General features: G+C 72.3%; 179 protein-coding genes and 18 pseudogenes. 89 read left to right on the top strand and 108 right to left on the bottom strand.

Annotation, left to right across the window (positions count from 1 at the left end; translation table 11 throughout):
- Positions 1-51: 51 nt before the first annotated feature.
- From BUE44_RS15600 to BUE44_RS15610, 3 genes are all read left to right on the top strand, one after another.
- Positions 52-1,407 carry a M20/M25/M40 family metallo-hydrolase gene (locus tag BUE44_RS15600; RefSeq protein WP_073498610.1) on the top strand — a complete coding sequence of 452 codons (1,356 nt, stop codon included), beginning with the start codon at positions 52-54 and terminating at the stop codon, positions 1,405-1,407.
- 248 nt (positions 1,408-1,655) lie between these two features.
- Positions 1,656-1,895: a DUF397 domain-containing protein gene (locus BUE44_RS15605; RefSeq protein WP_073498922.1), complete on the top strand. Its 240-nt coding sequence runs from the start codon at positions 1,656-1,658 to the stop codon at positions 1,893-1,895.
- Between the two features lie 83 nt (positions 1,896-1,978).
- A complete protein-coding gene (locus BUE44_RS15610; protein WP_073498613.1) occupies positions 1,979-2,881 on the top strand; it encodes a helix-turn-helix domain-containing protein in 903 nt (300 codons plus the stop codon).
- A gap of 35 nt (positions 2,882-2,916) precedes the next feature.
- On the opposite strand, the gene BUE44_RS15615 is transcribed toward BUE44_RS15610, so the two are convergent.
- The 5 genes from BUE44_RS15615 to BUE44_RS15635 form a co-directional block, all read right to left on the bottom strand.
- A complete protein-coding gene (locus BUE44_RS15615) occupies positions 2,917-3,735 on the bottom strand; it encodes an SAM-dependent methyltransferase (RefSeq protein WP_073498615.1) in 819 nt (272 codons plus the stop codon).
- Positions 3,736-3,958: 223 nt separating this feature from the next.
- Entirely contained in the window at positions 3,959-4,696 is a 738-nt protein-coding gene (locus BUE44_RS15620; RefSeq protein WP_073498617.1) for an SDR family oxidoreductase, read from the bottom strand.
- A gap of 102 nt (positions 4,697-4,798) precedes the next feature.
- Complete coding sequence (locus BUE44_RS39260) at positions 4,799-5,749, bottom strand: hypothetical protein (protein ID WP_073498619.1); 951 nt, start codon at positions 5,747-5,749, stop codon at positions 4,799-4,801.
- A 325-nt stretch (positions 5,750-6,074) separates the two neighbouring features.
- Entirely contained in the window at positions 6,075-7,931 is a 1,857-nt protein-coding gene (locus tag BUE44_RS15630; protein ID WP_073498621.1) for a coagulation factor 5/8 type domain-containing protein, read from the bottom strand.
- A gap of 394 nt (positions 7,932-8,325) precedes the next feature.
- Positions 8,326-8,892: a TetR family transcriptional regulator gene (locus BUE44_RS15635; RefSeq protein WP_073498623.1), complete on the bottom strand. Its 567-nt coding sequence runs from the start codon at positions 8,890-8,892 to the stop codon at positions 8,326-8,328.
- 133 nt (positions 8,893-9,025) lie between these two features.
- Between BUE44_RS15635 and BUE44_RS15640 the strand changes: the two genes are divergently transcribed.
- Complete coding sequence (locus BUE44_RS15640; RefSeq protein ID WP_073498625.1) at positions 9,026-9,943, top strand: SDR family oxidoreductase; 918 nt, start codon at positions 9,026-9,028, stop codon at positions 9,941-9,943.
- Positions 9,944-10,629: 686 nt separating this feature from the next.
- On the opposite strand, the gene BUE44_RS15645 is transcribed toward BUE44_RS15640, so the two are convergent.
- The 3 genes from BUE44_RS15645 to BUE44_RS15655 all read right to left on the bottom strand — a co-directional run bounded on the left by BUE44_RS15645 (position 10,630) and on the right by BUE44_RS15655 (position 12,993).
- Positions 10,630-11,433, bottom strand: a complete 804-nt coding sequence (locus BUE44_RS15645; protein ID WP_073498628.1) for a DeoR/GlpR family DNA-binding transcription regulator — start codon at positions 11,431-11,433, stop codon at positions 10,630-10,632.
- Between the two features lie 165 nt (positions 11,434-11,598).
- Positions 11,599-12,033, bottom strand: coding sequence for an SRPBCC family protein (locus BUE44_RS15650; protein WP_073498630.1), 435 nt, complete (start codon positions 12,031-12,033; stop codon positions 11,599-11,601).
- Between the two features lie 33 nt (positions 12,034-12,066).
- Positions 12,067-12,993 carry an AraC family transcriptional regulator gene (locus BUE44_RS15655; RefSeq protein ID WP_073498633.1) on the bottom strand — a complete coding sequence of 309 codons (927 nt, stop codon included), beginning with the start codon at positions 12,991-12,993 and terminating at the stop codon, positions 12,067-12,069.
- Positions 12,994-13,260: 267 nt separating this feature from the next.
- On the opposite strand from BUE44_RS15655, the gene BUE44_RS38485 reads away from it, so the two are divergent.
- From BUE44_RS38485 to BUE44_RS15675, 4 genes are all read left to right on the top strand, one after another.
- Complete coding sequence (locus BUE44_RS38485; RefSeq protein ID WP_079189775.1) at positions 13,261-14,865, top strand: cellulose binding domain-containing protein; 1,605 nt, start codon at positions 13,261-13,263, stop codon at positions 14,863-14,865.
- A gap of 234 nt (positions 14,866-15,099) precedes the next feature.
- Positions 15,100-16,497, top strand: a complete 1,398-nt coding sequence (locus BUE44_RS15665) for a cellulose binding domain-containing protein (protein WP_079189776.1) — start codon at positions 15,100-15,102, stop codon at positions 16,495-16,497.
- A 406-nt stretch (positions 16,498-16,903) separates the two neighbouring features.
- Positions 16,904-18,301 carry a right-handed parallel beta-helix repeat-containing protein gene (locus BUE44_RS15670; protein WP_073498637.1) on the top strand — a complete coding sequence of 466 codons (1,398 nt, stop codon included), beginning with the start codon at positions 16,904-16,906 and terminating at the stop codon, positions 18,299-18,301.
- Between the two features lie 88 nt (positions 18,302-18,389).
- A complete protein-coding gene (locus BUE44_RS15675) occupies positions 18,390-19,457 on the top strand; it encodes a methyltransferase (RefSeq protein WP_079189803.1) in 1,068 nt (355 codons plus the stop codon).
- 77 nt (positions 19,458-19,534) lie between these two features.
- Here BUE44_RS15675 and BUE44_RS15680 read toward each other — a convergent pair whose 3' ends face one another.
- The 9 genes from BUE44_RS15680 to BUE44_RS15720 form a co-directional block, all read right to left on the bottom strand.
- Entirely contained in the window at positions 19,535-20,251 is a 717-nt protein-coding gene (locus tag BUE44_RS15680; protein WP_073498639.1) for a class F sortase, read from the bottom strand.
- A 153-nt stretch (positions 20,252-20,404) separates the two neighbouring features.
- Positions 20,405-20,842 carry a hypothetical protein gene (locus BUE44_RS15685; RefSeq protein ID WP_073498642.1) on the bottom strand — a complete coding sequence of 146 codons (438 nt, stop codon included), beginning with the start codon at positions 20,840-20,842 and terminating at the stop codon, positions 20,405-20,407.
- A 187-nt stretch (positions 20,843-21,029) separates the two neighbouring features.
- The gene (locus BUE44_RS15690) at positions 21,030-21,359 is read right to left on the bottom strand and encodes a TcmI family type II polyketide cyclase (RefSeq protein ID WP_073498928.1); all 330 of its coding nucleotides are present in this window, start codon (positions 21,357-21,359) and stop codon (positions 21,030-21,032) included.
- A gap of 66 nt (positions 21,360-21,425) precedes the next feature.
- A complete protein-coding gene (locus tag BUE44_RS15695) occupies positions 21,426-21,896 on the bottom strand; it encodes an SRPBCC family protein (protein WP_073498644.1) in 471 nt (156 codons plus the stop codon).
- Between the two features lie 3 nt (positions 21,897-21,899).
- On the bottom strand, positions 21,900-22,157 hold the full coding sequence (locus BUE44_RS15700) for an acyl carrier protein (RefSeq protein ID WP_073498646.1): 258 nt from the start codon (positions 22,155-22,157) through the stop codon (positions 21,900-21,902).
- A 57-nt stretch (positions 22,158-22,214) separates the two neighbouring features.
- Positions 22,215-23,474: a ketosynthase chain-length factor gene (locus BUE44_RS15705; protein ID WP_073498648.1), complete on the bottom strand. Its 1,260-nt coding sequence runs from the start codon at positions 23,472-23,474 to the stop codon at positions 22,215-22,217.
- Entirely contained in the window at positions 23,471-24,736 is a 1,266-nt protein-coding gene (locus BUE44_RS15710; RefSeq protein WP_073498650.1) for a beta-ketoacyl-[acyl-carrier-protein] synthase family protein, read from the bottom strand. The genes BUE44_RS15705 and BUE44_RS15710 overlap by 4 nt, the downstream gene beginning before the upstream one ends.
- A complete protein-coding gene (locus tag BUE44_RS15715) occupies positions 24,733-25,194 on the bottom strand; it encodes a cupin domain-containing protein (protein WP_073498652.1) in 462 nt (153 codons plus the stop codon). The genes BUE44_RS15710 and BUE44_RS15715 overlap by 4 nt, the downstream gene beginning before the upstream one ends.
- Positions 25,195-25,273: 79 nt before the next feature.
- Entirely contained in the window at positions 25,274-26,401 is a 1,128-nt protein-coding gene (locus BUE44_RS15720; RefSeq protein WP_073498654.1) for a SchA/CurD-like domain-containing protein, read from the bottom strand.
- A 372-nt stretch (positions 26,402-26,773) separates the two neighbouring features.
- Between BUE44_RS15720 and BUE44_RS15725 the strand changes: the two genes are divergently transcribed.
- On the top strand, positions 26,774-28,591 hold the full coding sequence (locus BUE44_RS15725; RefSeq protein ID WP_235002178.1) for an FAD-dependent oxidoreductase: 1,818 nt from the start codon (positions 26,774-26,776) through the stop codon (positions 28,589-28,591).
- A 106-nt stretch (positions 28,592-28,697) separates the two neighbouring features.
- Here the strand turns inward: BUE44_RS15725 and BUE44_RS15730 are convergent, their stop codons facing one another.
- The 4 genes from BUE44_RS15730 to BUE44_RS15745 are packed head-to-tail and all read right to left on the bottom strand — an operon-like array spanning position 28,698 to position 34,142.
- A complete protein-coding gene (locus tag BUE44_RS15730; protein WP_073498656.1) occupies positions 28,698-31,085 on the bottom strand; it encodes a beta-xylosidase/alpha-l-arabinosidase in 2,388 nt (795 codons plus the stop codon).
- Positions 31,082-31,900, bottom strand: coding sequence for a carbohydrate ABC transporter permease (locus BUE44_RS15735; protein WP_073498658.1), 819 nt, complete (start codon positions 31,898-31,900; stop codon positions 31,082-31,084). Before BUE44_RS15735 ends, BUE44_RS15730 begins: the two co-directional genes overlap by 4 nt.
- Positions 31,900-32,829 carry a carbohydrate ABC transporter permease gene (locus tag BUE44_RS15740; RefSeq protein ID WP_073498660.1) on the bottom strand — a complete coding sequence of 310 codons (930 nt, stop codon included), beginning with the start codon at positions 32,827-32,829 and terminating at the stop codon, positions 31,900-31,902. Before BUE44_RS15740 ends, BUE44_RS15735 begins: the two co-directional genes overlap by 1 nt.
- Positions 32,830-32,843: 14 nt before the next feature.
- Positions 32,844-34,142, bottom strand: coding sequence for an ABC transporter substrate-binding protein (locus BUE44_RS15745; RefSeq protein WP_073498663.1), 1,299 nt, complete (start codon positions 34,140-34,142; stop codon positions 32,844-32,846).
- Between the two features lie 142 nt (positions 34,143-34,284).
- Here BUE44_RS15745 and BUE44_RS15750 point away from each other — a divergent pair, with 142 nt between their 5' ends.
- Entirely contained in the window at positions 34,285-35,304 is a 1,020-nt protein-coding gene (locus tag BUE44_RS15750) for a LacI family DNA-binding transcriptional regulator (protein WP_073498665.1), read from the top strand.
- Positions 35,305-35,396: 92 nt separating this feature from the next.
- On the top strand, positions 35,397-36,566 hold the full coding sequence (locus BUE44_RS15755; protein ID WP_079189778.1) for a PP2C family protein-serine/threonine phosphatase: 1,170 nt from the start codon (positions 35,397-35,399) through the stop codon (positions 36,564-36,566).
- Between the two features lie 55 nt (positions 36,567-36,621).
- On the opposite strand, the gene BUE44_RS15760 is transcribed toward BUE44_RS15755, so the two are convergent.
- Positions 36,622-37,140: a methylated-DNA--[protein]-cysteine S-methyltransferase gene (locus BUE44_RS15760; protein ID WP_073498667.1), complete on the bottom strand. Its 519-nt coding sequence runs from the start codon at positions 37,138-37,140 to the stop codon at positions 36,622-36,624.
- Positions 37,141-37,254: 114 nt separating this feature from the next.
- Between BUE44_RS15760 and BUE44_RS15765 the strand changes: the two genes are divergently transcribed.
- Positions 37,255-37,911, top strand: a complete 657-nt coding sequence (locus tag BUE44_RS15765; protein ID WP_073498669.1) for a hypothetical protein — start codon at positions 37,255-37,257, stop codon at positions 37,909-37,911.
- A gap of 1,095 nt (positions 37,912-39,006) precedes the next feature.
- On the opposite strand, the gene BUE44_RS15770 is transcribed toward BUE44_RS15765, so the two are convergent.
- Together BUE44_RS15770 and BUE44_RS15775 are read right to left on the bottom strand one after the other, a co-directional pair.
- A complete protein-coding gene (locus BUE44_RS15770; RefSeq protein WP_073498671.1) occupies positions 39,007-39,705 on the bottom strand; it encodes a response regulator in 699 nt (232 codons plus the stop codon).
- Positions 39,702-41,006 carry a sensor histidine kinase gene (locus tag BUE44_RS15775; protein WP_407640030.1) on the bottom strand — a complete coding sequence of 435 codons (1,305 nt, stop codon included), beginning with the start codon at positions 41,004-41,006 and terminating at the stop codon, positions 39,702-39,704. The genes BUE44_RS15770 and BUE44_RS15775 overlap by 4 nt, the downstream gene beginning before the upstream one ends.
- A 175-nt stretch (positions 41,007-41,181) precedes the next feature.
- On the opposite strand from BUE44_RS15775, the gene BUE44_RS15780 reads away from it, so the two are divergent.
- The 3 genes from BUE44_RS15780 to BUE44_RS15790 are packed head-to-tail and all read left to right on the top strand — an operon-like array spanning position 41,182 to position 44,461.
- On the top strand, positions 41,182-42,102 hold the full coding sequence (locus tag BUE44_RS15780) for an ABC transporter ATP-binding protein (protein WP_073498673.1): 921 nt from the start codon (positions 41,182-41,184) through the stop codon (positions 42,100-42,102).
- Entirely contained in the window at positions 42,099-43,697 is a 1,599-nt protein-coding gene (locus BUE44_RS15785; RefSeq protein WP_235002181.1) for an ABC transporter permease subunit, read from the top strand. The genes BUE44_RS15780 and BUE44_RS15785 overlap by 4 nt, the downstream gene beginning before the upstream one ends.
- Entirely contained in the window at positions 43,694-44,461 is a 768-nt protein-coding gene (locus BUE44_RS15790) for an ABC transporter permease (protein ID WP_322940165.1), read from the top strand. The genes BUE44_RS15785 and BUE44_RS15790 overlap by 4 nt, the downstream gene beginning before the upstream one ends.
- Positions 44,462-44,620: 159 nt before the next feature.
- Here BUE44_RS15790 and BUE44_RS15795 read toward each other — a convergent pair whose 3' ends face one another.
- The 4 genes from BUE44_RS15795 to BUE44_RS15810 form a co-directional block, all read right to left on the bottom strand.
- The gene (locus BUE44_RS15795; protein WP_073498675.1) at positions 44,621-45,229 is read right to left on the bottom strand and encodes a GPP34 family phosphoprotein; all 609 of its coding nucleotides are present in this window, start codon (positions 45,227-45,229) and stop codon (positions 44,621-44,623) included.
- Positions 45,230-45,307: 78 nt separating this feature from the next.
- Positions 45,308-45,664 carry a UBP-type zinc finger domain-containing protein gene (locus BUE44_RS15800; protein WP_073498677.1) on the bottom strand — a complete coding sequence of 119 codons (357 nt, stop codon included), beginning with the start codon at positions 45,662-45,664 and terminating at the stop codon, positions 45,308-45,310.
- Positions 45,661-47,109, bottom strand: a complete 1,449-nt coding sequence (locus tag BUE44_RS15805) for an ATP-binding protein (protein WP_073498679.1) — start codon at positions 47,107-47,109, stop codon at positions 45,661-45,663. The genes BUE44_RS15800 and BUE44_RS15805 overlap by 4 nt, the downstream gene beginning before the upstream one ends.
- A gap of 22 nt (positions 47,110-47,131) precedes the next feature.
- Positions 47,132-48,808, bottom strand: coding sequence for an FAD-dependent oxidoreductase (locus BUE44_RS15810; RefSeq protein WP_073498936.1), 1,677 nt, complete (start codon positions 48,806-48,808; stop codon positions 47,132-47,134).
- A gap of 220 nt (positions 48,809-49,028) precedes the next feature.
- Here BUE44_RS15810 and BUE44_RS15815 point away from each other — a divergent pair, with 220 nt between their 5' ends.
- Together BUE44_RS15815 and BUE44_RS15820 are read left to right on the top strand one after the other, a co-directional pair.
- A complete protein-coding gene (locus tag BUE44_RS15815; RefSeq protein WP_073498681.1) occupies positions 49,029-50,000 on the top strand; it encodes an SDR family NAD(P)-dependent oxidoreductase in 972 nt (323 codons plus the stop codon).
- 275 nt (positions 50,001-50,275) lie between these two features.
- The gene (locus tag BUE44_RS15820) at positions 50,276-51,139 is read left to right on the top strand and encodes a DMT family transporter (RefSeq protein WP_073498938.1); all 864 of its coding nucleotides are present in this window, start codon (positions 50,276-50,278) and stop codon (positions 51,137-51,139) included.
- 86 nt (positions 51,140-51,225) lie between these two features.
- Here the strand turns inward: BUE44_RS15820 and BUE44_RS15825 are convergent, their stop codons facing one another.
- The 4 genes from BUE44_RS15825 to BUE44_RS15840 are packed head-to-tail and all read right to left on the bottom strand — an operon-like array spanning position 51,226 to position 57,514.
- Positions 51,226-54,279 carry an alpha-mannosidase gene (locus BUE44_RS15825; RefSeq protein WP_073498683.1) on the bottom strand — a complete coding sequence of 1,018 codons (3,054 nt, stop codon included), beginning with the start codon at positions 54,277-54,279 and terminating at the stop codon, positions 51,226-51,228.
- 48 nt (positions 54,280-54,327) lie between these two features.
- Complete coding sequence (locus tag BUE44_RS15830; RefSeq protein ID WP_079189779.1) at positions 54,328-55,224, bottom strand: carbohydrate ABC transporter permease; 897 nt, start codon at positions 55,222-55,224, stop codon at positions 54,328-54,330.
- Positions 55,224-56,135 carry a carbohydrate ABC transporter permease gene (locus tag BUE44_RS15835; RefSeq protein WP_073498685.1) on the bottom strand — a complete coding sequence of 304 codons (912 nt, stop codon included), beginning with the start codon at positions 56,133-56,135 and terminating at the stop codon, positions 55,224-55,226. The genes BUE44_RS15830 and BUE44_RS15835 overlap by 1 nt, the downstream gene beginning before the upstream one ends.
- Positions 56,132-57,514 carry an extracellular solute-binding protein gene (locus BUE44_RS15840; protein ID WP_073498687.1) on the bottom strand — a complete coding sequence of 461 codons (1,383 nt, stop codon included), beginning with the start codon at positions 57,512-57,514 and terminating at the stop codon, positions 56,132-56,134. Before BUE44_RS15840 ends, BUE44_RS15835 begins: the two co-directional genes overlap by 4 nt.
- 220 nt (positions 57,515-57,734) lie before the next feature.
- Here BUE44_RS15840 and BUE44_RS15845 point away from each other — a divergent pair, with 220 nt between their 5' ends.
- From BUE44_RS15845 to BUE44_RS38495, 3 genes and pseudogenes are all read left to right on the top strand, one after another.
- Entirely contained in the window at positions 57,735-58,967 is a 1,233-nt protein-coding gene (locus BUE44_RS15845; protein ID WP_073498689.1) for an ROK family transcriptional regulator, read from the top strand.
- 176 nt (positions 58,968-59,143) lie between these two features.
- Positions 59,144-59,557: pseudogene (locus BUE44_RS38490) on the top strand (carbohydrate binding domain-containing protein); the annotation flags it as partial.
- A gap of 102 nt (positions 59,558-59,659) precedes the next feature.
- Positions 59,660-60,604: a right-handed parallel beta-helix repeat-containing protein gene (locus BUE44_RS38495; protein ID WP_073498996.1), complete on the top strand. Its 945-nt coding sequence runs from the start codon at positions 59,660-59,662 to the stop codon at positions 60,602-60,604.
- Positions 60,605-60,623: 19 nt separating this feature from the next.
- On the opposite strand, the gene gndA is transcribed toward BUE44_RS38495, so the two are convergent.
- The 14 genes from gndA to BUE44_RS15920 all read right to left on the bottom strand — a co-directional run bounded on the left by gndA (position 60,624) and on the right by BUE44_RS15920 (position 75,924).
- Positions 60,624-62,123, bottom strand: coding sequence for an NADP-dependent phosphogluconate dehydrogenase (gene gndA, locus BUE44_RS15860; protein WP_073498691.1), 1,500 nt, complete (start codon positions 62,121-62,123; stop codon positions 60,624-60,626).
- 275 nt (positions 62,124-62,398) lie between these two features.
- Positions 62,399-63,235, bottom strand: a complete 837-nt coding sequence (locus BUE44_RS15865; RefSeq protein ID WP_073498998.1) for an HpcH/HpaI aldolase/citrate lyase family protein — start codon at positions 63,233-63,235, stop codon at positions 62,399-62,401.
- An 83-nt stretch (positions 63,236-63,318) separates the two neighbouring features.
- The gene (locus tag BUE44_RS15870) at positions 63,319-64,566 is read right to left on the bottom strand and encodes a CaiB/BaiF CoA transferase family protein (protein ID WP_073498693.1); all 1,248 of its coding nucleotides are present in this window, start codon (positions 64,564-64,566) and stop codon (positions 63,319-63,321) included.
- Between the two features lie 4 nt (positions 64,567-64,570).
- Entirely contained in the window at positions 64,571-65,533 is a 963-nt protein-coding gene (locus BUE44_RS15875; RefSeq protein ID WP_073498695.1) for a ribokinase, read from the bottom strand.
- Entirely contained in the window at positions 65,530-67,143 is a 1,614-nt protein-coding gene (locus BUE44_RS15880; protein WP_073498697.1) for an ADP-ribosylglycohydrolase family protein, read from the bottom strand. The genes BUE44_RS15875 and BUE44_RS15880 overlap by 4 nt, the downstream gene beginning before the upstream one ends.
- Positions 67,140-68,285, bottom strand: coding sequence for an ADP-ribosylglycohydrolase family protein (locus BUE44_RS15885; RefSeq protein WP_073498699.1), 1,146 nt, complete (start codon positions 68,283-68,285; stop codon positions 67,140-67,142). The genes BUE44_RS15880 and BUE44_RS15885 overlap by 4 nt, the downstream gene beginning before the upstream one ends.
- Positions 68,269-69,621 carry an ADP-ribosylglycohydrolase family protein gene (locus tag BUE44_RS15890; protein WP_073498702.1) on the bottom strand — a complete coding sequence of 451 codons (1,353 nt, stop codon included), beginning with the start codon at positions 69,619-69,621 and terminating at the stop codon, positions 68,269-68,271. The genes BUE44_RS15885 and BUE44_RS15890 overlap by 17 nt, the downstream gene beginning before the upstream one ends.
- Complete coding sequence (locus BUE44_RS15895; RefSeq protein ID WP_079189782.1) at positions 69,618-70,721, bottom strand: ADP-ribosylglycohydrolase family protein; 1,104 nt, start codon at positions 70,719-70,721, stop codon at positions 69,618-69,620. Before BUE44_RS15895 ends, BUE44_RS15890 begins: the two co-directional genes overlap by 4 nt.
- Positions 70,722-70,918: 197 nt before the next feature.
- The gene (locus BUE44_RS15900; RefSeq protein WP_073498704.1) at positions 70,919-72,238 is read right to left on the bottom strand and encodes an ABC transporter substrate-binding protein; all 1,320 of its coding nucleotides are present in this window, start codon (positions 72,236-72,238) and stop codon (positions 70,919-70,921) included.
- Complete coding sequence (locus BUE44_RS15905) at positions 72,238-73,068, bottom strand: carbohydrate ABC transporter permease (RefSeq protein WP_073499002.1); 831 nt, start codon at positions 73,066-73,068, stop codon at positions 72,238-72,240. Before BUE44_RS15905 ends, BUE44_RS15900 begins: the two co-directional genes overlap by 1 nt.
- A gap of 77 nt (positions 73,069-73,145) precedes the next feature.
- Positions 73,146-74,099: a carbohydrate ABC transporter permease gene (locus BUE44_RS15910; RefSeq protein WP_073498706.1), complete on the bottom strand. Its 954-nt coding sequence runs from the start codon at positions 74,097-74,099 to the stop codon at positions 73,146-73,148.
- The gene (locus BUE44_RS15915) at positions 74,096-75,151 is read right to left on the bottom strand and encodes a LacI family DNA-binding transcriptional regulator (protein ID WP_073498708.1); all 1,056 of its coding nucleotides are present in this window, start codon (positions 75,149-75,151) and stop codon (positions 74,096-74,098) included. The genes BUE44_RS15910 and BUE44_RS15915 overlap by 4 nt, the downstream gene beginning before the upstream one ends.
- Positions 75,152-75,388: 237 nt before the next feature.
- Positions 75,389-75,544, bottom strand: a complete 156-nt coding sequence (locus BUE44_RS37485; protein ID WP_159450260.1) for a hypothetical protein — start codon at positions 75,542-75,544, stop codon at positions 75,389-75,391.
- 50 nt (positions 75,545-75,594) lie between these two features.
- Entirely contained in the window at positions 75,595-75,924 is a 330-nt protein-coding gene (locus BUE44_RS15920) for a dihydrodipicolinate synthase family protein (RefSeq protein WP_079189784.1), read from the bottom strand.
- An 11-nt stretch (positions 75,925-75,935) separates the two neighbouring features.
- Between BUE44_RS15920 and BUE44_RS15925 the strand changes: the two genes are divergently transcribed.
- The 8 genes from BUE44_RS15925 (at position 75,936) to BUE44_RS15960 (ending at position 84,693) form a co-directional block, all read left to right on the top strand.
- A complete protein-coding gene (locus BUE44_RS15925) occupies positions 75,936-76,397 on the top strand; it encodes a FadR/GntR family transcriptional regulator (protein ID WP_073498711.1) in 462 nt (153 codons plus the stop codon).
- A 230-nt stretch (positions 76,398-76,627) separates the two neighbouring features.
- Positions 76,628-78,928, top strand: coding sequence for an FUSC family protein (locus BUE44_RS15930; RefSeq protein ID WP_073498712.1), 2,301 nt, complete (start codon positions 76,628-76,630; stop codon positions 78,926-78,928).
- Between the two features lie 454 nt (positions 78,929-79,382).
- On the top strand, positions 79,383-80,852 hold the full coding sequence (locus tag BUE44_RS15935; protein ID WP_073498714.1) for a hypothetical protein: 1,470 nt from the start codon (positions 79,383-79,385) through the stop codon (positions 80,850-80,852).
- Positions 80,853-80,998: 146 nt separating this feature from the next.
- Entirely contained in the window at positions 80,999-81,193 is a 195-nt protein-coding gene (locus BUE44_RS15940; RefSeq protein WP_073498715.1) for a DUF6381 family protein, read from the top strand.
- A gap of 37 nt (positions 81,194-81,230) precedes the next feature.
- Positions 81,231-82,421 (top strand): alpha-hydroxy-acid oxidizing protein, encoded by a 1,191-nt coding sequence (locus BUE44_RS15945; protein ID WP_073498717.1) that lies wholly within the window; start codon positions 81,231-81,233, stop codon positions 82,419-82,421.
- A gap of 51 nt (positions 82,422-82,472) precedes the next feature.
- Positions 82,473-82,949: a YunG family protein gene (locus tag BUE44_RS15950; RefSeq protein WP_079189785.1), complete on the top strand. Its 477-nt coding sequence runs from the start codon at positions 82,473-82,475 to the stop codon at positions 82,947-82,949.
- A 48-nt stretch (positions 82,950-82,997) separates the two neighbouring features.
- Entirely contained in the window at positions 82,998-83,348 is a 351-nt protein-coding gene (locus BUE44_RS15955) for a YciI family protein (protein ID WP_073498718.1), read from the top strand.
- 61 nt (positions 83,349-83,409) lie between these two features.
- The gene (locus tag BUE44_RS15960) at positions 83,410-84,693 is read left to right on the top strand and encodes an RNA polymerase sigma factor (RefSeq protein ID WP_235002183.1); all 1,284 of its coding nucleotides are present in this window, start codon (positions 83,410-83,412) and stop codon (positions 84,691-84,693) included.
- A 282-nt stretch (positions 84,694-84,975) separates the two neighbouring features.
- On the opposite strand, the gene BUE44_RS39540 is transcribed toward BUE44_RS15960, so the two are convergent.
- The 6 genes and pseudogenes from BUE44_RS39540 to rhaI all read right to left on the bottom strand — a co-directional run bounded on the left by BUE44_RS39540 (position 84,976) and on the right by rhaI (position 91,424).
- Entirely contained in the window at positions 84,976-85,320 is a 345-nt protein-coding gene (locus BUE44_RS39540) for a hypothetical protein (RefSeq protein WP_073498720.1), read from the bottom strand.
- A 269-nt stretch (positions 85,321-85,589) separates the two neighbouring features.
- A complete protein-coding gene (locus tag BUE44_RS39545; RefSeq protein WP_073498722.1) occupies positions 85,590-85,826 on the bottom strand; it encodes a hypothetical protein in 237 nt (78 codons plus the stop codon).
- A 420-nt stretch (positions 85,827-86,246) separates the two neighbouring features.
- Positions 86,247-86,465, bottom strand: a pseudogene (locus BUE44_RS15975) (heterodisulfide reductase-related iron-sulfur binding cluster); the annotation flags it as partial.
- Between the two features lie 27 nt (positions 86,466-86,492).
- A complete protein-coding gene (locus BUE44_RS15980; protein WP_073498724.1) occupies positions 86,493-88,022 on the bottom strand; it encodes a rhamnulokinase in 1,530 nt (509 codons plus the stop codon).
- Between the two features lie 89 nt (positions 88,023-88,111).
- Entirely contained in the window at positions 88,112-90,166 is a 2,055-nt protein-coding gene (locus BUE44_RS15985) for a bifunctional rhamnulose-1-phosphate aldolase/short-chain dehydrogenase (protein WP_073498726.1), read from the bottom strand.
- Between the two features lie 91 nt (positions 90,167-90,257).
- Positions 90,258-91,424 (bottom strand): L-rhamnose isomerase, encoded by a 1,167-nt coding sequence (rhaI, locus tag BUE44_RS15990; protein ID WP_073498728.1) that lies wholly within the window; start codon positions 91,422-91,424, stop codon positions 90,258-90,260.
- A gap of 658 nt (positions 91,425-92,082) precedes the next feature.
- On the opposite strand from rhaI, the gene BUE44_RS15995 reads away from it, so the two are divergent.
- Positions 92,083-92,403, top strand: a complete 321-nt coding sequence (locus tag BUE44_RS15995) for an L-rhamnose mutarotase (RefSeq protein ID WP_073498730.1) — start codon at positions 92,083-92,085, stop codon at positions 92,401-92,403.
- 275 nt (positions 92,404-92,678) lie between these two features.
- Positions 92,679-93,698: a LacI family DNA-binding transcriptional regulator gene (locus tag BUE44_RS16000; RefSeq protein WP_073498732.1), complete on the top strand. Its 1,020-nt coding sequence runs from the start codon at positions 92,679-92,681 to the stop codon at positions 93,696-93,698.
- 43 nt (positions 93,699-93,741) lie between these two features.
- Here BUE44_RS16000 and BUE44_RS16005 read toward each other — a convergent pair whose 3' ends face one another.
- The 10 genes and pseudogenes from BUE44_RS16005 to BUE44_RS16055 form a co-directional block, all read right to left on the bottom strand.
- Entirely contained in the window at positions 93,742-94,863 is a 1,122-nt protein-coding gene (locus BUE44_RS16005; RefSeq protein WP_159450261.1) for a PP2C family protein-serine/threonine phosphatase, read from the bottom strand.
- Between the two features lie 190 nt (positions 94,864-95,053).
- Entirely contained in the window at positions 95,054-95,698 is a 645-nt protein-coding gene (locus tag BUE44_RS16010; protein WP_073498735.1) for a dihydrofolate reductase family protein, read from the bottom strand.
- Positions 95,699-95,843: 145 nt separating this feature from the next.
- On the bottom strand, positions 95,844-96,296 hold the full coding sequence (locus BUE44_RS16015) for a VOC family protein (RefSeq protein ID WP_073498737.1): 453 nt from the start codon (positions 96,294-96,296) through the stop codon (positions 95,844-95,846).
- Positions 96,297-96,365: 69 nt separating this feature from the next.
- Positions 96,366-96,974 (bottom strand): CE1759 family FMN reductase, encoded by a 609-nt coding sequence (locus BUE44_RS16020; protein ID WP_073498740.1) that lies wholly within the window; start codon positions 96,972-96,974, stop codon positions 96,366-96,368.
- On the bottom strand, positions 96,971-98,095 hold the full coding sequence (locus BUE44_RS16025; RefSeq protein ID WP_073499008.1) for a CE1758 family FMN-dependent luciferase-like monooxygenase: 1,125 nt from the start codon (positions 98,093-98,095) through the stop codon (positions 96,971-96,973). Before BUE44_RS16025 ends, BUE44_RS16020 begins: the two co-directional genes overlap by 4 nt.
- Before the next feature lie 158 nt (positions 98,096-98,253).
- Positions 98,254-98,490, bottom strand: a complete 237-nt coding sequence (locus BUE44_RS39550) for a malic enzyme-like NAD(P)-binding protein (RefSeq protein WP_073498742.1) — start codon at positions 98,488-98,490, stop codon at positions 98,254-98,256.
- 92 nt (positions 98,491-98,582) lie between these two features.
- A pseudogene (locus BUE44_RS39555) lies at positions 98,583-98,708 on the bottom strand (malic enzyme-like NAD(P)-binding protein); the annotation flags it as partial.
- Positions 98,709-99,119: 411 nt separating this feature from the next.
- Positions 99,120-99,725, bottom strand: coding sequence for a fasciclin domain-containing protein (locus BUE44_RS16045; RefSeq protein WP_073498746.1), 606 nt, complete (start codon positions 99,723-99,725; stop codon positions 99,120-99,122).
- A 295-nt stretch (positions 99,726-100,020) separates the two neighbouring features.
- Entirely contained in the window at positions 100,021-100,893 is an 873-nt protein-coding gene (locus BUE44_RS16050) for a serine hydrolase (RefSeq protein ID WP_073498748.1), read from the bottom strand.
- A gap of 22 nt (positions 100,894-100,915) precedes the next feature.
- Entirely contained in the window at positions 100,916-101,959 is a 1,044-nt protein-coding gene (locus BUE44_RS16055; protein ID WP_073498750.1) for a LysR family transcriptional regulator, read from the bottom strand.
- 139 nt (positions 101,960-102,098) lie between these two features.
- Between BUE44_RS16055 and BUE44_RS16060 the strand changes: the two genes are divergently transcribed.
- Positions 102,099-103,745, top strand: a complete 1,647-nt coding sequence (locus BUE44_RS16060; protein WP_073498752.1) for a penicillin-binding transpeptidase domain-containing protein — start codon at positions 102,099-102,101, stop codon at positions 103,743-103,745.
- Positions 103,746-104,264: 519 nt separating this feature from the next.
- Positions 104,265-105,110 carry a hypothetical protein gene (locus BUE44_RS16065; RefSeq protein WP_073498755.1) on the top strand — a complete coding sequence of 282 codons (846 nt, stop codon included), beginning with the start codon at positions 104,265-104,267 and terminating at the stop codon, positions 105,108-105,110.
- A gap of 109 nt (positions 105,111-105,219) precedes the next feature.
- Here the strand turns inward: BUE44_RS16065 and BUE44_RS16070 are convergent, their stop codons facing one another.
- The 5 genes from BUE44_RS16070 to BUE44_RS16090 all read right to left on the bottom strand — a co-directional run bounded on the left by BUE44_RS16070 (position 105,220) and on the right by BUE44_RS16090 (position 110,708).
- Entirely contained in the window at positions 105,220-105,870 is a 651-nt protein-coding gene (locus BUE44_RS16070; protein WP_073498757.1) for a class F sortase, read from the bottom strand.
- A gap of 96 nt (positions 105,871-105,966) precedes the next feature.
- The gene (locus BUE44_RS16075) at positions 105,967-106,350 is read right to left on the bottom strand and encodes a hypothetical protein (protein WP_073498759.1); all 384 of its coding nucleotides are present in this window, start codon (positions 106,348-106,350) and stop codon (positions 105,967-105,969) included.
- Positions 106,351-106,449: 99 nt separating this feature from the next.
- On the bottom strand, positions 106,450-108,588 hold the full coding sequence (locus BUE44_RS16080) for a sensor histidine kinase (protein WP_073498761.1): 2,139 nt from the start codon (positions 108,586-108,588) through the stop codon (positions 106,450-106,452).
- The gene (locus BUE44_RS16085) at positions 108,575-109,318 is read right to left on the bottom strand and encodes a response regulator transcription factor (protein ID WP_073498763.1); all 744 of its coding nucleotides are present in this window, start codon (positions 109,316-109,318) and stop codon (positions 108,575-108,577) included. Before BUE44_RS16085 ends, BUE44_RS16080 begins: the two co-directional genes overlap by 14 nt.
- Before the next feature lie 67 nt (positions 109,319-109,385).
- Entirely contained in the window at positions 109,386-110,708 is a 1,323-nt protein-coding gene (locus BUE44_RS16090) for a M48 family metallopeptidase (protein WP_079189787.1), read from the bottom strand.
- A 392-nt stretch (positions 110,709-111,100) separates the two neighbouring features.
- On the opposite strand from BUE44_RS16090, the gene BUE44_RS16095 reads away from it, so the two are divergent.
- The 6 genes from BUE44_RS16095 (at position 111,101) to BUE44_RS16120 (ending at position 120,935) form a co-directional block, all read left to right on the top strand.
- Positions 111,101-114,931, top strand: a complete 3,831-nt coding sequence (locus tag BUE44_RS16095) for a S8 family serine peptidase (protein ID WP_073498764.1) — start codon at positions 111,101-111,103, stop codon at positions 114,929-114,931.
- Between the two features lie 111 nt (positions 114,932-115,042).
- Positions 115,043-116,092, top strand: a complete 1,050-nt coding sequence (locus tag BUE44_RS16100) for a helix-turn-helix domain-containing protein (protein WP_073498766.1) — start codon at positions 115,043-115,045, stop codon at positions 116,090-116,092.
- A 230-nt stretch (positions 116,093-116,322) separates the two neighbouring features.
- On the top strand, positions 116,323-117,771 hold the full coding sequence (locus BUE44_RS16105; RefSeq protein WP_073498768.1) for a M1 family metallopeptidase: 1,449 nt from the start codon (positions 116,323-116,325) through the stop codon (positions 117,769-117,771).
- A 143-nt stretch (positions 117,772-117,914) separates the two neighbouring features.
- Positions 117,915-119,309 (top strand): cysteine--tRNA ligase, encoded by a 1,395-nt coding sequence (gene cysS, locus BUE44_RS16110; RefSeq protein WP_073499013.1) that lies wholly within the window; start codon positions 117,915-117,917, stop codon positions 119,307-119,309.
- A gap of 159 nt (positions 119,310-119,468) precedes the next feature.
- Entirely contained in the window at positions 119,469-119,726 is a 258-nt protein-coding gene (locus BUE44_RS16115) for a hypothetical protein (protein WP_073498770.1), read from the top strand.
- Positions 119,727-119,987: 261 nt separating this feature from the next.
- Positions 119,988-120,935 carry an NADP-dependent oxidoreductase gene (locus BUE44_RS16120; protein ID WP_073498773.1) on the top strand — a complete coding sequence of 316 codons (948 nt, stop codon included), beginning with the start codon at positions 119,988-119,990 and terminating at the stop codon, positions 120,933-120,935.
- A gap of 206 nt (positions 120,936-121,141) precedes the next feature.
- Here the strand turns inward: BUE44_RS16120 and BUE44_RS16125 are convergent, their stop codons facing one another.
- Both BUE44_RS16125 and BUE44_RS16130 read right to left on the bottom strand, forming a co-directional pair.
- Complete coding sequence (locus BUE44_RS16125) at positions 121,142-121,621, bottom strand: hypothetical protein (protein ID WP_073498775.1); 480 nt, start codon at positions 121,619-121,621, stop codon at positions 121,142-121,144.
- A 156-nt stretch (positions 121,622-121,777) separates the two neighbouring features.
- Positions 121,778-123,085: an MFS transporter gene (locus tag BUE44_RS16130; RefSeq protein ID WP_073498777.1), complete on the bottom strand. Its 1,308-nt coding sequence runs from the start codon at positions 123,083-123,085 to the stop codon at positions 121,778-121,780.
- 216 nt (positions 123,086-123,301) lie between these two features.
- Here BUE44_RS16130 and tap point away from each other — a divergent pair, with 216 nt between their 5' ends.
- Complete coding sequence (tap, locus tag BUE44_RS16135; protein WP_073498780.1) at positions 123,302-125,518, top strand: telomere-associated protein Tap; 2,217 nt, start codon at positions 123,302-123,304, stop codon at positions 125,516-125,518.
- Between the two features lie 83 nt (positions 125,519-125,601).
- On the top strand, positions 125,602-126,159 hold the full coding sequence (tpg, locus tag BUE44_RS16140; protein ID WP_073498782.1) for a telomere-protecting terminal protein Tpg: 558 nt from the start codon (positions 125,602-125,604) through the stop codon (positions 126,157-126,159).
- A gap of 49 nt (positions 126,160-126,208) precedes the next feature.
- Here the strand turns inward: tpg (BUE44_RS16140) and BUE44_RS39775 are convergent, their stop codons facing one another.
- From BUE44_RS39775 to BUE44_RS16155, 3 genes are all read right to left on the bottom strand, one after another.
- A complete protein-coding gene (locus tag BUE44_RS39775) occupies positions 126,209-126,604 on the bottom strand; it encodes a glutaredoxin domain-containing protein (protein WP_079189789.1) in 396 nt (131 codons plus the stop codon).
- Positions 126,555-127,286 (bottom strand): YhjD/YihY/BrkB family envelope integrity protein, encoded by a 732-nt coding sequence (locus BUE44_RS16150; RefSeq protein ID WP_200804430.1) that lies wholly within the window; start codon positions 127,284-127,286, stop codon positions 126,555-126,557. Before BUE44_RS16150 ends, BUE44_RS39775 begins: the two co-directional genes overlap by 50 nt.
- 232 nt (positions 127,287-127,518) lie before the next feature.
- The gene (locus BUE44_RS16155) at positions 127,519-128,520 is read right to left on the bottom strand and encodes a serine/threonine-protein kinase (protein ID WP_073498786.1); all 1,002 of its coding nucleotides are present in this window, start codon (positions 128,518-128,520) and stop codon (positions 127,519-127,521) included.
- 221 nt (positions 128,521-128,741) lie between these two features.
- Here BUE44_RS16155 and BUE44_RS16160 point away from each other — a divergent pair, with 221 nt between their 5' ends.
- Together BUE44_RS16160 and BUE44_RS16165 are read left to right on the top strand one after the other, a co-directional pair.
- Positions 128,742-129,734, top strand: a complete 993-nt coding sequence (locus BUE44_RS16160) for a YihY/virulence factor BrkB family protein (RefSeq protein ID WP_073498788.1) — start codon at positions 128,742-128,744, stop codon at positions 129,732-129,734.
- A gap of 192 nt (positions 129,735-129,926) precedes the next feature.
- The gene (locus tag BUE44_RS16165) at positions 129,927-131,510 is read left to right on the top strand and encodes a M48 family metallopeptidase (RefSeq protein WP_073498790.1); all 1,584 of its coding nucleotides are present in this window, start codon (positions 129,927-129,929) and stop codon (positions 131,508-131,510) included.
- Positions 131,511-131,612: 102 nt separating this feature from the next.
- On the opposite strand, the gene BUE44_RS16170 is transcribed toward BUE44_RS16165, so the two are convergent.
- On the bottom strand, positions 131,613-135,674 hold the full coding sequence (locus BUE44_RS16170) for a carboxypeptidase regulatory-like domain-containing protein (RefSeq protein ID WP_073499015.1): 4,062 nt from the start codon (positions 135,672-135,674) through the stop codon (positions 131,613-131,615).
- Positions 135,675-136,216: 542 nt separating this feature from the next.
- On the opposite strand from BUE44_RS16170, the gene BUE44_RS16175 reads away from it, so the two are divergent.
- Positions 136,217-140,470, top strand: coding sequence for a carboxypeptidase regulatory-like domain-containing protein (locus BUE44_RS16175; protein WP_235002187.1), 4,254 nt, complete (start codon positions 136,217-136,219; stop codon positions 140,468-140,470).
- Positions 140,471-140,574: 104 nt separating this feature from the next.
- On the opposite strand, the gene BUE44_RS16180 is transcribed toward BUE44_RS16175, so the two are convergent.
- Positions 140,575-141,603: a helix-turn-helix transcriptional regulator gene (locus tag BUE44_RS16180; RefSeq protein ID WP_073498792.1), complete on the bottom strand. Its 1,029-nt coding sequence runs from the start codon at positions 141,601-141,603 to the stop codon at positions 140,575-140,577.
- A gap of 180 nt (positions 141,604-141,783) precedes the next feature.
- Between BUE44_RS16180 and BUE44_RS16185 the strand changes: the two genes are divergently transcribed.
- The 5 genes from BUE44_RS16185 to BUE44_RS16205 all read left to right on the top strand — a co-directional run bounded on the left by BUE44_RS16185 (position 141,784) and on the right by BUE44_RS16205 (position 148,343).
- Positions 141,784-142,431, top strand: coding sequence for a DUF7019 family protein (locus tag BUE44_RS16185; protein WP_073498795.1), 648 nt, complete (start codon positions 141,784-141,786; stop codon positions 142,429-142,431).
- A 13-nt stretch (positions 142,432-142,444) separates the two neighbouring features.
- The gene (locus BUE44_RS16190) at positions 142,445-145,939 is read left to right on the top strand and encodes a WD40 repeat domain-containing serine/threonine protein kinase (protein ID WP_073498797.1); all 3,495 of its coding nucleotides are present in this window, start codon (positions 142,445-142,447) and stop codon (positions 145,937-145,939) included.
- Position 145,940: 1 nt separating this feature from the next.
- Positions 145,941-147,218 carry a protein kinase domain-containing protein gene (locus BUE44_RS16195; RefSeq protein ID WP_073498799.1) on the top strand — a complete coding sequence of 426 codons (1,278 nt, stop codon included), beginning with the start codon at positions 145,941-145,943 and terminating at the stop codon, positions 147,216-147,218.
- Positions 147,219-147,354: 136 nt separating this feature from the next.
- Entirely contained in the window at positions 147,355-147,891 is a 537-nt protein-coding gene (locus BUE44_RS16200; RefSeq protein ID WP_073498801.1) for an RNA polymerase sigma factor, read from the top strand.
- Positions 147,888-148,343: a hypothetical protein gene (locus BUE44_RS16205; protein ID WP_143172514.1), complete on the top strand. Its 456-nt coding sequence runs from the start codon at positions 147,888-147,890 to the stop codon at positions 148,341-148,343. Before BUE44_RS16200 ends, BUE44_RS16205 begins: the two co-directional genes overlap by 4 nt.
- A gap of 4 nt (positions 148,344-148,347) precedes the next feature.
- Here BUE44_RS16205 and BUE44_RS16210 read toward each other — a convergent pair whose 3' ends face one another.
- Entirely contained in the window at positions 148,348-149,229 is an 882-nt protein-coding gene (locus BUE44_RS16210; RefSeq protein ID WP_073498805.1) for an alpha/beta fold hydrolase, read from the bottom strand.
- Between the two features lie 261 nt (positions 149,230-149,490).
- Here BUE44_RS16210 and BUE44_RS16215 point away from each other — a divergent pair, with 261 nt between their 5' ends.
- Positions 149,491-149,721, top strand: coding sequence for a hypothetical protein (locus BUE44_RS16215; RefSeq protein WP_073498807.1), 231 nt, complete (start codon positions 149,491-149,493; stop codon positions 149,719-149,721).
- A gap of 77 nt (positions 149,722-149,798) precedes the next feature.
- On the opposite strand, the gene BUE44_RS16220 is transcribed toward BUE44_RS16215, so the two are convergent.
- Both BUE44_RS16220 and BUE44_RS38505 read right to left on the bottom strand, forming a co-directional pair.
- Positions 149,799-153,314 carry a ricin-type beta-trefoil lectin domain protein gene (locus tag BUE44_RS16220; protein ID WP_079189791.1) on the bottom strand — a complete coding sequence of 1,172 codons (3,516 nt, stop codon included), beginning with the start codon at positions 153,312-153,314 and terminating at the stop codon, positions 149,799-149,801.
- Between the two features lie 232 nt (positions 153,315-153,546).
- A pseudogene (locus tag BUE44_RS38505) lies at positions 153,547-153,762 on the bottom strand (helix-turn-helix domain-containing protein); the annotation flags it as partial.
- On the opposite strand from BUE44_RS38505, the gene BUE44_RS38510 reads away from it, so the two are divergent.
- From BUE44_RS38510 to BUE44_RS16240, 3 genes are all read left to right on the top strand, one after another.
- Positions 153,730-154,644, top strand: coding sequence for a hypothetical protein (locus BUE44_RS38510; protein WP_235002206.1), 915 nt, complete (start codon positions 153,730-153,732; stop codon positions 154,642-154,644). The pseudogene BUE44_RS38505 and the gene BUE44_RS38510 overlap by 33 nt on opposite strands.
- Positions 154,645-154,849: 205 nt before the next feature.
- Entirely contained in the window at positions 154,850-155,089 is a 240-nt protein-coding gene (locus BUE44_RS36465; protein WP_073498811.1) for a hypothetical protein, read from the top strand.
- A 189-nt stretch (positions 155,090-155,278) separates the two neighbouring features.
- Positions 155,279-156,055, top strand: coding sequence for an alpha/beta hydrolase (locus tag BUE44_RS16240; RefSeq protein ID WP_073498813.1), 777 nt, complete (start codon positions 155,279-155,281; stop codon positions 156,053-156,055).
- 154 nt (positions 156,056-156,209) lie between these two features.
- On the opposite strand, the gene BUE44_RS16245 is transcribed toward BUE44_RS16240, so the two are convergent.
- Both BUE44_RS16245 and BUE44_RS16250 read right to left on the bottom strand, forming a co-directional pair.
- A complete protein-coding gene (locus BUE44_RS16245; protein WP_073498815.1) occupies positions 156,210-156,749 on the bottom strand; it encodes a GNAT family N-acetyltransferase in 540 nt (179 codons plus the stop codon).
- Positions 156,742-157,158 (bottom strand): winged helix-turn-helix transcriptional regulator, encoded by a 417-nt coding sequence (locus tag BUE44_RS16250; RefSeq protein ID WP_073498817.1) that lies wholly within the window; start codon positions 157,156-157,158, stop codon positions 156,742-156,744. Before BUE44_RS16250 ends, BUE44_RS16245 begins: the two co-directional genes overlap by 8 nt.
- A gap of 87 nt (positions 157,159-157,245) precedes the next feature.
- Here BUE44_RS16250 and BUE44_RS16255 point away from each other — a divergent pair, with 87 nt between their 5' ends.
- Positions 157,246-158,229 (top strand): zinc-dependent alcohol dehydrogenase family protein, encoded by a 984-nt coding sequence (locus tag BUE44_RS16255; protein ID WP_073498819.1) that lies wholly within the window; start codon positions 157,246-157,248, stop codon positions 158,227-158,229.
- A 167-nt stretch (positions 158,230-158,396) separates the two neighbouring features.
- On the opposite strand, the gene BUE44_RS16260 is transcribed toward BUE44_RS16255, so the two are convergent.
- The gene (locus BUE44_RS16260; protein ID WP_073499021.1) at positions 158,397-159,338 is read right to left on the bottom strand and encodes an NADP-dependent oxidoreductase; all 942 of its coding nucleotides are present in this window, start codon (positions 159,336-159,338) and stop codon (positions 158,397-158,399) included.
- Between the two features lie 100 nt (positions 159,339-159,438).
- Here BUE44_RS16260 and BUE44_RS16265 point away from each other — a divergent pair, with 100 nt between their 5' ends.
- The 4 genes and pseudogenes from BUE44_RS16265 to BUE44_RS16280 all read left to right on the top strand — a co-directional run bounded on the left by BUE44_RS16265 (position 159,439) and on the right by BUE44_RS16280 (position 163,259).
- On the top strand, positions 159,439-159,852 hold the full coding sequence (locus BUE44_RS16265; protein ID WP_073498821.1) for a winged helix-turn-helix transcriptional regulator: 414 nt from the start codon (positions 159,439-159,441) through the stop codon (positions 159,850-159,852).
- Between the two features lie 200 nt (positions 159,853-160,052).
- Positions 160,053-161,099 (top strand): hypothetical protein, encoded by a 1,047-nt coding sequence (locus tag BUE44_RS16270; RefSeq protein ID WP_235002189.1) that lies wholly within the window; start codon positions 160,053-160,055, stop codon positions 161,097-161,099.
- 76 nt (positions 161,100-161,175) lie between these two features.
- A pseudogene (locus BUE44_RS37875) lies at positions 161,176-161,285 on the top strand (IS5/IS1182 family transposase); the annotation flags it as partial.
- 1,539 nt (positions 161,286-162,824) lie between these two features.
- A complete protein-coding gene (locus BUE44_RS16280) occupies positions 162,825-163,259 on the top strand; it encodes a VOC family protein (protein WP_073498824.1) in 435 nt (144 codons plus the stop codon).
- 234 nt (positions 163,260-163,493) lie between these two features.
- Here BUE44_RS16280 and BUE44_RS16285 read toward each other — a convergent pair whose 3' ends face one another.
- The 3 genes from BUE44_RS16285 to BUE44_RS16305 all read right to left on the bottom strand — a co-directional run bounded on the left by BUE44_RS16285 (position 163,494) and on the right by BUE44_RS16305 (position 166,379).
- Positions 163,494-163,802 (bottom strand): hypothetical protein, encoded by a 309-nt coding sequence (locus BUE44_RS16285; protein WP_073498826.1) that lies wholly within the window; start codon positions 163,800-163,802, stop codon positions 163,494-163,496.
- Positions 163,803-164,371: 569 nt separating this feature from the next.
- Entirely contained in the window at positions 164,372-164,593 is a 222-nt protein-coding gene (locus BUE44_RS16290) for a hypothetical protein (RefSeq protein ID WP_073498828.1), read from the bottom strand.
- 1,129 nt (positions 164,594-165,722) lie between these two features.
- Positions 165,723-166,379: a formylglycine-generating enzyme family protein gene (locus BUE44_RS16305; RefSeq protein ID WP_073498833.1), complete on the bottom strand. Its 657-nt coding sequence runs from the start codon at positions 166,377-166,379 to the stop codon at positions 165,723-165,725.
- A 302-nt stretch (positions 166,380-166,681) separates the two neighbouring features.
- Between BUE44_RS16305 and BUE44_RS16310 the strand changes: the two are divergent.
- The 3 genes and pseudogenes from BUE44_RS16310 to tpg (BUE44_RS16320) all read left to right on the top strand — a co-directional run.
- Positions 166,682-167,154 (top strand): annotated as a pseudogene (locus BUE44_RS16310) (site-specific integrase); the annotation flags it as partial.
- Positions 167,155-167,299: 145 nt separating this feature from the next.
- A complete protein-coding gene (locus BUE44_RS16315; RefSeq protein WP_073499026.1) occupies positions 167,300-168,520 on the top strand; it encodes an MFS transporter in 1,221 nt (406 codons plus the stop codon).
- A gap of 1,290 nt (positions 168,521-169,810) precedes the next feature.
- The gene (tpg, locus tag BUE44_RS16320) at positions 169,811-170,368 is read left to right on the top strand and encodes a telomere-protecting terminal protein Tpg (protein ID WP_073498835.1); all 558 of its coding nucleotides are present in this window, start codon (positions 169,811-169,813) and stop codon (positions 170,366-170,368) included.
- Here the strand turns inward: tpg (BUE44_RS16320) and BUE44_RS39560 are convergent.
- Positions 170,334-171,029, bottom strand: coding sequence for an AraC family ligand binding domain-containing protein (locus BUE44_RS39560; protein WP_322940199.1), 696 nt, complete (start codon positions 171,027-171,029; stop codon positions 170,334-170,336). The genes tpg (BUE44_RS16320) and BUE44_RS39560 overlap by 35 nt on opposite strands.
- 180 nt (positions 171,030-171,209) lie before the next feature.
- Between BUE44_RS39560 and BUE44_RS16335 the strand changes: the two genes are divergently transcribed.
- The gene (locus tag BUE44_RS16335) at positions 171,210-172,448 is read left to right on the top strand and encodes a PQQ-binding-like beta-propeller repeat protein (protein ID WP_073498839.1); all 1,239 of its coding nucleotides are present in this window, start codon (positions 171,210-171,212) and stop codon (positions 172,446-172,448) included.
- A gap of 765 nt (positions 172,449-173,213) precedes the next feature.
- On the opposite strand, the gene BUE44_RS16340 is transcribed toward BUE44_RS16335, so the two are convergent.
- The 12 genes and pseudogenes from BUE44_RS16340 to BUE44_RS16390 all read right to left on the bottom strand — a co-directional run bounded on the left by BUE44_RS16340 (position 173,214) and on the right by BUE44_RS16390 (position 182,417).
- Entirely contained in the window at positions 173,214-173,564 is a 351-nt protein-coding gene (locus tag BUE44_RS16340) for a chaplin (RefSeq protein WP_073498841.1), read from the bottom strand.
- 265 nt (positions 173,565-173,829) lie between these two features.
- Positions 173,830-173,994 (bottom strand): sigma-70 family RNA polymerase sigma factor, encoded by a 165-nt coding sequence (locus BUE44_RS37495; protein ID WP_159450264.1) that lies wholly within the window; start codon positions 173,992-173,994, stop codon positions 173,830-173,832.
- A gap of 142 nt (positions 173,995-174,136) precedes the next feature.
- Positions 174,137-174,664 (bottom strand): hypothetical protein, encoded by a 528-nt coding sequence (locus BUE44_RS35835; protein ID WP_079189795.1) that lies wholly within the window; start codon positions 174,662-174,664, stop codon positions 174,137-174,139.
- Between the two features lie 4 nt (positions 174,665-174,668).
- A complete protein-coding gene (locus BUE44_RS16355) occupies positions 174,669-176,063 on the bottom strand; it encodes a molybdopterin-dependent oxidoreductase (RefSeq protein WP_079189796.1) in 1,395 nt (464 codons plus the stop codon).
- Positions 176,064-176,127: 64 nt separating this feature from the next.
- Positions 176,128-177,435 (bottom strand): hypothetical protein, encoded by a 1,308-nt coding sequence (locus BUE44_RS16360; RefSeq protein ID WP_073498847.1) that lies wholly within the window; start codon positions 177,433-177,435, stop codon positions 176,128-176,130.
- Between the two features lie 185 nt (positions 177,436-177,620).
- Complete coding sequence (locus tag BUE44_RS38520; protein ID WP_235002190.1) at positions 177,621-177,854, bottom strand: hypothetical protein; 234 nt, start codon at positions 177,852-177,854, stop codon at positions 177,621-177,623.
- Between the two features lie 188 nt (positions 177,855-178,042).
- Positions 178,043-178,294: pseudogene (locus BUE44_RS39565) on the bottom strand (SAM-dependent methyltransferase); the annotation flags it as partial.
- Complete coding sequence (locus BUE44_RS16370; RefSeq protein ID WP_073498849.1) at positions 178,291-178,971, bottom strand: TIGR04282 family arsenosugar biosynthesis glycosyltransferase; 681 nt, start codon at positions 178,969-178,971, stop codon at positions 178,291-178,293. The pseudogene BUE44_RS39565 and the gene BUE44_RS16370, both read right to left, overlap by 4 nt.
- A complete protein-coding gene (locus BUE44_RS16375; RefSeq protein WP_073498851.1) occupies positions 178,968-179,693 on the bottom strand; it encodes a glycosyltransferase family 2 protein in 726 nt (241 codons plus the stop codon). The genes BUE44_RS16370 and BUE44_RS16375 overlap by 4 nt, the downstream gene beginning before the upstream one ends.
- Positions 179,694-179,802: 109 nt before the next feature.
- Positions 179,803-180,858, bottom strand: a complete 1,056-nt coding sequence (locus BUE44_RS16380; protein ID WP_073498853.1) for an NAD-dependent epimerase/dehydratase family protein — start codon at positions 180,856-180,858, stop codon at positions 179,803-179,805.
- 129 nt (positions 180,859-180,987) lie between these two features.
- Entirely contained in the window at positions 180,988-181,443 is a 456-nt protein-coding gene (locus BUE44_RS16385; protein ID WP_235002191.1) for a TspO/MBR family protein, read from the bottom strand.
- Between the two features lie 215 nt (positions 181,444-181,658).
- Entirely contained in the window at positions 181,659-182,417 is a 759-nt protein-coding gene (locus BUE44_RS16390; RefSeq protein WP_079189797.1) for an SDR family NAD(P)-dependent oxidoreductase, read from the bottom strand.
- A 525-nt stretch (positions 182,418-182,942) separates the two neighbouring features.
- On the opposite strand from BUE44_RS16390, the gene BUE44_RS16395 reads away from it, so the two are divergent.
- The 10 genes from BUE44_RS16395 to BUE44_RS16440 all read left to right on the top strand — a co-directional run bounded on the left by BUE44_RS16395 (position 182,943) and on the right by BUE44_RS16440 (position 193,511).
- Positions 182,943-183,950: an LAETG motif-containing sortase-dependent surface protein gene (locus BUE44_RS16395; RefSeq protein WP_200804432.1), complete on the top strand. Its 1,008-nt coding sequence runs from the start codon at positions 182,943-182,945 to the stop codon at positions 183,948-183,950.
- Positions 183,951-185,488: 1,538 nt separating this feature from the next.
- Positions 185,489-186,823 (top strand): radical SAM/SPASM domain-containing protein, encoded by a 1,335-nt coding sequence (locus tag BUE44_RS16405; protein ID WP_073498858.1) that lies wholly within the window; start codon positions 185,489-185,491, stop codon positions 186,821-186,823.
- Between the two features lie 95 nt (positions 186,824-186,918).
- Complete coding sequence (locus tag BUE44_RS37500; protein ID WP_159450265.1) at positions 186,919-187,059, top strand: hypothetical protein; 141 nt, start codon at positions 186,919-186,921, stop codon at positions 187,057-187,059.
- Positions 187,060-187,184: 125 nt separating this feature from the next.
- Positions 187,185-188,666 (top strand): radical SAM protein, encoded by a 1,482-nt coding sequence (locus BUE44_RS16410; protein WP_073498860.1) that lies wholly within the window; start codon positions 187,185-187,187, stop codon positions 188,664-188,666.
- The gene (locus BUE44_RS16415) at positions 188,663-189,478 is read left to right on the top strand and encodes a hypothetical protein (protein WP_073498862.1); all 816 of its coding nucleotides are present in this window, start codon (positions 188,663-188,665) and stop codon (positions 189,476-189,478) included. The genes BUE44_RS16410 and BUE44_RS16415 overlap by 4 nt, the downstream gene beginning before the upstream one ends.
- 77 nt (positions 189,479-189,555) lie before the next feature.
- Positions 189,556-190,362: a class I SAM-dependent methyltransferase gene (locus BUE44_RS16420; protein ID WP_079189798.1), complete on the top strand. Its 807-nt coding sequence runs from the start codon at positions 189,556-189,558 to the stop codon at positions 190,360-190,362.
- A 1-nt stretch (position 190,363) separates the two neighbouring features.
- Positions 190,364-190,777, top strand: a complete 414-nt coding sequence (locus tag BUE44_RS16425; RefSeq protein WP_073498864.1) for a hypothetical protein — start codon at positions 190,364-190,366, stop codon at positions 190,775-190,777.
- Complete coding sequence (locus BUE44_RS16430) at positions 190,774-191,250, top strand: SAM-dependent methyltransferase (RefSeq protein WP_073498867.1); 477 nt, start codon at positions 190,774-190,776, stop codon at positions 191,248-191,250. The genes BUE44_RS16425 and BUE44_RS16430 overlap by 4 nt, the downstream gene beginning before the upstream one ends.
- Positions 191,250-192,578, top strand: coding sequence for a hypothetical protein (locus BUE44_RS16435; RefSeq protein WP_073498869.1), 1,329 nt, complete (start codon positions 191,250-191,252; stop codon positions 192,576-192,578). The genes BUE44_RS16430 and BUE44_RS16435 overlap by 1 nt, the downstream gene beginning before the upstream one ends.
- Positions 192,579-192,794: 216 nt before the next feature.
- A complete protein-coding gene (locus tag BUE44_RS16440) occupies positions 192,795-193,511 on the top strand; it encodes a LuxR C-terminal-related transcriptional regulator (RefSeq protein ID WP_073498871.1) in 717 nt (238 codons plus the stop codon).
- A gap of 236 nt (positions 193,512-193,747) precedes the next feature.
- On the opposite strand, the gene BUE44_RS16445 is transcribed toward BUE44_RS16440, so the two are convergent.
- The 3 genes from BUE44_RS16445 to BUE44_RS16455 all read right to left on the bottom strand — a co-directional run bounded on the left by BUE44_RS16445 (position 193,748) and on the right by BUE44_RS16455 (position 195,357).
- On the bottom strand, positions 193,748-194,293 hold the full coding sequence (locus BUE44_RS16445) for a hypothetical protein (RefSeq protein ID WP_073498873.1): 546 nt from the start codon (positions 194,291-194,293) through the stop codon (positions 193,748-193,750).
- Positions 194,294-194,312: 19 nt separating this feature from the next.
- The gene (locus BUE44_RS16450; RefSeq protein ID WP_073498875.1) at positions 194,313-195,038 is read right to left on the bottom strand and encodes a GTPase domain-containing protein; all 726 of its coding nucleotides are present in this window, start codon (positions 195,036-195,038) and stop codon (positions 194,313-194,315) included.
- 61 nt (positions 195,039-195,099) lie between these two features.
- Positions 195,100-195,357 carry a P-loop NTPase family protein gene (locus tag BUE44_RS16455; protein ID WP_143172517.1) on the bottom strand — a complete coding sequence of 86 codons (258 nt, stop codon included), beginning with the start codon at positions 195,355-195,357 and terminating at the stop codon, positions 195,100-195,102.
- Between the two features lie 320 nt (positions 195,358-195,677).
- On the opposite strand from BUE44_RS16455, the gene BUE44_RS16460 reads away from it, so the two are divergent.
- The 5 genes and pseudogenes from BUE44_RS16460 to BUE44_RS16485 all read left to right on the top strand — a co-directional run bounded on the left by BUE44_RS16460 (position 195,678) and on the right by BUE44_RS16485 (position 199,984).
- On the top strand, positions 195,678-196,262 hold the full coding sequence (locus BUE44_RS16460; RefSeq protein WP_073498879.1) for a DinB family protein: 585 nt from the start codon (positions 195,678-195,680) through the stop codon (positions 196,260-196,262).
- 683 nt (positions 196,263-196,945) lie between these two features.
- Positions 196,946-197,017, top strand: a pseudogene (locus BUE44_RS38525) (flavin reductase family protein); the annotation flags it as partial.
- Positions 197,018-197,400: 383 nt separating this feature from the next.
- Positions 197,401-198,321, top strand: a complete 921-nt coding sequence (locus tag BUE44_RS16475; RefSeq protein WP_073498884.1) for an ABC transporter substrate-binding protein — start codon at positions 197,401-197,403, stop codon at positions 198,319-198,321.
- Complete coding sequence (locus BUE44_RS16480; RefSeq protein ID WP_073498886.1) at positions 198,318-199,196, top strand: amino acid ABC transporter permease; 879 nt, start codon at positions 198,318-198,320, stop codon at positions 199,194-199,196. The genes BUE44_RS16475 and BUE44_RS16480 overlap by 4 nt, the downstream gene beginning before the upstream one ends.
- On the top strand, positions 199,193-199,984 hold the full coding sequence (locus tag BUE44_RS16485) for an amino acid ABC transporter ATP-binding protein (protein ID WP_073498888.1): 792 nt from the start codon (positions 199,193-199,195) through the stop codon (positions 199,982-199,984). The genes BUE44_RS16480 and BUE44_RS16485 overlap by 4 nt, the downstream gene beginning before the upstream one ends.
- Here BUE44_RS16485 and BUE44_RS38530 read toward each other — a convergent pair.
- Positions 199,961-200,101: pseudogene (locus BUE44_RS38530) on the bottom strand (GNAT family N-acetyltransferase); the annotation flags it as partial. The gene BUE44_RS16485 and the pseudogene BUE44_RS38530 overlap by 24 nt on opposite strands.
- A gap of 198 nt (positions 200,102-200,299) precedes the next feature.
- Here BUE44_RS38530 and BUE44_RS16495 point away from each other — a divergent pair.
- Positions 200,300-200,769, top strand: a pseudogene (locus BUE44_RS16495) (GNAT family N-acetyltransferase).
- A gap of 116 nt (positions 200,770-200,885) precedes the next feature.
- On the opposite strand, the gene BUE44_RS37885 reads toward BUE44_RS16495, so the two are convergent.
- Positions 200,886-201,341: a hypothetical protein gene (locus BUE44_RS37885; protein ID WP_200804433.1), complete on the bottom strand. Its 456-nt coding sequence runs from the start codon at positions 201,339-201,341 to the stop codon at positions 200,886-200,888.
- A gap of 707 nt (positions 201,342-202,048) precedes the next feature.
- Here BUE44_RS37885 and BUE44_RS16505 point away from each other — a divergent pair.
- From BUE44_RS16505 to BUE44_RS36485, 4 genes and pseudogenes are all read left to right on the top strand, one after another.
- Entirely contained in the window at positions 202,049-202,381 is a 333-nt protein-coding gene (locus BUE44_RS16505; protein WP_073498892.1) for a MerR family transcriptional regulator, read from the top strand.
- A gap of 258 nt (positions 202,382-202,639) precedes the next feature.
- Positions 202,640-203,035, top strand: a complete 396-nt coding sequence (locus BUE44_RS16510; protein ID WP_073498894.1) for a MerR family transcriptional regulator — start codon at positions 202,640-202,642, stop codon at positions 203,033-203,035.
- A gap of 107 nt (positions 203,036-203,142) precedes the next feature.
- Positions 203,143-204,066 (top strand): NADP-dependent oxidoreductase, encoded by a 924-nt coding sequence (locus tag BUE44_RS16515; RefSeq protein WP_107415745.1) that lies wholly within the window; start codon positions 203,143-203,145, stop codon positions 204,064-204,066.
- Positions 204,067-204,293: 227 nt separating this feature from the next.
- Positions 204,294-204,743, top strand: a pseudogene (locus BUE44_RS36485) (hypothetical protein); the annotation flags it as partial.
- Between the two features lie 47 nt (positions 204,744-204,790).
- Here the strand turns inward: BUE44_RS36485 and BUE44_RS38535 are convergent.
- Entirely contained in the window at positions 204,791-205,123 is a 333-nt protein-coding gene (locus tag BUE44_RS38535; protein WP_235002208.1) for a hypothetical protein, read from the bottom strand.
- 271 nt (positions 205,124-205,394) lie between these two features.
- Between BUE44_RS38535 and BUE44_RS37060 the strand changes: the two genes are divergently transcribed.
- Positions 205,395-205,682, top strand: coding sequence for a hypothetical protein (locus BUE44_RS37060; RefSeq protein WP_073498898.1), 288 nt, complete (start codon positions 205,395-205,397; stop codon positions 205,680-205,682).
- Positions 205,683-206,213: 531 nt separating this feature from the next.
- A pseudogene (locus BUE44_RS16530) lies at positions 206,214-206,663 on the top strand (dihydrofolate reductase family protein); the annotation flags it as partial.
- Positions 206,664-206,788: 125 nt separating this feature from the next.
- Here BUE44_RS16530 and BUE44_RS16540 read toward each other — a convergent pair.
- The 4 genes and pseudogenes from BUE44_RS16540 to BUE44_RS39570 form a co-directional block, all read right to left on the bottom strand.
- Positions 206,789-207,217, bottom strand: a complete 429-nt coding sequence (locus BUE44_RS16540; RefSeq protein ID WP_235002192.1) for a transposase — start codon at positions 207,215-207,217, stop codon at positions 206,789-206,791.
- Positions 207,142-207,516 (bottom strand): annotated as a pseudogene (locus BUE44_RS16545) (IS701 family transposase); the annotation flags it as partial. The gene BUE44_RS16540 and the pseudogene BUE44_RS16545, both read right to left, overlap by 76 nt.
- Positions 207,516-207,746: pseudogene (locus BUE44_RS16550) on the bottom strand (transposase); the annotation flags it as partial. The pseudogenes BUE44_RS16545 and BUE44_RS16550, both read right to left, overlap by 1 nt.
- Before the next feature lie 455 nt (positions 207,747-208,201).
- A pseudogene (locus BUE44_RS39570) lies at positions 208,202-208,408 on the bottom strand (transposase); the annotation flags it as partial.
- 137 nt (positions 208,409-208,545) lie between these two features.
- Between BUE44_RS39570 and BUE44_RS16560 the strand changes: the two are divergent.
- From BUE44_RS16560 to BUE44_RS16570, 3 genes are all read left to right on the top strand, one after another.
- Positions 208,546-209,370, top strand: a complete 825-nt coding sequence (locus BUE44_RS16560; RefSeq protein ID WP_073498900.1) for an LLM class F420-dependent oxidoreductase — start codon at positions 208,546-208,548, stop codon at positions 209,368-209,370.
- Entirely contained in the window at positions 209,370-209,801 is a 432-nt protein-coding gene (locus tag BUE44_RS16565; protein ID WP_073498902.1) for a TIGR03668 family PPOX class F420-dependent oxidoreductase, read from the top strand. The genes BUE44_RS16560 and BUE44_RS16565 overlap by 1 nt, the downstream gene beginning before the upstream one ends.
- 309 nt (positions 209,802-210,110) lie before the next feature.
- Positions 210,111-211,247 carry an AAA family ATPase gene (locus BUE44_RS16570; RefSeq protein WP_235002193.1) on the top strand — a complete coding sequence of 379 codons (1,137 nt, stop codon included), beginning with the start codon at positions 210,111-210,113 and terminating at the stop codon, positions 211,245-211,247.
- 139 nt (positions 211,248-211,386) lie between these two features.
- Here BUE44_RS16570 and BUE44_RS38545 read toward each other — a convergent pair.
- A pseudogene (locus BUE44_RS38545) lies at positions 211,387-211,584 on the bottom strand (integrase); the annotation flags it as partial.
- Here BUE44_RS38545 and BUE44_RS38550 point away from each other — a divergent pair.
- The 3 genes and pseudogenes from BUE44_RS38550 to BUE44_RS16590 form a co-directional block, all read left to right on the top strand.
- Positions 211,582-211,767: pseudogene (locus tag BUE44_RS38550) on the top strand (IS256 family transposase); the annotation flags it as partial. The pseudogenes BUE44_RS38545 and BUE44_RS38550 overlap by 3 nt on opposite strands.
- Before the next feature lie 39 nt (positions 211,768-211,806).
- Complete coding sequence (locus BUE44_RS16585; RefSeq protein ID WP_073498907.1) at positions 211,807-212,511, top strand: cytidylate kinase family protein; 705 nt, start codon at positions 211,807-211,809, stop codon at positions 212,509-212,511.
- 858 nt (positions 212,512-213,369) lie between these two features.
- Positions 213,370-214,749, top strand: a complete 1,380-nt coding sequence (locus tag BUE44_RS16590) for an IS1380 family transposase (RefSeq protein ID WP_073498909.1) — start codon at positions 213,370-213,372, stop codon at positions 214,747-214,749.
- A gap of 6 nt (positions 214,750-214,755) precedes the next feature.
- Here the strand turns inward: BUE44_RS16590 and BUE44_RS16595 are convergent.
- A pseudogene (locus BUE44_RS16595) lies at positions 214,756-215,097 on the bottom strand (transposase); the annotation flags it as partial.

Here is a 215,097-nt window from a genome sequence, read left to right on the forward strand (position 1 = left end):
GGGATCCATGCCGGGGGCCCCGGCCGGACGAAGGGACCAGGAGCGCACCCGATGGACCTCACCAGCACCGTGGACAGCCTGATGGACGGTCTGACGGCGGACCTCGCACGGCTGGCCGCGATCCCGTCCGTCGCCTTCCCCGGCTACCCGCGCTCCGAGGTCGTCAGGGCCCACGACCTGGTGGTGGAACTGCTGCGGGACGCGGGCGTCGAGCACATCGAACGCCTCGACCTGCCCGACACCGCACCGATCGTCTACGCCGAGGTCCCGCCCCCCGACCCGGACGCGCCGACCGTGCTGCTCTACGGCCACTACGACGTCCAGCCGCCCGGCGACGAGTCGCTGTGGCTCTCGCCGCCCTTCGAGCCGACCCCGGTCGAGGGCGGGCTGCGGGCCCGAGGCATCGCCGACGACAAGTCCAACGTCATCGCCCACCTGGGAGTGCTGCGGGCCTACGGTGGCCGCCCGCCCACCGGGTTGAAGATCGTCATCGAAGGCCAGGAGGAGTACGGCAGCGCCTTCGACGACTACCCGCCCACCGATCCCGAGCGCTTCGCCTGCGACGCCATGGTGATCGCCGACATGGGCAACCTGCGGCCCGGCAACCCGACCCTCACCACCGGGCTGCGCGGCGTCGCCGAGGTCGTGGTGGAGGTGCGCACCCTGGCCGAGGCCCGGCACAGCGGCGCATACGGCGGCGCCGCCCCCGACGCGCTGCTCGCGCTGGTCCGCGCCCTCGCCGGCCTGCACGACGAGCACGGCGACGTGGCGGTCGCGGGACTGCGCCGCGAGGAGTGGGACGGGGCGTCGTACACCGAGCGGGAATTCCGCGAACTGGCCACTGTGGCCGACGGGGTGCCGCTGACCGGCACCGGCAGCCTGGGGGAGCGGCTGTGGAGCGGCCCGGCGATCACGGTGATCGGCCTGGACGCCCCGGCCGTGGAGGGCGCCGCCTCCGCGGTGATCCCCTCCGCGCGCGCCAAGCTCAACCTGCGCGTCCACCCGCGGCAGGACCCGCGGGAGGCCGCCGACGCGCTGGTCAGGCACCTGCGCGAGAACCGGCCCTACGGCATCGAGTTGACGGTCACCCGGAGCGACGCGGGCCCCGGCTTCGAAGCCGCCACCGGCGGACCCGCCTACCGGGCCGCCCGTACCGCGCTGCGCGAAGGCTGGGGCGCCGAGCCGGAGTTCGCGGCCAGCGGCGGCTCCATCCCGCTGGTCAACGGCCTCGCCAAGGCCGCACCGCACGCGGAGGTGCTGCTCTTCGGCGCCCAGGACGGCATGTGCAATCTGCACGCGCCCAACGAGCGGGTGCTCTTCTCCGAACTGCGCGGCGCGGTGATCGCCGAAGCGGCCTTCCTGCGCGAATACGCCGCCGCCTTCCGGGCGGCGGGCGGCGCGCGCTGAGCGGCCCCGCTCGCGACACCGGCGGTGCTCCGCTCGCCGGGCACGCCAGCTGTCCTATACCTCGCTATTCCCGCTGATCTGCGGATTTGTCTCACTCGGCGGAATTGTCGCCCGACGCCGCACACAACGAATGCAATTGCATCGGGAATTGCAGATGCACTTGCCGGGTAGAGGTGTGTGTGAGTGCCGCGAAGCGCGGTGCTGTTGCGACGGATGAGCCCGGTGGACTCAGGAGAGAGGCGATGCTCATGGAGCAGCAGATCGTCAACGGAGTACAGGCCAGCAGTATTTCCGGGGCGCGATGGACCAAGAGTGCCCGCAGCAACCAGAGTGGCAACTGTGTCGAGGTTGCCCAACTGCCCGGTGGCGGCGTGGCTGTTCGCAATTCGCGCTTCCCGGATGGACCGGCTCTGGTATATACGCAGGCAGAGATGGCCGCATTCGTCGAGGGTGCCAAGGACGGCGACTTCGACGCTTTTACGGTGTGAAGCCGGCCGTTTGACGTCCAAGGGGACGAACTGCGGGCTTCGCGGTGCAATACTGGCCCGTCCAGTATGACTCGGGAGCCCGCATGTCCGCTCAAGCGCAGCCCGTATCGCCGTTACCGCTGTTCGAACGCCGCCCCGACATGGGCGCGCGGGCCATGTCCCGGGTGCTCGGCAATTATCTGCGCGCCCTGCGGGAGAGCCGCGGCTGCAGCCCCGCCGCCGCGGGCAGCCACATCCGCGCCCACGCGTCGAAGATCAGCCGTATGGAGACCGCCCACGTCTCCCTCAAGGCACGCGACGTCGAGGAACTGCTCCAGCTCTACGGCGTCGCCGACGACGAACGCGCCGAGATCGCCCGCCTGGTGCAGCGGGCCGCCGGCCCCGACTGGTGGCAGTCGTACGGCGAGGTCGTCCCCGACTGGCTCCAGGCGCTCATCGGCCTGGAGCGCGACGCGCACCTGGTGCGCACGTACGAGACCCAGTTCGTACCCGGGCTGCTGCAGACCGTCTCCTACGCCAGGGCGGTGGTGCAGAGCGGGCACCGGCTCGCCCCCGCCGAGGAGAACGCCCGGCGGGTGGAGTTGCGCCTGGAGCGGCAGCGCAGGATGGCGGAACCCGGCGCACCCGTGCTGTGGGCGCTCATCGACGAGGGAGTGCTGCACCGCCCGGTCGGCGGCGCGGCCGTGATGCGCGAGCAATTGCAGCACCTGCTCGACGTGCTGCGCCGGCCCGGCGTACGGCTGCAGGTGGCCTCGTACGCCGCCAGCGCCTCCGCCACTCCGGGGGCCGCGGTGACCTATCTGCGGTTCGCCCAGGGCTTCCTGCCCGACGTCGTCTACCTGGAGCACCTGACCAGCGCGGTCTACCTGGACCGCCTCGACGACGTCGACCGCTACCGCGCCGCGCTGGACGAACTCAGCGCGCTGGCGGCGACCCCCGCCGCCAGCAGGGAACTGCTGGAGGAGGCTCTGCGCCGCTACCGGTGAGCCGGTACGCGCGGAGCCTCCCGGCCGCCGGCCGGTCAGCCGACGATGCGGCCGACGCCCCCGAACTCGATCCACTCCATGCTCGGCTGCTTCGGCGTCACCTCGGAGTCCGGGCGCCAGGTGGAGACCTCCACCAGGCCGGGCTCCAGGATCTCCGTGCCGTCGAGGAACCGCCGGACGTCCTGCTCACGCCGCACCTCGCCCCAGTTCCCGCCGGTGCTGCGGGCCATGAAGTCGGTGACGCCGCGCCGGGTCTCCTCGTCCTCGCTCACCAGCTGGCACACCACCAGGAAGCTCCCCGGCGGCACCTTGGCCGCCGCCCGCCGCACCACGTCCGCCGGGTCGTCACGGTCCGGAATGCAGTGCAGCACTGACACGAAGAGCACGGCGACCGGCTCGTCGGTGTTGATCAGCCGCTTGACCTCGGGGTGCGCCCAGATGGTCTCGGTGTCGCGCATGTCCGCCTGGATCACGGCGGTGTTCTCGTTCTGCTCCAGCAGCGCACGGCCGTGCGCCAGGACTATCGGGTCGTTGTCTATGTAGACGACCCGGGACGCGGGGTCGATCCGCTGGGCCACCTCGTGGACATTGTCCTGTGTGGGTAAGCCGGAGCCGTGGTCGACGAACTGCCGGATCCCGTAGTCCTCGGCCAGCCTGCGCACGACCCGGCGCAGGAAGGAGCGGTTGTTCAGCGCGAGCACCTTGGTGCTCGGTACCTGTTTGAGCAGCTCCTCGGTGGCCGCGCGGTCCGCGGGGTAGTTGTCCTTCCCGTCCATCAGGAAGTCGTACATGCGGGCCACACTTGGCACCGTCACGTCGATCTTGTCCGTCAGCGGTACGTCCCCGTCGTCCATCGGGTTCCTCACGGCTCATCGGCTCGACACAGGCGAGTTGGGAGTGATCTGCGACACGCTCATCCTAGGCAGCCATCGGGTCACGGTCGAGACCGCGACCCGTACCGCCGGCCCCGGCCACCCCGCTCGGGCGGCGTCCCGCGCCCTGGAGGGCGCCCCCCGCGCAAGCGGCAGGGGGCGAAGGGGGCGAAGGGGGCGCCGCGGCCGGCGGACCGGCACCGGCTCACGCGTGGGCGGCGAGCCACTCGGTGAACGTGGTGGTGCCACGGGGGCCGTCCGTGACGGGGAGGAGACCGCCCTCGGTCATGGCGCGGCCTGCGGCGCCGGGGAGCCGTAGCGGCAGGATCAGCCGGCGCGAGCCGCCGGCTCGGGCGACGCGCTTGACCATGTCCGTCATCTGCTCCTGGTGCGGCCCCGCGAGGTCCGGCGCCAGGCCCTGGGGCGGCCCCTCGACCAGGCGGACCAGCTCGGCGGCGACCTCGGCCACCGCCACGGGCTGGCTGAGCATCCGCGGCGCCACCGCGACCGGACCCGGCATCTGGAGCATCTGGTCGGCGAACTCGTGGAACTGCGTGGCCCGCAGCACCGTCCACGGCACGTTCCCGGCCGCGAGCAGCTCCTCCTGCCGGCGCTTGCCGGCGTAGTAGCTGTAGTCGACCCGGTCGATGCCGACGATGGACAGCGCCACGTGGTGGCCCACCCCGGCCTTCTCCTCGGCCGCCAGCAGGTTGCGGCCGGCCGCGTCGAAGAAGGCGACCGCGGGCTTGCGCCGCGTGGTCTGCACGTTGCTCACGTCGATCACCGCGTCCACCGACTTCAGCGCCTCGTCCAGGCCGGTGCCCGCGACCAGGTCGACACCGCGGGAGCGGGCCATCACCACCGGCTCGTGCCCGCCGGCGGTCAGCGCCTCCACCACGTGACGCCCCGTCAACCCCGTACCGCCTGCCACCGCCACACGCATCGCGCGGCTCCTTTCGTCGTGCCGGTCATCGAACAAGCAGCAGCCAAGCACGGCTGCCGGGATGCCGCAGGCGAAAGCGCGCCCCCGGGGGACGGGAAAGCGTCAGGACGTCGCCGGCAGCGCGTTGTACGCCCGCGCCACCACGGTCGGCGCCGGCTCGGCGCCGGCGCCGGTCCGCCAACGCAAAGTGACCTCCCGGGATTCGCCGGGCAGCAGCCACAGGCAGTTGTCGTCGGCCAACGCGGGCGGCGCGGGATCGGCCAGGGACACGCGGACCGTCGCGGCGGGCGCCGCGCCGGTGTTCGCCACCGTCGCGATGAGGGCGGCCGCCTGGCCCGCCGGACGGACGGCGACCGAGAGCCGTACGTGCGGCAGGCCGTTGAGCGCGCGCATGTCCGTGGGCGTGCGGTAGCGCCAGTAGTCGTTGGCCGACAGCAGCCGCCCGTCGGCATCGGTCAGCCGCAGCCGCAGCAGGTGCGTGGCCGGCAGCGCCCGCGAGAACGGCACCGCGAAGGCCGCGCTGACACTGCCGGCGGCCAGGTCGGCCGTGCGCGCCGACGGCGCTCCGATCGGCCGGCCCCCCAGGTCGTACAGCTGCGCGGCGACCTTCGCGCCCCGCAGCGCCGTCGCGGTGTGGTTCGCCGTGAGCACCGTGCCGTCCACCCGGTCCGCCTGGACGTGCAGCGGCTCGCAGCCCTTGCGGGCGCCGTAGAAGCCGCCGCTCACGTCGAGGCCGTGCCCGCAGACCGGCCACACCGGGGTGTGCCGCGCCGGGTGCGGCAGCGCGAAGGGCGGTGTGGCGGCGCCGCGCCGCATCCGCGCGTTCCACGCCTCGAACATGGCCCGCATGCTCTCGTAGTCGACGAACTGCGCCTTGCGGGACAGCTCCTGGGCCGACGTCGAGGTGCCGAGGCGGTCGGCGACCGCCCGCAGGTACCCCTCGCCGCGCGGCCCGCCCGGTGCGCCGTGCCCGACGACCGTCTCGCCGCCGTGCGGCACGATCCGGGCCGCGGCGGCGCCGGGTCTGCTGAGGGAGGTGGGGTTCTTCGGCATGGGCACCGCTCCGTTCGGGAGTGAGGGTGAAGGAGGTGGAGAGCCAGGAGAGCGCGGAGAGGGTGGCGGCAGTGGGCCGGCGGGTGGGCCGGTGCGCGAACGCGCTGGGGCTCCGCCCGCCCCGGGCGAGGGGGCGAGCGGAGTATGACAACGTTGCCACGTCGTGTTGACAACGTTGCCAAGGCAGTCTGCTCCGCCGCGCCCGACAGTTCAAGCCGGTCCGGGAAAAACGCTCGGCACCGTGCGCGCGGCCCGACGCGAACATGACGAAGGGGGTCGACGGCCGCCGCCGTCGGCCCCCTCCGCGGGTGGGCCGCCCCGCCGGTCAGCCGACCGGGTAGCTCACCACGTCCACCGGCACGGTGTCGGTACCCTGCGCCGCACCACCGTGGTCGTTGATCACATGGTCGATCACACCGGCGCCGTTCAGCGACACCGTGAGCAGGTCGTGGAAGCGCACGCCGTCCCTGACCGGCGCCTCGAAGGCGTGCGAGACGTGGATCGCCGGGTCGACGGTGAAGAAGCAGTAACTGCCCAGGCCCCAGGCCTCGTGGTGGCGCACCGCGTCGCCGACCTTGTACGCGGCATAGCCGTCCACGCCGTGATGGCGGTAGGCGGCCTGGTTCGGCGGGTCGTACGGGAGCTCGTTCTGGAACATGACCGTCCGGCCGTTGTCGCCGTTCCACACCACGTTGTACTTCTGGAAGTGCTCCACGAACAGGCCGGTGGCCAGTACGTTGTCGCCGTTGACCACGACGCCGGACTCGGCGGTGTTCACCGTCCAGCCCACCCCGCTGCCGTGGTCGGCACGCCAGGCCCAGATGTGGTCGAGCAGCACGTTGTCGCTGTTGACCACCAGCGCGGTGCCGGTGCGGCCGGGGCCCGCGCCGCCGATACGGAAGAAGACGTCCTGCACCGACGTCGGGTCCTGCGGGTCGCTGCGCCGCCCGTGCCCGCTGCCGATCTCCAGCAGCGACCGCGACTCGGTCTCGCCCGCGTCGAAGAGCAGGCCCGCGATCCGCACCCCGCGCACGTCGTCCACCCGCATCGCGACCGCGCCGCCGGCCGGGGTGAGCGTCGCGAAGCCGAGGCCGAGCACCACGGTGCCCGCCCACTTGACCTTGACGGTGCCCGTCAGCTTGTAGATACCCGGGGTCAGCAGCAGGTGCTTGCCCTGCGCCAGCGCCTTGTTGATGGTGTGCACCGAGTCGGAGGGCTTGGCGACGAAGAACTGCTCGATCGGGATCGAGCTGCCCGGTGTGTGCCCCGCGCTCCACGTCGCGCCCGCCGTCTCGCGCCGCAGCGCGGGCAGGAACACCCGGTAGCGGCCGGTCCCGTCGACGTAGAGGAAGGGCTTCTCGCGGCTGAGCGGGGTGGTCGGCAGCGTGGTGTAGGGCGGGTCGGGGAAGGACTGCTCGGGGGCGCCGGTCACGCCCGCGAAGACCTGGTTCCACACGCCGTTGGACCAGCCGCCCACCGCGCTGTTGCGGGTCAGCCACTGCTGCTGCGAGGCGTTGACGACCTGGCCGTCGACGACCGAGTCGGCGATGAAGCCGCCGCTGGAGAAGCCGCCTTGGCGGGGGAAGAGGAAGAGCCGGCCGCGGATGTGCACCCGGCGAAGCGGCGCCGCCTGCGACACCGCCCACCAGTTGGCCCCGTCGGTCGGGTTGACCGCCAGGTTCTCCGCCGAGCGCCAGAAGTTGGTGAGCGCGCTGTCACCGCCGCCGGGCTGCGGCTGGCCCTCGACGCGGACGGCGCCGTTGATCGTCACGTCATCGGGGGAGAGGCCGAGTCCGGCGACCGAGGTGTAGTAGCCGAGTTGGGCGTCCACGTCGTAGTCACCGGGCTTGAACAGGAACGCGAAGCGGCCGGTGCCGAACTCGCTGGTGACCTGCTGCTGGGCGGCGGCGTCCAGCGCGGCCTGGATGTCGGCGGTGGGGGTCGCGGGGTCGAAGACCCGGACGTTGGGGCCGAAGTCCGGCTCCGCGGGCGCCTGCGGGCGCACCTGGCCGCCGCGCGCGGCGGCGGGAGCCGCGGCCGCGCCGAGCGGTACGGCTGACGCGAGAGCCGCCGTGGCGATGAACGAACGCCGGCTCAGCGCGCTGTCCGCGGGAGCGTCGGGCGTTTCCAGGTCCCTGTCCCGGTCGGGGAGTTCACTGCCTGCGGCCCTGAACGACGACATGAGCGATGATCACCTTCTACCACCTGAAGCCGGCAGCCCTACGGAATGTGGGCGGCTGAGAGCGCTCTCTCGCAGACGTACCCTGCGGTGTGCGGGGCGCGCTGTCAAGATGGATGAGAGCGCTCTCTCCTGTGCCTGGCCACCCGCCTCACAGTCGTACCATCCGCCACGACAGGGGCTGTTCGTGCCCGTTCGGCACAGGGTGGCGGCGGGGTCGCCCGCGACTCGTGCACGGGGCTGTGACCTGCGGATTCGTGCCGGGAGCCGGCTGGTGGCAGGGGTGCGAGGGCGGCCTCGCCGAAGGCGCGGGCGGGGCGGCGGCGGGCGATTACGGTGTCGTAACTGTTGCGTGTGCGTCAGGTCGCGGGGACGGTGCCGGGCACGTCCGCGGCGGTCACGCGCCCGCGGCGACGGCCTTGAGTTCGGCCAGCGACTCCCGCATCAGCTGCGCCAGTTCCTTGTCGTCCGGGCCGCCGACCCAGCGTCCGAAGGCGATCCGGAAGACCGCGATACCCGCCTCGGCCGCCAGGCTCGCGGCCGGCTCCGCGACCCCGCGCCGGTGCAGGGCCTCCGCGGTGGCCGCGGAGAGGGTGGCGAGTTTGATCAACTCCCGTTCCCGCAGCTCGGTGTTCGCGGTGATGACGGACTGGCGCCGCCGGGCGTACGGGCGGCGCTCCTGCATGAGGTCGCCGATGGCGTCGAGGCCGGCGGCGACCGCGTCGATCGGCGCCGCGCCCTCGGGAGCGCCGTTCACGGCGGCGACCAGCAGCTCCTGGAGTTCGGCCGAGCCGGAGAACAGCACTTCGCGCTTGTCGGCGAAGTGCCGGAAGAACGTCCGCTCGGTGAGTCCGGCCCGCCCGGCGATCTCGGTGACCGTGGTCTGCGCGAAGCCGCGCTCGACGTAGAGGTCGAGTGCGGCCTGCTCCAGGCGGCCCCGCGCGTTCGGCTGCCATCTACCCATGCCCGTGAGTCTACGTGATGGCAGCGGCTGACATGGGGTGCTACGGTTGATGGCAGGAGCTGACATCGTCCCCCTCGAGCCGGAACCGTGGCACCAGGAGGGCCGGCTCATCCGTCAACCGGAGGTCTTTCCCATGCGTGTATTCGTCACCGGCGCGTCCGGCTGGATCGGCTCCGCCGTCCTGCCCGAACTCATCGGCGCCGGCCACGAGGTCGTCGGCCTCGCCCGCTCCGACGCCGCGGCCCGCACGGTCGGCTCGACCGGGGCCGAGGTGCTGCGCGGCACCATCGACGACCTCGACATCCTGCGGGGTGCGGCCCACGACTCCGACGGGGTGATCCACCTCGCCTTCAAGCACGACATCGCCTTCTCCGGCGGCTTCGAGGCCGCCGCCGAGGCGAACCAGCTCGCCGTCGACACCATCGGCGAGGTCCTGGCCGGTTCCGACCGCCCCTTCGTCCTCGCCGGCGGCGTCCTCGGACTCGCGCCGGGCCGCGTCGCGGTCGAGGGCGACGGGCTCGGCCCTGACCAGCAGGGCATCTCCGGCGGCCTGGCCCTCCGCCTGGCCACCGCCCGCTCGATGGTCGACCTCGCCCCCCGAGGCGTCCGCACCTCCGTCGTGGGCCTCGCCCCGACGATCCACGGCGACGGCGACCACGGCTTCATGGCGGCCCTGGTCGCCATCGCCCGCGACAAGGGCGCCGCCGGTTACCTCGGCGACGGCTCCGAGCGCTGGCCCGCGGCCCACCGGCTCGACGCGGCGCGGCTGTTCCGGCTGGCACTGGAGAAGGCCCCCGCGGGCTCGATCCTGCACGGCGTCGCGGACGAGGGCGTGCCGCTGCGCACCGTCGCCGAGGTGATCGGCCGCCACCTCGGCGTCCCGGTCACCTCCGTCGCCCCGGACGACGCGGCCGCCCACTTCACCTGGCTGGCCCCCCTGCTCGCCCTCGACAGCCCGGCGTCAAGCGCCCGCACCCGCGAACTGGTGGGCTGGCAACCGGTGGAGCCGGGCCTCATCGAGGACCTGGAGAAGGGGCACTACTTCCGCTGAGGGCCGTCCCGGATCCGTGGTGGATCAGCCGTGCGGCATCGGACGCGGTGCATCGGGTCGCCCATACGCCCGATCGCACCGGGTCGTACGCGGACGGGCCCGGCAGGGCGGCGAGGCACCGTGGCCGTCGTCGCACGCCCACCGGGGATCCCGGGACCGACCTGGAGGTCGGCAGGGCGTATCCGTACGGTCCCGTCGTCCGCCGTGGGCGGGGCCGGCGGGGTCTGGTGCGCGTGATCGCAAGGCGGCGGGTCGTCCTCGTAGGGGGCCTACTCGGACGACCGACGACGCTGGGGGCCCTCCCGCCGAAGGCAGGGGGCGAGCGTGCGTCCCAGGCCCTGTCGGCCAGCCGGGACTGTGCGGACACGCCCCAGCACCTCAGGTCCGGCCTCCAGGGTGACGGCTACGCCACCGAGGCCGCCGCGACCACGCCCGTGACGTCATCGTAGGGCGGGGCCTGATCGCCGTCATCCGCCCGGACGACGAGCCGTCGCGGCGCGTGTCGCCGAGAAGATCGGCCTGCCCTTCGAGCGCGACGCCGTCTGCCGCTCCGGCCCGCCTGTCCGCGTCCACGCCGGCCGCCTGTGACGACCGGCCGGGCACGGGGGGACGCACGACGTGGCCCGCCGGCCGCATCAGTGCATACGGGGGCCCGGGTGACGCGATGTCCGTCGGGCGGGAGGCGTTCAGACGGTCAGCACCTGGACGCCCGCCTCCTCGAAGGCGGTGACGGCCGCCGCGGGGGCGGCGGTGTCGGTCACCAGCGTGTCGACGGCGCCGGTGGCGCAGATACGGGCGAAGGCGCGGCGGCCGATCTTGGAGGAGTCGGTGGCGACCACGACGCGGCGGGCGCGTTCCGCGAGCAGGCGGTTGGTGCTCGCCTCGTCCTCGTGGTGGGCGTAGACGCCCTCGGCCGGGTCGATCGCGTCGATGCCGAGGACCGCGATGTCCAGGGTGACCTGCCGCAGGATGCCGTCGGCGAGCGGGCCGGTCAGCTCGTAGGACTGCGGGCGGGCGACGCCGCCGGTCACCACCAGCTTGATCTGCGGCCGGATGACCAACTCGCCAGCGATGTTCAGCGCGTTGGTGACCACGGTGAGCACCGGCGGCCGGCCGGCCGAGCCGGCGCCGGCGGCCTCGGCGAGGTCGCCGCGCAGCGCCAGCGCCCGCGCGACCTCCGTGGTCGTGGTGCCGCCCGTCAGCCCGACGACCTGGCCGGCCGCGACCATCGCGGCGACCGCCGCGGCGATGCGCTGCTTCTGCGGGGCGTTGCGCGCGGTCCGGTACCGCAGCGGCAGCTCGTACGACACGCCGTGCGCGACCGCACCGCCACGGGTCCTGATCAGCATCTGCTGCTCGGCGAGCTGGTCGAGGTCGCGGCGGATGGTCGCGGTCGAGACCCGCAGCGCGTCCGCCGCCTCCTCGACGTCGAGCCGGCCGTGCTCGGCCAGCAGGTCGAGCAGCGAGGTCCACCGGGCGTCCCGGGACACAGGGTCACTCCTCTCGGCCGCGCGGCGTCCGCCCGCCACGCGCGGGCGCCGCGGCCCGTCATCCGGCCAGCGTCGCACACCGCGTCCCGCCCGCCGCCCCCCGGGCCCGCGGCCGGCCGGGCCATGTCGCCGATCCGGCCCGCGCTCCCGGCCGGGGCTCAGGCCCTACCCCTGAGCCGCCGGCTGCTCGCTGCGGGACCTGATGCCCTGGGCCTCCAGCGCCAAGTAGCGGCGGACGAGGCCGCCCGCCAGGAAGCCGATCGGCCAGGCCAGGAAGCCGGACTGGTCGAGGGTCAGGGTGAGACGCGTGCCGTCGCCGTCCGGCTCGACCAGGTGGGTGGCGCGGGAGAGGACGCCGGGGGCGCGGGACTCCCAGACGAAGGAGGTGCCCTCGTCGACGCGGGTCACGGTCCACAGGGCCTTGCGGAGCTTCGGCTGGCGCACGTCGAAGCGGGCGCCGAGTGTGGGGCGCGGGGTGTCGAGGCCGCGCACGGAGGTCATGGACGCGGTCAGTTCCGGCCAGCGTTCCACGTCGGTGAGGATCTGCCAGACACGCGGGGCCGGGGCGGCGATGGTCGACGCGTACGAGTAAGTGGGCACCGTGCACTCCTTCTGACCGGGGGGCGCCCCACCCTATTGCCCGGGTCGGCCGCCCTGCGTGTGCACCCTGCGGTAGCGGCCCGGTGCCAGGCCGCACCACCGCTTGAATGCGTGCGCGAAGGCGAATTCCGAGGTGTAGCCCACCTGCGCGGCGACCGAGGACAGCGGCAGCGCCGAGGTCGCCAGCAGTCTGGCCGCAAGCGTCATCCGCCACCACGTGAGGTAACTCAGCGGCGGTCGCCCGGTCAGCGCGGCGAAGCGCCGGGCGAAGGCGGCTCGCGACAGGCCGGCCTCGCGGGCCAGCCGTTCGACCGTCCAGGGGTCGGCCGGGGTGCGGTGCATCGCGCGCAGCGCGGCCGTGACCGGCGGGTCGTTCAGCGCCGCCGCCCAGCCGGCCGGGCCGCCGTCCCGCAGCGGCGCGTCCTCGTACCACGCCCGCAGCGCGTACAGCAGCAGCGCGTCGAGCAGCGACGGCACGATCGCGTCGGTGCCGAGCCGCGGCCGCTCCAGCTCCCCGGCCAGCAGGCGTACGGCCGTGGCCGTTTCCTGGTGTCTGGCCGGCGCCGCGGCGACGTGGACGACGTCGGGCAGTTCGGCGAGCAGGGGGTGTCCGCGCTGCGGATCGAGGGGGTAGCCGCCGGACAGCACCAGGGTCGCGGGTCCGTCACCGGCCGCCGGGCGGTGCCCCGCGACAGGCGGCGTCGTGACCGCCGTGCCGGGGCTGTCGGCCAGCACATGGCCCGTCCCGCGCGGCAGCAGCACCACGTCGCCGGGGCCGACGTCGACGGCCGGGCGACCGGCGGTGGGCCGCAGCACGCACATGCCGCGCAACACCACCTGGAAGCCGGCCGACCCGGGTGCGGCCGTGAACTCCCTTGCCCAGGGGGCGTGATAGCGCATCAGCGCCGACCGCGGTCGCCCGGCGCGGAGCACCGCGAGCACATCGCTGAGTACGTCCACCTCGGGACGATACCCAGCGGCGAGACGGACACGCATAAAGCCGGTTCCGTCATGTACGGCCCGTCTCCCGGCTCAACTGCTCGGGTGATCGGGCGAGTCAGGACCCGGTGAGGCGTCGTGCCGCCGCCGCCATGGCACTTGACAACGCGTCGGCCGCCGGTAGTTTCTTGGTGCTTAACCGGTACAGCGTTCGGGTCGCCATCCGGCTCCGCTGTCGCCTTTGCAGCCTTCCTGTCAGGGAACGTCCGGACATTCCGAGGAGAATGCATGAGACTCCCAGCACGACGCGCTTGGCTGGCGGCCCTCGCCGCGGTGACGACGGCACTGATGATGGCGCTCCTCGTCATCGGCGCCCCAGGCCCCGCCCGGGCCGCCGGCGCCGGCTTCGTCCAGCGCTGCGGCACGCACTTCTGTGTCGACGGCAAGACCGCCTACTTCGCCGGCGCCAACTCCTACGACCTGTTCACCTTCGGCAGCGGCTCGGGTGACACCGAGACGCAGTACATGGACAAGGCGGCCATCGACAGCGAGATGGCCAACATGGCCGCGGACGGCGTCACGGTCGTCCGCACCTGGATGTTCGACCACGAGACCTGGCACGGATTCGAGCCCGCCAAGAACACCATGAACGAGCAGCAGTGGGCCGAGTTCGACTACGTCCTCTCCTCGGCGGCGCAGCACGGCCTGCGGGTCGTCCCGACGATGGAGAACTACTGGACGGCTTACGGCGGCGTCAACACCGTGCTCGGCTGGGAAGGCGCCTCCACGTCCAACTCGGGGAACTTCTTCGACCCCGCCAAGTGCCCGGGCTGCCTGGCCGACTACGAATTCTACGTCAACTACGCGCTCAACCGGGTCAACCACTACACCGGCGTCGCGTACAAGAACGACCCGACGATCTTCTCCTGGGAGCTGATGAACGAGCCCCGCTACCAGGACGAGACCCCGGCGGAGAACACCGCGGGCACCGTCTTCCGCGCCTGGGAGGACAAGGTCGGCGCGTACATCAAGAACATCGACCCCAATCACATGGTCGACAACGGCATCGAGGGACAGGGCAGTTCGTACGGCTACGGCAGCGACAACGGGGTGCCGTACACCTATGAGTGCCAGTCGCCGGTGATCGACTTCTGCTCCGCGCACATCTACCCGACCGAAGGCTGGGCGAACCTGTCCGTGAGCTCCACCCAGGCACTGGTGGCCAAATACATCACCGACGCGCACACCGGGGCGGGAAAGCCCTTCTTCCTGGGGGAGTTCAACACCTCGGCGAGCACCCGCAGCACCTACTGGCCGGCCATCTACAGCACGATGGAGGCGGGCAACGGCGACGCGGACGCCTTCTGGTGGTACATGAACACCAGCAAGGACGGCAACTACGGGGTGATGCACGGCGACGCGGCGCTCACGTACTTCACCGCGCACTCCAACGTGAACAAGGCCAAGGGCGGTAACACCACCCCGCCGACGACCCCCCCGACCACCCCGCCCACGACTCCGCCCACCACGCCTCCGACGACGCCTCCGACGACGCCTCCGACGACTCCGCCCACCGGCGCCTGCTCGGTGCACTACGCCATCAGCGACTGGGGCAGCGCCTTCAACGCCGACGTGACCATCACCAACGGCGGCGCCGCGATCAACGGCTGGTCGCTGGTCTTCAGCTTCCCCGGCAGCCAGCGGATCACCAACATCTGGAACGCGGTGCAGACCCAGAGCGGCAAGCAGGTCACCGCGACCAACGCCCCCTACAACGCGGGTGTCCCGGCCGGCGGCACGGTCAACTTCGGCTTCAGTGCCAGCTCGACAGCCGGTACGAACGGGGTGCCGGCCGCCTTTACCCTCAACGGCAAGGCATGCAAGGTGTCCTGACCCAGGACGCCGCCGAACACCGGCCACGGCCCCCCGCTGCCCGACGGCAGCGGGGGGCCGTGGCCGTGCCGCACTGCGTCCCCGCCCTCACGGGCAGGCCGGCAACGGCCGCCGCCATAGACGCACTTACCCGGTTCAGTGGCCGGATATCCGACGGCGACCGGCCGTTGACGCCGCCGACTCGGCGCCGGACGATGGGAGCGCTCCCATACCCCCCACGTCAAGGAGCCGTCCATGCGCAGAACCCCGCACCTCCACCGCGCGCACCGGCCGCCCCACCGGCGCCCGCGCAGACTGCTCGCGGCGCTCGCCACCGCCGTCGCCGCGGTGCTCGTCTACGTGCTGACGATGCTGCCCGCGCCCGCGGCCACCCCGACCGCGGCCCAGGCCGCCGTCGTCGGCAACGCCACCCACTTCGACGGCCTCGGCCAGCCCTACGGCGGCTGCGGCATGCCGCAGTCGCAGCTGGACTCGCAGGACTTCGTCGCGCTCAACGTCTTCAACACGCCCGGCGACTACGCGAACTACCCCCGCCCGGTGCCGCCCGCCCAGAGCTCGATCGTGGGCGCCTGGAACAACGGCCACAACTGCGGGCGCTGGGTGCAGGTGACCATCGGCGACTACTGCAACGGCACCAACGACGGCGCCCCCGGCCAGCCCTTCTGCCGCAACGGGGCGTGGACCCAGGACTCCTACAACGGCGCCACCCTCACCATGCTGGTCGCCGACAGCTGCGCGGACGCCAACGCCTGGTGCCGTGACGACCCGAACCACCTGGACCTCGACACCGCCTCACTGGGCCGCTTCACCCGGAACGGCACGACGGTGACCGGGCTCGCGGACCACTGGAACAACCGCCATGTGTCCTGGAGTTACGTCCCCGCGCCCAACTACACCGGCGACATCAAGATCGGCTTCCTGCAGGGCGCCCAGCGCTACTGGGGCGCGGTCTCGGTGTCCCATCTGCCCAACGGCGTGCACGGCGTCGAGTACTACTCCGGCGGGGCGTGGCACGACGCGCAGATGAACAGCGACATGGGCCAGTCGTTCATCCTCAACCCGATCACCGCGGGTGGCACGGACTTCAGCATCCGGGTGCGCGACGTGAGCGACAGCTACCTCTTCGGCGGCCGCGTCTACGACTTCTCGCTGCCCGCCGCCTGCTCCGGCACCTGCTCGCAGCCCTACACCGGCGTGACCTACACGACCGAGGGCGGCTCCACGACCCCGCCGACCACGCCCCCGACCAGCCCGCCCACGACTCCGCCCACCACCCCGCCGACGACGCCCCCGACGAGCCCGCCCACCACCCCGCCGACCTCCGGCGCGGGCGGCTGCACCGCGGCCGTACACGTCACCAACTCCTGGTCGGGCGGCTTCCAGACCGACGTGACGGTGACCAACACCGGCACCCGGCAGACCAGCGGCTGGGCCGTCAGGCTGACCCTGCCGTCGGGTGTGACGATCAGCAGCGTCTGGAATGCCGCCGTCGACGCGTCGGCCCCGGCCACCACGCTGCGCAACGCCGCCTACAACGGCACGCTCGCGCCGTCGGCCAGTACGTCCTGGGGCATGACGCTGGGCGGCTCCAACCAGAGTCTCGGTACCCCGGTCTGCACGGCATCGGGGTGATGCGCGGCGGATCCGTAGGAAAAGTGGCGCCTCTTCGGCGTGCCCGGTGCGATCACCCTCGGTGACCGTCACGATGGGTATCGCCGGACGGCCGTACCGGCGCTGCGTCCGGGACGGCCGTTCGGTGTGCCGCGGCGCGCCCGCATCCGGACCGCCGAGCCGCGGTGCGGGCCCGGAAGAGGACGGCACCGTGGGAGCGAGCCACGGATGCCGGAGCAGAAATGGCGGGTGGCCCAGGCCGGCCATAGCTTCGAATCGCGCGGGCTCAGCCCCCTCGCCGAAGGGGCGTTGGCGAGTGCAATCCGAATCAGGTACTGGGACCCGTGGCGGCGCTACTGCTCTGCCGGGTCGAGAAAGGCAGGTCAGGGCGATGCCCGTACGTCACAGCAGGTACATCGCAGGAGTCATGACCATCGCGGCGCTCGGAACGGGTGCCGCCATGGCGCCCGCCGCGCACGCCGCATGGTCCGTGCAGCTGGTGCACGAAGGACAGTCGATCCAGGCGGCGATCGACGCGGCCCCCGCCGGCGGTGCCGTTCTGGTGATGCCGGGCACGTACCGCGAGAGCGTGCAGATCACCCGGAACGTGACGCTGGAAGGCGTCGGCTCCGGCCAGGTCACGCTCACCGCCCCGGCCGGCCAAGGTGCCGGCGCCGCCCCGGCGACGGCCCCCGCGGGTGCGCAGCAGAGCGCTCCGGCGACCGCCCCCGCCGGCGCGCAGCAGAGCGCTCCGGCGACGATGCCGGCTGGCGCGCAGCAGGGCGCTTCGGCGATGGCTCCGGCCGGCGCGCAGTCCGCCCCGGCCGGTGCGCAGCATGACGCAGGTGCGATGGCCCCCGCCGGTGCGCAGCAGGGCGCCCCTGCGACGATGCCCGCCGGTGCCCAGCAGGGCGCCCCCGCGAGGATGCCGGCCGGTGCGCAGGCTGCCGTCCCCGCCGCGACGCCGAACGGCACCGCGCCGACCGCCGGGAAGGCCGAGACCGGCACGACCGTCACCGGGACCACCACGCAGGCGGCGTGCGCGGCCGCCGGGCACGGCATCTGCGTCACCGGCGCCGACGGGCACGCGCTCGACGCGGTCCGCATCGAGTCGCTCACCGTGACCGGCTTCCGTGCGAACGGCATCGACGTCTCGGGTACCGACGGCATGGTCGTCAGCCGGGTGGTGGCCAAGAACAACGGCCAGCAGGGCATCAGCCAGGAGAAGTCCACCCGTTCGGTGCTGCGTGACAACGAGGCCGTGGGCAACGGCCAGTCCGGCATCTTCGTCGCGAACCTCATCAGCAACGAGGGCGGTGCCCTCGACACCCGCGGCACCGTGATCGCTGACAACGCCCTGTCGGGCAACCGCATCGGCGTGACGGTCCGGCGGGCCCGCGTGCTGGCCGTCGAGAACAACACCGTCACCGGCAACTGCGGCGGCGTCTTCGTCGTCGGCGACGAAAACAACCCGAAGGCCGGCGACCTCGACATCCGGCAGAACAAGATCACTGCCAACAACAAGTTCTGCGCCGCGAGCGGCCGGCTGCCCGCCATCCAGGGCACCGGCGTGCTGCTCACCGGCGCCGAGGACACCCGGATCAGCGGCAACACCATCACCGGCAACTCCGGCGCCTCCCCGATGTCCGGCGGAGTCGTGCTCTACCCGAGCGAGGTCGGCGTCGCCAACCTGCGCAACCAGGTCAGCGGCAACACCCTGTCGGGCAACAGCCCCGCCGACCTCGCCGACCGCGACACCAAGGGGTCGGGCAACACTTTCAGCGCCAACTCCTGTGCCGTCTCCGAGCCGGCCGGCCGGTGCTGACCGGCGCGTACGCCGGTCCGCCGCGCGCACCACGCCCCCGCCCGATCCCGCCGCCGACCCGGCATGACAAGAAGGGCCGACTATGACCATGACCCAACAGGCCGCGGCACCGCCGGCCACCCCGGCTCCGCCGCAACACGCTCCCGACCAGTCCGCCATGCGGCTGCGCGAGCTGGTCTTCGGCGCGGCCTGCGCCGCCGCCATCCGTGCGGCGGCCCGGCTCGGCGTCGCCGACGCGCTCGACGAGGAGCCGGCCACCGCCGAGGAGCTGGCCGCCGCCGTGCGGACCGAGTCCCGGCCGCTGAACCGGCTGCTGCGGGCGCTGACCAGCTACGGCGTCTTCGCCGAGCAGCCCGACGGCCGCTTCGTGCACACCGGGATGTCCCGGATGCTGCGCGAGGACGCTCCCGACTCGCTGCGCAACATCGCGCTGTGGTGCACCGAGCCGTGGACCTGGGAGGCGTGGCCGCGGCTGGACGACGCGGTGCGCACCGGCCAGGACGTCTTCGCCGACCTGCACGGCAAGCGGTTCTTCGACTACCTGCACGAGGACGCGCCCGAGTCGGCCGCCGTTTTCGACAAGGCGATGACCCGCTCCAGCATGCAGTCCGCCCGCGACGTGGTGGAGAGCCTCGACATGACCGGCGTCGCCACCGTCGCGGACATCGGCGGCGGCCAGGGCCACGTGCTGGCCGGCCTGCTGGAGAAGCACCCGGCGCTGCGCGGCACCCTGCTCGACCTGCCCAAGGTCGTCGCGAACGCCGACCCGCGGCTCCGGGACGGCGGTGCGCTGGCGGATCGCGCGACCCTGCTGCCGGGCGACTGCCGCCGGGAGATCCCGGTCGACGCGGACCTCTACGTCATCAAGAACATCCTCGAATGGGACGACGACAGCACCCGCAGGACGCTGCGCAACGTCGTCGCCGCGGCCCGCCCCGGCGCCAGGGTGCTGGTCATCGAGAACCTGGTGGACGACAGCGTGTCCATGCGGTTCACCACCGCCATGGACCTGCTGCTGCTCCTCAACGTCGGCGGGCAGAAGCACACCAGGGAGAGCCTGGTCACCCGGATGACCGAGGCCGGCCTCGCGGTCGGCGAGGTGCGCCCGGTCAACCCGTATCTGCACGCCTTCGAAAGCACCGTCCGCGGCTCCTGACACGCGTCGCGCCCGCGGCGCGCGAAGACGGCCGGCCCGGTCATCCGGGCCGGCCGTCGGCGTGGTCGGGCACGCCGTCAGGCGCGCCGCGAGGACGTCAGGTGCGCGAAGACCACGACGTTGTCGGTGTAGTCGCGCTTGGAGCGGTCGTAGCTGCCGCCGCAGGTGATGATCCGCAACTGCGGGTCGGGCGTGGCGCCGTAGACCCGCTGGTCGGGGAACTCGCCCTTGGAGAACATCTCCACCGAGTCGACGGTGAAGGTCGCGACGGTGCCGTCCGCCCGGGTGATGTCGGCGGTGGCGCCCGGCCTGAGCAGGCGCAGCAGCAGGAAGACGGCGGGCCCGGTCTTGGTGTCGACGTGCCCCGCCACGATCGCCGGGCCGCGCTCGCCGGGCGTCGGCCCCTCGGCGTACCACCCGACGAGGTTGGTGTTGCCCGCGGGCGGCGCTTCGAGGTTGCCCGCCGCGTCCAGGTGCAAAGGGGTGAAGGGCGCGTCCACCGCGATGTTCTTGATGACCAGCCGGGTGGGGTTGGCGTGCGGCAGGCCGACCGTCGGCGTCGCGACGCCGACGGGGCCGATGGCCGTCGCCGGGGCACCGGCGGTGATGCTGGGCGCCGCGGCCGCGGACGCGGGCGGCCCCGGCAGGCCGGTGCCGGAGGAGTCGACCGAGTTGTAGATCATCAGGGCGCCGAGGGCCGCGGAGGCGACCGCCCAGCGCAGCACGCGGGAGGGGCGCGGGCCGGGCGCGGCGTCCGCCGCGCCCGGCGGAGGCGGCGGGTACTGCTGGGACATGGGGCGATGCCTTTCATCGGCTCGCGGACAGTGCGGGCGGCGCGGGGCCGGATGTTGCCGTGGCCACCACCGCGGGAAGCGGCGGTGGCCACGGCAGGAGACAGGCTGGAGCGGGTTCAGCGGGCTTTCAGCCCTTCACCGAACAGGTCGGTGTCAGACCGCCAGGCCGCCGGCCGGCGTGCGGCGACGGCGCAGCGCCACCGTGCCGGCACCGAGGCCGCCGAGCAGCAGGACCGAACCGGCCGCCATGCCGCCGCCGGACAGCGCCATGCCGCCACCGCCGGTGTGCACGCCGCCGTGCGGCTGCTTGCCGTGCCACGAACCCGCGTCACCCTGCTGGGTGGTGGCGTCGTCCGACGAGGAGCTGTCGTCGGACGAGGCCGAGTGGTCGGACGAGGCCGAGTGGTCGGCGCTGCTGTCGGTGCCGGCGGCGCCGCTGTTGTTGGTGGACGAGTGGCTGCTGGAGTGCGACGAACCCTGGTTGCTCGGGTCGTACGCGTTGACGGCACCCGTCGCGTGGGCGGCCGGGGCGGCGATGGCGAGGGCTGCGGACAGAGCAGCTCCTGCGAAAAGGGTGCGGGCAGTGCGCATGGTGGAATTCCTTCCGTCGCGCATGCGTCGGATGACAGGTCGTCAACCGAAGGGTGCGCAGTAGCGACACCCTCACCGTCAGTCCTGCGCGAGCGGCCCGCCACCGGAGAGGGCCGCAAGGGGGTGTCCCTTGCGCCCTCCGGGGGGTGCGCTGCGCCGCACGGGGGACGGCGGCGCCGGCCGGACGTCAGCCGCCGATGCGCTCCCAGCGGTAGAACTCGCGGGCCATGGCGTCCTTCGGGGACCGCCAGGTCGCCGGGTCGTAGGCGCTGACGTGCGACGACAGCCGCTCGCTGATGTCCTTGAACTCCGGGTGCGAGGCGTGCTCGGCGACCGCGGGCCCGGGCGGGCCGTCGGCCTCGATCAGATGGAAGTAGAGGTCGCCGAACTGGAACAGGCTCCGGCCCCTGACTCCGATCAACCGCGGCAGCTCGCCACGGTCGGAGTCGGTGAAGACCTCGGCGATGTCGTCGGCCGAGCCGGGTGCCATACGGGCGACGATCAGAGCGCGGTGCACGGTCACGTTCTCACTCCTGCTTGCTGCGGGGGAGCCCGGGCAGGCGCGGCCCGCCCGGGCACGGCGTCAGTTGGGGACGGGGACCTGCTCGCGGGCGCGCTGCTCGATCTTGTCCCTGATCAGCTCCAGCTGGACGGCGGAGTTCGCGTTGATCCTGGCGGTCATCCCGGCGTCGTCGACCGGGGCCTCCGGCTTCATCGCGAAGTCCTGCACCCAGCGCATCCGGGTGCCGCCCGGGACCTCGTGGTAGCTCCAGAAGATCTCCATGAAGTCGAACGGTCCGGTCTCGACCCGGCGGGCGGTGACCGTACGGGTCTCCGGCACCGGCTCCCGCTCGGAGACCCAGCTCCACACGGTGCCGTTCTCGTCCGGGTGCATCGTCAGCCGGAAGGTGGTCTTGCGGCCCTTGCGCTCCAGGACCTCCACCGACGCGTACTCGCTGAACAGCTGAGGCCAGTGCTCCAGGTCGTTCGTCATGTCCCAGACGAGGTCGAGCGGGGCGTTGACGGTGATCTCGTTCTCGGTGTGTGCGGCCATGGCTCAGGCCCTCGCCTTCAGTACGTCGTTGACGACGTCGAGCAGTTCCCTGGGGGTCCTGCAGGCATCGGCGTCGGCGGGGATGGTGGCGCCGTGCTCGTTCTCCAGCGCGCCGACGATGCCGAGCAGGCCCAGCGAGTCCAGGCCGAAGTCGGCGAACGGCGTGTCGGACTGCAGCTCCAGGTCGGCGGGGTTGACGATGACGCCGGCCCGGCGCTCCATCAGCGAGGCCAGTTCCGCGTAGGTGAGTTCGGTGTGCATGAGCGGCTCCTTACGAGGAGGGGGAGTGGTGCGGGGGTGGGGACGTGCGGTCGGGGGTCAGGGACGGGCGTCGGCGCCGTGCCTCAGCACCAGTGCCGAGTTCGAGCCGAGCAGCCCGCGGCTGAGCACCAGGGCGGTGCGCAGATCGGCCTGCCTGGCATGGCCGGTGACCAGGTCGAGGCCGTCGGTCATGTCCGTGACGTTCGGGGTGGGCGGCACGACGCCGTGCTCCATGGACAGCACCGCGCAGGCGCTGTCCAGCGCCGAGGCACCGCAGTAGGCGCGCCCGGTACCGGTCTTGGGGGCGGTCACCGGGACCCGGGCCGCGTGCCGGCCGAGCACGTCGGCCAGCGCCAGCGCCTCGGCGTGGTCGGCCGCGGGCACGCCGAGCGCGTCGGCGAAGACGACGTCGACCTCCTCCGGCGCGAGCCCCGCCTCGTCCAGCGCGCCGCGGATCGCGTGCGCCAGGCCTTCCCGCGAGGCGGCCCAGTCGCCGGAGCCGGTGAAGGTCGCCGCATGCCCGGCGATCACCGCCCGGGCGGCGACACCGCGTTCGCGGGCCGCCGTCTCCTCCTCGGCCACGAACATCGCGCCGCCCTCGGCGGGCACGAAGCCGCAGGCGCGGTCGGTGAAGGGCAGATACGCCTGCTGCGGGTCGCGGACCGTGCTCAGCTCCGGATAGCCCAGCTGGCAGACGATCGAGTACGGCGCGAGCGGCGCCTCGGTGGCACCGAGCACCATCGCGTCGGTGCCGCCGCGGATGCTGCGGGCCGCGTGCGCGAAGGCGTCGAGACCGCCGGCCTCGTCGCCGGCGACCACCCCGCACGGGCCCTTGAAGCCGCCGCGGATGGATATCTGTCCGGTGCTCGCCGCGTAGAACCACGCGATGGACTGGTAGGGCCCGACGAACCGCGGCCCGCGGCCCCACAGTTGCTGCAGCTCGCGCTGGCCGAACTCGCCGCCGCCGGAACCCGCCGCGGTGACCACGCCGATGGCGAACTCGCCGGCGCCGGCGGCGTCCAGGGCCGCGTCGCTCAGCGCCATGTCGGCGGCGGCCATCGCGAAGTGGCTGAAGCGGTCGGTCTGCACCAGGAATCGCTCCTCGACCAGCGTCGACGGGTCGAATCCGTGCACCTCGCCGGCGACGGCCAGCGGCAGGTCGCCGCAGCCCTCCCTGGTGACCGGTCCGAGCGCGCTGACGCCCTCCTTGGTCGCCTTCCAGTACGCGTCCGCGCCGATCCCGGTGGGCGCGATCACTCCCAGCCCGGTGATCACCGCACGGCGCTGCTCGTCCTGCCTGTTCCGCTTCGCGGTCATCGGCTCGGCTCCTCCCGGTTGAGGACCACGGCGGACTGGAAGCCGCCGAAGCCGCTGCCGACGGACAGCACGGTCCGCAACGGCAGCTCGCGTGCGGTCCTCGGCACGTAGTCGAGGTCGCACTCGGGGTCGGGGGTCTCGTAGTTGGCGGTCGGAGGCACCACACCGTGCTCCATCGCCAGTGCGCAGGCGGCCAGTTCGATGGCGCCGATCGCACCCAGGGAGTGCCCGACCATGGACTTGATCGAACTCATCGGGGTCCTGCGGGCATGCTCGCCCAGCGACCGCTTGACGGCCGCGGTCTCGTGCCGGTCGTTCTGCTTGGTGCCCGAGCCGTGGGCGTTGACGTAGTCCACGGCGGTGCGGTCGATCCTGCCGTGCGCCAGTGCACGGTCGATGGCCCGTGACATCTCCAGACCCTCACGGGTCAGCCCGGTCATGTGGTGGGCGTTGCCGAACGAGGCGTAGCCCCTGACCTCGCAGTACACCCGGGCGCCGCGGGCCCTGGCGTGCTCCAGCTCCTCCAGGACCAGCACCGCGCCGCCCTCGCCGAGGACGAAGCCGTCCCGGTTGGCGTCGAAGGGGCGGGAGGCGTGCTCAGGGTCGTCGTTGTTCGGCGAGGTCGCCTTGATGGCGTCGAAGCAGGCCACCGTGATCGGCGAGATCGGCGAGTCCGACGCGCCGGCTATGCAGATGTCGGCGCGGCCCTCCTCGATGCTCTGGAAGGCGTAGCCGACCGCGTCAAGACCCGAGGTGCAGCCGGTGGAGACCGTCTGGACCGGGCCGTGCGCGCCGACCTGCTCGGCGACCTCCGCGGACAGCGCGCTGGGCGTGAACGCCCGGTGCAGGTGCGGCAGCGCCGGCCTGTGGTCCACGTCCCACCGGTCGCCGCCGGCGCTGACCAGGGCGTAGTCCTGTTCGAGCCGGGTGGTGCCGCCGACCGCGGTGCCCAGCGACACCCCGATCCGCCAGGGGTCCTCGGCCCGCGGGTCGAGACCGGAGTCGTGCAGCGCCTCGTCGGTCGCCGCCATCGCGAACTGCACGTAGCGGTCGGCGCGGGCCAGTTGCCGGGCGTCCAGGCCGCAGGCGGCCGGGTCGAAGTCGCACTCAGCGGCTATTCGGGACCGGAAGCCGGCGGCGTCGAAGCGGGTGATGGCCCGGGTCGCCGTCCGTCCGGCGGTGAGCAGGTCCCAGAACGCGGGCACGCCCACCCCGCCGGGGGCGACGACGCCGACCCCGGTCACCGCCACCCGCCGGGTCACGAGACCGCCCCCGCCGCTTCCGGCGGCCGTGCCGCGCTGGGCCGGGCACCGTCGGCGACCAGCGGGTTGCCCGCCGCGTCCTCGGTGTCGACGTGGCCCAGTTCCGGGCGCGGCGCGAGCGGGCCGAGGTGGAAGACCATCCGGGCCTCGCTGTCACCGACGTTGCGGAAGCGGTGGCGTACGTCCTTGGGGATGAGCAGCCCGTGGTCGGCGCTCAGGGCGTAGGGCGTGCCGTCGAGGTCGACTTCGAGGTCGCCGCTGACCACGAAGACGAACTCCTCGGAGTAGGGGTGGTAGTGCTCGGCGATGCGTTCACCGCGCCGCACGATCGCCACACCCATGAAGCCGCTGGTCGATCCGCTGACGGTCGGGGTGAGCATGGCGCGCAGATCACCACCGCGGCGCCGGTTGGGCTCGACATCGTCGACGTGCACGATCCGGGGGGGCTGAGCGGTCATGACGGGTGCCTCCAGATGAAGTCACTCCGGCCGCTGGGGAGTGGCGGCCGGCCCGCGCTGCGGGAAAGCGGAACGAGGGTCACGAGTCCTGTGCGTGGCGGTCGGTGACCAGGGTCATCTCCAGGTGCGCGAGCAGTTCCCTGCGGCCCCGTTCGTCACCCAGGTCGCGGACGCCGCCCGGCAGTTCGAGCAGCCGGCCCAGCTCCGCGGCCAGGTCGCCGTCGGCGGTGCCGGTGGTCAGCGCCAGGTCCTTGTCGGCGGCCGCGGCCAGGTCGATCACCCGCACGACGATGTCGTCGCGCTGGAAGACCGTGCTGCGCACCAGCGAGCCCGTCGGGTCGGCCGCGGCCAGCTCGTCGGACCTGGCGAGCACCCGGGCCGCAGCGGCGCCGCTGCCGCCGCGTACCGGGTAGTGCAGCGCGTACCTGCGCACCTTGCCGGTGCGGTCGGCCTCGGCCACCGCCTCGTGCACCGCGGGCAGCCCGGCACGGGTGAAGAACGCCCTGGCGGCCTCCGGGTCGGTCAGGTCGCGCTCCTCCTCCAGGTACGGGTTGATGGCCTCCTCGACCGCCTGCACCTCGGGCTGCTGCGCCACGTGCCGCAGCGCCGCCACGAGGTTCCCGCTGACCTCGACCGCGCGGACCACCCGGTTGCCGTGCATGAACAGCGTCGTCCTGCACAGCCGGGTGGCCGAGTCGACCCGCGCCGACGGCGAGGCGTAGTCGGCCAGCAGCTTGGCGACCTTCTCCTCGCTGCCCGGCCGGACGGTGAAGGTGATCGCGTGCCGGATGCGGCCGTCGCCGGCCCGCTCCGGACGCGGTGCCCGGTGCCCGGTGTGCCCTGCCACCGACGTCTCGCGCAGGATGTCGAACCGCAGCGAGCGGGTGTCGTTGACGCATGAGTGCATCGGCTTGACCATCTCGCGGTGCTCGGGGCTGTCCACCCACGCCAGGAACGGCTCGGAGCTTTCCCACTCGCTGGTGATCAGCCACTGCGAGGGGTCCTCGATGGACTGGCACAGCTGGTCGCTGACGTGCCCGGGCACCGAGGCGACCTGGCTGCGCAGCAGCTCGTACGCGTCGAGGAAGCGCTCCTGCGCGCCCTTCTGGATGTCGAGCAGCAGGACCACGCGAAGCCGAGCGCACTCGGTGTCCTGTGCGCCCGCCGCGGTGCCCGCCGTCCCCGGCTCTTCGGACAGGGTCGTCATCTTCCACTTCTCCTTCGACTGCCGATGTGCGATGTGCGGTGTGCGATCTGCGTTCCGCGAGGTGTGAGCACCAGCCGCCCGCGCTGCCGCGGCCGGCGGACGCGAAAGCCACCCGATCCGCACCGGTGTGCGTTTCCGGGGCCCTGCGCTCTGATCGTGCTTCGATCCCACCAACGCCGCGAGAATTGCGGTCCATGCGGGCGAATGCGCCGCCAGGACACCGCCGCGCGGCCCCGACCGGGCAAGGAGAAGGCGGGACCGGACGACGGCGTGCCGGGCCCCTGGGCCGTGTCGCATCCGACGGCAGGCCCCAGCCGCACCGGCGGCCGACCGCCGCCGCGCCCCGCGTGCCCGTACAGGCTGGAGCAACAGATGCAACCGACGTCCGACGACCGTGTACCGGTCCTCATCACCGGCGGGTCCCTGGTGGGACTGTCGACCTCACTCTTCCTCGGCCGGCTCGGCGTGGACCACCTGCTGGTCGAGAAGCACGCCGCGACCTCGCACCACCCGCGCGGCCGTGGAAACAACGTGCGCACGATGGAGCTGTACAGGACCGCCGGCGTGGAGCCGGCGATCCGCGCGGCCGCGTCCGTCCTGTCCCGCAACCACGGCATCCTGCAGGCCGAGTCGCTGACCGGCGACAACCAGCAGTGGCTCTTCCGGGAGATCGACCCGGGCGGCGGCCTGGCCGCCTTCAGCCCGTCCGGCTGGTGCCTGTGCAGCCAGAACGACCTGGAGCCGGTGCTGCTCAAGGAGGCCCGCGCGCTGGGCGCCGACATCCGCTTCGGCGTCGAACTGCGGTCCTTCGAGCAGGACGCCGACGGCGTGACCGCGCAGGTACTGCACCGCGAAACCGGCGAGACCCGTACCGTACGCGCCGACTACCTGGTCGCCGCCGACGGGCCGCGCAGCCCGGTGCGCGAGCGCCTGGGCATCGGCCAGACCGGCGCCGGCGAGCTGTTCCACAACGTCAGCGTCACCTTCCGCGCCAAGCGGCTCGCCGAAGCCGTCGGCGACCGCCACTTCATCGCCTGCTACCTGACCAACCCGGACGCGGACGGGGCGCTGCTGCCGGTGGACAACGAGGCCGAATGGGTCTTCCACCTGCCCTGGCACCCCGAACGCGGCGAGCCCCTCGAGGCTTTCACCGACGAGCGGTGCGCCGCGCACATCCGCACCGCGGTCGGGGTGCCGGGCCTGGAGGTCGAGATCACCGGGAAGGCCCCGTGGCACGCCGCAGAACGGGTGGCCGAGCACTACTCGAAGGGCCGGGTACTGCTCGCGGGCGACGCCGCCCACGAGATGTCGCCGACCGGCGCCTTCGGCTCCAACACCGGTATCCAGGACGCCCACAACCTGGCCTGGAAGCTCGCCGCGGTCCTCGGCGGCTGGGCGGGACCCGGCCTGCTGGAGACCTACGGCGCCGAGCGCCGCCCGGTCGCGGTGGCCACCAGCGCCCGCGCCTCCCAGCGCTCGGCCGAGCACAGCCACCCCGGCTACGACGCCGCCCCGCTCGGCGGCAACCGGCAGAGCGGCGTGCTGACCGTGGCACTCGGCTACCGCTACCCGGCCGGCGCCGTCATCGGCGTCGACCCGCGGCGCCCGGTCGTCCCGGAGGGCCCGCCCTCCCCGCCGCCCGGCCCCGGCGGCACGGGCGGTCCCGTCGTCCCGACGGTTCCCGGCGACCCCACGACCACTCCGGCCGACCGGCCGCCGGGCGGGCCGGCCGTCCCGACCGCGTCCGGAGGCAAGGGCGGCGCGCCGGGGGGCAAGCCCGCGGGCGCGGGCGGCGGGCCGCGGCTGTGGCTGGGCGAGCCCGGCACGCGGGCGCCGCACCTGTGGGTCGACCGCGCCGGCGAGCGGGTCTCCACGCTCGACCTGTACGAGCGGGTGCCGGTGCTGCTCACCGGCGCCGGCAGCGCGGCCGGTGAGGCGTGGCACGGCGCCGCGGCCCGCGTCGCCGCCGAACTCGGCGTGCCGCTGGACCGCTACCGGGTCGGGACGGGCAAGGACGCCGACCTGGTGACCGAGCCCGGCGCGGACTGGGCCGCGGTGCACGGCACCGGCCCGGACGGCGCCCTGCTGGTACGTCCCGACGGCTTCGTCGCCTGGCGCGCCACCACCGGCTGCACGGAGCCGGCGGCCGAGCTGAGCGCCGTACTGTGCCAGGTGCTCAGCCTGGACTGACCCGTGCGGCGGTACGCGCGAAGCGGCGACGGCCGCCGGTGGTCACCGGCGGCCGTCGCCGCTTTCCGGGGAGGTGTGGCGGGCGGCCCGCCCACCCCAGCCGAGGTCATGCCACCGGCAGCGGCTCCGCCGTCGTGCTGAACGTCGCGTGCAGCCGGCGGGTGTGGTCCAGCTCCCGCACCTGCCCGCTCAGCGTGGCGATGACCGTCAGCCGCAGGTCCGTGGACGACGCGCCGAGCCGCAGCTCCAGCTCGCCGGGCTCCACGACGCGCTGCCCGGCGCGACCGGTGAAGGACGCCAGGTCGGCCGGCACGGTGACCTCGACCCGGGCGGACTGCCCGGCTGCCAGGTCCACCCGCCGGTAGCCGATGAGGCGCTGCACCGGCTGCACCACGGAGGCGACCGGGTCGTGCAGGTACAGCTGCACCAGTTCGGTGCCCGCCCGTGTACCGGTGTTGCGGACGGTGAACGCGAGACGTATCTCGCCGTCCGTGCCGGCCTCCAGGTCCGGCACGTCCAGGTCGGTCCACTGGAAGGTGGTGTACGTCAGACCGTGGCCGAAGCCGAAGGCCGGCGTCGGGTCGATGTTCGACGACTCGCTGGACTGGCCGAGCTTCGAGGCCAGATACGTGGTCGGCTGGGTGCCGGCCTGCCGCGGGATGCTGACCGGCAGCCGTCCCGACGGCGCGACCCGCCCGGACAGCACACCGGCGACGGCGCCGGTGCCCTCCTCGCCGGGGAAGAACGTCTGCACGATCGCCGCGGCCTCGGTCACCGCCCGGCCGAGCACGTAGGGACGCCCGGCGAGCAGGGTGACGACGACCGGGGTGCCGGCGTCGAGCAGCGTGTCGAGCAGCTGCTGCTGGACTCCCGGCAGGGCCAGCGACTCGGCGTCGCAGCCCTCACCGCTGGTGCCGCGGCCGAAGAGGCCGGCGCGGTCACCGAGCGCGAGGACAACGATGTCCGCTCCCGCGGCCAGCCGTACCGCCTCCGCGAAGCCCTCGGTGCCGTCGGTGTCGATGCCGCAGCCCGCGGCGGTGACGATCTCGCTGCCGGGGAATTCGGCGGCCAGCGCCTCGCGCAGCGTGGGCAGCTCGATGCCGAGCGGCATCTGGGGGTGCTGCCCCCCGACGTGCACGGGGAAGGAGTAGCAGCCGAGCACCGCGGTGGGCACCTCGGCGTTGGGGCCGATGACCGCGATCCTGGCCGGGCCCGCGAGCGGCAGGGTGCCGTCGTTGCGCAGCAGCACGACGCTGCGCTCGGCGATCTGCCGGGCGATGGCCCGGTTCTGCGCCGGGTCGAGGTCCACCAGGCCGCGCAGCGCGGCGGTGTCGTCGAGGTCGGCGCCGGCCAGCGCGTCGGGCACCGGGTCCCAGTCCGGGTCGAGCAGCCCGAGCTGCACCTTCTGGACCAGCACGCGCCGCAGCGCGCGGTCGATGTGGGCCTCGGGGACCTGCCCGTCGGCCAGCGCCTTGAGCAGCGGCTCGCCGAACGCCTTGACGGTGGGCAGCTCGATGTCGACGCCGGCGGCGAGCGCGGCGCCGGCCGCCTCGCCGAGGGTGCCGGCCACGCCGTGCAGCGTCTTGAGGAAGGCGACGCCGAAGTAGTCGGCGACGACCGTCCCGGTGAAGCCCCAGGTGTCGCGCAGCAGCCCGGTCAGCAGTTCCTCGTCGGCGGCGGAGGGAACGCCGTCGGTGTCGGTGTAGGCGTGCATGACCGAGCGGACGCCGCTCTCGCGCAGCGCCATCTCGAACGGCGCCAGCATCACGTCGGCGCGCTCCCTGGTGCCCATGCCGACCGGCGCGAGGTTGCGGCCCGCGCGGGAGGCGGAGTAGCCCACGAAGTGCTTGAGCGTCGCCACGATCCCGGCGGACTCCAGGCCCTGGACGTAGGCGGTGCCGACCGTGCCGATGAGATACGGGTCCTCGCCGATGGTCTCCTCGACCCGTCCCCAGCGGGCGTCGCGCACCACGTCGAGCACGGGGGCCAGGCCCTGGTGCACGCCGACCGCGCGCATGTCGCGCCCGATCCGGGCCGCCATGGTGCGGACCAGCTCCGGGTCGAAGCTGGCGCCCCACGACAGCGGCACGGGGTAGGCGGTGGCACCCCAGGTCGCGAAGCCGGCCAGGCACTCCTCGTGCGCGACGGCCGGAATGCCGAAACGGTTCGCCGCGGCGATGCGGCGCTGGGTGCGCAGCAGTGACAGCGCGCCGAGCGCCGGGTCGACGGGAGCGGTGCCGTACGACCTGGTCAGCTGGCCGAGACCCTGCGGCAGCAGGCTCTCAAGGGTGACCGGTTCCTCCATCTCGTGCTGGTACGGGGCGACCTCGCCGCCTTCGTCGGACGCACCCACCCATATGCCGAACAGCTGCGCGACCTTTTCCGGCAGGGTCATCGCGGCGATCAGCGCGTCGGCCCGGTCTTCCGGGGCGAGGGAGGTGTTCCTCCATGGGGGAGTAGCGGACTTGTTCTCTTCGGCCACGGTGCCGGTCACTTTCCTCCGACGCCCATGAGTCCCTGGACCAGGGCACGGCGGGCGAACAGGTAGACGATGAAGATGGGCAGCATCGACAGCACGACCGCGGCCAGCAGGCCGGGGATGTCGATGCCGTGCTCGGTCTGGAAGTTGAAGAGGCCGAGGGTGATGACCTTCGACGAGTCGGACTGGGTCAGGACCAGCGGGAAGAGGAAGCCGTTCCACGCCTGGAGGGCGGAGAAGACCACGATCGTGGACAGTCCGCTCTTGGACAGCGGGACCACCAGCTGGAAGAACACCCGCCACGGCGTCGCGCCGTCCATGGCCATGGCCTCGTACAGCTCCGGGCTGATCTCGCGCATCACGCCGGTGAGGATCAGCGCGCACACCGGCAGCGAGAAGGCCGCGGTCGGCAGGATGACGCCGATCAGGTTGTCGTACAGGCCGGCCTTGCTGATGACGTAGAACATCGGCACGATCACCGCCTGGGCGGGGATCGCCAGGCCCAGCAGGAACAGCCTGAAGACCCCGGTGGTGATCCGGCCCTGGCTGCGCACGATCGCGTACGCCAGCGGAGGCACCACCAGCAGCACGATCGCGACCACGGCGATGGTCACCACCAGGGTGTTCAGGAAGAAGTGGCCGAAGCCGTTGGAGAAGTCCTGCGTGTAGTTGTGCAGCGTGAGGTGCTTGGGGAAGGCCAGCGGCCCGTTCGACGAGTAGTCGGAGCGGTCCTGCAGGGTGGCCGCGAGCATCACGTACAGCGGCAGGCCGATCAGGAACAGCCAGACGAGCGAGCCGAGCCCGGCGAGATAATTGGGACGGCGCTTCATCACAGGCCTTCCGTCGAACTGCGCATCTTGTCGTAGCCGGAGACCTTGACGACGATGAGCGAGATGATCGTGGCGATGACCACCAGGACCAGGGCGATGGCGGAACCGCCGCCGAAGTCGAAGCTCTTGAACGCCTGCTGGTACATGTAGTAAGCGCTGATCGTGGTGTCCGTACCGGGGCCGCCCTGGGTCAGGATCAGCACCGTGTCGAAGGTCGTGAGACCGCCGACGACCATCAGGATCATCGAGGTGATCATCGTCGTACGCAGCTGCGGCAGCGTGATGGAGAAGAACTGCCGTATACGACCGGCGCCGTCGATCTCCGCGGCCTGGTAGAGCACCGGCGGGATCGCGCGGGTGGCGCCCTGGTAGATCAGCGTGTGGAACGGGGTGTACTGCCACGCGCCGACGAAGACCAGCACCCCGATGGCACTGGTCTGGTGACCGAACAGGTTGCCGTCGCCGAACAGCCACTTGGCCTGCGAGGGAACACCGAAGTTCGGGTCGAGCAGCGCCCGCCACAGGATGGATATCGCGGTCGCCGAGAGCAGCAGCGGTATGAAGTAGATCGCGGACAGGATCGCCCGGTTGCGCGGTTTGCCGGCCGCCCACACGCCCAGCAGGATGCTCAGCGGGGTCTGCACGACGACACCGAGCACCGTGATCAGGACGCTGAGCCACAGGCTCTGGATCATGACGTGGTCGTGGATCAGCGCTTTCCAGTTGTCCAGGCCGGCGTACTGGGGCGAGCCCAGACCGTCCCAGTTGGTGAAGGAGAGCACCGCGACCAGGACCAGCGGGACGACGGCGAAAAGCAGGAAGAACAAGGTGGCGGGCGCCGCCCAGGCAAAGCCTGGGCGGGCCACGGCGGCGCCGGACCGGCGTATGGACCGGCGCCTTGCCACCCTGGGTTCAGCAGAGGTGGTCATGTGGGGATCCCGGTTCAGGATGTGGGCAGGGCCTGCATGGCCTTGATGAAGCCGTCGGCGTCGAGCTTGCCGTCGAAGAACTGCTGCACCGCGGTGTGCATGGCCTCGCTGGCCGTCTGCGGGTAGGCCTGGTCCCACGAGAGCTGGAACGAGGGCGCGGCCTTGACCAGGTCGTACTGGAACTTCGAGTAGTCCGGGATGGCCGCGGTGCTCAGGAAGTTCACCGTGTTGGTGGTGGTCGGCAGGTTGCCTATCGCCATCTGGGCCTTCACGAACTCGTCGCTGTACTGCAGCTTCAGGAACTGCGCGACGGCGTCCGGGTACTTGGTCTTCTTCAGCACCGAGTAGAAATTGTTCGTGTTGCCGACGATGTCGGTCGCGTCGCCCTTGCCGCCGCTGACGGTCGGGAAGGAGCTGTAGCCCAGGCCGGCCTTGGCGAAGTCCGGGTTGTCCTGCTGCTGCTGCGAGTAGTACCAGGAGCCCATCAGCTCGAAGCCGGCCTTGCCCTGCGCGACCAGCGCGACCGAACCGCCGTCGGTGTACTTGACGGAGTCGTAGTTGCTGCCGAAGGCGCCGGCGTCGATCAGTTCCTTGAGCTTCGCCAGCGCGGCGCGGCTGTCGGCGCTGTCCCAGGCGGACTTGTCGCCGCCCATGGCCTTCTCGAACAGGCCCGGGCCCGCGATGCGGTCGTACATGTACTCGTACCACATCAGCGTCGGCCACTGGTCGCCGCCGCCGAGCGCGATCGGGGTGATGTGCTTGGCCTTGAGGACCTTGACCGCGTTGAGCAGGTCGTCCCAGGTCTTGGGCTCGGTCAGGCCCGCGTCGGACAGCACCTTCTTGTTGTTGAACAGCAGGACCGGCTGGGTGCCGCGCATCGGTACGCCGTAGGCCTTGCCGTCCACGACCGCGCTGTTGAAGACCGACGGCAGGAAGTTGGACTTCAGGCCCGGGTCCTTGGCGACCATGTCGTCGAGCGGGAGGAGGAGGCCCGCCTTGACGAAGGGCGCGATGCTGCCGCCGCCCCAGTTGAAGAAGACGTCAGGAGCCTGCTTGGTGTTGATGATCGTCTGCAGCTTCTGCTGGTAGTCCGCACCAGGGATGGTCTGGAGGACCGCCTTGACCTTCGACGTCTTGTTGAACGTGTCGATGATCTGCTTCTCGACCTTGTTGCTCGCGTCGCCGTATACGAGAACCTTGAAGCTGCCAGAGCTGCTGCTGCCCGAGCTGCTGCCGCCGCACGCGGCCAGTGTCAGCCCGAGGGTGAGCACGACGCTGCCGGCCACGGCACGGGGAAGCCATCTCTTCTTCATCGTCCAGCCTTTCGAAATATTTCGGCACCGTCGCCGAAAATTGCTGCGCGGTGTGACGCTAAGGTGCCGCTACGAAAGGGTCAACCCTCGGGGTCCGGGTTATCAAAGCGTTACGCGCAGATGTGCCGTACGCTGCGCTCTTATGGATGAAGAGGTGGAGGAGAGCCGGGTCACGCTCGCCCAGGTCGCCGAAACTGCCGGGGTCTCGATCTCGACAGTTTCGAAGGTGCTGAATGGCCGTCAGGATGTCTCCGCCCTCACAAGGTTGAAGGTGGAACGACTCCTGGAGCTGCACGGCTACCGGCGGACCTCCCGCGGCGCGCCCGAGGCGCCGCTGATCGAGATCGTCTTCCACGAGCTGGACGCCATCTGGGCGATGGAGCTGATCCTCGGCGTCGAGAAGGTCGCCAAGGAGATCGGCGCCAGCGTGGTGCTCACCGAGAGCGGTACCCGCCACTCGCCCGGCACCGAGTGGATCGAAGGGGTGCTCCGGCGCCGGCCGCTCGGCGTCGTCCTGGTCTTCTCCGCGCTGCCGCACGAGTTCAAGCAGCAGCTGCGGTCCCGGTCCATCCCGTTCGTGATCATCGATCCGGCCGGCGACCCGGAGACCGACGTGCCCTCGGTCGGCTCCGCGAACTGGTCCGGCGGCCTCGCCGCGACCCGCCATCTGATCGAACTCGGCCACCGCCGCGTCGGGATCATCACCGGCCCCGAGGACATGATGTGCTCGCTGGCCCGGCTCGACGGCTTCCGCTCCGCGATGACGACCGCCGGCATCGACATCGACCCCGCGCTGATCGCCTTCGGCGACTTCCACGTCGAGGGCGGCTACGAGCAGGCGATGCGGATGCTGGGCGGCCCCGACCGCCCCACCGCCATCTTCGCGGGCAGCGACCTGCAGGCCATCGGGGTCCTCGAAGCGGCCGGCGCGCACGGCCTGCGCACCCCCGCCGACCTGTCGGTGGTCGGCTACGACGACGTGGCCGTCGCCCAGTGGTCCCGCCCCGCGCTGACCACCGTGCGGCAGCCGCTGCGCAGGATGGCGGAGGAGGCCTGCCGGATGATCCTGCGGCTGCGGGCCGCGCCGGCCACCACGTCCACCACCCGGATGGAACTCGCCACCAGCCTGGTGATCAGGCGGAGCACCGCGCCGCCGTCGTGACCCGCCCCGCCGTGGAGACCCGCGCCGCACGCGGGCGGCGGGTCAGGCGCCGCGGAAAGGTGCCGCGCGGCCCGCGGCGGTAGTTTTGACGTATGGCACCGAGCGGCACCGCGGACGGGCCGCGCCTGCCGCGGCTCGTGCGCTCACCGCCGGCCCGGCTCGCGGCCCTGCTGGTCCTCCTTGCGCTGCTGGTGGTCATCGACGACGCCTCGGGACCCGCCATCCGCATCGGCGGACTGATGCTGGCGGTGCCCGCGCTGTCCGCGGTCTTCCTCGGACCGGGCGCCGTCCTCGTCGTCGCCCTGGCCACCATCCCCTGCCTGGTGCTCGCCGCCGACGGCAACCACCAGTTGGGCACCGCCAACTTCCAGGTCATGATGGCCACCGCCGTGCTGATCGGCGCCGCCTCCGTGACCGCGGCCCGGGTCCGCGGGAGAGGTGAGAGCGAACTCGCCCAGGCCCGCTGGGTCGCGGGCGTGACCCAGCGGGCACTGCTGCGCCCGCTGCCCAAGCGGCTCGGCCGGTTCGCCATCGCCTCGACCTACATGGCCGCCGACCAGGAGGCGGCCATCGGCGGCGACCTCTACGCCACCGCCGACCTCGGCGACGGCCGGGTCCGGGTGCTGGTCGGCGACGTCCAGGGCAAGGGCCTGGCCGCGGTCGAGGTCGCCAGCATGCTGCTCGCCGCCTTCCGCCGCGCCGCCCGCCGGCGCACCTCGCTGCCCGCGCTGCCCGGCTACCTCGACCGCAGCCTGCGCGAGGACCTGACCGACCTCGCCGACGCCCCGCCGCCGCAGCCCGCCCACGCCGATGTCGAAGCCGCCCCCGCCCCGTCCGGCGACCCCGCCTTCCTGGAGCGCTTCGTGACCGCCGTCATGGTGGACATCGCTGCGGGCGGCGACGCCCTCGCGGTCGTGAACTGCGGCCACCCCTCGCCCATCCTGCTGCACCACGAGAAGGTGCGCCCGCTCGACGCCAGGCGGCCGGCCATCCCGCTCGGCCTCGGCGACCTCACCCCCGAAGCCCAGTACGTCGACCGCTACGACCTCACGGTCGGCGACGTTCTGCTGCTCTACACCGACGGGGTCATCGAGGCCCGCGACAGCCGCGGCGACTTCTACCCGCTCACCGACCGGCTCACCGGATGGTCCGGCCTGCCGCCGGACGAGCTGATCGAGGTGCTCACCGCGGACCTGCTCCAGCACGTGGGGCGCCGGCTCGGCGACGACGTGGCCGTCGTCGCGGTCCAGCGGGTGTCCTGACGCCGCGCCGCCTTCCCGAGCCGGCCACGCGGGGACCGGTCCGGCCCTGTCCAGGTCAGCCGAGCATCGGCTGGAGCGCGCCCTCCAGGGTCAGCAGCTCGCGCTTGCGCTCCAGGCCGCCGGCGTATCCCTTGAGTGATCCGTCGGAGCCGATCACCCGGTGGCAGGGCCTGACGATCGACACCGGGTTCGCGCCGATCGCCGCGCCCAGCGCGCGGACCTCGGCCCGCGACACGCCGACCCTGCGGGCGATCTCGCCGTACGTCGTGATCGTCCCGTAGGGCACGGCCTCCAGCGCGTCCCAGATCCGCTGCCGGAATTCCGAGCCGGTGCCGCTGTCGGCGAACGGGATGTCGAAGCGGGTCAGCACACCGGCGAAGTAGGCGTCGAGCTGCCGGGTGATCTCGCTGAAGGCAGCGGGATCGTGCACCCAGTCCGCGCCGATCGCGGGCGCGTTCTTCTGCCCGGCCATCGTCAGCCAGGCCAGCGCGGTGGGTCCGCCGGGCGCCGCGGACTTCTCGCCGACCAGCAGGAGCGGACCGATCGGGCTGTCGATCGTGGTGTGGACGGTCACGGTGCTCTCCTTCGTACGACGTACTGTCTCACCCTCGACAATGCCTCGCCGCGGGCAGCCCTGCTGGCGGAAATCGGACGCCGTGCTGCGCGGGGTCGCGGTAGCGTGGAAGGCATGCCCACCGCCGCGCACCGCCGTGAACTGATCCGCAGTCAGCGGCGCTCCGACCGCCTGCTGCCGCCCGTCGTACGGCGTCTGGTTGCCGGGCTCGACCCGCAGCCGCCGTGGCTGCCGCGCCGGGTGGCCGCGGTCGTGGCCCACGACCTCGACCAGGACGCCGGGGTCGGCGCGGTCCAGCTCGTGTGGCGCCCCGGTTCGGCGCGGGCCGAGACCTTCACCGCGGGCGTCGAGCGCGTCGCCGGGACGTGGCAGGAATCAGCGGGCGGCGGCGCGGACAGCGCCACACAGGACCCGCGGCGGGCGGTGGGCCAGGCCGGGCAGGTCGGCGTCATCGAGGTCGTGACCAGCCACGGCCTGCGCAGCCAGGCGCACATGGCCGCGCGCCCCGGCCTCCCGCACCACGAGGCGCCCTGGGTCGGCACGACGCAGCTGCAGGTCGCGGCGGAAGCAGAGTGCCTCCTGGTCGGCGAGCGCCGCGTCCCCGTGCCGGAGCACGGCACCATGCTGCTGGCCTGGACCTCCCCACCCACCACCCCGTCCGCCCGCCGCCCCGTCATCGTCGCCTTGGGCCCCGACGGCACTGAACTCTCCCGGCTCGCGCCGGAAGAGGCCATCGACTCGTACACGTGGGGGCTGCTCGGGGCGGCGTAGCCCCTGCGAGCTGCTGCCGCGGGCTGTTGAGCCATCGGTTCGGGTTGTGGTGACCGTTGGGAACTCCGGCTGACCACGGTCAATGCTCTGGCCAGGGCGTTGGACACCGAGCCGTCGCTTCTTGTCGGCCAGCCCTCGACGTTCGAGGGTTCGCACGCGGTGGCGTCCGAGCTGCCCTCGGTGCTCGCGTTGCGACAGGCGGTGTCGCCGCTGGGCAAGGAGGACGCGGCGTTCACGGCGATGGAACGTTCGTGGGCGGCCATCAGGTGCTGCGACGACCCGGACCTTGAGACGCTGGCTGCCTCTACGCTGTCGTGGGTCTTCGCCAAGCAGGGGCGACTTGAGGATGCGGAGCGAGATCGAAAAGGTAGGACGGTTCGTCACTGTGACGCTCAGACGGGCGCTCCTAGCGTGAGCGGCGGTAGACCCCCGCGACCGTGCTGTCGGTCCGGGGGCGTGGCTCAACGCCGGACTGGAGCGCCAAGCATGCGCGATTTCATCGGACTTCGGTTCGGGGAGTTAAGGATCACTTTCCAGCCGGCCCCTTCGCACGTCGGGGCGGTGGCCTGATGGGAATGCGCCTGTTGCCGTGGGCGGGTGAGGGTGGTCAGCCCTGTTACCTGAGCACCGAACGCGCGGACTCGTTCATGTCGCGCCTGGCCGACGACTTCGAACCCGACCTTCACTCGGGCGTGGGCCGGGAACCTTCCCGACCGCGCCGAGGCGAGCGCGAAGGCGCTGAAGCAGCCGGAGGCTACGGGCGTCGCCACCCCGGCTCGTCATTTCGAGCACCTACCGGGCGGTGCTCTGCGCATCGAAGTGTACGACGCCAACGAGGACAAGCCGGAGCTTCGGCGGTTGTCTGCGGACGCCGAGTCGGGACGTGGCCTGGTGCTTGTGGACGCCCTGTCCGGCGGCCGCTGGGGAGTGAGCTGCCGCGAAGGGGTAGGGAAAGTCCTGTGGGCGGAATGCGCAGCCGCCGACGGTAGTAGGGAGGCGGCCACTGAGGTGGGGGATGGGCACGTGCCCGGTCTGCGAAGTGTCCGCGCGGTGCGGTCTCACGGCCATACGGGGTGCCTCCTCTGCGAAGGGCTCTTACGGGCGCGGGGTGGCGCGGGAAGGGGTGACGAGGCCGGTCTCGTAGGCCGTTACCACGGCCTGCGTGCGGTCGCGCAGGCCGAGTTTGGACAGGATTCTGCTGACGTGCGTCTTCACCGTCTCCTCCGTGACGGTGAGGCGGGCGGCCAGCTCTCCGTTGGAGAGGCCCTCGGCGACCAGCCGGAGGACCTCCGTCTCGCGGGGGGTGAGGGCCGCCAACTCGGTGGCGGGGGCGGCGAGATCCCCGGGGGACGGCCGCAGCCGGGTGAATTCGGCGATCAGGCGGCGGGTGACGCCCGGTGCGAGCAGCGCCTCGCCCGCGGCGACGACGCGGACCGCATCGAAGAGGCGCTCAGCGGTGACGTCCTTGAGCAGGAAGCCGCTCGCCCCCGCGCACAGCGCGTCGTAGACGTAGGCGTCCAGGTCGAAGGTGGTGAGGATGAGGACGCGGGGTGGGCCCTGCCCCTCCCCGGCGAGCAGCCGGGTCGCCTCGATCCCGTCCATGACCGGCATGCGGACGTCCATCAGAACGATGTCGGGGGACAGGTCGCCGCAGGCGGCCACCGCCTCGGCGCCGTCGCACGCGGTGCCGACGACGGTGAAGTCCCGCTGGGTGTCCAGCAGCGCCGCGAACCCGGTCCGCACCACATGGTGGTCGTCGGCGACGACGATCCGCACCGGCGGGGGAGTGGTCATCGGGCCACGACCTGCACGCCGACGGGCAGCGACGCCTCGATCTGGAAACCGCCGCCGGCCGCCCGGCCGGTCCGCAGCGTGCCGCCCGCCGCGGCCGCGCGCTCGCGCATGCCGGGCAGACCGTGGCCGTCGGCCCGCGCTTCCGGGGCGGGTCCGGGACCGTTGTCCCGGACCCGCAGGCGCAGGACGTCGGCGGCGTAGTGCAGCTCCACGTCGACGGCGGCGCCGCGGGCATGCCGGCGTACGTTGGTGAGGGCCTCCTGCACGATACGGAAAGCGGCCAGCTCGACCCCGGGATCGAGCGCGGCGGCAGGGCCGGACACGATCAGCCGCACGCCCGCGCCGGAGGCGCATCTGGCCTCGTCGAGCAGGTCGTTGAGCTGCTGCAGCCCCGGCTGGGGGCGCCGCTCGGGGGTCTCCACCTCGGCGTCCTGCCGCAGCACACCGAGCAGGCGGCGCATCTCGGTCAGGCCCGCGCGGGCGGTGTCGCCGATCTCCGAGAGCCGGGTGGCGCCCGCGGCGGGCATGCCGGGGGTGGTCAGCCGGGCGGTCTCCGCCTGGACGGCGATCATCGAGATGTGGTGCGCGACGACATCGTGCAACTCCCGGGCTATCCGGGCGCGTTCACCGCGGGCGGTGTGTTCGAGCAGGCTCTGCGCGGTGACCTCTCGGGCCGCGCTGTGCACCCGGGCTTCGGCTCTGGCCGCGCTCGCCGCCCCGGCCAGCGCGGCGGTCGGGGCCGCGGACGCGACGAGCACCGCCAAGACGCGGGCCTCGCCCGACAGCCGCGGGTCGAGCAGCGCGATCGCCGTGAACGGCAGGGCCAGGACCACGCCTTGGACGGCGCGGTTCCGTATGCCACGGTCGCGGTCCGCCGCGGCTGGGCCCGCCGAAGCCCCTGCCCTCGCGCCGGGACTGCCCCGCCGCCATAGCCGCGCGCGCGGCTCCGCGCGCTCCTTCTGGGCGCCGCCAGGAGGGGGCGTCGCCGTCAGGTGGCGCAGGCTCAGCGCCAGCGCCAGGGCGCCGGCGGCGGTGAGGGTGCGGAAAGTGGTGAGGGACAGAACGGTCGCCGCGGCGACGGCGAGGGCCGCCGGCCGGGCGGAGAGGAAGGCCGCAGGGACGGTCGTGGTCAGGGCCAGCACGGTCGCGGTGAGCAGGCCGGTCGTCAGGGAGCGGCCGTACACCCCCGTGACGGAGGCGCGGACGGCCGCCTCGGCGACCGCGGCCGCGGCGAGCAGCGCGGTGGTCACCGCGGGAGCGTGCGGGGACGCCGCGAAATCCCGCGCCCACCCGGTGTTCATCAGCCTCACCCCGGCATTGTGGCCGCACAGGGCGGCCCACCGCGTCCTCCTGGCCAGGGACACCGCCGTACATCTCAGGGGGGATGCCGGGTCCCGCCGTCCCCCGTGGAGGTGACGGCAAGGACCGCTCCACGGCGGGACGATCCGGCGCCGCCCGCTGCCTAGCCTTCGTCGCATGGAAGCAACCATCGAAGTCACCGGCCTGCGCAAGCGGTTCGGGCCCACCGCGGCGCTGGACGGGATGACCTTCACGGTCACGCCCGGGCGGATCACCGGGTTCGTCGGGCCCAACGGCGCCGGCAAGTCCACCACGATGCGGGTGATACTCGGCCTCGACTCCGCCGACGAGGGCACCGCCCTGATCGGCGGCCTGCGCTACCGGGCGCTGCGCAATCCGCTCAGCCACGTCGGCTCGCTGCTGGACGCCGGCGCCTTGCAGCCGAGCCGCAGCGCCCGCGGCCACCTGCTGTGGCTGGCCCATTCGCAGGGCCTGCCGGCCCGCCGGGTCGACGAGGTCGTCGACGCCGCGGGCCTGGCGACGGCGGCACGCCGCAAGGCGGGCGGCTTCTCGCTCGGCATGCGCCAGCGGCTCGGCATCGCCGCCGCCCTGCTCGGCGACCCGCCGGTGCTGATCATGGACGAGCCCTTCAACGGCATGGACCCCGAGGGCATCGTCTGGATGCGCGGCCTGCTGCGCTCGCTGGCCGCCGAAGGCCGGGCCGTGCTGGTGTCCAGCCACCTGATGAGCGAACTGCAGGACACCGCGCACCACTTGGTGGTCGTCGGCCGCGGCAGGGTCATCGCCGACACCAGCGTCGCCGACCTGATCGCGGCGGCGTCCGGCGACCGGGTCACGCTGCGCACCACCGCCCGCGCCCAGGCGATGACGGTGCTCGCCCAGGCCGGGGCGGTCGTCGCCGCGACCGGCCCCGAGACCCTCACCGTGTCCGGAATCGGCTCGCAGCGTGTCGCGGGCCTGCTCGGCAGGGCCGAGGTGCCGTTCTCCGAGATCGGCGCGCACCGGGCGACATTGGAGGAGGCGTACATGGAACTGACCCGTGACGCAGTCGAGTTCCCCGCGGGAGGCGCCCGGTGACCGGCACGGCGACCGCGACCCCGTACCGCTCCGCGCGGCACACCGGCCGCGACGGCTTCCTGCGCACGCTGCACGGCGAGTGGACCAAATTCCGTACCGTACGCGGCTGGGTGATCGGCACGGTGGCGGCCGCACTGGTCACCGTCGCCGTCGGCCTGCTGGGCGCGGCGGGCAGCAGCATCGCGTGCAGCGGCCCCGACGGCGGCAGTTGCGACCACACGCCGCGGACCGGCCCGGGTGGCGAGGAGGTCCGCGACGCCATGACGCTGGTGCACCGATCGCTGACCGGCGACGGCGGCATCACCGTACGGATCACCTCGCTCGCCGGCCTGTACGCGCCGGGCGGCCGCGCGCAGGTGGGCGCAGGCCCCGGCACGGGCATGGTGGCCGGCCTGCAGCCCTGGACCAAGGCCGGTGTCATCGTCAAGGACGGCACCAAGGAGGGTTCCGCCTACGCGGCGGTCGCGCTCACCGGCGGCCACGGGGTGCGGATGCAGTACGACTACACGCACGACCTGGCCGGTACGCCCGGGGCGGTCTCCGCGTCGTCCCCGCGCTGGCTGCGGCTCACCCGCGCGGGCGACACCCTCACCGGCTACGACTCGACCGACGGCACGCACTGGGCCACCATCGGCACCGCCCACCTGGCCGGTCTGCCCGCGACCGTGCAGATGGGGCTGTTCACCACTTCCCCCGAATATGTCGTCACCAGCGGCTCCTTCAGCGGATCGAGCTACGGCGGCCCCAGCAAGGCAACCGCCGCCTTCGACTCGGTCGCGCTGCGCGGCCGGACCGGTGGCGCCTGGACCGGCGACCTCGTCGGCGGCCCCGACCGCGGACCCGGTGCCGGCGGCTCCGACCTCGGGTACAAGGAGAGCGGCGGCACCTACACGCTGACCGGCAGCGGCGACGTCGCACCGCAGGTGCCGGGGCGCGGATCGCCGGGCAAGACCGTCGAGACCACGCTCGTCGGCGCCTTCGCCGGGCTCATGGTGGTCGCCGTGATCGCCACCATGTTCGTCACCGCGGAATACCGCCGCGGCCTGATCCGCACCACGCTCACCGCGAGCCCCCTGCGCGGCCGGGTGCTCGCCGCCAAGGCCGCCGTGGTCGGCGCGGTCTCCTTCGCCACCGGGCTGGCCGCCGCGGCGGTCGCCGTACCGCTGGTCGAGGCGGTCGAGAAGAGCAAGCACTTCCCGATGTACCCGACGCCCTTCGCGACCGACGTGCGGATCGTCGTCGGCACGGCGGCGCTCTTCGCGGTCACCGCGGTCCTCGCGCTGGCGCTCGGCACGGTGCTGCGGCGCAGCGCGGGCGCGGTCACCACGGTCGTCGTCGCGATCGTGCTGCCGTACATCCTCGCGGTGGCCGCGGTGCTCCCCGCCGGGCCGTCCCGCTGGCTCACCCGGCTCACACCGGCCGCGGCCTTCGCCGTCCAGCAGAGCGTGCACCAGTACGCACAGGTCAGCGTCGACTACACGCCCGCCGACGGGTACTTCCCGCTGTCGCCGTGGGCCGGCTTCTCGGTCTTCTGCGGTTACGCGGCCGCCGCCGTCGCCGCGGCGGCCGTGCTGCTGCGCAGGAGGGACGCGTGAGCGGGCTGCGGCAGGCGGTGCACGCCGAGTGGACCAAGGTCCGCACCCTGCCCGGCCTGCTGTGGCTCCTGGCGGCGGTCGCGGCCCTCACCGCGGCGGTGAGCGCGGCCGCGGTCGCCGCCGCCCACTGCCCGGCCGCCGGGTGCGCCCAGGACCCGGCCAAGCTCAGCCTCACCGGCGTCCAGTTCGGCCAGGCCGGGGTCGCGGTGCTCGCGGTGCTGCTGATCAGCGGGGAGTACGGCACCGGCATGATCCGTACCACCGTCGCCGCGATGCCGCGCAGGACCACGGTCCTCGCCGCGAAGGCGCTTGTCCTGGCCGGACTGGTGCTCGTCGCCGGTACGGTCGCCGTCTCCGGCTCCGTACTGGCCGGACGGCTCGTCCTGCCCGGCCACGGCTTCGCCTTCTCGCCCGCGCACGGGCCCGTGCTCAGGGCTGCCGCCGGCTCGGTGGCCTACCTCGTGCTGATCGCGCTGCTCAGCCTCGGGATCGCCACCGCGGTACGCGATTCCGCTGCCGCCGTCGGTGCCGTGCTCGGGCTGCTCTACCTCTTCCCGATCCTCGCGTCTGTCGTGTCCGACCCCGACTGGTACCGCCACCTCCAGCAGATCGGCCCCATGACGGCGGGCCTCGCGATCCAGAGCACGGTGCCAAGTTCCTCCCCGGCGCCGATCGGCCCGTACACCGGCCTGGCCGTCCTCGCGACATGGTCGACCACCGCCCTCCTCACCGCCCTCACCCTCTTCCACACCCGCGACCCCTAGCGGCTCCCCCGTGCGGTGGCTTGTTGCCTTCCCCGCCGTCGCGGTTGGTCGCGCAGTTCTCCCCCAGGGCTTCGCCTGAGGCAGAAATGCGCCACCAGCCCCAACTGGGGGAAGGTCCGGGGCGGAGCCAGGGGTCCGGGCGGGGGCGCCCGGGAAGGGTCAGAAGCCGCGACGTACGTACGTCTGGCGCGCCTCATCGAGCCGCCGCGCCCGCCTCCGCCGCTCCGCGGCAAGCTCCTCGACGGCGTGCCGCACCCCGGTGAGGACGTGGGCGACCGGGCCGGGGCGCGGCTCCGGCACGGGCGGCGGGCCCGAGATGCCGATCGTGGAGGCCAGCGCGAGCAGCGTCGGATCGTCGGCGGCCCAGCGGTGGGCGGCCCGCCGCCGGCCGGGGGAGTCGGCGAGCACCATCCGGCTGGTGCGCAGCACGAGGAAGCGCCGCCGCTCCTCGCGCCCGAGCAGCCCGTCCGCCTCCAGAGCGGCGAGATACGTGTCAGAAAGGCCACGGCCCCTGCGCCACAGCCAGTCCTCGACGGTCTCGCCGTCGGCGGCCGGGGCGAGCGCCGCCGCGGCCAGGTCGAGTTGCGGGTCGCCGGCGTCCTGCCGGCCGGTGGGCAGCACGAAGTCACCGTCGAGGGCGGCCAGGCCGAGGCCGAGCAGATCGATCAGCTCGGCCCCGGCCAGCGCCAGCGACAGGTCGCCGCGTTCCAGCGACCGGGCCGACGGCATGTCCATGGCCACGAAGAGCAGGTCTCGTGCGGTGGTCATCCGGGCGCTCCACAATGCGTCAGTCGGCCCGGCGTCAGTCGGCCGGGCGTCAGCCCACAGGGCGTGAGCCCGCAGGCGTCAGTGCAGGCGGGCCTGCCAGTCGGCGGGCACCCGGTCGGCGGGACCCGGGGTGGACTGGGCCACGGGGTGGCTCAGCGGCGGCGCCAGGTCGGGGCCGTCTTCCACGTAGCTCTCGGTGACGTAGTTCCAGAACCAGCTCTCACCGGGTTCGTACGTCCTGATCACCGGGTGCCCGCTGGCGGCGGCGTGCGCGGCGGCGTGCTGCGCGGGGGAGCTGTCGCAGCAGCCGACGTGCCCGCAGGCGGCGCACCTGCGCAGATGCAGCCACCAGCCGCCGGCCTGGTCGCAGTCCGCGCAGCCCGCGCCGCTCGGCGGTACGGACGGGTCGATCCCGGAGGAATCGGGGGTGCTCATTCGGCGGCCTCCTCGGCGTCGGGGTTGCTTGCGGTGAGCGGCAGTCTCACCCGGAAACGGGTGTTGCCCGGCTGCGACTCGACGTCCAGGTCGCCGTGGTGCTTGTTGACCACGATGCGCCAGGAGATGTCGAGCCCGAGCCCGGTGCCCTGGCCCACCGGCTTGGTGGTGAAGAACGGCTCGAAGATCCGCTGCCGGATCTCCGCAGGGACGCCGGGACCGGTGTCCTGGAAGTCCACCACCAGCCTGCCGTGGTCGCGCGAGGTGCGCACGGTGAGCGTGCCCGCCCCGTCCATCGCCGACACCGCGTTGTCGATCAGGTTGGTCCACACCTGGTTCAGCTCGCCCGGGTAGGCGGGGATGCGCGGCAGCGTGTGGTCGAACTCCTTGATCACCCTCACCTCGGACCCGATCTTCCCGGCCAGCATCTGCAGGGTGCTGTCGAGCAGCTCGTGGATGTCGACCACCTGGAAGGGCGCCCGGTCCAGCTGCGAATACTGTCGGGCGGCGTTGACCAGGCCGGAGACCCGGGAGGTGGAGTCCTCGATCTCGTTCATCAGCAGCTCGGTCTCGACGGTGTAGTTCAGCCACCGCACCGCGCTCTCCAGCAGCTCGTCCTCCACCGCCGCCGCGACCTGCTCCAGCCACTCCTCGTCCAGGCCCGCCTGGACGAAGGCCGGCGCGAGGTCCCAGCCGCCGGCGATGCCGTGGCCGTCCAGCCAGTCGGCGATCGCGTCCTCCTGGTCGGCCGTCTCCATCGGGCTGAGCTCCTGGGCCTTGGCGATCCGCTCGACGGCCCGCTCCTGCACCCCGATGAGGGTGTCCAGGTCGGCCTGCCGCAGCCGGCCGCCGGCCAGCACCTTGAGCTTGTGGCGCATGCCGGCCACCCGGTCGCGCAACGCCGAGGTGGCGCGCAGCGCGGCGGCGGCCGGGTTGTTCAGCTCGTGCGTCAGACCCGCCGACAGCGAGCCGAGCGCCAGCAGCCGCTCGCGCTGGCTGACGACCTGCTGGAAGGTCCGGTTGCCGAAGAACAGCCCTTCGAGCAGGTGCACGGCCATCGGGAACCAGTCCCGCATGATCTGCGCGAACTCGTCCGCGGCCAGCACGAAGAAGCGGGACGGCTCGGTGACCCGCATCGAGTTGGTGTAGAGCTGGGGGACCTGGTCGCCCAGATACGCCTGGAAGGCCCCGGCGTAGACGCCCCGCTGCGAGGTCCTGGTGACCTCGATGTCGTCGGCGCCGACCCGCCGCGAGGTCACCACGGTGCCTTCGAGCAGCACGTAGAAGCAGGTCGCGGGATCGCCCTCGGCATAGACCGGGCCGGGCTCCGCGGCCTCGATCCGGCCGGAGCCGCACAGCCGGCCCAGCTGCTCGGGCGTCAGGTGCTCGAAGAGGAACAGCGACCGCAGTTCCTCCGGATCGCACGGCAGCGTCGAGGCGGTCACGGTCCCTCCAGACGTGAGGTGCTCACAGCCCCTCCAGGTAGCGGTGTACGAGCATGACGGCCATCGCGCCCTCGCCGACCGCGGACGCGACCCGCTTGGCGGACTCCGCGCGCACGTCGCCGGCCGCGAAGACCCCGGGCACGCTGGTCTCCAGGTGGTAGGGCGGCCGGTCCGGCTCCCAGCCGGCCGGGCGCTCGCCCTCGGCGGCCAGGTCGGGCCCGGTGAGCAGGAAGCCGTGGCCGTCCCTGCGGACCACGCCTTCCAGCCAGTCGGTGCGCGGCGCGGCCCCGATGAAGACGAACAACCGCTGGGCGTCCACCATTTCCGTGCCGCCGCTCGCGGAGTCCCGCAGCGTCAGGCTCTCCAGGTGGTCCTCGCCGTGCGCGGCGGCGACGACCGTGCTGGTGCGGACCCGGATGGTGGGGATCGCGGCGATCTGCTGGATCAGGTAGTGCGACATGGACGCCTCCAGCGACGCCCCCCGTACCAGCAGCGTCACCGACTTGGCGCCCCGCGACAGGTAGACCGCGGCCTGCCCGGCGGAATTCGCCCCGCCGACGATGTAGACGTCCTGGTCCTCGCAGCCCGCGGCCTCGGTCAGCGCCGAGCCGTAGTAGATGCCGCGGCCGGTCAGCTCGGCCAGCCCCGGCACGTCGAGCAGCCGGTAGGCCACCCCTGTGGTGAGGATGACGCTCTGCGCCGAGACCGAGCTGCCGTCGGCGAACCGTACGGTACGGGCGGGGCCGCTGACCTCCAGGCCGGTGACCTCGCACGCGGTGAGCAGCTCGGCGCCGAAACGGCTCGCCTGGCGGCGGGCCCGGTCGGTGAGCTGGGCGCCGGAGACGCCGTCGGGGAAGCCGAGGTAGTTCTCGATCCTGGCGCTCTGCCCGGCCTGGCCGCCGGTCGCGGTGCGCTCGATCAGGACGGTGTTCAGCCCTTCCGAGGCGCCGTAGACGGCCGCGCCGAGCCCGGCGGGTCCGGCCCCGATCACCACCAGGTCGTAGAACTCCTCCGCCGGAGTGGTCGCCAGGCCCACCTGCGCGGCCAGGTCCTGGTCCGACGGCTCGATGAGCACCTCGCCGCCGGGGGCGATCACCATCGGCAGCCGCATCCCGTCGTGCCCGGCCGCGTCGAGCAGCCGCCGGCCCTCGGACTGGTCGGACAGATACCAGCGGTACGGGATCTGGTTGCGGGCCAGGAACTCCCTGACCTTGGACGACCGGGCCGACCAGCGGTGACCGACGACCTTGGTCTCCGGCACCGGGCGGTGGTCGGAGGCCAGCCAGCTCTCCAGCAGGGCGTCGACCACCGGGTAGAGCTTCTCCTCCGGCGGGTCCCACGGCTTGAGCAGGTAGTGGTCCAGGTCGACCACGTTGATCGCGTCGATCGCCGCGCCGGTGTCGGCGTAGGCGGTCAGCAGGATCCGCCGGGCGCCCGGATAGACGTCCATGGCCTGCTCGAGGAATTCGATGCCGTTCATCTGCGGCATCCGGTAGTCGGCGAGGATCACCGCGACCAGGTCGCCGCGCAGCTTCATCTGCCGCAGCGCGTCGAGCGCCGAGTCGCCGGACTCGGCGCGCACCACCCGGTAGCGCTCGCCGTACCGCCGCCTGAGGTCGCGGGCGACGGCGCGGGAGACTCCCGGATCGTCGTCGACGGTCAGGAGCACGGCTCGGCGCGTGCTGTCCGGTGTTGTCATGGGCATCCCCGTCCCCGTCCGCTGCCTGCCCGTTTCGCTCCGTGCAGGTCCGCCGTTCAGCCTAGTGGGCCGACGCGGTGCCCGCAGTGCGCGGCATTGACCGGCTGTGCGCGATGATCGCGCAACGCGTGCACACATGGCCGTACGGCGCGGGCCCGGTGGGACGGGTGGGCCGCGGCGACTTGCGTTGGAGCGCACTTCAGCTCCTAGCCTCGACAGCATGACCACGCCACAGACACCACAGAAACCGATCGGCTCGGGCTTCGGCGCCCACAGCACCGCGGACGACGTGCTGCGCGGCATCGACCTGACCGGAAAGCTCGCGCTCGTCACCGGCGGCTACTCCGGCATCGGCCTGGAGACCACCCGGGCACTGGCCAAGGCCGGCGCCCACGTGGTGGTGCCGGCCCGCCGTCCGGAGACCGCCGCCGACGCGCTCGCCGGTATCGAGGGCGTCGAGGTGGACCGCCTCGACCTGGCCGACCTCGACAGTGTCCGCGACTTCGCCGACCGCTTCCTCGCCACCGGCCGCGACATCGACATCGTCATCAACAGCGCCGCCGTCATGGCCTGCCCGGAGACCCGGGTCGGACCCGGCTGGGAGGCGCAGTTCGCCACCAACCACCTCGGCCACTACGCGCTGGTCAACCGGCTCTGGCCGGCGATCGAGCGGGGCGGCGCCCGGGTGGTGGCGGTGTCCTCGGGCGGCCACCACAACTCGCCGATCCGCTGGGACGACCTCCAGTTCGAGCACGGCTACGACAAGTGGGAGGCCTACGGGCAGGCCAAGACCGCCAACGTGCTCTTCGCCCGGCAGCTCGACGCGCTCGCCCGCGACCGGGGCGTACGCGCCTTCGCGCTGCACCCCGGCGGCATCCTCACCCCGCTCCAGCGGCACCTGCCCAAGGCCGAGATGGTCGAGCGCGGCTGGATCGACGAGGACGGCAAGCCGCTGAACCCGGCCGGCTTCAAGTCCACCCAGGAGGGCGCGGCCACCCAGGTCTGGGCGGCCACCTCGCCCGCACTCGACGGCCTGGGCGGCGTCTACCTGGAGGACTGCGACATCGCCGAGCCGGCCCGCCCCGACGGCACCCGCAACGGAGTCCGCGACTACGCGATCGACCCCGACCAGGCGTCCCGCCTGTGGACCCTGTCCGCCCACCTCACCGGCGTCGACGCCTTCGCGTCCTGAACCCGCACCGCCCGCGCATCCCGCGCGGGGCGTCCAGCCGCCGCGGCGGACCCCGCGTGGCCCCCCGCCGCCGCGGCGCCCCCGCGTGAACCTCGCCCCACGGGGCCGGGGCCCCGGGGTGGTGGCGCGATCGGGTGAAGGGTGGGTCGGTCGGCCCGGCCGGTGGGCGGTACGGTGGGCTGGGCGGCGGATGCTGGGGTGGACAGACGTCCGCGTCCCGCCGCGGATTCGGACGGGCCCGGCGCGCCGGGCCACGACGCCACCGGAGGCCCACCCTGCTGGTGCTCTGCGTGATCTTCGCGCTCCTCGGGGCGGCGAGCAACGCGACCGGTACGGTGCTGCAGCGCAAGGCCGCGCTGGCCGTGCCCGCCAAGGACGCGCTCAAGCCGCGGCTGCTGATGGACCTCGTCAGGCAGCCGGTGTGGCTGCTGGGCATCTGCGGCGTGGCCGGCGCGGCGCTCTTCCAGGCGCTGGCCCTGGTGACCGGCCCGCTGGCGCTGGCGCAGCCGGTGTTCATCCTGGAGCTGCCCTTCGCGCTGCTGATCGCCCTGCCCGTGCTGCACCGCGCCCTGCCCAAGTCGGGCTGGTACGCGGTCGGCTGCATGGTCGCGGGCCTGGTGCTGGCGCTGGCCAGCGCCGCTCCCACCGGGGGTGCGTCGCAGGCGTCGATGGCCCGGTGGATTCCGGCGGTGGTGGTGTGCGTGGCGGGGATCGCCGTCGTGGTCGGCGCGGCCAGGCGCCGGCCGTCGGGCGCGGCACGGGCGGCGCTGCTCGGGACGGCCGCCGCGGTGGCCAACGCGCTGACCGCCGCCCTGATGAAGTCGGCCGCCGACACCTTCTCCACCGACGGCTTCGGCGCCTTCCTGGCCGCCTGGCAGACCTACGGCTTCGCGGTGTGCGGCGTGGCGGCGGTCTTCCTGCTGGAGAACGCCCTGCAGGCCGGGCCCATCGCGTCCTCGCAGCCCGCGCTCACCCTCGGCGACGCGACCGTCAGCCTGCTGCTGGGGGTCATCGTCTACGGCGAGCACATCCGCACCGGCTGGTGGATCGTGCCGGAGCTGGCCGGGGTCGGCCTGATCATCAGCGGCACCCTCTACCTGTCCAGGGCCGTGCCGCTGACCCGCGAGCTGGGCAGCTGAACGGGACTGTCCCGCCCCGAAGGCCCGCGGGCATCGCCGGTCCCCTCCGGCCGGCGATGCCCGCCAACGCCCGCGCGGCGGCCCGCTCAGCCGCGCCCCACCGCGAGCCGCAAGGTGAGGATCTGGAACGGCCGCAGCGCCAGCCGCACCACGGAACCCGCCACCTCGTGGCTGCCGTCGTCCGGCAGCGGACGCTCCAGCAGGTCGGTCACCACCGCGCCGCCCAGCGCGAACCCGGGAGTGAGCACCGCCCGCACCCGGCGGCCGTGGGACTCGTAGAGCCGCACCACCACGTCGCCCGAGCGGTCGTCGGCCAGCTTGACCGCCGAGACCACCACCCCGTCCTGGTCGACCGCGACCAGCGGCTCCACCACCGCGCTGCCCGGCACGGTCCGCTCGGGCAGGTTCAGGTGGTAGCCCTCGCGGACCGCGTCGGCTGGCTCCACTCCGACCACCAGCGAGTAGCGCAGCCGGTGGGTGCCCTGGTCCTGCTGCGGATCGGGGAAGCGGGCCGCCCGCAGCAGCGACAGCCGGACCGTGGTCGTCGTACCGCCGTCGGGGCGTACGTCCCGGGTGACGTCGTGCCCGTACGTCGAGTCGTTGACGAGTGCCGCGCCCCAGCCCGGCTCGCCGACGTGCAGGAAGCGGTGCGCGCACACCTCGAATTTCGCCGCGTCCCAACTGGTGTTGGTGTGGGTGGGCCGCTCCACCTGCCCGAAGGGGATCTCCGCGGTGGAGTGCGCGGCCCGCACGTCCAGCGGGAAGGCCGCCTTGAGCAGCTTCTCCCGCTCGTGCCAGTCCACCACCGTCTCCACGTCGAGCCGCCGCGCCCCCTGCTCGAGGCTCAGGATCTGCTCGATCCGCGACGCGCCGACCGTACGCACCACCCGCACGCCGCCGTCCGCGACGGAGACCTCGTCGGCCCGGTCGAGGTCGCGCACGGTGTTGCGGTAGAAGACGTCGATGTCCCAGGCGTCCCACTTGTTGGGGAAGTCCTGGTGCAGTTGCAGCAGGTTGGCCGCCGCGCCCGGGGCCAGCGCCTCGCGGCCCGCGGTGATGTCGTAGGCGGAGGTGACCAGGCCGCGACCGTCGACCACGATCCTCACCAGCCCGTTGTCCAGCACGAAGCCGTCGCCCTCGGCCACCGGGGGAGTACGCCCCGGCGCCCGCGTCCTGGGCGCCGCGCCCAGCGCGGGGACGCCGCCGCGCGCGTGCGGGGCGGCGTTGAAGACCACCTCGCCGGCCCCCGGCGGACCGGCCAGCGCACGTTGGGCCGCGCCGATCAGCTCTTCCAGTTCGGCGGCCACCTCCCGGTAGGTCTGCTCCGCCTCCCGGTGCACCCAGGCGATCGAGGTGCCCGGCAGGATGTCGTGGAACTGATGCAGCAGCACCGTCTTCCACAGCCGGTCCAACTCCTGGTACGGATACGCCGCCCTGGTCCGCGCGGCGGCCGTCGCCGCCCACAGTTCGGCCTCCCGCAACAGGTGCTCGCTGCGCCTGTTGCCCTGCTTGGTCGCCAACTGGCTGGTCAAAGTGCCGCGGTGGAATTCCAGGTACAACTCGCCCACCCACACCGGCGCGTCCGGATGGTCGGCGAAGGCCTTGGCGAAGAAGTCCGCGGGCGCCTCCACCGCCACCCGCGGTGAACCCTCCAGGTTCGCGAGCCGGTCGGCGCGCGCGATCATCTCCCGGGTCGGCCCGCCACCGCCGTCGCCGTAGCCGAACGGCACCAGCGAGCGGTCGCTGCGCCCCTTGTCCTGGAAGTTGCGTTCGCTGTGCGCCACTTCGGCGCCCGACAGGTCACTGTTGTAGGTGTCGACCGGCGGGAAGTGGCTGAAGATCCGGGTGCCGTCGATGCCCTCCCACCAGAAGGTGTGGTGCGGGAACCTGTTGGTGGTGTTCCAGGAGATCTTCTGCGTCAGGAACCACCGCACCCCGGCCAGCTTCATCAGCTGCGGCAGCGCCGCGTTGTAGCCGAAGGTGTCGGGCAGCCACATCTCCTCGGTCTCGACGCCGAATTCCTCCAGGTAGAACCGCTTGCCGTGGACGAACTGGCGCACCAGCGACTCGCCGCCGGTGATGTTGGTGTCCGGCTCCACCCACAGGCTGCCGGCCGGCAGGAACTGCCCGGTCTTGGCCTTCTCCTGGGCGCGCGCGTAGACGTCGGGCCGGTGCTCCTTGAGCCAGGCCAGCTGCTGCGCCTGCGACATCACGAAGCGGAAATCCGGGTGGTCGTCCATCAGTTGCGTGACGCTGGAGACGGTCCGGGACACCTTGCGTACCGTCTCGCGCAGCGGCCACAGCCACGCCGAGTCGATGTGGCTGTGCCCGATCGCCGATATCCGGTGCGCCCCCGGGCTCGCGGGCGCCGCCAGCGCCGGTGCCAGCACCTCGCGGGCGGCCGCCGCGGTGCCGCCGACGTCCTGGAGGTCGATCACGTCGAGGGCCTGCTCGATGGTGCGCAGCAACTGCCAGCGCCTGGTGGACTGCTCGGGCAGTTCGTGCATCAACTGCCCGAGTACGTCGAGGTCCTGGACCAGCTCGAAGACCCCGGCGTCGAAGACGGCCAGGTCCATCCGGCGCAGCCGGTAGAGCGGGTCGCGGTCCCCGGCGGCGTCCGCGTCGTGCAGCCAGGCCGCCCGGTCGCCCGCGGGCGTCGGGTGGAAGGTGAGCTGCTCGGGCCCGGAGTGCATGACGACCGGGTTCGCCGCGGCCTCGATGTAGTACGTCAGCTGCTCGCCGCCGGTGGCCGACGGCGAGATCGGCAGGTGGGTGTTGCGGGGGTTGAGCGCCTTCACCGCGGTCCCGTCGGGACGGTGGACCAGGCCCTCGGCGGAGAAGCCGGGCTCGGTGGTGCCGAAGCCCAGGTCGAGCACCGCCTCCACGGCGAGGCCCGCCCATTCCTGCGGTATCCGGCCGCTGACCTTGAACCAGCTGGTCGACCAGGCCGGTCCCCAGCGGTCGCCGACCTGGGCCGGACCGTAGTCGGCGGCGAGCCCGGCGGCGACCGGTACCGGTTCGCCGGGGACGTGCCACACCTCGACGGTGAGCGGCACGCAGCGGGCGTGCACCGCGGGTCGCAGCCGCTGGCTCAGCATGCGGGCCAGCCGCTGCTCGGTGATGGTGGGATCGGTGTGCAAGGCGAGCCTTCCCGTGCGGTCGGGAGTGTCGGTGGTCGTACGAGCCGGTCAGCCCTTGAGCGCGCCGCCCAGGGCGAAGCCGCCGCCGAGCCGGCGGGCGAGGACGAGGTAGAGCATCACCACGGGGATGGAGTAGATGATCGAGAACGCCGCCAGCTGGCCGTACTGCGTCTGGTCGTGGGCGCTGAGGAAGGTGAAGACGCCCACCGAGGCGGGCAGCTTCTCCGGGGAGAGCAGCAGGATGAAGGGCACGAAGAAGTTGCCCCACATTCCGATGAAGGTGAAGATCGTCACCACGATGACGCCGGGCCACATCAGCGGCAGCACGATCCGCCAGAGCACCTGCATGGCGTTGGCGCCGTCGATCCTGGCCGCCTCCTCCAGGACCAGCGGGACGCCGTCCATGAAGTTCTTCATCAGCCAGATCCCGAACGGCAGCGCCGCCGCGGCCAGGAAGAGCGTCGTACCGGGCATCGAGTCGATCAGGTTGACCTGGACGAACATGCTGTAGACCGGGATCATCACCGCGGTGATCGGCAGCCCGGTGCTGAACAGGATGGTGTAGAGGAACGGCCTGCGCAGCCGGGACCTGAACCGCGACAGCGGATAGGCGGCGAGCACCGAGCACACCACGCACAGCATGGTGCCGCCGCCGCACATCAGCAGGCCGTTGAGCATCGGCCGGTAGGTGGTGTCGCTGTTGAGGATGTTCCGGAAGTTCTCACCGGTGGGCGACGGCACCGACAGCCTGAAGCTGCCGTGTGCGTTGACCGAGACCAGCAGCATCCACAGCAGCGGCACCAGGTAGAGCGCGGAGAAGGCCAGCAGCGAGACGTTGACGGCGACCCGGCTCGCCGTCGCCCGCGTGTGCCGGGTGCCGATCACGGGCCGCCGGGCGACCGCGGGGCGGACCCGTACCGTACGCGGGCTGTCGGTGACGGCCATCAGTCCTCCTCGATCTTGAGCAGCCGGATGTAGACGACCGAGAAGAGCGCGCCCACCACCAGCAGCACCAGCGCGACGGCCGTGCCGTAGCCGATCAGGCTGCTGGTGAAGGCCTGCTGGTACATGAACACCGGCAGCGTCTCGGTCTTGTTGCCGGGACCGCCGCGGGTCATGGTGTAGATCAGCCCGAAGACCGACAGCGTCTGCAGGGTGATCAGCATCAGGTTGGTCATCACCGAGCGGCGGATCACCGGCAGCGTCACCCGCCACAGCCGCTGCCAGGGCCCCGCGCCGTCCACCTCGGCCGCTTCGACCAGTTCCTGCGGCACGTCGTTGAGGGCCGCCGAGTACACCAGCATCGAGAAGGCGGTGCCGCGCCAGACGTTGGCGATGCACACCGCCAGGATCGGCAGCGTGTACAGCCAGTTCTGCTGCGGGAGGTGCAGCCCGCGCAGGATCGCGTTGAGCGAGCCCTGCCGGAAGAAGAAGGCGTACATCAGGTAGCCCGCCACCACTTCGGGCAGCACCCACGCGGCGATCACCACCGTGCTGGTGATCGAGCGGACCGGTTTGGCGGCCTTCTCCATCAGCACCGCCAGCGCGAGCCCGAGGGTGTTCTGCCCGATGACGGCCGAGCCGACGACGAAGACCAGGGTCAGTTCGACGGCGTTGACGAAGTCCGCGTCGCGGAAGGCCCGGGTGAAGTTGTCGAAGCCGACGAAGTGGGTGCCGGACGCGCCCGTGAGCTGCATGTCGGTGAAGGCGTAGTAGACGCAGTAGGCGATGGGGCCCGCCAGGAAGATCACGAGCAGCACCACGGCGGGCAGCAGCGGCACGCCGCGCAGCAGACCGCCCACCGCCCGGCCGCGGCGCGGCCCGGCGGTGGGAGCCGCGGCGGCCGTGACGGTCACCGGGCGCCCTGGACGGTGTTGTCGGCACCGACCGCGGTCTTCACGTCGTCATCGAAGGTGCTCGCGGCCTTGTCGACCGAACTCTGGCCGGTGGTCACCGACTCCATCGCCTTCTGGATGGCGCTGGAGACCTGGGTGTACGCCGGCAGGCCCGGCCGGTAGTAGGTGGCGGGGACCAGGGCGGTGAAGAACGCGTTGCTGGGCAGCGCCTTGAGGTAGGTCGGGTCGGCGGCCACGTCGGTGCGCACCGCGATGGTGGCGTTGACGCTGTTCCACTGGGCCGAGTTGGCCTTCGACTCGAGGAACCGGGTGAATTTCCAGGCCAGGTCGGCGTTCTTCGCCTTCGCCGGGATCGACCAGGCCCAGCCGCCCGACATGCTGACCTTGCCGCTGCCCTGGCCGTTCTGCGACGGCATCGCGGCCATGCCCATCGTCGTCTCCCACTGCGGCCACGGCTTGGGCCCGGTGCGGATCCAGTTGTTGGGCATCCATGAGCCGTCGAGGTCGATCGCGAGCTTGCCCTGCGGGATCATCTCGGTGCCGACCGCGGCCTGGATGTTGGCGCCCAGCGCGTCCTGCGGGGACGGGCCGAGGCCCTCGCCGTAGACGGTGTGCACGAAGTCCAGCGCGTCCCTGAAGCCCTTGCTGCCGACGACCCACTTGCGCTGCTTGCCGTCGTACAGCGAGTCGTTGGCGGCCGGGGTGCCGTAGAGCAGCATCTCGAAGCCCTGCATCGAGGAGGCCTCGCCGGCGGCCACGCCGGTGTAGACGTTCAGCGGTGTCACGCCGGGGACCTTGGCCTTGACGGTACGGGCCGCGGTCAGCACGTCGGCCCAGGTCTTCGGCTGCCACGGCACGGCTATGCCGGCCTGCGCGAAGAGCTGCTTGTTGTACCAGAGGCCGCGGGTGTCGGTGTCGTCGGGCACACCGTAGGTCTTGCCGTCCCCCGCGTACTTCATCGCCGCCTTGGCGGGTGCGGCGAAGGCGCTCCACTCCTGCCAGGACTTCAGGTAGCCGTCCAGTGGCTGGAGATAGCCGCTCGCCACATCGGAGTTGATGGTGGCCGTGTCCTCGTAGACCAGGTCGGGCGCGGTCGCGGGGGAGCGCATCATCAGCTGGATCTTGGTGTAGTAGTCGTTCTCGCTCGCGGTCACCGGGACGAGCTTCACCGTGGTGCCGGGGTTGGCCTTCTCGAACTGCTGCACCATCGGTTCGAGGAAGCCGGCCTGGACGTGGTTGTTGTTGTTCAGCTGCTGCTGGTAGACGACCTTGATCGTCTTGGCCGAGCCGCCGGAACCGGACCCGCAGCCTGACAACGTTGCCGCACACACGGTCGTGGCGGCCGCTACCGCGGTCGCCGCGAGAAGTCTCGTTCGCACCTTTGACCTCCGGTGAAGAACCCGAGTCGGCCCGCAACGGTTGCGGACAGCGCGGGGGGTGCCCGGTGGGGACCGCCCCCGTTCAGCCGGGCGCCCGTGCCCTGGCATGTCGGCGAAGCTAAATCCAATGGATTGAGTAAGTCAACGGATCTGACATGTAAACTTCGCGGCGAGCTGCGCCGGGGGGCGCGGCGAGGGGGCCGGAGGAGGAGGCGGGTCGGTGACTCAGGGAACCAACCTTCCGCGGGTGGGCGGCTACAACCAGGCGGTCGTGCTGGACGCGATACGCACCGCGGGCCCGGTGAGCCGGGTCGAACTCGCCCCGCTCACCGGCCTCACCAGCCAGACCGTCTCCAACGTGGTCCGCCGGCTGCTGGACGCCGGACTGGTCACCGAGTCCGGCTACGCCCCCTCCAGCGGCGGCAAGCGCCGCACCCTGCTGTCGCCGCGTGCCGAGGGCGCCTACGCGGTCGGCGTGCAACTCGACCCCGGCGCCGCGGTGATCGTGGTCGTCGACCTGGCCGGCGAGGTGCTGGCCGACCGCCGCGTCAAGCTCCCCGACGGCGCGGCGCCCGCCGACCTGGTCGCCCGGATCGCCGGCGCCGCCCAGCGGCTCACCGCCAGGACCCGTATCGACCCCGCCCGGCTGCTCGGCATCGGCGTCGCCGCGCCCGGGCCGATCGACGGCCCGGCCGGCGACGTCGTCTCACCGCCCAACTTCGCCGGCTGGGGCCGGGTGCCGCTGCGGGAGATGTTCGCGACCGCGACCGGCATGCCGGTCGCGATGGACAACGACGCCACCGCCGCGGCCATCGGCGAACGCTGGATCGGCGGCAAGGACCGGGCCGGCAGCTTCCTGTTCATCTACCTCGGCACCGGCGTCGGGGCCGGCATCGTCCTCAACAACACGGTGCTGCACGGCGACTCGGGCAACGCGGGGGAGTTCGGCCACATCGCCGTCGACGCCGACGGCATCACCTGCGACTGCGGCAGCACCAACTGCGTCGGGCCGTACGTCAGCCCCGCCGGCGTCATCGGCGAGCTGTTCACCCTGCACGGTGCCGCCGCCGCGGCGCGCATCGGCCTCACGGGCGCGGCGGACGGCGTGCACCGCGACTGGAAGGTGCTGCGCCAGGCGGTCCGCCGCGGCGACCCGGCCGCCTGCGACGTCGTCCGCCGCGCGGGCCGCCGCTTCGGGCAGGCCGCGCGGGGCGCCGCCGCCCTGCTCGACGTCAGCCGCATCGTGCTGGGCGGCGAGGCGGTACGCGGCATCGAGCCGATCATCTGCGAGGAGATCGACGCGGCGGTCAACGCGATGTCCGTGGCGCGGGTCATCCGGCGGATCTCCGTCGAACCGAGCGTGATCGGCGAGGCGGTGGGGGCGGTGGGGGCCGCCTCGCTCATCCTGCACGGCAACTACGCGCCGGGGTGGCGGATGCTGACCAAGCCCTGAAGTGGTCTAGTCCTCATATGGTCCGGACTATTGACACCGCTCGCCGGCGGCGGATATTCCCTTCCTGCGCTCAGTCCCTTTCCTGACCCCCACCAGGAGGCGTCGTCGTGCCGAAGCCCCCCACCCGGACCCGCGGGAAATCCGCCCTGCCGGCAGCAGGGCGCGCCGCCGCGTCCGTGGCGGCGCTCGCCGCCGCCGTCGGCCTCACCTTCCTCGCGGCCCTCCCCGGCGCCGCCTCCGCCTCCGCCGACAGCGCGCCGAACCTGCTGGCCAACGGGGGGTTCGAGAGCGGCGGCACCGGCAACTGGGTCTGCGCCGACGGCCATTCGACCGTCACCACGGCGGCCCCGCACTCCGGGTCGTACTCCCTGCTGTCCTCACCCGGCGCCAACGACACCGCCGCGTGCGCGCAGACCGTCGCCGTACAACCGGGCGGACGGTACGTGCTCAGCGCCTGGGTGAAGGGCGCCTACGCCCAACTCGCCGCGTCCGGTGACGCGGTGCAGCAGTCGACCTGGACGGGGGCCTCGCAGTGGACCCAGCTCACCGTCAACGTCGTCGCCGGTCCCGCGACCACCGCGCTCACCGTGACCGTCAGCGGCTGGTACGCCTCGGGCGCCGTGTCCGCCGACGACGTCACGTTCACCGGCCCGCCGGCCGGCGGGACTCCGACGTCCGCGACGCCCACGACGATGAGCCCCACAGCCACCGGCACCCCCACGCCCTCGGCCACCCCCACCACCTCCGGCGGCGGTCCGGTGGTCGACGTCGTCGACAGCAAGGGGCTCAAGGCGGCACTGGCGGCCGCGCGCCCCGGGCAGACGATCCGGCTCGCCGACGGCACCTACGTCGGCAACTTCAAGATCGCCGCCGCCGGCACGGCCGCCGCGCCCATCACCCTGACCGGGTCCGCGAAGGCGGTGCTCACCACCTCCAGCGGCGGCGGAGACGTCATCCAGCTCACCGGCTCGCCCTACTGGACGATCAGGGGCATCACCCTGACCGGCGCCCAGAAGGGCATCATGATCGACGGCTCCGACCATGTCGTGGTCGACTCCGTCGAGGTGCACCACACCACCATGGAAGGCATTCACTTCCGCACGTCGAGCAGCTACGGCGTGGTGCAGAACTCGTCCATCCACGACACCGGCACCTCGGGAAACGGCATGGGCGAGGGCATCTACGTCGGAACCGCCAACACGCTGACCGACACCAGCGACCACGTCCGCATCGCCGGCAACGTGATCGGGCCCAACGTCGGCGGCGAGAACATCGACATCAAGGAGGGCACCACCGGCGGCGTGATCACCGGCAACACCTTCGACGGCAGCGGGCTGACCGGCGCCAACTTCGACGACTCGTGGGTCGACGTCAAGGGCAACGGCTACACCGTCACCGGCAACCGCGGCACCCACACCACCAACGACGGCTTCCAGACCCACAGCCAGTACCCCGGGTGGGGCTGCGGCACGGTCTTCCGCGGCAATTCCTCCGACCTGACCGGCGCCACCGGACCCGACCGCTACGCCGTCCACGTCACCAACTACGACGCCGCCTCCTGCCCGGTCACCGTCGCCGCGGACAACACCGTCACCGGCGGCAACGGCCTGGTCAACCCGGGTGTTCCCATCGGCTGACCCGCCGTCGCGGGCGAGGTCAGGACGGGGTGACCTCCTCGCGGGACTCGGTCGCCCAGAGGGTGTGGAAGGTGCCGGGGCGGTCCGCGCGGCGGTAGGTGTGGGCGCCGAAGTAGTCGCGCTGGCCCTGGATCAGCGCGGCGGGGAGGCGCTGCGCGCGCAGGCTGTCGTAGTAGGCGAGCGCGGCGGCGAAACCGGGGGTGGGGATGCCCAGTTCGGCCGCCGTGCTGACGACGCGGCGCCAGGCGCTCTGCGCGCCCTGCAGCGCCTCGCTGAAGTGCTCGTCGATGAGCAGCGTCGGCAGGTCGCCCCTGGCGTCGAAGGCCGCCCTGATGCGGTCGAGGAAGGCGGCCCTGATGATGCAGCCGGCTCGCCAGATCGCCGCGACGCGGCCCTGGTCGACATCCCAGCCGTATTCCGCGCTGCCGGCCGCGATCTGGTGGAAGCCCTGCGCGTAGGCGACGATCTTCGACGCGTACAGCGCCTGCTCGACGTCGTCGGCGAAGCGGTCGTAGGCCGCGCTGTCCAGCAGCGTCGGGGTCGGCCCCGGCAGGCCGCGCGCGGCCTCGCGCAGGTCGGCGTGACCGGAGACGGACCGCGCGAAGACCGCCTCGGCGATGCCGCTGACCGGCACCCCGAGGTCGAGCGCGGTCTGCACGGTCCAGCGCCCGGTGCCCTTCTGCTCGGCCTGGTCGAGCACGACGTCCACGAACGGCTTGCCGGTCTCGGCGTCGGTGTGTGCGAGCACCTGCGCGGTGATCTCGATCAGGTACGAGTCGAGGCGCCCCTGGTTCCAGCCGCGGAAGACCTCCGCGATCCGCTCCGGCGGCAGGTCGCACGCGTGCCGCAGCAGGTCGTAGGACTCGGCGATGAGCTGCATGTCGGCGTATTCGATGCCGTTGTGCACCATCTTGACGAAGTGCCCGGCGCCGTCGGGGCCGATGTGGGCCACGCACGGCGAGCCGTCGTCGGCCTTGGCCGCGATGGCCTCCAGCATCGGCGCGAGGGCCCGGTAGGACTCGGCCGAGCCGCCGGGCATGATGCTCGGGCCGTGCAGTGCCCCCTCCTCGCCGCCGGACACGCCGGTGCCGACGAAGTGGATGCCGCGCTCGCGCAGCTCCTTCTCCCGGCGCCGGGTGTCGGCGAAGTGCGCGTTGCCCGCGTCCACGATGATGTCGCCGGGCTCCAGCAGCGGGGCGAACTCCCTGATCACCGCGTCCGTCGGATCGCCCGCCTTGACCATGACGATGATCCGCCGCGGCCGCTCCAGCGAGGCCACGAAGTCCTCCGCGCTCTCGGACGGCACGAAGGTGCCCTCGTCGCCGAACTCCTCGACCAGCGCGCGCGTACGGGCGGCGGTGCGGTTGTGGACCGCGGTGGCGTAGCCGTTCCTGGCCAGGTTGCGGGCGAGGTTGCGGCCCATCACCGCCAGCCCGGTCACCCCGATCTGCGCCGTGCCGGGCGACGCCTTGCCGCCCGGTCCCTTGCTGTGCTGCGCCGCCTGGTCTGCGGAGGCCATGGGGTCCACCCTTTGTCGTGTCGGGATGCGTGCCGCGGAGGTGTTACAGACTGCTCCCTGCCCACGATTATGGCGGACAAATCACCCCGAAACGGAAAGGCTCGGCGTGGCGTCGCCGCCGGGCCGCTCAGCGCGGCGGCGCCCCGCAGCGCCCGCGGGATCCGCCCGCACCGCCCGCCGGGTCGTGCGACCCGCCCTGCGCGATGCGCGAACCGCCCGCCGCCCCGGCGGTCGCGGACGGCGGGCGTGCCCACCGCGGTACGCGGGCCGCCCGATCAGGCGGTCGCCTCCGCTCGTGCGGCCAGTGCCAGGACCCGCCGGGCGCCGGCCACCACCGCGGGGTCGATGAAGCGGCCGTCGGGCAGTGCCAGCGCGCCCGGGGAGGCGTCGGCCGCCGCGACCGTCTCCCGGGCCGCGGCGATCTCCGGCGCGGACGGCAGATACGCCCGCTCGATGACCGGGAGTTGGCGCGGGTGGATCGCGGCCCGCCCGAGGAAGCCCAGGGACCGGCCGCGCCGGCACGACGCGGCAAGGCCCGGCAGGTCGCGGACGTCGGGGTAGACCGACTGGGCCGGCGGCGCGAGCCCCGCCGCCCGCGCCGCGACCACCGTGCGGACCCGCGGCCACACCAGCGCCTCCTCGTCCGTGAGCCCCAGGTCGGCCCGCAGGTCGGCCTCACCCAGCGCGATGCCCTTGACGGCCGGGTCGGCCGACGCGATCGCGAAGGCGTTCTCCACCCCGAGCGCGGACTCCAGCAGCGGATACAGTCCGGGTACGTCACCGTGCTCGCGCAGCACCCGCACCACCCGGTCGACGTCCGCCGGCGAGCCGACCTTCGGCAGCCGCAGACCGCCGAGCCCGGGCAGCCCGGCGAGGGCCGCAAGGTCCGCGGCGAACAGCGGGCCGTGCAACGAGTTCACCCGGACATGCACCGCCGCGGGGCCCGCGACCGGCTCCGCGAGCAGCTCGGCGGTCGCGGCCCTGGCGTACTCCTTGCGAGCGGGGCCGACCGCGTCCTCCAGGTCGACCAGCACCACGTCGGCCCCGGACCGTAGCGCCTTGGCCACCACGTCGGGCCGGTCGCCCGGTGCGTAGAGCCAGGTCAGGGCGATGCCGGCGGCCGGGGGGCGGCGCCGGGGGCCCGCGTCGGGACCGCCGCCGGGCGCGGGCACCGTGGCGGCGCGGACCTGGCGGCTCACAGCGCGCCCTCCTCGCGCAGCGCGGCGATCTGCGGTCCGGTCAGGCCGAGTTCGGCCAGCACCTCCGCGGTGTCGGCGCCGTGCGGCCGGCCCGTCCAGCGGATCGCCCCGGGGGTGGCGGACAGCCGGAAGAGCACGTTCTGCATCCGCAACCGGCCCAGGTCCTCGTCCTCGACCTGCGCCACCGTGCCCAGCGCGCGGAACTGCGGGTCGGCGACCACGTCGCGCACGTCGTAGACCGGCGCGACCGCGGCCTGTGCCGACTCGAACGCGGCCACCACCTCCTCGCGGTCGTGCCGGCCGATCCAGTCGCCCACCACCTTGTCGATCTCGTCGGCGTGCGCGGCGCGCCCGGTGCCGGTCGCGAACCACGGCTCGTCGGTGAATTCCGGGTGCCCGACGAGCCGCAGCACCCGCTCGGCCACCGACTGCGCCGACGACGACACCGCCAGCCAGCTGCCGTCGGCGGTGCGATAGGTGTTGCGGGGCGCGTTGTTGGCCGAGCGGTTGCCCATCCTGGGCTGCACGTAGCCGAGCTGGTCGTACCAGAGCAGCTGCGGGCCGAGCACGGCGAGCATCGGCTCGATGATCGCCATGTCCACCACCTGCCCGGCGCCGGTGCGGTCCCGGCCGGCGAGCGCCGCCATCACCGCGTACGCGGTCGCCAGTCCCGCCACCGCGTCGGCCAGGCCGAACGGCGGCAGCGTCGGCGGGCCGTCCGGCTCACCGGTCGTCGCCGCGAAGCCGCTCATCGCCTCCGCGAGGGTGCCGAAACCCGGGCGGTTCGCGTACGGCCCGAACTGGCCGAAGGCGGTGACACGGGCCAGCACCAGCCGCGGGTTGGCGGCGGACAGCTCCGCCCAGCCCAGGCCCCACTTCTCCAGGGTGCCTGGGCGGAAGTTCTCGATGACCACGTCGGCGGAGGCGACCAGCTTGAGCAGTACGTCGCGCCCGCCGGCGGTGGACAGGTCGACGGTGATATTGCGCTTGTTGCGGCCGAGGTGTTTCCACCACAGGCCGACGCCGTTCTTGCCCGGGCCGTGGCCCCGGGACGGGTCGGGCTTGCTCGGGTGCTCGACCTTGATCACGTCGGCGCCGAAGTCGCCGAGCAGGGTGGCGGCGCCGGGCCCGGCGAAGAGCGTGGCCAGGTCGAGGACCCGCATACCGGCCAGCGGGCCGGACGGCGGATCGGCGGCCGGTGCCGGGGCGGAAGGGGCCGCGTCCTGCGGATGCGGATCGTGCATGGTCCTACCTCTGTTCCGGTGTGCGTGCGGATCGTCCTGACGGTGTGCGGTGCGCGGCGGCCGCGCGGGCGTCGATGGCGGCGCGGTGCGGCATCGAGGAGGAGGCGCCGGGGTGCTCAACGGACAGCGCCGAGGCCGCGGTCGCCCAGCCGAGCGCGTCGGCGGTCTCCCGGCCCTCGCCGAGCGCCACCGCCAGCGCCCCGACGAAGGTGTCGCCCGCCGCGGTGGTGTCCACCACGTCCGCCGCCAGCGCGGGCACCGCGAGCGGCTCCCGGCCGCGTACCGCGTGCAGGCTGCCCGCCGCGCCCAGCGTGATCACCACCTCAGGTACGGCGTCGAGCAGCGCGCGGGCTGCCGCACGCGGGTCGCGCCGGCCGCTGAGTGCGGCGGCCTCGTGCTCGTTCGGCACCAACAGGTCGGTGACGGCCAGCAGTTCGTCGGGCAGCGGTTGCGCGGGCGCGGGCGTGAGGACGGTCCGTACGCCCTGTGCCCTGGCCGCTCGCGCCCCGGCGAGCACGCCCGCGAGGGGGAGTTCGAGCTGCAGCAGCAGCGCGCCGGCGCGGCCGATCACCGCCTCGTCGTCCGAAGTCAGCCCGGTCACCGTTCCGTTGGCGCCGGGCACCACCACGATCGCGTTGTGCCCTTCGCCGTCCACCACGATCTGCGCGATGCCGCTGGGGCCCGGCGCCGTACGCAACCGGCCGGTGTCGACGCCCGCGTCCGCCAGCGCGGCACGCAGCCGTCCGCCGAAGTCGTCGTCGCCGACCGCTCCGATCATCGCGACGGCGCCGCCCGCCCGTGCGGCGGCGATGGCCTGGTTGGCGCCCTTGCCGCCGGCGACCGTGCGGAACGACTCCCCGGTCACGGTCTCGCCGCGGGCCGGCGCGACCTTCACGTACGCGACCAGGTCCATGTTGGCGCTGCCCAGGACCGCGATCCCGGCCGGTCGTGCGGGGGGTGCTGTCATGAGCTGCCTTCCTGCGGGAGGACCGCGAGCGCGGCGGTGCGCCGGGCGAGCGTGTCGAAGCCGATGCCGTCGAGGCCGCCGACCGTGGTCGACAGCCGGTTCCGCAGCGGGTCGGTCCACCGGTCGGGCAGCGCCGCGGGCGAACCCGCGAGCAGCCCGGCGACGGAGCCGGCCGTCGCGCCGTTCGAGTCGGTGTCCCAACCTCCCGACACGGCACGGGTGATGGAGCCGGTGAAGTCGCCGTCCGCGTGGGTGAGGGCGGCGGCCAGCAGGCTCACGTTGGGCAGCACGTGCACCCAGTGGTGGTCGCCGTACGCGGAGTGCAGGGCGTCCACCACGTCCGCGAAGCCCTCGGCCGTCCCCGTCGGCTCCGCACGGGCCGCCGCCACGCCGAACCGCACCGCCCGTGCCAGCCGCGACCCCGCGGGCACCACGTCGAGCCCGGCGGCCAGGCACGCGTGGACGTCGGCGCCGCCGCCCGCCGCCCGGGCGATCACCGCGGCGGCGAACATCGCCCCGTAGACGCCGTTCCCGGTGTGGGTGAGCACCGCGTCCCGCCACGCCTGGTCCGCGGCGGCGACCGGATCGCCCGGATGCGTCCAGCCGTGGACATCGGCCCTGATGAGCGCGCCGATCCACTCGCGGAAGGGATTGCGCCGGGTGGCTGTCCCCGGTGGCTCGACCCCGTCCAGCAGATTGCGGTAGGCGACCCGCTCGGCGGTGAAGGTCCGCCCCGCGGGCAGCTCGTCCAGCCACAGCCGCGCCACGTCGGCGGTGCTGAAGCCGTGGCCGTGCCTCTCCAGCAACAACAGCCCGAGCACCGGGTAGTTGAGGTCGTCGTCCTCCGGCATCCCGCTGATGTTCTCGGCGAGCGAGGTGCCCGCGCTGCGGCGGTTCCACGGATGGCGCCCGGCGACGGCCGGGTCGAGCCCGACGCCGGTGAACCAGCCGCCCAGCGGCCAGTTGCCGGTCCCGCGGGCGATCTCCCTGATCCCGCCGAGTGTCAGCTTCTCCACCGGCTTCCCGAGCAGGCATCCGACCGCCCGCCCGAGCCACCCGGCTTCCAGCCGCCCGGCCGGCACGGCGTGGTCACCGGCACCCGTCGCCGGAGCCGTCCCGCCCGCCATCACCGCGGTACGCCCGCGGGCCCGGAGGCCGGGAGCGGCGGGCGGCGCTCCCGCGTGCCCGGCCGGCGCCAGGCCGGCACGCGGCCCGTCCGACGCCGGGCGGTGCGGCTCGGCCCGGAAGGCGTGCCCCGAGGGCGGCGGCGGTGCCGCTGCCGGTCCTCCGGACCCGCCGGGCCGAGGCGGCGGCCACGCCGCGGCGAGCGCGTGGATCGCCGCCAGCTCGGTCGGCTCGGCCGCGTCCAGCAGGCCGGGCATCGCCGCCAGTTCGTCGAGCAGCCGTTCGGCCAGGGCGCGCAGCTCCGGGGCGGCGGGCACCGGGGAGGCGCCCGCGCGGGGCGGAGCGAGGTGGCCGCCCGCGGACAGCCAGCGGCGGCCCACCTCGGCCGGGTCACGGCCGTCCTCCGCCGCCTGGCGCAGTTCGTGGCCGATCAGGTCCTCCGGCTGGACCCAGGTCAGCCGCACGTCCCCGGCGTGCGGCGTCATCGCACCTCCGCCAGAGCCGTGAACGCCGTCTCGTGCGCCCGGCGGCGTTCGGTGTCCCGGGTGAAGACCTCCCGGGTGACGGCGGTCAACTCCGCGGCGGGGGCGTAGAGATCGAGGCGACTGGCCCGGCCCACCTCGGTGCTCCACCCGGCGGGCACCGCCCCGGTGCCGCCGAGGGCTCCGGCGATCGCCCCGCTCATCGTGGCGATCGAGTCGCAGTCCCGCCCGTAATTCACCGAACCGAGCACCGCGGGCTCGTAGTCGCCGCCGCCGACCAGCAGCATGCCGAGTGCGACGGGGAGTTCCTCGATGGCGTGCAGCCGGGACGGGCGGCGGGCGCCGAGCGAGGGCTCGCGGTAGCGCGGCCCGACCGTGTCGAAGGGTGCGACGGCCTCCCGCAGCGGGCCGAGCGCCCGCTCCCAGTCATCGTAGCCCGCGGCCCGCTCGCACACCGCCTCGATCGCCGCCCGCGTACCGTCCTTGGCCAGCCCGAGCGCCGCGTCCACCACGCTCGCCGCGGTCGCGCCGGGCACGAAGGCCGCCGCGACGGCCGCGGCGAAGACCCCCGCCGCCTCACGCCCGTAGGACGACTGGTGCGGCGCCGCCACCTCCACCGCCTCCGCGTAAGCCGCGGCCGGATTGCCGGCGTTGACCACGCCGACCGGCGCCATGTACATCGCCGCACCGCAGTTGACGATGTTGCCGACGCCGGCCTCCCGCGGGTCCACGTGCCCGTAGTGCAGCCGGGCCACGATCCACTTCTCGGCCAGGAAGATCCGCTGCAACGGCAGCGCCTCCGCCTCCAGTTCGGGGATCCACCGGGGTGTGCCGATCAGGTCGGGCACCAGGTGCTCCGCGACGCTGTACGCGTCCAGGTGGTCGCGTACCTTGGCGTAGACCCGGACCAGCGCGTGCGTCATCAGGGTGTCGTCGGTGACGTGGCCGTCGCCCTTGTGATACGGCGCGATGGGCCGCGCGGTGCGCCAGTCCTCGTGGAAGGGGCCGACGATGCCGCGCACCCGGCCGCCGTGCCGTTCGGCGATCTGCTCCGGCGTCCAGCCCTCGACCGGGCCGCCGAGCGCGTCCCCGACAGCGGCGCCGGCGAGGCAGCCCGCGACGCGGTCCTCAAGCGTCAGTTTCATGGATTCCGAGTCCTCCTGGTCGTTCCTGGGCGGTGACGGCCGGCTCGACGGCGGCCAGCCGTCCGGCCAACTCCACGAGATCGAGGCCGGCCAGCCGCGGCAGCGCGCAGCCGGCCAGGGTCCTGCACGCGGCCCGCCACGAGGCGGGCAGACTGTGCGCCCCGCCGAGCGCGCCGGCCAGCGCGCCCGCCAGCGCGGGCGCGGAGTCCGCGACCCGCGACAGGCACGCGGCGGCGGGCACCGCCTCGCCCACGGCGCCGTCGCCGGCCAGCACCAGGGCGAGGGCGACCGGCACCGTGTCGGCGGCGGCGATGCCGTAGCTGTAGACGTGGTCGATGATCTGGTGCTCCAGCAGCGGGACCAGGCCGAACGCCCGCCCGTGGACGCCGTCGCCGGCCGCACCGGCCGCGCGGGCGAGGGCGACCGCGTGCTCCGCGTTGCGCGCGATCTCCGAGCCGGGCGGCAACTGGGCCAGGGCCGCGGCCACGCAGTCCTGCGTCGGGGCGCCGGCCAGCGCGAGCGCGACGGCGGCTGCCATCGCACGGGCGCCGTGCACCCCGTCCTCGTCCTGGGTGTAGCGCGCGTCGTATTCGGCGAGGTCGGCGGCGGCCGCCGGGTCGCCGGGGTGGACCACGGCGAGCACGCAGGCCCGCCCGCAGGCGGCGTCGTCGAAGAAGTGCGGGTTGTCGTGGCCGGTGGCGGGCGGGCGCAGGCCGGTGGCGAGATTGCCGAGCCCCGCCCGTACCGAGATCCTGGCCCGCAGCGGGATCACCGCGGACTCGACCTCGGGCGCACGGGCCGCCGCCGAGGAGATCTCGGCGGCCAGCGACATCCAGGCGAGGTCCACCGCGGCGCGCACCCGCCGGTCGCGGCTGAGGTCGCTGAGCGGCGCCCCGCGCGAGGCGAGCACCGCCTCCGCGGTGAAGGCCGCCCACTCGGCGTCGTCGGAAGGCCCGAGCCGCAGCGGCTCGGGCGGCTGGTTGAGGGCGATCGGCACGGGCAGGGTGGTCGTCTCGTTCTGTTCGGCGAAGGTGTCCAGCTCGCGCGTCAGCCGCCGCGTCCACTCGGGCATCCGCGCCGCCCGGTGCCGCGCCGCGGGCCACCCGGCGGCGTCCCCTGCGGCGAGCCCGAGCAGCAGCCCTTCGACCCGCGACCGCGCCTCGTCCCCTCCCGCGGCCCCCTGGCTCGGGACGCCGGCGGCCGCTCGCCCCCTGCCGCGGGGCCGCGGCGGTGTCGCGTCGGTAGTGCGTGGGGCGGGACCGGGGTGGCGGGGCGCCGCGGGGCCGGCAGGGGGTGTGGCCGCTGTCGCGGCCGCGGTGCAGGGCCGGTGGGTCATGAGGCGGCCCGTCCCGCGGTGGCGTGGCCGTGCTCGTCGGGGGTGAGCAGGTCGGCGATGTCGTGGACGTGGTAGCCGGCCATCGCGGGGAGGCAGCTGCCGCGTACCGCCTTGACGGCACGCGACCAGCGGTAGGGGATGGCGGAACAGCCGCCGAGCGTACCGGCGAGCGCGCCCGCGACCGCGGCCGTGGTGTCGGCGTCCCTGCCCATGTTCACCGCCGTGAGCACCGAGCCGGTGAAGTCGCCCGCCGCCAGGGCGAACGCGCCGAAGGCCAGGCCCACCGCCTCGGGGGCCAGGTCGGTCCACGGGTAGCCGCCGATGACGACCGCGGCACGCAGCGCCCGCTCCCGGTCGAGCACCGTCAGGCCGGCGTCGAGCCTGACCCGGCGGGCCACCGTCACCGCCCGGCGCAGCGAGCGGGCGGTCCAGGAGTCCTCGGGCACCACCGTCAGCGCGGCGGTGATCACCGCGGCGCAGTCCGCGCCGCCCATCGCCGCCGCGACGCCCGCCGCGACGGCCTGCCCGCCGTAGATCCCCTCGCCTTCGTGGCTGACCGTGCCGTCGATGGCGACCAGCCGCGCGGCCTCGGCGGGACGCCCGGCGGCGAAGACACCGCAGGGCGCGGCACGCATCGCGAGCCCGTCGCTCCACGCGTGCCGGTGCTGTGCGGTGATCGGCGAGGCCAGGCCCCGGCGGAGGTTCTCCAGGGTGCCGCGCTCGCTGAAACCCGCGCCCTTGAAGGGACCTTCGTCGCGGTCGGCGATCCACACGTGCCAGGCCGTCTCGACGTCGCCCGCGGTCAGGGCGGAGCCGTGCCGGGCCAGCAGCAGGCCGGACAGGATCGCGTATTCGGTGTCGTCGGTGCCGGCCGGGTCGTCGCTGACGAAGTCCTCGATACGGCCCCAGCGCTTGCGGATCGCCGACGGCTTCATGTTCTCGGCCGGCGCTCCCAGCGCGTCACCGACGGCGAGGCCGGTCAGCGCGCCGCGCGCGTGGTCTCGGGGTGAGCCGGGTGCGGGGGCGGGTCGGCGGGCGCTGTGGGGAGACGGGGTCGGATAGGGGCCGGAGGTGTCGGGTGAGGCGGGAGTTGTGCTCATGCCGTGCCATTTCCTGGTGAGTCCTGCTGTGTGGTGCGTGCGTCCGCCGTCTGCCTGCGCGGCGGGGCGGCGGTCGCGGCAGCGGTCGGTACGCGGCTGCGGACATGTCGGCGGCTCCTTGTCGTGGCTGCGGCACGGGCTGTGGGGTACGGGCTTGCGGGGGTGCAGGGTGCGGGTTCGGCGGCGCGGGCGGCGCCTCAGGTGCGGTAGCGGTCGAAGACCCGGTTTCCGTCGCGCACCAGCTTCTTGCGCAGCGAGTCCAGGCCGATGCCACCGCTGAAGAACCGCTGCAGGGCGGGGGTGGCGACCTTGTCCGACCACTCGGGATAGCCGCGCCGGCCCAGCGCCGGGGAGGCCACCAGGTGCGCGGCCACCGACATGCCGGTGCTCCACCCGAGCTTGTCGGTGGTCAGCGACGGATCGCGCAGCGCCTCGGTGGCGGTCGGGGCCATCCAGTCGCCGCGGGCCAGCTCCACAAGGGGCCCGGTCTGCGTCATGAAGTCGATGAAGGCCGCCGCCTCCGCCTTGTGCCCGCAGCCCTTGGACACCGACAGCGTCTGCGGGCTGACGCCCTGCGCGCGCCCGCCGTCCGGTGCGCCGGCGCCGACCGGCAGCGGCAGGGTGACCCAGTCGAAGTGGGCGGGCGCCTGCTGCTGTATCTGCTGCCGGTAGGACAGGTTGAGCGGCAGCATCGCGTACCGCCCGGCGAAGAAGCCGGGCAGCGTGTCGCCGCCGCCCATGCCCAGCGCACTGGCCGGCGCCGAGCTGTCCGTGCCGACCTGGCGGCGTACCAGCTCGGCGAAGGCCGAGTCGGCCTGGTCCAGGCGGACTTCGGTGCCCCCGTCGTCCTTGCGGTAGAGGATCCGGCCACCGGTGGTCAGCGACAGATTCAGCGTCACGCTGACCGGTGAACTCATGGGCCACGCCACGCCGTAGCGCTCGCCGGACCCGCCGGGGCGCGACAGCTCCCTGGCGATGTCCTCGAACTCGTCCCACGTCCACGGCTTCGCCGCGTCCGGCAGGCCGATCCCCGCCTGGTCCAGCAGGGTGCGGTTGGCGATCAGCATCCGCGGCTCCTGCAGGAACGGCACGCCGTACAGACCCCCGTCGAAGCGGGCCATGTCCCAGGTGGCGGACGGGATACGGCCGCGCGCCGCCGCGGGCAGCAGGTGGGTCAGGTCGGCGAGGTAGCCGCCGGAGCCGAAGTCGGTGAGGTCGTTGCCCTCGTCGTGGATGATGTCGGGCGCCGCGCCGCCCTCGAAGGACGTGAGCAACTGGTCGTGGACGTCGTCCCAACTGCCCTGTACGTAGCGAACCCGCACGTCGGGGTGCGCGGAATTCCACTGCGCCACCAGCGCCTTGTTGGCCTTGACCGACTCCTCCTGCCAGGCCAGCGACAGGAAGTCCAGGGTGGGCACGCCGGACGCGGCCGACGAGCCGCAGCCGGACAGCACGGCAGCGCAGGAGGCGGCAGCGGCGGTCGCGGCGGCGCCGGTGAGCAGGCTGCGGCGGCGCATCAGCCCTTCACCGCCCCGGACAGCATCCCGCCGACCAGGCGCTTTTGCAGCAGCGCGAAGAAGACCAGGCTGGGAATGGTGGCGAGCAGCGACGCGGCGGCCAGCGGGCCGAGGTCCGCGGCGCCCTCGGCACCGGTGAAATGGGTGAGGATCACGGACATCGTCTGCTTCTCCGGTGTCTTGAGCAGGACCAGGGCGAAGAAGAACTCGTTCCAGGCGGTGACGAAGGCGAACATCAGGGTCGCGACCAGCCCGGGCGCCAGCAGCGGAAGGACCACGCTGCGCAGCGTCCGCAGCCGCCCGCAGCCGTCGATCGCGGCCGCCTCCTCCAGCGACACGGGCACCGCTCTGACGTAGCTCTGCAGCATCCACAGCACGAAGGGGAGCGTCCACACGACGTAAACGACGACGAGGCCGGGCCGGGAGTCGATCAGGTGCAGATTCTTGAGCACCATGAACAGCGGGATGATGACCAGCACCAGCGGGAACATCTGGCTGACCAGGACCCAGCCGGTGCCTGCCCGGCTGACCGCGCCCTTGAACCGCACCATCGCGTACGCGGCGGGCACCGCGACCGCCACCGAGACCAGCGCGGCCGCCCCTGCCACCAGCAGGCTGTTGAGCGCCGCGTGCAGCAGCGGCTGCTCGTCGAGCGCGGTGCGGAAATTTCCCAGCGTCGGATGCCGCGGCAGCCACGTCGGGTCGACGGAGCCCAGCTCCCTGGGCGACTTGAAGGCGGTGGAGACCAGCCACAGCAGCGGGAAGGCCAGGAAGACCAGATAGCACAGCAGTGCCGCGTACTGCCCGGTGCGGCCCGCGCGGCGGCCCAGTTTCCGCCGCGGGGGAGCCGGTTGCGGAAGGGGGACGGGCCGCGGGGCGGCCTGCTCGGAGGCGGGGACGGCGGCGCTCACTGGTCGGCCTCCTTGAGTCGGTTGCGCAGGAAGACGGTGAGCAGCACGGCGACCACCGCGACCATCACCAGGCCCATGGCCGCCGCGTAGCCGAACTGCCCGTAGCGGAAAGCCTCTTCGTAGGCGAAGAGGCTCGGCAGCCGGGTCTTGCCGCCGGGGCCGCCGCTGGTCAGCACGTACACCAGGCCGAAGGAGTTGAAGTTCCAGATGAAGTTGAGCGCGGTGATGGACAGCACCACCGGCTTGAGCGTCGGCCAGGTCACCGTGGTGAAGCGGCGCCAGGCCCCCGCCCCGTCGATGGCGGCCGCCTCGTGCAGCTCCAGCGGTACGTTCTGCAGGCCGGCCAGCAGCACCACGGTGGTCTGCGGCATGCCGAACCACACGCCCACCACGATCACCGCGGGCAGCGCGAGTGACAGGCTGGACAGCCAGTCGGTGTGCCCGGACGTCAGGTGCAGGTGGCGCAGCGTGTTGTTGAGGATGCCCGCGTCCGGGTTGTAGACCAGCCGCCACATGATGCCGACCACGACCTCCGGCATCGCCCAGGGCACCAGCGCCAGCGTGCGGGCCAGCCAGCGGAAGCGCAGGTTCTGGTTGAGCAGCAGCGCCAGGCCGAGCGCCAGCAGCAGTTGCAGCGCGGTCACGCAGACAGCCCAGACCAGGCCGATCCTGAACGAGTCCCAGAACAGCGAGTCGAGCCGCAGGTCCGCGAAGTTGCGCACGCCGGTGAAGGACGTGGACCGGGTGACGCCCGACTGGGCGTCGGTGAAGGCCAGCGATATGCCGTACAGCAGCGGTCCGACGCTCAGCACCAGCACGGGTATCAGCGCGGGCAGCAGCAGGAACCAGGCGTCCCGGTCCAGGCCGAGCATGCGGCGGCGGGCGGCGGCCGTACGCGGCGGGGGAGTGCCGGCGCCCGGCCGTGGCCGGGTCGCCGCGGTGGCGCTCATGACACCCCCACCGCGACACCGGCGCCGGCGGACCTGCTCCGCGCGCCGGTGGTCGACTCGCGGACCACCAGCCGGGGCGCGACCGTCTCGCAGCGCACCTCGTGCCGGCCGCCGTCGAGCCGGGCGACCAGCATCCGGGCGGCGATCCCGCCCCTTTCCGCGGACCCCAGGTCCACGCTGGTCAGCGCCGGATGGCCGGCCCTGGCCAGTTCGCTGTCGTCCATACCCACCACCGCGAGGTCGTCGGGTATGCGCAGGTCCCGGTCGTGCGCGGCATGGGCGGCGCCCAGCGCCAGCTGGTCGTTGGCGCAGAAGACGGCGTCGATGCCCGGGTGCGCGTCCAGCAGCCGGTGGGCGGCCAGTGCGCCGGCCTCGATGCCGAAGTCGGTGGTCACGGTGAGCGCCGGGTCCGGTACGAGGCCGGCCTCGCACAACGCCGTCTCGTAGCCGATCCTGCGGTTGCGCCCCGGCACGGTGTCGGAGGGGCCGTTGATGAACGCGATCCGCCGCCGGCCGCGCTCCATCAGGTGCCGCACCGCCAGCAGGGTGCCTGTCACCGAGTCGGCGCGCACGCTGTCCACCGCTGCCGCGTCGGGCAGCGACCCGATGACCACCACCGGGCGGGCGGCGCGGGCCAGCACCTCCAGATGCGCGTCGGTCACCCGGATCGGACACAGGATCAGCCCGTCGCTGGTCCGGTCGGCGAGGCTGCGCACGACGGCCAACTCGTCCTCCGCGACGGCGTCGGTGGAGTGCAGCAGCAACCGGTAGCCCAGCGGCTTGGTGACGGTCTGTATCTGCCGGACCATCGACACGTAGGCCGGGTTGCCGACATCGGGCATGGCGAAGGTCAGCTGCCGGGTCCGCCCGCCCTTGAGGGACCTGGCCACCCCGTTGGGCACGTAGCCCAGTTCGGCCGCGGCCTGCTCGACCCGCCGCACCGTGTTGGGGCGGGCCCCGTGACCATTGAGAACACGCGAGACCGAGGCGATCGACACCCCCGCCCGCGCGGCGATCGTCTCCACGGTGGGCGGTCCGCCCGAAGTCGTCATAGTGGCCCCCTTGCTGGCCGGCGGCAAACTGTAAACGTTTACAGAGTGATCCTTCTACGACTCCTCGTGGGAGGAGTGGTTTCCGCAATGTTGCGCGGATGTTTCACTGACGGTCAATCAATTGTGGCCTGAATCACGTCCCGGAGGGAAGCGTTCAGGAAAATCTTGTCGGCGGGCGCGATGTCCCGAGCGTCCGGCCGGTCCGACCGCGGCGCGATGAGCGCCGCGGACAGGTGGCTAGTCGACCGGGGTCAGCCCTGCCGCGGACACCAGTTCGGCGACCGCCCGCGACTCGGCGTCCGTCAGCGGCAGCAACGGCGCCTGGGTGCGCGCGTGCCTGATCACCCCGCGGGCGAACAGCGCGGCCTTGAACGCGCCGAGCGCGCCCGACATCCGGCCCACCGGGCCGCGGTCGGCGACCTCGATGATGCCGAACAGCTCGGTCAGCCGCCGCTGTTCGGCCCGCGCGGCGGCGGTGCGCCGGCCCGCGCGGCCTCGTAGAGCCGTACGTGGCCGTGCGGGTCCACATTGCCCAGGCCCGGCACGATCCCGTCGGCGCCGCGCGCCATCGCCAGGTCCGCCAGCGTCTCGGAGCCGGTCAGGCAGCCCGCTCCGCTGCCCGCCGCACCGTCCATCACCCGCTGGAAGGACTCCAGGTCGCCCGGGGAGTCCTTGACCGCGGCGATCACCTTGGCCTGCGCCAGCTCGCCGAGCAGCGCGGGCGGGAGCTTGTAGCCGACGTTCGACGGGATGTCGTAGGCGACGAGCGGCAGTTCGAGCGGCGGTGCGCAGGGACAACCCGCGCGGCCTGCTCGACATCGTCGAGGTCCGCGCCCTGCTGGAGAGCGGCCTGATCCGCCGCTCCGCGCTCGAACTCACCGACGAGGACCTCGGCCGGCTGCGCGACGAGCTGGACGCGCTGGCCGCCGACGGGGACGCCGGCCGCGCGGGCCACGACCGGCGCTTCCACGAGCTGCTCTACGAACCCCTCGGCAATGCCCTGGTCCTCCAGCTGATCGCGCTGTTCTGGGACGTCTACCGCCAGGTCGAGACCGAGGTCGGCAAACCGCACACCGCCCACGACCAGGTCGTACGCCAGCACCGCCAGGTCCTGGAGGCGGTCGCCGCCCGCGACCCGGACGCGGCCGCCGCCAGGATCGCCGAGCACTTCGCCGACATCACCGGCCGCTTCGACCGCTGGACCGGCGCCACCGGGTCCGCCGCGGTCGCCGCGGACCCGGCCTGACGAAGGCGGCCCGCTCGCGGTGGCCGCCCGTGCCTCGCGGGCCCCGAGACGACCCGGTCGTCCACCGGGCCGCGGCGAGACGGAGCGCGCGGCGACCAGACGGAGCGCGCGGTGACCAGCTTGTGGATCACCATTTCGCCACGCGCCCCCACCCGCGATACTCGACGCCAGCGGTGCGCCGGAACCGCCCCGGGCGGCGCCGCGCCCCGCCGACCCGAGGAGCGCCCCGCATGGACACCCCGACCCCTGATCCGAGCGGCGCCCGCCGTGCGCTGCGGGCACTGGCCGCCAGGCTGCGGGCCAAGGACCCGGGCCTGGCCGCCACCCGCAGGGCCGGCCGCGGCGCCATCGTGATGCCCGCGCTGTTCGCACTGTGCAGCAAGGGCCTCGGCTCGCCCACCACGGCGAGCTTCGCCGCCTTCGGCGCCTTCTCGATGCTGCTGCTCGTCGACTTCAGCGGGCCCGTGGCGCAGCGGCTGCGCGCCCACGCCGCCCTCGCCGTCGCCTGGGCGGGAATGATCTGCCTGGGCACCGCGGTCTCCAGGGTGACCTGGCTCGGCGTGACCACCATGGTCGTGATCGGCTTCCTGGTCCTCTTCTCCGGCATCGTCAGCTCCGTGCTGGCCGGCGCCACGACCGCGCTGCTGCTCGGCTTCATCCTGCCGGTGTCGCTGGCCGCCCCGATGTCCGCGCTGCCCGACCGGCTGGCAGGCGCCGGACTCGCCACCGCCGCCTCGATGCTCGCCGTCACCCTGTTGTGGCCGCGCCCCTCCACCGACCCGCTCAGCGCACCCGCCGCCGCCGTCTGCCGGGCGGTCGCCGTACGCCTGCGCGTCGACGCCGCCCTGGTGCTCGGCCCCGACACACCCACCGCCGAGGACTGCGCGGCGGCGGCCGCGGGCGCCGCCGCCGCGGCGGAACGGCTGCGCCGCGCCTTCGACTCCACGCCCTACCGCCCCACCGGCCTGTCCACCGGGGCCCGCGCCCTGGTCCGGCTGGTCGACGAACTCACCTGGCTCACCGCGATAGCCGCCCACAGCGGCACACCGCTGGACACCGCCCGCGGCCAGGTGGCGGCGCCCTGCCTGGCCAAACGGGCCGCCGCCCATGCCCTCGACGAGGCCGCCGACCTGCTGGAGGGCCGGCACACCGACCCCTCCCCGCTGCGCGCCGCCACGGAGGAACTGAGCAAGGCGCTGGACGCCATGGAGCACGACGCCACCACCCGGCTGCCGGGCCGGCGCACCGCGCCCGACGGCGACCAGGAGGTCACCGACTTCCTCAGCTCGCTCGACGTCTCCTTCCGCGCCCAGGAACTGGGCTTCGCTGTCCTGCAGATCGCCTCCAACGTCGACCTCGCCGCCGCCGCCGAGCGCCGCGGCTGGGCCGACCGGCTGCTCGGCCGCGAGCCCGGCGGCATGGGCCACCCGCTCACCGCCGCCCGCGAACGCGCCGCCGCGCACGTCGACCCGCACTCGGTGTGGCTGCACAACAGCGTCCGCGGCGCCGCGGGCCTCGGCCTCGCCGTCGCCCTCACCGACGTGACCACCGTCCAGCACTCCTTCTGGGTGGTGCTCGGCGCCCTGTCCGTACTGCGTTCCAACGCCCTGAACACCGGTCAGAACGCGGTGCGGGGACTGGCCGGCACGGTCGCCGGCTCGATCGCCGGCGCGGCGCTGCTCCAACTCATCGGCCACAACAGCGTCCTGCTCTGGTTCCTGCTGCCGCTCGCCGTCCTGGTCGCCGGCATCGCGCCGGCCGCGATCTCCTTCGCCGCGGGCCAGGCCGCCTTCACCGTCACCCTGGTGATCCTCTTCAACATCGGCCAGGTCCCCGACTGGCGCGTCGGCCTCTTCCGCGTCGAGGACATCGCCCTCGGCTGCGCGGTAAGCATCGTCGTCGGCCTCTTCTTCTGGCCGCGCGGCGCCTCGGCGGCAGTGGGCAAGGCCATGGCCGAGGCGTACGCCGACAGCGCCGACTATCTGGCCGGAGCCGTCGACTACGCGGTCGGCTGCTGCACCGCGGGCCCCGAACCTGCCGCGGCCCCGCTGGCCGCCGGGCGGCAGGCCGCCGCCGCGGCCCGGCGACTCGACGACGCCTTCCGCAGCTACCTGGCCGAGCGCGGACCCAAGCCCGTACCGCTCGCGGAGATGACCACGCTCGTCACCGGCGTCGTGGGCCTGCGGCTCGCCGCGGACGCGGTGCTCGGCATGTGGCAGCGGGCGGGCGACGCGCACAGCGACGCCGAGCGGGCCGCGGCCCGCTCCGAGCTGCTGTCCGGCGCCGGCCGCGTCTCGGCCTGGTACCACGGCCTCGCCGACGGCCTCGACGGCCACCACCCCGTCCCGGCCCCCCTCCCGCAGGACCTCGCGGCCGACAGCCGCCTCGTCGAGGCGGTCCACCGCGACCTGCGCGACGAGCGCGGCCGCGCGACGGCGACCGCCGTCCGCATCATCTGGACCGGCGACCACCTCGACGCGGCCCGCCGCCTCCAGACCTCCCTGTCCACGGCGGCCCACGCCTTGCCCTGAGCGACCGGCTCGGGCGCCGCGACCGGTCGCCTCGTCCAAAGCGGGGGCCGGTGTGCGGCGGCCGCCGGGTTACGCCGGCTCGGGCGCGGCTGATCGCGCCCGCGGGGTGCGCGTGCCTTGTCCCGAGTGGGGGCCGGTGTGCGGCGGCCGCCGGACCTCGCGGTCGGGGTCGCCAGCTCGGGCGCGGCTGGTCGCGCCCGCGGAGGGCGCGGGCCCTGTCCCCAGCGGGGGGCCGGTGTGCGGCGGCCGCCGGGTTACGCCGGCTCGGGCGCGGCTGGTCGCGCCGGGGGAGGGCGGCTGGAGCGGTGGCCCCGGCGGACGGCCCCGGGCGGCGGGACATTCACTCCCGCCGTACGTCGTGTCGAGTGGTCGCGGCCCCGCCCGTGCGGCGAGAGTCGGCACTAGCCGGCCGCTCGTGCCGCCATGCCGCCGTACCCACGTAGCGAGGTCGCCGATGTCCGACAGGCTCCGCGTACGGGTCCGCCGGCCGGTCGCCGGGCCGGACCCTGGCGCGGCCGCCGCGCCCGGCACCCTCGGCTGGGTGGTGGCGGTCTGCGCCGCCTTCGTCGTCGCACAATTGGTGCTCGCCGTTCCGGGCTCTGGCCTGGGCTGGGACGAGACCGTCTACACCAGCCAGGTCTCCGCCCACGTACCCGCCGCGTTCTTCAGCGCGCCCAGGGCCCGCGGTATCTCCCTGCTGGCCGCACCCGTCGCCGCACTGACCGCCTCCACCGCCGCCCTGCGCGTCTACCTCGCCGTGCTGTCCGGCGCCGGACTCCTCGTCGCGCTGCGCGTGTGGCGCCCGCTGCTGCCCGCCCGGATGCTCGCGCTCGCCGGCGGCCTGTTCGCCGGGCTGTGGATCTCGCTGCTGTACGGGTCGCAGGTGATGCCCAACCTCTGGAGCGCCTACGGCGGGCTCGCCGCCGTCGGCTGCCTGCTGCGCGCGGCCCGCGACCGCACCGACCGCGGCGCCCTGGCCGGGCTGGCGGCCGGGGTGGCGCTGGTCGGCCTGATGCGGCCGCCGGACGCGTTGTGGCTGGTGCTGCCGCTGGCCGGCGCCGCCCTGACGATCCGGCGGTGGCGCCGCCCCGCGCTGTTCGCGGTGCTGGCGGCGGGCCTGCTCGCGGGCTGCGCGGAGTGGGTGGTCGAGGCGTACGTACGCTACGGCGGCCTGGCCGCCAGGCTGCACCGGGCCAGCGCGATCGAGGGCGGCCTCGGCCTGCACTTCGCCGTGGACGACCAGATCCGCGCGCTGGACGGCCGCACACTGTGCCGTCCGTGCGACGTGCCGTGGCGGCACCGCGCGGCCTCGGCGTGGTGGTTCGCGCTTCCCCTGCTGGCCGCGGGCGGTGCCGCGGCGGCCTGGCGCGGCCGCCGGGCCACGGTCTGGCTGCCGCTGCTGACCGCGGCCTTCCTCGCCGCCCCTTACCTCTTCACCGTCGGCTACGCGGCTCCCCGATTCCTGCTGCCCGCCTACGCGCTGCTGGCGATCCCGGTGGCCGAGTGCCTGTGGTGGGCGGCCGTCCGCGCTACGGGCCGGCCGCGCCGCGCGGTGACCGCCGTGGTCGTCGTCGCCCTGTGCGGCCACCTGGCGATCCAGGGCAGCGTCCTGCTCACCGCGGTCCACGGCAACCGGCGCGCGCGGGGCGAATACGACGCCGTCGCCGCCGGTCTGCGCGCGAACGGCGTGCGGCCACCGTGTGTGCTCTCCGGGGACTCGGCGGTCCCCGCCGCCTTCTACGCGGGATGCGCCTCGCGCGAGACGGCGGGCGCGGACCGTAGCATCACCGCGGACGGCCTGCTGGCGGTCGCCCGCCACCGGCCGGTCGCCGTCCTCGTCGCGCCCGGCGACCGCCCGCCCGCCTTCGCCCGGCACTGGCGCTCGGCAGCACTGCCCGGCTACCGCGCCTACTTCGCCCGCTGACCCCTGCCTCTCCCGCCCCCCTGCCGCTCCCGCCACCCCAGCCGATCCGCATCCGGCCGGGCGCCGTACCCCCCACCAGTGGCCGACGGCGGCGCGGCCTGGTTCGCTGGTAGCGACGGCACTCACGCACGGAGCGAGGCCAGGCCATGACGACGACAACGGACGAATCACGCCGACACATCCGGCAACTGCGCGCCCAGGCGGACAAGCTCGCCGCGGACGCCGAGCACGCGGCCAGCACGGCGGAACGCACCCGGCTCCAGCGCAGAGCCGAGCAGTTGGAGTCGGACAGCGACCAGGAGAGCATGATGGCGGCCGGGGACATCTACCCCGCGCAATGACCCACGCCCGCCTGCCCGATCGCGAGGACGACGCCTGATGAGCGACCAGCCGCCACCCCACCTGCCCACCGCGTTCGGGAACTACCAGAACGACATCTACCTGCGCGCACTCGGCGGCGTGCTGCCGGATCTGCCGATGACGTTCGCCGAGCTGGAGGCCCGCGCGGCCGAGGCGATGCCGCCGTCGCTGGTGTCGTACGTCGCCGGCGGCGCGGGCGACGAGGCCACGCAGCGGGCGAACGTCGACGCCTTCGCCCGCTGGGGCCTCTACCCGCGGATGTTCGTCGGCGCCCGGGAGCGCGACCTGTCCGTCGAGCTGTTCGGTACGACCTGGCCCTTGCCCCTGTTCATGGCGCCGGTCGGGGTGATCGGGCTGTGCGCGCAGGACGGCCACGGCGACCTCGCCACGGCACGGGCCGCGGCCAGGACCGGGGTGCCGATGATCGCCTCCACGCTGACCGTCGACCCGCTGGAGGACGTGGCCGCCGAACTGGGCGGCACCCCCGGCCTCTTCCAGCTCTACACGCCCACCGACCGCGACCTGGCGGAGAGCCTGGTCCACCGTGCCGAGCGCGCGGGTTACACGGCGATCGTCGTCACCCTCGACACCTGGGTCACCGGCTGGCGCCCGCGCGACCTGGCCACCGGCAACTTCCCCCAGCTGCGCGGCCACTGCCTGGCCAACTACTTCACCGACCCGGTCTTCCGCCGCCTCCTCGGCAAGGACCCGGCGGACGACCCGCAGGGTGCAGTCCTGCTCTGGACCCAGCTGTTCGGCAACCCCCTGACCTGGGACGACCTCGGCTGGCTGCGGTCCGTGACGAAACTGCCGCTGATCGTCAAGGGCATATGTCACCCCGACGACGCGCGCCGCGCCAAGGACGGCGGCGTCGACGGCGTCTACTGCTCCAACCACGGCGGCCGGCAGGCCAACGGCGGCCTGCCGGCCCTGACCGTGCTGCCCGACGTCGTCGCCGCGGCCGACGGGCTGCCGGTGCTGTTCGACTCCGGCGTACGCTCCGGTGCCGACGTGGTCAAGGCGCTCGCGCTGGGGGCGACCGCGGTGGGTGTCGGCCGCCCGTACGCGTACGGCTGCGCGCTCGGCGGCACCGACGGCATCGTCCACGTCCTGAGGACCGTGCTGGCCGAGGCCGACCTGATCATGGCCGTCGACGGCTACCCGAGCGTCGCCGACCTCACCCCGGCCGGCCTGCGCCCGCTGCCGTGACCCGGCGGCCGCCGCGGGGGGACTGTCAGTGCCGGATGCGACGCTGCACGTATGACGACCTGGAACCTGCTGGACCTCGACCGTGCTTTTCGCGCGTCCTGGGCCGCCGACACGTGCTCGCCCGACGACGTGTGCCGGGAGGAGTGGCGGCCGGACAACCCCTCGTGGGGCCACTGCGACATCAGCACGCTGCTCGTCCACGACCTCTTCGGCGGCGACCTGATGGTCGGCGAGGTCCACCTCGACGGTGAGCAGCACGGCTTCCACTGGTGGAATGCCCTGCCCAGCGGCATAGAACTCGACGTGACCGCGGAGCAGTTCCGGCGCGGCCAGCGGGTGACCGGCGCCAGGGCCGTCACCCGCCCGCAGGGGCCGCTGGCGCACCGCTGGGAGGAGTATCTGCTGCTGCGCGAGCGCGTCTCCCGGCACCTCGGCCCGCTGCCGGCCCCCGACGCCATGGTGCACCCGGCGGACGAAGGGACCGCGCGGATGTCGATTCCGGGCGCTTCCCGTTCGTCGGAAGGCTGACGGGGGCCGCACCGCGCCCCCGCGGACGACACGGAAGGACAGACGGCCATGGCGCGCTATCTGCTGCTCATCCACGACAACGAGGCCGACTACGAGGCGGCCGACGACGCCGCCCGCCGGGCGCTCGACGAGGCGCACGCGGCCTTCGACCGCGAGCACAAGGACGCCATCGTGGCGAGCGAGCACCTCCAGCAGACGTCGACGGCGACCGTGGTGCGCGAGGACGGCGCCGGCGGGCACCTCGTGACGGACGGCCCCTACGCCGAGACCAAGGAGGCCCTGGGCGGCTACTACGTCATCGACGTGTCCGACCTCGACGCGGCGCTCGCCGTCGCGAAGCGGCTGCCGTTCTTCGGCGGGACCGGGGAGGCGGCGGTGGAAGTGCGCCCGCTGCACTGACCCGAGCCGGACGGCAGGCGGCCCGCACCGCCGCCCGTGAAGCCAGACAGGAGGCCTGCCCGTGTCCGTGCCCGCCGACCCGCCGCCCCGCGGCCCTGGGCAGGCCGCCGCGGCCCGCGCCGTCGCCGAGGCGCACCGCGGCCAGTGGGCCTTCGTGCTGGCCGCGACCGTCCGGGTCACCCGCGACCTCGACCTCGCCGAGGAGTGCGTGCAGGACGCCTACACCAAGGCCCTGGTGGCGTGGGCGTCCACCGGCATCCCCGCCCGGCCCGGCGCCTGGCTGACCACCACGGCCCGCAACCGCGCCGTGGACGTCATCCGGCGCGACGCCTTCTTCCGCACGGCGCTGCCCCTGCTCGCCGACGACGACGAGACGGTGACCGGACCGGCCGACGGCGAGGACATCCCCGACGAGCGGCTGCGGCTGATCTTCACCTGCTGCCACCCGGCCCTCGCCCCGCAGGACCGGGTGGCGCTGACGCTGCGGCTGGTCTGCGGGCTGACGACCGCGGAGACCGCCCGCGCGTTCCTGGTCGCCGAGACCGCCATGGCCGCGAGGATCACCCGGGCGAAGAAGAAGATCACCGCGGCCCGCATCCCGTACCGCATCCCGGACTCCGGGGACCTGCCGGAGCGGATCGACGCGGTGCTGACCGTGGTCGACCTGCTGTTCACCACCGGGCATGTCGCCCCCGAAGGTCCGGCGCTGCTGCGCACCGAACTGATCGCCAGGGCCGCCGGACTGGCCCGGATGCTCGGCGAGCTGCTGCCCGGCGACGCGGAGGTGGCCGGGCTGCGCGCGCTGGTCCTGCTGACCGACGCGCGCCGGCCCGCCCGGCTCGACGCGGAGGGCGCCCCCGTGCTGCTGGCCGACCAGGACCGCGGCCGGTGGGACCGGGCGGCCATCGCCGAAGGCCTGCTGCTGGTCCGCCGGGCGCTGCGCCGCCGCCCGCCCGGCCCGTTCGCGCTGCGGGCGGCGATCGCGGCGGTCCACGCCGAGGCCCCCACCTGGGAGGCGACGGACTGGCCGGAGATCGTCGGGCTGTACGACCTGCTGCTGCGCCGCCGCCCCACACCCGTCGCCGCCCTGAACCGCGCGGTCGCCGTCGGCTTCGCCCACGGCCCCGCGGCGGGCCTCGCCGCCCTGTCCGACCTCGCCGAAGAGCCGCGGCTGGCCGGCTACCCCTACGCGTCCGTCGCCCGCGGTGAATTCCTGCACCGCCTCGGCCGCCGTGCCGCCGCCGGGAGCGCCTACCGGCAGGCACTCCAGCACACCTCGAACGCGGTCGAGCGGGACTTCCTGCTCACCAGGATCGCCGCGCTGGACGCCGAGCAGCCGTGCTGAGCCGGGCCGCTCACCGGGCGCGGTCCCGGATGCTTCGTCGGCTCCTTCCGCGCCCCTGCGCCGCCGAGCCGAACAGCGAGGTCCGGGTGCTCACCGACGTGGCGGAAGCGCACCGGGAGACGGGTCGTCCGGTCCGAGTAGTCGTGAGGTCACGTGGTGCGGTGACCCGCCCCTTCGTACGGTGAAGGCCCCGGGCGGGTCACCGCATGCCGGGTTGCGCAGGGCGAAGAAGGCCGACGCGTAGAGCGAAGGGTCGGTGCCCGGGTGGCCGGTCAGCTCGGGTCACAGACCTGCGCGGTGCACCACCACGCAGGTGTGCGGCCCGGTGGCATAGGCCGCCGGCGAGCAGCCGAGGTGGCGGTCGAGCACTTCCGCTCCGCAGTCCGCAGGCGGCCCCAGCCGCGGGTCGGCGGGGTCGCCGTGCCACCAGACGATACCGGCGAGGTCGAGGTCGCCCGGGTCGAGGGTGTCCTCGTGTACGGCCGTGTGCATGCTGCGCGCCGTGCCGGCTTCGGTGACGGGTCGTACGTGCCTGACCACCCGTATCTCGTCGTCCTTCGGGCCGACCGCGGCGACGACATGCAGCGGTGCGGTGGGCGGCGCGGGCTCGTACCGCGGCAGCGGCACGGGTCGATCACGGTGAGCCCGGCCCTGCGTGCCAGGTCCAGCCACAGCCGCAGTTGACCCGGCCCGTGTCCGGCCCGGATGTTGGGGTGCAGGACCGCCGCGACGCGATATTCGTCGACCGGCAGCTCCGACACCAACCGCGGGAGCAGCAGCGGCAGTACGTCCTCGGCTCCGCCGTCGCCGAACAACGACGCGGGATTCCATGTGGAGTTCAGAAGCACCAGCCGGCGCCCGGGATGCACGCCCAGCGGCCTGCGGAACCGCTCGCGCTATCGCCCGGCGGCCAGAACCCGGTCGAAGCACGGGTCCCCGCCCAACACCGCTGCCGGCACGGCCTGCGGGCAGCCGGCACGCAGCCGCTCGATCTGCTCGGGGTGCGAGAAGACCAGCGCCTCCGCGACCGGTTCGCCGTCCGACAGCAGCCACTGCGGTGACAACCCGAACACCGGCGGCGGGGAGGCGCCCTCCGGCTGCGAGCCCTCCAGCGTCTTGTTGTAAGCCCACACCGTGCGAGAGGACCGCCAACGGCCCTTTGATGATGCCGAGTTCGCCGCCCAGGCTCGCCGTCACGGCCAGGTCCACCGGAGTGCTCACCGCCTGCTCCCACGGCAGGACCGGCAACCCTACCGAGTCCAGCAGCTCTGCTACCCCGGCTTGGAAGGGCGAGGAGCCGGTGCAGGTCGCCAGCAGCTGGACTCGCAAGTCGTCGCGGAACAGCGGCAGTACGTCAAGCAGCCGGGTCGCGGCAGTGACGTTGTGTACGACCAGCAGCACGCGCCGGCTGCGGCTCCGGGAGGCCCAGCGGGCGGCGTCCTCGCCCACCGGCACCCGCACCCACCCACGCGGTCGCTCCACCACGCTCCGCCACTCCCTCCGACCGGCGTCCCAACCTATCCCGCCCTGACCGGTAGGGTCAGCCCGCCGTCGCGGCCTTCGGCGGTGGCCCGCTGGGCGATTTTGGGGTAGTTGTCGCGGACCATGGCCGCACACGACCCTGACGGGGTCACGATGTAGTCGTAGTCGTAGTCGTAGTCGTAGTCGTAGTCGGTGAAGACGGTGGCGTAGCGGTGGACCAGTGGCTCGGTCTGGTGCCGGTAGCCGGTGTTGTACTGCGGCTGGCCGCAGCAGGACTGGCCGGTGGGGAAGCGAGGCGGCGGGTGAGGGTCCGGCGGTCACCGGCCGGTCCCGGGGACGGTCGGGGGCACGGAAGGGGACCCGGCCGCGAGCCGGGCCTCCGCGGCGTCCCAGGCTCGGCTGTCGCCCTGAGGGCGGTAGTGGCGCAACCGCTGCGTATCGGCGACGAGTTGCCGCATCTGCGCGAGGTCGCCCACCAGGCCGTGGGCGCGCGCCTGCACCAGCACGTTGCCGATCGCCGTGGCCTCGGTGGGTCCGGCGACGACAGGCAAGCCGGTCGCGTCGGCGGTCAGTTGGCACAGCAGCGCGTTTCGGCTCCCGCCGCCGACGAGGTGGATCCGGGTGATGTCGCGGCCGGAGAGTTCCGCGGCACGGCGCAGCACCCGGCGGTGTGCCAGGGCCAGGCTGTCCAGCACGCAGCGGACCACCGCGCCCGGCTCGGCCGGCGGGCGCCGGCCGGTGTGGACGCAGGCGCCGGCGATGGCGGCGGGCATGTCGTCGGGGGCGAGGAATTCCGGTGCGTCGGGGTCGATCAGCGCCGCGAGCGGTTCCGCCCGGGCGGCGGCGGTGAGCAGCGGAGTGAGGGCCACCGGCCGACCGCGCGCGGCCCAGGCGCGGCGGCATTCCTCGATCAGCCACATGCCCATGATGTTGCGCAGATAGCGGACGGTGCCGTCGATGCCGCGCTCGTTGGTGAAGTTGGCGGCCCGTGACTCCTCGGTGAGCACGGGCGCGTCCAGTTCGAGACCGGCCAGCGACCACGTACCGCAGGAGATGTACGCGGCACCTCCGCCGGTCGCGGGCACCGCGGCCACGGCGGAGGCGGTGTCGTGGGAGGCGACCGTGACGACGGGCGTGTCCGCGGGGAGACCGGTGGCGGCGGCGACCTGCGGCAGCAGGGGGCCGGCCGGTGTGCCGGGTTCGCGCAGCGGTGGCAGCAGGTCGGTGTCGAGCCCGGTGGCCGCCGCGATGTCCCGCGACCAGGTGCCGGTCCTGGCGTCGAGCAGCCCGGTCGTGGAGGCGTTGGTGATCTCGGCGCCGACGGAGCCGGTCAGCCAGTACGTCAGCAGGTCGGGGATGAGCAACAGAGTTCGGGCGAAACCGAGTTGGACCGACCCGCGGGATGCGGCCAGCTGGAAGACGGTGTTGAAGGGCAGGTGCTGGAGCCCGGTGGTGCCGTACAGCCGCTGCGCGCCGACCCGGTCGCGCAGCTGCTCCGCGAGGCCCGAGGTGCGGTCGTCGCGGTAGTGGTGGGGCAGGCCGAGCAGCGCGCCGTCCGCGTCGAGCAGGCCGTAGTCCACGGCCCAGGTGTCGATGCCTACCGACGCCACGGGGCCGGTCTTCGCGGCCTCGCGCAACCCGTCGAGCACCCCCTGGAAGAGGCCGGGAAGATTCCAGTGCAGCCCGGTGGGCAGCCGCAGCGGGGTGTTGGGGAAGCGGTGGACCTCGGTGAGGTCCAGGCGGCCCCGCCCCACCCGTCCCACGATCACCCGGCCGCTCGTCGCCCCGAGATCCACCGCGGCGAAGGCGGACGGGGCGGCGGAGTCGGACGGTGCGGTCGAGGTCACGGGGCTTTCCTTCTGCGGGCGAGGGGGAAGGCAAGGCGGGAGGGGGACGCAAGCCGGCGGACGGCGAAGGCCGCGGACGGCACCGCGGCTCAGCGCAGGAAGGCCGCCGCGACCCCGGCGTCGACCGGGATGTGCAACCCGGTCGTGTGGGCGAGGTCGCCGCCGGTGAGGGCGAATACCGCGTTGGCCACGTGCTCGGGCAGCACCTCCCGCTTGAGCAGCGTGCGCTGGGCGTAGAACGCGCCCAACTCCGACTCCTCCACCCCGTAGACGGCCGCGCGCTTGGCCCCCCAGCCGCCGGCGAAGATGCCGGAGCCGCGGACGACGCCGTCGGGGTTGACGCCGTTGACGCGGATGCCGTGCTCGCCCAACTCGGCGGCGAGCAGCCGGACCTGGTGGGCCTGGTCGGCCTTGGTGGCGGAGTAGGCGATGTTGTTGGGGCCGGCGAAGACCGCGTTCTTGGAGGCGATGTAGACGATGTCGCCGCCCAGTTGCTGCTCGGCCATCACCCGGGCGGCGGCGCGGGAGACCAGGAAGGAGCCGCGGGCCATGATGCGGTGCTGGAGGTCCCAGTCGGCCGCGGTGGTCTCCAGCAGCGGCTTGGAGATCGAGATGCCCGCGTTGTTGACCACCAGGTCCACCCCGCCGAAGGCGAGCAGCGCCTCGTCGAAGGCGGCGGCGATCTGCTCCTCCGACGTCACGTCGACCGTCACCGCGACGGCCTTGTCGGCGCCGCCCAACTCCTCGGCGACGGCAGCCGCCTTGGCCGCGTCCAGGTCGGCGACGACGACGCACGCGCCCTCGGCGACGAGCCGGTGCGCGATGGCCCGGCCGATGCCGGACCCGGCGCCGGTGACCAGCGCGATCCGGGTGGCGAGCGCCTTCGGCGCCGGCATCCGCCGCAGCTTGGCCTCCTCCAACTCCCAGTATTCGATGCGGAATTTCTCCGACTCCTCGATCGGCCGGTAGCTGGAGACGGCTTCGGCGCCGCGCATCACGTTGATCGCGTTGAGGTAGAACTCGCCGGCCACCCGGGCGGTCTGCTTGTCCTTGCCGAAGCTGAACATGCCCACGCCCGGCACCAGCACGATCGCCGGGTCCGCGCCACGCATGGCGGGGGAGTCGGGCGAGGCGTGCCGCTGGTAGTAATCGGCGTACGCGGTGCGGTAGTCGGCGTGCAGCTCGCGGAGCCGGGCCGCGGCATCCTCCAGCGGAGCGCCGGGCGGCAGGTCGAGGACCAGCGGGCGGACCTTCGTGCGCAGGAAGTGGTCGGGGCAGGAGGTGCCCAGCGCGGCCAGCCGCGGGTGCTCGGCGCGGGAGAGGAAGTCCAGCACCTCGGGCGTATCGGTGAAGTGGCCGACCTGCGGGCGGTCGGCGGAGGCCAGCGCGCGGATCAGCGGCGCCAGCGCGGCGGCTCGCGCCCTGCGCTCGGCTTCGGGCAGCGGCAGGTAACCGTCCAGGACCGGTCCGAACGGCTCGGGGCGGCCGTGCTCGGTGATAAAGGCCTCGGCGGTGCGGATGATGTGCAGCGCATTGCGCTCGCACTCCTGGGAGGTGTCGCCCCACGCGGTGATGCCGTGGCCGCCCAGAACGCAGCCGACGGCCTGTGGGATGGCCTGCCTGACCGCGGCGATGTCCAGGCCGAGTTGGAAGCCGGGGCGCCGCCAGGGCACCCAGACGACGGTGTCGCCGAAGCACTCGGCGGTGAGTTTCTCGCCGTCGGCGGCGCAGGCCAGCGCGATCCCCGAGTCGGGGTGCAGGTGGTCGACGTGGGGCGCGTCGACCAGACCGTGCATGGCCGTGTCGATGGAGGGCGCGGCCCCGCCCCTGCCGTGCAGGCAGTAGTCGAACGCGGCGACCATCTCGTCCTCGCGCTCCACCCCCGGGTAGACCTCGGCCAGCGCCCGCAGCCGGTCGAGCCGCAGCACGGCCAGGCCGGACTCCGTGAGGGTGCCCAGGTCGCCGCCGGAGCCCTTGACCCACATCAGCTCGATCCCGGAGCCGGTGACCGGATCGGGCGCGCTGCCCTTGGCGGAGGTGTTGCCGCCGGCGTAGTTGGTGTTGCGCGGGTCCGAGCCCAGCCGGTTCGAGCGCTCCAGCAGCTCGCTGACGGTGCTCTGCTCGGGGAGGGGAACGGCGGCCATGGGTGGTGTCCTTTGCGGTTCTGGAGGTCAGGGGTGCCGGTGCTTCGCATACGGGACGGGGGCGCGGCGGCTGCCGCGTACGGCCGAGGGCTCAGGCGCCCCAGCCGGCCTGTTCGCCGCCGACCCGGCCGGACACGATCTGCTGCTGCCAGCCGGAGGCGCGGTAGGCCGCCATCGGGTCGGGGTGCAGCCCCTGCTCCTCGCGCACCGAGGCCAGCAGCGGGCGTACGTCGGTGTTGTACGCGTCCATCAGCACCGCGTTGGCCTCCAGCACGTCGCCCGCGAGCTGCGCCGCGGCCAGCGCGTCCGCGTCGACCAGCAGGGCCTTGGCAGTGGCCTCCTGGACGTTCATCACCGAGCGGATGATCGCCGGGATCTTCGCCTCGATGTTGTGGCACTGGTCGAGCATGAAGGCCACGCCGGTCTCGGCCCGCAGCCCGCCGTTCTTGACGACCTCGTACAGGATCCGGAAAAGCTGGAAGGGGTCGGCCGCGCCGACCATCAGGTCGTCGTCGGCGTAGAAGCGGGAGTTGAAGTCGAAGCCGCCGAGCTTTCCCTCGCGCAGCAGGAAGGCGACGATGAACTCGATGTTGGTGCCCGGCGCGTGGTGCCCGGTGTCCACCACGACCTGCGCCTTCGGGCCGAGTTTGAGGCAGTGTGCGTACGCCGTGCCCCAGTCGGGGACGTCGGTGGCGTAGAAGGCCGGCTCGAACAGCTTGTACTCCAGCAGCATCCGCTGGTCGTCGCCGAGCCGTTGGTAGACCGCCGCGAGCGCCTCGGCCAGCCGGTCCTGGCGGGCCGCGATGTCGTCCTGGCCCGGGTAGTTGGTGCCGTCGGAGAACCACAGCTTCAGGTCGCGCGAACCGGTGGCGTCCATGATGTCGACGCACTCCAGCAGATGGCCCAGCGCCTTGCGGCGGACCGCCGGGTCGGGGTTGGTCACCGAGCCGAGCTTGTAGTCGTCGTCCTGGAAGACGTTGGAGTTGATCGCGCCCAGCGTCAGCCCGCGCTCCTCGGCGTGGGCACGGAGCCCCGCGTAGTCCTCGACGCGGTCCCACGGGATGTGCAGTGCCACCACCGGCGCCACGCCGGTCGCCGCGTGCACCTGGGCGGCGTCGTCCAGCTTCTCGTACGGGTCGCGGGGCACGCCCTCCTGCCGGAACACCTTGAAGCGGGTACCGGAGTTGCCGTACGCCCACGACGGGGTCTCGATCCGCTGGGACTTCAGCGCCGCCCGGACGGCCGACCGATCTGTCATGGCAACCTCTGTGAATCGTTTCATTTAGCGGACACCGTAGTGGTGACGGCAACGTCTGTCAATAACTTGCGACGCAATGAAATGGTTCATGCGGCCGCGTATGAGGTGCCCGGCGGGCGTGCCGGTCGAGCCTTGACGACCTCGCTGAGCGGGGCTAGCGTCCCGGCATCGCCCGTTGAAACAGTTCACCTCCCCTGTTTCTCGTCGGAGCCTCAGGAGTCACCCACGCCCATGACCGACAGCGCACCGGAACGGACTCCGGTTCCCCCGCCGGAGGGGTGAGCGTGCCCTTCGCGGACACTCGCCGCGGCGGGTCGACGCCCTCGCGGTGTCCGTGCAGGACCCCGCTGCGCTGCGCACCGCCTGCATCAGGTCCGGAGGGTGTGCGCCCCCGGAAGAGCGGCGCCACGGTCGTCACGTACGACCCCCCGCACCGCGAGCGCACCGGTCCCCGGCCTGACGGATCAGCGGGGCTCCCCGGCAGACCCGCGCGACCGGCCCCATGGGCCGCACCTTCGCGACAGCGGCCGGGTCGGCATGGCGGGTCCCCGGCAAAGCGGCCGTCCTCGGGAAGCGGGAGGTCGGACGGCCGAGAGGTCGGGAGGTCCACCATCGGCCGGCTCGATTTCCGGCCCGGCCGCCCAAGAAAGGAACGTTGATGAAACGCGTATGCTTTCTGCTCAAAATCCGACAGGAACGCCTTGCCGAGTACCGTGAACGCCATGCCGCGGTATGGCCGGAGATGCAGGCCGCACTGACTGCGACAGGTTGGCACAATTACTCGCTCTTCCTGCGGGATGACGGTCTGCTGGTCGGCTATCTGGAGACCGAGGATTTCGAGCGGGCGAGGGCCGCGATGGACGCCACGGAGGTCAATGCCCGCTGGCAGGCGGAAATGGCGGGCTTCTTCGAAGAATTGGACGGGAGCGCACCGGATGCGGCTATGGTTCCGCTCAGCGAGGTCTTCCACCTCGCCTGAACGGCCCCTCGTTGACGCGGGCACCGGAATCGTTGCCGCCCGCTCGCCGGCTGCATGCGTCTGTCCGGCGCGTCCGGTACTTGACGCCTGACGCCTGACGCCCGCTCGTGCGTGCGCCTGTCGCCCGCTTGCCGCAGGGGGCGGGCGACGGAGGTGAAGCGATTCATTCACACCTCGTTCGTGTTCTGCCGGATCAGCATTCTGTTCTGCGATGCGGGGTCGGACCCGTATGATTGAATAGGTTCAATTTCCAGTCCGGGGAGCGGGGACGGAGCGTGGCATCCATGGTGGGGATCAAAGACGTGGCGCGGCAGGCCGGCGTCTCGGTGGGCACCGTCTCCAACGTGATCAACCGGCCCGACCTGGTGGCCGAGGAGACCAGGACGCGGGTGCAGTCGGTCATCGCCAGGCTCGGCTATGTCCGCAGCGAGTCCGCCCGCCAGCTCAGAGCCGGCGCCAGCCGCATCATGGCGCTGCTCGTCCTCGACATGGGCAACCCCTTCTTCGTGGCCGTCGCCAGCGGCGCCGAGCGCACCGCGCGGGCGGCCGGCCTCGGCGTGATGGTCTGCAACAGCGCGCAGAGCGTCAGTGAGGAGCGGGAATACCTCTCGCTCTTCGCCGAGCAGCGGGTCCGCGGCGTCCTGGTCACCCCCGCCGACCCGACCGGCCGCAGTCTCGACGGCCTGCGCAGCCAGGGCATCCCCTTCGTCCTGGTCGACCGCGTCTCGGCGGACCCGTCGGTCTGCTCGGTGTCGGTGGACGACGTGGCAGGCGGCCGCCTCGCCGTGCAGCACCTGGTCGCGGCCGGCCACCGGGCGATCGTCTACGTCGGCGGGCCGCCGGAGGTCACCCAGGTCCACGACCGCAAGGCCGGCGCGCTGGCCGCCCTCGCCGAGGCCGGACTCCCCGCCTCGGCGCTGACCGAGATCTCCGCCGAGCGCCTCGACGTCGCCGCCGGCCGCGACGCGGGATCGCGCCTGCTGGGCCTCGGGCACCGGCCCACCGCGGTCTTCTGCGCGAACGACCTGCTGGCGCTCGGCGTCCTCCAGGCGATGTTCGCGGCCAGGATCAGCGTCCCCGACGAGATGGCGATCGTCGGCTACGACGACATCGAATTCGCCGCGGCCGCCGCCGTCCCCCTCACCTCGGTACGCCAGCCCGCCGTCGCCATGGGCCGCCTCGCCGCCGAGATGCTGCTGGAGGAGACGGTCGGCGACCCGGCCGACCACCGCCACCGCCAGACCGTCCTGCAGCCGGAACTGGTCGTCCGCGGCTCCAGCCTCCCCGGTCGCTGAAACCAGCCGCTGGCATAAGCCACCGACCGGTCACCGACCGGCCTCACCGCCCGCACAGCTCCTCGGGGTCCTCAGGGTCCTCGGGGACCCCGGCCGCCCGCGGCTCGTCGCGCTGCAGGGCGACGACGGCCATGTCGTCGTCCAGGCCCGCCGGCGCGTGGGCCCGGAGGTCGGCGGTCACCGCCTGCACCAGTCGCCCCGGGTGGTGGTCGACCCACGCGGCGGCACGCTCCAGCAGCGGGTAGAAGTCGCCCTTGCCGTCGCGCGCCTCGGTGACCCCGTCGGTGTACATCAGCAGCCGGTCGCCCGGCACGAAGGCGAAAGTGGTCGGGGTGTAGCCGCCGTCGGCGAGCGCGCCCAGGCCGAGCGGAGGGGCGGGGTCCGCGGTGTCCAGCGCGGCGACCGTGCCCTGGTGGAAGAGCAGCGGCGGGAGGTGGCCGCAGCTGATCACGTGGACGCACGGGTCGTCGTCGGGGATCTCGATGACGGCCGCCGTCACGAACCGCTCCGCGGTCTCGAGCGATCCTGCGGCGTCCCCTCGCTCGTTCATCCCCCAGCGGACGCTGCCCTCCAGCGACGCGACCAGTTCGGGCAGCGGCGACTGGCGGTGCGCCGCGGCACGGAAGGCCCCCAGGACGAGTTCGGTGTCGCCGACCGACCCCAGGCCCTTGCCGCGCACGTCACCGATGAGCAGCCGAGTGGAGTCGGCCGTGCGGGCGACCGCGTAGAGATCCCCGCCGACCGGTGTCCCGACGTCGGCGGCCCGGTAGGCGGACGCGATCGAGACCGGCCCCGCCTGCCGCGGCAGCGGCCGCAGCACGGCCTCCGACACCCGCCGCAGCCCCAGCACCTCGTGGCGTCGCCGCTCCAGCAGCCGGCTGATCACGATCAGCAGCACCGAGAGCCCGACGAGGCTGCACAGCTGCAGCAGCACGCTCTCGGTGGTCAGCGACATCCGCTCGGCCCCGGCCGCGATCAGCGCCAGCACCGCGAGCCCGGCGGTGAGCGTCGACCGCCGCGGTCCGAGGAAGACGGCGGCCAGCGCGACGGGGAGGACCAGGGCGTGCGCGAGGTGGATGTCCGGCGGCACGAACAGGTCCACGACCGGCACCAGCGTGATCAGCACGGCCGCGAGCGCGGTCCAGGCGCACTCACGTGCGCTCACGGACTTCCACAGCGGCGGATGCAGGTGCCGGGCGGGCATGGGACCCCCTTTGGTTCCCTTACGTCGATTGCGCCGGTCAGCGCACAACTCGCGCAAAATATTCCAAACCGGTCGCGTGCGGGCGGTACGTACGCGCCTCGCGGTCGGCCGGCGCCGAGGTGGGGGAGGAGGTCCGAGCCGGGCGGGGGCCTCAGGCGTCGTGTCCCACGCCGCGGTCGGGCTCGCTCATGTCGCCCGTCGCGGGTGTGCCGTCCGCGAGGGCGTAGCGCAGGTAGACCGTGCCCTTCGGGCTGGCTGCCGGCGGTTCGAGGAGGGCGATGTTCGTGGGCACCGCGCCGCCGTCGAAGACCTTCTTGCCGACGCCCAGCACGACCGGGTGGACCCACAGGTCGAGGCGGTCGAAGAGCTTCTCGCGCAGGAGGGTCTGCACCAGGTCCAGGCTTCCTACCACCTTGATGTGCTCGTGCCGGTCGCGGATCTCGCGCACCGCGGCGGGCAGGTCGGGCCCGAGGTGCGTGGACCCGGCCCAGGAGAGGTCGGGCGTGCCGCGGGAGGCCACGTACTTCGGGACGCTGTTGAAGAGTGTGGCGATCTCGTTGTCCTGGCCGCCCTTCTGGTGCGGCCAGTAGGCGGCGAAGAGGTCGTACGTCCGCCGGCCGAGCAGCAGGGCGTCCGTGCCCTCGTAGGCGGCACCGATCTGCGCCCCGGCGACCTCGTCGATCAGGGGCGCCTGCCAGCCGCCGAACGGGAAGCCCTCCGGGTCCTCGTCGGGGCCGCCGGGCGCCTGCCCGACGAGGTCGAGGGTCGCGAACAGTTCGATGTGGATGAGGCCCATGGCTTGCTCCGATGAGTTCGGTGTTGTCGGTCGGTAGGTAGACCGGCGGGCCCCGGAGAACTCATCGCTGAGACGGCACCCGCTTTCGTCCGGCGAGCGGATCAGCGAGCGGATCAGCGAACTGATCACGCTGCCGGGGCACCACTCAGCCGGTTCCCGCGGGGGGATCCGCGTAGACGCCGTGCAGCATGCCGGTGGCCTGGCCGACCTCGATGAGGTAACCGTCCGGGTCGCGGAGGTAGCACCGCACTTCGGCTCCGCGGTCGATGGGCGGGGTGAGGAAGCGGGCGCCCTTGGCGCTCCATTCCTCGTAGCACGCCTGGATGTCGGCGACGCGGAGATTGAGGAAGCTGGTGGCGGTCGTCGGGTCGGTCGGCGGGTGGAGGGTGACGTCGGGTTTGTCGGGGGTGGGTCCGCCGCCGGGGTTCATGATGATCCAGCCGTTGGCGAGTCTGACGATGCAGGGATTCTCGGCGAGTACGACCTCGCCGCCCAGGACGCCGGTGTAGAAGGCCCGCGCGCGGGCCACGTCGGCCACCGTCAGGAAGTGGGTGAGGACCAGCCCGGTTTCCGGGGCCGGCAGGTCGTCATGGGGCATGGCGGTACTCCCAACGTGCGAAGAGCGGGGGAGGTACGGGCTCGGTCACGTCTGCCGGGCACGGTTCCCTCACGATGTGTCGCCCAGCAGTTGCTGCATCGAGGCGAGGTCCTCGTCGATCTCCGCGCGTCGTGCCCGCGGGCCGCACGCGTGCAGCAGGCGCGAGTAGTCGGCCGCCGCGTCGACGACGCGCTTGCCCAGGGAGGATTCCGACTCGCCGAAGTCGCTGGTGGCGGCGTAGACGGCACGGGGGGCGACGATCGCGTGCAGGTAGGTGAACATCGGGCGCAGCGCGTGTTCGAGGACCAGGGAGTGCCGCTCGGTACCGCCGGTCGCACCGATCAGAACGGGCATGTCCGCGAGCGTGTGCTCCGGTAGGACGTCGAAGAAGGACTTGAACAGCCCGCTGAAGGAGGCGTTGAAGGCCGGGGTGACGGCGATGACGCCGTCCGCTCCGGCGACGGCGTCGAAGGCGGACTGCAGTTCCTCCCTGGTGAAGCCGGTCAGCATCGCGTCCATGATGGGGTGGCCCAGGGGGCGGAGTTCCACGAACGTCGTCTCGGCCCGCTGCCCACTGCGCTGCCTGACCTCATCGGCCACCGCTGCCGCCAGCCGGTCCGCGAGGAGCCGTGTCGAGGACGGCTCGCGCAGGCCGCCCGTGATGATCGTCAGCTTCATCCGGCTTTCACACCCTCTTCCCTGTCGGGCTGCGAGTCCCCGGCGGCCGCCCGGTGGGCACGCAGCAGGGACTCATGGGTCGGTGCCGGCGGTACGTCGGCAGGCCGGCCGACCGCGAACTCCTTGCGGAGCACCGGGACCACCTCCTCGCCCAGCAGGTCGAGCTGTTCGAGCACCGTCTTGAGCGGGAGGCCTGCGTGGTCGACGAGGAAGAGCTGGCGCTGGTAGTCGCCGACGTAGTCGCGGAAGCCGAGCGTCCTGTCGATGACCTGGGCCGGTGATCCGACCGTCAGCGGTGTGAGGGACGTGAAGTCCTCGAGCGACGGACCGTGCCCGTAGACCGGCGCGTTGTCGAAGTACGGGCGGAACTCGCTGACGGCGTCCTGGCTGTTGCGCCGCATGAAGACCTGCCCGCCCAGGCCCACGATGGCCTGCTCAGGACTGCCGTGGCCGTAGTGCGCGAACCGCCGGCGGTACAGCTCGACCATCGACTGCGTGTGGGAGGGCGGCCAGAAGATGTGGTTGGCGAAGAAGCCGTCCCCGAAGTGGGCCGCCAGCTCCGCCACTTCGGGCGTACGGATGGCGGCGTGCCAGACGAAGGGCGGGACGCCGTCCAGCGGCTGCGGTGCGAGCGTGAAGCCCTGGAGCGAGGACCGCAGGGTGCCTTCGTAGTCCACCACCTCCTCGCGCCACAGGCGGCGCAGCAGGCCGTAGTGGGCGACGGTCAGCGGGATGGCCTGGCGGATGTCCTGCCCGAACCACGGGTAGACGGGGCCGGTGTTCCCGCGGCCGAGCATGACGTCGGTGCGGCCGCCGGACAGGTGCTGCAGGACGCTGAAGTCCTCGGCGATCTTGACCGGGTCGTTGGTCGTGATCAGCGTGGTCGACGTGGACAGGATCAGCCGTTCGGTCTGTGCGGCGATGTAGCCGAGCAGCGTGGTCGGCGAGGACGGTACGAAGGGCGGGTTGTGGTGCTCGCCGGTCGCGAAGACGTCGAGCCCGACCTCCTCGGCCTTGCGCGCGATGGCGACCGTGGCCTGGATGCGTTCCGCCTCGGTGGGGGTCGTCCCTGTCGTCGGGTCCGTCGTGACGTCACCGACGGTGAAGATCCCGAACTGCATTCCCAGCGCTTCGGACGAGTCCATGAAGAACTCCCTGTGGTTCTAGTGCAGGCCCCGCCAATTCTTCCACCCGCGTGCCCGGCACGCAGAAGGCACTCACCTCACCCGCCCCCTCACACGAGGTGACCGGAGCAGCCGTCGCGGTACGGCGGCGGGCGTCAGCGGGCCGCCGTGATCGGCAGGTAGACCGGCCGCCACATGGCCGCCCGTACGCGGTCCTCGATGCCGTCGTCGACCGCCGTGCCCGCGATATTGTCCCGGGCGGCGGCGCGGGCCACGGCGACGGCCACGGCCACGGAGGTCTCGTGCAGCCGGTCGATGAGCGGCAGGATCGGGGCGCCGGGGGCGGTGGTGTCGGTCTGCCCCGCGACGGCGTGCGCGGCCGCCGCGAGCATGCCGTCGGTGACCCGCCGGGCGCCGGCGACGATCGCGCGATCGCGCCCAGGCCCAGGCCCGGGAAGACGAGCGCGTTGTTGGCCTGGCCGATCCGGTAGCTGACGCCGTCGTGCTCGACCGGGCCGAAGGGGCTGCCGGTGGCGATCAGGGCACGGCTGCCGGTCCAGGCCAGCAGATCGGCGGGGACGGCCTCGGCCAGCCGCGTCGGGTTGGACATGGGCAGGATGATCGGGCGCGGGACATGTAGACGATCGGCAGCATCTCCGCGAGGTGGTCGCCGATCAGCCGGTAGAACAGGACGCTGTTCCGGTCGTGCAGCGCGGTGAGGTAGACGTTCTTCGCCAGGTCGCTCGGCTGGGTGCCGTACTGCTGGTAGGCGCGGTCCACCTGCTGGTCCAGCGTCAGCACCCGTGGCGGCACCAGCCCCACCAGATCCAGCTCCCGTCGCTCCTCGTGGGTGAAGGCGGTGCCGCGGTTCAACAGCGGATTGCTCAGCACCGCACGCCGCCGCGCGGTGGTCTCGATACGGTCCCGGGCCGGGTCCGGCTGATGCGCCACGATCGGCTCCTCTCGGATACGCGCGCGACTCGCCCCCGCCGTCCGCACCCCGGCCCGGCCTGACCGGGCGCTAGGAGGAGGGCGGCGTCAGGACGGAGTCGATGAGGTAGACCGTGGCATTGCGGGTCTTGATGTTGCCGCAGACGATGTTCGCGGTGTTGTTGACCTTGAAGGTGGTCCCCGACCCGGACGTGGTCAGATTGCCGCCCTCCAGCGTCTTGAACGAGCCGTTGGGCAGTTCGGCGGGGGTGATCCGCTTGCCGCTCACCACGTGGTAGCCGAGCACCTTCTTCAGCTGGGACGAATTGGCCAGCAGCGAGGCCAGCTTGGAGGCGGACAGGTTCTTGAAGGCCGCGTTGGTCGGCGCGAAGACCGTGGCGTCCTTCGCCGAGTTGAGGGTGTCGAACAGCCCGGCCTTCTTGAGTCCCGCGGCCAGGGTGGCCAGTTGCGGGTTCGTGGCCGCCGCCGTGGCCACGTCGGCCCGGGCCATCACCGCCGCGCTGCCCGAGCAGCCGGTGCCGAAGGTCCCGTCGGAGGTGGTGGGGCTCGGCGAGGCGGCGCCGGGGCCGGAAGTGGCGGAGGCGGCGGTGGCGATCCCGCCCAGCGACAGGGGTACGGCCACCGCGGCCGCGGTCAGCGCGACGGCGACTCGGCGGGGGATGCGGGTCTGCGTCATGTCGATTCCTCATTTCCGCTGCGGGAGTGCGGGCACGCGGCAATCGGGAGGCAGGTCTGGAGGGGGGCCGGCCAGGGCCTCGGCTCGGGGCCGGACGGGAACGGGGAGAGGGGAGGACCGGGGACCGTGCGCACGGCGCCGGCTCACGTGATCCCTTCGAGAGTGGCAGCGCCCTGCTGAGGGCGCACCTTTTTGCCCGCCTAATCGAACATGTGTCCGATACGCCGTGCGTTGTGCGACGCGGCGGGCCCCGCGCAGAGCCCGTGGACGCCTGCGCTCTTCGAGCCGGCGGCCCTCACAAGGAGCGCAGGGCGTCCACGGCGATGCGGGCGGCCGTGCCGACGGCGGCGTCGGCGGCGGGAAGGGTGGCGGCGGTGTTGGGGGTGCGGGTGAAGACCGCGACGGCGTAGCGGCCGCCGTCGGGGTATTCGACGACGCCGACCTCGTTGCGCAACGTCGGCAGGGTGCCGGTCTTCCCCGCGACGCGGACGTCGTCGAAGGGGAAACCCGAGGCCAGCCGGTGCGGCCAGACCTGGAGGGCCAGCAGGCGGCGGATGGCGGCGCCGTGCTCGGGCGTGCACGCCTCGTCGCGCCACACGGCGCCGAGCAGGCCGGTCATCTCCCTGGGGGTGCTGCGGTTGGTGCCGGCCGGGTCGAGGGCCCGCAGGCGGCTGACGACATGCGGGTCGGCCAGCGCCTGGGCGCCGCCGGGGCCCGCGTCCTCGCGGATGGAGGTGAGGATCTCGCCGAAGGTGTGGACCGCGCGGGTGCGGGTCAGTCCCAGGCGGGCGGTGGCGTGGTTGACGGCGTCCAGGCCGACGCGCTCCAGCAGCGCGTCCGCGGCGGCGTTGTCGCTGACGGCCGCCATCAGGTACGCCATATCGCGCAGGGACATGCGGACCGGGTCGAGCATGGCGGCCAGCCCCGTGGGCCCCGGGGTGCGGCCGGCCGGCGGGCACTCGGTCTGCTCGGCCAGGTCCAGCCGGCCCTCGGCGGCGGCGTGGTGGAGGGCGACCAGCAGGCAGAGCTTGTGGACACTGCCGGTGCACACCTCCTGGTCGCCGCCGGCGTCGACCTGAGCGCCGGAGTCGATGTCGCGCGCGTGCAGCCAGCCGGTGACGGCGGCGTCGGCGAAGGCGGCCTGGATACGGCCGCGGGCGTCGGTCACGGGCACCGGCCCGGTGCCGCGGTCACAGCCAGAACTCCGAGGCCGGGCGCAGATGCGTGCGCCTGCCGGGCTCGTCGGCGGTGGCACCGGCGGTGGCGCGCAGGGCCCGCGCGGCGGCTTCGCCGAAAGCGCGTACGGCGGCGTCGGCGCGTCCACGGGGCCAGGCGGCCGAGTGCCGCAGGGCCAGCGGCGCGCCGGCCAGCGGGCGCCAGACGACGCCGGACGCGCCGGACGCGCCGGACCGGTCCGGCGCCGGACCCGGCTCCGCGGGCGGCGCCGCCGCCGCCACCGCGTCGCGCGGGGCGAACGCCACCGCCCCCGCGCCCCCTGAGCCTTCCGTGGCCCTTGCAGCCCATGCGGACAGGATCAGGCCGCGGACGAAGCCGGCACCCTGGCCGTGCCGGACGGCGGCCGGTGTGTAGCCATTGCGTGCGCACATGGTCAGCAAGTCGTCGTAGGAGGCGGGGGCGCAGGAGCGCGGAAAGAGGATCAGATCGTATCCGTCGAGCAGGGACAGCGGTACCTCGTCCCGCGCCGCGGCCTCCGCGCCCCCGGGCAGCAGGACGCCCAGTTCGCTGCGCAGGATCTCGCCCACCTCCAACCCCGTGACGTCGCACGGGTGGTGGATGACTCCGACGTCCAACTCGTGGGCGGCGAAACGGGCCAGTTGCTGGGCGGTCGTCAACTCGTGCACTTCGAGCACCAGCCCGGGGTGGCGGTGACCGAAGTCCGCGAGCAGCGCGGCGACGGTCTCGCCGGCCAGGTCGGGCGGAAGGGCCGCGCGCAGGAGGCCGGTCTCGCCGTGGCGGATCCGCCGCGCGGTGGCCCGCAGCGCTTCGGCCCGCGCGAGCATGTCGCGCGCGTCGGCCAGCAGCAGCGCGCCGGCCTCGGTGACGGCCACCTGGCGGCTGCTGCGATCGAACAACCGGACGCCCAGCTCCTTCTCCAGGCGCTGGATGCGCTGCGACAGCGGCGGCTGGGCCATGCCGAGGCGGGCGGCGGCACGGCCGAAGTGTGACTCTTCTGCAACAGCCACGAAGCACTCGACATGCCTCACCAGGTCCATGAACAGCGATGATATCGCTTCTTGATGAATCTGAGGGCGATATCCGTCTTGGACAAGGCGGTTCGGCCGTTGCTCTGCTTGGCCTGCGAATCCGGCCGCTACGCAGGGCCGTGGAACCACGTCACGGGGAGGACGTCCGATGCCCGAATACCTGAGCACCGTCAACCGCCGCCGCAGGAAGTCCCGCAGAACCTGGCGGACCGTCGCCGTGGTGGCCGCGCTATGTGCGGCCGCCGCCGCGGGGACCTACGCCGTCGGAGTGCGCCCGCTCGCCCGCGGCGGCGCGGGCGGCGCTCCGGCCCCCGACCCGGCGGCCGTGAGCCAGGCGCACGCCTTCCTCGCGGACTGGGCAGCCGGGCGGCGGCCCGGTGCCGCCGCCCGGACCACCAGCCCCGACTCGGCCCGCCAAGTGCTGGACAACTTCACCGAGGGCCTGGACATCGGCCGGCCCGTGCTGACGCCCGCCGCGGCGACCCGCGTCCGGGACGGGGCGGTGACCGTGCCGTTCACGGCCCGGATGCCGATCACCGGCCTGGGCACGTGGACGTACGCCTCGAAGTTGTCGCTGGGCAGGCAGGACGACGGGACGTGGAAGGTGGACTGGGCCCTGTCCGTGGTCCACCCCGACCTCAGCCCGGCCGCGAAATTCCACCTGGAGCGCGAGGAGGCGGCCGCGCCGCAGGCGTTCGACCGGCACGGGAAGGTCCTCAGCGGCGCCGCACTGTCCTCCCTGGGCCCGGCGCTGGGTTCGCCGGACGGCGGCACGGGCGGGGCGGTCGGCCGCGGCTCGGTCCAGCTGGTCGACCGGGCGACGGGCAGGGTCGAGCGTACGGAGGCCACCTTCGGTGCCGCGCCCGGTACTCAGGGCGGCAGCGACGTGCACACCACGCTCGACGCCGCCTGGCAGTCTTCCGCCGAGCGGGCGCTGGCAGCCGGGGTGCACGGCAGGAACGCCGGCCTGGTGGCGCTGCGCATCGACAGCGGCGAGGTGCTGGCGCTGGCCAATTCCCCGTCCACCGGCTTCGACCGCGCCGTCTCCGGCACCTACGCACCCGGGTCCACGTGGAAGATCGTCACCAGCAGCGCCCTGCTGCTCAAGGGCGCCGTGGCACCGCGGGACACCGTGGACTGCCCCAAACACCTCACCGTCGGCAAGGAATTCCACAACGTCGAGACCTCGGAGCACCCCGGCGCCACCTTCCTCGACGACTTCGCAGAGTCGTGCAACACGGCCTTCATCTCCCTGCGCGGCCGGCTCGGGGACCAGGAACTCGGCCGCGTGGCCCGTACGTACTTCGGCGTCGGCCAGGACTGGCACGTCGGCGTCCCGTCCTTCGACGGGTCGGTACCGGTCGCGAAGGACGAGACCGAGAAGGCGGCCTCGATGATCGGACAGGGCCGGTTGCAGGCCAACCCGCTGGTCATGGCATCGGTCACGGCCACCGCCGTGTCCGGCGCCTTCCACCAGCCGAGGATCACCGGCAAGGCGGAGGACGAGACCTCCACCACGGCGCTGCCGCCCGCTGTCGTCGCCCAGTTGCGCACGATGATGCGCGCCACCGTCACCCGGGGCACCGCCCGGATCCTGGCCGACCTGCCCGGCGCCGTCGGTGCCAAGACCGGCACGGCCGAGGTGTCCGACGACGAGCCCAACAACGGCTGGCTGGTCGCCTACCGCGGCAACGTGGCGGTGGCCTGCGTCGTGGAGCAGGGAGTCACCGGCGGCGGCTCCGCCGGCCCGGTGATCCACGACCTCCTGTCGGCCAACCCGACCGACCCCTCCTGACGCCGGCGGGCCCTCGGCGCGGGATGCTGCGCTGCGAGGACGCTCGGCAGCCGTCGAGCGCCGCAGTTTCCGGACCGCTGCCGCATGCGGGCCGCCCGCACCGCACCGCGTTGCGGCCGCAGCCGCCCGGCCACGCGGGTGGTACGCCGGCCCGCCGCTTGACGCCGGCCGCGGGGCCAGGCTGGTCCTACCGCACCGCATCGCGGCCGGAGACGCCCGGCCACGCGGTGGCACGCCCGGGGCCGGCGCTCGACGCCAGCCGCGAAGCCAGGCGGGTCCGCACCGCGTTGCGGCCGCAGCCGCCCGGGCCACGCGGTGGTACGCCGGCCCGGCATTTGGTGCCCGCGCGGAGGTCGGTACGTGCCTCCGCAGCGGGACCGCGGCGGTGCGACCGGGCATCGTCCGCCGGGCGGCAGGCGGGTGTTCGGCGGGTGGCGCAACTGCCGGGAGCCGGGGAACGTCCCCCATGAGGACGAGAGGGTGGCCGGGGGGCCGCCCGCCGGATCGTCTGGGGGCGTCATGGGCGGATGGGTGCCGGGCCCGATGTCGGACTGGCTGCGCGGTGGGGACCGGCGGCCGGGCGGGATCAGTACGACGGGGCCGAAACCCTGGCTGCGGACCGACCCTCCGGGGACGTGCCCCGTACCGGAGGACCAGCGGGCCTGGACCGAGCGGTGGCTGCGGTGGTGCGCCGAGGAGTTCGGGCCCGCGGCGCCGCGCCGCGAGATCGCCCTCCCCGGGTTCGCGCCCGCCGGCTTCACGGGCACGCAGGAACAGGCCGAGCTGCTGGTACGGCGGGTCGGCGCGGTGATGGGCGCGAACGTCTCCGGCATCCATGTGCTGCTGGTGGAGTCCCCGGAAAAGGTCCAGCACCGGCGGCATCAGGTGGGTGAATACCGCAAGGTGCTCGGCCGGGCGGTGATCGAGCTGGACCGCCGGGTGGCGGCCCGGCCGGACTCCTTCACGGGGCTCGTCGCGCACGAACTGGCGCACGCCCGGCTGATCGGCGAGCGGCGCGCCACGGGGCTGGGCATCTCCCACGCCGAGGAGGAGCGGCTCACCGACCTGGTGACCGTCCACCTCGGCATGGGCGTCCTGTCGGCCAACGCGGCCGACGACTACGTGAAGGCGGCCGGGTATTCGGTGACGCCGGTCGGCGAGCTCACCGACCGGATGCTCACCGGCCGCGGGGACGAGCCGCTTTACCGGATGGGCTACCTGAGCCCGGCGGATTTCGGCTACGCCCTCGCCTGCTGGAGCGACATGCGCGGTGAGACCGGCCCGCCGTGGGCCCGGCACCTCAAGGCGAGCGTGCGGGACGCCCTCACGCGGGGGCTGGCCTACCGGGCGGCGCGGCGGCGCTGAGGCGGCGGCATTCGCGGCGGACGGGATCGCCCGCCGCCGAACAGGCCGCCTTCCGCGGGCTGGGACCCCCGTCCCCGCCTGCGCGCGGCCGGGCGAGCGACGCGGCAGCTCAGTTCAGCGTCGCGTAGACGACGAGGTTGTCCACGGGGTGGCCGTGGGCGTCGAAGGCACCGTCGCAGGTGATCAGCCGCAGGGCGTGGGCGGTGGTGGGGCCGTAGACCTTCTGGGTCGGGAAGGACTTCTTGCTGACGCTCTCGACGGCCGTGACGGTGAAGTGCGCGGACTGGCCGCGGGCGTTGGTGACGGTGATGTCCGCGCCCTTGGCGATGTGCTTCAGGTCGTGGAAGACGGCCTTGCCGTAGCGCGTGGAGTTGTGGCCGACGATGACGGCGGGGCCGGCGTCACCCGGCACCGGGCCGCCGGTGTACCAGCCGGCGGTCATCCCCTTGTCGGGCGGCGGGACTTCGAGGGTGCCGTCCGCCTGGAGACCGAGCCCCATCAGGGGAGCGGAGACCCCGATCGAGGGGATCGCGACCTTGACGGGGGCCGCGGGGTGCCGGACGGGGGGAGCGGCGGTCGCGGCCCTGCCCGAGGCGACGGCAGTGGCAGGCGGAGTCCGCGGGGCCGTCGGAGCGGTCGTGCCGGATGGTGCGGACGAGCAGCCGGTGAGCACGGTGAGGACCGCGGACACGGCGAGGGCGAGGCCCGCGACGGCCGCCCGGGTGCGCGGGCGCCGTACCTGAGGCTGGGCGGAGGACACAACAGGATCCAGAGCTGGGCGGGTCGGGGACGCGGTGGCGCCGCCCTGCCATGGGCGGCGCCACCGACGTGCCGGGACGGCGGGTGCTGCGTTCGATCAGCCGAGACGCCGGTCGGCGGAGCGGCGGCGCAGGACGACCGTGCCGGCTCCCGCGAGCAGGAGGGCGCCGGCCGCCGAGGTGACGAGGGCGGTGCTGACGCCGCTGCCGCTGCTCGCGGCGGGCGCCTCGCCCGCGGCGACACCGCCCCGCGGGGCCGCCTTGTCGTCCTGCGCCTTGGCCTTGGCGGCGGCCTGGTCGCGCGGCGTCGCCGAGGCCTGCGTCTTGGGGGCCTGGGCGGCCTGGTCGCGTGCCGTCGCCGGGGCCGAGGCCACGGGCTTCGGCGCCGCGCCGGAGGCGAGGGCCGCGGTCGCCGGGACGAGGAGCGCGCCGGACGCGACGGCGGTCAGGACCGCGGCGCGCAGGCGGAGGTGGTGGGGCATGGGGACTCCAGTTCCCGCCCGGCAGGTGGTGAGCGGATGCCGGGTGGCACCCGCTTTCCGGGCGTGGCCCCACCCTGGCAACCGGGTGTGAGGAAGTTGTCAGGAAGTCATGCTGATCGCATCAGGGCCGTTCGCCGCCGCCGGCAGCCGCACGGTGAAGACCGAGCCCTGCCCCGCGACGCTCACCACACTCGCCGTGCCGCCGTGGGCCTCGGCGAGCTTGAGCACGATCGCCAGGCCCAGGCCGCTGCCGCCGGTGGTGCGCGTACGGGACTTCTCCGCACGCCAGAAGCGGTCGAAGACGTATGGGACGTCCTGCGCCGGGATACCGCTGCCGGTGTCGGCCACCTCCACGACCACCTCCTTCCCGCTGCCGGCCCGGTCCTCCTTCCCGTCCCCTCCGTCCCCCCGGCCCGTCTCCTCCGCCCCGCCCGCGGAAGCGGTGACGGAACCGCTGACGGAACCGCTGACGTACGCCCGCAGGGTCACCGCGCCGCCGGGCGGGGTGTGGCGTATGGCGTTGGAGACCAGGTTGCTCACGGCCTGGCGCAGCCGGACCGGGTCGGCGTCGAACAGCGGCGGCCGCGGGACCCCGGGCTCCCCCGGGGAGACGGTGAGCGAGACGCCCGCGGCCTCGGCCCGCGCCTGGTGCGCCGCGGCGACCTGGCCGAGGAGGTCGTCGATGCGTACGGGTTCCGGGTGCAGGCGCAGCGCGCCCGCGTCGGCCGCCGCGAGATCCCGCAGGTCGTCGATGATGTGCTGCAACTGCACCGCCTCCTCCAGCAGCGACGCGACGAACGCCGGGTCCGGGTCGGCCAGGCCGTCCTGCGCCGCCTCCAGCCAGCCGCGGATGTTGCTCAGCGGTGTGCGCAGCTCGTGGGCGATGTCGCCGACCATGACCTTGCGCTGCTCTTCGAGGCGGGAGCGGTGCAGGGCCATGTCGTTGAAGGTCGCCGCCAGCCGTCCGATCTCGTTGTCGGCCCCGACGGGCACGGGCGCCGACTCGAGGCCGTCCCGCATCCGCTGAGCGGCGCCGGTGAGGGCGTGCAGCGGGCGTACGAGCCGGACACCGGCGATCACGGAGACCCCGATGGTGAGCAGCAGCACGAGCGCGGTGGCCCCGGCGATCCGGGCGGTGTTCGACGGCGACAGGTCGAACCCGGGCACGCTGACCGCGGCCGGGGAGTCGATGAACAGCAGCGCGGGCGCCGCGACATAGGCGGTGAGCTGTTCGCGGCGCGCGCTGTCCACGCAGGAGGCGATGGCCCGGTCGTCCGCGCTGTCGCGGACGGCGGGCACGGGTTCGGCGAGCGGGCCCGGGCGCCCGTCGGCCGTCGCCTTGACCGATTGCGCGTCTGCCGGCCACTGATCCGCGGCCTTCTTCCTGGCGGCGGCGGCCCTGTCGTCGGACGCGGGCACCGCGCTCGGCTTCGTGCCGGTGGCGGGGCTCCCGAATCCCCGGTCCCAGGACAGGTCGGGGTTCAGTTTCAGCGTCACGCCCGTACGGCCCTGGCGTTTCAGGCAGGCGTCGGCCAGCAGGCCGAGGCCGCGCAGGGCCGTCTTCTCGGTCGCGGTGGGGGCGTCCGTCGCGGTGTTCCTGCACCTGTCCGCCTGGTAGGCGTCGGTGGAGTCGCTGACGAAGCGGATACGGGGCCGGCCGCTCGCGCCCTGCACGATGTCCGCCGCGATGCCCATCCTGCCCAGGCAGTCCACACTGTCCGCGGCGGTCCGCCGCAGCTGCGCGCGTTCCTTCGCGGGGAGCAGGAACGGGCCCACCGCGCGCGGATCGACGCGGTCCGCGCCGGTCGCGTCCGCGTCGGGCACGAGCGCGGTGTCGACGGACAGCGGGTCGATGACCGCGGAGGACTGCGCCGGCAGCGGGTCCGCCGTGGCGCCGCCGGACGGGCCGGCGGCCGAGTCGAAGAGCGGGTGCCGGTCCTGGGTGGTCAGCGCGATCCGGCGCTGCGACTGCCGGGCCAGCTCCATGACGGTGCCGCCGACGCCGTCCCAGCCCGGGTGGGTGGCCGCGTACCCCAGCAGGACGTTGTAGATCTTGGCGTCGGCGCTGAGGCTCTGGCTCTGCTCCTGGCGGATCGCGCCGGAGGTCGTCTGCACGGCGAGCCACGCGGTGGCGGCGACCGAGCACAGGGCCACCAGCGCCGAGACGGTCAGCAGCCGGCCGAGCAGGCTCTTGCGCAGCGCCAGCCGCGCCCGCGCCGGCGCGTCACGACGACGCACGGCGTACGTTCCTGGCGGGGTCCGTCAGCTTGTAGCCGACGCCGAACACGGTGAGCAGCCGCGCCGGCCGGCGCGGAACGGGCTCGATCTTCTTGCGCAGATGCATGATGTGCACGTCGACGCTGCGGTCGCTGATGTACTTCTCGAAGCCGTGCAGTTCCTCCAGCAGGCGCTGCCTGGTGAAGACCCGGTCGGGCTCGGCCGCCATCGCGGCGAGGATCCGGAACTCGCCGGGCGTGCAGTCGACCGGAGTGCCGCCCACCGACACCTCGTGCCGCGCCGGGTCGACTCTCAGCGCGCCCACCGACAGCGCCTCGTCCTCAACGTCGACGGGCGCGGGCCCCGGACCGGAGCCGTCAGACCCGCGACGGCGGCGCAGCAGCGTACGGACCCTGGCCATCAGCTCGCGGGGGCTGAACGGCTTGGTCATGTAGTCGTCGGCGCCGAGGTCGAGGCCGAGCAGCAGATCGTCCTCGGTGCTGCGGGCGGTGAGCATCAGCACCGGCACCTCCCGGCGCTCGGCACGCAGGATCCGCACTACGTCCAGGCCGTCGGCCCTGGGCATCATCACGTCGAGCAGCAGCAGGTGGGGCTCCCTGCGCCGAAGCTCGTCGAGAGCGGCCCGGCCGTCCTCGACGACGGTGACCGTGTGCCCCTCGTACTCGAGGTAACGGCGTATCAGTTCGGCCTGCTTCGCGTCGTCCTCGGCCACCATGATGTCTGCGCACACGCGGTCGAGGGTAGCCGCCCGCCCCACCCGGGTCCGCCGGGCCGACCCGCCGCGCTGGCCGTACGGGTCACAGGTGCAGGTCACGCAGCGTCCAACGTGCCGCCTGCCGCGCCGCGGGAGCGATCTCGGCGTCGATCGCCGCCGCCCCCGCCGCGTCGAGGGTGACCGCGGCGGGAAGGTCCCTCGCGGTGTCGAGCAGCAGCGCGCGGCGCAGGTGGGTGGGCGGGTGGGTGGAGTCGGTGCTGTGGCCGCGCAGTTCGGCGACCCGGCGCAGCCGTTCCCGCTCGCGCGCGGGGATGTCCCGCGCGTGGTCGGCGAGGCGGCCCCACAGCCCGGCCGCGGCGTCCTCCCGATCGCTGGCGCGGGTCCTGGTACGGGCCAGCACCGCCTGGCGGCGCAGCTCCCGGTCGACCGACTCGGCCAGCAGCAACTCGTCGGTGCACTCGGCTGCCGCGGCGCCCGAACCGATCCGGGCGCCGATCAGGTCGGCCCGGTATTCGGCGCGTTGGGTCGCCCGCAGGGTGAAGTGGTCGAGCAGGTGCAGCAGCCCGAGGACGAACAGCCACGGCGGGACCATGATCAGGTCCGCGATGATCTGCACGACGGGCCGGCCGCGCTGCCCGCTCGGCCGCAGCACGTGGTGCCAGGTGCCGAGGGTGGTGAGCGCGGTGCCGACGACCAGGCCGCGCCGCTGGTCGCCGTTGGCGTAGTGCCCGAACTCGTGCCCGAGCAGGGCGACGCGCTGCTGGGGGCCGAGCATGTGCCACAGCGGCAGGCCGAGCACCAGCAGCCGGCGCCGACGCAGCCCGTACTCGGTCACGCCCGCGTTCACGGAGGCGTCCAGCACCACGACGTCCACCGGCCGGGTGCCGCTCTCGGCGGCGATCCGGTCGAGCAGCGCGTACAGGCCGGGCGCGGTGTCCCGGCGAAGCGTGACGGCGTCCTTCGGCAACCGCCCGAGCCGTGGCCGCAGCGACACGACCACCAGCAGCAGGACGGCCCCCAGCAGCACCTGGAGGGCGAAGGCCCCGCCCGTCGTGATCAGCAGGACCCCGGCGACGGCGACGGCGACCGTGCTCAGATGCACCGCCCAGGCCAGGACGTGCGCAGCGACCCCGGAGGCGTCCAGGCGCGGGGCGCCCGGCCCGCTGCGGGCCAGTTCCGCGTACAGCTGCTCGCCGTAGCGGGCGGCGGTCCGGCGCCGGCGGCCCTGCAGCCGGCCCTGCGGCGGTTCGGGAGGCAGCGGGTCGGCGTTCCAGCCGCAACCCGCGCACCACACCACGAAACGCGGATCGGCGGGCGTCATCGCGCCGCACTCGGGGCATTCCCGCTCCGGTACGCCCGGCTTGTCCGGTACGTGCGCCGGTGCGGCGGCAGCGTCGTGGCTCATGTGTCCCCCCAGGACGGTTCGCCGCCCGACCGGCCGCGGATCGCGGCAGCTTACCGTCCGGCGCGGTCCTGGAGGACGCGGTCGGGACGACCGCTCCACCCCGGCAACAGCGGGCCACGGGAAGGCCACTGACCGGGGCACGTACGGTACGAGGCGTGCCGCCGCGGCAGGATCGGACGGGCCTGCGCGCCGCCCGACTGCCGCGCACGCGGACGGACTTCGCGCGGGTCGTGATCGCTCGTCCGCCGGCTGCCGTACCCTCCGGAAGCCGCCCCGCCCACCAGGCCTCCTGAGATCACCGGCAGGGCCGCCCTGGCACATGTGAGACGTGGCGCTTTCGTGCCAGCGGAACGCTGTTCCCTTCCGCCGCCGGCGGCCGGTAGGACCGGCGCATGATCTTTCTCATACCTCCCCGCAGACACGGCCGGCGGGCAGCCACGGCAACGGCGGCCACCCTCTTCGCCGTTCTCGCGACGCTGACCGGTCCGGCCGGACCGGCGGCGGCGGACACCCCCGCGGCGGCCCCGGCGTCCGGGACCCCCGCGGCGGGCACCCCGCACGCGGCCACCTCGCACACCGTCACCCTGCTCACCGGCGACGTCGTGCGGGTCTCCGGCCCCGACAACGGCCCCCGGTCCGTCGACATCACCCGCCCGCACGGCGCCACCGGAGGAGCACGGACCGAGGTCGTCAACGGCGACCTGTACGTCTACCCCGACGAGGCGATGCCCTATCTGGCCGCCGACCGGCTCGACCGCCGGCTCTTCGACGTCACGTCACTCATCGAGCAGGGCTACGACGACCAGCACAGCGACGCCATCCCGCTGATCCTCGGCTACCGCCGGGGAGCGGCGCAGCCGCCGGCGTCACGTGCCGTACCCCGCGGCAGCACCCGGGTGCGGTCGCTGCCGAGCATCGACGGAACCGTCGTCAGGGCCGCGAAGAAGCAGGCGCGGCAACTGTGGACCTCCGTCGCCCCGGCCGCGACCCCGACCGCCACGGCCACCGGCGCCCCCGCGGCACCGGTGCTGGGCGACGGGCTGTCCAAGGTGTGGCTGGACGGCAAGGTCCGCGCCGACCTGCAGGACAGCACCGCGCAGATCGGCGCGCCCGCCGCCTGGGCCGCGGGCGACGACGGCAAGGGCGTCAAGGTCGCCGTGCTGGACACCGGCATCGACTCCCACCACCCGGACCTGGCAGGCCGGGTGAGCAAGTCCGTCAGCTTCGTCCCCGGCGAGACCACCGAGGACGGCAACGGCCACGGCACCCACACCGCCTCCACTGTGGGCGGCAGCGGCGCCGCCTCGGGCGGCGCGGAGAAGGGCGTGGCGCCCGGCGCCGACCTGCTGGTCGGCAAGGTGCTCTCCGACGAGGGCTCGGGTGACGACTCCTGGGTGATCGCCGGCATGGAGTGGGCGGTGGGCCAGGGCGCCAGGGTGGTCAGCATGAGCCTCGGCGGCTCGGACCCCAGCGACGGCACCGACCCGATGAGCCAGGCGGTCGACCGGCTGTCCGCGCAGAGCGGCGCGCTGTTCGTGGTCGCGGCAGGCAACACCGGCGCCGAGGGGACGATGAGCGCCCCGGGCACCGCCGACTCCGCACTGACGGTGGCCGCGGTGGACTCCGGCGACCAGCTGGCCGACTTCTCCACCCGCGGACCGCGCTTCGGCGACTACGCGCTCAAGCCGGACATCGCCGCCCCCGGCGTCGACATCCTCGCCGCCAAGGCCGGCGGTACCGCGGAGACCGGCTGGTACCAGACCATGAGCGGCACGTCGATGGCCACGCCGCACGTGGCCGGGGCAGCGGCGATCCTGGCCCAGGAGCACCCGGACTGGACGGCGCCGCGGCTCAAGGACGCGCTGATGAGCACGTCGAAGTCGCTCCCGGACTACACGGCCTACCAGGTCGGCGCGGGCCGGGTCGACGTGGCCGCGTCGCTGCACGCGTCGCTGACCGCGACCGGCTCGGCGTACTTCGGTTTCGACGGCTGGCCGCACGACGACCAGGCCGCGGTCGACCGCACGGTGACGTACAGCAACAGCGGTGACGCCCCGGTGGTCCTGAAGCTCTCGCTGAGCGCCTCCGTGGCCGGCGGACCGTACGACGTGGACCCGGGCGCCGACGCGGGCACCCCCGCCCCGGACGGTGTGTTCGCCCTCTCCGGCGGCTCGGTCACCGTGCCCGCGCACGGTTCGGCCCACGTCACCGCCACCGCGCGGCCGCAACTCGGCGCGGCGGGCCGCCGCTACCTGGGCGGGATCACCGCGACCGACGCCTCCGGCGCGGTGCGGGCGCGTACCCAGGTCGGCCTGTACAAGGAGGACGAGCGCCACTCGCTGGACATCGTCCTGAAGGATCGCTCGGGCAAGCCCGCGGCGGGCCTGGTCGAGCTCCAGGAGTTCGGCACCGACGCCGACCCGCAGCTCTTCCAGGTGGGGAATTCCGGCCGGCTCACGGTGCGGCTGCGCGCGGGCACGTACAGCGCCCTGACCTACCTCGACGTCGCCGGCAGCCACGGCCCGGACTCGCTGGGCATGGCACTGATGGGCGACCCGGAGATCGCCCTCGACCAGGACCGGCAGATGGTCCTCGACGCGAGCAAGGCCCGCGAGGTCACCGCGCAGGTCCCGCGCACGACCGAGGACCGGATGCTGTACATGGACTGGCACCGCTCCGACGGCGGGGTCAGCACCATGGACGTGCAGTACCTGCTGCCGCCCACGTACGACAGCATGTTCGTGCTCCCCACCCGGCAGGTCAGCCACGGCACCTTCGAGTACGAGACCCGGTGGCGCAAGGCGTACCCCCTGCTGACGCTGACCCACGACGGGAAACCGCTCACCGTCCTGGGCCAGGGCGCGTCCGCGCTCTACGACGGCACCAGGCGACTGGACACCGTGTACGCGGGCGCCGGGGCCCCCGCGGACTACGCAGGGCTCAAGGCCGAGGGCAAGGCCGTCCTGGTGAGCCGCTCGGACGCACTCACGGGCTCCCAGCGGGCACAGGCCGCCGCCGACGCCGGCGCGGCCCTGCTGGTCGAGGTCGACGACACGCCCGGCAAGCTGCTGGAGTGGGTCGGCACCGACGCGGGCGGCTACAGCGCCGTCCCGGTGGTCTCGGTCACCGCACGCGAGGGCGCACCGCTGATCGCCCAGGCCCGGCAGGGCAAGTTGCGGCTGGCAGCCAGGGGCGTGCCGAACTCGCCGTACGTCTACGACCTGGCCGACCCGCACCCGGGCCGCATCCCGAGCACCGGGCTGACCTACCGTCCGCGCCCGTCCGAGCTGGCCACCGTGGAGATGCGCTTCCACGGCGCCACCTCCTACCCCAGCGGCGAATTCCGCTGGGACTACCGGCCGTACCGCACCTACGCGGTCGGCTTCCCGCTGCGCATCGACATGCCCGGCACCCGCACCGACTACCTGTCGGCGCAACCCGGCACCACCTGGGCGGAGGACGCCGTCACGGGACCTGACCTGGAGTGGGAGTCCAACGGCGCCATCACCGCGTACAAGGCGGGCAGCCGGGTGACCAGAGACTGGTTCGCCCCCGTCGTGCACCCGCGCAACGGCGGCGGCTACTGGTGGTCGGAGCGGCAGCAGGGCTTCCTGTCCATCAACATCCAGCCCTGGACGGACAGCGGCAGCGGGGCGAGCCGCGGCGGCACCATGCTGGACGGCACCGCCACGCAACAGTTCAAGGTGTTCCAGGACGGCCGGCTGGTCGAGACCTCGGCATGGCCGTCGGCGACCCTCTACCCGATCCCGACGACGCCGTCCACGTACACCCTCGACCTGAGCGCCCAGCGCGACCCGGCCGCCTACCGCCTGTCGCCCCGCACGCACACCGTCTGGCAGGTGAAGTCCGACCCGGTGACCGACCCGATGGAGATCGACCGCATGGCGCTCCTCCAGCTCGACTACGCCGTCGACACCGACCTCGCCGGCGACGCCCGCGGTGGCAGGCAGACGCTGCGGCTCACCGGCAGCCACCTGCCGGACGCCGCGGGTGCGGGCCGGATCGCGGGCGCGACGCTGGCGGTCTCGTACGACGACGGCCGCAGCTGGCACCCGGTCACCCTCGGCAGGACCGGCCGCGGCAACTGGACCGCCCGCTACGACGCGCCCCGCCACGGCTTCGTGTCGCTCAAGGCGCAGGTCTGGGACGACGCCGGCAACCGCATCACCCAGGAGGTGACGCGGGCCTACGGCCTGAAGTGACCGGATGAGGGGAGGACGACGGGATAGGGAGGCCGCCGGGACCCGGTGTCGCGCCGGCGGGCGGCCTCCGTATCCTCCAGGGACTTCCCGTTTTGCCCGCCAGGGGGTCCCATGCTCGCCGCGCTCGGTCTTGCCCGCGAGGAGGAGGAGATCTACCGCCTTCTCGTCGCCCGCGCCAAAGCCCACGCCCTGGACCTCGCGGCGGAGTCGGGGCGGGCCCCCGCCGAGGTGCTGCGGCTGCTGGCCGCGCTGGTCGAACGCGGCCTGGCCGTGGCCGAGTCGCCCGGCGCGGGAGAGGCGGCAGAGGCGGCAGAGGCGGTAAAGGTGGCAGAGGTGGCAGAGGCGGCCGGATCCGCCCATGGAATGCCGACGGTCTTCACCGCCGCGCCGCCCGCGGTCGCGCTGGGCGGGGTCCTGCGTGCCCGGCGCGACGAGCTGCGTGCGGCGGAACTCGACCTGCTCGTGCTGGCCGACCAGCACCGGGCCGCGACGGCCGGCGGCAGCGTGGTCGAGGTGATCACCGACGTCGAGGCCGTCCGCCACCGCTTCACCCAGCTGCAGGAGTCCGCACGGCACGAGGTGCGATCGATGATGGTGCCCGAGCTGAGCGTCGTCCCGCCGCGCACCAACGCCGCCGAGGAGTCCGGCGTGCGCCGCGGGGTGCTCTACCGCACCATCGTGCAGCGCGACGCGCTGCACGAGCCGGGCATGGTCGCCCAGGCGCTGGCGGCGCTCGCCGCCGGGCAGCGGGTCAGCGTCACCGACGTGGTGCCGGTGAAGTTCATGATCGCCGACCGCGAGCTGGCGATGCTGCCCCTGCTCCCCGGCCGCAACACCGCGGCGGCCTCGGTCCTGGTGCACGCGGGCGGCCTTCTCGAGGCGCTCATCGCCTACTTCGAGCTGGCCTGGGAGCAGGCCTACCCCCTGTCGCTGAACATGATCGGCGACGCGGTCACCGAGGCCCGCCCCGACGCCATCGACCCGCTCGACGCCCGGGTGCTGAACCTGGTGCTCGCCGGGCTGACCGACCAGGCCGCGGCAAGCCAACTCGGCGTCTCCCGGCGCACCGTACAGCGGCGTATCGGCGAACTCATGCTCAAGGCGGGAGCCGAGAGCCGCATCCAGCTCGGCTGGATCGCCGCCCGCAAGGGCTGGGCCTGAGCCGCCGCCCGCCTCGTCGCGGAGGACGCCGTCGAGGACGGGGCCGGCGCAGGGGCGTGCCGGGTCCTCCCGCGGCCGGGCAGCCGTCGGGGGAGTGACGTACGCGGTCGCTCCGGTCGCCTCCGGCGCTTCCGGCGTCTTGCGCGCCTTGTCGCGGGGAGAGCCGAGCCATACAGTGTGGCCGCAGTGATGTGATCATGTGATGGACCCGCCTCGTTCCAGGAGTGCCCATGCTCGCTGCCCACGCGGAGGTCTCCGCCGCCCGCCCGCGCCGGAAATCCGCCCGCACCCGAATCCTGGGCACCGCGGTGGCGCTCCTCGCGGTGACCTCCGCCGGCTTGACGACCGGGAGCTCCGCCGAGGCCGCGGCCCCGGACGGCCGCGGGGCAGCGGGGCAGGGCGACCCGTACTTCCCGCTCTCGGGCAACGGCGGCTACACCACCGGGCACTACGACCTGGGCCTCGCCTACGACCCGGCCACGCAGCGGCTGGACGGCACCGAGACGATCACCGCACGCGCCACCCAGCAGCTCACCAGGTTCGACCTCGACCTGTCCGGGCTGACCGTGCGCAGCGTGCGGGTGAACGGACGCACGGCCCGATGGACGCGTGAGGGACAGGAACTGGTCATCACGCCGGGAAAGCCGCTCAGGAAGGGGCAGAGCTTCAGGGTCGACGTCTCCTACGGCGGAATACCGCAGGACGTCACGGACCCGGACGGTTCCCCCGACGGCTGGATCCAGACCGACGACGGCGCCTTCGTCGCGGGTGAGCCCCAGGGCGCCATGTCCTGGTTCGCCGCCGACAACCACCCGTTGGACAAGGCTTCGTACAGCTTCACGATCACTGTGCCCGCCGGATACACCGCGGTCGCCAACGGCGTGCTGACGTCACAGCGGACCAAGGGAGGCAAGACCACCTTCCGCTGGTGCCAGGCCCAGCCCATGGCCGCCTATCTCGCCACCGCCACGATCGGGAAGTTCGACGTCCAGCGGTACACCACCGCCTCGGGCATCCCCGTCTACAACGCGGTGGATCCCCGCGAGGCGGCCGACGCCGCACCGGCACTGGCCCGGATCCCGGCGATCCTCGACTGGGAGAGCGGCATCTTCGGCTCCTATCCCTTCTCGGCGGCCGGTGCCATCGTCGACCACGCCCCGGACGTGGGCTACGCCCTGGAGACGCAGACGCGGCCGCTCTACGACAGCGCGCCGGACGTCGACACGGTCGTCCACGAGATCGCGCACCAGTGGTTCGGCGACTCCGTGAGCCTGACCAGCTGGCAGGACATATGGCTCAACGAGGGCTTCGCCACCTACGCGGAATGGCTCTGGGAGGAGCAGCACGGCGGCCGGAGCGCCCAGGCCACCTTCGACGCCTACTACGCCCGCCCGGCCGCCAGCAGCCTGTGGGCCTTCCCGACCGCGGATCCCGGCGAGGGAGCGAACATCTTCGACTCGCCCGTCTACACGCGCGGCGCGATGACCCTCCAGAAGCTGCGCACGGCCGTCGGTGACACCGACTTCCTCACCATCCTGAAGACCTGGGCCCGCGGCCACCGCTACGGCAACGGAACCACCGCCCAGTTCACGGCGCTCAGCGAGAAGGTCTCCGGCAAGAACCTCGACGGCCTCTTCCACACCTGGCTGTACACGGCGGGCAAGCCCGCCCAGCCGTAGTCGGCACCCCGGCGAGCGGCGGGGCCCCTGCGAACCGTGCGGGCGCCCCGTCCGCGGCCGGTGTGGTGATGTGGCGCCAACTGCCGTGCGGCGCAGCGCAGTTCACCGATTCACGCGTCGGTCGCGGCCAGTACGATCGGGCCGTGACCCTTCGCCTGTACGACACCGGCGCACGCCGGATTCGTGACTTCGTCCCGCTCGTACCCGGTCGCGTCTCGATCTACCTGTGCGGCGCCACCGTGCAGGCGGCACCGCACATCGGGCACATCAGGTCGGGACTGAATTTCGACATCCTGCGCCGGTGGCTGACATACCGCGGCAACCAGGTGACACTCGTGCACAACGTCACCGACGTGGACGACAAGATCATCGCCAGATCGGCCGCGGAGCAACGGCCTTGGTGGGCGATCGGGTACGAGAACGAGCGCGCGTTCGCCACCGGCTACGAGGTGCTCGGCTGCCTGCCGCCGTCGAACGCGCCCCGGGCGACCGCCCACGTGCCCGAGATGGTCGACATGATGCGCGGCCTGATCGAGCGGGGCCACGCCTACGTCGCCGAGGGCAACGTCTACTTCGACGTGCGGTCCTTTCCCGGCTATCTGGAGCTGTCCCGCCAGGAGCTGGACGATCTGCGCGCGGCCGAAGGCGAGGTCGAGGCCGGCAAGCGCGACCACCGCGACTTCGCGATGTGGAAGGCCGCCAGGCCCGGCGAGCCGTCCTGGGAGACCCCGTGGGGCCGCGGGCGGCCCGGCTGGCACCTGGAGTGCTCGGCGATGGCGCACAAGTACCTCGGCCGCGCCTTCGACATCCACGGCGGCGGCACCGAGCTGGTCTTCCCGCACCACGAGAACGAGATCGCCCAGTCCAAGGCGTACGGCGACGACTTCGCCAACTACTGGGTCCACCACGGCTGGGTCACCATGAGCGGCGAGAAGATGAGCAAGTCGCTCGGCAATTCCGTGCTGGTCTCGGACATGGTGCAGCGCTGGCGCCCGATCGTGCTGCGCTACTACCTGGGCACCCCGCACTACCGGTCCACGATCGAGTACGGCGGGCAGGCCCTGGCCGAGGCAGAGGCCGCCTTCTCGCGGATCGAGGGATTTCTGCAGCGGGCCGCGGACAAGGCCGGCCCTGTGGAGCCGGTGACCGAGGTGCCGCCGGCCTTCGCCGAGGCGATGGACGACGATTTGGGCGTCCCGCAGGCACTGGCCGTCGTGCACACCACCGTCCGGCAGGGCAACAGCGCGCTCACCGCCGGCGACAAGGAGGCCGCGGCCGCCCGGGCGTCCGAGGTCCGGGCGATGCTCGCGGTGCTGGGCCTGGACCCGCTCGACCCGCGCTGGGCTCTGGAGGAGGATCGCGGCGGCGACATGTACCCGGTGGTGGACTCGCTCGTCCGGCTGGCACTCGAACAGCGGCAGGCCGCGCGGGCCCGCAAGGACTACGCGACGGCCGACGCGATTCGCGACCAGCTCCTCCAGGCGGGCCTGGAGATCGAGGACACACCCACCGGCTCCCGTTGGACGCGGCGCGGCTGACCGTACGGGACGAGCCGCCGCTCCTGGGGCAGGTGACCGGCGGGCGCGGCGCGCCAGTACGCTGACCCTGCCCTCGGACTGCCTACTCGGAGAACCGGACGCGGGCCAGGCGGCGGATCGCGGCGGACCGCGGCGGATCGAGGCGGGGGAGGGCGGACGATGGGCGACGCGCTGGTCGTGGCCGTGGACGCGGGGATGTTCGTCGTGGCCGTCGCCGTGGCAGCCCTCGGGCTCTACGCGCTGGTCCTCGGACGCGTGCCGTCCCAGTGGCGCGGACGCAGGGTGCGGCACCCCCGGGTGTGGGGGGCCGGCGGCGTGCTGGTCGTGGCCAGCTGGCGGATCCACTCGCTCCTGCTGCTCGCCGTGGGCGCGGTCCTGGTCGCCGTCGCGTACGCGCCGAGAGCGCGCCGGCGGTAGCCGCCGCCCTGGGCTCGCGCCCGTCAGGCTTAGAGGGGGACCGCAGGCCGCCGCCAGGGTGAGGACCCGGCACGGCCCCCGCCGTGCTGAACGCGCTGCGCCGATTGGCGGGTCCCGGTGGACACCGCGACATGGCCGAGGAGACGGTGGAGGCGCCCGCGGGAAGGTTCGCGGGCGGCTCCAGCCGACGCCGACCACGCTCCGCAGCCCGGAGCGCCCACAGGAGGCCACGATGACCCGGAACCCGACGGCGGTGCGGTCGTGAGCGGCGCGCAGAGCGGCCCTGAGCGCTCGCGGGCCGTCCGCTTCGACAACTACGGCGACCTCGACGTCCTGTACGTCGCGGAGGTCGACGTCCCGACGCCGGGCGAGGGCGAGGTCGTGGTCCGGATGCGGGCGGCGTCCGTCAATCCCGGCGAGGCGGCAATCAGGAGCGGCGCCCTCGCGGACATCTTCCCCGCCACCTTTCCCTCCGGGGAGGGAAGCGACCTGGCCGGCGTGGTCAGCGACGTCGGCCCCGGCGTGACGGAATTCGCCGTGGGCGACGAGGTACTGGGCTGGTCCGACGACCGCGCCAGCCACGCCGACCACATCCTCGTCCCCGCCTCCCAGCTGATCCGCAAACCGCGCGAGATGAGCTGGGAGGTGGCCGGCTCCCTCTACGTCGTCGGCTGCACCGCCTACGCCGCCGTCCGGGCCGTCGGCGCGGACCGCGGCGACACCGTCGCGGTATCGGCGGCGGCCGGCGGGGTCGGCACGGTGACGACGCAGCTGCTGCGGCTCAAGGGCGCCACGGTCCTCGGCATCGGCTCGGCTTCGAGCGCCGACTACCTCACGTCGCTGGGCGCCACCCCGGTGACGTACGGCGACGGCCTGGAAGACCGGCTGCGCGCCGCCGCGCCCGACGGGATCGACGCCTTCATCGACCTGTTCGGCCCTGAATACGTCGAACTCGCCATCGCCCTCGGAGTCCCGCCGGAGCGGATCGACACGGTCATCGCCGTCGATGCCGCCAAGAAGTACGGCGCCAAGAACGAGGGCGGCATCGCCGCCACCTCGACCGAGGTGCTCGGCGAACTGGCCGACCTCGTCGCGTCCGGCCGCCTGACCATCCCGATCGTGGCGACGTATCCGCTGGAGCGGGTCAAGGAAGCCCACGAGGACCTGGCACGCCGCCGCACCCACGGCAAGATCGTCCTCGTGCCCTGACCTCGCCCGGCTCGGGAGCCGACGGCCCTGTGCGTACGGCGTGAGGGTGGGCGCCCGGGAAGGGCAGGGACCGCCGGTCCCTATCCCGATCGGGGGTGGGGACCGGCGGGGCGCCTCCGAGGCGCCGGCGCGCATCCCGGGCGTGAATCACCGCTCACACCGAACCGCGGTCATCGCCGCGGTACGGGGTGACGCGAGGGCCCGCCTCAGTACGGGTTGCCGCCCACCCACCTCTTGCTCACCGTGGTGTGCGCGGGGGTGAAGGTGTCGCCGTAGAGCACGAACGCGACGTTCCAGTAGTCGGTGTACGTCTCCTGGCCGGTGACGGTGCTGCACCCGCTGGGCAGCGACAGGTAGTCCAGGTCGGTCTCCTGCCAGGTGTTCCCGACGTAGCCGGCGTTCACCGCGACCTGGATCTTCGGCGGGGTGTAGCTGGACTGCTGGCACGCGGTCAGCGAGTAGCGGAACGAGTTGCCGCCGTCGTCGAACTGCACCCAACCGTCGACGTGGCCGAGCTGGACCGCGGTGCCGGTCGGGTACTGGTAGGTGTCCTGGATGGAGAGGGTGTACGTCGTCCCCCAGGCGGCGTGTGCCGAGGTGGGGGCCACCAGGAGGCCGCCCAGCGCGGCCGCGGCCGCGGCGGCTAAGCCTGCGACGCGCCGCCTTCTCGATGTCTTCGTCTTCATCGCCGTACCTCCGAGATCGTGGTGAGATGCCGAGAGGGTGCTGTGATGCCGCGCCCAGCGTATGCGACGTCCACCGCGACATCGACCTCGCAATTCCGGCCACCCCGTCCTCTGTCCGGCGGCCGCTCCGGGGCGATGACTCCGCCGACGCGGACCTCACCGACTGCCCGCCGTTACGGCGGTGTCGGTGTCGGTGTCGGTGTCGGTGGCCGGGGGAGTGGGCTCGGGCTCCGGGAGGGGCCGGGAGTTCGGCAGCCGGGTCAGGAGGGCGACGGCCAGGAGCACGGGGAGCAGTGCGGCCAGGGTCCGGGTCAGGCCGGTCAGTTCGGCGGCCCACCCCACGGCTGCGGGGCCGAGCAGCACTCCCGTGTAGGTGAAGGTGGTGAAGCGTGACACGGCGGTCGCCGTGCTCATCCCTTCCACCTGGCCGACCGCGCTGAAGGCCAGCGGCAGCAGCACCGCCATCCCGGCGCCCATCACGGCGAACCCGGCGACCGCGGCCACCGGTGCGGCCACCAGCACCGCCACGCCCATCCCGGCGGCCGCGACGAGCCCGCTGGTGCGGAACACCTTCGGCGCGCCGTAGCGGGTGGCCAGGCGGTCACCGACCAGGCGTACGGCCGTCTGGCCCGCCGCGTAGGCGGTGACGGCGGTCGCGGCGAGGCCCAGCGAGACGTCTCGGCTGTCGTGGAGGAAGATCGGCCCCCAGCCGAGCGCGGCCCCCTCGCAGATCATCAGGGCCGTACCGGCGAGCCCGAGCGCCACGAACGCCCCGCTCCAGCCACTGCCCGCGCTGCGTTCGCCCCCGTCTCGCGCCGAAGCCGAAGCCGAAGCCGAAGCCGAAGCCGATGCCGCACCGCTGCGGCGGTCCTCGCCTACCGGCAGCAGAAGCGGGCCGAGGACGAGTCCGCCGAGGACCAGCACCACCGCCGCCCCCACGAAGTGCGCGGTGAGCGGGACACCGGCCCGGGACAGCGCGGCCGTCGCGAGGGACGCCACGACGGCACTGACGCTCCACGCGGCATGGCAGACGCTGAGGATCCGCCGCCCGGCGCGCCGCTCGACGGCGACGGCGTGCGCGTTCATGGCGGCGTCCGTCGTACCGTGCACGGCGCCGAGCGCGATGCTCGCGGCAGCGAGCGCGCCGAAACCGCCGGCCAGGCCGACCAGCGCCAGCAGCAGCGGCATGACGACCAGCGACACCCGCAGCACCGGCCGGCTGCCCACCCGGGCCACCAGCGGCCCGACGAACTGCATGCACACGATGGCCGACACGGCGAACAGCATTCCCAGCACGCCCACTTGGCCGTTCGAGAGGTGGTGCACGCTCTTCAGTGACGGCTGCCGGGCGATGAACGTGGACAGTGTGAGCCCGTTGAGGAAGAAGACGGCCGTGGCCGGCCACCGTCCGCTCCCGGCTCCCACCGGCCGTGCCGCCTGCTTTCCCCTGTCCACCGTGTCCACGATGTCGCCTCCGTCTGCGGTCGTCCGCGGTCCCGGACGTCGGGTCCGTAGCAACGACGAACGGGACGACCGCTGATCGACACCTGCCGGCAGCCGGTCACCCACCGGGACGGTCCGCGTCCGGGCAGTGTGCGCTGAAGTGCCGCTCCCTGTGCATGAGCGATTCACGCTCGATCGGAAGAGTGATCGGGATAGTGTGGTGCGCGGAGGTGAGCCGTGCCCACGGAAGGCGAGCTGTTCAGTGCGGTGGACGCGCTGCTGGAAGAGGTGGCGGCCTCCGAGGCCCTGCCGCCACCGGCGGAGCGCAAGCGGCTGCGGGAGGCAGCGGGGTTGAGCCAGGCGCAGGTCGCCAGGGCCGTCGACACGCGCCGCGAAGCGGTCGGCAACTGGGAGGCCGGCCGAACCGAACCCCGGCCGCCGCAGCGAGCCGCCTACGCCCGGCTCCTCGAAGGCCTCGCCGCGCGGTTCCCCACCCCCGAGCCTCCCGCCCCGACCCCGGAGGCGAGGCCGGCACCTGCCGCACCGGAGGCGTTCACCGGCCCGGCCGGCGCTCCGCGCCCCCCAATCCACCCGGCTCCGCCAACCAGCCCGGCCGCTCCGGCGAGCGAGGCGTCGTCCGCCTCGCCCAGGAGCACGCCGACGTCGTACCGCCCGACGGCCAGGAAGGCAGTCGCGAAGCCCGCGCCTGCCCCGACCGCGGCCGACCCGCGGTTCGCCCACGGCCCGCTCGGCGTACTGGACGGCGACGGCTTCCTGTACTGCGCGGGCGGCCTGATGTTGGAGTGCCCCGCCGGTACGGTGCCGGAGCTGGTGGAGTGGACGCTCGCGGAAGCGAAGCTCGGGGCGCCGCGGCTGCACCGGTCGGGCAAGGACTCCGACCCCCTGATCGTGGTGACGGCTGCGGCCGCCGGCCGGCTGGGGCTGCCGGAGCGCCTGGAGGACCGGCGGTCGATGCGGCTGCCGGAGGCCCACAAGGTCGTCAAGCAGATCGTGCGCGCCAAGTGGCAGCTCACCAAGCGCGGGTTCGGCCCGTGGGCCCGGATCTACCGCCCCGCGCAGGGGCAGCGGCGGCAGTGCGTGCAACTGGCCGTCCTGCCCTGGGACGCCCTCGACCCCCGCGCATGGGGCGACGCCGACCGGCTGCCGCCGGGGGAGCTCGCGCGGGTGCTGACCGCGTACGCCTCACGGGTGCTGACGCCGCGCGGCTCCACCGCGGTCGCGGGGCTGGAGCTGATGACCGCGCTGCGGCCGCCGACCCGCGCGGTGAAGGACGACGCCACCGACGTGTGGGTGTCCGGGCCGCTTCCCGGCTCGCTCACGCAGGCGGTCGACCCGGCGCCGCCGGAGGCCCCCGACGAACACCCCGTCGTGGCCGCGCTGTTCCCGCGCAGCCACCAGCGGACCCCGGACGAGGTCCTCGATGAGGAGGCGTTCGACTGGATCCGCGACACCGAGCTGCTGACCGATGCCGAGTGCGCGAAGCGGTTCGCGGTCGGCGTCGATGTGAACACCGCCTTCCTCGCGGCCGCGAACAGGCTGGTGGTCGGCCTGTCAGGACCGGAGCACGTGAAGGCGCCGCGGTTCGACAAGGCCGTGCCCGGCTCGTGGCTGGTGGACCTCTCCGGTATCGAGATCGACCCGCGCATGCCCAGCCCGTTCACGCCGCACGGCCGTCGACCTGAGGGCCCGGCCTGGTACGCGACGCCGACGGTGGCGTACGCGGCGGAGCTGGTCGGCCGGTTCGGGCTGCCGGTGGAGCTGCGGCCGATCGAGGCGTTCGTACGGCGGGAGAGCGGCCCGTACCTGGACCCCTGGTACAAGCACCTGGCGGAGGCGTACAAGGCGGCGATGGCCGACCTGGGCGTCAGCGCGGACCTGTCCCCGGCGGCGTTCCTGGACGCGATGGCCGGCCACAAGTCCGGCGACCCGGGGATGGCGGTGGTGCTGTCCGCGATCAAGTCGACGGTCAAGGGCGGTATCGGCAAGCTGCGCGAGCGCCCGCAGGGCACGGCATACCGGCCGGGGGAGCGGTGGCCGGCGCTGGAGCGCCCCACGTGGCGCCCCGACATCCGGGCCGCGGTGATCTCGGCGGCGCGGGTGAACATGCACCGGAAGCTGGTCAGGACGGCCCTGGCCACGAGCAGCACGCCCGCACCGGCCGGCTCGCTGATGTTCGGCGAGGACGCGCTGCTGCCGATCGCGTTGCTGTCGGACTGCGTCGTCTACCCGGCCGCCGGCCCGTCGCCGCTGGACGTCCTGCCGTACGACGCCGAGGGCAAGCCCGCGCCGGGCACCTTCCGGCTCGGGGTCTCGCCCGGCATGGTCAAGCACGAAGGCACCCAGCCGCTCTTCTGGGCGGTGGAGCTGATGGAGCAGCGGCACAACCCGGCCCGGCACATCAAGGGCGACAACGCCGAAGACGACGGGGAGTAGGCCGTGGGCGACACCGTCAGCGCGGGAGCCGGCACCCGGTTCGGGGCCGCGGCCTGCCGCATCCCGCAGCAGGGAGCCTGACCGTGGGCGACATCGACGACGCACTCAGGCGGGCAGCCGCGGGCACTGCGACCCGCCCGATCCCGAAGTCCGCGCAGGCACGGATGCGGTTCCTGCTCAAGGCGGAGAAGGGCTCCACCCGCGCCCTGGCCGTCCGGCTCGGGGTCACCCAGCGCACGGTGGAGCGCTACCTCAAAGGCACCCTGCGCCGCCCGCGCAAGGACCTGGCGGCCCGCCTGGAGCGGGAGGTGCGGCGCGACTGGCAGCCCCGCGTCCAGCAGCGGGCCAAGAAGCAGGCCGCGACGGCCACCGGCATCGTGATCGAGACCCGGGCCCGCTTCGGATACACCGCGGCCCCCGGGTCCACCGACGACGGCCGGATGCGGCGCATCACCCAGCGCCTGCCCCCGGCCTACGCCGCCCGCCTGTTCGAGGCGCAGGCCGCGGGCTCCACCGAGCAGCAGCTCCAGGCCATCGCGGCCGAGGGCCTCCAGGAGATCTACTTCAAGGACCGCGGCCGCCGCGCCCACGACCTGGAGGTCGAGTTCACCGACATCGACTACATCGAACTGGACTTCTGAGCGGGCGGGAGCACCACCCCGGCACGCGGACAGGACCCCCGATTCGCGGTCATGCGGAACGGGAGAGCTGTTCGCGCACCCACCCGGGGTCGGGGTTGACGTGCGGCTGGCCCTTCACCATGACGGTCGGCACGGTCTCGTTGCCGTCGTTGGCCGCTCTCACTGCCGCGGCCCCGGCCGGGTCACGCCAGATGTCGACCCAGTGCAACTCGTTGGCGCTACGTCCCAAGCGGATGCGCAGCCGGACGCAGTACATGCAGCCCGGCCGCCAGAAGACGACCGGCCGGCCGGCCGTCGACTCATGAGGACGAAGGCTACCGACTGTTCGGAAGAGCCCTCGAAACAGGGCGCTCACCTGGGCGTTCGCCGGAGGGGGCCCGCGGCTGCGGCCGCCCTCATGTGTGGCCCGCCCGGCCGTGTGCCGTATGGCGCTGATGCAGAACACGTCCGAGGACCGCGCCGCCGTAGACGACGAATCCGACGCCGGTGAGCCAGGACTGGACGACCAGGATGGTGCCCACCGGTCCGTAGCTCACGGCGTTCGAGGCGATCAGGGGGGAGAAGACGAGGCCGGAGAAGATCCGCAGGCCGATCAGGCCCAGCGTGGTGGCCACCGCCCCGGGCAGCAGGGCCCGCCAGCTCGCGCGTCCCACGAGCAGGAACCGCTGGGACCACCAGAAGAAGAGCAGGGAGACGATGATCGTGGTCATGACCCCGACGCTCTGCTCGGCAATGGTCGTACCGTGTCCGAGCGCCGCGACGGCCACGAGCAGGTAGCCGACGAACAGCGCGAGCCAGATGACATGGCGCCACACGGAGTGCCAGTGGGCCGCCTTGAGCCCCCACGCCTTCTCGTATCCCGTCTGGAGCGCCGTCCCGAAGGTGAGGCCGAACGCGGCGAGCACGGCGAGGCCGAAGGCCGTGGTGCGGCGCAGCGCCTGCACCGGATTGACGACCACCTCGGCGATGCGCTCCTGGGACGACGGGGACAGGCCCAGGACACGGCCCAGGAACCTCCCGGCTCCCAGCCCGCTGTGGGGGTCGACGGCACCGACCAGGGTCAGCAGGGGCAGCAGCGTGAGCAGGCTCAGGGCCGCGAAGCTCAGCGCCCGGGACATCAGTTCCATCTCGACCCCACGGCGCACCACCAGTGCGGCGGAGGACGAGTCCCAGCGCCTCTGCCACCGGCGCCATCGGTGTCCTGGTCCGGATGTGCCTTCGTCCTCGTGGCTCACCCCCTCTTCCTATCGCCTCGCCCGCGCCCGCTGCCCCCGTCGACACGACGACTCGGCGGCGGAATTCACCGGGGCGATCGGTGGCGGCCGCGAGCACGTCGAGCAGGCGGCGCCCTGGCCCGCCCTACTCCGGCACGGCGGGGATCGGCTGCTCGACCAGCGCGCGAGCCCGCCGCCGGGCCGATGCCCACCAGTGGGCGCGGGCGAAGGGGCGGGGCGCGGCATGCGCGGCCCTCTCCGGCACGGGCGCGGGCTCCGGCACGTACGCGGATTCCGCTACGGGCAGGGGGACCGTCGCCGTGCAGGTCGCCGCCGGCGGCTCCTGGTCGGTGACCTGCTGTTCGGCCAGGATGGCCGAGCGGCACCAGCTGGCCACCTGCGAGGCCGGCGGGCGCTGCTCCGGGTCCTTGACCAGCATCTCCAGCAGGCAGCGCTCGACGCCGGGCGGTGTCCCCGGGCGCAGGGCGCTCGGCGGTATCGGCGGGGTCTCGACATGTCGGAGCAGCGCCGCCACCGCACTGTGCTCGTCGAACGGCGGCCGCCCGGTGAGCAGTTCGTAGAGGACGCAGCCGAGCGCGTAGACGTCGCTCGCGGGTCCGGCAGCCTGCCCGCGGGCGCGTTCGGGGGCGAGGTAGAGGCTGGTGCCGAGGACCTGGCCGGTCAGGGTCAGGGCGGCCGCGGAATCGTCCAGCAGCCGGGCTATGCCGAAGTCGGCGATCTTGACGGTGCCGTCCTCCGCCAGCAGGAGGTTGGACGGCTTGATGTCCCGGTGGACCACCCCGTGCTGGTGGGCGGTGTCCAGCCCGCGGGCCACCTGTGCTCCGATGTCGAGGACCCGGGCGGGGTCCATCGGGCCGTGGGCGGCGAGCTCTTCCCCGAGATGGCCGCCGTCCACCAGCTCCATGATCAGGTAGGCCGCGTCGCCGTCGACCTCGTAGTCGTAGACGGTGACGACCTGCGGGTGGACCACCCGGGCGGCCGCCCGGGCCTCGACGCGGAACCGCTCGCGGGCCACCTCGTCGGACGCCGCGAACGGCAGGATCTTCACCGCGAGGTCACGCTGCAGGAGTTCGTCATGGGCCCGCCACACCTGCCCCATCCCGCCGTGCCCGAGCGGGGCTTCCATTCGGTACCGTTCCGCGAGCAACACAGAGGTCCCTCCTCCGCCGCCTCAGATTCCGACGCAAGTGGGGCCAACGCTGCACGTATTCCCACACCGCGCTGCCGGCCGAGCGCCCGTCCTGTGGCGCGTACCCGGAAAGCGGGCACGCATGAGGGCCGTACTTCCGGTTATCCGATCCGCATGGTGAAGACGAACGGCAGCGGGCACCGGGCCGAGGGAAAAAGATGAGGCGGACGACGCGCACCGGGCCGGACGAGGCGGTGCGGCGGCAGGAGCCGGACGGGCCGGCCGAACTGCCGAAGAGGTCGTGGCGGGCCGTGCTGCGGGGGACGGCGCGGGAGTTCAGGAAGGACGAGCTGGCCGACCGGGCGGCGGCCCTCACGTACTACAGCATCCTGTCGCTCTTTCCCGCCCTCCTGGTGGTCGTCTCGCTGCTGGGCGTCGCGGGGCGCTCGGTCACGGACCGGGTGCTGGAGAACGTGCACAAGCTGGCGCCCGGGTCGGTGCGCGACATCGTCAGCCAGGCGGTGCGGCAGCTCCAGGGCAAGGGGGGACTGGGCTCGGTCCTCGCGGTGGTCGGCCTGCTGCTGGCGGTCTGGTCCGCCTCGGGATACGTGGCGGCCTTCATCCGCAGCGCGAACGCCGTCTACGACGTCCCGGAAGGGCGCCCGGTGTGGAAGGTGCTTCCCGTGCGGGTCGGCGTGACCGTCGTCCTGATGGTGATCGCCGTCGCCAGCGCCCTCATCGTGGTCTTCACCGGCGGCCTCGCCCGGCAGGCCGGCAGCTGGCTGGGCGCCGGCGACGCGGCACTGACCGCGTGGTCCATCGCCAAGTGGCCGGTGCTGGTCGTGCTGGTCGTCGTCATGATCGCGATCCTCTACTGGGCCACCCCCAACGCCAAGGGGCGCGGCTTCCGGTGGATCACCCCGGGCAGCGTGCTGGCGCTGCTGATCTGGATGGCCGCCTCCGCGGGTTTCGCCGTCTACGTCGCGGGCTTCAGCTCCTACAACAAGACCTACGGCGCCCTCGCCGGTGTCATCGTCTTCCTGGTCTGGCTGTGGATCACCAACCTGGCGATCCTCCTCGGCCTCGAGTTCGACGCCGAACTGGCCCGCGAGCGCGCGGTGGCCGGCGGCTTCCCGCCGGACAAGGAACCGTACGTCGAACCCCGCGACACCCGAGCGTGGAGCGCCGAGGACCGCCACCGCCTGGAGTGACCCCGGCGGACCCGCCGCCGACGACGACCGGTCGCCCGGTTCCCCGCGCCGCGGCGCGGCACCGCAGGCCGCCGCTGCCGGCGGAACGGCGCCGTGCCTGGTCAGAGGGCGGAGGCTGGGCATACGATACGGCTTTCACCGCGGAGACCGGTCGCAGACCGGCTGTTCCGCGATTCCTGGGGGGGAAATCCGGTGACTGCCTCGTTGCGTGCCCTGCGCGCCCTTTTCCTGCTGGCCGGCTTCTATCTGATGGGCCTCGTACTCCTGGCCGTGGTGCTGGGGATCGACTGGCTGCTGATCCGCGCCGGGGTCGCGGGCGGCTACTACCCGCTCGGGCTGGTGGCCTTCTCCGCGGTGATCATCGCGCCGATCCTGCGCGGGATGTTCCTCTTCCTGACCGCCGGGCTGCACACAGGGGACAATCCGGGGCTGGCCGTCACGGCCGACGAGCAGCCGGAATTGTGGGCCCAGGTCGAGGAGGCGGCGCGCGCGGCGGGAACCTCGGCGCCCTCCCGGCTGATCCTGACCGGCGACGTGAACGCCGCGGTGTCCGAACGCACCCAGTTGCTGGGCCTGCTGCGCGGTCGCCGCACCATGTACCTCGGGCTGCCGCTGCTGGCCGGCGTCACTGTCCCGCAGTTGCGGGCCGTACTGGCTCACGAGTTCGGGCACTACAGCAACCAGGACACGCGGCTGGCCGCGATGACGATGCGCGGCCGGGAGGCGGTGGTGCACACCATCGACGGCTTCCGGGAGGGCCGTACCCAGGCGCACGTCACGATCGGCAACCTGTACGTCGGGTACGGCAGGTTCTTCCTGCGCGTCTCGGAGTCCGTCGGCCGCCGGCAGGAACTCGCGGCGGACGCCGCCGCGGCCCGTACGGTGGGGCGCGACACCACGGCCGCCGCGTTGGCCCGGGTGCCGCTGCTCGACGCGGCGCATGACTACTACGTGCGGACGTACGCGCTGCTCGCCGTGGACGCCGGGGCGCTCCCCCCGGCCGGGCAGGTCTACGGCGGGTTCCCGCTGCTGCTCGCCGCGCGCGGAGCGGACGGGGTGGCCGCGCTGGCCGAGGGGCGGCGGGTGCGCAAGCCGTCGCTGTACGACTCGCACCCGCCGATGGCCGAGCGAGTGGCGCTGGTCGAGGCGCTGCCGGACGACGGCAGGACCGACGACCCGGCGGCGCCCGCCGCGCTGACGCTGCTGCGGGACGCCACCACCGTGACCGCTGCGGCCGAGGCCGCGGTACTCAGGAGCGAGCTCGCCGCGCTGCCCCGGCTGGACTGGCCCGAGCTGGTCATGGCGACCGCGCGGGCGGAGGCCGGCGCGGAGGCCGAGCAGTTGCAGAAGGCGGTGAGCCGGGCGGTGCGCAGCGCGGCCGGGGACGATGTGCCGGGCGCGCCGGGGCTGCCGGACCTGGGCGAGGTGCTCGACGCCGTCGACGCGGGCCTGCTGTGGATGCTGATCGCCGACCGTATGCCCAAGCCCGCGGCGGCCTCCCGGCTGACCGGCGAGTCGGCGCGCAACTTCATCCGCCCGGCGATCAGCGACGGGCTGACCTCGCTGGTGGAGCTGCGGCTGATCGCCGACGGCCGTGCCACGCCGGCGATGTCGTGGTCGGTCGCCCCCCGCCTGGGCCTCCCGCCGGAGTACCGGCGCGACCTGGCCCCGGCTGTGGCGGCGGCCGTCGCCGACACCCCCGACACGGCCCCGTTGCGCGCCCTGCTGGCCACCGACCCGGACCCGGCGCCCGTACCGGCGCCCGCGCCCGCGTGACACCGGCGCGGGGCGGGCGGGCTGCCGGAGGGTGCGACGTGTCACCACATGTCCGCGCGGTGGGCGCATCCAGGAGGGGATGCGTCCACCGCACGGTCGGCGCTACTTCCTCTTGAGGGTGAAGTCCGTGACGACCGCCACTCCCTTCTTGATCTTCACCGTTGCCACGGTCGGCTGGTAGCCGTCCTTGGCGACGATGACCGTCAGCGGGTTGTTGCGGGTGTCCAGCCACAGGGCGTACGTGCCGTCGGCCGCCGTCGTCAGCGTGTACGTCGACGCCCAGCTGTCGACCTGGACGGTGGCTCCGGCCAGCGGCGCGGTGCCGCCGGTCGCGGTGACGCCGTAGACCGTGCCGTTCGTCTTGCCCCAGGTCTTGGGCGGGTTGACGTGCAGGGCGACGGGAATCGCGGACACCGGGTAGGGAGTGTCGCTGCCCGCGGTGATCTGGGCGGTGAAGTCACCGGGCTGGGTGATCTCGGGAACCGAGGCGTCCAGCGTGACGGCGACCGTCGAGCTCGCGCCGGGCTGCAGCGTCAGCTCCTGCGTGCCCTCGCTCAGCCAGCTGACGTCGGCGGAGCCCTCCTGGTCGTACCCGGGGAGCAACTCCACCGCGGCGATCGGCGAGCCGGGTGCGTCGCCGCCACCGACCTTGTAGAAGCCGGCCGCGCCGCCGCCCCGGTAGGTCGGGACGTTGGCGTTCGGCAGTGCGCTCCACGTGCCGGAGGCCGGGTCGAAGGCGTAGCCGCGGTTGGTCAGGGCGTTCTGGCTGATGCCGCTGGACAGCAGCAGCAGGCCGTTGGCGGAGGCGGAGGACGAGGCCCACTGCGGAGCGGGCAGGTCGGCCACCGGCGACCAGCTGTCGCCCGCCGGGTCGTACACGTAGGCGTGCGCGACCTCGGAGTCGCCCGAGAAGCCGCCCGCACAGTACAGCTGACCGTCGATGGCCGCGCAGGACTGCCAGGAGATCGGCTGCGGGTAGGGGGCGATGGCCGTCCAGCTGTCGGTGGCCGGGTCGTAGGCGCTGGCGTCGGTGGTGCCGCAGGCGCTCGCGCCGCAGCCGCCGATCATGTAGAGCTTGCCGTCGAGGACCGCGCTACCCGCTCCCGCGTAGGGCTTGGGCGCCGGGGCGCCGGTGCTCCAGGTATCGCCGGCCGGGTCGTAGACCTCCAGTTTCGGGTCGGGGCTGCCCGACGCGCCCCAGCCGCCGACGGCGTAGAACTTGCCGTCGATGAAGCCGTGCGCCGCGGCCTCCCGGGTGTCGGCCGCCGGGGCCAGCTTCGTCCAGCTGCCGGCGGACGGGTCGAGGACGTAGAGGTCCTTGCTGTCGGCGGAGCCGGTGTAGCCGAAGGCGGAGTAGACCTTGCCGTCGTAGGTGCCTACGGCGTTGTCCATCACGGCGTTCGGGACGTCCGGGGCGGTCTGCCACGCGTCGTCCGACGGCCCCGCGCTGGGCGGTGAAGTGCTGCCGGACGGGTGCGCCTTGCTGGACAGCGGGGAGAACGTGCCCTTGACCGTCCTGAGCGGGGCGCCCTGCTCCTGGACCTGGAAGCCGCCGGAGCGCTCGCTCAGCTTGATCGTGGCGGGAGCGCCACCGGTGTTCTTCACCGTGAGCTGCCGGGTGGCCTTCGCGCCCCAGCCGACGGTGGCGTCGACCGTGCCCGGGGTGACCTTGAGCCGGCCGGCCTTGAGCGTGAAGTCGGCCTCGACGGCGCTGTCCGCGCCCACCTTCACCGTCTTGGCGGTGGTGGTGTAGTGGCTCTTGGCGGCGTTGAAGGCGTGGCTGCCGAAGGTGCTGGAGAACAGGGAGTAGAAGCCGTCGCCGAGGCCGGGGTCGTCGGGCGTGGCGACGGTGGTGGCGCTCTGGGTGGTGTCGTCCTGGCTGGTGACCGTTGCGCCGACCACGCCGTCCGAGGTGTTGGCGTCGGACACGGTGCCCACGACGAGGGCGCCGGGGACCGTGCTCAGTTCGCGGTTGCCGACGAAGACGTTGTCGACGGACCACCACCAGCCGAAGTGCGAGGTGAAGTGGAACCGCACCTGGACGGCCGCCTTGCCGGCGAAGTCGGTGAGCGGCACTTCGAATCTGGCCGGTCCGGTGATTCCCGAGGCGGTGGCCCAGACCTTGGTCCAGGTGGCGCCGCCGTCGGAGGTGGCGTCGACCTCGGCGGTCTGACCGCCGATCGAGGCGTACTCGGTGTTGAAGGCGAGTTCGGGCGCGTTCTTGCCGGTGAAGTCGTAGACCGGGCTCACCAGTTGGGTGTCCTGGCTGGCGGCCCCGCCGAAGTGGTCGCTGTCGGCCACCGCGAACGCGCCGTCGCCGCCCGTCTTGTTGCCGCGCGAACCCGGGTCGTCGAACTCCCAGCCGCCGGTGGTGCCTTCGGCGTTGACGACGCTCCAGCCCTGCGGGGCGGCGTCGGTGGAGTCGAACGTCTCGGTCGTGCCGGCCAGGTGCTGGGTGTAGCCGCGGGCGGTGCCCGCCCAGGTGTCGACGGGCACGGAGAGGTTCAGGCTCGCCGCACTGTCACCGACCGTGACGGTCTTGGTGACGGTCTGGTAGCCGGGATCGTTCGCCGCGACGTGCAGCGTGTAGTCGTGCCCTTGAGGCAGCGACAGGGAGTACGAGCCCGTGGCGGGGTCGGTCCACACCGAGCCGGGGACGCCGTCCGCGGTGATCTTGGCGTAGAGCGGCCAGCCGTGTCCTGAGCCGTCGGTGACCTTGCCGGAGACGGTCCGGCTCGGCACCGAGGTCAGGGTGTAGTCCCTGGTGAGGGTGGAGCCGTCGGCGACTGCCACGGCCCGGTCGGTCGTGGTGGCGTAGCCGAAGGCGTCCACGGTCACGTCGTAGGTGCCGACGGGGACGGAGAGTTCGTAGCTTCCCGCCGCGTCGGTGTGCGCGACGTTGGCGCCGGCGCTGATCGTGGCGCCGGAGATCGGCTTGCCCGTGGCGGAATCGGTCACGGTGCCGGTCAGTTCACCGTGCGGACCGCTGCGGAAGGCGGCCAGGCCGCTGGGCGTGCCCAGGCCGGTCGGTCCGTCGTAGCCGGCGCCGCCGGTGCACAGGTACGCCGGGGAGCACGAGCCGTTGGAGCCCGTGGTGATGTCGTTGACCCCTGAGGAGGCCGCGTACGGGTACGAGTTGGGGTACGAGCCCGCCACCGGCGTTCCCGAGTCGGCGTAGACGCTCGCGATGATCGGCGACGAGACACTCGTGCCGCCGTAGACCGACCAGCCGCCGGCGCCGTAGGTCTGGTAGACCGCGACGCCCTCGGCCACCGCGGAGACGTCGGCGAGCGCGCGGTTGGCGCAGCCGGTGTCCTTCTGGAAGGCGGGCTTGGGCTCGTAGAGGGAGCAGCCCGAGCCGGCGTCGCTCCAGGCCGACTCCGTCCAGCCGCGGGCGGTCCCCGGGTCGCGGGTCAGGGTGGTGCCGCCGACGGCGGTGACGTACTGCGAGGCGGCGGGGTAGCCGACGCCGTAGGCGTAGTCGCCGGTGGAGACGGTCACCGCGACGCCGGGGTGGTTGAAGTAGGCGTCGAAGGCGGTCGTCTCGGAGGGGTCCTCGCCGTTGCCGCCGCGGTAGTCGCTGCCGTAGGAGTTGGAGACGAACTTCGCGCCGAGCGCGACGGCCTCGTCCACCGACGAGCCGAGGTTCTCGAAGCCGTTGTCGTCGGCCTCGACCAGCAGGATGTGCGCGTAGGGCGCGACCGCGGAGACCATGTCCAGGTCGAGCGAGATCTCACCGGCCCAGCCGGGATCGGGGGACGGGTAGCTGCTCCCGCCGCGCTGGTCCACCTTGCTGAAGCAGCCGTTGGCGGTCGTGCAGGCCGGCAGCCCGTACTGCTGGCGGTAGATGGCGAGGTCGGCCTCCGCGTTCGGGTCGTCGAACGCGTCGACGATGGCGACGGTCTGTCCCGCGCCGCCGTCCGTCGGGAGGTTGTAGGCGCTCTGCAGGTCGGGCGCTCCCCAGCCGTTGGGCGTGACGGCGGCCGGGGTGATGCCCTTGACCGGCTTGATGTCGGCGCGGCGCAGGGCGTAGCAGGTGAATTCGTCCTTGCCGGGAGTGGTGCAGGACGGCTCCAGCAGCGGGTGTCCGTCGGTGGCCGCGGCCGGGGACGCGGCGGCGGGCGCCGCGGCTCCGGCCGGAACCTGGACTCCCAGGACGGCCAGTGCGGTGGCACTGGCCACAGCCAGGCCGGCGAAGATCGTCCGCCGGAGAGGTGGTCTGGTTCTCGTCGAAATGCGCAACGTGTGACTCCATGCGTTCTTGCAGGGGTCGACCCGTGTACGGGCTCTGGGGCGACGGTGAATGCGCGTGCAATCACCGGGAGTTATTAGGCGAGTCGTGTTCAAGCCATGTCAACAGCTACTGAGAGTTATGTTACGTGACTCAAAGTGAGGCGCGTGAGCTGAACTGCTCATGAACGGACGGAAGTTGGTGGGGGTTTCTGTGGGAATACGGTGCGAACCGGGCCGCAAATCGGACCCGTTGACGCATCAACAGGTCCCTCGATTCCCACCTGACCCTCTCGGGGCGTGAACACGTCACGGCGGCAAGCCGCCAGGGGACCGCATTGACCCGCGGATCACGCTGGTTGGAACTTTGTGCTGGTCAGTCTGCTTCCGTCGCGCCCCTGCCGCTCTGCATCCATCCCCCCCAGGAACCACCGATCAGCCGTGAGCCTCCGCTGTCGTCACTGTCTGGAGTCCCCTTGCCAGCCCCACGCTTCTCCGCGGGCCGAGCGCGCACACTGCGGCGCATAGCCGCCGCTGCCGCTGCCGTCCTCGCCGTCCTGGCGGTCCTGCTGCCGCAACAGGCACTCGCCGCACCACCGCCGGCCACCGCCACCGGGAAGGCGACCGCAGAACCGGCCTGCGGCACGCCCAAACCCGGCCACTTCACCTGCTTCACCCTCCGGCGCACCGACCGCACCGCCGCGCTCGGTGTGCGGCGCGACGCCGCCGGGGCCGGCCTGGCGCCCGACGGCTACGCGCCCGCGGACCTGCGGTCGGCCTACGACCTGCCGGCCGACGGCGGGGCCGGTGCGACGATCGCGATCGTCGACGCCTACGACAACCCGAACGCCGAGTCCGACCTCGCGGTCTACCGCGCGCAGTACGGCCTGCCCGCCTGCACCGGCGACAACGGCTGCTTCCGCAAGGTCGACGAGCACGGCGGCGCCGCCTACCCCGCAGCCGACGAGGGCTGGGCCGCCGAGATCTCGCTGGACCTGGACATGGTCTCGGCTGTCGCGCCGCAGGCCCACATCCTGCTGGTCGAGGCCGACGCGACCACGTCCGACGACCTCGGCACCGCTGTGAACACGGCCGTGTCCATGGGGGCGAAGTACGTCTCCAACTCCTGGGGCGCGTACGACGACAGCACGGACAACCTGGCCTACGACGAGGCGTACTTCAACCACCCGGGCGTCGCGGTGGTCTTCAGCTCCGGTGACGACGGCTACGGCGTCAGCTACCCGGCGTCGTCGCCCTACGTCACGTCGGTGGGCGGTACGTCGCTGGTCCGCGACGGCAGCGCCCGCGGCTGGGACGAGTCCGTCTGGAACCGGGTGACCTACAACGCCGACGGACCGCACTGGGGCGCCACCGGTTCGGGCTGCTCGGACGTGGAACCCAAGCCGTCCTTCCAGTCCGCGGTCGACTGCGCCGGGCGCTCGGTCGCCGACGTCAGCGCGGTCGCCGACCCGGCCACCGGTGTGGCGGTCTACAACTCGTTCTCCGACAGCGGCTGGAACGTCTACGGCGGCACCTCCGCGTCGGCGCCGATCATCGCCGGTGTGTACGCGCTGGCCGGCACACCGGTCGAGGGCACCTACCCCGCCGCGTACCCCTACCAGCAGCCGGGCGCGCTCAACGACGTGACGCGCGGCGACGACGCCAGCTGCTCCGACGGCTCGTGCGGCTACGGCCCGGTGCCGGACTGCACGCCCGCGTACACCTGCGCCGCGCAGCCCGGCTACGACGGCCCGACCGGCCTCGGCACGCCCGTCGGCACGGCCGCCTTCAAGCCCGGCCCGCACGGCACCGTCAGCGGCGCCGTGACCGACGCCGGCACCGGGGCGGCGCTGCCCGGCGCGACGGTCAGCCTCGGCGACTTCCGGGCGACCACCGACGCCCAGGGCCGCTACAAGCTCGACATCCCGGCGGGCTCCTACCCGTTGAAGGTCTCGGCGTTCGGGTTCGCCGACAAGGACCTCGGCCAGGTGCGCGTCGACGACGGCGCGGCGCTCACCGAGGACATCGGCCTGGTGGCCGTGCCCTCGCAGACGATCTCCGGCACGGTCAAGGACGGCGGGCAGCACGGCTGGGGCCTGTACGCGAAGCTCACCGTGGACGGCGTGCCCGGGACGGTGTTCACCGACCCGGCCACCGGCCGCTACTCGGTGCGGGTCCCGATGAACCGGACCTACACCCTGCACGCGACCTCCCTCTACCCCGGCTACCGGCCGGCCGACGCCACCGTTGCCATGGGCACCGGCCCGGCCACCGTCGACCTCGCCCTGCCGGTCAACACCACCGGCGCACTCCCGCCCGGCTACCGGATGGACTACCGCGGCGGCGGTCTCGAGCCCTTCGCCGCAGCCGCGGCGCCCGGCGGCTGGACGGTCAAGAACAACACCACCGCCGGCGGCTGGCAGTTCGACGACCCGCTGAACCGGGGCAACCAGACCGGCGCGACCGGCCGCTTCGCCGAGGTCGACGACTACGCCCTCGGCTGGGCGCCCGCCGACACGGAACTCATCAGTCCCGCCTACGACTTCAGCGACCAGACCAGGCCCGAGCTGCAGTTCGACACCGCTCTGCCCTCGCTCTACCGGCTGGACGGCCTGACCGCCGACGTCGACGCCAGCACCGACGGCGGTGCCACGTGGACCACGCTGTGGCACCACACCGACGTCATCGGCGGTCCCTCGCACCAGGACGTGCCGCTGGGCGCGTACGCCGGGAAGTCCTCGGTGCGGTTGCGCTTCCACTTCACCGGCTCGCTCACCGGCATCTGGCAGATCGACGACGTCGCCGTGGGCACCCCGACCCTGGTCACCCGGCCCGGCGGGCTGCTCGTGGGCCAGGTGACCGACGCCAACACCGGTGCCGGCGTGCTCGGCGCGACGGTGAGCGGCGTCGCCTCCCCGTCCGAATCCGGCCGCAGCGTGGCGTCGCCGGGCGACCCGGCCGTCGCCGACGGCCTGTACTGGCTGTTCTCCAGCCGGACCGGCAAGCAGCAGTTCACCGCGGGCCTGCCGGGCTTCGGCTACCCGGCGGTCACCGCCAAGGCAGACGTGCGGTCCGGCGCGGTCACCTCGGCCGACTTCGCGCTGCACCCCGCGCAACTGCAATACAGCGTCTCCGCGGTGAGCGCGAACGTGGCCTGGGCGGACAGCAGGACCGTCGATGTCAAGGTGCGCAACACCGGCGGCTCGCCCGCCACCTTCTCGCTCGGTGAGCAGAACCTGGCCGGGCCCAAGGCGGGCGTGGCCGGCCCCGCGGCGCGCAGGACACCCTCCGCGCTGACGCCCGACTCCCTGTTCAAGGCCGCATCGGCGGCTTCCTCCCCGCCCGCCGCGGCCGCGCCGGCCGGCGACGCGCCGGCCGACCAGGCGTGGCAGCCGCTCGCCGACCTGCCCGCGGCCTCCTTCGGCGGCGTCGCCGCCGTGGACCACGGCACGCTCTACGCCGGACTCGGCGAGTCGCCGGGCGGGGTGTGGAGCGGCTCCTTCAGTTCCTACGACGCGGCGACCGGAGGGTGGAAGGCGCTCGCCGCCCCCACGACCAAGCGCTTCGCCCCGGCCTACGGCTTCATCCGCGGCAAGCTGTACGTCACGAGCGGGCGTGACGCGGCGGGCAACCCGATCCCGGGCAGCGAGGTCTACGACCCGGCGACCGACACCTGGTCCCAGACCGCCGACGTACCGACCGCCTACGGCGCCTCGGGATCGGCCGTGGCCGGCGACAAGCTGTATGTCATCGGCGGCTGCGTCCAGGCCAACTGCGGCTTCAACGACGTACAGGTCTACGACCCGGCGACCGACACCTGGTCGGCCGGTGCGCCCTACCCGGAGCCGATCTCCTTCCCGGCGTGCGGCACCGTCGACGGGGTCGTCTACTGCTCGGGAGGGGTCTACCAGCCCGACGGCCAGGCCCCGCAGGACACCGTCCACACCTACGCGCTCGACCCGGCCGGCACGTCCTGGCACCGGGTCGCCGACGCACCCACCGACCTGTGGGGTGCCACCGGCACCGCTGCCGGCGGCAGGCTGCTGGTGGGCGGTGGCGTGCAGGCCCGCGCCGGCGCGCTCACCAACGAGGCCCACGCCTACGATCCGGCCACGGACTCCTGGTCGGCGCTGCCGAACCTGGCCGAGCCGGTGCTCGACGCCCAGTCCGCGCCGGGCTGGTACGTGATCGGCGGGTCGAACGCCTACAGCGTCCCGCAGGCGTCGGTGCAGAAGCTGCCCGGCCACGACCAGCCGCACGCCGACGTGCCGTGGCTCACCCCCTCGGCGTCGAAGCTGACGGTCAAGGGCGGCGGATCGGTCACGGTGCGGCTGACCCTGGACGCCACGGCGATGACCTCGGCGGACGCGGGCACCCACCGGGCCGCTCTGATCGTCGACAGCGACACCCCGTACGGCTCGGTCTCCCTGCCGGTCACCATGACGGTGGTCCCGCCCGCCGGATGGGGCCTGCTGAGCGGCACGGTGACCGGACCGCTCGCCGACGGAACGAGTGCGCCACTGGCCGGCGCGGTGGTCGAGGTCGACTCCAAGAACGGAGACCTCTCCCTCACCACCGGCCGCGACGGCAGCTACGCGGTGTGGCTGCCGGCCAGGAACAACCCGCTCACCGTCATCGTGGCGGCGACCGGCTACCGCCCGGCGACCCGCACCGTGCGCATCGTCAAGGACGGTGCGGTGACAGCGGACTTCGCCCTGCTGCGCCGTTAGCGGTGCCCGGCGGCCGCACCGCACCGCGGTGCGGCCGCCGGCGCACGTCCGCCGGACCGTCCGGCGGACTACGTAAGCCACGGCAGGCGGGGACCGGCCCTGATTCAGCGGTCCGGTCCCCGCCCGCCGGCGCGTGGTTCGCCGCTCGGCGGTTCAGGAAGCCACCAGCCGCGGCTGGCGGCGAGCACCCCCGCCTGGAACCGGCTGGCGGCGCCGAGCCGGGTGAGCAGCGCCTGCACCCTGCGCTGCACCGTGCGGTGACCGATGCCGAGCTGGCGTGCGATGGTCTCGTCCGGCATGCCCATCGCCAGCATCGAGATGATCCGCCGCTCCTCGTCGTTGACGAACTCCTCCTCGCCGACCGGCGCGATGCGCCCCGGCATGTACGGCTGCGCCTGCGCCCACAGCGACTCGAACAGCGAGGACAACGCGTCGAGCAACGCCGAGGGGTGGACCAGGATGCAGGCGTCGAGCACCTGCGGGGTGGCCATCAGCGGGATCAGCGCCGCCTGGTCGTCGGCGATGATCAGCTTCATCGGCGCCTCCGGCACGAAACGCACCTCCTCGCCTGCCGCGATGTCCTCCTCCGCCCGCTCCATCGCGCCGGGGATGTTGAGGCTGTCGCGGGCATGGATGAACCGGCTGCGCACGCCCCGACTGGCGATCATGGCCGCGGAGTTGACCCGCCCGCCGTCGCGGGCCTCGGCGTAGGGCGGCGCGTCGATGCCGCGGATCTCCTTCTCCGCGCGGTTGAACAGCTGCTGTCCGCAACGGGCGACGCCGTCACGGCCGTTGATGACCTGGATCAGCGAGGCCGAGTCGCGGTCCCGGCGCGCGTCGCGGTGCCGCTCGGTCAGAAGCTCGGTCAGGGCGCGCACCCGGTGGATGTCCCGCTCCCTGGCCAGCAGGAGCACCTCGACGGCGTGCCCGGGCGGCAGCGCGGTGTAGCAGGCCGGGCTGCCGGGCAGCCGTGAGACGAGCCCGCCGTCCTCCAGACGGAGCATGGCCGCGGCCACCGCGTCGGGCTCGATGCCGGTGCGGCGGGCCAACTCCTCGATGGGCAGGGGCAGGTTGTCGACGAGGACGAAATACAGCGTTTCGGTTGGCTGATCCAGACCGAGCACTTCCAGCATGGCCACCTCCGACCAAACGGTAGCTCAAGGAGCCCGTTTGGTTGAAGGTGCGACCTTTCAGCATGGTCCCTGGTGGGCGGCGCGCATCCCCGCCTATCGGCGTTCCGCCGCCCTGCCGGGACCGGCGGACGGACGTGGTGTCTGTGGACCCCTGAGGCCGCGGCGCGATAGCCTCGGGCGGTGACGGTGCGGTACTACCTGTACATCAGCGACGCCAAGGTCGACATGCTGCTCGCGCAGATCGACCCCGCCTTCGAACAACGGAGCACCACCGAAGCCGGCATGGGTCTACGGCTGTTCAACATCAAGCGCAGCGTCGAAGCACCGGCGCCCGACCGGACGGCCAAGCTGGAGCGCGTCCTGCGGCACCTGGACGAGAGCGGGCAGACGGGAACGGTGGACGAGCCCGAACCGTACTTCCGCGGCACCCTGCCCATGCAGTGGGGAAAGCTGCCCAGCGCGAGCGGCGGGGCGCTGGTGTACTTCGGCGGCCGTACCGAGCAGACGATCCTCGGCCTCGGCGGAGCCGGCAGCCACGCCATCGGTCCGAGCGCGCCGCAGTCCCAGGACTTCGCGCCGTCATCGGCGCCGACGCTCCTGGCCGGTCTGGCCTCGGCCCTGTCGGCCGACGGTGTCGAGATGCCCGCCGACCGGCCCTCCCTGGCCTGGGTGCACACCGCGGGGCGGCTGCTGCGCGGCCCCCTGCAGACCGTGGAGTTCGTCGCCCGGCGCCTGCTGACCGGCCCCAGCCCGTACCCCGAACTCGACGCCCGCCCGGGCATGCGGGTACTGCTCGGCAGCCCCCTGTACGTCGCCCTCGCCGACTGACGGCGCGGCGACGGTGTCCGCGGTCTGGCAGCCCGGCGAGGTGGTCCTCGATCTGTACGAAGTGCTCGACGAGGTGCGAAGCGGCGGCATGGGGACGGTCCAGCGGGTCCGGCACCTGGGCTGGAACGTGGACCTCGCGGTCAAGACACCCCGGCCCGAGCAGGTCGCCTCCGAGAGCGGCAGGCGCCGGTTCGAGGCCGAGGCGGGCACCTGGGTGGGCCTGGGCCTGCACCCGCACACCGTCAACTGCGCCTACGTCCGCACCGTCGGCGGCGTGCCCCGGGTTTTCGCCGAGTGGGTCGACGGCGGCGACCTCGCCGAGGCGGTGGCCCGCGGCCGGCTCTACGACGGCGGGCCCAGGGCCGCCCTCGCGCGCGTCCTCGACGTCGCCGTCCAGACGGCATGGGGCCTCCAGCACGCCCACGCCACCGGCCTGGTCCACCAGGACGTCAAACCCGCCAACATCATGCTCGAACCCGACGGAGTCGCCAAGGTCACCGACTTCGGGCTGGCCGGGGCACGCACACCGGACGCCGACGGGACGCCCGCGCCCGGCGTCACCTTCCGCGGCAGGACGCGGCCGTACTGCTCACCGGAGCAGGCGCTCGCCGCTGCCGGGCGCCGGGACATCAGGCTGACGCCCGCGACGGACGTGTGGTCGTGGGCGCTGACGGTGCTGGAGATGTTCACCGGCCGCCGGCCGACCGACTACGGCCAGGCCGCCGCCGAGGCACTCGACGGACTGCTGGCCGGCGGCCCGCAGGACCCGCGGGTGCCGCCCCTGCCGCCGGCCGTCGCGGGCCTGCTGCGCCAGTGCTTCATGACCTCCGTCCCGGCGCGGCCGTCCCGGCTGGACGAGGTCGCCGGCGTCATGAGCGAGGTGTACGGCGACGTGGTCGGCACCCCCTACCCGCGGCCGGTCCCCGAGGCGGCCGCGCTGCTGGCGGACGGGCTCTCCAACCAGGCGCTGTCCCTGCTCGACCTCGGGCGCACCGAGGAGGCCGAGGAGCGGTGGCGGGAGGCCATGACGGCGGACCCGCACAGCCTGACCGCCACCTTCAACTTCGGTCTGCACCGGTGGCGCGGCGCGCGGAAGACCGACGCGGAACTCCTCGCCGAACTGACCTCCGCCCGCGAGATCGGCGGCGACGACGCCCTGGGCGCGCGGCTGATCGGTCTGGTCCACCTGGAGCGCGACGACCGCGAACGGGCCGCGGAACTGCTGCGCCCGGCTGCCCCGGGGGAGCCGGAGCCGGCCGAAACCGCGGAGGCGCTGGCGGAGCTGGCACGTGATCCGGGGGCTCGCCCGGTGGTCCTGGCCGGCCACGAGGGAGTCGTGAGCGCCGTGGGGGTGACGGCCGACGGGGGCTTGGTGCTGTCCGGCGACTACGACGGGGTTCTCCGGCTGTGGGAGGTGGGAAGCGGCCGCTGCCTGCGGGAACTGACGTCCGAGGGCTCGCACGTCACGGCGGTCGCGGTGGACGGTCAGGGGCGGATCGGCCTGGTCGGCCGCGAGCAGGGTCCGCCGGAGGCGTGGGACCTCGCCGGCGGCGAGCGGCTGCCCCTGCCGGCGGGCCCGGTCGCCGAGGGCGTCACCATGGTCGCGCTCAGCGCCGACGGGTCGGTCGGCGCCACCGCGCACGCGGACGGCGCCCTGTGGTTCTGGCACCTGGGCACGGGAGGGCTTCTCGGCCCGGTCCCGAGCGGGACGGAACGCATGGCCGCGCTGGAGCTGGGTGACGGCGGCGACATCGCCGCGACCGCCGGCAGCCTGGGAGAGACGACGATCCGCCTGTGGGATGCCGGTGCGGGTGCGTGCCGGGCCGTTCTCACCGAGCCGCGGCAGTCCGAACCGTACCGCTCGGCGTGGGGCGGCTTCGTGCGCAAGGCCGCGGTGGCCCCGGGCGTGCGGTACGCCCTGCAGATATGGCAGGGGCCGATGGTGCTGTGGGAGGTGATGACGGGCCGGGTCGCCACGCAGGTGCCCCACGACGTGACGGACGTCTCGGCGCTCGCGCTGACGCCTGACGGCTCGCTGGCCGTCGTCGGAAGCGGCTCGCCGCTCCGGGCGGTGCAGACGTCGACCGGCCGGTGCCTGCGGACGTTCGACGACGGCATGTCCGTGCACACCTTCCACCTCGCGGTGAGCGGCGACGGCAGCCGTGCCGTGCTGGTCGCCGCCGACGGGCGGATCAGGGTGCAGCCCCTGCCGGTCCCGCGCTACCGCGCGCCGTGGGCGTACGCCCGGCCCCGGGCCGCCGGCGAACTGACCGATCACGCCGGGCGGTTCCGGGCGGCGATGCGCGAGGGCGAGCGGCTCTTCGAAGAAGGCCGCTACGCGCGGTCGGCGGCCTGCCTGCGCACCGCGCGGGCCGTGCCGGGCCACGCCCGCAACCCCGACCTGCTCCACGCGTGGGGCACGCTCGGGCAGCACGGGCGGCGCACGGGACTGCGCGGTGCCTGGCAGACGTTCGACTTCACCGGGCGTCTCGGCAGCCCCTCGGCGATGGCCTTCATCGGGGACACGAGCGTCTTCCTCGCCGGGCTGTTCCCTGACCGGTTCCTGCTGTGCGACGCCGCCAACGCCCGGCAGAACCGCATGATCGCCGCGATGGTCACCGCTGCCGCGGCTCCGCTGATGACCAGCGACGGCGCGGCAGCGATCGTCCCGGGTCAGCTGGAGGCCGCCCTGCTCGATCTGACGGACGACCGGACCGTCATGCTGGAGCGTGACGACATCCGGGCGGTGGCCCTGACCGATGACCGCGCCTGGCTGCTGACCGGCGAGGACAGCGGAATGCTGTGCCTCTGGGACGTCGAGGACGTGCGGCGGCAGCGGCAGTACGCGGATCCGTCCTCCGGCTTCCGAGGCCACCAGGGGCCGGTGGGCGCCGTCGCGATCAGCCCCGACCGCCGGTACGGGGTGTCGAACGCCTTCGCCGGCGCCGCGGAGGACCGGCGGCGGCGCACGGACCTGGACGAGCTCTGCGGCTGGGACCTGGCGTCGGGCCGTTGCCTGTGGCGGCACACCGGGCGCCCGGGCGGCGCGCACCTGCGCTTCGCGCCGGACGGCCGGAGCCTCCTGGAGTACGGCCAGTTCGGCGTGCACGCCTACGACGCCGCGAGCGGCCGCCGGATCTACACGGTGGAGGGCCCGTACAACATCTCGACGCTCCGGATCACCGCGGACGGCCGGCGTGCGGTGATCGCCGGGTTCGGCACGCTGGTCGTCTTCGACCCGGCGACGGGCCGCGTGCTGCGCGAGATGCCCGACCCTGGCCTGGTCAACACCGTCGCCCTCACCTCGGACGGCCGGTTCGCCCTCTCCGGCCTCGCGGACGAGGACGTGCACCTGTGGGACCTGGACCAGGGGCAGCGGCTGCAGGTCCTCGAAGGACACCGGGGCCAGGTCTTCGGCCTCGCCCTCAGCGCCGACGCCCGCCGGCTGCTGGTGGCCGAACTCGACTACGTGCGCTGCCTGGAACTCGAATGGGACTACGAGTGGTGACATGCCGTCCTCCGTCACCCTGACCCTGCACGGCGCGCCGGCGGCCGCTCCGTATGTCTTCGGCGACCGCACGACATGCCTGGTCGGCCGGGCTCGCGAATGCGGTATCCGGCTGGCCCGAACGGAGAAGAGAGCCTCACGGCACCACTGCATGCTCGACGTCAATCCACCCAAGGTGCGGGTGCGGGACCTCGGCAGCCGCAACGGCACGTACGTCAACGGCGAGCGGCTGGCGCCCGGTCCGGCCGGGCGGGACCTGGCCGACGGTGACGAGATCGGCGTCGGCGGCGCGGTGCTGCGGGTCTCCGTCCGGGCGGTGGAAGCCGCGGCCGCGTCCACCGGGGCACGAGACCCCGTCGACGCCGCGCACGCCCTCATGGCCGCGGCTGAGGCCGGGGAACCGGACGCCGCCGGGATCCGCGGCTACCGCCTCCTCCAGGAACTCGGCCGCGGCGGACAGGGCGTCGTCCATCTCGCCCGGGACGAGCGGACCGGGGAACTGCTCGCCCTCAAGACCCTGCTGGCTCACGGCGCCGTCGACCCCGCCGCCCGCGACGGCTTCCTGCGGGAGTTCGCCTGTACGCGCGCCCTGCGCCATCCCAACGTCGTCGCCTTCCACGCCGGCGGCGCGCACGGCAGCACCTTCTACTTCACCTGCGAATACTGCCGTCTGGGCAGCGTCGCCGACCTCGCCGCCCGAGCCGGCGGCAGGTTGAGCGTCGACCGGGCAGTGGCCGTGACCCTCCAGACGCTCCGCGGACTGCACTACGCGCACACCGCGGAGGTGCCCGTACAGCTGGCCGACGGGACCTCAGCGGTGCACCGGGGACTGGTGCACCGCGACATCAAACCGCAGAACCTCCTCCTCACCGGCTCCGGGAGCCGAGCGACCGTCAAAATCGCCGACTTCGGCCTGTCCAAGGCATTCGACAGCGCCGGCCTGTCGGGCCACACCCTCACCGGCGCCATGGGCGGCACCCTGGCCTTCATGCCGCGCGGCCAGGTCATCGACTTCAAGTACGCACGTCCCGAGGTCGATCTGTGGGCCACGACCGCCACCCTGTACTGGATGCTCACCGGTTCGCCGCCGCGCGACTTCCCCGCCGGAGCCGATGCGGTCGACGTCGTCCTGCACGAGCCACCCGTACCCGTACGGGACCGGCTCCCCACACTTCCGCGCCGGCTCGCCGCGGTCATCGACACCGCGCTCATCGACAAGCCCCGCGTCGCTCCCACGACGGCGGCCGACCTGGCACACGCCATCCGTCAGGCACTCTGACCGGCCGCCGCACCCCTCACCGCGCCAGCCGGGTCACGGGTGCCGGTGCGTCGTCCGCCCCACCGGCGGAGGGCGACGGCCGACGGCTGGAGCGGGACGGGCCGCCGAACCGCCGAGACATGTACGGTGTGGGGCGATGGACGAGGACGTGCGGCCCTGGGACGTGGCGGCGCCGCTGGTACGGGCCGCGCAGCGCGGGGACGCCTTCGCCATGGACGACCTGCTGAAGCTGGTGACGCCGTACGTCACCCGGCTGTGCACCCCGATCGCCCCGGCCGACACCGCGGACGCCGTGCAGGAATCGCTTGTCGCGGTGTTCAGGGGGTTGCGCGGGCTGCGGGACCCGCAGGCGGTCTACGGGTGGGTGCGCGCGGTCACCGTACGGGAGGCCGTCCGGGTGGCGCGGCGTACCGCTGGCGAGACGCCCGCCGCCCCCGAGGAGATCGCCCGGCTGCAGGACCTGCTGCCCGGCGTAGGCGGCGGTGAACTGAGCGCAGAAGTGCGGGACTTGCTCGTCCGACTGCCCGTCCAGCACCGGACCGTTCTGGTCCTGCGGGAATTGGAGGGCCTCGACGAGCGTACGACGGCCGAACTGCTCGGCGTGCCCGAGGGCACCGTGAAGTCCCGCCTCAACAGAGCCCGTTCCTCCTTCCGGAAGGCGTGGACACGGTGAACGCACCCGACCCGGTCGCCCGGCTGCGCGTATTGGCCGCGGGGCTGCGCGCGCCCTTGTACGCCGAGGCCACACTCGGTCTGCCTTTCGACCAGGTGTGGGCGGTCATCGCCGACCTGGAGGGCGAGTTGCCTCACCTGGTCTCCTTCGTGCGGGAGTTCAGGGTTCCGCCCGGCGACAGCGAGCACAAAACAGCGCAGGCCGTGGACGTGCTCGGATTGCGCGGGCCGTTCGACGTGCGGCTGAGCCCCGGCTGGTGCCTCATGCAGTCCCGTCTGGTGACGATGGGAGTGGCCGCCGCACCGGACGGTCCCGGGACCCGGCTCGCCGTCTGCGGCGCGGCACGCCCCGCAGCACTCGGCCCCGTGCAGCGCGTGTACCGCCGCCTCCTCGGGGGACGCCGCACGCGTGCCTTCTTCCGCGAGGTGGAGCGCCGCGCCGCCCTGCGCTGACCCCTCAGCCGGCCCCGGCGATGAGCTCCCGCAAGGCCTCGGCCACCAACTCCGGCCGCTCCTCGTGCAGATGGTGCCCCGCACCCGGCACCACCCGCACGGTCAGGCCGTCCGCTTCGGGAGCGCCGCCACGCAGCAGGGCCGGGGGGATCACCGGGTCCAACGCACCGCCCAGGACCAGCGTCGGGACGGCCGGCCGGCGACGGCGGTGGACGCCCCGGAAGCCCGCCGGGATGTCCCGCACGACGTACTGCCAGAACATCGCCTGCCCGGCATGGGCCGAGGCCTGCGCCGCCTCGGTGAACTCCGCGAGATCCGCCTCCCGCCACACCGCCCGGTCGGCGACGGCGCGACGCAGCAGATACCGCGTGAAGGCCGGCCAGTGCCGCAGGACCAGCCGTCCGACCACCGGGTACTCGACGAAGGCGGTGAACCACATCCGCCACAGATGCGGTAGGACGTCACGGTGCCGCGTCCACGGATGCGCCATGTTCAGCGCCAGAAAGGCACGGAAGCGCTCCGGGGCCCGCTGGCAGAGCCGGAATCCCACCCCGGCGCCCCAGTTGTGCCCGACCAGGGTCACCCGGTCGAGGCCGAGTTCGTCCAGGAGCGCTATGACGTCGTCGCCGAGCCCGTCCGTGTCGTAACCGCGCCCGGTCTGCTCCGACCAGCCGAAACCGCGCAGATCGACGCAGATCAGCCGGTGGTCGCCGGCGAGCAGCGGGACGAGGGCCCGCCACGCGTACCAGTGCTGTGGGAAGCCGTGCAGCAGCACGACGGGCTCGCCGCTGCCGGACTCGGCGAGATGCAGCCGGGCCCCCCGGACGGTCACCCACCGGTGCACGACCCCGTCCAACGGTGGCATGGGGCGATCGGTGTTGGTCATGAGGAACCCTTCGGCCGGATGCGAGAGTGGCGTTCACCCCGCCAGGAGGAGCACGGTCCGGCAAAGGTTCCCTCGCGGCCGGCGCGGCCGGCGCGGCCGGCGCGGCCGGCGCGGCCGGCGCGGGCGTCGCACGGGGAGACGGGCGTGCTGCCGGCGGTGTCGACGGTTCACCCGAGGTCGGGCCTGCGCGGGCGGGTTGCCGGGCGGCCGGCAGTCCGCGATCATCGGGCCATGGAGAGTAAAGCGGGAGATATCCCGGGGATGCCGGGAGACCCTGCCACGTGCAGCAGTTGCGGAAGTGCCGGGCTGGAACCCGGCTTCATCGAGGACTCCGGTGAAGGTTCGCGCGGTTACGCCCGCTGGATCGCCGGCCCCCTGCAGCGGGGCGTCTTCGGCGGGGCGCGGCGCATGGGCAAGCCACGCTGGCAGATCGAGGCCTTCCACTGCCCGGCGTGCGGGCACCTGGACCTGTACGCGCGTACGCGGGTGTAGGGGCGGCCACCCAGCGCCGGCGGGTGACGGTGGGGAGTAGCGGCCTCGCTGTGGAGGCCGCCACCCCCCGAACGGCGTCAGCCGAGGGTGAAGCGCTGTGCGGTGGTGTTGTTGCAGTCCCAGATCTGGAGGATGTCGCCGGACTGCTGCCGGTTGTCCTTGTCGTCCAGGCAGCGGCCGGACTGGGGGTTGTACAAGGTGCCGTCCGCGCGGCTTGTCCAGGTCTGGGCGCCGGTGCCGTTGCAGTCCCACAGCTGGGTGGGGGTGCCGTTGGCGGTGGCACCGGCCGCTACGTCCAGGCACTTGCCGAGCACGTGCAGGGTCTGGTCCCCGGGTGCGGAGAAGCGCTGGGCGTCGGTTGCGTTGCAGCCGGCGAGTTGCGCGGGTGTGCCGGTGGCCGGGTCGGCGTTGCTGATGTCGGCGCACAGCCCGGCGGGTCCGGTCAGCGCAGCCGGCGGCAGCTTCCACACCTGTCCGGCCGAGGCGTTGCAGTCGTAGATCTGGAGTTGTACCGCGCCGGGTGCGGTGGTGCCGCCGGGTACGTCGAGGCAGCGGCCCGAGGCGGTGTTGACCAGGGCCCCGGTCGTCCGGTGGGTCCAGGTCTGGGACGAGGCTCCGGTGCATCCGGCCAGGCTGACCTGCGCGTTGTTGCCTGTGGCGCCGCCAGTGACGGCCACGCACTTGCCGAGCACGCGCAGGGTGCCGTCGGCGGGGCGGGCGAACGTCTGGGCGGCGGTGTGGTTGCAGCCCCATAGCTGGAGGGTGGTGCCGTCGGCGGTGTTGCCGCCGTTGACGTCCAGGCACTGCCCGCCGGCGCCGATCACCTCGCCGACGGTGGGGTTGGCGGTGGCGCTGCCGGTCAGGGCGACGGTATGGGCCGTGCCGAGGGACAGCGCCGCGGTGGTGACGGTGACGGTGCGGCGGTTGGTGTTCCACGACCAGTCGGTCTCGGGTACCTGGACGCCGTCGACGGAGACGGCGGTGGGTGCCGCGGAGTTCGACAGCCGCAGCGTGTAGGCCCGGGAAGTGGGTGCGCCGCTGTAGCCGCCGCTCTGGGCGCCGATGGTCAAGGCGCGGGCGGCATCGTTCCAGGACAGCGGCGCCGAGGTCGACTGACCGCTGCGGTAACCGGCGCCCTCGCCGGCGTCGGAGTAGAGCGCGAAGGCGCCGTCGGCGCCGGCGGCGACGTTTACGGTGAGCTTGGTGAGGGGGCTCTGGGCCTGGTTGTCGACGTAGTCCGTGCGGGTGGGCAGGATCCCGCCGGCCTTGATCAGTACCGGCATCTGGGAGAGCGGGTCGGTGATGGTCACGGTGGCCGGGCCGGTGTAGGTGCGGCCGGTGAAGTAGTCGGTCCAGCTGCCCGGCGGCACCCACACCGAGGCCGATCCGTTGCCGCTCGCGTCGTTCGGCGAGGTGATGGGCGCGACGAGAACGTTGTCGCCGTACAGGTACTCGCCGGTGGCGGTGTAGGCGGCGTCCTGCGCCGGGTAGTCCAGGTACATCGGCCGCACGATCGGGACGCCGGTGGCGTTCGCCTGCTGGGCCAGAGTGTAGGTGTAGGGCACCAGGGCCTCGCGCAGCCGCAGCGAGGACTCGGCGCTGGCCGCGGCGGCGCCGGTGTAGTTCCACGGCAGCCGGTCGCCGTGGTCGGAGTGCAGCCGGTCGACCGGCTGGAAGGTGCCGAACTGCAGCCAGCGGGCGTACAGGTCGTCGGCGAGGTGGCCGCCGTGGAAGCTGCCGATGTCGTGGCTGACGTTGCTCAGTCCGGCGGCGGCCTCGTCGGCGGTGAAGCGGGTCTCGTACGCGAGCATGTCCCAGGTGGCCGGGGTGTCGCCGGTGAACTGGAGGCTGTTGCGGCGCTCGGACCAGGGGCCGACGGGGTAGTTGCCGGCGTAGCCGTTGGGCGTGGAGGCGCCAATGCGGGCGAAGGAGAAGCCGCGCAGCCCTCTGGCGGCCGCGTCGTCGGCGTACGCCTGGTTGATCAGGTTGTCCGCGGCGATGTGCGGGTCGGAGGCGCTGGAGGAGTCGCAGCAGGCGTCCAGCCACCACTCGCGGGTGCCCTGCTGCTCGAAGGGTTGGTGCAGGGAGAGGTAGGCGGCGAGCTGCCTGGGGTTGGACCAGTCGAACTTGTAGGTGGTTCCGCCGTCCAGGGCCAAGCCGCCGGCGGCGCTGTTGGTGGCCGCGAACTTGGGGTCGTTCTGGTCGATCGTCGGGTGGATGTTCATCGCCACCGACAGGCTCTGCTGCTTGGTCCAGTTGAGGAAGCTCTGCGGGTCGGGGAACTGTCCGGTGTTCCAGTTCCAGCCGTTCCAGCTGCTCGGCGCCTTCCAGTCGGTGTCCACCACCAGCCAGTCGATCGGCGTGTTGGTGCTGCGGAACTTCGGCAGCAGGGTGTTCTCGTAGTCGGCGGCCGAGTAGGCGTAGTAGCGCGAGTACCAGACCCCGTACGCGGACTGCGGCAGCAGGTTCGTGCCGCCGGTCAGCGCGTTGAGGTCGGACAGGCCCTGCTTGTAGTCCTGTCCGTAGCCGAAGAAGTAGCCGTCCTGGTACGGCTGGGAGCCGTGCGAGGGCCGGTCGGTCACGCTGTGGTCGGCGCTGAGCAGCGCGGTGCGGGTGTCGTCCAGCAGGTACCAGCCGTCGCGGTCCAGGATTCCGGGGTGCTCGGCGACGGGCAGGGCCGCCGGGTTGTCCAGGGACCGGTACCAGCCGCCGAGGACGCTGGTCGGCCCGGCGCCGTAACCGGTGGTGGTGAGCGCGGTCGACGCGGCCGGATAGGTCGTGGTGGCGACCGGGGTGACGGCCAGCGAGTCGATGTTGACGCGGCCGGTGTCGGTGGCCTTCTGCACCAGCGACAGCGCGTCGGTGCCCGCGGCGAGACTGACCGTGGCGGACAGGGTGGACCAGGAGTCCCACGACGAGGTCGCCGGGAAGCTCAATGCTGGGCCGCTCGCGCCGTTGACCGTGCTGGACAGGGTCGCCGTGCTGCCGCCGCCGTTGGAGTAGCGCACCTGGAGCCGGTAGTTGCCGCTGGAGGGGACGGCCGAGACGTCCTGTGCGAGCCCGGCGCCGGTCTGCTCGAAGCCGGCGACGAAACCCGACCCGCTGTGCCCGCTGTGGTCGTAAGCGACAGCGGCCCGGCCGGTGAACAGGTCGTTCTCCGCCTCGCAGGCGGTGCCCACGGCGCAGTACGAGGGGAAGGCCGGCTTGGCATTCACCCCGGTGCCGGTCAGCGTGACAGCCAGGTTCGACGCGGTGAACGGCCCGCTGCCCTGCCGATAGCGCAGCGTCAAGCCGCTGGTCTTGATCTCCCGGTAGCCGTCGGACGTCACATCCGTGGTGTAAGCGGGTGTGGGGAAGGCCCGGTTGACGGCGTTGAACGTGGTGCCGTCCTGGAAGATGCCGTCGCCGGCGTACTCCAGTCGCACCAGAGTCGGGCTGAGCACCTCGAAACGCGCGTTGCCGTCGAGGACGGTGGTGGTCGCGGCTTGGGCGGCCGGGGCGGCGGCCACACCGGTCACGGCGGCGGACAGCAGCAGGAGACCGCCCACGGCGGAGAGCAGGCGCCGCAGGGGGAGTAAGCGGTGGGGGGACATGCACGACCTTCCCTTGACAACGTTATCAACAGGACGGTTCACGCCTGCGAAGGCAATCTCGGCGAGCGCTCTCCAGACCGTAGGTACGCGGTAAAACCCCGTCAATACCCCGAACACGGCCGGGTGCGCTCAAGCCCGCCGTGCCTGCATCCTGATCGGACCCGGCCGCACCGTCCGGGTCCGCCGGCGCCGCGGCAGCCTCGTCGCCGGTCGGGTCGGTGGTCGTCCTGCCCTACGGCGTTCCGTGCCCGTTCAGGGCCTGGTGCCGGTGCTCACTCGGTGAGAGCCCGTACGCGGCACGGAAGGACCGGCTGAAGTCCGAGGCGCTGGGCATGCCCCAGCGGGCCGCGATCACGTGGACCGGCATCGTGCGCAGCGCGGGGTCCGCCAGGTCGCGGCGTGCGCGTTCCAGGCGTTGGGCGCGGATCCAGGCGGCGACCGCGGCTCCGCGCCGGCCGGCGCGGACTGGCAGCGGGTCGTGCTGCACTCGGAGTACGAACCCGACCGCGTGGCGTGGGTCGACGACACCCACCGGCAACTCGCCCTGCCGGCCGAGGCGCAGCGGTGGACCGTCCAGCAACTGCTGCGTTCGGTGCGGTACCTGCTGCGGTGGCAGGCCTACGAGCGGGGAGAGCTCTTCCTGCACGGCGGGCTGGTCAGGGCCGGGCGCGCGGGCATCGCCTTCCTCGGCCACAAGCGCTCGGGGAAGACCTCCGGCATCCTCAGCGCCCTGCTCAACGGCGGTGCCGACTTCGTCTCCAACGACGACCTCGTCCTCACCGACGCCGACGGGCTCCCCACCGCCCTGACCGGCTACGGTTCCCCGCGCACGGTGAACGTCCGCACCGACGCCCTGCTGGCCCTGGCCCGGGACGAGCCGGACCTGATGACCCTCCTGTCGGACTCCAGCCACCCGGCGAACGCCTTCCGCGGCCGCCACCACACCGTGGAGGCGATCCGCTCCGACGCCGGCACGGACCTGCCCGGGTCGGTCTGGGTCCGCTGCGCGGAACTCGCCCGCGTCACCGGGCGGTCCCTGCTGCCCGAGAGCCGGGTCGACGCCGTCGTGCTGGCCCGCTTCGACTCCGAGGCCGAGCGGCCGACGCTCACCCGGCTGTCCCCGGGGGAGGCCCACCGGGCAGTGAGCGCGCACGTCGAGGAGACCGCGACGAAGTACGATCCCTACCTGGCTGCCTGGTACCCCCGTACGGACACCGAACGCCGGACGCGGCTGCTACGGCGGCTGGCCGACGGGACGCCCTGCTTCCACCTCACGCAGGCCATGGGGGAGTTGGGCGTCGCCACGTCGCTGCTGCTCGGCGCCGTCTGAGCCGCCCGCCCCGTCGGGTGACCCTGGACCCCGCGGCGGCCCGCCATGCGCTCGCCGCGCTCCGGGCCCGCGACGACAGGCATACCGCCTACCCCGAGGACGGGCACCACCCGCCGGTGCTCGCCGCGATGACGCGCTTCGGCATCGCCCCCGCCGTGCAGAGCGGCGGCGCCTTGACCTGGCACGAGGCGCCCGTCCCCGGCTGGTGGTGCCGCCCCACCTCGTCCCCGACCTGTGCGGCTGGGGACCCGCGGCCGACCCGCAGGCCCGCGCGGCCGTCGCGGCGGCGGCCCGCCCGGGCGTCCCCACCACCGGAACGCCCGACTCCGTCGAGGAGATCCCGCGAGCCGGCCTGCTCGACGGCGCCCGCGGGGACGGCCCCTCGAACCGCCTGACCCCGCAGTCGGGAGACCTCCGGCGGGCAAGCGCCGCCGGGCCGCCGTGACACCGCGCGAAAACCGTTTGGCGGGCGGGAACCGACCGCTGGTACATTTCCGGCAGGCCGTGCGGGAGAGCGAGGAGGTGGTACCTGTGAACGCAGTATCGACATGGGTGCTCCCCTCCGGGGTCGCGGTCGGGCGATAGACAGGTCGTCCGGGAGCGCCGTTCTGGTGCACTCCCGAAAGGCACGACCATGCATGTCACTTCCGAGCAACGCCTCGACGACGGCGTCCTCGAACGCGCCTTCACCCTCGGTGAGATCCCCGGCATCCTGTGGACGCCCGAAGCCGCTTCCCTTTCCGCGCCGGTGCCACTGATCCTGCTCGGCCACCCCCCGCTCGGCCTGCGCAAGATGTACGCCCGACTGGCGGCCCGGGCCCGGCAATCCGCAGCGGAGGGTTTCGCCGCGGCCACCATCGAGCTCCCCGGAAGCGGCGACCGGCCCGGTTGGCCCGCCCTTGACCAGGCCCGCGCCGACCTGCGCCGGACGATGCAGGCCGGCGAGCCGGTCAGCGACGGGATCGTCGACGCCCTTGTCCTCCCGCTGGTCGACAAGGCGGTTCCGGAGTGGCAGGCCGCACTGGACGCCTTCCTGTCGCTGCCCGAGATCGGCGGTCCTGTCGGATACTCGGGGGGAGTGATCTCCCTCGGCATCCGGCTCGCGGTGGTCGAGCCGCGCATCGTCGCCGCCGGTCTGTTCGCGGGGAGTCTCGTGCCTCGCGTCATGTTCGAGGAAGCCCGGCAGGTCACCATTCCGCTGCATGTGCTGCTGCAGTGGGACGACGAAGGCAACGACCGGCAGGCTGCTCTGGACCTGTTCGACGCTTTCGGGTCCCAGGAGAAGTCCCTGCAGGCCAACATGGGCGGTCACACCGGCGTCCCGCAGTTCGCCGGGGACGCCGCGATCCAGTTCTTCGCACGGCACCTGACATCAGGCCGGGCCGTCAGATCGGCGGGACAAGGCAGCTGACGCAGTCGGCATACCGCTCACCGAGGAGAGGTCCCGGCTCCGCGTACCGTCGCGGAGCCCGGACCCGGGCGTGAGTGCGCTGACGTCGACCGGGCCGCTCGGCGGGCAAGCACCGTCGAGCGCGTCCCGGCCGGTCCCGCATCGGCGAAGAACGTCAGATCCTCGCACTGCGGGCGATGCGGTACAGCACGTTCGGACGCAGCGGCCCTTCGGACTCGGTGGGGTCGTCGAAGTCGTCGGCCGGATCCCGGGTCATGCCGATCCGGCGCATCACCGCCTGCGAACGGAGGTTGGTGGCTGTTGTGACAGCGAGGATCTCAGGAAGCTCCAGAGTGTCGAAGCCGTGGGCCAGGACGGTCAGCGCAGCCTCGGTGGCGTAGCCCTGGCCCCAGGCCGGGCGGGCGAGCCGCCAGCCGATCTCCACTCCGGTGAACGGCATGTAGTCGTCCACCTCGTCCAAGCCCGCGAAGCCGATGAACTCGCCCCTGGCCTCCACCTCAACCGCCCACCACCCGTAACCTCGCCGGTCGAACTCGGCCTGGAACCGCGCCACGGAGGCATCGCTCTGCTCACGGGTCAGCAGGTCGCCCAAATGCTCCCGAACCTCGGGATCGGCATTCATCGCCGCCCACGGTTCGAGGTCGGATTCACGCCATCGACGCAGGACGAGGCGATCGGTACGCAGTTCAGCCATGCTGCCCAGCCAACAGGGGCCCCGACCCGGAGGCAATCTTTTTTCTCTCAGAAGGAGCGGCCTCCGCCGCCTCCTGGAAGTCGACGACGGCCTGGCCGTAGTCCCTCGCCCAGTTCGTCAGGACCTCGATGGGCTCGATGAGGGTCCGGCCGAGGTCGGTGAGGCTGTACTCGACCCGCCGTGGCGCTTCCTCACTGCGTTCGACCAGGCCGTACTGCTGGAGCCGGCGCAGCGTCTGGGTGAGGACCTTGCGCGAGATGCCGCCGACGAGGTCGATGATCTCACCGTGCCTGCGGGGCTGACGGCTGAGCCCGAAGAGCACGAGCACGGCCCATTTGTCGGCGATGATCTCGACCGCCAGGCGCGTGGGGCAGTCGGCGAGGAAGGCTGGTCCACCAACGTTCTGCATGGGAATCGAAGGTACCAGGAGGTAACGCGCCGCTCCGTAACGTCTTCCGCGAGCAACGAAACCAGCAGCACATGCGGAGGAGTCACCATGCCACGAGTCGTCGTGTTCGATGAGTTCGGCGGGCCGGATGTCATGCGCGTCGTCGAGGAGCCGGTCGTCGAGCCCGTCGCCGGCGAGGTACGGGTCAGAATCGAAGCGTTCGCCGTCAACCCGCTCGACCAGATGGTGCGTTCCGGTACCTCGCCCGTAACCGTCCCCCTGCCGCACGCTCGCCTCGGCGTCGAAGGAACCGGCGTCATCGACGCGCTGGGCCCCGAGACCAGCGGGCTGGAGATCGGCGACCCGGTCATTCTCACAGCCGTTCCTGACGCGAGCGCCAGGGGCAGCTACGCCGAATACACCACGGTCCCCGCTAGCCAGGTCATCGCCCGGCCGTCCGGGCTCGGCATCACCGAGGCGGCGGCGGTCTGGGTCGCGTACTCCACCGCCTACGGCGCGCTTGTCGAGAAGGCGGGCATGCGGCCCGGCGACCAGGTCCTCATCACCGCTGCGTCCAGCGCCGTCGGCCGGGCGGCCATGCAGATCGCCCACCAGATCGGCGCCGTGCCCATCGCCGTCACCCGGCACGCCGCGAGGACGGACGACCTGCTCGCCGCCGGCGCCGCCACGGTCATCGCCACCGACAACATGGACGTCGTCCAGGCCGTCCGCCACCACACCGGCGGGAACGGCGCTGACATCGTCCTCGACATCGTCATGGGCCCCGGCCAGCAGGACCTCCTGAAGGCGGCCCGCCCCGGCGGAACGCTGGTCGCCGCGGGCTTCCTGGACCCCAGGCCCACACCCTTCCCGAGAAGCACGCCGCTCACGATCTTCAGCTACCGGAGCTTCGAGCACTCCCTCGACGGCGTCGTGGTGAAACGCATGGCGGCCTTCCTGAACGCCGGTGTACGCCTCGGTGCTCTGCGGCCCGCCATCGACAAGGTGTTCGCCCTCAACGACGTCGTTGAGGCACACCGCCACCTTGAGAAGGGGCTCCACGCCGGGAAGAAGATCGTCGTCGCGGTCTAGTAACCCCCCTTGCAGTTCGCTGCTGCCGCCGGTCAGGGCCGTGTCCGCCGGACCGCACGACGGCCTTGCGGCGCTGCTGTCCACCCAGGTGGACAGCAGCGCCGCAAGGCCTGATCGAAGGTGGTCCGGGCCGAACCGTACGCGATCGGCAGGCTCCTGAGGGCTCCTCAGACAGTGATGGCGATCTTGCCCTGAACGCCGCCGGCGGCAAGTATCCGGTGCGCCTCGGCGAGCTTCTCCAGCGGAAACGTCTGCTGCAGGTGCACCCGGAGCTTCCCCGCCTCCACGAGGTCGGCCAGTGCCTCCAGACCGGCAGCGTCCGGTTCCACGCCGACCGCGGCGAAGCGTACGCCCGACTTCTCGGCCAGTTCTGGCAGGGTGGTGCTGAGCCGCTCCACTGCCGTCACCAGCACCCCGCCCTGCCGCAGTACCCCGAAGGAGCGCTCGGCGTTCCCGCCGCCCAGGGTCTCCAGCACCACGTCCACCGGCGCGTCCCGGAGCACCTCGCTGTAGTCCTGGCTCCGGTAGTCGATGAGCTGGTCCGCGCCCAGCCCGCGCAGGAAGTCGTGCTTGGCGGCGCTCGCCGTGCCGATCACCTCCGCGCCGAGGTGCTTGGCCAGCTGCACCGCCACGTGCCCGAGCCCGCCGCCCGCACCGTGGATCAGTACCCGTTGCCCCGCCCGCAGTTGCGCTATCTCGACCAGCGCGTGCCAGGCGGTGAGGCCGACCAGCGGCAGCGCTGCGGCCTCCTCGTGGCTGATCCCCGCCGGCTTGCGGGCCAGCTGCCGTGCGGGGGCCACCAGGTACTCGGCGTTCGCACCTGCCGCGCCGGGGAAATACGGCAGGCCGTAGACCTCGTCGCCCACCTCGAACCGGTGCACACCCGGATCGACCTGCTCCACCACCCCCGAGACGTCCCATCCCAGGACGAAGGGCGGCTCGCCCAGCATCGGGAAGTCGCCGGAGCGGATGAAGAGTTCCACGGGGTTGACGCTCGTGGCCCTGACCCGGACCAGCACGTGGGTCGGTCCAGGTGCCGGCTCGGGCGCGTCGTCGACGAGTTCCAGGACATCCGGGCCGCCGAAGGACTTCTGGGTGATCGCACGCATGGTCATGCACTCCTGTTCGCAGGGTCGCTGGGGATGTCCCCATCCTCGACAGGTCGGTACCCGTTGAACAGAAGGCACTTCAAAGGTATATAGGTACCTCATGGGTACTACTGACAACCTGCGCTTTCACGGTGGCGCGGACGCCTACCTGGCTGCCTGCCCCTCCCGCCAGATCCTGGACGTGCTCGCCAACAAGTGGACCATGCTGGTCATGGGCGCACTGGCCGGCGGCCCGCTGCGCTTCGGCGAACTGCGCCGCCGCCTGGAGGGCATCACCCAGAAGATGCTCACCCAGACCCTGCGCACCCTGGAGCGCGACGGCCTGGTCACCCGCACGGTCTATCCGACCATTCCGCCGAAGGTCCAATACGCGGCCACCGGGCTGGGCGAGAACGTCACCGAGCTGATGCGCGCGATCCGCGTCTGGTCCGAGGAGAACATCAACGCCGTCCTGGACGCCCGCGACGTCTACGACGCCCGGGCCGCCGAGGAGGTACAGCCGGTCACGGCCTGACCGCCCCTGCGGGAAGCGCAAGCTGACGATGCTGCAGTACCGACCGGAGGTCGTCGACGGTTGCCTCGCGGGCACCGGCCTGCCCCTCGACCTGTGAGCGTCGGGCCGGCGGACCCCGACGCACCTCCCCGACATCCCCTTGGACCCGTACCCGCCTGCGCCCACGAGGCGATGTCCGTGCCATGTGTTGTGATTCGGCCATGGCCAGAGAGGGGGAGGGCATGACGCGTACGACACCGCCGCGCCCGTTGGACATCACCGGGGTGTTCCCGGAGTTGGCGGGTCTCGCCAGGACGGCGTTCCGGTTGCACCCGGTGCCGGGCGAGCCGACCGTCCACGACAGCTCGGTGGGCGGGCCGCTGCTGTGGCCGGCGGACGAGCCCTGGCCGGAGTACGAGATGGCGCCCATTCCTCACTGGGAGGCGAACGCGCTGCGGGACATCCATCTCCGGCGGGCCCTGCTGGCGCGGTCGTCCGCACCGCCCCACGGGCCGGGCGAGGTGCTGACCGAGGACGAGCAGGAGACGCTGCGCCGGATCAATACGGGACTTGACCACGAGTCGCTGCCGTCCGGGCCGCAGCCGATGATTCCGCTTGCCCAGCTTTACGCCCGGGACGTGCCGGGGCTCGCCTTCCCCGAGGGCACGGACCTGCTGCAGGTCCTCTGGGCGACGACCTACGTGCCGAGTCGCGATTCCTCCCCGGTGCAACTGAGGTGGCGGCGGTGCGCGGAGGTACGGGACGTGCTGGCCGCGCCGCCGGAGCCGGCCTACGTCGCCGTCGTGGATTTCGTGCCCGTGCCGTGCGTCCTCCATCCGGAAGCAGTGCGGGAGTTCCCCCCGTACCACAGTCTCGATGAGGACCTCGCGGCACGGTTGCTGGCGTGGGACGAGCAGCGGTCGGGGGGCACCTACTGGACCGACCTGTCCGTCGCTCCCGGCTGGAAAGCCGGCGGATGGCCCACCCACTTCACCTTCCGCGAGCCGCCGGAGCCGGACGACGACGAACTGCGCTGCCCCGAATGCGGCGGCCCCTCGGACGCGCTGCTCACGGTGGACAGCAACGAGTGGGACGGGAGCGACAGCTGGATTCCCCTCGAATGCGCGAAGGGCGCCGAGAGGCCACCGGACCAGCCGTACGGGAACCTGTGGGACCCCACCCAGGTGAGCATCGGCCGCGGCTACTCCCTGCAGATCTACTACTGCGTCGGCACGCCGTCCCATTCGCCGGCCTTGATCATGCAGTGACGTGGGGGGGGGTTACAGAGGCTGACACCGCCTTGCGCGTTGGGCGTTGGGCTGGTCGCGGGAGCCTCGCCGTGACACCGGCATCCAGCGGGAGCGCCTGCCGCGGGAACTCGGGTTCGGATCCGGGATGACCTGCCGGCGCCGTCTGCGGGACGGGACTGGAACGAGGCCGGCGTGTGGCAGCGTCGCTGACCGGCTCGCCGGCCCCTATAGCGCGGCGGGCGACGGACGGGAAGGTCAGGCCGCCGGTAGCCGATCGCAAGAAGCCGCGCAACAGCTGCAGTTCAGCCTCCCCGGACCTGAGACCGACGTTCCCCACGGTCAAGCTGCGGAACAAGGTGACTCGCGGATCTGGCCAACCGGCTGCCCGTCACCGCGACAGTCTCCTCGGTGAGCCTGTTCGTGAGCGACGGCCAATGCTGGCGGTGCCACGCGGATTTCCCGATGCTCAGCTCATCAAGGAGCACCTCACCTCGCCAACCCGGCAGCCGGCCAACCACGCGGTCCACCGGGCCGGGCCGTCTCGATGGCTTCCCGTAACCAGAACAATCGGCGCAGGGAAGATGCAGAGGAGCCCCGGTGCGCAAAAGAGACGGCAACGCTCATGGTCACGGCCAGCGGGCCGTGGCCATCAGGTGGATACAAGTCGCGCTGTTCTGAGTCGTTGTCCTGCCGGCCGGATTCCGTATCCGGGGGCGGGAGCACAGCGCTGGTTCGAGTTCGCTCGTGCTCGGGCTGATGGCCGCATCGGCACTGTCCATCGGCGTACTGGGACGCTACCGGACAAACGACGCCAAACGATCTCGGTGACTCACCTTCCAGCCGGATCAGGCCGCCGCTGACAGGGGCCGGCCGCCACCCCAGCGGGGGTTCTCGCTGCGGATGCGCACAGCACACTGCGCCGGACGCTCGATACGACGCGGTGCGATCCCGTCGGCGGGACCGTCCGAACACCCTTCGGGCCCGTCCCTTCCGATTTCACGGGTAAGCGGGCACCTACAGGGCGCCTGCGACGTGCATCCGGCCCATGACGGGAGGGGCGGATCGGTGACACAGGAGCCTTGGCTTGCTCAGCGGCTTCGATTCTGGGTGTTTACTGCAGGGGCGGTGACGGCGTTCGGCGTGGTGGGATTGGTCCTCTCCACCCTGGGCGCGCCGCCTACCGTCACGTGGGCCGTGGCCTCCGGAGCGGCTGTCGCTGGGGGCTGGGGCGGCAATCAGCTCATGCAGCGCCATAGCGAACGCCGGTGAGATTGTCCTTGGACATCGAGACCCGCCGCCATGCCCTGGACGCCGACGTCGCGCGGGCCGACACGGAGGAATGGGAGGCCCTGACACGACGCGGAACTCCGGCGGGCCACGGACGAGTTGGCATCGCAGAACCCGCTGGGGCACTCGGTGAGCCTGGAGACGATGAATCCGGGGCCTCCCGTGATCCACGGAACGGGCCCCGCCCGGCCCGGAATTCCCGCGCCGCCTCCCAACCGTCACGGCGCGATACGATCCCGCCAACTTCCCGCCCACGCGGCTGCTGATCTCCACTGTCGCGGCAGCCCCCGCGGTTCCCCGGCCGGGATCGGCACCCGCACCTCCCGGCGTACCGATGCGAACCGCTGCCGTGGTGTCCGATCCGCACCAGGTTTCGGCGGGACTGGGTCGACATCTCGACGGCACGCGGATCCACCTGGGGAAAGGGCAGCAGAGAACCCTTGGTAGGGTGCGCCGATGTCAGCGATCAAGCAGTTTCAAGTGACCTTCGACTGCGCTGAACCTGCGCGCCTCGCCGCTTTCTGGTGCGAGGTGCTGGGGTACGTCGTACCGACGGTCCCTGAGGGTTCTGCCACGTGGGAGGAGTACCACCGCTCGCTGCCGCCCGAGGAGCAGGTGATCTACTTCGCGTGCACTGATCCCTCGGGTGTGGGTCCGCGCCTTCTCTTCCAGCGAGTTCCCGAAGGCAAGGTCGTCAAGAACCGGTTGCATCTCGATGTGCGGGCCGGTACCGGACTCATGGGTGAGGAGCGCCTTGCCACACTCGAGGCCGAGTGCGCACGACTGGTCGCGCTCGGCGCGGTGCATGTGCGAACGATGCGTGCCGACGGTGAGAACGAATCCTGCATCGTGATGCAGGACCTTGAGGGCAACGAGTTCTGCCTCGACTGAGCCTCCTCCGAGACTGCGAGCTGGGGGAGCCGTCTGTCCTGGATCTCGCGGGTCCGCACGCGGCGGGGTTATCCCATGAGAGCGAGGTCGTGTAAGCGGACGACGCCGTGCATTGCGTGGCGCACGCCGTCGCCTCTCAGGCGGGAAGGCGCCGACGATGTCAACCGTGTCACCGTTCCAGTAACCGTGGACCGGGTCATGGCCGCCGGCTCCGTAGGAGAAGGAGGAGTCGTCTCAGCTGTCTTCGGAACCGCGCAGGTTGAAAGTCCGGTCGCCCGGGCGGTAGGTGCCAAGAGTGTCGCCGTGGGGGCCGGCCGGCAGCAGACCCATCACCGTCGTGCCGACATCCGATGTCCCGACCCACCGCTGGTGGTCGCCGTCGCCGACTGTTTGGCAGCCGGTCATCGACCCCTCCGGCTCGACGATCTTGTCACCGCCGATGAAGAACTCCAGCAGCAGGAGGCGGTCCGGGATGAACGGTACGAGGCTCTTGCCTTTCCCGCCGCCCCCCGGACCCCTCTCGGGGGTGCCGTGGCAGAGCACTGATCCGCGTGCGCCGCACGCTTGGCGAGGGCGACGGCCGCGGTGTCCTGTGCCGACGCGGCAGAGTGGTGCGCGGTGCCACGACCCGCCGCGGCGAGCGCGGGCGCCACCAGTCGTCCGGCCCAGACACGTGATCGCCTGGTCCGCGCAACGTCTGGATCCAGTGCCGCTGCAACAACCGTTGGCATGAACCCGAAATCATCCGCGCCGACTTTCGGGCGCGGACCCGTCTGCCGGACACCACCACGAAAGCCAGCGTGGCGGAGGGCGTGGCCAGTCGTCGGCGAGAAGCGTGCTGGTGGGGCCGGCTGAGCTGGATGGTGTCGGAGACCTGGTGGGTGGCGGTGTCGATCACCGACACCTTGTCCCCGTGGAAGGGGTTCTGGACGGCCACGTAGGTGTGCTTGCCGTCGGGAGCGATCGCTTCCCCGTAGAGGATGTCGGGAGTGAGCTCGCTGTTGTCGAAGGGGATGTTCGTGGCGCTCCTCTTCGCGATGTTGACCGCCGACACGTACTTGAAGGCGTTGGTCACGTGGAGGCCGGTGCCGTCCGGGGTGACCGCCACCTGGTCAGGGCCACCCCCCGACGGTGGTGGTCGCGATCCCCAGGACGCTGTTGGTCATCGTGTCGATCACGAACACGTGGCCGTCGAGGCTGGTGATGTAGGCGTAGACGAATTGGCGCGGCTTGGATGGGTGCGCGGCAGCCGTGGCGGGCGCGGGCGCGGGCGACCAGGCGGCGGGCAGGTACGGCCGGGAGCCGGTTCCGCTGATATGCGGTTGGGCGAGCAAGCCCGGTGGTGCTTTCAGCGCGCCGCACGTCGCAGCGCAGAGGGTACTCGGGCACGGCGATCCGCATCGCCGAGCAGGGGCCAAGGGGAAGCCGGTGCCCGTCCCGGGGCGGGGCACCGCGAGGTCAGAGGTACTGGTTCTCGGTCGGCCGATCCGCGTCGGTGGCCGCATCGACGAGCTCGGCCAGATCACCGGGCTCGGAGGACCAACGTGCCTTGTCCTTCATAGCCTCCCCACCCGTTTCGGTGGTGTCGCCCTCAATGACGAGGGCGCCGCAGGCGGAGGCCAGGATCCGGTACCGGCACCGGGACACTCCGGGCCACTGCGCGCGCGTTGCCCTCCAGCCGTGGCGTCTCGTACTGCGCCTCATCGATCGGGGCGACACGCTCGCCCCGAAACCTCGGGCGAGTCCCCGTCGCGATTCCCGCACCCCTGGACGACCTGATCCGCCAACTCGCGGAGCGACGCTGGCCGCCGTGCAGCAACCGTCCCGTTCACGGAACAGACCGTCATGGTCTCGTTGTGGACGGCATCGGGCAACGTGATGCTGTTGTGCGACGAGTCGTTGCAGGAGCCTGTCCGCGCCTACGGCCACGCGTTGAATCAGGTTGTCTGGCGGGAGATCGGGGATGTGGAGGTGAACGAGCATCTGGAGATGCGGAGGCAGCCTTCATGGCCGCAGCGCGCGAAGCGCTGGCGTCCTGACGCTCGGCCTCCCCGCTTCGTGCGGGAGGGTGGCGGGGACGCTCTCGTGTTCCTCCTGACCTCTCCGTGCCCCGTGCTCGAATCGCCTAGGCACGCGGCGCCGCCGGGCTCGTGCCCATCCTCTTGACCGTCCGCCGTGGCCGACGGTCGTGCGAAGGAGTCGAGACCGTTCGATCAGGGCGTGTTGATCGGAACGTGAGTGGGCCCTGGGCTCGCCTGTCTATGGGGACGGGAAGCTCTGGCCGGGGCCGGCGCGGGGTGGCGCCGCGCGGTGCTGGCCTGGGCGAGGGCGGGCTGCACGGCGACCTGGAGGTCGGCGCGGTGCATCGCCACGGTGGCCTGAGCGAACTCGCCAAGCGGGGCGCGGCGAGCGGCGGATTCGGTGTCGGGTGGTTCCGCTGGCCGTTTCCGAATGCGGCTGTCATCAGCGAAGATGCTGCGTGGAGCGCGCGACGCGGAATCCTACGTCGTCGATCCGGAAGGTCGGGTGGCTGCGCCGCCGCACCGACGCCCGGCAGCTCCAGTGCTCGTCGGCCCATCCGCCACCCCGGAGCACGCGGTAGTCGCCGTACACCTCGGCGTCGTAGACGTCCCAGCACCAGTCCCACACATTGCCCAGCATGTCGTACAGGCCCAAGGCGTTGGGCTGCTTGCCGCCGACAGAATGGATCCGCGCGTCAGAGTTGCCCTGGTGCCAGGCGACCTCGTCGAGCGGGCCGTACCGCGGGCCGGTAGTCCCTGCACGACAGGCGTGCTCCCATTCGGCCTCGGTCGGCAGCCGGTACCCGTCCGCGGAGGTGTCCCATTCGGCCATCTCGGCATCGACGCGGAGGTGATACGCAGGCGACAGCCCCTCGCGCCGAGACACCATGTTGCAGAACTCGACCGCGTCCCACCACGAAACGCCCTCCACAGGGAGCCGCTCGCCCTGGACGCCACTCGGCCGCCGGCCGGTGATGCGTGCGTAACAGGACTGCGTAACCGGGAATGCCGACATCTCAAACGGCGCGACCTCGACCGGCCAACTGCTCCGCGTCCGCCGGTCCGACAGCGTCACCCGTCCCGACGGAACGGCGACCATCTCGTTCCCTGCTCCCGAATCCACAAAAGTTCACCCTATCGGCCTCCTCCCGGCGCTCCGGTCGACCACCCACCGCCGAAGGTCCGGCGGAGCGGGCGGCGACGGGTCCTCGGTCGCCGTTGACCTGAATTCGTGGAACGGCGCATACAGAGGTGGCAGCAGCGCCAGCGCCAGGCCCGCACCGAGAACGAAGCACGCCGCCGGATCGCATCGAGGGGGCCCGGGCACTGGTCCCGGCCTGTCGCGGCGTTCTCCTGCCAGTGACGTCACCGCACCGACCGCAGCAGCGACCACCACCGTCGTACGGCTACGACGGCCCGGCGGTCCCGGCCTGGACGAAGCGGCTGTCGGTACCGGACTCCGAGACCCGGCCCGCTCGAAGCTGGTCGTGGATCGGCTCATCGCCCGGCGCCAGGTCCACCTGCGGGAGAAGGCGCTGTGGCGGATGCTCTTCGAGACCGCCGCCCGCGTGGAGGAGATCCTCGCCGTGAACATCGAAGACCTGGACCTCGGCTCGACGAGTACACCGCCGCGCGCCGGCCGGGAACGGGCTGAGACCTGCACGAGTACCGTCATACCCCCTGCACCCCTGCACCCCTGCACCCCTGCACCCCTGCACCCCTGCACCCCTGCCCACCTGGGCGCCTCCCCGCTGATGCCGATGGCGAAGTCGATGCACAAGAAGCCGGAGAACCTCCGCCGTTACTTCAAGCCGTCCTCGGAGGCGATCTCGGAACTGACCAGTCTGCTCGCACCTGGCGACAGCCGCCGGTGAAGGTGCGGTGCTGCCGAGGCCGAAGCGTATCCGCGTCCGCGTCTCCACCGGTCCGATGCGGGCCGTGGTGAGGACTGGGGCACTTGACAGAATCCACAAGTCGGCCTTCGGCGTGCCAGGTTGGGTGCGCGCGGAGGCTTTTTTCCTGCCTTCTGACACATCTGCCCCCCGCACACCTCCCACCTCCTACCGTGGCCTGCTCCGCAACCGTGAATTCGTCGGCCTGTACGCCAGCTTCACACTGACGGTCGCCGCGACCACCTTGTCGGGCTTCGCGCTCGGCACGCTGGTCAACCAGCAGACCAAGTCCCCGTTCCTGACCGCTGTGAGTATGTACGGCGCCACCTTCGCGACGGTACTCGGTGCGCTGACGGTGATGTCGGTCGCCGACGGAAGCCGCCCTCGCCGGACCCTCGTCGCGCTCCAGTGCGTCTCGCTCGTAGGTGTTGCCGCACAGGCGGTTCCAGGGCTGCCGCTCGCCGCCCGGTTCGGTCTGCTCCTTGTACCGGGGTTCTTCCAGTCCCTGGGAACGGGCGCACGGATGGGGCTGCTCGCCGAGGTGGTGCAGACCTCCACCTATGCACTGGCACTTTCGCTGATGAACATCACCTCGGGAGGCATGGCCATCCTCGGCTACGCCATCGGCGCCGTACTGCTGCGGTACCTGAGCCCGCAGGAGGTCTTCACCGTCGCGACAGCCCTGACCGGCGGTGGATCGATCACTGTGGCAGTGACGGTCCGGGAACGCTCGATCCGTCTGACCCGTCGCCCTGGACTGCGCCAGACCTGGACGACGAACATCGAGCTTTTCTCCCACTCCGGCCGGCGCGTGCTGCTGCTGAACCTGTGGGTCCCCAACGGCCTGATCGTCGGCTGCGAGGCCCTGTTCATCTCCTACGCCCCCCATCACGCCGGCACCCTCCTGGCCGCCGGATCGGCAGGCATGCTCCTCGGGGACCTTGCGGTCGGGCGGCTGTTCACTGCCGAGCAGCGGCGCCGCTACGCATTCGCCCTGCGACTGCTGCTCGCCGCCCCCTACCTGCTGTTCGCCGTCCACCCGCCCGTGCTGGTGGCGACAGCCGCGGTGTTCATCCCCAGTGCCGGCTTCGCTGCCGCCCTGCCTCTCCAGGAGCAGCTTCTGGAGTTGACCCCTGATCCGGTCCGTGGCCAAGTCCAGGGAGTTGAGTCCGCCGGCCGGATGACGTGGCAAGGTATCGGAGCCGCGATCGCTGGCGGCATTGCCCAGCACTTCACTTCTGGCACGGCCATCACCTCTGTGGCCGCCATCTCCATCGCCATCACCGTCTTCTCCCGGCCCTTCGTGGTCCGCGCCCGAGCCGTCCGCATCCAGGCGGCCAACGCATAGAGTTCCCACGGCGGTGCGAGCGGCGGGCGCGACCAGTCGCGCCGGGCTGTAACTTGACGCTGAAATGACGCTCCCAGGGGTATCCTGACGCTCGCTCTGATGCGGTGTGAGATGGCCCAGCTGGGCAGGTCAGCGAGCCGTCGAGCCGAGTAGGCGGGCCGGGAGTTCTTCCTGCTCCGCCACAGAGTGTGTGTGCGGCGTGGGGTCGGGGATGGTTGCGGGTGTGGCGGGTGTCCGCACGGCGGTGGGGCCGTAGTGGCGGGGTCCTGGGGATGCGTGGCGCGGGCGGCGGCCGATGAGGATGCCCAGCGGGACGGACAGAACGGTCCAGGCGGCAGCGTCGATGGCCGCGATGGTCAGCACGTGGGGCACAAGGTCGACTCCCGGGACACGGCGGGGTGCTGGCTCGGACATGGTGTCGCCATGGCCTCCGGCATATCCACGTGACCCATGTCACCTCCAGGGGACCGAACTGCGGCTGACCGCGGCCGGAGACATGGGCTGCATGCAAAAACCTTGCCGCGAGGCAACGATTTCCTAGCAAGCGAAGGCAGGACCGCGCGGCGCTCCGCGGATACCCGACCAGAGGGAACTGGCGGGTTTCGGTCGCAACATTGCTCCGGTTCTGATCAGGGCCTCTGCGGGTTCTGCCCCTTTCGTGCGGAAGGCGGAGGCGGTCAGGGGCGAATCGGAATGCATCACTCTGGCTAGATATCGTTCATGGGAACGCGTGTTCGATTAAGTGCTGTGGTGCGGGCTCCTCGGCCGTGACAGGTTGTGGCTCTCCCGGCGCCGAAGCGGCTGTCGGGATGTCACTTCCTTGGGGGGAAGATGAGCAACTTGTGGGTTACACCTTCGGAGCGCTCACGGCCTCAGCGTGCACGTCCCTAACCGAGGGAGCAGGGGCCGTTCCCTGCGCCATGCTTGGGACATCTATAGGTAACCAGGCCTCGTCCAAATTCGACAGCGAGACCACCTGAAAAGCGTCTTCTCCGAAGATGATTCCTGAGATCTGGAGACCCGATATGGCGATTCATCACATAGCAGGCCCTGTGATCATCCAAGGTGGAGGTCCTCTCGCCGGCTGGGGGTTCGGCATAGTCATCGTTGTCGTCGCGGTCGTGTGGGGCATCGTCTACAACGTGCGTAGGAAGTAGTACGAAGTCCTCACCCGGATGCCGGAGCGGGCAGATCCCACCCCACATCCCATGTGGAGTGGGATCTCGCGCCCAGCAGCACAACCCGGCCCGGTACGAGGGCGACGACACGCTGGACGACGGGGAGTAGGCCGTGGGCGAGGTCGAAGACGTGCTCCAGCGGGCGGCCGCGAACACCGCGACGCTGCCCATCCCGAAGTCCGCGCAGGCACAGATGCGGTTCCTACTGAAGGCGGAGAAGGGCTCCACCCGCGCGGTGGCCGCCCGGCTCGGGGTCACGCAGCGCACGGTGGAGCGGTACGTCAAGGGTACGCTGCGGCGGCCGCGGAAGGACCTGGCGGCCCGCCTGGAGCGCGAGGTCCGCAAGGACTGGCAGCCCCGCATCCATCAGCGGGCGAAGAAGCACGCCGCCTCGCGCGGCGGCATCGTGATCGAGACCCGGACCCGGTTCGGGTTCACCGCCGCGCCCGGGTCGACGGATGACGGGCGGATGCGCCGCATCACCCAGCACCTGCCCCCGACTTACGCCACGAGGCTGTTCGCTGCGCAGGCCGCCGGTGCTACCGAGCAGCAGCTGCAGAACATCGCCGCTGAGGGTCTGCAGGAGATCTACTCCAAGGACCGCGGTCGCCGCGCCCACGACCTCGAAGTGGAGTTCACCGACATCGACTACATCGAGCTGGACTTTTGATCCGGCTGGTCCGATACGACAGCGTCCCTTCCCGGCATCCGAGCTGCCGGGAAGTGACGCTGTCATGATGCACCGGGACTTTAGTCCGCGTCGCGCCGATCCCTATCACGCGCATGGCGTGCAACATCCCGGAAGGCTTCGCCCAGGAACTGGAACAGCACGGCCCCTGCCGAGATGATGCCGGGCCACCCGCCACCCAGGCGATCCGGGGCCGGCGGATCACGAAGGCCGCCGACGGCGCGGGCCAGGGTCGGGTGCTAGCGGGCGCACCACAGCCTGGTCCCCGTTCTCGCGCGGGCACAGCGCCCGCAGGTCCGCTGTCATCGCCCGGCCGCGGCCGACGGGCCGGGTGGAGCCGTCGATCGCCGTCTGACAGGCCCGGTTCGGCGCGGTGGCCGCGCAGGGTCTGGACGAGGTGTCGGCGAGCACGTGGCGCACCAGTTCGGGCCCGAGATGCACGATGCGGTACTGGTAGCCGATCTCGGCGGCCTTCTGCCCGTCGTGCGCCTCTTTCCGGGTTGAAGGCCATCACCATCCCGGCGCCGCTGGTGTGGGCGGCGCCCCGGCATCGGAAACGCTGGGCGCCGGCATCGGTGATGCCGAAGGAGTACGAGTCGTGGCTGCGCACCGGATACACGTGTTCCCGGAAACGTGCGTGCATCGCCTCCAGACCTGAGCCCGCTCGAGGCCCCGCCCGCCGGTGGCGGCCGGGGCCGGTGGTAGCAGCGCCCGTCGCCGTGCGAAAGCCGTGGCGGACATCGACCGTTCGCTCACCCCCGGGATGGGAGTCTGCAAGGATGTGGTGCTCATGAGGACGTATCGGTTAGCGCGCTGGTTTCGCATGACCGCCGCGGCGGTCGCCGTGGTCGGCGCCGTGGCGGCCTGCAGCGGAGACCCGGTGTCGGCGCCCCCCGTCGACACGTCCCCGGGCGCGCACGGCGGCGCCGAGCCGCAGGTGAAGTTCCAGGACCCGCCGCAGGCCTTCGCGCCCGACCACGCCTCGGTCCTCCAGGGGAACTGGTTCTCGTCGGTGCGCAACCAGGATATCGACGAGGTCATGACGGTCGGCGACGGACGCGCGTACGCGTACGACACCAAGCTCGTCGGCGTCACCGGCCTGCGGCTGGCGGACGGCGGAACCGCCTGGCGTACTCGGGTCCCCGACGCCGACACACTGGTGAGCGCGCCGCGCTTCGGCGGCGGGATCGTGGCCGGCGCCTTCCGCACCGACATCGCGGGGACCGGCACCGCCGAGGACCGGGCCGCGAACGTCGTCGTCGGCTTCGACGCGGTGAGCGGGAAGACGCTGTGGACGCAGGACATCGGCGGCGCCGAGAACGACGACAGCGACATGCTGCTCGCCCAGGACGACCCGGTGCCCGAGATCATCGATATGGACGCCGAGCACGTCCTGGTCACCGTCGCCTCGCAGGGCTACTCGGAGACGCCGCCGATGTCCGTGCTCCTCGACACCCGTACTGGCAAGGTGCTGTGGACCGACAACGACCTGAAGGCCGCCGACCTGGACGGATCCGCGGTCGACGGGGCCCGTGACGACGGCGACTTCGCGGGGCTGTCCGTATCCGACGGGCACGAGCTGTGGAAGCGCAATCTCGGCCTCGGCCATCCGCTGATCGCGGACGCGGGACCGGGGCTGACGCTGGCCATGGGCACGGAGCACGACCTGCTGATCGACCCGGCCACCGGCAAGGCGGTCTTTGACTCCGGTGACACCTCGCTGCGGGGCTGCGACTACGACGGCAGGGACACCACCGTCTGCTTCGGCACCGGCTCCGACGTCACCGGACTGGCCTGGGCCTTCGACGTCCACACCCACCAGGTGCTGTGGCAGCTGCCGGACGCGGCCGCGCACCGCGAGGCGCCGGGCGTGACGGCGGCCTGGCACGGCGTGGTCTACGGCGTCGGGCACGACCCGATGACGCTCGACGCCAGGACCGGCAAGGACCTACGCGCCACCACGGGCCTGGACGACTCGCCCTTCCTGGTCACCGCGGGCTACGGCCTGGTCTACGACGACCTGTCGCACTCGGTCACCGTCTACCAGGCAGCCGGGGGATGAACGGCGCGTCTCGCGCGTGCGTTGCCACAGTCCGCCGATACCCACCTCCTCCTACCGCGACTCGCTGACCGGTGCCGGCTGGGAAGGCCATGACGTCGGCACCTACCGGGACCTGACGCGAATCGCTCCAGGCGCTGACCGGCATGCTCGGCAGACGGCAGGAGCTCCCGGTGCACTCCTCAACGACCCGCTCCTGCGACACAGCGGACTTCGACGAGACCCCGACCTGCCCCGCGAGTACGACGCGGACGGGAGGCTCCAGGCCTGGCCCCGCCGACCTCCACCGGGCCAGGCTGGTGCTGCGGCAAGCCCATAACGGAGAGCTCTTGGCTCACGAATGTCTGAGAGGTCGGCCCCTGCCGGCGGCCTGAGGACATGAAAGCAGAGGCATGCGTTGCCGGGCGGGTCCAGTCTCAGGCCGTCTGCACCGCACCGATCGAGAGCGCGGCAGTTGAACACTTCGGAGAGTTCCAGGACACGTGGGGAAGAAGTACCCGGCGTCATCAGTTCGTGGGAGAACGGCCGGGCGGAGTTTGGCTACTTCCTGGCCTGCCCCCGACGTCGAGATCGGCACGGTCATCGGCTCGATGGACGCCATCGAGTCCGTCAGCGCGTGGATGATCAAGGCCGTCCGGGCCCGCGGGCACTTTCCCGCAGCGCTTTCGAGGGCCGGCTGGCCCCCACCACCTGAACCTCAACAACCAGACTGAGCCATTGAGTTGGCACTCCCGAACAACCGGAACGACCTGCTGGGACGGCTGGACGTCACTTGCGGTTGCCCGGGTGGGTGCCGCGCGTGTTGCTGAGGGTGCCTGCCTCGGCGTGAGAGTTCTTGTGTTCCTTGCCGGCCTTCTCGTGCCGGGAGCTCTTGTGGGAGCTGACGTTGGCGCAAACGTTGCCGAAGGAGGGATTGAGGATGCCGAGCAGGTTGATCGAGTTGCCGCAGGCGTTGACCGGAACGTCGATCGGGATCTGGACGACGTTGCCGGACAGAACGCCGGGTGAGCCGAACGCGGCTCCGGTGGCGTTGGAGCTGGCGGCGGCGGCACCGCCGGCAGCCAGCAGGATTCCTGCGGCCAGCGCTGTCAGCGTGGCACCCCTGCAGATTGCTTTCATCGTTTCTCCAGAGTCGTGGGATCCGTCGGCGGTGTCCGTAACTGCCGACCGTCATGCGAGCTTCGCTGCCGCGACCTATGAAATTCGGTTCAACCCGCGGACGTCACCCGTCCGGCTGAGAATCCGACCCCGATGGGCGCCGGCGGCGGGTGTGGCTGCGGCGATCTGTCCCGACGGTGCTGCGGGGAGCAGGCGGCCTGTGGTCACTGTCCCGCGTAGGTGTGCGGGGCGTACGCACCCGCCGACGTGAGGACTGCCGCGTCGTTCACGACATCACCCCCAGGCAGGCCCGCAGCCGGATCAGTACGTCGTGCAGCCGGGGCCTGATCGTGTTCTGCGGAACCGGCAGGGGGCGGGCAACCTCGTCGCAGCCCAGCCCGTCGTAGATCGAAGAGGCGCTCGGCCCCCCGCGGGGCAGCTCTGACCTCACGGTCGAAGGGGAGCACAGGCATCCCGTCGCCCTCGGCGAACAGCACGACGGGAACACGCGCCGGGCGAACGCAGCGCCCCCGGCGAGCCATGCGCTCTCGCCAGGCTTCGGGAGATTCCTGCCCGCGGCGCCTCGCCCGCTGTCATGACGCGCCGCCCGGTGGCGGTGCGGGCCGTTTGGCGGTGTCTCCCGCCGGCGGGCGGGGCGGGCGCCGGAGCCGCTGGAGCAGGCCGCGCAGTGCCAGGTGGGCGGCGGACGCGGCGAAGAGGGCCGCGGTGATCAGCAGCCAGTGTGTGAGGAAGACGTCTTCGCTCAGCGCGGTGTCTCCCCGGTAGGGCTGGGAGCGGCGGAGGATCAGGGGATACCAGACGAGCAGCAGCAGGCCGGAGAGGTACACCGGTACACGCAGGTGGTTGAGGTAAGGCGTCGTGCCGGTGTGGCCGCGGCCGAGTGTCCGCCGGGCGGTGAGGTCGGCTGTCGAGTACAGGGGGACCAGTACCAGGTCGTGTACGAGAGCGGCGCCCACGAACCATGCGGCCACGGCAAGGGTGCGACCGGCCAGGAGCTGGAGGGCGGCGTAGGCCGCGAGTGCGAGGCAGCCCGCCATCGCGAGGAGATGGACGGGGCGGGCTCCGTAGGAGCGCAGGAGACGCCGGTGCAGGCGGTTCATCGGCTCACTTCCTGAAGGTGAGGTCGCTGACCCACTTGGTGTTGTTGACGCCGGGGCAGGCGGGGACGATCACCCGTGCGGGGAAGCCGTGGTCGGCTGACAGGTCGGCGCCGTTGACGTGCAGCGCGAGCAGTGACAGGGGGTTGCGGATCTGGTTGGCGGCCAGCAGCACCGTGCTGAAGGCGCCTCCGCGCTGGACGGACTGCACCTCGACGCTGGCCGCGTGGGGCATGCCTGCGAGGGCCGCCAGGTCAGCGAGGCGCAGACCGGACCACTGCTGGTCGTCGGCGGACCATCCCTCGACGCACGCGATCGGCAGTGCCGCCTGGTGCTGGGGCATGGCCAGGAGTTCTGCCCGGGTGAAGGTGCGGGTGCCGGCGGGTCCGTGGACGCGCAGCCGCCATGCCGGTCCGATGTCGGCGGCGGTGACGCCGACCTGCGCGGCGGTCTTGTTGACGGGGAAGCCGCTGGGTCCTCTGCCGGGGTTGCGTCCGTGCGGGGCCAGCAGTGCCGTCCTGCGCGATGCGCCGCCGATGCTCTGCCCCGCGGTGACGGCCATGAGAACGAGTGCCCCGGCTCCGGTCAGGGCCAGCGCGCCGCGCCGGCTCATGGTGGGGCGGGAGGGCGTGGAGGTGACGAGGCCGCTGCTGTCCGGTGGTTCGGGCTCGGTGCGGGCCGTGTCGGTCCGCAGCACCGTGATCAGGCGGATGGCGCGCAGCGCCCGCCACATGATGCCGAGCCGCAGTGCCACGTGGGCGGCGAAGGCCGCGATGAAGACCCAGGCACCGTAGAAGTGCAGTGTGTAGAAGGAGCCCGGGAAGATGTAGTGCAGCTGGATGTTCAGGATGCCGGTGGCGAACTCGAAGAGCGCACCGCCGACCAGCAGCAGCAAAGACACCCGCTCGATCGCCTGAGCCGGTGTGCGGGTGGGCGGCCAGGTGAAGAGTTTCGGGACCACCGACCACAGCTTGGCCAGCAGGACCGGGACGAGGACGACGCCGAGCGTCACGTGCACGCCTTGGTTGAGCCGGTAGAGCCAGTAGGGATGGGTCGGCCAGGTGAAGAGGTAGAAGCCGAGGATTCCCTTGCCCGGTGTCTGGTCGTTGACCGGGCCGAGGCGGGGGTTGTAGGCGGCGTACGAGAACAGGCCGGTCAGGAACTCGATGGTGATCCCGGCCAGCAGCACCAGCCCGAACACCGAGGTGAGCCACGGACCGCGGATCGGGCTGCGCCAGAAGCCGGTTCTGAAGGGTCCTGGCGGTGCGGTGCGGAAAAGCGCCGCAGTGCGCTGTCCCGGCGATCCCGGCGATCCCGGCGATCCCGGCGGTCGCCGGGGCGGGCCGGCACGGGTACTGCCGGTAGGGCGGTCGGCCGGTCCGTCCTGCTCGTCGTGGGCCATGGTGAATCCTCTCGCTCGTGAGTCGCGGGCCCGGCACCGTGCGTACGCTGCCCGCCGCGAGGTCTCACCAGTTGGTGAACAGCAAGTGGTTGACCAGAAGCGCGGCGGCCGCCTGGAGGAACAGCCAGCGGCGGTGGTCAACCGTCGGGAGGAGGGCGGAGGCGGGAAGCAGCCACGCGACGAACGGCAGCCAGATCCGCTCCGTCTCCGCCTTGCTCATCCCGGACAGGTCGGCGACGAGCATCATGGCAAGTGCCGCCGCGGCCAGTACGGCGACCGCCTGGGGACCGGTGGGCACGCCGGTCCGCAGCCTTTTCACACCCGCGGGCGCTGCACTGAGCGCGCGGCGTGCCGCAGCCACGCCGGCAAGTCCTGCGCTGAAGACACCACAGGCGAGGTCAGCCCAGACCCAGTAACCGTACGGGCGTACCCCGCCGATGCCCTGGTAGTAGCGCTGGACCAGCAGGGGGTAGGCCTGCCACCAGCAGAATCCGGACAGGGTGAAGGCGGTCGTCACCGCGCCGGCCCCGAGCAGGGCGGCGGGCAGCGGCCGTGCGGTGCGGGCCAGAGCGAGGACGGCGAGGGCGGCCACGGCGACCAGTACCAGGCCGTACGAGAGGTAGACGGCCAGTCCGAGGAGCACTCCGGCGCCCAGCGCCACGGCTCTGGGCGCACGGACCGCCCGGGTCGCCGCGAGCGCCAGGAGGGCCAGTCCCCAGGCGACGACCGCGGTGAAGTACCCGTCGGCGGAGGCACCGATCCAGACGGCGGCCGGAGACAGCGCCACGAACGGAGCGGCTCGCCGCGCCGTCGATTCGTCGCCCAGCACCCGGACGGCCAGCAGGACGGCGATCGCCGTGGATCCGCCGGCGCTGATGCACCACGCCGATGCCCATGCGCCGCCGCCGAGGCCGATCCGGTCCAGGGCGACGAAGGTCAGGACCGCCCCGGGCGGGTGGCCGGCGACATGGGTCGTCCACGGCTGGGGTTGGGTGCTCAGGATGTGCTGGGTGAAGCCCCGCAGGGCGGCGTGTACGTGCGCGAAGCGGTCGATCTGCGACAGGTACTCGAAGCTGGTCGTCAGCCTGCCCGCGACGCCGGGCTCCCACCCGTCGACCAATGCCAGTGACCAGGTCCATGCCATCGCCACCGCCCAGGTGACGAAGAGGAGTGGTCGCCACGCCAGACGTCGGGCGCACTGCGGACCGTAACTGGCACAGGCTGCCGCGACGACCGCGGCGGCGGGGGTGCCGGGCCCCCAGTGCGGGCGCCAGAACGCCTGCAGGGGCGGCCACGGCACGTGCAGTGTCCCGTCCGCGTGCTCGATCGCCGCGCCGACCACGCAGGCAGCGGCGACGAGCAGGACGCCCACCGCGGCCGCGAACGCGTCGGCCCGGCGCCCTAGGCGTACGGAAGGTGTGCCGCTTTCACCCGGGGCGGAGCCGGGCTCGCCATGCGGGAGCGGCTGCTCCGGAGCGGGTGACCGCCTCTCGGCGGCGCGGCGTTCCGGCAACGGGTCCCGGTGACCGTGGGCGGTTCCGGTGTGCTGAGGCCGTGTCATCGCTGCACGCCCTTGCGGAGGGCGAGGAAGTGCCGGCCGCCGCGTTCCCAGCGCTGGACGGTGGTCAGCCGGGCGCTCTCGGCCATCGCCCTCACCGCACGGCCGCCGGCACGCGCCCAGTCGAACGCCGGTCCCGACGTGCCCTCGCCGTCCTCGAAGCAGGCGGTGAACCGCTCCTGCACCTCCTCGGCCTCGACCTCGACGAGCACTTCGCCCAGCGAACCGAGCAACCGTTCGCACCGGTCCAGCAGCCGTTTCGGATCGCCCGCGATGCCATGTTGCCGTCGGCGAGCAGGACGGTGCGCCAGCGACCCTCGGCCGGAAGCGGATCGAAGACCGAGCGGCGCAGGGCGGCGCCGCCGTCCGCGAGGATCCGGGCGACCGCATGCTGGGCGACGTCGAGGCCGAGAACCACAACGCCCCTTCGCGCCAGGGCCGATGTCAGCCGACCGGGTCCGCATCCCACGTCGAGCGTCAGGTCGCCGCAGCGCTCCAGCAAGGTCTCGTCGGCCGGGTCGGGGACAGCACACCACCGTTCGACAGCCACGGGGAGCCGCTCCCCGCCGCTCCTGCGTACGTACAGGGGTCCGCCGCCCTTCGGCACGGCCAGGGCGTACGGGTCGTTCGCGACCGTTCTGTGGGGTGTTGCCGTCGCGACGCGGCCACTCATCCGGCGTGCCCGTGCCCGTGCCCGTGCACCGGGGACACCGTGGCCGGAGACATGCCGATGAGCGTGAGCCGGCCGAAGCGCCCGTACGGTGCCAGGGCGGCAACTGCGGCGGCGTCCTGCGCGGTATCCACGTCGGTCAGCTCCGGCAGGTCGCACACCCGCAGCCCGGCCGCGACCAGCCGTCCCCGCTGGGCTTGCCCGGTACCCGGCTTGGACATGGGCACGCCGAGCACCAGCGACGGGTCGGGTGCGGCCAGGCCGAGCGCCCAGAAGCCGCCGTCGCTCGCCGGCCCGCACCACGCGTCGTGAGCGGGCGCGGCGCCGGCGCGCAAGGCGGGCGCCAGCAGATCCTGCGTCAGCTGAGGCGTGTCCATACCCACCAGGAGGGTGGGTCCCGTGCACGCGGCAAACGCGGCGGCGATCCGCACATCGAGTCCTCCCGGGACCTGCGCCACGACGTCGAAACCGGGCGGGACCCATGAACCTTCCTCGCCGTCCAACACAAGGACGCGCCGCACGGCGGGAGCGGCCGCGACCACCGCCAGGGTGTCGGCGAGCGCCGCCTCGGCGAGGGCGGCTGCCTGCTCCGGGCTGTACGGCGGGCTGAGCCGGGTCTTCACCCGGCCCGGGATCGGGGACTTCGCGATGACGACGACCGTGGAGCGGGGATACCTCATCGGACACGCTCCCGGCCCGCCGCGCCCAAACTGTTCAACAGCGTGGTCATGTCCCGGGCCGCCTCGAGACTGCCGCGCACCGTGCCGGTGATCTTGGAACGCCCTGTCCTGGGCCGGTAGTCGACGTCGGTCTCCCGTACCCGCCAGCCCGCCTCGGCCGCGCGCAGCACCGTCTCCAGCGGATATCCCGACCGGCGATCGCGTACGTCAAGCGCCAGCAGGCCGCTGCGCCGGGCCGCGCGCATCGGGCCGAGGTCGGCCAGGCGCAGGCCCGTCCTGCGCCGCACGCGGCGGGCCAGTTCGAGGTTGGCCAGCCGGGCGGGCGGCGGCCAGGCCCGCCAGCCGACCGGTCTGCGCCGTCCGAGCACGAGATCGGCCTCACCCGCGAGCAGCGGGGCGACCACCCGGGGAAGCTGGCGCGGGTCGAGCGTGGCGTCGCAGTCGCAGAAGCACACCACGTCGGCGGTCGCCGCCGTCAGCCCGGCGTGACAGGCCGCGCCGAACCCGCGCACCGGCTCGTGGACGACGGTCGCGCCCAGCCCGCGTGCCATCTCCGCCGAGCCGTCGCTCGAACCGTTGTCGACAACGAGTGCGCGGAAGCCGGTGGGCAGCCGCCCGAGCATCCAGGGCAGCGCACCCACCTCGTCGAGACACGGCAGAACCACGTCGACGGACACACCGGCTCCGGTGCCCGCGACCGGTCCCGGAAAAGCATCAGTCATGTATTCACCAAGGATCAGAGGATGCTGTGGCGACGCTCGACGTCGCTGTGGCCGTGCCGCGGCCGGCGTGTGGGGGTGGCGTGCGGCATTCCCCGCCGCGTCGCGCCATCTACCGGCGCAGAGGCAGCGCGGCGAACTCCGCTATCCCGGCCTCGAAGGGGATCGCGGCCTGCCACCCCAGCTCGGTGTGAGCCCGCCGGGAGCAGGCGGTGACATGGCGGACGTCGCCCAGCCGGAAGTCGCCGGTGACGACGGGGGAGGGACCGCCGTGAGCGGCGGCCAGCGCATCGGCCATCTCGCCGATGGTGTGCGGGACCCCGCTTCCGACGTTGAAAGTCCGCACGGACGCGGCGGGAGCCCCTACGGTCCACTCCACGGCGGCAGCGTTCGCGGCGGCGACATCCCGAACGTGGACGAAGTCACGCCGCTGCCCGCCGTCCTCGAATACCCGCGGCGCCTCGCCACGCTCCAGAGCCGACCTGAACAGCGAAGCGACGCCGGCGTAAGGGGTGTCCCGCGGCATCCGGGCTCCGTAGACGTTGTGGTAACGAAGCACAGCCGCCACCCCGCCGGTGACCCGCGACCACGACGCCGAGAGGTGCTCCTGCGCCAGTTTGGTCGCCGCGTAGACGTTGCGCGGGTCCGTGCGGGCGCTCTCGTCCACCAGCCCCGGCGCCAGGTCGGCGCCGCACCGCGGGCAGGGCGGCTCGAAGGAACCGCGGCGCAGGGCTGCGGGGTCGCGTGGCCGGGGAACGACCTCCCCATGCGTGGCGCACAGGTAGCGGCCCTCCCCGTACACGACCATCGAGCTCGCCAGCACCAACCGCGCGGTCCCGGTCCGCCCCATCGCCGCGAGCAGCACGGCCGTACCGACGTCATTGCACCCGGCGTACATGGGCGCATCGTCAAGATTCGTCCCCAGCCCCACCATCGCCGCCTGATGGCACACCACGTCCACATCGGCCAGCGCCGCCTCCACCGCCACAGGATCGCGCACGTCCCCGTGAACGAAGTGGACCCCCGCCGGCAGGTCGGGAACACGGCCCGCCGGATGAGCACTCGGCAACAACGCGTCGATCACGCGCACCGCAGCACCGGAGGCCGTGAGTGCCTCGACAACATGGGATCCGATGAAACCCGCCCCACCGGTGACAAGTACCCGCATATCGACGAGGTTAGAAGGGAAGGCCTCCGGGGGACACCGACACGCCGCCACCGGTAGCCGGCTTCATCACGTACACGCAGGGGCGCAGCCGGCTCGGGGATTCTGCGTCCGTCCATGCCTGCTCGCAGGTCAGCGCGCCCGCATTCCGGGGTTGCGGCGCCAGATGTCGGCGTTCAGGGCGGTGGCGAAGGTGCACCAACTTGCGTACGGAACGAGAGCCGCCGCGGCAGCGTTGTCTTGGGCCGCGGTGCGGCGGACCAGGTCCCAGCAGGACAGGCTCAGGGCAGTGGTGACGGCCAGGCCCGCGACAGGGGTGCGGGCCTTGAAGAAGGCCCAGCCGAAGGCTGAATTCAGTACCAGATTACCGGCGAGCGCCGCGGCCAGCCTCGTACTGGCCTTCTTCTCGGCGTGAAGCAGGCTGTGGCTGCCCGCCCAGGCGATGCCTGCGTACAAAGGAGTCCATACGACCGGGAACGCCCACCCGGGTGGCTGCCACGAGGGCTTGTCGAGGGATGAATACCAGGCGTCAGCCGGGTCGATGGGCCGCGAGCCCACGACGGCGGCTGCGGCGACAGTGCTGGCCACGGCCCCGTAGATACCAGCCGCCCGCCAGCCCCCCACCCCGGCCTTCTGCCTTCCCAGCCCAGAACTCGTCGCTCGCATGCAGACGATCCTGCCCGCACCCTGGGCACTCAACCAGTGCGGTCGCCCGTTCGGCACCATTCGGAGCGCCCGAGAGCTGCGGCGAATGCTTCGCTGACACAGTCACGTGGCGCCGACGGAAAGGTTCATCATGATCGTCAAGGCACTTCACGATTCGGGCGTGCGCAGCGAGCAGGCGGGAGATGACCGCCGGTTCGGATGACGTCGATGATGGCTCTCACTGCGGTGTCCAGGGCCACCGGTTGGGGCAGGGCGGGAGGCCGGCCGGTGAGTGCGCGGTCCGCGAAGCCGGTGTCGATATGGGGTGGCCGCAGATCGTGGATGGTCACTCGGCGGCGCCGCTGTTCGCGTGCGACCGCGGTGAGCCACGCGCTCAACGCGGCTTTCGCGGCGCTGTAGTCAGCCATGCCCGCCTGGGGGCGCTCGGCGACGAGCCCCGTGACCGCAGCTGCCGCGCCTCCTGGCCCGAGCAGGTTCAGGGCTCCGCGAATGACGGCCATCGGGGCGAGCGCGTTCACTGTCACCAGGTGTTCGGCCGCGGCCTCGGTCAGCTCCTCGGCAGGGCCGAAGGCCGCCACGCCGACCGCGGTGAGGACCAGGTCGATGCCCGTGAGGTGTTCGGCGGCCCAGGCCGGCAGCCTGCGACACGCATCGAGGTCGTAGGCGTCCAAGGTCCGAGTCGGACAGTCTTCGCAGTCCGCCGCGACCTCGTCCAGTCGCTCGCGGTGCCTCCCAGCCAAGGCGAGCGCCGCACCGCGTCCGCTCAACGCGCGGGCAAGCGCACCACCGATTTCCCCAGTGGCGCCGACAATCAGGACACGCGCCCCGTCCTTGACTGGGTCGAACGCCGACGGGTGCGCTGGGGTTCGGCGCCCAGGACGTCGTCGCCTATCCATCTGGCGGAGATGCCGAGGAGCGGACGGTCCCCGCCAACACCTCCACCGCCCAGGTGGTCGCCGACCACCAAGCAGAGGTGGCCCTCGCGACCTCACTGCCGGCGCCCGCCACGTCGGTCACCTCGACGTCGCGCGCGAGCTCATCGACGACTGGACCGGCGAGTGAGCCACCTGCGACTCCTGATCCATCGCGGGGCACCATCAGCCGACGACTGGCTTGGCGGTACCGACATCCTGGACAGCTGGTCGGCATCACGCCTTCAAGCTCAATCGTCTGGCGAGTAGCTAAACGCCTTGACGGTGTACGGCGGTGTGATGTTGCGCACGCGGAATTATCCCTTCCAGGGAGCAACTGTACGATCTCGCCAAGTTTGTTCCGATGGTGTGGAGGCCCCTCACCAGGGAGACGGCGAAAGCGTTGGCCTGACGTTCACAGGTTTCGGATAAGGTCCGCTGGTCGGCTCGCCTGACATACGGCGGCGGCCCCCTTTTTCTCTCGCGTTTGCCCGTCCATATGAGGTCTTCATGAAGCTCCGCCATGTCCTAGCATCGGCTGCTGCGACCGCCGTGATAGCGCCCGCCGCCCTTTTTGCGGCCGGTTCCGCCTCCGCGGCACCCGACACGGCGACGACGGGTCCGTCCGCGGGGGCCACCACCGAGGTGACGGACACGGCCACCCCGACGGCGTCGTCGACGACGTCGGCCCCCGCCACCCCGACGACATCCGCGCCGACGTCACCGTCCACGCCCACGTCCCCCGCGACCACCGCGCCGACGTCGGCCCCGGCGACCACCGAGCCCCCCAACGGGACCACGTGCGACTCCTCCGACGACGAGGTTCCGCGGGTCGACGACAAGCTGACCGCCGACATCACCGGCCTGCCCGCCCAGATCAAGGCCGGCAGCGGCTGGCACGGGTTCGACCTGTCCGTCGCGAACTCCTCCGGCACCGACTACCGCCGGGTCGACTTCGGCCTGTTCGCCACCCAGATCGACTCCGACACCTGGAACGTGGACACCAGCCACCTCAAGCTCGAGTTCCAGAACCCGGACACGGGCGCCTGGACCGCGGTCTCGCTGGCCGAAGACGACCCCGCCGCGGGCTACCTCGGCTACACCGAGGTCAAGCCGCACGATTCCTTCAAGCTGAAGGCCCGTATCCAGGTCGACGCCAAGGCCAAGGCCGGCGACGGGTTCGTGATCGGGATCGGCGTCTACGCCGACGACAACGGCAAGTGCGTGGAGGCCGGCGGCGACAACGGCGTGGCCGAGTTCGCGGTCGTGGCCGCCGACGGCTCGACCGGTGGCGGCTCGGGCACCGGCACGCAGTCCGGCGGCCAGAAGCCGCTGCCGGCCAAGCCCGCCGGTGACACCCACCTGAACCCGTCCGGCGGCGACCTGGCCGAGACCGGCTCCTCGTCCGCCACGCCCACTATCGCCGCGGTCGGCGGCGCCGTGGTGGTCCTCGGCGCGGGCAGCGTCTTCCTGCTCCGCCGCCGCAAGCCCGGAGCGGGCGGCACCACGACCGGCTGAAATGCCGACATGCCCGCGTGACGGGCACGGAAGGCGACTGACTGGTGGGGCGGCCCCTCAATGAGGAGGCCGCCCCATCGGCGTCCGCCGCCGGCCGAGAGGGACTTTCTCCAGGCGACGGACGTGGCGGGCGCGGCCAGCGGCTGCCGCTTCCCGGCTGACCGTTGATGCCCTCCACGACTCCGCTGAGTCCCCAACTGGGAGAGCGAGCGGATCCCCGCAGCCACCCACAGGTCTCTCAGTCGACCGGGGTCGTCCGGCGGCCCCTCGGGGAAGGACGCCGCAGCGAGGAGGCACCGGTACTCGGTGGGGCCGAATCCGAGGCTTTCGGTGAACCACCGCCAGAGGAGGTCCGGGTCGGTCAGCGGATCGCCGGGCCGGACGCCGAACAGGCTGATGGACGCGTCGTGAAGCAGGATGCGGCGTTTGGGGATCTGGGTGGGGAAGTTCAGGGCGCGACGTTCCTGGGCGGCCGCGAGGACCTCCAGAGCGTATGGGCCCACTCTTCGGCGTGTGCGTCCCGGGCAGAGCAGATCACCGAGAGAAAGGCGTTGCATTCGGCGATCTGCTCCGGCCACCGGTCGCGGTCCGCGCCGATGTCGGATGAGCGGACCAGTCGCCGGATCTCCGGGATTCCTGTTGCCGCGCATGATCGCCTCGCCGCGGGCGGGATAGGCGGCCGATCGGTGCTGTGTCCTGCAGGCGAGGCCTGGAGCGGCCCGCCACAACGGACCGTGCCAATCGGGGTCATCCGCTCCTTCGTACGTCGGCGAGCGGGCCGCCGGTCAGGTTGTGGCCGGCTCGTGGACGGCCGGGCCGTCGGCGGCCGGTCGCGGGTGCCATGTGGTCGCAGGCTCGTCTGGCGGCCAGGCCAGGCCGGGCTGAGCGCGGTGACGACGATGAGGCGCGCAGGCGTTCGGGCTCTTACCCCCGGCTTCTGGGAGCTGCAGGTGGTCGCCTTCCTGGCACAGCCGGGTGGCTCGCTCCAGCCACGGTGTGCCGACGGTGAAGCCGCGCTCCGGACTCCCGCGAGGCTATGTCAGCTCACCTCGGCGGATCCTCGCCCGCGAGACCGTCTACGTCATCACCGACCTGGCCAGCCGCCCGGCCACTCCCGAGCCCATCGCGAAGATCGTGAGATCACAGTGGGTGATCGAAAACCGGCTCCGCTTCGCACGAGACACCCCCTTTCGTGAGGACGCCTCCAAGGTCCGCACGGATACGGGCCGGAGAGCAAGGCCACCCTCCGCACCTTCGCTGTCAACCAGCTCGGCGCCGGCGGCCACACCACCATCGCCGCCGGACTCCGCGCGATGTCACTCCGCCCCTCCGAGCGGCCACTGACCCTCCTCGGACGCAGCTGACCAGCACCGATCCGAGATCATCGCACCTTGCAATCGCCCTGACCCTGGCCTCTGGTACAAGTGCAAAGACTGTCCTTGCGAACGGGGCGTCATCCCCGCGATCTCCTTACATTGGGCGCGTTCGATCTCCCCAGGAGCTCGAAGGCCATCGCTCCCGATCCCGAAGGAATCCGCATGCCTCGACTTCCCAGGCAGGAAAATCCCGGTGGAATCGTGTGCCTGCTTCCGGACGGGCGGGTCGAATTCCTCGATCCGGCCGCGCGGAGTCTTCTCGAACGGCACGACAATGGCGAATCCGTCGACGCCCGGGAGTTCGACGAGTTCGTCATCAACAGCCCGCTCGTGCCGCTGGAGCGTTTCCACCTCACGGCGCCGGCAATTGCCTTCATCGAGACGACGAACAGCTGCAACCTGCGGTGTCTGCACTGCTACGCGGACTCGGCCGTGCGGCGCACCGACGAGATGTCCACCGAGCGCATCCTCCGGCTCCTCGACGAGTTCGAGGAGATGGGCGTCATCCAGGTGTTCCTGACCGGCGGCGAGGTGTTCTCCCACCGGGACGCGGTGCAGATCATCCAGCACGCCAGGACGAAGTCCTTCAGCACGCAGATCTTCACCAACGGCATCCTGGCGACGGAGGACAAGCTCGCCGGCATCCCTCCGGGGCAGTCCTTCTTCGTCAGCTTCGACACCGCCGACCCGGTGCGGACGGTCCGCGGCAAGATGGATTTCCCGCTGCTGCGCACCACGTTCGACACCATGCACAAGTACGGGCACATCGTGCGGACCGCGATCTCCGTGCACCGCAACAACATCGAAGACGCGCTGGAGATCTTCGAGTGGTGTGCCGAGCACGGTTACCCCAGGCCGCAGTGGCTCGAGACGCACCCGACAGGGCGGGCCCTGCTGCACCCGCACATCCTGCTGACCCCCGCCGAGGTGGACCGGGTCTTCGACGTCTACCGCGCCTGCATGGAGCGGTACACCGACGCGCCGACGGAACAGGCCGCCCCAGACGGCGATCCGCTCGCGCCCCGGCAGTCGGAGACGATCTACGCGGTGGACACCGTCAAGTTCTGCCAGCGGCTCGAACAGGCCACCGGCCAGGAGAAGTGCGGCCGCACCATCACGTACGTCTCCAGCAACGGCGACGTCTATCCCTGCAGCAACTGCATGGCCGGCCACCGGTACGGCGCCGGGAACATCACCGAGCGGTCATTCGCCGAGATCTGGCGCAACGGGTTCGACGACATCCGCGACATCACCTTCGACGACTACGACGCCTGCCGCAGCTGCGATGTCGCGCAACTCGGCACCTGGTGTCAGTTCCGCTGCCCGCCGCTTTCGGCGAACCTGCACGGCGACGAGAAGGTGTGCGGTGCGACCGAATACCTCCAACAGTTCATGCTGCGGACCGAGATGTACTGGCGGGAACGCCGCCGCGACAACCTGACCCTCCGGCTGTCGCCTCCAATTCTGCCGGCGTCCCGCGCCGGTACGGGCCGGTAGGCGTAACCCGTCGCCCACCAGGCTAATTCCCATCGGATCCGTCGGCACCGGCATCGCCGGACCGTCGTCGGATCCAGGCTGCGAAGGAGAATTACATGAATTCCGAGAACGTGGTTCTGACCCGCGTCCACCTGGACACTGCGCCCGAGACGGTCGTCCTCAGCCTGGCCGGTGCGGCCAGCGCGGCCGCCCCCAAGCCGGCCGACGGCGAGGGCGCGGAGCACGTCGAGAACTGAACGACTGCCCGGTAGGGCGCTGAGGTGCGCCGGTGGCGGTGGCGCCGCCACCGGCGTCTCGCGTGCCTGCCTGTCATCACCCCTCAGGGGAGCCCACGCGGATTGACTAGGAGATCACTGTGGCAATGATGGCCCCGTCGACGGAACCCGTGGAATCCGCCCCGAGACGGCCGGGACTCGGCATCCGGACGATCCTGGCAGAGAACCCGCACCTGGCGATCGAGCGCGACAAGTACAACATCAACGTCACGGCCAACTACGGTGACGAGCTGGGCGGCCCCGAGACCGCCGGTGCCCTGGCCGCCCACGCGGGCGCCGGGCAGCCCACGCACCTGTACTTCCACGTACCGCTGTGCAGTTATATCTGCCATTTCTGCAACTACGTGAAGCGGCTGGCTCCGACGGGCGACAAGTTCGACGAGAACCTCGACCGCTGGACGGACCTGCTGCTCGACGAGTCGCGCCGCCAACTGGCCGCGCTGCCCTGGCTGCCCGAGGCCCGGATCGAATCCGTCTACTTCGGCGGCGGCACCGCCTCGCTGCTGCGCCCGCGGCACCTGCGCCGGCTGATGGACCACGTCAGGTCCTCCTTCGACGTCTCGCCGGACGCCGAGATATCCCTGGAGGGCAACCCGGACAACTTTCTCCACGACGAGATCGACCAGGCCGTCGCACTGGGCTACACCCGGTTCAGCGTCGGCGTGCAGTCCCTCCAGTCGGAGGTCAACAGCTTCGCCGGGCGCAAGCACGACCGTGAGATGTCGCTGCGCGCGGTGCGCACGCTGCGCGGCACGGGGCTGCCGTTCAACGTCGACATGATGTTCGGCCTGCCGCACCAGACCGTGCGGACGGTGGCCGACGACATCAGCACCCTCATCGCGCTCGAGACCCCGACCATCACCATCTACCGCCTGCGCAACGCCGACCGCGAGCAGATGGGCATCGGCAACCGCGCGGTGTGGAACGTCGGCACCGTACGCGACCGGATCAGCGACGCGGGTCTGTGGCCGAGCCACCACGAGACGTACGAGATGCGCGAGGCGATCGTCGAGCGGCTGCTGGACGCCGGCTACCACCCCAGCCCCTGCGGCTGGTGGAACCGGCCGGGCACCTACGGCGACGGCCACGACGCAAACATCCCCCGGGTCTCGCGGAACAAGTGGCAGCGCTTCGACACGATGGTCGCGGTCGGCCCCGGCGCCTACGGCTGGGCCACCGGGCAGTCCTCGGACGTCGTGCAGACCCACAACATCCAGGACATCGCCAAGTACACCGACTTCATGGCGAGGACCGCGACCGAGCTGCCACTGAGCCACGGTCGGCGCCTGACGGACGCCCAGTCGCTGGCCACCGCACTCGGCTTCAACTACAAGGCCAACCAGCTGATCTCCACCGAGCGGTACCGGGAGCGCTACGGCGTCGACCTGACGGCCGACGAGCCGCTGCGCTCGCTCTTCGCCGAGCTGACCGAACGCGGCTTCACCAGCCTCACGGAGGAGGGCTATCTGCCGACGCTCGACGGCGAGAGCCTGCACGAGGAGATCATCTCCACCTACTTCCACGAGCGCATCGGCGGCATCGTCGGTGAGAAGATCTGCCACCGATGACCCAACGGCCCCTGTGCTGCCTCCTGGTGCCCTCCGGACGGCTGGGTGATCCGTACGGCACGGACAACGCGCAGCACGACGGCACCCGCGACGACGCGCCGGGCGTGGGGCTGCCGGAGCCGCACCGGCCGACCCCGGCCCTCACGGGCGCGGGGGTGCCGGATGCGGAACTGACCGACGCGGACCGCGGGGAGCGGCATCTGTGGCGCGCGCTGGCCGCCGTCCTGCGCGCGCGGGACGTGGACACCGCGCACGTGACCTTTCCGTCACCCGGCGAGCACGGCCGGGCCGCGGACGCCCGGCAGATCGCCGCCAGGACCGCGCGAGTCTCGGCGGCGGTGCGTACCACCGCCCCCGACGTGGTGGTCGCCTTGTCGCTGGGCGCGCGTGCCACCGTCGACGCCTACGCGCAGGCGGGTTCGGACGTCCGCCCGGCCCACCTGGTGCTGATCGGCTTCGTCACCGAGGCCGACGAACCGGTGGGCGACCGCGTGCGCCGCGTGGATCTGCTCTACGGCGCCGGCGACCTGATCGCGTACGTCCCTGCCGGGCAGCACGCGGTGGACCCCCGGAAGGTGGAGGTGCTGGCGCCCGGCCGGTACGCGCCCGGGGTCGCCGGCCGGCTGTCCGCAGGGGGCGCCCCGGAGGTACGCACGCACATCCTCGACGGACTGGGCCACCGGCTGCAGCCGGTGGCGTCCCGCGAGTCACAGCCCGAGCCGCGACCACCGGGCCGCGGTCGGGAGGATCCGCAGGGGTTTTCGCCGGTTGCCGTCGAGGCGCTGGCGGGCATCATCCTCCCGTCCCCGTGACCCACCCCCGTGACCGGCCACCCGACCACCCGCGTCCGGGGCCCGGAAGATCTGACCCACCAAGGAGAAGAAGGAACGTGGCAGCAAACACCCCCAGCCGCTCGGCGGAGCGTTTTTCCACGATCGCCCGGAACTACGCCACCAGCGAGGTCCACCGCAGCAGCCCGACGATGCGGATGCTCCACGAGCTCCTCGGCCCGCAGGAGGGCGCCCGGATGCTCGACGTCGCCTGCGGCGCCGGCCACCTGGGCCTGTCCTTCCTGCCGCAGCACCCTGCGGAGGTGACCTTCCTCGACCCCGCCGAGCCGATGCTGGAGCACGTGGCGCTGGCCCTGGCCGAGCAGCCGGCGAGCGACACCGAGACGCGTACGCTGTGCGCCACCGCCGAGGAGATCCCGCTGCCCCCCGCGTCGTACGACGTGGTGATGACCCGTCTCGCCGCCCACCACTTCACCGACACCGAGCAGGCCGTCCGCACGATGGCCGGGCTGCTGCGGCCGGGCGGGCGGCTGGCCGTCATCGACCTCGAAGGACCGGAGGACCCCGAACTCGCCGCGTTCAACCACGAGATCGAGGTGCTGCACGACCCGACCCACGGCCGCAGCCACTCCCGCCTGGACTGGATCCGGATGCTCCAGGCCGCGGGTCTGAACGTGCCGGTGGCTCGCGGTACCCAGAGCGAGAGTCCGTCCGGCGTCCCCGTGGCCCGCTGGTGCCAGATCACCGCCGTCGGAGATGAGGCGGCCGCCCTGATCCGGGCACGGCTGGCGGAGTGCGGCCCCGAGACCCGGGCGGCGCTCGGTATCCGGGAGCGGGACGGCGAGTACCTGATCCCGGTCAGGACCGTGCTGGTCGTCGGGGTCAAGCCGCTGGGCGCGATCTGAGATGCCCGTCATCGAGGTGTACGCACCCGTTCCGGGTCCCGGTGCGGAGCGGCTGCGTGCGCTGTCGAACCAGGTCACGACGCTGCTCGGCAACGGCCCCGGGCTGTGCTGGGTGATGTGGAGCCACGTCGGTCCCGCGGAGTGCTACCGGCCCGAGTGGGACGCGGGCTCGATCGCCCCCGTGGTCTTCGTCACGTGCAAGGATCACTACCCGGCCGAACGGGTCGCGCAACTCAACGCCACGGTTGCCGAGTACCTGGCGAAGGTGCTGGACTGCCCACTCGACGAGGTGTACGTCGCCGACCGGCGGGTGCGCTCCGGCGAGTTGTTCACCCGCGGGGTGACGGCGCGCTGGGACACCGCGCCGTCCGGGGACGCCGTGACAGCTTCGGACAACGCAAGGGGAGACCGATGACAGGCACCGGCACGACCTACACGCTGACCCCCGTCGGCACCGTCTCCAGCCCACGGACGGAGATCACCGACGACCACTGGGGCGGTGTCGAGGCGGACATCGTGCTCGACGCGGAGGTTTTCGGGCCGGAGGCGGTGGCCGGCCTCGACGGCTTCAGCCACCTGGAGGTCGTCTTCCTCTTCCACAAGGTGGCCCCCGACGCGGTGCACCTGGGCGCCCGGCACCCGCGGGGCAACACCGACTGGCCGCGTGCGGGGGTGTTCGCGCAGCGGGTGAAGAACCGGCCGAACCGGCTGGGGGTCTCGCGGTGCGAGCTGCTGAAAGTGGACGGCACCCGGCTGCTGGTGCGCGGCCTGGACGCGATCGACGGCACCCCCGTCATCGACGTCAAGCCGTACCTGGCCGAGTTCGCGCCACGCGGTGAGGTGCGCCAGCCGGACTGGTCGGTCGAGTTGATGCGCGAGTACTACTGATGCCGAGGGCGGCGTCCGCCTTGCGGCGCTACGGCTCGCCGGTCGTCGTCGCCGCCCTCGTGGACAGCCTGGGCTCCGGCGCGTACCTGGGCGTCTCGGTGGTCGTCCTGACCCGGTTCGTCGGGCTGCCGAATCTGATGGTCGGCGGATTCCTGTCCGCGGCCGGCGTGGTGGCGTTCCTGCTGCTCGTCCCGCTCGGCCTGCTGGCCGAGCGGATCGGCGCCCGGCCCATGCTGGTGGGTCTGCACGCCGCGCGGGCGCTCGCCTACGCCCTGCTCCTGCTGCGGCCGCCCGAGGCCGTGGTCCTGGTGCTGCTGTGCGTCATCACGGCAGGCGAGCGGTCGGCGATCCCGATGCTGCAGACGCTGGCGGGGCAACTGGATGCCGCGAGCCGGGTGGCCACCATGGCCCGGGTCCGGGTGACGCAGAACGCCGGGATGTCGGCCGGTGCCGGGCTGGCCGCCCTCGCGCTGGCCGTGCACTCCACCAACGGCCTCGTCACCATCGTCGTGGGGAACATCGTCAGCTACCTGGGCGCGGGGACACTGCTGCTGCGCCGCCCGGGCGTGGCCGCCGATCCGGCGGCGGCCCGCCCGGCGCCCGCGCGCACCCGCCGGTTCACGCTGCTGCACGACCGCCGCTTCGTCACCGCGACGGCGCTGTGCGCCGTGCTCGGCCTGCACGCGCCCGTTCTGACCATCGGCATCCCCCTGTGGATCACCACCCGTACGACGCTGCCCAGTTGGGTGCTGCCGGCGCTTGTGGTGGGCAACACCGCGACCGTAGTACTGCTGCAAGTGCGGCTGTCGAAGGGCGCTGATCGGACGCGCGGCGCGGGGCGGGCGCTGGGCCAGTCGGGTGCGCTGCTCGCGGTCGCGGCGGTGCTGCTCGGCTGCATGGCGGTGGTGCCCGGCGGTGCGGGCCTGGCACTCCTCGCCGTGGCGGTGGTCGCCCACGCGGGCGCGGAGATGCGCCAGCAGGCAGGCGCGTGGGGCCTGTCCTACGCCTTGTCACCCGCCGACCGGCACGCCAGATACCTGTCGTTCTTCAGCCTCGGGTCCGTGGCGCGCAACGCCGTCGCCCCCCTGCTACTGACGGCCGTCATCGCGGCCCCGGGAGCCTGGGGCTGGCTGGCGCTGGCCCTGGGCCTGGCCACCGCCTCCGTGCTGGCCGTACGGCTGACGACCCGCTGGTCCGGCGAGGAGCGCACTATGGGCGCTGGGCCGGACGCGGCCGGTGAGGCGAACGAGTACGCGGGCGGCCGGCGGACGACCGCACCGTCCGCCGGCACGGGGGGCGGCGCCGGAGCACCGGGGACGGCGGGCTGACCGGGCGGCCGGAGGACCGCGATCTGGCGTCAAGTACCGCGCGGAGCACCCGGATTGCGTATTCGTCTGCGCAAAACTACGGATGCGCGCACGGGCGGCGCCGGCACATGCTGCTGGGTGTCGGCAGGAAGCCCACGTCAGGACCACGCCGACCCGGTTCACGACCGTCCCGGACACCCGAACCGTCGAACACGACCACGAGGGCGGTGTTCTGCTGTGCGTTCACCCCATGCCGGCTCGTCCGGCTGCCGCTTCAGCTGCTGCTACTCGCGCCGGCGCAGCCGCGTGTCGGTCTTCCTCGTCGCCGCCTGGTCCCTCGGCGTGCGGCTCGACACCGCGGTGGCCGCGCAGCCGGACCTGGAGGTGATCGGCCGCGCCGACAGCATCGGCCAGGCCGCACGCCAACTGCGTTGTCGGCACGCGGATGTGGTCGTCCTGGACGCCGGGAAGGCGACACCGCACCGCGGGGATCTCGACGCCCTGCTCACGTCGGGCGGCGTACGACCGGCCAGCGTGCTGCTGATAGTGGCCGAGGACGAGCCCGGGTGGGTGACCGCGGCGGCGCGGGCCGGGATCCGGGGGATTACCGGCCACGACGCGCCGCCCCAGGACATCCCCCGGGCGATCCGCTCGATCGCCGCCGGTGAACCGCACATCTCGCCCGGCCTGGCGGGCCGGCTGTTCGACTACGTCGCCGGTCTGCCGACACCGGCGTGCGACGAGACCGTGGGGGATGGGGAGGGGCTCACGCCGCGTGAGGCGGAGGTGCTCCGGCTGGTTTCGCGAGGCCTGTCGAACGCGGCCATCGCGGAGAGCCTGTGCATCACCGTCCGCACGACGAAGTACCACGTGTCGAACCTGCTGGGGAAGTTGGGCCTGCGCAACCGCACGGAGCTGGCGCTGCACGTCTCGTCGTCGCTGGCGGCCCGGTGAGACCCGGGCCCCGCGTGGCGTCCCAGGCCCACACGATCCGCGCGGCGAGGACGGCGTCCCACGGTGACCAGGGTGTCCGCGCCGCAGGGGGAGCTTCGCCGGCATCTAACTGGAGGAACAGGTCGTCTTACTCCGTTTAGACGACGACTTCCCGAACCCACAGGACGACGGGGCGGTCAGTCTGCTCGACAGCAGATGGGACGTGCCCGACCGGTGTGCCGCGTTGCTCCTTCGCTTCACCTGCGCGTCTGCTCCTCGAAGTCTTCGAGGTTGTTGATGAGCGCGTCAGCCTTCCGACTCACTGGGTCCAGGCGAGTGACCACCTCGCGGCTGTACACCATGTCCGGGGAGTCGACCCGGTGGGTCACCTGCTCCAAGGCGGCCTGGAGACGGGTTCTGTAATGATCGATGTGCGTGTCGATCGCGTCGATCAGCAGGTGTCCCTGCTGATGGGTGATCGCGGCGAAGTCGGTTTCCGCGGCGGTAGCTTGTTGCTTGATCTTCTCTTTGCGCTCCACTCGGTTGCGCTCGATATTCGTCTTGCGGCCCCTCAGGGCCTTGCCGCCCGCAACGACGGCGGCGCTTCCGAGAACGGCGATGCCGACCGGCAGGGCGACGGCGGCAAGAGAGAGGCTGCCCATCACCCAAGCAACCCCGCCGATGATCGGCCCGGCCGCACCAACCGTAGCGGCTGCGGCCTGGACCAGGCCGTAGACGTCGTGCGTCCTCCGCTCGGGCGTGGTGGAGAGCAACTCGTTGAAGTCGAGCGCCTCGGGCGGCACGAGCTGAGCACCTTCACCCTCAGCACCCAAACTGGTGCGTGGCGACCATGTCGGCGATTGGCCGGTGCCTGCGGCGCAGCAGGTATCGCGTCTCCTCGGCGATCTTGGCCAGGTGCCGCTGTCCGGCACCGCTGTCGATGAGGTCGGTCAGTTGGTCGCGGAGCACGTTCATCCGGCTCGCGTCACGGCTTCTGGCAGCGGCCGTGATGTTTCCCTCGTTCTCGGCAAAGGCGGCCTGCGCCTCCCAGGCGGGCGACACGGCCACGAATCCTTGGCCGACGAAGGTGTCCGGAGTTCCCGGAGCGCTTCCGAAACGCTCCCGCAGGTAGGCATTGTTCGAAGCCAGGGTCGCTCGCCAGGCCGGCCGGTTGTCGTTGCCGAGTTGATGGGCGCGGTCGATTCCGGTCAGAACCCACAGGACGCGCTTGCGGGTCTGCAGGTGGTGGTTGTACAGGTCCTTGATCAGGGCCAGCTCGTTGGACGTGAGGGTGGCGGTCCCCTGGCTGACGTAGACGAAACAGTCCGCTTGGGCCCACGCCTTCCGCATGATCTCCTCGTGCGTCGCGTCCGGCGCCTCAGCTCCCGGAAGGTCGAAGAACTTGACGGGAAGAAGGGTCTGGGAGACCACCAGTTCGATCTCGGCAACACGGAGATTGATGTGTTCGCGCTTGCGGTTGGTCACGTCGCCGTCCGACGCACCGTAGGCGGCGATGACACCTGGGGGGAGATCGGTACCGATCTCCACCCACCCCCGGTCGGCCGAATCGGCGAACCGAACCCGTAGCAGGCCACGACCAGAGGCGCCTTCAGTCGCGTCCACCGCGACGGGCACGACGGTGGACGGGCACGACGGTGGACGGGCACGCCGTGGTGGGCGTGGGCGAGGAGGGCAGGATACCGAGGTACTTATCGGCGTACCCGCCGTCGCCGTCACTCACCTGGAGGTACTCCAGACCGCCTTGGAGGCCGCTGATCAGGAAGCTCTTGCCAGATGACTGACGGCCCAACAGGCTGACATTGAGCAGCGTGGACAGGGCCCGGGTTCGCAGCCTGACGGTGGCCACGTCCACCTTCTGTAGTCCGATCTCAGGGGCCGCAGGACAGTTGCTCAGCCGCGATCGACGTTCCTGGATAGCCGCCGCCGGCGATCGTCATGGTCGTGCCGACGCGGGCCTTCTCGGTAACCATCACAGGATTATTCGGAAGCTACGCCTCGACCCGAAGCCAATCCACAGGCCTAAGAGGCTTCCTCACGTGGCGAGTTCCGTGAGCTTCTTCAGTAGCTCGGGGCGGTGGCCATGGCCGGGCCCTCAGCACTGCCGGTCCTTGCGGTCCACGAACGGGATCTTGAGGCCACGAGTAACCCATGGCAGGCTCATGCCGCATGATCGATGAATTCGCGAAGGCCACCCTGCACGGGCGACTGCGGCGGGACCGCAAGGCGCTGCTCTGGAAGCTCGACGGCCTGTCCGAATACGATGCTCGCCGACCTTTGACAGTGACCGGGACCAACCTCCTCGGCCTGGTCAAACACGTGGCCAGCGTCGAGGCCAGGTACTTGGGCGAGGTCTTCGACCGGCCGTCCCCAGAACGGCTGCCCCGGTGGCAGGACCACGACGGCAGCGATCTGTGGGCGGCTGAGGACGAGGCGCGCGATCAGATCATCGAGTCCTACCGGCGGACGTGGGAACACTCAGACGCGACGATCGACGAGCTTGCCCTCGACGCCCCGGGCCATGTGCCGTGGTGGCCGGAGCCTTATGCCAACACGAACCTGTTCGCCATCCTGGTCCACGTCCTCGGCGAGACCAACCGGCATGCCGGGCACGCCGACATCCTGCGCGAAGGCGTGGACGGCCGAACCGGGATGCGCCCCGAACACGAGATGCAGATCGATGAGGACGCCCGCACCTCCTACTGCGCGAAGATCGAGCAGGCCGCCAGATCGGCCGCATCAGTCGAGGCATAGAAGGCTGTCCCCCGTGACTTGATGCTTGATGTTCGAGCGGCATGATGCCGGTCGTGAGTGCTGATCTGTCGAAGCATCTGGTCCCTGATGAGCTCTGGAGGCTGCTCGCCCCGTTACTACCGTCGTTCGCGGCTCGACCGCAAGGTGGCGGGACTGCTCTGCACCCAGGTGCCCACCGGGCGAAGGGCCAGGCCCTTGCGGAGGCCGGGTTCCGCAAGGGCAGCCGTGGGGACGCCAGCGTGTGACGTGAGCTCTCCATCCCGGCCTACGTGACGTCCGGCCGGAACGCCGGCCACGGGCCCCGGGGCGCGCCGGCGGGAGGGAGGCCGCCGCCCGAACCGCGCTCGCCCGGCCTGGGAGTCGAGCTGACGCCACCTCATCCGCTCCTTGGGCCCGTCCTCGGCATGACGGCGGATATGGCGAGCCGGGACCAGTCCGCAGCCTCGCACTCGCCCATCCGGTCAAAGACGGCCGATGCAGTCGGGGCAGGCGTGGGCCAGTCCGAGGAGATCCGCACGTACGCCCCCGGCCGCGTGGGAACGTAGGCGGACAGCTGGTCGAGCAGGTTGAGGGTGACGCGGGTAGGTCTCGTGCTGTTCGGCGCCCGTGTACTTTCCGCCGAGCGCAGGGTTCGGCGGTGCCGCGATCCGCCGTCGGGATGCACCGCTCCCACCGCGCCGGTCGTGCCGCGGCCGATCGCGTGGGTGTCCACGACCTCGGCGGCGGGGACCGACAACCTCGCCCCTGCGACGTTCGGTGGAAAGTGGTATCGGTAGCGCGACGTTAGCTTGGGGTGCGAGCGGCGGACAAGAGCGCTGCTTCGGTGTCGGGTGGTTCCGCTGGCCGTTTCAGAACGCGGCTCGTCATCCCGCACCGCCAGCACCGTGGCAGAGTGAACTCCCGGCCTGGAACGAGGAGCATAATGCGCGAGGCTACGGAGCATGAGCGGTGCTGACACGGCCTCCCCCTTGTCGGACACCCGGTGCATGTCGTGGAGGTCCCGGAGACGCACACGCCCTCCTTAGCTGGCCTCGGCGATGGCGACCGTACGCGCAATGCCGCGGACACAAACGTCCGCCATCCGGACAACGACCCGAATCGCGTGGACAGGCGCCGCGCGGGATGCCAAGGTCCCGCCATGCGTCCCGTGATCCGACTGTCCCGGAACCGCGCCGCCCTCGCGGCCGTCGCCCCACTCGCACTCGTCCTCGCGCTCGCCGGCTGCTCCCCGCAGGACGACTCCACGGCGTCCGACACGCCGTCGTCGCCCGGCGGCGGAAGCTCGGCGTCCACCACCGCAGCCGACGCCTGCCCGTCGGGCGCGCTGCCCACCCACTCCGCCGGCACCCTCACCATCGGCACCGACAACCCGGCGTACGACCCCTGGTTCTCCGACAACAAACCCTCCAACGGCAAGGGTTACGAGTCGGCGGTCGCCTACGCCGTCGCCAAGCAGCTCGGTTACACCGCGGACCAGGTGACCTGGAAGACCGTGCCGTTCAACTCAGCCTTCGCGCCCGGCGCGAAGAGCTTCGACTTCGACATCAACCAGGTCTCGATCAACGCCGACCGCAAGAAGACCGTCGACTTCTCGCCCGGCTACTACGACGTACGGCAGGCGGTGATCGCCCGCAAGGGGTCGAAGATCGCCGACGCGCACTCGATCGCCGACCTCAAGGACGCCAAGCTGGGCGCGCAGATCGGCACCACGAGTCTGGACACCATCACCGACGTGGTGAAGCCGTCGAAGAAGCCCGCCGCCTTCCAGCGCAACGACCTGGCCGTCGCCGCGCTGAAGAACGGCCAGGTGGACGGGATCGTGGTGGACCTGCCCACCGCCTTCTACATCACCGGCGCCGAGGTTCAGGACGCCAAGGTGGTGGGGCAGTTCGCCGCCACCGGCGGCACGCCCGAGCAGTTCGGGCTGGTGCTCGACAAGGGCGGCCGGCTGACCGCGTGCGTGTCGAAGGCCGTCACCGCGCTGCGCACCGACGGCACGCTCGCCGCCCTGGAGAAGCAGTGGCTCTCCGACGCGGTCGACGCACCGCTGCTGTCATGACGGTCCGGGACGACCCGGCCCCGCCGGACCTCTACCAGCCGTCCGCCCGGCGGATCGAACGGGAGCGCTTCCGGCGCGCCAGGACCCGCCGGGCCGGCCTGCTGGCGACCGGCAGCACGCTCGCGACAGCGGCCGTGCTGGTCGCGCTGGTGGTCAGTTCACCGGGCTGGTCGCGCACCCGGGAGACCTTCTTCAACTGGCACTACGCCAGGAAGTCACTGCCAGACGTGCTCCATGGGCTGTGGCTGAACGTCCAGTTGATGGTGGTGTGCGGCGCGATCGTGCTGGTCGCCGGGCTGCTGGTGGCCGTGGTCCGTACGCTGCGCGGCCCGGTCTTCTTCCCGCTGCGCGCCCTTGCCACGGCATACGTGGACTTCTTCCGCGGGCTGCCGCTGATCATCTGCCTGCTCGCCGTCGTCTTCGGAGTGCCCGCGCTGCGGCTGAACGGGGTCCCCAACGACCCGGTCGTGCTGGGCGGCTTCGCGCTGTGCCTGACCTACACCGCCTATGTGGCCGAGGTGTTCAGAGCCGGCATCGAGACCGTGCACCCCAGCCAGCGCGCCGCGGCCCGCTCGCTGGGCCTGACCAGCGCCCAGACCATGCGGTACGTGGTGCTGCCGCAGGCCGTGCGCCGGGTCGTGCCGCCGCTGCTCAACGACCTGGTGTCGCTGCAGAAGGACACCGGTCTTGTCTCCATCGGTGGTGCGGTGGACGCGGTCGCGGCGGCCCAGATCGTCGCATCCCGGTCCTTCAACTACACGCCCTACGTCATCGCTGGAGTGATCTTCGTGGCGCTCACCATCCCCATGACGCGCCTTACCGACTGGGTGACCGCCCGGATGAACCGGCGCCAGTCGCAGGGCGGCACCGTATGACCGCCGACCCGCCGGCGAAGGACGCCGTGCCCGCGCCGGCGGACCCGCCGGTGCTGTGCCTGGAGTCGGTGCGCAAGACCTACGGCGGCTCCCTGGTGCTGCGGAACATCACCCTGGACGTGCCCGCCCACACCGTGACCGCGCTCATCGGCGCCTCGGGCTCCGGCAAGTCGACGCTGCTTCGCTGCGTGAACCTCCTGGAGGAGGTCGATGACGGCGCCATCCTGCTGGACGGCGCGGAGATCACCGACCCGCGCGCCGACCAGGACGCGGTACGCCGCAGGATCGGCGTGGTCTTCCAGTCATACAACCTCTTCCCGCACATGACCGTGCTGGACAACATCACCCTTTCACCGCGCCGGGTGCACAAGGTGCCGCGGGCCGAGGCGGAAGAGCGTGCGCGCGAGCTGCTGGGCAGGCTGGGCCTGGCCGACCGCGCCGGGGAGTACCCGGACCGGCTCAGCGGCGGACAGCAGCAGCGGGTGGCGATCCTGCGGGCGGTCGCCACTAGGCCACGGCTGCTGCTCCTCGACGAGGTCACGGCCGCGCTCGACCCCGAACTGGTCGGCGAGGTCCTGGCCGTGGTCCGTGACCTGAAGGAGCAGGGCATGACGATGGTGATCGCCACCCACGAGATGGCCTTCGCACGCGAGGTGGCAGACCAGGTGTGCTTCCTCGACGGCGGGGTGGTGCTGGAACGCGGCACCGCGGCCGAGGTCTTCGGTGCGCCGCGCGAGTCGCGCACCCAGGACTTCCTGCGGCGGATCACCGCGGCGGGGCGGCTGTAGCGGCCCCGTCAGGTCCTCGCGGACCGAGATCACCGTCATGTGCATCCCGGCGGCGCCCCATTCGTCGCGGGCGAAGCGCTCCGCCTCCGCGATGACGACCTTGCCGAGGCCGGCGCCGGCTGTACCCGCTGTGGCAGGTGATCTCCTGGCGGCTGGACCGTCACTGGGATGAGGTGCCGGGTCCGGGGAGGGACTGGCCAAGCGCGAGGAGGGGTTGTGCGCGTTCGTTAGGTGTGTGCTGCCGCCACCGCGTCAACTCGGCCTGGCCATGTATTCGTTTTGCCGTAGGCGAGTCAAGTCGGACAAGAAGCCTGCATGCTAAAGGGCAGCAAGATCGGGCTGAGGGCTCGGCACGAGGACGACATCCCCCACCCTGCGGACCGAGCTTTACAACGACGAGGTCAACTCCGCGCGGGCCGAGGCCGGGCCGTGGCGGCCGATCTCATTCGAAGGGCTCCCTGGCCGCCACCGCAACGTTGTGGGGCATCGACAACCACCACCGGTCCGCCCATATCGGCCTCGGTCTGCTGTCGGCGGCACGCGGTAAGGGCTACGGCACAGACGTTGTGGCGACGCTCTGCTACTACGGTTTCGTGGTCCGCGGCCTGCAGCGGCTGCAGATCGAGACACTGGCGGACAACTACGCCATGCTGCGCTCCGCCGAACACAAAGGCTTTGTCCGCGAGGGCGTACTGCGCTCCTCGGCGTGGTTGCTGGGCAAGTTCCTGGACGAGGTAGTCCTCGGGCTCCTCGTACAGGACTGGAAACCGAATTCACAGGGCTGAAGCCCAAGCGGTCCCGCAAAGGCTGTGCGAGCTGTTGGTTCCCAGCCCAGATGTCTGATTCTCAGCTGTGCCGGCGAGTTCGTCCGGCTCGTCCCGCGCCTGCCGTCAGAGCGTGGTTACACGCTGTCTCGAAGCCTCCCACTCCTGGTGTCCGGTGCGGACCCGGTGCCACAGCGGGCCCGTGCGGAGGCGTCGACACCGCCCAGGTTCAGATGGAACACATCCGTCAGTACGGCGTACCACTCGACGGCCGCGTCGATGATCCGCTCGTGCATGCCCTCGGCGTCGATCCGGCGCAGCACGCAGCTACGCAGCGCCGGTCGGCGAGCGCGTCTGCCGGTCCCGGCGCTCCCGGGACGAACGGGAATCGGATGCGGGCGGCTCGGGGCGCCCGGGATCCACCGCATGGAGGGGTCGGTGATCTCGCGGAGCTGCTCCAGGATCTGGTGCAGCAGCGTGAAGCTGCGGGTGCCCAGGTAGGTCTTCCACTCCGCGAGGATCTCCCCGAGCGTGACCGCGGCCACCTCGACGGCCAGCCGGCCGCGTTCCTCGATCACGATCAACCGGGGCACGGCCGTCCCCGGGGGTCGGGGACCCTAGGTGATCTCCAGCGTTTCGGCGTTGTACCGGGCGCCGTGGCAGGTCGGGCAGGGCGCGTAGGTGCCGGTACAGCAGTTCAACCGCGACGGATACCGAGCTTCCGCTGCACTCGCACGGGCGCAAGCTGGCGGTGGGCCGCCGGACACGCAGAAATCTGTCGTGGCCGGAGTAGACATTGGGTTGTGGTGTGGTTATGGTTTCTCTCGTAGGCGAGATCGAGAAGGGCCCGGCAGAGACGAACTGCCAGGCAGCAGTACACGCAGGACGGTGCGGCGGTGGAGTTTCGAAGCCAGAGCAGACGCACGACGGGCAACGGGGCTGGCTGCCGAAGGAGTGGCGCTATCACGGCCACCAGCAGTTCGCATCACCAGTAGCACGAGCAGTTCGCAGAACCACAGCAGTAGCAACATCGGTCAGTAGAGGGAAGGACGGAGGAGCCCAAGCATCATCGGGATCGCCCGGGCAGACATCCTGAGCCCGGGTACCGCAGGACATCGTGAGTGAGGTGGTCTCCGGTCGAGCAACCGCGATCCCCGCGCCCCCGGCAGCATTGCGGTCGGGTCAGCGGAAACACGAGGCCGGCGCGATATCAGGGCCGGCAGATGGTGTAGCAGTTCCTTCGGGGCCCCGGCGCACATCGCGCCGGGGCCCCTCCATGCGTGTCCCACAGAGAGGCGCGATGACAGCGGACGACTCGTTCAACCGGCTCGATGACGACGACTACCCCGCCTACACCATGGGCCGGGCCGCCGAGATACTCGGCACCACCCAGGCCTTCCTGCGCGCCATCGGCGAAGTCCGCCTGATCACCCCGCTGCGCTCCGAGGGCGGCCACCGGCGCTACTCCCGCTACCAGCTGCGCATCGCCGCCCGCGCCCGCGAACTCGTCGACCAGGGCACCCCCGTCGAAGCCGCCTGCCGCATCGTCATCCTCGAAGACCAGCTCGAAGAGGCCCAGCGCATCAACGGGCAACTGCGCGGCAGCGCGCCCCGCGACCGCGCCGACGCCTGACCGGCTTCCCCGTTCCGGCCACGTGCTGGGCTATGCGCCGTTTCTCCTGTTATGTGCGCATGATCGTCGAAGGCGCCCAGCCGCTGGTCTTCGCCGGCGGGCTGGGCCGTTGCCGGGGTGGAGTTCCTTCGCGGTGTTGGGTGAGGTCGTGGAGCAGCGGTGGACCCTGGCGCGGGCCTGCGGCCGTGGCGGTGTCCGTGGGTGCCCATGGCTCGCCGGCGGTCTGAACCTGGAGCACGCGAGCGTAGGCTTTCAGGAATGCGGATCGGCGAGCTGTCCAAGCGCACGGGCGCGAGTCCGCGCTCATTGCGGTACTACGAAGAGCAAGGCCTGCTGACTAGTTCACGCTCCGATACCGGGCAGCGTCACTATTCCGCTGCGGCGGTCCAGCGCGTGTCGCTTATCCGACAGCTGTTCGACGCGGGTATGTCCAGCCGGGTGATCGCGACTGTGCTGCCGTGTGTGGACGTCCCGGGTGACCTGGGCGTCGCCGAGGAGACGTTCACGGCGATGATGCGCGAGCGCGACCGGATCGACGCTGACATCGCGCACCTGATCGAGACCCGGGATGCACTTGACGTGCTGATCCGGGCCAACAGCCGGTACCGGGCGGAGCTGTCCACGGACGCGGAACCGGTGGCGCAGTCGGCCTGATGCTGTGACCTGCATCTCATCCGGTTGCCTCTTACATCAATGTCAGAGGTGAGGATGGTGACAACACCCGGAATCACCCGGGTCGGTCATACGAGAGGCGGCGGAAGATGGGGCAGGCATGGGGTTTCGGCAGGTATGGCGGCCCTGAGGTGCAGGAGTTCTTCGATCGTCCCGATCCCGTCCCCGGTCGCGGCGAGGTGCTGATCCGGGTCGACATCGCCGGGGTCAATCCCCTCGACCACATGCTGCGCTCGGGTCTGGTCGACGGGCTCGACGGCGGGCGTCCGTTTCCCCGCGTGCTGGGTATGGAGGCAGCAGGAACCGTTCTCGCCCTGGGCGAGGACGTCGATGGGCTCGAGGTGGGTGACGCGGTCTTCGGCTTCGCATTCACCGGCGCCGGCACCTACGCCGAGACGACGGTGCTGTCCGCGCCGAACACCGCGCGCATCCCGCAGGGGCTGTCCGCGACCGTGGCGGCAACTCTGCCGGTGGCCGGGACGACCGCGGTGGACGTGCTCGACCAACTCGGTCTCCCGGCCGGTGCCACGGTCCTGGTCAACGGGGTCGGGGGCGGGGTCGGCCTCGCCGTCGCCCGGCTGGCCATCGGGCGGGAGCTGCGTGTGATCGGCGCCGGGAGTACCGCCAAACGCGAGCACGCCGAGGCCATCGGGGTGCGGTTCATCGACTACACCGCCGAGGACGTCGTCGCCGCGGCACGCGAACTGGTTCCGGACGGCTTCGACGGGATCGTCGACCTGGTCGGAGGCACCTCGCTGCGGACGGTCGCTCCGCTGGCCAGGGATCCCCGCCAGGTCATCGCTGTGGGTGATATGTCGGTGCCTGATCTCGGTGGGCGTTTCGTCGAGCGTCGCCTTGACCGGGAGAACCTGGAGCGGTCGGCCCGGCTGGCCCTTGACGGAGTCCTCGGGCCCGTGATCACCGCGGTCCATCCGCTCTCCGACGCTCCGTCCGCCCTCGCCACCGTCGAGAACGGCCACGCCGCGGGCAAGGTTGTCGTCAAGGTGGCATGAGAAGTGCCCGGCCGCCCGGCCGCCCGGCACCGGCGACGGTCCATTGCGGACTGACGAGAGCCTTGTGGTCAGCGCATCATCAGCTGAGCGCGTTCACCTGTACGGGGTTGACCACGTTCAGGGCGCTGGCAAGATTTTCGTAGGCGGAGATCATCGCGGTGCCACGGTCGGGCGGTGGTGGCGGTCCGCGCCCGCACGAGATCCGGTGAGCCAGCGGGCTCCACGGAATGTGGCCGGCTCAGCGAGTGGTGCCACAGCCGTTACGCACGGCGCCTGGTCGACGTCACTCTCGCAGGCCGCCCTCTGCGCATCGACCTGTCCGTACGCCGCCTGTACTGCGAGAACACGACCTGCCCGAAGGCGACCTTCGCCGAGCAAGTACCGGGTCTGAATGTGCGCTACCAGCGGCGGACACCACGACTGCAGCGCCTGGTGGAGGACATCGGCGTGGTGTTGGCTGGCCGCGGCGGATACCGGATGCTTCGAATCTTCACGGCGGCACCTACGGCACCCTCCTCGTCGACGCCTCCACCCGGCTCCCAATCACCCTCTGGGAAGGACGTGACGCGGAACAGCTCGGCCGCTGGCTCCGTGAACACCCGGGCGTCGAGGTCGCCTGCCGTGACGGCTCCCTCGCCTACCGGCAGGGCGTCACAGCCGGTACCCCGGAAGTCGTGCAGGTCAGCGGCCGCTTTCACCTCTGGCAGGGCCTGTCCCGCCGAGTTCAGGACATCGCCTCTGCCCACCGCGGCTGCCTGCCCGCAGCCCTGCCACCGGTCAGCGAGGACGATCGCCCGCCGGCCGAGAAGACCACCGAGAACGCCGCAGCTAGCAGCAGGGCCGGGCGCCATGCCCAGCGCTGTTCGAGGCGGTCCAAGCCCTGACCCGCACCGGCCCAAGCCACAGCTCCGCGCGTTTCCCTCCATCCCTGTCCATCTTGGTCGTCCAGCTCCCGGTCGCTGATCGGCACCAGCGTCCCGTTCGGCGTCTCATACGCCCGGCCGACCTCGTCCATGCCCAGCGGATGCGGGTGGTCGTCCAACTCCACCTCGGACACCCACCGGTTCCGCACCCGCCCGTGGCCATCCAGGTGGATCTGCCGGAGCCCACCCTGTGGGAGTGGACGGCCGGCTCCACCTGGACCGGAATCACGACCAAGCCGAAAGTGGGGGTTCCACTCCAGATGGCGGGCATGACGCGTCCTCCCCGAGGCGGCCCCCGATTGCACGCTGCGGGTGGGTACCGCATCGCGCAGGGCGGAGGCTGCCGAACGGGTACTGCATCATTAGCCCGGCACCCGCCCGTAACGCCACCCAAAGGAGAAGCCCATGGAGCCGAGGCTGACGTTGGAGGAGCACCAAGACCTCGCCACAGCCCTGGCCGGCGTCCGAGAAGAGCTGCAGAAGCGGAGCGCCCAACTCGCCGCCGCCTACCCGCAAGCGGGACCGGAAGCCGTACCGGAGCACTTGCTGATAGAGGCCCTGAGGATCCTGGAGTCCGTGCGATACGAGCTTGACGCCATCGTGGGCCGCGAGCATCCGGAAGACGACACGCGCGAGGTCTACTACCCGGGAGATGGGCAGCGGGCGACTTGGCGCCCGCTCAGGCAGCGCTGACACCCAGCCAGAGCGGGCGAGAGCACCGTGCCTGATGGTCGCGGGACGCCGAGGGCTACCCTCACGCACGTGCAGCCCTCCCCGCTAGACCTGGGGAGGGGGCCGTGTCGTGTCAGGCTGCGGGACGGAAGCGGTCGATGATCCCCGCGAACAGGGCTTCGCCTGCGTCGATGTGCGCGGCATTGCGCTCCCGGGTACTCGATCGGATCAGCACCGAACCCATCCCAGGCCGAGCTGTACTGCTCCTTGACCCCGAGCATTACAGCGGGTGGGCGTTCCCTGTATGCGGCGAACGCGGGCGAGTCACCCAGTCCGACCACTCCGCCTGCGCGGAGGGGAGGAATAGTCAAGACCTGTGGATCGGCGTACCACGCTCTTCTCTCCCCCGCCGTGTCGCCGACCACTTGACCACGCCGCCTTCTGGCTGCGGTAAGTCGAGCAGCGATGAGTTTGGCCGTCGTTTCCGGTCTGTCTCTTCAACCCGATCAACCGGACTCGAGGAGACCATCGTGACCGCTACCTACACACAACCAGGAGCAGCGGATGGTCTTCGGGGCCAACACGTATCGGGCGCACACGCAGATGTTGGCGTCGGGCATCGAGGAGTCCGAGCTGAGTGACCCCTGGGTCACCCGGATGGGAAACATGGCGGCAACGGTGGTGTCGACCACGCTGAAAGCACCCCTCGACTGGCCGGACGCGACCGTCGTGAGCGGCGACCCCGTCGACATCGTCGCCCGGCTCATGGAGGAATCCGAGGTGCCGTTGCTCTCGCACGGCAGCCTGTCGCTGAACCGGGCGCTGATGGCCGCCGGTCTGGTCGACCGCGTCCAGGTGACTCTCTTCCCCGTGATCAACGGCCAGACAGGAGTAGACCCTATCTTCCAGGGTGCGGCCGACTTCGATCTCGAGCTGATTGAGAGCCGGACGCTCGATGGCCGCACCCAAGAGCTCATCTACCGGCCTATCCTGCATGTCTGAGTACGGGCTCGAACTGCGGCGAGTCGCCGCGCTGCCCTGCCGTAATCACCGTGGGCTTCTGCTCCTGCCCGACTGCCAGGTGCAATGTGGTGGTGAACCCGCCACGTGAGCGGTCCAGCCCATGGTCAAGAGGCTCGGTGAACACGCCGCCCGGCGGTTCCTTCTGCAGGGTCACCCTGCCGACGAGCCCCGGCCGCACGCTGATGGGCACGGCACACCGTGGAGTCGACGCTCAGGTCCCACACGATCGCACCCTTCGCGTCGGCCAGGGACTGCAGCCGGGCGAGGACCCGGTGCCAAACGCCCTCCCGCTGCCACCGGCGGAACAGGTCGTAGACCCGGCCCCACGGCCCGTACCCGACAGGCACATCCCACCACGGAACACCGGTACGGACCCGGAACCGTATGCCGTCGATCAACCGCCGCCGAGGCCGGCCGCCCCGCCCTCGCGACCTTCTGCAACAACGGCTCCAGCACCGTGGAAGACGTCCGTCTGCTCGAGTTCGAAACGCCAGCCCTTGCTGTAGCCGTAGCCGGCGTCCGCGGTCACCCATCGGAACGGGATGTTGCCGGCGATCGCGCGGCGGACCGTCTCCTTGGCGATGGCGACCTTCGTGGCGAAGCCGACCTCATCGCCGATGCCCGCATCCCGACACCGCCGCCGGTCGTCGGTCCACGAGGTCGGCAGATACAACCGGCGGTCGATCAGCGTGCGTCCGAGCGGAGCAGCATCGGCGAGGAAGACTCCGACCTGGCAGTTCTCGGTGCGGCCCGCGGTGCCGGAGTACTGCCGCTGCACCCCCGCCGACCGGACACCCTTCTTCAAGAACCCGGTGTCGTCCACGATCAGCACTGGTAGTCAGCCTTGTCGAACTTCGACGGGCGACCGCCGCGCGAGCCGAGCTTCTTGCGGTTGAGGACTTGGTCGCGCTTCTCAGGGATGGTGCAGCTGATGCCACGTCCGCGCAAGTAGGCGCGGTCTGCGCGAGAGGCGTACGCCTTGTCCGCGCGAACCTTGTCCGGCTTGGTGCGCGGCCTGCCTGGGCCGAGGCGAGGCACCCGGATCTGCTCCAGCACGGTCTGGGACTGCTTCTGGTCCGGATGCAGGGCATTCCAACGCGCGACGATGTTTTAGGTCGCCTGTGTTGTCCTTGCCCTGGACATAAGTGATCGGGTCCCTGTCGGCGTTTTCCCGGCCAGGACGACTGCCGATTCCCGGATGCCCGCACGAGACGATCAGACCGCCGAGGGCGAGAATTCCCACGAGCCGTTCCGCGCGTCGCGCACACATCGTCATACCGTCTCCGACATCATCCGGGAGCACGCCCGCTCGTTGCTCGGCATCGCCATAGTTCTCTTTCCGCACCATTAGGCAGGTTCGGTCGGAAGCGCACGGGTTTGCCGATTCCTGGATGTGGTCGTGCCCCAACCCGCGCGGCGATGGCGGCTTTGGCCGACCCTAGGGGCGAGTTCGCCGCTCGAACCAGCGACGATCTGCGCCCGCGCCCGCGAACCGCCAGGAGTTCAAAGAAGTCATCTCATTTGGTAAGGCGGCGGTAGCAGACAAGTGTGCAGGCGATGCTTGAGAAGGCCAGGAAGTGGTCGGCTTTGCGTTCGTAGCGACGGTGGAGGCGCCGGCAGACGGCGAACCAGGCCATCGACCGCTCCACCACCCAGCGGTGGCGGCCGGGGTGGGTTGAGGATTCGATGCCGCGTCGGGCCCCCCGGCGACCGGCGCGCCGGCAGCGGCCCGGCGTGCCGCACCTCCGTCCTCCCGCGCCCGCGCGGACAATGGACCGCGGGCACGCCCCGGCCGCACCGGGGCGGCGTGACCGCACCGGGGGCTCCGGAGCCCGGCGGGAACCAGCGACGAAGGAGCCGCATGAAATTCGGGATCTCCACCTTCATCACCGACCAGAGCATCAGGCCGGCGCCGCTCGGCCGAGCCCTCGAAGAGCGCGGGTTCGACTCGCTGTTCATCGCCGAGCACAGCCACATCCCGGTCGACCGCCGCTCGCCCTACCCCGGCGGCGGTGAATTGCCCGACATGTACTACCGCACACTCGACCCCTTCGTCGCGCTGGCGGCCATCGCCACTGTCACCGAACGGCTCCTGGTTGCCACCGGCGTCGCCCTGGTCTCGCAGCGCGACCCGATCCACACCGCCAAGGAGGTCGCCTCGCTGGACCTGATCTCCGGGGGCCGTGCGGTCTTCGGCGTGGGAGTCGGCTGGAACCGCGAGGAGATGGCCAACCACGGCACCGACGCCGCCACCCGCGGCAAGCTCGTCAACGAGCGGCTGCGTGCCATCGTTGAGCTGTGGACCAAGGAGAAGGCCGAGTTCCACGGCGAGTTCGTCAACTTCGACCCGGTCTACGCGTGGCCGAAGCCGGTGCGCAAGCCGCACCCGCCGATCTTCGTCGGCGGCGGCCCCGGCGCTTTCTCCCGGGTCGCCGAACTCGGCGACGCCTGGCTCGCCAACAGCCTCCCGCCCGAGGCACTCGGGCCGCAGATCGAGGAGATGCGGGCCGTGGCCGGCCGCCAGGTCCCGGTGACGGTCTACGCGGTGCCGGAGGACCCCGAGACGATCGAGGCATACACCCGGCTCGACGTGGAACGCGTACTGTTCTACCTGCCGTCCGACCCTGAGGCGACCGTGCTGGACACGCTCGACCGGTTCGCCGAGGTCGCGGCCCGCTTCCGCTGATGCCCGGGCTCAGCGGGGACGAGGCCCGGGAGCGGTTCGCGGCGTCCCGGGTCGCCCGACTGGCCACCGCCGACGCCGCGGGCCGCCCGCACCTGGTGCCGGTGGTCTTCGCGGTGGCCGGCAACACCGTGGTCATGGCCGTCGACCACAAGCCGAAGCGGTCGACCCACCTCAAGCGGCTGGCCAACATCCACGCCAATCCCGCGGTCTGCCTGCTCGCCGACGGCTACCACGAGGACTGGGACCGGCTGTGGTGGGTGCGTGCGGATGGCCGGGCCCGCGTCCTGCCGCCCGCCGGCCAGTCCGAGGACGCGGCGGGGTACGTCGCGCTGCTCACCGGAAAGTACGTCCGGCAGTACGCCGACCGGCCCCCGGCCGACGAGGTCGTCGAGGTTCTCGTGACCGGCTGGACGGGGTGGCGGGCCAGCTAGTGCTGTGACCTGCGACGTTCGGTGGAAAGCGGTGTCGGTAGGGGCACGGTGGCCGCCGACCCGGGGCCTCGGCAACGATCCGGCTGGGGCTGGGGCTGGGGCTGGGGCTGGGGCTGGGGCTGGGGCTGGGGCTGGGTGCCTGAGCCGACGCGGGTAGCGCGGCGGCCCGGACGCTGACGCTAGGCGGTGGTCAGAGGGCGGCCCCGGTGGCGCGGTGCGGTGGCAGGAACTGCGACAGTAGGACGCATGCAGCCCAGTCATTTCCGCGTCACCCGAGTCGTGCTCAGGCAGTTCCGTAGTCTCGCAGAGGTGGACGTGTCCCTGGGCGACCTGGTGTTCCTGGTCGGGCCCAACGGAGCGGGCAAGAGCAACTTCCTGGACGCACTGCGCCTGCTGTCCCAGGGCGTGGGGTCCTCACTGCACGACGCACTGCGCGAGCGCGGCGGTGCCGCGCAGGTGCGGCGCCGGGCGCCGGGGCGGCGAGATCGCTTCTCCGTGCGGCTCGAGTTCGAGGGTCCCGACCTCGCCGGCGCCTACGAGGTGCAGGTCGCCGTGGCGCGCGGGGGCGGCTTCCGCGTCGCCCGCGAGCACTGCGCCGTGGAGTCCGGCGGGCGGCGGGCCTCCTACCGGGTGGAGGACGGCGCGCTCGCCCTTTCCACCGAGCGCAGGCTGCCAGCCGCCGACCCGCAGGGCCTCCTGCTGGCGCAGCTCGGACGGCACGCCGCGTTCCGCGCGGCGCACGCCGGCCTGGCCGGGATGTGCGCGTTCGACCCCGACCCGCGGGCCATGCGCGTGGTCCGGCCCGCCCAGGACGGCCGCGCCCTGCTTCATGACGGCTCGAACGCGGCAGCTGTGCTATACCGCCTTGGCCGTGCCGCCGGCGCCGAGGAGCACCGCCGCCTGGAGAGCTACCTGCGGCAGATCGTGCCCGGGCTTACCTCCGTGCGCCGCCGCGTGACGGGTGGCGCCGAGACCCTGGAGTTCGGCCAGGCCGCGGCGGGCGCGCACCGCCCCTCGCGGTTCGCCGCGGGCTCGGTCTCCGACGGCACGCTGCGCGCCCTCGGTGTGCTGCTCGCGCTCTTCGCGCCGGCGGCCGGCGGGCAGGGCGTGGTGGCCGTCGAGGAGCCGGAGTCCGCGCTCCACCCGGCAGCCGTGGCCGTGCTGCGCCAGGCGCTGCGGGACGCTTCCGACCGCCGCCAGGTGCTGGTGACCAGCCACAGCCCGGAAATGCTCGACGACGAGGAACTACCGGTGGCCCAGGTGCGGGCCGTGAGCAGCGTGGAGGGCGTGACCACCGTAGGCGAACTCGACGAGCCGGCCGCCTTCACGCTGCGCGCGGGACTGGGCACGGCCGGCGCGCTGCTGCGCGAGGGCAGCCTGGTACCGCGCCCCTCCACGCCGGGCACCACGATCGAGAGCGCCCGGCGGCGGGGGCAGCGGGGCTGAGGACAGCGTCCTCGACCGCCGGCGACCTCTGAGGGTGTGACCTGACCGGCAGCTCGCGTGAGCATCCTCAAGACCTGTGGATCGGCCTCGGGTTGGCACGCGAAGGGCGTTGTGGGTGCCGATTAATCATCCGGCCTGGTCAGGCGGCATGGTGGTACTCGTGGAGGGTTCCTCCGAGTCGGTCTCGTCGACGGACCTCGAGACGTCTGATCTGGGCTGGTTCGTTGGCTGGGTGGGGGAGTGGTCGGAGTGGTGCGGCTTGGCCGAGAGCCCGGTGGGGCCGATGCTCGTTGCAGAAGATCTCGAACTCTCTGAGCGTGTAGAGGAGATGGGTCTGCGGACCAAGGTCACCCGCGGCGCCGGCAGCCCGGCCGCGGCCCAGGCGATGGTCTTCAAGCTCGCTGCGTCGGCGGCCCGCTGGCGAGCGGTCACCGCACCGCATCTCGTCGCCCTCGTTCGAGCCGGCGCCCGCTTCGAGAACGGCGCCCTCGTCGAGCGAGAGCCGGCGACCGCAGCGTAACGTGCGCTGCTAAACAGGGACACCGCGAGAGAGGCAGCAATGGACCGAGGCACCCGCGGTGAGCTCATCAGTCGGCTGGCCGAGGCGATCAGGTCCGTCACGACCGCGCACCCGCTACGGGTCGCCATCGACGGGCCGCCCGCCTCCGGCAAGACCACGCTGGCCGATGAGCTTGCCATCGTCCTGCGCGCGCAGGACCGCGACGTCATCCGCGCGACCATCGACGACTTCCTCGTCCCGCGTGCGCAGCGTTACCGACGTGGCCAGTACTCGGCCGAAGGCTGCTACTTCGACGCACATGACCACGCCGCGCTGTGCCAGGCCCTGCTCGACCCGCTGGGCCCCGGCGGAGACCGAAGGTTCCAACACGCGGTCTACGACGCCGACACCGACACCCCATCGTCCCCGCCGACCACGACAGCCCCCGCAGACGCCGTACTGCTCTTCGACGGCGTCTTCCTCCTGCGCCCAGAACTCATCGACCGGTGGGACTTGCGCATTTTCGTGTCCGTCCCATTCGAGCAGACGGTAGATCGCGCCCGGGACCGAGGCGCAGCGCTGGTCGGATCCACCGCCGACGCCGCCGAAATCGAACGATCTTGGCGGAACCGCTATATCCCCTCACAACAGCTCTACTTCACCGCAGCCCGCCCAACCGACCACGCCGACATCATCGTGTACAACGATCAGCTCCAACGGCCGACCTGGGAAGTCCGACCACGCTCATCGATACACAGGATTTGACAATTGCTCGCCCCGTTACGGGTCACCTCCGCTCGAGCGGAGGTGACCCGCCCCCGCCGGTGTACACGGTCAAAAAGGGCGAGTGCTCTCCGCGCGAGCGGAGGTGACCCGGCGGCCTCCCACCAGGTCGCGGGGGCTGCGGCGTGCGTGGCCGCTGCCCCTATCGCTGTGCCAAGCACCAGTGAGCCGACCTCCGGCCAAAAGGCCGTTGGGGTCGTAGTAGCGGGCGCCCATTTTGTACAGGCCGGTGGGGTCGAGGTAGGTGCCCTGGAAGCGGTAGGGCCCGAGAACGGTCTGGGTCGTGGCGCGGGCGTTTACCTGATGGCGCTGGGAGGCCAGCGGCGGGGCCGCCGTCGCCGGCCGCTCACTAGTGCACGGACAGTCGGTGATACAGCACGCGCCGGACGCCCGACAGCCCTACGACACCACGAATTCAATTTCGGTAGCGCCTGGTTGTTAAGGGTCTTCCCGCGCGCTTAGGGGCGCAGGGGAAGACCGCGAGCGTCGCGATGTTCTCGCAGCTACTTGCGGCGGCGAATCATCCCTGAGATGGCCAGCGCAACTACGACCGCGATGCCGAGATATAGCGCCCATATTGGAAGGCCTGGCCCTGAAGCACCTCGGGCGATGATCTCCTGCGCTGCCATAATTTCCTCCCGTTGACTACAAATATTGTGATGCCTTACCTTCGCCCCAATTGCCGACATAGACCGAGATGTCCAGGCGGGTCTGTCTAGCCTCGGGCTTTCACGAGCGGGCTCGTCCATGCCTTGATCAAATAGGCAGAGAGTGCTCCTGACCTGCAACGATGGGACTTGTCTAGGGTCCAGTCAGCCGCAGGGAAGAAGCACTCTCCAGGTGAGTAAGCGTATCGGGTTGTACCCGCGTGTCCGCGTCGAGGGCGGTGACAGCGGGGCGGTCTCGCAGGCCGGGGCGGTGCTGCTGGTCGAGACGGTCCGCAAGTTGGGCCTGGACACCGCGATATCGACGGCGTTGGCGCCGTGGCGCAAACCGCGGACGGTGCATGATCCGGGCAAGGTCCTGCTGGATGTCGCGCTCGCGACGGCTCTGGGCGGGGACTGCCTCGCCGATGTCGCCATGCTGCGGGCCGAGCCCGACGTGTTCGGCCCGGTGGCATCCGACCCGACGGTCTCCCGGCTCATTGACGCCCTTGCCGCAGCCGGACCGAAGTCGCTCACAGCGATCCGGTCGGCGCGGGCCGAAGTACGTTCGCGGGTCTGGGAATTGGCCGGGCCGAACGCTCCCGCCGCCGACGGCTCGGTGATCGTGGACATCGATGGTGTGCTCGTTCTTGCGCACTCCGAAAAGCAGGACGCCACCGCGACCTGGAAGAAGACCTTCGGCCATCATCCGCTCGTCGCGTTCGTCGACCACGGCCCGACCGGCTCCGGAGAGCCGGTGGCCACGGTCCTGCGGCCCGGCAAGGCCGGCTCCAACACCGCCGCCGACCACATCGCCACTACCCAACTCACCCTGGCCCAACTCCCCAAACCCCTGCGGCGGGGACGGCAGACGCTGATCCGCACCGATTCCGCCGGCGGCACCCACGCCTTCCTCGACTGGCCCACCCGACCGGGCCGGTGGCTGTCGTACTCCGTCGGAATGACCATTACCGACACCATCCACCAGGCCGTCCTGAAGATCCCGAAGAAGGCGTGGACACCGGCCTACGACTCCAGCGGCACCGAACGGCCCGGCGCCTGGGTCGCGGAGATCATCGACATGTCCGATCTGAGCACGTGGCCCAAGGGCATGCGGCTCATCGTCCGCAAGGAACGACCGCACCCCGGCGCCCAACTACGCTTCACCGACCTCGACGGACTGCGGCTCACCTGCTTCGCCACCAACACCAAAGGCGGCCAGCTCGCCGACCTCGAACTACGCCACCGCCGCCGGGCCCGCTGCGAGGACCGCATCCGCAACGCCCGCCACACCGGCCTGCGCAACCTCCCCCTCCACGACACCGCACAGAACCAGATCTGGCTCGAGGTCGTCTCCCTCGCACTCGACCTCCTCGCCTGGATGCCGATGCTCGCCCTCACCGGCGAAACCCGCCGATGGGAACCCAAACGGCTCCGGCTCCGCCTGTTCTCCGCCGCCGCACGACTCGTCACCACCGGCCGCCGCCGCAGACTCCGCTTCACCGCCCGATGGCCCTGGACCGATGTGATCACCCGCGCGATCCAGCGACTCGCATCCCTACCGAACCCCGGCTGACCAGCGAATCCGACCGCCCCTACGAGCCATAGCAACATCCCGGACCAGTGGAATCCGGCCCCTGTCGAGGGGCCGGTTCTGCCATTCGGCCATGCCGTCCATGACCTTGTCGGTGATCGTCGAGATCGTCGACTTGGACACGCTGGCGCCGTAGACCTCGGCCAGGTGCGCGGAAATGTCTCCGTGGGTCAGGCCCCGGGCAGACAGGGACAGCACCATCTCGTCGACACCGGTCAGCCGGCGCTGACGCTTCTTGACGATCTGCGGCTCGAAGCTGCCCTCCCGGTCGCGGGGCACCTCGATCTCCACCGGGCCGACCTCCGTCAGCACCGTCTTGGCCCGCACACC

It is taken from the genome of Actinacidiphila paucisporea, from assembly GCF_900142575.1.
Taxonomy (GTDB): domain Bacteria; phylum Actinomycetota; class Actinomycetes; order Streptomycetales; family Streptomycetaceae; genus Actinacidiphila; species Actinacidiphila paucisporea.

What these genes read in the sequence shown, in the direction of transcription:
- BUE44_RS15780 (WP_073498673.1), top strand. Translation starts at nt 41,182, where the DNA reads ATGGAAGCAACCATCGAAGTCACCGGCCTGCGCAAGCGGTTCGGGCCC.
- BUE44_RS15775 (WP_407640030.1), bottom strand. Translation starts at nt 41,006, where the DNA reads ATGAACACCGGGTGGGCGCGGGATTTCGCGGCGTCCCCGCACGCTCCC.
- BUE44_RS15610 (WP_073498613.1), top strand. Translation starts at nt 1,979, where the DNA reads ATGTCCGCTCAAGCGCAGCCCGTATCGCCGTTACCGCTGTTCGAACGC.
- BUE44_RS16585 (WP_073498907.1), top strand. Translation starts at nt 211,807, where the DNA reads ATGGACCGAGGCACCCGCGGTGAGCTCATCAGTCGGCTGGCCGAGGCG.
- BUE44_RS16375 (WP_073498851.1), bottom strand. Translation starts at nt 179,693, where the DNA reads ATGACTGATGCTTTTCCGGGACCGGTCGCGGGCACCGGAGCCGGTGTG.
- BUE44_RS16395 (WP_200804432.1), top strand. Translation starts at nt 182,943, where the DNA reads ATGAAGCTCCGCCATGTCCTAGCATCGGCTGCTGCGACCGCCGTGATA.
- BUE44_RS15915 (WP_073498708.1), bottom strand. Translation starts at nt 75,151, where the DNA reads ATGACGACTTCGGGCGGACCGCCCACCGTGGAGACGATCGCCGCGCGG.
- BUE44_RS15930 (WP_073498712.1), top strand. Translation starts at nt 76,628, where the DNA reads ATGGACACCCCGACCCCTGATCCGAGCGGCGCCCGCCGTGCGCTGCGG.
- BUE44_RS15700 (WP_073498646.1), bottom strand. Translation starts at nt 22,157, where the DNA reads ATGCACACCGAACTCACCTACGCGGAACTGGCCTCGCTGATGGAGCGC.
- rhaI (WP_073498728.1), bottom strand. Translation starts at nt 91,424, where the DNA reads ATGACAGATCGGTCGGCCGTCCGGGCGGCGCTGAAGTCCCAGCGGATC.
- BUE44_RS16160 (WP_073498788.1), top strand. Translation starts at nt 128,742, where the DNA reads ATGAGGCGGACGACGCGCACCGGGCCGGACGAGGCGGTGCGGCGGCAG.
- BUE44_RS15950 (WP_079189785.1), top strand. Translation starts at nt 82,473, where the DNA reads ATGACGACCTGGAACCTGCTGGACCTCGACCGTGCTTTTCGCGCGTCC.
- BUE44_RS15705 (WP_073498648.1), bottom strand. Translation starts at nt 23,474, where the DNA reads ATGACCGCGAAGCGGAACAGGCAGGACGAGCAGCGCCGTGCGGTGATC.
- BUE44_RS16410 (WP_073498860.1), top strand. Translation starts at nt 187,185, where the DNA reads ATGATGGCCCCGTCGACGGAACCCGTGGAATCCGCCCCGAGACGGCCG.
- BUE44_RS16075 (WP_073498759.1), bottom strand. Translation starts at nt 106,350, where the DNA reads ATGCCCCACCACCTCCGCCTGCGCGCCGCGGTCCTGACCGCCGTCGCG.
- BUE44_RS16335 (WP_073498839.1), top strand. Translation starts at nt 171,210, where the DNA reads ATGACCGCCGCGGCGGTCGCCGTGGTCGGCGCCGTGGCGGCCTGCAGC.
- BUE44_RS16115 (WP_073498770.1), top strand. Translation starts at nt 119,469, where the DNA reads ATGGGCGACGCGCTGGTCGTGGCCGTGGACGCGGGGATGTTCGTCGTG.
- BUE44_RS16100 (WP_073498766.1), top strand. Translation starts at nt 115,043, where the DNA reads ATGCTCGCCGCGCTCGGTCTTGCCCGCGAGGAGGAGGAGATCTACCGC.
- BUE44_RS15755 (WP_079189778.1), top strand. Translation starts at nt 35,397, where the DNA reads ATGGCACCGAGCGGCACCGCGGACGGGCCGCGCCTGCCGCGGCTCGTG.
- BUE44_RS37500 (WP_159450265.1), top strand. Translation starts at nt 186,919, where the DNA reads ATGAATTCCGAGAACGTGGTTCTGACCCGCGTCCACCTGGACACTGCG.
- BUE44_RS16125 (WP_073498775.1), bottom strand. Translation starts at nt 121,621, where the DNA reads ATGAAGACGAAGACATCGAGAAGGCGGCGCGTCGCAGGCTTAGCCGCC.
- BUE44_RS15600 (WP_073498610.1), top strand. Translation starts at nt 52, where the DNA reads ATGGACCTCACCAGCACCGTGGACAGCCTGATGGACGGTCTGACGGCG.
- BUE44_RS16510 (WP_073498894.1), top strand. Translation starts at nt 202,640, where the DNA reads ATGCGGATCGGCGAGCTGTCCAAGCGCACGGGCGCGAGTCCGCGCTCA.
- BUE44_RS15900 (WP_073498704.1), bottom strand. Translation starts at nt 72,238, where the DNA reads ATGCGCCGCCGCAGCCTGCTCACCGGCGCCGCCGCGACCGCCGCTGCC.
- BUE44_RS16460 (WP_073498879.1), top strand. Translation starts at nt 195,678, where the DNA reads ATGATCGATGAATTCGCGAAGGCCACCCTGCACGGGCGACTGCGGCGG.
- BUE44_RS16105 (WP_073498768.1), top strand. Translation starts at nt 116,323, where the DNA reads ATGCTCGCTGCCCACGCGGAGGTCTCCGCCGCCCGCCCGCGCCGGAAA.
- BUE44_RS16425 (WP_073498864.1), top strand. Translation starts at nt 190,364, where the DNA reads ATGCCCGTCATCGAGGTGTACGCACCCGTTCCGGGTCCCGGTGCGGAG.
- BUE44_RS15810 (WP_073498936.1), bottom strand. Translation starts at nt 48,808, where the DNA reads ATGACAACACCGGACAGCACGCGCCGAGCCGTGCTCCTGACCGTCGAC.
- BUE44_RS16280 (WP_073498824.1), top strand. Translation starts at nt 162,825, where the DNA reads ATGTCAGCGATCAAGCAGTTTCAAGTGACCTTCGACTGCGCTGAACCT.
- BUE44_RS15735 (WP_073498658.1), bottom strand. Translation starts at nt 31,900, where the DNA reads ATGAAGCGCCGTCCCAATTATCTCGCCGGGCTCGGCTCGCTCGTCTGG.
- BUE44_RS16430 (WP_073498867.1), top strand. Translation starts at nt 190,774, where the DNA reads ATGACAGGCACCGGCACGACCTACACGCTGACCCCCGTCGGCACCGTC.
- BUE44_RS15890 (WP_073498702.1), bottom strand. Translation starts at nt 69,621, where the DNA reads ATGACCCACCGGCCCTGCACCGCGGCCGCGACAGCGGCCACACCCCCT.
- BUE44_RS16150 (WP_200804430.1), bottom strand. Translation starts at nt 127,286, where the DNA reads ATGGAACTGATGTCCCGGGCGCTGAGCTTCGCGGCCCTGAGCCTGCTC.
- BUE44_RS15640 (WP_073498625.1), top strand. Translation starts at nt 9,026, where the DNA reads ATGCGTGTATTCGTCACCGGCGCGTCCGGCTGGATCGGCTCCGCCGTC.
- BUE44_RS15750 (WP_073498665.1), top strand. Translation starts at nt 34,285, where the DNA reads ATGGATGAAGAGGTGGAGGAGAGCCGGGTCACGCTCGCCCAGGTCGCC.
- BUE44_RS15910 (WP_073498706.1), bottom strand. Translation starts at nt 74,099, where the DNA reads ATGAGCGCCACCGCGGCGACCCGGCCACGGCCGGGCGCCGGCACTCCC.
- BUE44_RS15795 (WP_073498675.1), bottom strand. Translation starts at nt 45,229, where the DNA reads ATGACCACCGCACGAGACCTGCTCTTCGTGGCCATGGACATGCCGTCG.
- BUE44_RS16540 (WP_235002192.1), bottom strand. Translation starts at nt 207,217, where the DNA reads ATGGGTGACCGCGGACGCCGGCTACGGCTACAGCAAGGGCTGGCGTTT.
- BUE44_RS16475 (WP_073498884.1), top strand. Translation starts at nt 197,401, where the DNA reads ATGCGTCCCGTGATCCGACTGTCCCGGAACCGCGCCGCCCTCGCGGCC.
- BUE44_RS16010 (WP_073498735.1), bottom strand. Translation starts at nt 95,698, where the DNA reads ATGGGCCTCATCCACATCGAACTGTTCGCGACCCTCGACCTCGTCGGG.
- BUE44_RS16565 (WP_073498902.1), top strand. Translation starts at nt 209,370, where the DNA reads ATGCCCGGGCTCAGCGGGGACGAGGCCCGGGAGCGGTTCGCGGCGTCC.
- BUE44_RS16265 (WP_073498821.1), top strand. Translation starts at nt 159,439, where the DNA reads ATGGGTACTACTGACAACCTGCGCTTTCACGGTGGCGCGGACGCCTAC.
- BUE44_RS16435 (WP_073498869.1), top strand. Translation starts at nt 191,250, where the DNA reads ATGCCGAGGGCGGCGTCCGCCTTGCGGCGCTACGGCTCGCCGGTCGTC.
- BUE44_RS39560 (WP_322940199.1), bottom strand. Translation starts at nt 171,029, where the DNA reads ATGCACGCACGTTTCCGGGAACACGTGTATCCGGTGCGCAGCCACGAC.
- BUE44_RS15670 (WP_073498637.1), top strand. Translation starts at nt 16,904, where the DNA reads ATGACCATCGCGGCGCTCGGAACGGGTGCCGCCATGGCGCCCGCCGCG.
- BUE44_RS16415 (WP_073498862.1), top strand. Translation starts at nt 188,663, where the DNA reads ATGACCCAACGGCCCCTGTGCTGCCTCCTGGTGCCCTCCGGACGGCTG.
- BUE44_RS16065 (WP_073498755.1), top strand. Translation starts at nt 104,265, where the DNA reads ATGGGCGGATGGGTGCCGGGCCCGATGTCGGACTGGCTGCGCGGTGGG.
- BUE44_RS35835 (WP_079189795.1), bottom strand. Translation starts at nt 174,664, where the DNA reads ATGAACCGCCTGCACCGGCGTCTCCTGCGCTCCTACGGAGCCCGCCCC.
- BUE44_RS15615 (WP_073498615.1), bottom strand. Translation starts at nt 3,735, where the DNA reads ATGGACGACGGGGACGTACCGCTGACGGACAAGATCGACGTGACGGTG.
- BUE44_RS15635 (WP_073498623.1), bottom strand. Translation starts at nt 8,892, where the DNA reads ATGGGTAGATGGCAGCCGAACGCGCGGGGCCGCCTGGAGCAGGCCGCA.
- BUE44_RS15800 (WP_073498677.1), bottom strand. Translation starts at nt 45,664, where the DNA reads ATGAGCACCCCCGATTCCTCCGGGATCGACCCGTCCGTACCGCCGAGC.
- BUE44_RS16405 (WP_073498858.1), top strand. Translation starts at nt 185,489, where the DNA reads ATGCCTCGACTTCCCAGGCAGGAAAATCCCGGTGGAATCGTGTGCCTG.
- BUE44_RS15630 (WP_073498621.1), bottom strand. Translation starts at nt 7,931, where the DNA reads ATGTCGTCGTTCAGGGCCGCAGGCAGTGAACTCCCCGACCGGGACAGG.
- BUE44_RS15955 (WP_073498718.1), top strand. Translation starts at nt 82,998, where the DNA reads ATGGCGCGCTATCTGCTGCTCATCCACGACAACGAGGCCGACTACGAG.
- BUE44_RS15695 (WP_073498644.1), bottom strand. Translation starts at nt 21,896, where the DNA reads ATGGCCGCACACACCGAGAACGAGATCACCGTCAACGCCCCGCTCGAC.
- BUE44_RS15740 (WP_073498660.1), bottom strand. Translation starts at nt 32,829, where the DNA reads ATGACCACCTCTGCTGAACCCAGGGTGGCAAGGCGCCGGTCCATACGC.
- BUE44_RS16020 (WP_073498740.1), bottom strand. Translation starts at nt 96,974, where the DNA reads ATGAAGCTGACGATCATCACGGGCGGCCTGCGCGAGCCGTCCTCGACA.
- BUE44_RS16250 (WP_073498817.1), bottom strand. Translation starts at nt 157,158, where the DNA reads ATGCAGAACGTTGGTGGACCAGCCTTCCTCGCCGACTGCCCCACGCGC.
- BUE44_RS16485 (WP_073498888.1), top strand. Translation starts at nt 199,193, where the DNA reads ATGACCGCCGACCCGCCGGCGAAGGACGCCGTGCCCGCGCCGGCGGAC.
- BUE44_RS16240 (WP_073498813.1), top strand. Translation starts at nt 155,279, where the DNA reads ATGCATGTCACTTCCGAGCAACGCCTCGACGACGGCGTCCTCGAACGC.
- BUE44_RS16370 (WP_073498849.1), bottom strand. Translation starts at nt 178,971, where the DNA reads ATGAGGTATCCCCGCTCCACGGTCGTCGTCATCGCGAAGTCCCCGATC.
- BUE44_RS15745 (WP_073498663.1), bottom strand. Translation starts at nt 34,142, where the DNA reads ATGAAGAAGAGATGGCTTCCCCGTGCCGTGGCCGGCAGCGTCGTGCTC.
- BUE44_RS16060 (WP_073498752.1), top strand. Translation starts at nt 102,099, where the DNA reads ATGCCCGAATACCTGAGCACCGTCAACCGCCGCCGCAGGAAGTCCCGC.
- BUE44_RS16195 (WP_073498799.1), top strand. Translation starts at nt 145,941, where the DNA reads ATGCCGTCCTCCGTCACCCTGACCCTGCACGGCGCGCCGGCGGCCGCT.
- BUE44_RS16200 (WP_073498801.1), top strand. Translation starts at nt 147,355, where the DNA reads ATGGACGAGGACGTGCGGCCCTGGGACGTGGCGGCGCCGCTGGTACGG.
- BUE44_RS15935 (WP_073498714.1), top strand. Translation starts at nt 79,383, where the DNA reads ATGTCCGACAGGCTCCGCGTACGGGTCCGCCGGCCGGTCGCCGGGCCG.
- BUE44_RS16015 (WP_073498737.1), bottom strand. Translation starts at nt 96,296, where the DNA reads ATGCCCCATGACGACCTGCCGGCCCCGGAAACCGGGCTGGTCCTCACC.
- BUE44_RS16305 (WP_073498833.1), bottom strand. Translation starts at nt 166,379, where the DNA reads ATGGTCGCCGTTCCGTCGGGACGGGTGACGCTGTCGGACCGGCGGACG.
- BUE44_RS16390 (WP_079189797.1), bottom strand. Translation starts at nt 182,417, where the DNA reads ATGGATAGGCGACGACGTCCTGGGCGCCGAACCCCAGCGCACCCGTCG.
- BUE44_RS15770 (WP_073498671.1), bottom strand. Translation starts at nt 39,705, where the DNA reads ATGACCACTCCCCCGCCGGTGCGGATCGTCGTCGCCGACGACCACCAT.
- BUE44_RS16180 (WP_073498792.1), bottom strand. Translation starts at nt 141,603, where the DNA reads ATGCTGGAAGTGCTCGGTCTGGATCAGCCAACCGAAACGCTGTATTTC.
- BUE44_RS38495 (WP_073498996.1), top strand. Translation starts at nt 59,660, where the DNA reads ATGAGCCCCACAGCCACCGGCACCCCCACGCCCTCGGCCACCCCCACC.
- BUE44_RS15940 (WP_073498715.1), top strand. Translation starts at nt 80,999, where the DNA reads ATGACGACGACAACGGACGAATCACGCCGACACATCCGGCAACTGCGC.
- BUE44_RS15715 (WP_073498652.1), bottom strand. Translation starts at nt 25,194, where the DNA reads ATGACCGCTCAGCCCCCCCGGATCGTGCACGTCGACGATGTCGAGCCC.
- BUE44_RS38485 (WP_079189775.1), top strand. Translation starts at nt 13,261, where the DNA reads ATGAGACTCCCAGCACGACGCGCTTGGCTGGCGGCCCTCGCCGCGGTG.
- BUE44_RS15665 (WP_079189776.1), top strand. Translation starts at nt 15,100, where the DNA reads ATGCGCAGAACCCCGCACCTCCACCGCGCGCACCGGCCGCCCCACCGG.
- BUE44_RS15895 (WP_079189782.1), bottom strand. Translation starts at nt 70,721, where the DNA reads ATGAGCACAACTCCCGCCTCACCCGACACCTCCGGCCCCTATCCGACC.
- BUE44_RS16560 (WP_073498900.1), top strand. Translation starts at nt 208,546, where the DNA reads ATGAAATTCGGGATCTCCACCTTCATCACCGACCAGAGCATCAGGCCG.
- BUE44_RS16245 (WP_073498815.1), bottom strand. Translation starts at nt 156,749, where the DNA reads ATGGCTGAACTGCGTACCGATCGCCTCGTCCTGCGTCGATGGCGTGAA.
- BUE44_RS16055 (WP_073498750.1), bottom strand. Translation starts at nt 101,959, where the DNA reads ATGGACCTGGTGAGGCATGTCGAGTGCTTCGTGGCTGTTGCAGAAGAG.
- BUE44_RS15815 (WP_073498681.1), top strand. Translation starts at nt 49,029, where the DNA reads ATGACCACGCCACAGACACCACAGAAACCGATCGGCTCGGGCTTCGGC.
- BUE44_RS16220 (WP_079189791.1), bottom strand. Translation starts at nt 153,314, where the DNA reads ATGTCCCCCCACCGCTTACTCCCCCTGCGGCGCCTGCTCTCCGCCGTG.
- gndA (WP_073498691.1), bottom strand. Translation starts at nt 62,123, where the DNA reads ATGGCCTCCGCAGACCAGGCGGCGCAGCACAGCAAGGGACCGGGCGGC.
- BUE44_RS37485 (WP_159450260.1), bottom strand. Translation starts at nt 75,544, where the DNA reads ATGTCGGGCGCGCTCGGCGCGTTCAAGGCCGCGCTGTTCGCCCGCGGG.
- BUE44_RS16155 (WP_073498786.1), bottom strand. Translation starts at nt 128,520, where the DNA reads ATGGAAGCCCCGCTCGGGCACGGCGGGATGGGGCAGGTGTGGCGGGCC.
- BUE44_RS16260 (WP_073499021.1), bottom strand. Translation starts at nt 159,338, where the DNA reads ATGCGTGCGATCACCCAGAAGTCCTTCGGCGGCCCGGATGTCCTGGAA.
- BUE44_RS15765 (WP_073498669.1), top strand. Translation starts at nt 37,255, where the DNA reads ATGCCCACCGCCGCGCACCGCCGTGAACTGATCCGCAGTCAGCGGCGC.
- BUE44_RS15880 (WP_073498697.1), bottom strand. Translation starts at nt 67,143, where the DNA reads ATGACGCCGCACGCCGGGGACGTGCGGCTGACCTGGGTCCAGCCGGAG.
- BUE44_RS16355 (WP_079189796.1), bottom strand. Translation starts at nt 176,063, where the DNA reads ATGGCCCACGACGAGCAGGACGGACCGGCCGACCGCCCTACCGGCAGT.
- BUE44_RS15605 (WP_073498922.1), top strand. Translation starts at nt 1,656, where the DNA reads ATGGAGCAGCAGATCGTCAACGGAGTACAGGCCAGCAGTATTTCCGGG.
- BUE44_RS15995 (WP_073498730.1), top strand. Translation starts at nt 92,083, where the DNA reads ATGAAACGCGTATGCTTTCTGCTCAAAATCCGACAGGAACGCCTTGCC.
- BUE44_RS15620 (WP_073498617.1), bottom strand. Translation starts at nt 4,696, where the DNA reads ATGCGTGTGGCGGTGGCAGGCGGTACGGGGTTGACGGGGCGTCACGTG.
- BUE44_RS16340 (WP_073498841.1), bottom strand. Translation starts at nt 173,564, where the DNA reads ATGAAAGCAATCTGCAGGGGTGCCACGCTGACAGCGCTGGCCGCAGGA.
- BUE44_RS39260 (WP_073498619.1), bottom strand. Translation starts at nt 5,749, where the DNA reads ATGCCGAAGAACCCCACCTCCCTCAGCAGACCCGGCGCCGCCGCGGCC.
- BUE44_RS15830 (WP_079189779.1), bottom strand. Translation starts at nt 55,224, where the DNA reads ATGGCCGTCACCGACAGCCCGCGTACGGTACGGGTCCGCCCCGCGGTC.
- BUE44_RS16515 (WP_107415745.1), top strand. Translation starts at nt 203,143, where the DNA reads ATGGGGCAGGCATGGGGTTTCGGCAGGTATGGCGGCCCTGAGGTGCAG.
- BUE44_RS37060 (WP_073498898.1), top strand. Translation starts at nt 205,395, where the DNA reads ATGGAGCCGAGGCTGACGTTGGAGGAGCACCAAGACCTCGCCACAGCC.
- BUE44_RS15985 (WP_073498726.1), bottom strand. Translation starts at nt 90,166, where the DNA reads ATGGCCGCCGTTCCCCTCCCCGAGCAGAGCACCGTCAGCGAGCTGCTG.
- BUE44_RS16255 (WP_073498819.1), top strand. Translation starts at nt 157,246, where the DNA reads ATGCCACGAGTCGTCGTGTTCGATGAGTTCGGCGGGCCGGATGTCATG.
- BUE44_RS15675 (WP_079189803.1), top strand. Translation starts at nt 18,390, where the DNA reads ATGACCCAACAGGCCGCGGCACCGCCGGCCACCCCGGCTCCGCCGCAA.
- BUE44_RS16025 (WP_073499008.1), bottom strand. Translation starts at nt 98,095, where the DNA reads ATGCAGTTCGGGATCTTCACCGTCGGTGACGTCACGACGGACCCGACG.
- BUE44_RS16210 (WP_073498805.1), bottom strand. Translation starts at nt 149,229, where the DNA reads ATGACCAACACCGATCGCCCCATGCCACCGTTGGACGGGGTCGTGCAC.
- BUE44_RS15725 (WP_235002178.1), top strand. Translation starts at nt 26,774, where the DNA reads ATGCAACCGACGTCCGACGACCGTGTACCGGTCCTCATCACCGGCGGG.
- BUE44_RS16480 (WP_073498886.1), top strand. Translation starts at nt 198,318, where the DNA reads ATGACGGTCCGGGACGACCCGGCCCCGCCGGACCTCTACCAGCCGTCC.
- BUE44_RS15875 (WP_073498695.1), bottom strand. Translation starts at nt 65,533, where the DNA reads ATGACAGCACCCCCCGCACGACCGGCCGGGATCGCGGTCCTGGGCAGC.
- BUE44_RS16215 (WP_073498807.1), top strand. Translation starts at nt 149,491, where the DNA reads ATGCCGGGAGACCCTGCCACGTGCAGCAGTTGCGGAAGTGCCGGGCTG.
- BUE44_RS16505 (WP_073498892.1), top strand. Translation starts at nt 202,049, where the DNA reads ATGACAGCGGACGACTCGTTCAACCGGCTCGATGACGACGACTACCCC.
- BUE44_RS16380 (WP_073498853.1), bottom strand. Translation starts at nt 180,858, where the DNA reads ATGCGGGTACTTGTCACCGGTGGGGCGGGTTTCATCGGATCCCATGTT.
- BUE44_RS39550 (WP_073498742.1), bottom strand. Translation starts at nt 98,490, where the DNA reads ATGCTCGCGGCGGCCGCGCACGCCGTCGCGGGGCAGACCGACACCACC.
- BUE44_RS15685 (WP_073498642.1), bottom strand. Translation starts at nt 20,842, where the DNA reads ATGCGCACTGCCCGCACCCTTTTCGCAGGAGCTGCTCTGTCCGCAGCC.
- BUE44_RS15680 (WP_073498639.1), bottom strand. Translation starts at nt 20,251, where the DNA reads ATGTCCCAGCAGTACCCGCCGCCTCCGCCGGGCGCGGCGGACGCCGCG.
- BUE44_RS15870 (WP_073498693.1), bottom strand. Translation starts at nt 64,566, where the DNA reads ATGCACGATCCGCATCCGCAGGACGCGGCCCCTTCCGCCCCGGCACCG.
- BUE44_RS16090 (WP_079189787.1), bottom strand. Translation starts at nt 110,708, where the DNA reads ATGAGCCACGACGCTGCCGCCGCACCGGCGCACGTACCGGACAAGCCG.
- BUE44_RS15945 (WP_073498717.1), top strand. Translation starts at nt 81,231, where the DNA reads ATGAGCGACCAGCCGCCACCCCACCTGCCCACCGCGTTCGGGAACTAC.
- BUE44_RS16270 (WP_235002189.1), top strand. Translation starts at nt 160,053, where the DNA reads ATGGCCAGAGAGGGGGAGGGCATGACGCGTACGACACCGCCGCGCCCG.
- BUE44_RS16045 (WP_073498746.1), bottom strand. Translation starts at nt 99,725, where the DNA reads ATGACGCAGACCCGCATCCCCCGCCGAGTCGCCGTCGCGCTGACCGCG.
- BUE44_RS15885 (WP_073498699.1), bottom strand. Translation starts at nt 68,285, where the DNA reads ATGAAACTGACGCTTGAGGACCGCGTCGCGGGCTGCCTCGCCGGCGCC.
- BUE44_RS15720 (WP_073498654.1), bottom strand. Translation starts at nt 26,401, where the DNA reads ATGACGACCCTGTCCGAAGAGCCGGGGACGGCGGGCACCGCGGCGGGC.
- BUE44_RS16095 (WP_073498764.1), top strand. Translation starts at nt 111,101, where the DNA reads ATGATCTTTCTCATACCTCCCCGCAGACACGGCCGGCGGGCAGCCACG.